General features: G+C 57.5%; 192 protein-coding genes, 1 pseudogene and 1 riboswitch (2 of these 194 only partly in view). Of the genes and pseudogenes, 79 read left to right on the forward strand and 114 right to left on the reverse strand.

The features are described from left to right. The 4 genes from AC27VJ_RS15460 to AC27VJ_RS15475 all read right to left on the reverse strand — a co-directional run. Nucleotides 1-1,223 carry the 5' end (the start) of a multidrug efflux RND transporter permease subunit gene (locus AC27VJ_RS15460; RefSeq protein ID WP_113090003.1) on the reverse strand. The gene continues 1,915 nt to the left of window position 1, outside the view, so only the first 1,223 of its 3,138 coding nucleotides appear in the window; the start codon lies at nt 1,221-1,223; the stop codon falls past the left edge of the window. 9 nt (nt 1,224-1,232) lie between these two features. Next, nucleotides 1,233-2,375: an efflux RND transporter periplasmic adaptor subunit gene (locus tag AC27VJ_RS15465; protein ID WP_488684995.1), complete on the reverse strand. Its 1,143-nt coding sequence runs from the start codon at nt 2,373-2,375 to the stop codon at nt 1,233-1,235. A gap of 73 nt (nt 2,376-2,448) precedes the next feature. After that, nucleotides 2,449-3,006, reverse strand: coding sequence for a TetR/AcrR family transcriptional regulator (locus AC27VJ_RS15470; protein WP_113090001.1), 558 nt, complete (start codon nt 3,004-3,006; stop codon nt 2,449-2,451). A gap of 129 nt (nt 3,007-3,135) precedes the next feature. Continuing rightward, nucleotides 3,136-4,050, reverse strand: a complete 915-nt coding sequence (locus tag AC27VJ_RS15475) for a hydrogen peroxide-inducible genes activator (RefSeq protein ID WP_488684761.1) — start codon at nt 4,048-4,050, stop codon at nt 3,136-3,138. 191 nt (nt 4,051-4,241) lie between these two features. Between AC27VJ_RS15475 and katG the strand changes: the two genes are divergently transcribed. From katG to AC27VJ_RS15495, 4 genes are all read left to right on the forward strand, one after another. Then, nucleotides 4,242-6,431, forward strand: a complete 2,190-nt coding sequence (gene katG / locus AC27VJ_RS15480) for a catalase/peroxidase HPI (RefSeq protein WP_488684762.1) — start codon at nt 4,242-4,244, stop codon at nt 6,429-6,431. A gap of 337 nt (nt 6,432-6,768) precedes the next feature. Beyond that, nucleotides 6,769-7,275, forward strand: coding sequence for a putative pterin-binding protein (locus AC27VJ_RS15485; protein WP_113089999.1), 507 nt, complete (start codon nt 6,769-6,771; stop codon nt 7,273-7,275). A gap of 9 nt (nt 7,276-7,284) precedes the next feature. After that, on the forward strand, nt 7,285-9,216 hold the full coding sequence (locus AC27VJ_RS15490) for a putative bifunctional diguanylate cyclase/phosphodiesterase (RefSeq protein WP_488684763.1): 1,932 nt from the start codon (nt 7,285-7,287) through the stop codon (nt 9,214-9,216). Nucleotides 9,217-9,267: 51 nt separating this feature from the next. Beyond that, nucleotides 9,268-9,963, forward strand: coding sequence for an FkbM family methyltransferase (locus AC27VJ_RS15495; protein ID WP_488684764.1), 696 nt, complete (start codon nt 9,268-9,270; stop codon nt 9,961-9,963). Between the two features lie 10 nt (nt 9,964-9,973). On the opposite strand, the gene AC27VJ_RS15500 is transcribed toward AC27VJ_RS15495, so the two are convergent. The 5 genes from AC27VJ_RS15500 to AC27VJ_RS15520 form a co-directional block, all read right to left on the reverse strand. Further along, the gene (locus tag AC27VJ_RS15500) at nt 9,974-10,738 is read right to left on the reverse strand and encodes an ABC transporter ATP-binding protein (RefSeq protein ID WP_488684765.1); all 765 of its coding nucleotides are present in this window, start codon (nt 10,736-10,738) and stop codon (nt 9,974-9,976) included. Beyond that, nucleotides 10,738-11,574, reverse strand: coding sequence for an ABC transporter ATP-binding protein (locus tag AC27VJ_RS15505; protein WP_488684766.1), 837 nt, complete (start codon nt 11,572-11,574; stop codon nt 10,738-10,740). The genes AC27VJ_RS15500 and AC27VJ_RS15505 overlap by 1 nt, the downstream gene beginning before the upstream one ends. A 3-nt stretch (nt 11,575-11,577) precedes the next feature. Continuing rightward, the gene (locus AC27VJ_RS15510) at nt 11,578-12,462 is read right to left on the reverse strand and encodes an ABC transporter permease (RefSeq protein WP_488684767.1); all 885 of its coding nucleotides are present in this window, start codon (nt 12,460-12,462) and stop codon (nt 11,578-11,580) included. Further along, complete coding sequence (locus AC27VJ_RS15515; RefSeq protein ID WP_113089991.1) at nt 12,462-13,484, reverse strand: ABC transporter permease; 1,023 nt, start codon at nt 13,482-13,484, stop codon at nt 12,462-12,464. The genes AC27VJ_RS15510 and AC27VJ_RS15515 overlap by 1 nt, the downstream gene beginning before the upstream one ends. Nucleotides 13,485-13,821: 337 nt before the next feature. Continuing rightward, nucleotides 13,822-14,565 (reverse strand): FadR/GntR family transcriptional regulator, encoded by a 744-nt coding sequence (locus AC27VJ_RS15520; protein WP_488684768.1) that lies wholly within the window; start codon nt 14,563-14,565, stop codon nt 13,822-13,824. Nucleotides 14,566-14,839: 274 nt separating this feature from the next. Here AC27VJ_RS15520 and AC27VJ_RS15525 point away from each other — a divergent pair, with 274 nt between their 5' ends. From AC27VJ_RS15525 to AC27VJ_RS15535, 3 genes are all read left to right on the forward strand, one after another. Beyond that, nucleotides 14,840-16,684: a type I secretion system permease/ATPase gene (locus AC27VJ_RS15525; protein ID WP_488684769.1), complete on the forward strand. Its 1,845-nt coding sequence runs from the start codon at nt 14,840-14,842 to the stop codon at nt 16,682-16,684. After that, nucleotides 16,671-17,981: an HlyD family type I secretion periplasmic adaptor subunit gene (locus tag AC27VJ_RS15530; RefSeq protein ID WP_488684770.1), complete on the forward strand. Its 1,311-nt coding sequence runs from the start codon at nt 16,671-16,673 to the stop codon at nt 17,979-17,981. The genes AC27VJ_RS15525 and AC27VJ_RS15530 overlap by 14 nt, the downstream gene beginning before the upstream one ends. 529 nt (nt 17,982-18,510) lie before the next feature. Then, nucleotides 18,511-20,424, forward strand: coding sequence for a methyl-accepting chemotaxis protein (locus tag AC27VJ_RS15535; RefSeq protein WP_488684771.1), 1,914 nt, complete (start codon nt 18,511-18,513; stop codon nt 20,422-20,424). Nucleotides 20,425-20,505: 81 nt separating this feature from the next. Here the strand turns inward: AC27VJ_RS15535 and AC27VJ_RS15540 are convergent, their stop codons facing one another. From AC27VJ_RS15540 to AC27VJ_RS15565, 6 genes are all read right to left on the reverse strand, one after another. Beyond that, entirely contained in the window at nt 20,506-23,652 is a 3,147-nt protein-coding gene (locus tag AC27VJ_RS15540; protein ID WP_488684772.1) for an efflux RND transporter permease subunit, read from the reverse strand. Continuing rightward, nucleotides 23,649-24,806 (reverse strand): efflux RND transporter periplasmic adaptor subunit, encoded by a 1,158-nt coding sequence (locus AC27VJ_RS15545; protein ID WP_488684773.1) that lies wholly within the window; start codon nt 24,804-24,806, stop codon nt 23,649-23,651. Before AC27VJ_RS15545 ends, AC27VJ_RS15540 begins: the two co-directional genes overlap by 4 nt. Nucleotides 24,807-24,949: 143 nt before the next feature. Further along, on the reverse strand, nt 24,950-26,056 hold the full coding sequence (locus tag AC27VJ_RS15550) for an RHE_PE00001 family protein (RefSeq protein ID WP_488684774.1): 1,107 nt from the start codon (nt 26,054-26,056) through the stop codon (nt 24,950-24,952). Between the two features lie 69 nt (nt 26,057-26,125). Beyond that, nucleotides 26,126-27,454 carry a sensor histidine kinase gene (locus AC27VJ_RS15555; protein WP_488684775.1) on the reverse strand — a complete coding sequence of 443 codons (1,329 nt, stop codon included), beginning with the start codon at nt 27,452-27,454 and terminating at the stop codon, nt 26,126-26,128. 4 nt (nt 27,455-27,458) lie between these two features. After that, entirely contained in the window at nt 27,459-28,112 is a 654-nt protein-coding gene (locus AC27VJ_RS15560) for a response regulator (RefSeq protein ID WP_113088986.1), read from the reverse strand. Between the two features lie 83 nt (nt 28,113-28,195). Then, nucleotides 28,196-29,857: a phosphoethanolamine transferase gene (locus AC27VJ_RS15565; RefSeq protein ID WP_488684776.1), complete on the reverse strand. Its 1,662-nt coding sequence runs from the start codon at nt 29,855-29,857 to the stop codon at nt 28,196-28,198. Between the two features lie 429 nt (nt 29,858-30,286). On the opposite strand from AC27VJ_RS15565, the gene AC27VJ_RS15570 reads away from it, so the two are divergent. Beyond that, nucleotides 30,287-30,784: a hypothetical protein gene (locus AC27VJ_RS15570; RefSeq protein WP_488684777.1), complete on the forward strand. Its 498-nt coding sequence runs from the start codon at nt 30,287-30,289 to the stop codon at nt 30,782-30,784. A 1-nt stretch (nt 30,785) separates the two neighbouring features. Here the strand turns inward: AC27VJ_RS15570 and AC27VJ_RS15575 are convergent, their stop codons facing one another. Next, on the reverse strand, nt 30,786-31,802 hold the full coding sequence (locus AC27VJ_RS15575) for a DNA topoisomerase IB (protein WP_488684778.1): 1,017 nt from the start codon (nt 31,800-31,802) through the stop codon (nt 30,786-30,788). A 111-nt stretch (nt 31,803-31,913) separates the two neighbouring features. Continuing rightward, entirely contained in the window at nt 31,914-33,143 is a 1,230-nt protein-coding gene (locus AC27VJ_RS15580; protein ID WP_488684779.1) for a PQQ-dependent sugar dehydrogenase, read from the reverse strand. Nucleotides 33,144-33,334: 191 nt separating this feature from the next. Here AC27VJ_RS15580 and AC27VJ_RS15585 point away from each other — a divergent pair, with 191 nt between their 5' ends. Then, on the forward strand, nt 33,335-33,520 hold the full coding sequence (locus AC27VJ_RS15585; RefSeq protein ID WP_113088990.1) for a hypothetical protein: 186 nt from the start codon (nt 33,335-33,337) through the stop codon (nt 33,518-33,520). Nucleotides 33,521-33,528: 8 nt separating this feature from the next. On the opposite strand, the gene AC27VJ_RS15590 is transcribed toward AC27VJ_RS15585, so the two are convergent. Genes AC27VJ_RS15590 through AC27VJ_RS15600 form a run of 3 tightly spaced genes read right to left on the reverse strand, consistent with a single transcriptional unit; the run spans nt 33,529 to nt 35,462 of the window. Then, nucleotides 33,529-34,152 (reverse strand): class I SAM-dependent methyltransferase, encoded by a 624-nt coding sequence (locus AC27VJ_RS15590; RefSeq protein WP_488684780.1) that lies wholly within the window; start codon nt 34,150-34,152, stop codon nt 33,529-33,531. Nucleotides 34,153-34,159: 7 nt separating this feature from the next. Continuing rightward, nucleotides 34,160-34,828, reverse strand: a complete 669-nt coding sequence (locus AC27VJ_RS15595; protein ID WP_488684781.1) for a pseudouridine synthase — start codon at nt 34,826-34,828, stop codon at nt 34,160-34,162. 43 nt (nt 34,829-34,871) lie between these two features. Then, nucleotides 34,872-35,462: an IMPACT family protein gene (locus tag AC27VJ_RS15600; protein ID WP_488684782.1), complete on the reverse strand. Its 591-nt coding sequence runs from the start codon at nt 35,460-35,462 to the stop codon at nt 34,872-34,874. 82 nt (nt 35,463-35,544) lie between these two features. On the opposite strand from AC27VJ_RS15600, the gene AC27VJ_RS15605 reads away from it, so the two are divergent. After that, nucleotides 35,545-36,759 carry a TIGR03862 family flavoprotein gene (locus AC27VJ_RS15605; protein ID WP_488684783.1) on the forward strand — a complete coding sequence of 405 codons (1,215 nt, stop codon included), beginning with the start codon at nt 35,545-35,547 and terminating at the stop codon, nt 36,757-36,759. A gap of 138 nt (nt 36,760-36,897) precedes the next feature. Continuing rightward, nucleotides 36,898-39,834: a hybrid sensor histidine kinase/response regulator gene (locus AC27VJ_RS15610; RefSeq protein ID WP_488684784.1), complete on the forward strand. Its 2,937-nt coding sequence runs from the start codon at nt 36,898-36,900 to the stop codon at nt 39,832-39,834. Between the two features lie 12 nt (nt 39,835-39,846). Here the strand turns inward: AC27VJ_RS15610 and AC27VJ_RS15615 are convergent, their stop codons facing one another. From AC27VJ_RS15615 to AC27VJ_RS15660, 10 genes and pseudogenes are all read right to left on the reverse strand, one after another. Further along, the gene (locus tag AC27VJ_RS15615; RefSeq protein ID WP_488684785.1) at nt 39,847-40,791 is read right to left on the reverse strand and encodes a 2-hydroxyacid dehydrogenase; all 945 of its coding nucleotides are present in this window, start codon (nt 40,789-40,791) and stop codon (nt 39,847-39,849) included. Between the two features lie 127 nt (nt 40,792-40,918). Further along, complete coding sequence (locus tag AC27VJ_RS15620) at nt 40,919-43,267, reverse strand: polysaccharide biosynthesis tyrosine autokinase (protein ID WP_113088997.1); 2,349 nt, start codon at nt 43,265-43,267, stop codon at nt 40,919-40,921. 75 nt (nt 43,268-43,342) lie between these two features. Continuing rightward, on the reverse strand, nt 43,343-44,248 hold the full coding sequence (locus AC27VJ_RS15625) for a UTP--glucose-1-phosphate uridylyltransferase (protein ID WP_488684786.1): 906 nt from the start codon (nt 44,246-44,248) through the stop codon (nt 43,343-43,345). A 45-nt stretch (nt 44,249-44,293) separates the two neighbouring features. After that, nucleotides 44,294-45,289 (reverse strand): glycosyltransferase family 2 protein, encoded by a 996-nt coding sequence (locus AC27VJ_RS15630; RefSeq protein WP_488684787.1) that lies wholly within the window; start codon nt 45,287-45,289, stop codon nt 44,294-44,296. Beyond that, the gene (locus AC27VJ_RS15635; RefSeq protein ID WP_488684788.1) at nt 45,286-46,230 is read right to left on the reverse strand and encodes a glycosyltransferase family 2 protein; all 945 of its coding nucleotides are present in this window, start codon (nt 46,228-46,230) and stop codon (nt 45,286-45,288) included. Before AC27VJ_RS15635 ends, AC27VJ_RS15630 begins: the two co-directional genes overlap by 4 nt. Then, nucleotides 46,227-47,243, reverse strand: coding sequence for a glycosyltransferase family 2 protein (locus AC27VJ_RS15640; protein ID WP_113089001.1), 1,017 nt, complete (start codon nt 47,241-47,243; stop codon nt 46,227-46,229). Before AC27VJ_RS15640 ends, AC27VJ_RS15635 begins: the two co-directional genes overlap by 4 nt. Before the next feature lie 14 nt (nt 47,244-47,257). After that, a complete protein-coding gene (locus AC27VJ_RS15645) occupies nt 47,258-48,439 on the reverse strand; it encodes a glycosyltransferase (protein ID WP_488684789.1) in 1,182 nt (393 codons plus the stop codon). Between the two features lie 53 nt (nt 48,440-48,492). Beyond that, nucleotides 48,493-49,284, reverse strand: a complete 792-nt coding sequence (gene exoK, locus AC27VJ_RS15650; RefSeq protein WP_488684790.1) for an endo-1,3-1,4-beta-glycanase ExoK — start codon at nt 49,282-49,284, stop codon at nt 48,493-48,495. Nucleotides 49,285-49,288: 4 nt separating this feature from the next. Further along, nucleotides 49,289-50,435 (reverse strand): annotated as a pseudogene (locus AC27VJ_RS15655) (acyltransferase family protein). Between the two features lie 370 nt (nt 50,436-50,805). After that, on the reverse strand, nt 50,806-52,278 hold the full coding sequence (locus tag AC27VJ_RS15660; protein WP_488684791.1) for a lipopolysaccharide biosynthesis protein: 1,473 nt from the start codon (nt 52,276-52,278) through the stop codon (nt 50,806-50,808). A gap of 117 nt (nt 52,279-52,395) precedes the next feature. Between AC27VJ_RS15660 and AC27VJ_RS15665 the strand changes: the two genes are divergently transcribed. Both AC27VJ_RS15665 and AC27VJ_RS15670 read left to right on the forward strand, forming a co-directional pair. After that, nucleotides 52,396-53,361, forward strand: a complete 966-nt coding sequence (locus AC27VJ_RS15665) for a glycosyltransferase family A protein (RefSeq protein ID WP_488684792.1) — start codon at nt 52,396-52,398, stop codon at nt 53,359-53,361. A 37-nt stretch (nt 53,362-53,398) separates the two neighbouring features. Then, nucleotides 53,399-54,355: a polysaccharide pyruvyl transferase family protein gene (locus tag AC27VJ_RS15670; RefSeq protein ID WP_488684793.1), complete on the forward strand. Its 957-nt coding sequence runs from the start codon at nt 53,399-53,401 to the stop codon at nt 54,353-54,355. 15 nt (nt 54,356-54,370) lie between these two features. Here the strand turns inward: AC27VJ_RS15670 and AC27VJ_RS15675 are convergent, their stop codons facing one another. Both AC27VJ_RS15675 and AC27VJ_RS15680 read right to left on the reverse strand, forming a co-directional pair. Continuing rightward, nucleotides 54,371-55,366 (reverse strand): glycosyltransferase family 2 protein, encoded by a 996-nt coding sequence (locus AC27VJ_RS15675; protein ID WP_488684794.1) that lies wholly within the window; start codon nt 55,364-55,366, stop codon nt 54,371-54,373. Between the two features lie 113 nt (nt 55,367-55,479). Then, complete coding sequence (locus tag AC27VJ_RS15680; protein ID WP_488684795.1) at nt 55,480-55,767, reverse strand: exopolysaccharide production repressor protein; 288 nt, start codon at nt 55,765-55,767, stop codon at nt 55,480-55,482. A gap of 397 nt (nt 55,768-56,164) precedes the next feature. Here AC27VJ_RS15680 and AC27VJ_RS15685 point away from each other — a divergent pair, with 397 nt between their 5' ends. Next, nucleotides 56,165-56,434 carry a DUF6074 family protein gene (locus tag AC27VJ_RS15685; protein ID WP_113089139.1) on the forward strand — a complete coding sequence of 90 codons (270 nt, stop codon included), beginning with the start codon at nt 56,165-56,167 and terminating at the stop codon, nt 56,432-56,434. A gap of 52 nt (nt 56,435-56,486) precedes the next feature. Here the strand turns inward: AC27VJ_RS15685 and AC27VJ_RS15690 are convergent, their stop codons facing one another. Further along, nucleotides 56,487-57,518 carry a LacI family DNA-binding transcriptional regulator gene (locus tag AC27VJ_RS15690; protein WP_488684796.1) on the reverse strand — a complete coding sequence of 344 codons (1,032 nt, stop codon included), beginning with the start codon at nt 57,516-57,518 and terminating at the stop codon, nt 56,487-56,489. 160 nt (nt 57,519-57,678) lie between these two features. On the opposite strand from AC27VJ_RS15690, the gene AC27VJ_RS15695 reads away from it, so the two are divergent. The 3 genes from AC27VJ_RS15695 to AC27VJ_RS15705 all read left to right on the forward strand — a co-directional run bounded on the left by AC27VJ_RS15695 (nt 57,679) and on the right by AC27VJ_RS15705 (nt 61,275). Continuing rightward, the gene (locus AC27VJ_RS15695) at nt 57,679-59,205 is read left to right on the forward strand and encodes a sugar ABC transporter ATP-binding protein (RefSeq protein ID WP_488684797.1); all 1,527 of its coding nucleotides are present in this window, start codon (nt 57,679-57,681) and stop codon (nt 59,203-59,205) included. Nucleotides 59,206-59,251: 46 nt separating this feature from the next. Further along, the gene (locus tag AC27VJ_RS15700) at nt 59,252-60,259 is read left to right on the forward strand and encodes an ABC transporter permease (protein ID WP_113089012.1); all 1,008 of its coding nucleotides are present in this window, start codon (nt 59,252-59,254) and stop codon (nt 60,257-60,259) included. A 68-nt stretch (nt 60,260-60,327) separates the two neighbouring features. Next, nucleotides 60,328-61,275, forward strand: coding sequence for a substrate-binding domain-containing protein (locus tag AC27VJ_RS15705; RefSeq protein ID WP_113089013.1), 948 nt, complete (start codon nt 60,328-60,330; stop codon nt 61,273-61,275). Between the two features lie 59 nt (nt 61,276-61,334). Here AC27VJ_RS15705 and AC27VJ_RS15710 read toward each other — a convergent pair whose 3' ends face one another. The 3 genes from AC27VJ_RS15710 to AC27VJ_RS15720 all read right to left on the reverse strand — a co-directional run bounded on the left by AC27VJ_RS15710 (nt 61,335) and on the right by AC27VJ_RS15720 (nt 66,696). Further along, nucleotides 61,335-62,588 (reverse strand): NAD(P)/FAD-dependent oxidoreductase, encoded by a 1,254-nt coding sequence (locus tag AC27VJ_RS15710; protein ID WP_488684798.1) that lies wholly within the window; start codon nt 62,586-62,588, stop codon nt 61,335-61,337. 73 nt (nt 62,589-62,661) lie between these two features. After that, the gene (locus AC27VJ_RS15715) at nt 62,662-64,227 is read right to left on the reverse strand and encodes a glycosyltransferase family 39 protein (protein WP_488684799.1); all 1,566 of its coding nucleotides are present in this window, start codon (nt 64,225-64,227) and stop codon (nt 62,662-62,664) included. A gap of 180 nt (nt 64,228-64,407) precedes the next feature. Continuing rightward, nucleotides 64,408-66,696: an NADP-dependent malic enzyme gene (locus AC27VJ_RS15720; RefSeq protein ID WP_488684800.1), complete on the reverse strand. Its 2,289-nt coding sequence runs from the start codon at nt 66,694-66,696 to the stop codon at nt 64,408-64,410. Nucleotides 66,697-67,021: 325 nt separating this feature from the next. Between AC27VJ_RS15720 and AC27VJ_RS15725 the strand changes: the two genes are divergently transcribed. Continuing rightward, entirely contained in the window at nt 67,022-68,452 is a 1,431-nt protein-coding gene (locus AC27VJ_RS15725; protein ID WP_488684801.1) for a mannose-1-phosphate guanylyltransferase/mannose-6-phosphate isomerase, read from the forward strand. Between the two features lie 81 nt (nt 68,453-68,533). Here the strand turns inward: AC27VJ_RS15725 and AC27VJ_RS15730 are convergent, their stop codons facing one another. The 4 genes from AC27VJ_RS15730 to AC27VJ_RS15745 all read right to left on the reverse strand — a co-directional run bounded on the left by AC27VJ_RS15730 (nt 68,534) and on the right by AC27VJ_RS15745 (nt 72,606). Continuing rightward, entirely contained in the window at nt 68,534-69,136 is a 603-nt protein-coding gene (locus AC27VJ_RS15730; RefSeq protein WP_488684802.1) for a 2-hydroxychromene-2-carboxylate isomerase, read from the reverse strand. 14 nt (nt 69,137-69,150) lie between these two features. Further along, nucleotides 69,151-70,170 carry a ketopantoate reductase family protein gene (locus AC27VJ_RS15735; RefSeq protein ID WP_488684803.1) on the reverse strand — a complete coding sequence of 340 codons (1,020 nt, stop codon included), beginning with the start codon at nt 70,168-70,170 and terminating at the stop codon, nt 69,151-69,153. 19 nt (nt 70,171-70,189) lie between these two features. After that, nucleotides 70,190-71,386: an acyl-CoA dehydrogenase family protein gene (locus tag AC27VJ_RS15740; RefSeq protein ID WP_488684804.1), complete on the reverse strand. Its 1,197-nt coding sequence runs from the start codon at nt 71,384-71,386 to the stop codon at nt 70,190-70,192. 122 nt (nt 71,387-71,508) lie between these two features. Continuing rightward, nucleotides 71,509-72,606 carry an LLM class flavin-dependent oxidoreductase gene (locus AC27VJ_RS15745; protein WP_488684805.1) on the reverse strand — a complete coding sequence of 366 codons (1,098 nt, stop codon included), beginning with the start codon at nt 72,604-72,606 and terminating at the stop codon, nt 71,509-71,511. A gap of 373 nt (nt 72,607-72,979) precedes the next feature. Here AC27VJ_RS15745 and AC27VJ_RS15750 point away from each other — a divergent pair, with 373 nt between their 5' ends. Further along, nucleotides 72,980-73,513 (forward strand): DUF992 domain-containing protein, encoded by a 534-nt coding sequence (locus AC27VJ_RS15750; protein ID WP_113089022.1) that lies wholly within the window; start codon nt 72,980-72,982, stop codon nt 73,511-73,513. A 91-nt stretch (nt 73,514-73,604) separates the two neighbouring features. Next, the gene (locus tag AC27VJ_RS15755) at nt 73,605-73,997 is read left to right on the forward strand and encodes a c-type cytochrome (protein WP_488684806.1); all 393 of its coding nucleotides are present in this window, start codon (nt 73,605-73,607) and stop codon (nt 73,995-73,997) included. Nucleotides 73,998-74,000: 3 nt separating this feature from the next. On the opposite strand, the gene recX is transcribed toward AC27VJ_RS15755, so the two are convergent. From recX to AC27VJ_RS15775, 4 genes are all read right to left on the reverse strand, one after another. Then, nucleotides 74,001-74,552 carry a recombination regulator RecX gene (recX, locus tag AC27VJ_RS15760; protein ID WP_488684807.1) on the reverse strand — a complete coding sequence of 184 codons (552 nt, stop codon included), beginning with the start codon at nt 74,550-74,552 and terminating at the stop codon, nt 74,001-74,003. A gap of 84 nt (nt 74,553-74,636) precedes the next feature. Next, nucleotides 74,637-75,860, reverse strand: coding sequence for an adenylate/guanylate cyclase domain-containing protein (locus AC27VJ_RS15765; protein ID WP_488684808.1), 1,224 nt, complete (start codon nt 75,858-75,860; stop codon nt 74,637-74,639). A 223-nt stretch (nt 75,861-76,083) separates the two neighbouring features. After that, nucleotides 76,084-76,314, reverse strand: a complete 231-nt coding sequence (locus tag AC27VJ_RS15770) for a helix-turn-helix domain-containing protein (protein ID WP_488684809.1) — start codon at nt 76,312-76,314, stop codon at nt 76,084-76,086. Nucleotides 76,315-76,509: 195 nt separating this feature from the next. Next, entirely contained in the window at nt 76,510-77,406 is an 897-nt protein-coding gene (locus AC27VJ_RS15775; RefSeq protein WP_488684810.1) for a helix-turn-helix domain-containing protein, read from the reverse strand. 84 nt (nt 77,407-77,490) lie between these two features. Between AC27VJ_RS15775 and AC27VJ_RS15780 the strand changes: the two genes are divergently transcribed. From AC27VJ_RS15780 to AC27VJ_RS15800, 5 genes are all read left to right on the forward strand, one after another. After that, the gene (locus AC27VJ_RS15780) at nt 77,491-78,765 is read left to right on the forward strand and encodes an ABC transporter substrate-binding protein (RefSeq protein ID WP_488684811.1); all 1,275 of its coding nucleotides are present in this window, start codon (nt 77,491-77,493) and stop codon (nt 78,763-78,765) included. A gap of 76 nt (nt 78,766-78,841) precedes the next feature. Beyond that, complete coding sequence (locus AC27VJ_RS15785) at nt 78,842-79,702, forward strand: carbohydrate ABC transporter permease (RefSeq protein ID WP_488684812.1); 861 nt, start codon at nt 78,842-78,844, stop codon at nt 79,700-79,702. Then, nucleotides 79,699-80,535: a carbohydrate ABC transporter permease gene (locus AC27VJ_RS15790; RefSeq protein WP_488684813.1), complete on the forward strand. Its 837-nt coding sequence runs from the start codon at nt 79,699-79,701 to the stop codon at nt 80,533-80,535. Before AC27VJ_RS15785 ends, AC27VJ_RS15790 begins: the two co-directional genes overlap by 4 nt. Before the next feature lie 15 nt (nt 80,536-80,550). After that, nucleotides 80,551-81,636 carry an ABC transporter ATP-binding protein gene (locus tag AC27VJ_RS15795; RefSeq protein WP_488684814.1) on the forward strand — a complete coding sequence of 362 codons (1,086 nt, stop codon included), beginning with the start codon at nt 80,551-80,553 and terminating at the stop codon, nt 81,634-81,636. A gap of 31 nt (nt 81,637-81,667) precedes the next feature. After that, nucleotides 81,668-83,671: an aldo/keto reductase gene (locus AC27VJ_RS15800; RefSeq protein WP_488684815.1), complete on the forward strand. Its 2,004-nt coding sequence runs from the start codon at nt 81,668-81,670 to the stop codon at nt 83,669-83,671. Between the two features lie 60 nt (nt 83,672-83,731). On the opposite strand, the gene AC27VJ_RS15805 is transcribed toward AC27VJ_RS15800, so the two are convergent. After that, nucleotides 83,732-84,919 carry an AGE family epimerase/isomerase gene (locus tag AC27VJ_RS15805; RefSeq protein ID WP_488684816.1) on the reverse strand — a complete coding sequence of 396 codons (1,188 nt, stop codon included), beginning with the start codon at nt 84,917-84,919 and terminating at the stop codon, nt 83,732-83,734. Nucleotides 84,920-85,267: 348 nt separating this feature from the next. Here AC27VJ_RS15805 and bcsN point away from each other — a divergent pair, with 348 nt between their 5' ends. The 6 genes from bcsN (at nt 85,268) to AC27VJ_RS15835 (ending at nt 94,746) form a co-directional block, all read left to right on the forward strand. Then, nucleotides 85,268-86,161 (forward strand): cellulose biosynthesis protein BcsN, encoded by an 894-nt coding sequence (bcsN, locus tag AC27VJ_RS15810; RefSeq protein WP_488684817.1) that lies wholly within the window; start codon nt 85,268-85,270, stop codon nt 86,159-86,161. 114 nt (nt 86,162-86,275) lie between these two features. Beyond that, nucleotides 86,276-88,471: a UDP-forming cellulose synthase catalytic subunit gene (bcsA, locus tag AC27VJ_RS15815; RefSeq protein WP_488684818.1), complete on the forward strand. Its 2,196-nt coding sequence runs from the start codon at nt 86,276-86,278 to the stop codon at nt 88,469-88,471. Further along, nucleotides 88,468-90,882, forward strand: a complete 2,415-nt coding sequence (locus AC27VJ_RS15820; RefSeq protein ID WP_488684819.1) for a cellulose biosynthesis cyclic di-GMP-binding regulatory protein BcsB — start codon at nt 88,468-88,470, stop codon at nt 90,880-90,882. Before bcsA ends, AC27VJ_RS15820 begins: the two co-directional genes overlap by 4 nt. Beyond that, nucleotides 90,879-91,925, forward strand: a complete 1,047-nt coding sequence (locus AC27VJ_RS15825; RefSeq protein ID WP_488684820.1) for a family 8 glycosyl hydrolase — start codon at nt 90,879-90,881, stop codon at nt 91,923-91,925. Before AC27VJ_RS15820 ends, AC27VJ_RS15825 begins: the two co-directional genes overlap by 4 nt. After that, a complete protein-coding gene (locus AC27VJ_RS15830; protein WP_488684997.1) occupies nt 91,925-94,201 on the forward strand; it encodes a cellulose synthase in 2,277 nt (758 codons plus the stop codon). The genes AC27VJ_RS15825 and AC27VJ_RS15830 overlap by 1 nt, the downstream gene beginning before the upstream one ends. A gap of 101 nt (nt 94,202-94,302) precedes the next feature. Continuing rightward, entirely contained in the window at nt 94,303-94,746 is a 444-nt protein-coding gene (locus AC27VJ_RS15835; protein WP_113089035.1) for an RrF2 family transcriptional regulator, read from the forward strand. 18 nt (nt 94,747-94,764) lie between these two features. On the opposite strand, the gene AC27VJ_RS15840 is transcribed toward AC27VJ_RS15835, so the two are convergent. The 5 genes from AC27VJ_RS15840 to AC27VJ_RS15860 all read right to left on the reverse strand — a co-directional run bounded on the left by AC27VJ_RS15840 (nt 94,765) and on the right by AC27VJ_RS15860 (nt 100,329). Then, nucleotides 94,765-95,295 (reverse strand): flavin reductase family protein, encoded by a 531-nt coding sequence (locus AC27VJ_RS15840; RefSeq protein ID WP_113089144.1) that lies wholly within the window; start codon nt 95,293-95,295, stop codon nt 94,765-94,767. A gap of 142 nt (nt 95,296-95,437) precedes the next feature. Then, nucleotides 95,438-96,586 (reverse strand): amidohydrolase, encoded by a 1,149-nt coding sequence (locus tag AC27VJ_RS15845; protein WP_488684999.1) that lies wholly within the window; start codon nt 96,584-96,586, stop codon nt 95,438-95,440. Between the two features lie 54 nt (nt 96,587-96,640). Further along, a complete protein-coding gene (locus AC27VJ_RS15850; RefSeq protein WP_488684821.1) occupies nt 96,641-98,287 on the reverse strand; it encodes a GNAT family N-acetyltransferase in 1,647 nt (548 codons plus the stop codon). 122 nt (nt 98,288-98,409) lie between these two features. Continuing rightward, nucleotides 98,410-98,847: an EamA family transporter gene (locus AC27VJ_RS15855; RefSeq protein WP_353576625.1), complete on the reverse strand. Its 438-nt coding sequence runs from the start codon at nt 98,845-98,847 to the stop codon at nt 98,410-98,412. Nucleotides 98,848-98,985: 138 nt separating this feature from the next. Then, entirely contained in the window at nt 98,986-100,329 is a 1,344-nt protein-coding gene (locus AC27VJ_RS15860; protein ID WP_488684822.1) for a dicarboxylate/amino acid:cation symporter, read from the reverse strand. 259 nt (nt 100,330-100,588) lie between these two features. On the opposite strand from AC27VJ_RS15860, the gene AC27VJ_RS15865 reads away from it, so the two are divergent. Beyond that, nucleotides 100,589-102,409, forward strand: a complete 1,821-nt coding sequence (locus tag AC27VJ_RS15865) for a sensor histidine kinase (RefSeq protein WP_488684823.1) — start codon at nt 100,589-100,591, stop codon at nt 102,407-102,409. A gap of 1 nt (nt 102,410) precedes the next feature. Then, nucleotides 102,411-103,772: a sigma-54-dependent transcriptional regulator gene (locus AC27VJ_RS15870; protein WP_488684824.1), complete on the forward strand. Its 1,362-nt coding sequence runs from the start codon at nt 102,411-102,413 to the stop codon at nt 103,770-103,772. Between the two features lie 32 nt (nt 103,773-103,804). Here the strand turns inward: AC27VJ_RS15870 and AC27VJ_RS15875 are convergent, their stop codons facing one another. The 6 genes from AC27VJ_RS15875 to AC27VJ_RS15900 all read right to left on the reverse strand — a co-directional run bounded on the left by AC27VJ_RS15875 (nt 103,805) and on the right by AC27VJ_RS15900 (nt 109,369). Then, nucleotides 103,805-104,287, reverse strand: coding sequence for a BA14K family protein (locus AC27VJ_RS15875; protein ID WP_488684825.1), 483 nt, complete (start codon nt 104,285-104,287; stop codon nt 103,805-103,807). 120 nt (nt 104,288-104,407) lie between these two features. Next, nucleotides 104,408-105,154: an aspartate/glutamate racemase family protein gene (locus AC27VJ_RS15880; RefSeq protein ID WP_488684826.1), complete on the reverse strand. Its 747-nt coding sequence runs from the start codon at nt 105,152-105,154 to the stop codon at nt 104,408-104,410. A gap of 10 nt (nt 105,155-105,164) precedes the next feature. Then, a complete protein-coding gene (locus tag AC27VJ_RS15885) occupies nt 105,165-105,983 on the reverse strand; it encodes an ABC transporter permease (protein ID WP_353576620.1) in 819 nt (272 codons plus the stop codon). 1 nt (nt 105,984) lies between these two features. Continuing rightward, nucleotides 105,985-106,896, reverse strand: a complete 912-nt coding sequence (locus AC27VJ_RS15890) for an ABC transporter permease (RefSeq protein ID WP_113089044.1) — start codon at nt 106,894-106,896, stop codon at nt 105,985-105,987. A 71-nt stretch (nt 106,897-106,967) separates the two neighbouring features. Continuing rightward, on the reverse strand, nt 106,968-108,257 hold the full coding sequence (locus AC27VJ_RS15895; RefSeq protein WP_488684827.1) for an ABC transporter substrate-binding protein: 1,290 nt from the start codon (nt 108,255-108,257) through the stop codon (nt 106,968-106,970). 26 nt (nt 108,258-108,283) lie between these two features. Beyond that, a complete protein-coding gene (locus tag AC27VJ_RS15900; protein ID WP_488684828.1) occupies nt 108,284-109,369 on the reverse strand; it encodes an ABC transporter ATP-binding protein in 1,086 nt (361 codons plus the stop codon). Between the two features lie 261 nt (nt 109,370-109,630). Between AC27VJ_RS15900 and AC27VJ_RS15905 the strand changes: the two genes are divergently transcribed. Then, nucleotides 109,631-110,341, forward strand: a complete 711-nt coding sequence (locus tag AC27VJ_RS15905; RefSeq protein WP_488684829.1) for a GntR family transcriptional regulator — start codon at nt 109,631-109,633, stop codon at nt 110,339-110,341. Between the two features lie 39 nt (nt 110,342-110,380). Here AC27VJ_RS15905 and AC27VJ_RS15910 read toward each other — a convergent pair whose 3' ends face one another. Together AC27VJ_RS15910 and alr are read right to left on the reverse strand one after the other, a co-directional pair. Beyond that, nucleotides 110,381-111,637, reverse strand: a complete 1,257-nt coding sequence (locus tag AC27VJ_RS15910) for a D-amino acid dehydrogenase (protein ID WP_488684830.1) — start codon at nt 111,635-111,637, stop codon at nt 110,381-110,383. 7 nt (nt 111,638-111,644) lie between these two features. Then, nucleotides 111,645-112,811 carry an alanine racemase gene (alr, locus tag AC27VJ_RS15915; protein WP_488685000.1) on the reverse strand — a complete coding sequence of 389 codons (1,167 nt, stop codon included), beginning with the start codon at nt 112,809-112,811 and terminating at the stop codon, nt 111,645-111,647. Nucleotides 112,812-112,937: 126 nt separating this feature from the next. Here alr and AC27VJ_RS15920 point away from each other — a divergent pair, with 126 nt between their 5' ends. Next, a complete protein-coding gene (locus AC27VJ_RS15920) occupies nt 112,938-113,399 on the forward strand; it encodes an Lrp/AsnC family transcriptional regulator (protein WP_353576613.1) in 462 nt (153 codons plus the stop codon). 2 nt (nt 113,400-113,401) lie between these two features. Here the strand turns inward: AC27VJ_RS15920 and thiD are convergent, their stop codons facing one another. The 11 genes from thiD to AC27VJ_RS15975 form a co-directional block, all read right to left on the reverse strand. After that, a complete protein-coding gene (gene thiD, locus AC27VJ_RS15925) occupies nt 113,402-114,202 on the reverse strand; it encodes a bifunctional hydroxymethylpyrimidine kinase/phosphomethylpyrimidine kinase (protein ID WP_488684831.1) in 801 nt (266 codons plus the stop codon). Beyond that, nucleotides 114,199-114,855 carry a thiamine phosphate synthase gene (thiE, locus tag AC27VJ_RS15930; protein ID WP_488684832.1) on the reverse strand — a complete coding sequence of 219 codons (657 nt, stop codon included), beginning with the start codon at nt 114,853-114,855 and terminating at the stop codon, nt 114,199-114,201. Before thiE ends, thiD begins: the two co-directional genes overlap by 4 nt. Beyond that, on the reverse strand, nt 114,845-115,582 hold the full coding sequence (locus tag AC27VJ_RS15935) for a hydroxyethylthiazole kinase (RefSeq protein WP_488684833.1): 738 nt from the start codon (nt 115,580-115,582) through the stop codon (nt 114,845-114,847). Before AC27VJ_RS15935 ends, thiE begins: the two co-directional genes overlap by 11 nt. A gap of 63 nt (nt 115,583-115,645) precedes the next feature. After that, nucleotides 115,646-115,748: riboswitch (TPP riboswitch) on the reverse strand. Between the two features lie 78 nt (nt 115,749-115,826). After that, on the reverse strand, nt 115,827-116,819 hold the full coding sequence (iolG, locus tag AC27VJ_RS15940; protein ID WP_488684834.1) for an inositol 2-dehydrogenase: 993 nt from the start codon (nt 116,817-116,819) through the stop codon (nt 115,827-115,829). A 150-nt stretch (nt 116,820-116,969) separates the two neighbouring features. Then, nucleotides 116,970-117,953, reverse strand: coding sequence for a LysR family transcriptional regulator (locus AC27VJ_RS15945; protein ID WP_488684835.1), 984 nt, complete (start codon nt 117,951-117,953; stop codon nt 116,970-116,972). Between the two features lie 78 nt (nt 117,954-118,031). Beyond that, nucleotides 118,032-118,763 carry a FadR/GntR family transcriptional regulator gene (locus tag AC27VJ_RS15950; protein WP_488684836.1) on the reverse strand — a complete coding sequence of 244 codons (732 nt, stop codon included), beginning with the start codon at nt 118,761-118,763 and terminating at the stop codon, nt 118,032-118,034. A gap of 2 nt (nt 118,764-118,765) precedes the next feature. Next, nucleotides 118,766-119,800 carry a four-carbon acid sugar kinase family protein gene (locus AC27VJ_RS15955; RefSeq protein WP_488684837.1) on the reverse strand — a complete coding sequence of 345 codons (1,035 nt, stop codon included), beginning with the start codon at nt 119,798-119,800 and terminating at the stop codon, nt 118,766-118,768. Between the two features lie 174 nt (nt 119,801-119,974). Further along, entirely contained in the window at nt 119,975-121,099 is a 1,125-nt protein-coding gene (locus AC27VJ_RS15960; protein WP_488684838.1) for an iron-containing alcohol dehydrogenase, read from the reverse strand. 11 nt (nt 121,100-121,110) lie between these two features. After that, nucleotides 121,111-122,025, reverse strand: a complete 915-nt coding sequence (locus tag AC27VJ_RS15965; RefSeq protein ID WP_488684839.1) for a dihydrodipicolinate synthase family protein — start codon at nt 122,023-122,025, stop codon at nt 121,111-121,113. Continuing rightward, the gene (pdxA, locus tag AC27VJ_RS15970) at nt 122,018-122,977 is read right to left on the reverse strand and encodes a 4-hydroxythreonine-4-phosphate dehydrogenase PdxA (protein WP_488684840.1); all 960 of its coding nucleotides are present in this window, start codon (nt 122,975-122,977) and stop codon (nt 122,018-122,020) included. Before pdxA ends, AC27VJ_RS15965 begins: the two co-directional genes overlap by 8 nt. Further along, on the reverse strand, nt 122,974-124,146 hold the full coding sequence (locus AC27VJ_RS15975) for a sialidase family protein (protein ID WP_488684841.1): 1,173 nt from the start codon (nt 124,144-124,146) through the stop codon (nt 122,974-122,976). The genes pdxA and AC27VJ_RS15975 overlap by 4 nt, the downstream gene beginning before the upstream one ends. 288 nt (nt 124,147-124,434) lie before the next feature. Between AC27VJ_RS15975 and AC27VJ_RS15980 the strand changes: the two genes are divergently transcribed. The 4 genes from AC27VJ_RS15980 (at nt 124,435) to AC27VJ_RS15995 (ending at nt 129,466) form a co-directional block, all read left to right on the forward strand. Then, nucleotides 124,435-125,943 (forward strand): ABC transporter substrate-binding protein, encoded by a 1,509-nt coding sequence (locus AC27VJ_RS15980; RefSeq protein WP_488684842.1) that lies wholly within the window; start codon nt 124,435-124,437, stop codon nt 125,941-125,943. Nucleotides 125,944-126,014: 71 nt separating this feature from the next. After that, nucleotides 126,015-126,929 (forward strand): ABC transporter permease, encoded by a 915-nt coding sequence (locus tag AC27VJ_RS15985; protein WP_103657984.1) that lies wholly within the window; start codon nt 126,015-126,017, stop codon nt 126,927-126,929. Between the two features lie 4 nt (nt 126,930-126,933). Beyond that, complete coding sequence (locus AC27VJ_RS15990) at nt 126,934-127,869, forward strand: ABC transporter permease (protein WP_488684843.1); 936 nt, start codon at nt 126,934-126,936, stop codon at nt 127,867-127,869. After that, nucleotides 127,862-129,466, forward strand: a complete 1,605-nt coding sequence (locus tag AC27VJ_RS15995) for an ABC transporter ATP-binding protein (protein WP_488684844.1) — start codon at nt 127,862-127,864, stop codon at nt 129,464-129,466. Before AC27VJ_RS15990 ends, AC27VJ_RS15995 begins: the two co-directional genes overlap by 8 nt. 39 nt (nt 129,467-129,505) lie before the next feature. Here AC27VJ_RS15995 and telA read toward each other — a convergent pair whose 3' ends face one another. The 5 genes from telA to AC27VJ_RS16020 form a co-directional block, all read right to left on the reverse strand. Next, complete coding sequence (gene telA / locus AC27VJ_RS16000; RefSeq protein ID WP_488684845.1) at nt 129,506-130,843, reverse strand: telomere resolvase TelA; 1,338 nt, start codon at nt 130,841-130,843, stop codon at nt 129,506-129,508. A 67-nt stretch (nt 130,844-130,910) separates the two neighbouring features. Continuing rightward, entirely contained in the window at nt 130,911-132,053 is a 1,143-nt protein-coding gene (locus AC27VJ_RS16005) for a M24 family metallopeptidase (RefSeq protein ID WP_488684846.1), read from the reverse strand. 88 nt (nt 132,054-132,141) lie between these two features. Continuing rightward, on the reverse strand, nt 132,142-133,506 hold the full coding sequence (locus tag AC27VJ_RS16010) for an AcvB/VirJ family lysyl-phosphatidylglycerol hydrolase (RefSeq protein ID WP_488684847.1): 1,365 nt from the start codon (nt 133,504-133,506) through the stop codon (nt 132,142-132,144). Then, nucleotides 133,503-136,103 carry a bifunctional lysylphosphatidylglycerol flippase/synthetase MprF gene (mprF, locus tag AC27VJ_RS16015; RefSeq protein WP_488684848.1) on the reverse strand — a complete coding sequence of 867 codons (2,601 nt, stop codon included), beginning with the start codon at nt 136,101-136,103 and terminating at the stop codon, nt 133,503-133,505. The genes AC27VJ_RS16010 and mprF overlap by 4 nt, the downstream gene beginning before the upstream one ends. Nucleotides 136,104-136,318: 215 nt before the next feature. Next, nucleotides 136,319-137,356: a dipeptidase gene (locus tag AC27VJ_RS16020; RefSeq protein ID WP_488684849.1), complete on the reverse strand. Its 1,038-nt coding sequence runs from the start codon at nt 137,354-137,356 to the stop codon at nt 136,319-136,321. 119 nt (nt 137,357-137,475) lie between these two features. Here AC27VJ_RS16020 and AC27VJ_RS16025 point away from each other — a divergent pair, with 119 nt between their 5' ends. After that, entirely contained in the window at nt 137,476-138,987 is a 1,512-nt protein-coding gene (locus tag AC27VJ_RS16025) for a serine hydrolase domain-containing protein (protein ID WP_488684850.1), read from the forward strand. Between the two features lie 21 nt (nt 138,988-139,008). Here AC27VJ_RS16025 and AC27VJ_RS16030 read toward each other — a convergent pair whose 3' ends face one another. The 7 genes from AC27VJ_RS16030 to AC27VJ_RS16060 form a co-directional block, all read right to left on the reverse strand. After that, nucleotides 139,009-139,875, reverse strand: coding sequence for a D-amino-acid transaminase (locus AC27VJ_RS16030; protein ID WP_488684851.1), 867 nt, complete (start codon nt 139,873-139,875; stop codon nt 139,009-139,011). Nucleotides 139,876-139,885: 10 nt separating this feature from the next. Continuing rightward, entirely contained in the window at nt 139,886-140,950 is a 1,065-nt protein-coding gene (locus tag AC27VJ_RS16035) for a DmpA family aminopeptidase (protein WP_488684852.1), read from the reverse strand. Between the two features lie 112 nt (nt 140,951-141,062). Next, nucleotides 141,063-143,066: an acetyl-CoA carboxylase biotin carboxylase subunit gene (locus AC27VJ_RS16040; protein ID WP_488684853.1), complete on the reverse strand. Its 2,004-nt coding sequence runs from the start codon at nt 143,064-143,066 to the stop codon at nt 141,063-141,065. A gap of 10 nt (nt 143,067-143,076) precedes the next feature. Then, nucleotides 143,077-144,609 (reverse strand): acyl-CoA carboxylase subunit beta, encoded by a 1,533-nt coding sequence (locus AC27VJ_RS16045; RefSeq protein WP_488684854.1) that lies wholly within the window; start codon nt 144,607-144,609, stop codon nt 143,077-143,079. 98 nt (nt 144,610-144,707) lie between these two features. Further along, a complete protein-coding gene (locus tag AC27VJ_RS16050) occupies nt 144,708-145,463 on the reverse strand; it encodes an amino acid ABC transporter ATP-binding protein (protein WP_488684855.1) in 756 nt (251 codons plus the stop codon). Further along, nucleotides 145,460-146,140 carry an amino acid ABC transporter permease gene (locus AC27VJ_RS16055; protein ID WP_113089072.1) on the reverse strand — a complete coding sequence of 227 codons (681 nt, stop codon included), beginning with the start codon at nt 146,138-146,140 and terminating at the stop codon, nt 145,460-145,462. Before AC27VJ_RS16055 ends, AC27VJ_RS16050 begins: the two co-directional genes overlap by 4 nt. A gap of 107 nt (nt 146,141-146,247) precedes the next feature. Further along, entirely contained in the window at nt 146,248-147,021 is a 774-nt protein-coding gene (locus tag AC27VJ_RS16060) for an amino acid ABC transporter substrate-binding protein (protein ID WP_353576587.1), read from the reverse strand. A gap of 373 nt (nt 147,022-147,394) precedes the next feature. Here AC27VJ_RS16060 and minC point away from each other — a divergent pair, with 373 nt between their 5' ends. Genes minC through minE form a run of 3 tightly spaced genes read left to right on the forward strand, consistent with a single transcriptional unit; the run spans nt 147,395 to nt 149,228 of the window. Beyond that, nucleotides 147,395-148,129: a septum site-determining protein MinC gene (gene minC, locus AC27VJ_RS16065; protein ID WP_162727849.1), complete on the forward strand. Its 735-nt coding sequence runs from the start codon at nt 147,395-147,397 to the stop codon at nt 148,127-148,129. Between the two features lie 29 nt (nt 148,130-148,158). Beyond that, nucleotides 148,159-148,971, forward strand: coding sequence for a septum site-determining protein MinD (gene minD, locus AC27VJ_RS16070; RefSeq protein ID WP_113089074.1), 813 nt, complete (start codon nt 148,159-148,161; stop codon nt 148,969-148,971). Continuing rightward, nucleotides 148,968-149,228 carry a cell division topological specificity factor MinE gene (minE, locus tag AC27VJ_RS16075; protein ID WP_113089075.1) on the forward strand — a complete coding sequence of 87 codons (261 nt, stop codon included), beginning with the start codon at nt 148,968-148,970 and terminating at the stop codon, nt 149,226-149,228. The genes minD and minE overlap by 4 nt, the downstream gene beginning before the upstream one ends. 56 nt (nt 149,229-149,284) lie before the next feature. Here minE and AC27VJ_RS16080 read toward each other — a convergent pair whose 3' ends face one another. Beyond that, nucleotides 149,285-150,490 carry an MFS transporter gene (locus tag AC27VJ_RS16080; protein WP_488684856.1) on the reverse strand — a complete coding sequence of 402 codons (1,206 nt, stop codon included), beginning with the start codon at nt 150,488-150,490 and terminating at the stop codon, nt 149,285-149,287. 118 nt (nt 150,491-150,608) lie between these two features. On the opposite strand from AC27VJ_RS16080, the gene AC27VJ_RS16085 reads away from it, so the two are divergent. Continuing rightward, on the forward strand, nt 150,609-151,460 hold the full coding sequence (locus AC27VJ_RS16085) for an AraC family transcriptional regulator (RefSeq protein ID WP_488684857.1): 852 nt from the start codon (nt 150,609-150,611) through the stop codon (nt 151,458-151,460). A 9-nt stretch (nt 151,461-151,469) separates the two neighbouring features. Here AC27VJ_RS16085 and AC27VJ_RS16090 read toward each other — a convergent pair whose 3' ends face one another. After that, nucleotides 151,470-152,369: a choline sulfate utilization transcriptional regulator gene (locus AC27VJ_RS16090; RefSeq protein ID WP_488684858.1), complete on the reverse strand. Its 900-nt coding sequence runs from the start codon at nt 152,367-152,369 to the stop codon at nt 151,470-151,472. 95 nt (nt 152,370-152,464) lie between these two features. On the opposite strand from AC27VJ_RS16090, the gene AC27VJ_RS16095 reads away from it, so the two are divergent. The 4 genes from AC27VJ_RS16095 (at nt 152,465) to AC27VJ_RS16110 (ending at nt 157,548) form a co-directional block, all read left to right on the forward strand. Beyond that, entirely contained in the window at nt 152,465-153,418 is a 954-nt protein-coding gene (locus AC27VJ_RS16095) for a choline ABC transporter substrate-binding protein (protein WP_488684859.1), read from the forward strand. Between the two features lie 16 nt (nt 153,419-153,434). Beyond that, nucleotides 153,435-154,949 (forward strand): choline-sulfatase, encoded by a 1,515-nt coding sequence (betC, locus tag AC27VJ_RS16100; RefSeq protein WP_488684860.1) that lies wholly within the window; start codon nt 153,435-153,437, stop codon nt 154,947-154,949. Between the two features lie 559 nt (nt 154,950-155,508). Next, nucleotides 155,509-156,462 carry an AraC family transcriptional regulator gene (locus AC27VJ_RS16105; RefSeq protein WP_488684861.1) on the forward strand — a complete coding sequence of 318 codons (954 nt, stop codon included), beginning with the start codon at nt 155,509-155,511 and terminating at the stop codon, nt 156,460-156,462. A 132-nt stretch (nt 156,463-156,594) separates the two neighbouring features. Continuing rightward, nucleotides 156,595-157,548, forward strand: a complete 954-nt coding sequence (locus tag AC27VJ_RS16110; RefSeq protein ID WP_488684862.1) for a hypothetical protein — start codon at nt 156,595-156,597, stop codon at nt 157,546-157,548. Here the strand turns inward: AC27VJ_RS16110 and AC27VJ_RS16115 are convergent. From AC27VJ_RS16115 to AC27VJ_RS16145, 7 genes are all read right to left on the reverse strand, one after another. Next, a complete protein-coding gene (locus AC27VJ_RS16115) occupies nt 157,518-158,465 on the reverse strand; it encodes a sugar kinase (protein ID WP_488684863.1) in 948 nt (315 codons plus the stop codon). The two genes, AC27VJ_RS16110 and AC27VJ_RS16115, sit on opposite strands and share 31 nt — an antisense overlap. 6 nt (nt 158,466-158,471) lie before the next feature. Next, nucleotides 158,472-159,530, reverse strand: a complete 1,059-nt coding sequence (locus AC27VJ_RS16120) for an ABC transporter ATP-binding protein (protein ID WP_062451252.1) — start codon at nt 159,528-159,530, stop codon at nt 158,472-158,474. Nucleotides 159,531-159,559: 29 nt separating this feature from the next. Further along, a complete protein-coding gene (locus AC27VJ_RS16125) occupies nt 159,560-160,381 on the reverse strand; it encodes a carbohydrate ABC transporter permease (RefSeq protein WP_353576519.1) in 822 nt (273 codons plus the stop codon). Further along, nucleotides 160,381-161,319 carry a carbohydrate ABC transporter permease gene (locus AC27VJ_RS16130; RefSeq protein ID WP_488684864.1) on the reverse strand — a complete coding sequence of 313 codons (939 nt, stop codon included), beginning with the start codon at nt 161,317-161,319 and terminating at the stop codon, nt 160,381-160,383. Before AC27VJ_RS16130 ends, AC27VJ_RS16125 begins: the two co-directional genes overlap by 1 nt. Continuing rightward, nucleotides 161,319-162,647: an ABC transporter substrate-binding protein gene (locus AC27VJ_RS16135; RefSeq protein ID WP_488684865.1), complete on the reverse strand. Its 1,329-nt coding sequence runs from the start codon at nt 162,645-162,647 to the stop codon at nt 161,319-161,321. Before AC27VJ_RS16135 ends, AC27VJ_RS16130 begins: the two co-directional genes overlap by 1 nt. Nucleotides 162,648-162,711: 64 nt before the next feature. Continuing rightward, entirely contained in the window at nt 162,712-163,371 is a 660-nt protein-coding gene (locus AC27VJ_RS16140) for a GntR family transcriptional regulator (protein WP_488684866.1), read from the reverse strand. 12 nt (nt 163,372-163,383) lie between these two features. Then, nucleotides 163,384-164,268 (reverse strand): dihydrodipicolinate synthase family protein, encoded by an 885-nt coding sequence (locus AC27VJ_RS16145; protein WP_488684867.1) that lies wholly within the window; start codon nt 164,266-164,268, stop codon nt 163,384-163,386. 314 nt (nt 164,269-164,582) lie between these two features. Here AC27VJ_RS16145 and AC27VJ_RS16150 point away from each other — a divergent pair, with 314 nt between their 5' ends. Then, entirely contained in the window at nt 164,583-167,276 is a 2,694-nt protein-coding gene (locus tag AC27VJ_RS16150) for a DNA translocase FtsK (RefSeq protein ID WP_488684868.1), read from the forward strand. A gap of 62 nt (nt 167,277-167,338) precedes the next feature. Here the strand turns inward: AC27VJ_RS16150 and AC27VJ_RS16155 are convergent, their stop codons facing one another. Continuing rightward, on the reverse strand, nt 167,339-169,336 hold the full coding sequence (locus tag AC27VJ_RS16155; RefSeq protein ID WP_488684869.1) for a putative bifunctional diguanylate cyclase/phosphodiesterase: 1,998 nt from the start codon (nt 169,334-169,336) through the stop codon (nt 167,339-167,341). 307 nt (nt 169,337-169,643) lie between these two features. On the opposite strand from AC27VJ_RS16155, the gene AC27VJ_RS16160 reads away from it, so the two are divergent. The 3 genes from AC27VJ_RS16160 (at nt 169,644) to AC27VJ_RS16170 (ending at nt 173,256) form a co-directional block, all read left to right on the forward strand. Next, nucleotides 169,644-170,690 carry a class I SAM-dependent methyltransferase gene (locus AC27VJ_RS16160; protein ID WP_488684870.1) on the forward strand — a complete coding sequence of 349 codons (1,047 nt, stop codon included), beginning with the start codon at nt 169,644-169,646 and terminating at the stop codon, nt 170,688-170,690. A gap of 129 nt (nt 170,691-170,819) precedes the next feature. After that, entirely contained in the window at nt 170,820-171,641 is an 822-nt protein-coding gene (locus AC27VJ_RS16165) for a bifunctional allantoicase/(S)-ureidoglycine aminohydrolase (protein WP_488684871.1), read from the forward strand. Between the two features lie 151 nt (nt 171,642-171,792). Further along, the gene (locus AC27VJ_RS16170; protein ID WP_488684872.1) at nt 171,793-173,256 is read left to right on the forward strand and encodes a sensor domain-containing diguanylate cyclase; all 1,464 of its coding nucleotides are present in this window, start codon (nt 171,793-171,795) and stop codon (nt 173,254-173,256) included. Between the two features lie 33 nt (nt 173,257-173,289). Here the strand turns inward: AC27VJ_RS16170 and eglC are convergent, their stop codons facing one another. Both eglC and AC27VJ_RS16180 read right to left on the reverse strand, forming a co-directional pair. After that, entirely contained in the window at nt 173,290-174,726 is a 1,437-nt protein-coding gene (gene eglC, locus AC27VJ_RS16175) for an endo-1,3-1,4-beta-glycanase EglC (protein WP_488684873.1), read from the reverse strand. Between the two features lie 146 nt (nt 174,727-174,872). Next, nucleotides 174,873-176,357, reverse strand: coding sequence for a hypothetical protein (locus AC27VJ_RS16180; RefSeq protein WP_488684874.1), 1,485 nt, complete (start codon nt 176,355-176,357; stop codon nt 174,873-174,875). Nucleotides 176,358-176,674: 317 nt separating this feature from the next. Between AC27VJ_RS16180 and AC27VJ_RS16185 the strand changes: the two genes are divergently transcribed. From AC27VJ_RS16185 to AC27VJ_RS16205, 5 genes are all read left to right on the forward strand, one after another. Continuing rightward, entirely contained in the window at nt 176,675-177,982 is a 1,308-nt protein-coding gene (locus AC27VJ_RS16185) for an ABC transporter substrate-binding protein (RefSeq protein ID WP_488684875.1), read from the forward strand. A 69-nt stretch (nt 177,983-178,051) separates the two neighbouring features. Further along, a complete protein-coding gene (locus tag AC27VJ_RS16190; protein WP_488684876.1) occupies nt 178,052-178,933 on the forward strand; it encodes a branched-chain amino acid ABC transporter permease in 882 nt (293 codons plus the stop codon). Further along, nucleotides 178,930-179,892 carry a branched-chain amino acid ABC transporter permease gene (locus tag AC27VJ_RS16195; protein ID WP_488684877.1) on the forward strand — a complete coding sequence of 321 codons (963 nt, stop codon included), beginning with the start codon at nt 178,930-178,932 and terminating at the stop codon, nt 179,890-179,892. Before AC27VJ_RS16190 ends, AC27VJ_RS16195 begins: the two co-directional genes overlap by 4 nt. Beyond that, the gene (locus AC27VJ_RS16200; RefSeq protein WP_488684878.1) at nt 179,880-180,623 is read left to right on the forward strand and encodes an ABC transporter ATP-binding protein; all 744 of its coding nucleotides are present in this window, start codon (nt 179,880-179,882) and stop codon (nt 180,621-180,623) included. The genes AC27VJ_RS16195 and AC27VJ_RS16200 overlap by 13 nt, the downstream gene beginning before the upstream one ends. Nucleotide 180,624: 1 nt before the next feature. After that, nucleotides 180,625-181,323, forward strand: coding sequence for an ABC transporter ATP-binding protein (locus AC27VJ_RS16205; RefSeq protein WP_488684879.1), 699 nt, complete (start codon nt 180,625-180,627; stop codon nt 181,321-181,323). On the opposite strand, the gene AC27VJ_RS16210 is transcribed toward AC27VJ_RS16205, so the two are convergent. Then, entirely contained in the window at nt 181,324-182,118 is a 795-nt protein-coding gene (locus AC27VJ_RS16210; protein WP_488684880.1) for a 2-keto-4-pentenoate hydratase, read from the reverse strand. Between the two features lie 132 nt (nt 182,119-182,250). Next, the gene (locus AC27VJ_RS16215) at nt 182,251-183,441 is read right to left on the reverse strand and encodes a citrate/2-methylcitrate synthase (protein ID WP_488684881.1); all 1,191 of its coding nucleotides are present in this window, start codon (nt 183,439-183,441) and stop codon (nt 182,251-182,253) included. An 84-nt stretch (nt 183,442-183,525) separates the two neighbouring features. Here AC27VJ_RS16215 and AC27VJ_RS16220 point away from each other — a divergent pair, with 84 nt between their 5' ends. Beyond that, nucleotides 183,526-184,647: a citrate synthase/methylcitrate synthase gene (locus AC27VJ_RS16220; protein ID WP_488684882.1), complete on the forward strand. Its 1,122-nt coding sequence runs from the start codon at nt 183,526-183,528 to the stop codon at nt 184,645-184,647. 28 nt (nt 184,648-184,675) lie between these two features. Here the strand turns inward: AC27VJ_RS16220 and AC27VJ_RS16225 are convergent, their stop codons facing one another. Then, nucleotides 184,676-185,584: a methylenetetrahydrofolate reductase gene (locus AC27VJ_RS16225; protein ID WP_488684883.1), complete on the reverse strand. Its 909-nt coding sequence runs from the start codon at nt 185,582-185,584 to the stop codon at nt 184,676-184,678. A 343-nt stretch (nt 185,585-185,927) separates the two neighbouring features. Between AC27VJ_RS16225 and AC27VJ_RS16230 the strand changes: the two genes are divergently transcribed. The 4 genes from AC27VJ_RS16230 (at nt 185,928) to AC27VJ_RS16245 (ending at nt 191,580) form a co-directional block, all read left to right on the forward strand. Continuing rightward, nucleotides 185,928-187,277: an enoyl ACP reductase FabMG family protein gene (locus AC27VJ_RS16230; RefSeq protein ID WP_488684884.1), complete on the forward strand. Its 1,350-nt coding sequence runs from the start codon at nt 185,928-185,930 to the stop codon at nt 187,275-187,277. Nucleotides 187,278-187,509: 232 nt separating this feature from the next. Further along, complete coding sequence (locus AC27VJ_RS16235) at nt 187,510-189,732, forward strand: EAL domain-containing protein (protein ID WP_488684885.1); 2,223 nt, start codon at nt 187,510-187,512, stop codon at nt 189,730-189,732. 139 nt (nt 189,733-189,871) lie between these two features. After that, entirely contained in the window at nt 189,872-190,684 is an 813-nt protein-coding gene (locus AC27VJ_RS16240; RefSeq protein ID WP_488684886.1) for an amino acid ABC transporter substrate-binding protein, read from the forward strand. A gap of 32 nt (nt 190,685-190,716) precedes the next feature. Beyond that, a complete protein-coding gene (locus AC27VJ_RS16245) occupies nt 190,717-191,580 on the forward strand; it encodes an amino acid ABC transporter substrate-binding protein (RefSeq protein ID WP_488684887.1) in 864 nt (287 codons plus the stop codon). Between the two features lie 95 nt (nt 191,581-191,675). Here the strand turns inward: AC27VJ_RS16245 and pcaF are convergent, their stop codons facing one another. From pcaF to AC27VJ_RS16260, 3 genes are read right to left on the reverse strand one after another with little or no spacing between them, the layout of a single operon-like run. Next, nucleotides 191,676-192,881 (reverse strand): 3-oxoadipyl-CoA thiolase, encoded by a 1,206-nt coding sequence (pcaF, locus tag AC27VJ_RS16250; RefSeq protein ID WP_488684888.1) that lies wholly within the window; start codon nt 192,879-192,881, stop codon nt 191,676-191,678. 10 nt (nt 192,882-192,891) lie between these two features. Further along, nucleotides 192,892-193,593 carry a CoA transferase subunit B gene (locus AC27VJ_RS16255; protein WP_113089105.1) on the reverse strand — a complete coding sequence of 234 codons (702 nt, stop codon included), beginning with the start codon at nt 193,591-193,593 and terminating at the stop codon, nt 192,892-192,894. Beyond that, nucleotides 193,590-194,297 (reverse strand): 3-oxoacid CoA-transferase subunit A, encoded by a 708-nt coding sequence (locus AC27VJ_RS16260; RefSeq protein ID WP_488684889.1) that lies wholly within the window; start codon nt 194,295-194,297, stop codon nt 193,590-193,592. Before AC27VJ_RS16260 ends, AC27VJ_RS16255 begins: the two co-directional genes overlap by 4 nt. A gap of 130 nt (nt 194,298-194,427) precedes the next feature. On the opposite strand from AC27VJ_RS16260, the gene AC27VJ_RS16265 reads away from it, so the two are divergent. Continuing rightward, a complete protein-coding gene (locus AC27VJ_RS16265) occupies nt 194,428-195,186 on the forward strand; it encodes an IclR family transcriptional regulator (protein ID WP_488684890.1) in 759 nt (252 codons plus the stop codon). Between the two features lie 10 nt (nt 195,187-195,196). Here the strand turns inward: AC27VJ_RS16265 and pcaQ are convergent, their stop codons facing one another. Further along, on the reverse strand, nt 195,197-196,126 hold the full coding sequence (gene pcaQ, locus AC27VJ_RS16270) for a pca operon transcription factor PcaQ (RefSeq protein ID WP_488684891.1): 930 nt from the start codon (nt 196,124-196,126) through the stop codon (nt 195,197-195,199). Nucleotides 196,127-196,219: 93 nt separating this feature from the next. Between pcaQ and pcaD the strand changes: the two genes are divergently transcribed. From pcaD to AC27VJ_RS16305, 7 genes are all read left to right on the forward strand, one after another. Then, nucleotides 196,220-197,017: a 3-oxoadipate enol-lactonase gene (gene pcaD / locus AC27VJ_RS16275; RefSeq protein WP_488684892.1), complete on the forward strand. Its 798-nt coding sequence runs from the start codon at nt 196,220-196,222 to the stop codon at nt 197,015-197,017. A 2-nt stretch (nt 197,018-197,019) separates the two neighbouring features. Continuing rightward, complete coding sequence (pcaC, locus tag AC27VJ_RS16280) at nt 197,020-197,436, forward strand: 4-carboxymuconolactone decarboxylase (RefSeq protein WP_488684893.1); 417 nt, start codon at nt 197,020-197,022, stop codon at nt 197,434-197,436. Next, nucleotides 197,433-198,173, forward strand: a complete 741-nt coding sequence (pcaH, locus tag AC27VJ_RS16285; protein WP_488684894.1) for a protocatechuate 3,4-dioxygenase subunit beta — start codon at nt 197,433-197,435, stop codon at nt 198,171-198,173. Before pcaC ends, pcaH begins: the two co-directional genes overlap by 4 nt. 1 nt (nt 198,174) lies before the next feature. After that, on the forward strand, nt 198,175-198,795 hold the full coding sequence (pcaG, locus tag AC27VJ_RS16290) for a protocatechuate 3,4-dioxygenase subunit alpha (protein WP_113089112.1): 621 nt from the start codon (nt 198,175-198,177) through the stop codon (nt 198,793-198,795). A gap of 7 nt (nt 198,796-198,802) precedes the next feature. Beyond that, nucleotides 198,803-199,855, forward strand: a complete 1,053-nt coding sequence (locus AC27VJ_RS16295; RefSeq protein ID WP_488684895.1) for a 3-carboxy-cis,cis-muconate cycloisomerase — start codon at nt 198,803-198,805, stop codon at nt 199,853-199,855. Nucleotides 199,856-200,066: 211 nt separating this feature from the next. After that, nucleotides 200,067-200,288: a hypothetical protein gene (locus AC27VJ_RS16300; protein WP_113089114.1), complete on the forward strand. Its 222-nt coding sequence runs from the start codon at nt 200,067-200,069 to the stop codon at nt 200,286-200,288. 33 nt (nt 200,289-200,321) lie between these two features. Then, nucleotides 200,322-200,882 carry a DJ-1/PfpI/YhbO family deglycase/protease gene (locus AC27VJ_RS16305; RefSeq protein WP_488684896.1) on the forward strand — a complete coding sequence of 187 codons (561 nt, stop codon included), beginning with the start codon at nt 200,322-200,324 and terminating at the stop codon, nt 200,880-200,882. A 42-nt stretch (nt 200,883-200,924) separates the two neighbouring features. Here AC27VJ_RS16305 and AC27VJ_RS16310 read toward each other — a convergent pair whose 3' ends face one another. Genes AC27VJ_RS16310 through AC27VJ_RS16330 form a run of 5 tightly spaced genes read right to left on the reverse strand, consistent with a single transcriptional unit; the run spans nt 200,925 to nt 207,331 of the window. Beyond that, the gene (locus AC27VJ_RS16310) at nt 200,925-201,716 is read right to left on the reverse strand and encodes a crotonase/enoyl-CoA hydratase family protein (RefSeq protein WP_488684897.1); all 792 of its coding nucleotides are present in this window, start codon (nt 201,714-201,716) and stop codon (nt 200,925-200,927) included. After that, a complete protein-coding gene (locus AC27VJ_RS16315; protein WP_488684898.1) occupies nt 201,706-202,572 on the reverse strand; it encodes a hydroxymethylglutaryl-CoA lyase in 867 nt (288 codons plus the stop codon). Before AC27VJ_RS16315 ends, AC27VJ_RS16310 begins: the two co-directional genes overlap by 11 nt. After that, nucleotides 202,565-204,550, reverse strand: a complete 1,986-nt coding sequence (locus AC27VJ_RS16320) for an acetyl/propionyl/methylcrotonyl-CoA carboxylase subunit alpha (protein ID WP_488684899.1) — start codon at nt 204,548-204,550, stop codon at nt 202,565-202,567. Before AC27VJ_RS16320 ends, AC27VJ_RS16315 begins: the two co-directional genes overlap by 8 nt. Nucleotides 204,551-204,560: 10 nt before the next feature. Continuing rightward, a complete protein-coding gene (locus tag AC27VJ_RS16325; protein WP_488684900.1) occupies nt 204,561-206,168 on the reverse strand; it encodes a carboxyl transferase domain-containing protein in 1,608 nt (535 codons plus the stop codon). Continuing rightward, nucleotides 206,165-207,331 carry an isovaleryl-CoA dehydrogenase gene (locus AC27VJ_RS16330; protein ID WP_488684901.1) on the reverse strand — a complete coding sequence of 389 codons (1,167 nt, stop codon included), beginning with the start codon at nt 207,329-207,331 and terminating at the stop codon, nt 206,165-206,167. The genes AC27VJ_RS16325 and AC27VJ_RS16330 overlap by 4 nt, the downstream gene beginning before the upstream one ends. Before the next feature lie 791 nt (nt 207,332-208,122). Between AC27VJ_RS16330 and AC27VJ_RS16335 the strand changes: the two genes are divergently transcribed. The 6 genes from AC27VJ_RS16335 to AC27VJ_RS16360 all read left to right on the forward strand — a co-directional run bounded on the left by AC27VJ_RS16335 (nt 208,123) and on the right by AC27VJ_RS16360 (nt 217,066). Continuing rightward, entirely contained in the window at nt 208,123-208,803 is a 681-nt protein-coding gene (locus AC27VJ_RS16335) for a sugar transferase (RefSeq protein WP_113089122.1), read from the forward strand. A gap of 126 nt (nt 208,804-208,929) precedes the next feature. Continuing rightward, nucleotides 208,930-210,201, forward strand: a complete 1,272-nt coding sequence (locus tag AC27VJ_RS16340; RefSeq protein WP_488684902.1) for a polysaccharide biosynthesis/export family protein — start codon at nt 208,930-208,932, stop codon at nt 210,199-210,201. Between the two features lie 7 nt (nt 210,202-210,208). After that, nucleotides 210,209-211,480 (forward strand): O-antigen ligase family protein, encoded by a 1,272-nt coding sequence (locus AC27VJ_RS16345; RefSeq protein ID WP_488684903.1) that lies wholly within the window; start codon nt 210,209-210,211, stop codon nt 211,478-211,480. Between the two features lie 141 nt (nt 211,481-211,621). Next, nucleotides 211,622-212,383, forward strand: coding sequence for an ImuA family protein (locus AC27VJ_RS16350; RefSeq protein WP_488684904.1), 762 nt, complete (start codon nt 211,622-211,624; stop codon nt 212,381-212,383). Then, a complete protein-coding gene (locus tag AC27VJ_RS16355; RefSeq protein WP_488684905.1) occupies nt 212,298-213,815 on the forward strand; it encodes a Y-family DNA polymerase in 1,518 nt (505 codons plus the stop codon). Before AC27VJ_RS16350 ends, AC27VJ_RS16355 begins: the two co-directional genes overlap by 86 nt. Beyond that, nucleotides 213,812-217,066, forward strand: coding sequence for an error-prone DNA polymerase (locus AC27VJ_RS16360; protein ID WP_488684906.1), 3,255 nt, complete (start codon nt 213,812-213,814; stop codon nt 217,064-217,066). Before AC27VJ_RS16355 ends, AC27VJ_RS16360 begins: the two co-directional genes overlap by 4 nt. 12 nt (nt 217,067-217,078) lie before the next feature. Here AC27VJ_RS16360 and AC27VJ_RS16365 read toward each other — a convergent pair whose 3' ends face one another. The 5 genes from AC27VJ_RS16365 to ytfQ form a co-directional block, all read right to left on the reverse strand. Then, nucleotides 217,079-217,810 (reverse strand): FadR/GntR family transcriptional regulator, encoded by a 732-nt coding sequence (locus tag AC27VJ_RS16365; RefSeq protein WP_488684907.1) that lies wholly within the window; start codon nt 217,808-217,810, stop codon nt 217,079-217,081. Nucleotides 217,811-217,828: 18 nt separating this feature from the next. Beyond that, the gene (gene yjfF, locus AC27VJ_RS16370) at nt 217,829-218,809 is read right to left on the reverse strand and encodes a galactofuranose ABC transporter, permease protein YjfF (RefSeq protein ID WP_113089128.1); all 981 of its coding nucleotides are present in this window, start codon (nt 218,807-218,809) and stop codon (nt 217,829-217,831) included. Continuing rightward, nucleotides 218,806-219,849, reverse strand: a complete 1,044-nt coding sequence (locus tag AC27VJ_RS16375; RefSeq protein ID WP_488685001.1) for an ABC transporter permease — start codon at nt 219,847-219,849, stop codon at nt 218,806-218,808. Before AC27VJ_RS16375 ends, yjfF begins: the two co-directional genes overlap by 4 nt. Beyond that, nucleotides 219,849-221,372 carry a sugar ABC transporter ATP-binding protein gene (locus AC27VJ_RS16380; protein WP_488684908.1) on the reverse strand — a complete coding sequence of 508 codons (1,524 nt, stop codon included), beginning with the start codon at nt 221,370-221,372 and terminating at the stop codon, nt 219,849-219,851. The genes AC27VJ_RS16375 and AC27VJ_RS16380 overlap by 1 nt, the downstream gene beginning before the upstream one ends. A 68-nt stretch (nt 221,373-221,440) precedes the next feature. Further along, nucleotides 221,441-222,400: a galactofuranose ABC transporter, galactofuranose-binding protein YtfQ gene (ytfQ, locus tag AC27VJ_RS16385; RefSeq protein WP_062451205.1), complete on the reverse strand. Its 960-nt coding sequence runs from the start codon at nt 222,398-222,400 to the stop codon at nt 221,441-221,443. 496 nt (nt 222,401-222,896) lie between these two features. On the opposite strand from ytfQ, the gene AC27VJ_RS16390 reads away from it, so the two are divergent. Continuing rightward, nucleotides 222,897-224,717 (forward strand): IlvD/Edd family dehydratase, encoded by a 1,821-nt coding sequence (locus tag AC27VJ_RS16390; RefSeq protein ID WP_113089132.1) that lies wholly within the window; start codon nt 222,897-222,899, stop codon nt 224,715-224,717. Between the two features lie 175 nt (nt 224,718-224,892). On the opposite strand, the gene AC27VJ_RS16395 is transcribed toward AC27VJ_RS16390, so the two are convergent. Further along, on the reverse strand, nt 224,893-225,678 hold the full coding sequence (locus AC27VJ_RS16395) for a metallophosphoesterase (protein ID WP_488684909.1): 786 nt from the start codon (nt 225,676-225,678) through the stop codon (nt 224,893-224,895). 118 nt (nt 225,679-225,796) lie between these two features. On the opposite strand from AC27VJ_RS16395, the gene AC27VJ_RS16400 reads away from it, so the two are divergent. Together AC27VJ_RS16400 and alkB are read left to right on the forward strand one after the other, a co-directional pair. Further along, entirely contained in the window at nt 225,797-226,435 is a 639-nt protein-coding gene (locus AC27VJ_RS16400) for a hypothetical protein (protein ID WP_488684910.1), read from the forward strand. Beyond that, nucleotides 226,435-227,079: a DNA oxidative demethylase AlkB gene (alkB, locus tag AC27VJ_RS16405; protein WP_488685002.1), complete on the forward strand. Its 645-nt coding sequence runs from the start codon at nt 226,435-226,437 to the stop codon at nt 227,077-227,079. Before AC27VJ_RS16400 ends, alkB begins: the two co-directional genes overlap by 1 nt. Here alkB and AC27VJ_RS16410 read toward each other — a convergent pair. The 3 genes from AC27VJ_RS16410 to AC27VJ_RS16420 all read right to left on the reverse strand — a co-directional run. Further along, on the reverse strand, nt 227,074-227,565 hold the full coding sequence (locus AC27VJ_RS16410) for a hypothetical protein (protein ID WP_488684911.1): 492 nt from the start codon (nt 227,563-227,565) through the stop codon (nt 227,074-227,076). The genes alkB and AC27VJ_RS16410 overlap by 6 nt on opposite strands. A 105-nt stretch (nt 227,566-227,670) precedes the next feature. Beyond that, nucleotides 227,671-229,023, reverse strand: a complete 1,353-nt coding sequence (locus AC27VJ_RS16415) for an HlyD family type I secretion periplasmic adaptor subunit (RefSeq protein ID WP_488684912.1) — start codon at nt 229,021-229,023, stop codon at nt 227,671-227,673. Between the two features lie 4 nt (nt 229,024-229,027). Continuing rightward, nucleotides 229,028-230,686 carry the 3' portion of a type I secretion system permease/ATPase gene (locus AC27VJ_RS16420; protein WP_488684913.1) on the reverse strand. 516 nt of this gene lie beyond the right edge of the window, so 1,659 of the gene's 2,175 nt are visible here — the last part of the coding sequence; the start codon falls outside the window, past its right edge — the gene reads right to left on this strand; its stop codon occupies nt 229,028-229,030.

Here is a 230,686-nt window from a genome sequence, read left to right on the forward strand (position 1 = left end):
TCATCCACCAGAATACCGATGGCGAGCACCATGGCGAACATGGTCAGCACGTTGATGGAAAAGCCGGTGGCATACATGACCGCGCAGGTGCCGAGCAAGGCCACCGGTACGACAAGGGTGGGAATGACCGTGTAACGGAAATTCTGCAGGAAGACGAACATCACCACGAAGACGAGAACGACGGCTTCGATCAGCGTGCTGACCACCTTTTCGATGGAGGCAGAGACGAAGGGGCTGGTGTCGTAAGGAACGGAATAGGCAACGCCGCTCGGGAAGAAGCGCGACAATTCCTCAAGCTTGGCCGAGACAGCCTTGGAGGTGGCCACAGCGTTACCAGTAGAGGAAAGCTGAATACCGACGGCGGCACTGGCCTGACCGTTCAGACGGCTTGAGAAGTTATAGGTCTCCGCACCGAGTTCAATGCGCGCGACATCCTTCAGCCGCACGCTGCTGCCATCCGGGTTGGCGCGCAGCACGATGTTGCCGAATTCCTCGGTATCGGTCAGCTGTCCTTTGACGAGAACGGTGGCGGTCAAATCCTGTGTAACAGGGTTGGGGGCCGCGCCAATCTGGCCTGCGGCAACCTGCGCGTTCTGAGCGGTAATGGCGCTGTTGATATCGGCAGCGGTAAGATTGAGGCCGACGAGCTTGTCAGCATCGATCCACACGCGCATGGCGCGCTGCGCCGAGAACAGCTGGGCACGACCGACACCTTCGATACGGCGTAATTCGCCAAGGACATTTCGGTTGAGGTAATCGCCAAGCGCCACCTCATCCATCGTGCCATCGGTGGAGGTGAGCGTGATGAACATCAGGAAGCCGGATGCGGCTTCCTCCACGGTCACACCTTGCGCGGCAACGGCGGAGGGCAGGCGGGCTTCGACACGGCGAATAGCGTTCTGCACATCGACCGAGGCCTGATTGATGTTGGTGCCAGCCTGGAAGGTGGCGTTGATGGAAACCTGACCGGACGTGTCCGAGGTGGACTCGAAATACATCAGCCCTTCGACGCCGTTCAGCTCGTCTTCGATGAGCCGGGTGACGCCCTGATAGATATCCTGCGGCGAAGCGCCGGGATAGGTGGTGGAGATCGTCAGCTGCGGCGGCGCGACCTTCGGGTACTGCGCAATCGGCAGGAAGGGCAGGGCGATGAGGCCCGCAATGGAAATGAACAGCGCAAAAACCCAGGCGAGGATAGGCCGTTTTATGAAAAGCTGTGCCATGGGGTAACCTTACTGCTTGGGTGCTTGCGCGGACGCGTCGGCGGCCTTTTCCGGCTGCCATGGTTCCGGCGCGATTTTGCCGCCGGGCTGAACCTTCTGCGCGCCATCGACCACGACTTTTTCGCCAGCCGTCAGGCCTTTCTCGACAACCCATTCCGAACCGATGGCCTGACCGAGTTCGACAGGGCGTGCTTCGGCGGTGCTGTCTTCCTTGGCCACATAGACCTGTGGCTTGCCGTCGGCTGTACGAACGATGGACCGCTGAGGCACGGTGATGGCGTTTTCACGCACGGCCTGCTCAATTCTCACCCGGACATACATGCCGGGCAAGAGATCGCGGCCTGCATTGGGAAACTCCGCACGTAGCGTGACCTGACCAGTGGTGGAATCGACGCTGGCGCTGGCGAACAGCAGACGACCGGCTTGGGCGTAGAGCGAGCCATCATCAAACACGAGACGCACGCTGGCCTGATCCGGGGCGGGGCTGGCGAGCTTTCCATCTGCCACGGCGCGTTTCAGCGCCATCATATCCTGTGCAGACTGGGTGAAATCGGCATAGGCAGGGTCAATCTGCTGGATCAGGGCAAGGTTCTGCGTGCCATCGGCAGTGACCAGCGCGCCTTCGGTAACGAGAGCGCCGCCGATGATGCCGGTGATGGGTGCGCGGACTTCGGTATATTCCAGATTGATGCGTGCTTCATCCAAAGCGGCCTGCTGAAGCGCGACGTCGGCATCGGCCTGAGCGAGATTGACGGCAGCCGTATCGTAATCGATGCCAGTCGAAACATTGCGCTCGCGCAGGTTTTTCTGACGTTCAAGCTGCTGGCGGGCATTGTTCTGCGTGGCCTGGGCGCGCTGCAAGGCGGCCTCGGCGCTGGCGACGCGAACTTTGAAGAGGCGCGGATCGATGCGGTAGAGTACATCGCCCTTCTGCACCAGCGTGCCCTGCTCGAAGACTCGCTCCTGCAGAATGCCGGAGACCCGGGCGCGAACTTCGGCAATGCGCGTGGCGGCGATGCGGCCCGGCAGTTCGTTGACCACGGGTACCGATTTCGATGTCAGTTCCAGCACGCTGACGGCAGGCGGCGGCATCTGCATGCCTTCCTGAGCGTTGGCAGCAAGGGGGGCGACCATCAGAGAAACGGCAGCCATCACGGTTAGCAGTCGCGGCAGAGATGTTCTGCTGTGCATTGTATAGTCCTCGTTTATCGCCCGCAGGCGATCGTCATGTTTCGTCAGGAGAGTTCAGGTATATGGCGCGAATATCGTCGAGAATTTCCAGCCGGGCTTCTGGTTCCCACTGGTAGAAATTGAAATATTCCGTGCAGTAGAAACCGGTCAGTGCAAGATAGGCGATCAGAGCTGCTTTGGGTCTTTTGCCGCCGCCTATGTCTGCCAGATCTTTGCGCGTCCAGTTCCGCAGTTTTTCGTGTAGTTTTTCTTCGCTCGACATGGCCGCACTCATGGCAAGGCAGACTGCTTTGTCGGTATCGTCTGGCTCTTTTTCCGCAACGGCGATGCGACCGAAAAGCTCCGGATGCGCCTTGTCGCTGTTGGCGTCCACAGACGCACGGACACGCTCCTCTTCCGAGGTCAAGCGGCGGTCGATCAAGGCTTCCAGCAGCGCGGATTTGGATTTATGATCATAGACGACCCGCGATTTGCTGACGCCCGCTTCCTGCGCTACCGCATCGATGGAAACGCCAACGGCGCCCAGACGCAGAATAACGCGTTCGGCGGCGTCCAGAATATCATCTGCACTGATCTTGCGTGTTCTAGCCATAATTGCTCACAATCTAAAATATGGTTTTCAATACGAACGTTCGTGTTTTTAAGCAAGCGCAAAAAACATCACGATTAGTTATGACTTAAAATCAATATGTTGCTTGGGCAAGGCGCGATGGTGGCGCACCTAACTGGCGACTGATAGCGCGCGCATCTTCTCGGACGAACCCCGGATGACCTCGGAAATCGGCATCAGCTGTTTGATGAGCGGGGAGGCATTTCGCCAAATCATTCCAATGGAGCGCACCGGCGCGGGCGCTTCGAAATGCGATATAGAAACATGTGCCGAGCGGGTTTCCATCGGCACCGCCATTTCCGGGATGAGGGTAATGCCGATACCGGCGCTGACCATCTGCACCAGTGTGGACAGCGAGCTTCCCTCCATGACTTCGCGCGGCTGGGAGGAGCCGACATTGCAGAAGGACAGAGCCTGATCGCGAAAACAGTGGCCTTCTTCCAGAAGCAGCAACCGCATCTTGGGCAGGGCGGTGCGCTCCGGCACGGGTTTTCCGCCATCCTCATGCCGCCGGACCAGCACGAATTCTTCATCGAACAATTTGAGTTCCGTCAGTGCTGGCTCAGAAATGGGCAGAGCGACGATTGCGAGGTCGAGATCGCCCTGTTTCAACTCCTCTATTAATCTGGCGGTCTGCGTTTCGCGCACCTGGATCTCGATGCCTTCGAAGGCCTTGTTGAGATCATTGATGATGGTGGGCAGCAGGTAGGGGGCGACGGTGGGGATGATACCGATCCGAAGTCGAGAGAGGAACGAGTTTTTCGAAATCCGGGCCAATTCATCCAACTCATCCACCGCGCGCAGGATTTCTCGCACGCGGATGGCGAATGTCTGGCCAAAGCCCGTGAGCCTGATTTCCCGGGCGCTGCGTTCGAACAACTCATGGCCCACATCCTCCTCCAGTTCCTTGATCTGCATGGACAGAGCGGGTTGGGAAATGGCGCAGGCATCCGCAGCGAGGCGAAAGCGCCGGTGGCGTGCAAGGGCCTCGAAATAACGCAGCTGTTTCAGGGTCAGATTTTTCATAAGCTTAGCTTATCGCCTTGATCAGTAAATCCAACTTAAATTTATGGATATCAGTCGTTAAAAGGTCTTGGGGAGAGATTAGGTTGGGTTTGCCGGTCGCGAAGGTTGCGGCTGGGACGACTGAAATCCTGCGATTTTTGACTGCGAACTCTCTTTTTGAACGCCCACTCATAAATGACATGGAGGATATCATGGACCAGAAAACCGATAGCGCGGCTAAGTGTCCCGTCGCCCACGGCCAAACGCCGAAAGCCGTCAGATCGAACCGCGATTGGTGGCCGAACCAGCTGAACATTCAGATTCTTCATCACGGCTCATCCCTTTCGGACCCGTTGGGCAAGGAATTCAACTACGCAGAAGAATTCAAGAAGCTCGATCTGGATGCGCTGAAAAGCGACCTTCACGCACTGATGACCGATTCCCAGGAATGGTGGCCCGCCGATTTCGGTCATTACGGCGGTCTGTTCATCCGCATGGCGTGGCATAGCGCCGGTACTTACCGCATTACCGATGGCCGTGGTGGCGCCGGTGCCGGTCAACAGCGTTTTGCGCCGCTCAACAGCTGGCCCGATAATGCCAATCTCGACAAGGCCCGCCGCCTTCTCTGGCCGATCAAACAGAAATACGGCAACCAGATTTCCTGGGCCGATCTGATGATCCTGACCGGTAACGTGGCGCTTGAATCCATGGGCTTCAAGACCTTCGGATTTGCCGGTGGTCGCGCCGATGTCTGGGAGCCGGAAGAGTTGTTCTGGGGACCGGAAGGCACATGGCTGGGCGATGAGCGCTACAGCGGCGAGCGCGAATTGGCAGAGCCGCTGGGTGCGGTGCAGATGGGCCTGATCTACGTCAACCCGGAAGGCCCGAACGGCAATCCCGATCCGCTGGCATCGGCTCGCGACATTCGCGCGACCTTTGCGCGCATGGCGATGGACGACGAAGAAACCGTCGCCCTGATTGCAGGCGGTCACACCTTCGGCAAGACCCATGGTGCGGGCGACCCGTCGCTCATCGGTGCGGAACCTGAGGGTGGCGACATCGAAGACCAGGGGCTGGGCTGGAAGAGCAAATTCGGTACCGGCTTCGGTAAGGACGCCATTACTGGCGGCCCGGAAGTGACCTGGACGCAGACGCCAACGCAGTGGAGCAATTTCTTCTTCGAAAACCTCTTTGCTTTCGAATGGGAACTGACCGCAAGCCCGGCTGGTGCCAAGCAATGGGTGGCAAAGAACGCCGAGGCATCCATTCCCGATGCCTATGATCCATCGCGCAAGCATCTTCCAACCATGCTGACATCGGATCTGGCGCTGCGTTTCGACCCGGCCTATGAAAAGATTTCGCGCCGCTTCCTCGAAAACCCTGACCAGTTTGCAGACGCCTTTGCGCGGGCATGGTTCAAGCTGACCCACCGCGACATGGGACCGAAGGTTCGTTATCTCGGACCTGAAGTGCCAGCCGAAGATTTGATCTGGCAGGATGTCATCCCTCCGGTCGATCATCCGCTTGTCGATGATGGCGACATCGCCAGCCTGAAGGCAAAGGTGGCGGCGTCGGGTCTGACGGTGCAGGAACTGGTTTCCACAGCCTGGGCCTCTGCCTCGTCCTTCCGCGGATCGGACAAGCGCGGCGGTGCGAATGGTGCGCGTATTCGTCTGGAGCCGCAGAAGAACTGGGAAGCCAACCAGCCTGCACAGTTGGCCAAGGTTCTCGCCACTCTGGAAGGCATTCAACGCGACTTCGATGCGGCGCAGACCGGTGGCAAGAAGATTTCGATTGCCGACCTCATCGTGCTGGCCGGTGCCGTGGGTGTCGAAAAGGCGACGAAGGATGGCGGTCACGACATCACCGTTCCCTTCACGCCGGGCCGGACCGATGCGTCTCAGGAGCAGACGGATGTTGCATCCTTCGCAGCGCTTGAGCCCCGCGCCGATGGTTTCCGCAACTTCATCAGCAAGACCCGCCACCAGTTCATGAAGCCGGAAGAAGCGCTTGTCGACCGCGCCCAGCTTCTGACGCTGACAGGCCCGGAAATGACGATCCTTTTGGGTGGTCTTCGTGTGCTTAACGTGGGTGAGCCGGAACAGGGTGTCTTCACCAACCGTCCGGGAACGCTGAGCAACGACTTCTTCGTCAACCTGCTAGACATGGATGTTCAGTGGGCGCCGGTTGCCGGCAAGGAAGGCGTTTATGAAGGACGTAGCCGCAAGACCGGTGAAGCGAAGTGGACAGGCACGCGCGTCGATCTGATTTTCGGCTCGCATTCGCAGCTTCGCGCACTGGCCGAGGTCTATGGCTCATCCGATGCCAAGCACAGCTTCGTCAAAGACTTTGTTTCCGCCTGGAACAAGGTGATGAATGCCGACCGGTTCGACCTGAACTAAGGACGGTGATTCGAACCATGGTTCCTTTTGGGAGCCGGGTTTAACCACAGATAGCACCGGGCGTGGCCGTTACCACGCCCGGTGTCTAAGTGTTTTATTTTCCTAAACCATTTTGCAAAAATTTACCGATTTTTCTAACGACTATCAAAAACATTCGGTAAACGTGTCTGACGCAATTGCTTTTCAAGCAAATGCGCTGCTCAATATGCTAAAAGCCCAAGCCTTTATGTTCATCAAATCTCAGTAAGCATATTGTATCGAATCCTGATATAAGATTTTAGAAAGCTCGTGATGTGGCGAGTGGTCAGCCATCGAGGTCTATCGAAGGACAAAAACAATGCGTTTTGTGCGGTTAATTCTCAGCGCCGTTTTGGCGATCACATGGCTTTCCACTGCTCAGGCCGGTTCCCTGCCACAGCCTGCGGGCAAACCCATTCTCACGATTTCCGGCCATATATCCAACACCAATGCCGACGGCGCGGCCAAGTTTGACCGGGATATGCTTGAGGGCATGGGGCTGGTCACGGTCGAGACGAACTCACCCTGGTACGACGGGCGCACACGTTTCGAAGGCGTTTCGCTCAAGAAGCTGATGGAGCTTGTCGGGGCCAAGGGCGACACCGTGACCGCCGTTGCCTTGAACGATTATGTTAGCACCATTCCAATGGCCGATTTTGAAAAATACAATGTCATTCTGGCGATGAAACGGGATGGCAATTACATGGAGGTCCGCGAAAAGGGGCCTCTCTTCGTTATCTATCCCTATGACAGTGCGCCGGAACTTCAAACGCAGACGTACTATACGCGCTCCGCTTGGCAGGTTGCGAAGCTTATAGTCGAGTAAAGGTGCCGCTTGCGCAAAGTATTGGCGGTCATCATTTGCTGTTTCGTTTTGGCAACGGGCTATATTGCCTACGTCATTGCACAGCGGCAAACCGCGTTGCAGAAATTCGCCAGATACAATGATTCATGGGCGGTCAGCCAGACTGTCTCGGAATATCTGCGTCTGCAGAACAATCTCTACGGTTTCGTCCTCGATCCCAACCGCATAACCCGCGACGACCTGCGGCTGCGTATGGATATCATGCTGGGCAGGCTGGAGCTGCTAAAGCAGGGCAAGCTCGGTGCCTTCATTGCCGAGCGTGCGGACTGGCTGGAACTCGTCGCAAAGCTGGACGCGATCCTGACGGATCTGGACAAGAACCTCGCTCAGTTGCAGCCGGAAACCGTCAAGGCGCTGCTGCCGACGATGAGCACGCTGGACGGGCCGCTGACCACGCTTGCATCCTCTTCCGTCGCCTATGACGTCGACGTCATCGATGCCGCACATTCGGAAGTGCGCAAGCTGCACATCATCTATACGGGGCTGGCGGGCGGACTGATCATCTGCGGTGTGGCGCTGATCTTCCTCTTGAACCGCCATAACAATCTGCTGGATCGCGCGCAGAAAGACATGCGCGGGCTGACGGATGATTTGCGTGCGGCAACGCTGGAATTGCAGGCCAACAATGTGCGTCTTGCGCATGATGCCTATCACGATGCGCTGACCGAACTACCCAACCGCGCGCTGTTCAGGAAAGAACTGAACGACAGATTGAGTTTGGACGAGCCCGAAACGGCGACCATTCTGCTGCTGGACCTTGATGGTTTCAAGGACATCAACGATACGCTCGGCCATGATGTGGGTGATGCGTTGCTACAAGCCGTCGGCATACGCCTGTCTTCACTACGCACAGATGGCGACATGGTGTGCCGTCTGGGTGGTGATGAGTTTGCGGTGATTTCGAGTGGCTTGAGCGAGGATGAGGCGCTAACTTTGGCCGATGCGCTGATCGCCGAGATCAGCCATCCCTATAATCTCGGTGAGCTTGAGATCAAAATCGGCACCTGCGTAGGGATTGCGGTATCATGTGATGTGATGAATGCTGACGAGCTGTTCAAGCGTGCCGATCTGGCGCTTTACGAAGCCAAGAGATTGGGGCCGGGCCGCGCCAGCGTTTTCAAAGTCCATATGCAGCAGCAGCTAACGGAAAAGCGCTCATTCGAGGCCGATCTCCAGATGGCACTGCAAAACAATGAGATGGAAGTCTATTACCAGCCGCAGATGTTGACAAAGACCCGCGAGATTTGCGGCTTCGAGGCATTGCTGCGCTGGACGCACCCCGTGCGTGGCCGCGTGCCGCCTTCTGCCTTCATTCCCGTGGCCGAACGGACAGGTCTGATTCATTCACTTGGTAAATGGGCGATGGATACGGCATGCCAGGAAGCCAAGAGCTGGAAAGGCGATTTGAAGGTTGCGATCAACCTTTCGCCGGTTCAGTTCCATAGCACCAGCCTCATCCAGAACGTCGTCAACGCGCTTGAAAAGAGCGGGCTGAATGCAAACCGGCTGGAGCTTGAGATTACCGAATCCGTGCTGCTCAACAAAAGCGACCAGACACTGGAAACGCTGGAGAAGCTGAAAGAAGTCGGCATACAGATCGCCATGGATGATTTCGGCACCGGATATTCCTCGCTCGGAAACCTGCGTGGCGTGCCCTTCGATAAAATCAAGATCGACCAGTCGTTCCTGCGCGATGTTGCCACCGATACGGATGCGCTGGCCATCGTGGAATTTGTAGTCGGCATGGCCAAGAGCCTGAGAATGACGACGATTGCGGAGGGCATTGAAACGCAGGAGCAGTTCGATTGCATGACCCGGCTTGGATGCGACCAGATGCAGGGTTACCTGATTGGGTACCCAGCGCCCGCTGAAAAGCTCGATGTTTTCAGGCGTTCGATTTAAGAGAAATCATGTTGCAGTTTATCTTGGCCTCGGCCTTTAAGGGATTTTGAAATGGAACGGCTTGACGTGCATGGGGTGCGGCTCGATCTGGCGCGGGAAGAGGTTTCTCCCGTCATCTGGAAAGCGCTGGAAGATGGAAGCTATGAGGCGAAAGAAGCCCGCAGCATTCTAAAAGCGATCAAGCCCGGCGACCGCGTGCTTGAGCTTGGCTCCGGCATTGGCATCATCACCTCCATCATTGCTGGCATCAAGGATGTGTCCGTCTGGGCGTTCGAGGCCAACCCCGGCACGGCGGCGCTGGCTGCGCGTGTCATCAAGGCGAATTGCGCCGACAATGTCACCTTCTCGCAGGGGCTTTTGACGGCGCATGCGCCGCATGTTCACCCGTTTTACGTTCGCAAAGACCTGTGGATGTCATCGATGGATGAAAATCAGGGGCCTTACGAAGATCGCATCGAAATCCCGTCCGAAAACATCGATGAATTCATTGCCCGCCATCAGATCAATGCGCTGGTCATGGATATCGAGGGTGCGGAACATGATTTGCTACAGAATGCCGAGCTTATCGGTGTGGAGCGGATATTCGTGGAACTGCACGACCACCTATACCATCTGGCAGGCATTCGCGACATTACGCAGGCGCTGGCGCTGAAGGGATATTCCTACGATCCGCGCGGCTCTCGCGGACCTTGCGTGCTGTTTTCGAAAGACGACACGCCGAGAGAATACGATCCCGACGTGGATTGAGCCTCGTCTTTCAGGCGTTCGCACCTTCATATTCCAGCGATGCGCCGATGAGTTCGCGGGCATAAGGGTGGGTTGCGCCATTGGCTGCAATGGCGTTTCGTGGCAGTATTTCGGTGACTTCTCCACGCAGCATGACTGCAAACCGGTCACACATATGATCCACCACGGCCAGATCATGGGTGACCATGATGTAGGTGAAGCCGCGTTCTTCGCGAAGGCGTTGCAGCAGGTTCAGGATTTCCGCCTGAACCGAAACATCGAGCGCAGAAGTCGGTTCATCCAGCAGCAGCAGCGATGGTTCAAGGATCAAAGCCCGGGCGATTGCCACGCGCTGACGCTGCCCGCCCGAGAGCTGGTGCGGAAACCGATCCAGAAACGAGACGGGCAGGCCGACATCGGTGATGGCTTTGCGCATCCGCTCTTCTTTGTTACCCAGCTTGTGGATGGTCAGGGGCTCGTTGAGAACGGTTCTGACCGACTGGCGCGGGTGCAGTGAGCCGTAAGGGTCCTGAAACACCATTTGCAGCGTGCGGCAACGGTCGATCAGCGGCATGTCGCGCACGGATTTTCCGTCGATCAGGATGTCGCCCTTCCAGAAATCCGTCAGCATGGACACGCAGCGCAGGACGGTGGATTTGCCGGAGCCAGATTCGCCGACGAGGCCGAAGCATTCACCCGGCTGCACGGAAAAGGACACGGACGGCAGAACCTTGACGGCGGAGGGGCCTTCACCGAAGCTGATCGATAGATCGTGAATTTCAACAGAAACTGACATCAGGCTTTTTCCTCCAGCCATTCCGGGCGGCGGTCCAGAACGGCGAGCGGCGAACGGCTGCCGCCAATGCGCGGTTGGGCTGCCAGAAGGCCGCGTGTGTAGGGGTGCTGGGCACTGTCCAGATCCCGCGCCGAAAGGGTCTCGACAACTTGGCCCGCATACATGATGAGAACGCGGTCGCAGAAATTGCGGACCAGATTGAGGTCATGGCTGATCATGATGAGCCCGATGCCGCGATCCCGCACGAGGCTGTCGAGAATGTTCAGCACCTGCAGGCGAACGGTAACGTCCAGAGCTGATGTCGGCTCGTCCGCGATGACGAGGTCCGGGTCTGCGAGAAGCATCATGGCGATCATGACGCGCTGTCCCATGCCGCCCGAGATTTCATGCGGATATTGGGCATAGACGCGTTCAGGATCACGAATTTTGACCGCCTCAAGCATGACAAGCGCCTTGATCCTGGCTTCCGCTTTCGTGCATTTGAAATGCCGGAGATAGGTTTCCGCGACCTGATCACCGACACGCCTAATGGGGTTCAGTGAAAACTTGGGGTCCTGAAGGATCATCGACATGCGTCTGCCGCGGACCTTCAGCATCTCTTTTTCCGACAGAGACAGAAGGTCGAGTTCATCAAAACGCAGCGTATCGGCGGTGATCGTCGCACCGGGCAGGAGGCGCAGAAGCGCGCGTCCGACGGTGGATTTACCCGAGCCGCTTTCACCGACGATGCCGAGACGTTCCCGGCCAAGGGTGAAGGACACACCGCGCACGGCTTCCGTTTCGGAACCACCGTAGCGAATGCGGAGATTTTTCACGTCCAGAATTGTCCGTTCCATGGCTTATCTCCGGTTCATCTGCTTGGGATCCAGCGCATCGCGCAAACCATCACCCAGAAGGTTGAAGGCAAGGCTGACGGAGAGGATCGACACGCCGGGGAACGTTACTAACCACCAATTGTCCAGCATGTAACGACGGCCTGTTGCAATCATCGCGCCCCATTCCGGCAAAGGTGGCTGCGCGCCGAGGCCGAGAAAGCCGAGACCGGCAGCTGTCAGGATGACGGTTGCCATGTTCAGCGTCAGGCGAATGAGGACCGAAGGCAAGCACATAGGCATGATCGACTTGACGATGATGCGCATGGGCGACGCACCCTGCAGACGGGCTGCGGCGATGTAATCCGCATTGCGGAAGGTCATGGCTTCTGCGCGTGCCAGGCGGGCAATCGGCGGCCATGAGGTCAGCGCAATGGCGATGATCGCATTGTTTAGGCTCGGACCAAGCGCTGCAACGAAGGCCAGCGACAGGATCAGGCTTGGGAAGGACAGGAAGATATCGGTGATGCGCATCATGACCGTATCGAACTTGCCGCCGAGATAGCCCGAGGCGGTGCCGATGATGAGGCCGATGGGGCCGACCACGATGGAGACGAGGAAGATGATGGTCAGCGTAATGCGTGCGCCGAAGACGAGGCGGCTGAAGATATCGCGACCGAGTTCATCCGTGCCAAAGAAATGCCCATCACCCGGCGCTTTCAACACGTTCGTCAAATCCTGCACATAAGGGTCATGCGTGGCGATCAGCGGCGCGAAGATTGCCGAAAGGATCAGGACGGCGAGGACGAGTAGTCCGAAAGTCGAGGTGGGGCTGCGCAACAGGAAGAGGACGATGTTCTTCAGCGCGTTGAGCGAGGCGGGAAGCCTGATTTTTTCTGCTTGCGCGGTCATCAGCGTGTCCTCGGATCAAAGAAGCGATAAAGAATATCGGACAGGAGATTAAGGCCAATGAAGATGACGCCGACAATCAAGACGCAGGTCATGACCGCATTCATATCGCCGATGATAAGATTGCTGGTCAGATACTGGCCAAAGCCCGGCCATGCGAAGACTGTTTCAATCAGCACGGCGCCTTCCAGCAGCGAGCCATAGGCCAGCGCAACGATGGTGACGAGTTGGACGCGGATGTTGGCGAATGCGTGACGCCAGATGGTCTGGCGGCTGGAGAGACCTTTTACCCGCGCCGTTGTTACATATTCCTGACCGAGCTGGTCGAGCATGAAGCTGCGGGTCATGCGGGTTATGTAGGCGGAGGATGAGTAACCCAGCAGTGCGGCGGGGAGGATAAGGTGGTTCACGGCAGACCAGAAGACATCCATGTCTCCGGCCAGAAGGCTGTCGATCAACAGGAAGCCGGTTCGTTCATCGACAAGGCCGATATAGAACTGGTCCATGCGACCGCTGCCGCCGACGAGATCGAGTTTGGCGTAGAAAACGATAAGCGCAATCATACCTGTCCAGAAAATCGGCATGGAATGGCCGAACAGGCTGATGACGCGAACGACATGGTCGGGCCAGCGATCCTTGTTGACGGCTGCAAAGACGCCCATGGGCACGCCAAGGCCAGCGCCGATCATGATGGCGAATGTCGCCAGCTCGATTGTAGCCGGCATGACATGCAGGATATCCTGAATGACAGGTTGGCCGGTTCTGATGGATGTGCCGAAATTTCCGGTGAAGACATCTCCAAGATAATAGAAGAATTGCTGCCAGATCGGCTTGTCGAGACCCAGCGAGCGGAAAACCTGCTCGTAGGTTTCGCGGGTCGCATCTTCACCGACGATGGCACGGACCGGGTCCGCAGGCATCAGACGCCCGATGAAGAAGGTGAGCAAAAGCAGGCCGAGCAGCGTAATGGCAATGGTGCCGATTTGCCCGGCCGCGCCGGCAAGGCGCGGGCTTCGTATGTGCATATTTCCTCCCTCTGCCAGTCTCCCGAAGCGAGCGCTTCATGTCTGACAAGTTTTCAAAAATCTGTCACATGTTGTCGTATCTGTCAAGCGCGACGCTGGAGGGTTGAGAGACAGGTTGGGGACGAGGAGCTTCACGTCTCTTTGCACCCTGTCGGTTGAGAAGAGGGTGCGGCAGAGGGATGAGCGGGGCAGGGTAGGTGAATACGAAGAGCTAGCCCCTCATCCGTGCCTTCGGCCGACCTTCTCCCCAGCGAGGAGAAGAAAGATAACGCACCGCTGCACCATAGGTGGACTAAGCAGCGTAATCTGAACTTAATCTGACTCTCTTAGGCCTGCTTCAGCCCGTGTCTTCGACATGGGCGGTCTTGGACCGCAAAAGCACCTTGTAGCGTTCGAGGCTTCCGCGCAGATGGATGCGCATCTGCTCGCGGGCAGCCTCTGCATCGCCTTCGATGATGGCGTCCACGATACGTCCGTGTTCTTCCTGAAGATGCAGATTATAGTCCTTCGGGCGTGAGCCGGGTTCGGCGCCCTGCAACTCTCCGCGCGGAATGATGCCTGATCTGATGAGGCGTAGAAACTCCGGAAAGCGGCGGTTTTGCGTGGCTTCCGCGATTTTGAAATGAAGATCGAAATCCGCATCGCGGGTTGGCTGTCCGTTCTGAAGACACGCGCCAATCTTGTTGTGTGCGTCAAGAATAGCCTCGATCTGGGTGGCTGAACGGCGCGAGGCGGCGAGGCCAGCCGACTCGACTTCGAAGACCGTTCTCAGTTCCAGAAGCTCTATGACGGAGGAGATCCGTTCCGTCGTCAGATCCTTGAAGGGTTCGTCCTTTTCCTGCTGGATTTGCAGCGCGAAAATACCGGCGCCCTTGCGGGCTTCTACCAATCCGTCCGCGCGCAGGATGGCGATAGCCTCGCGAACCACGGTACGACTGACGGAATATTCCCGTGTCAGTGCGCTTTCGCTGGGCAGGCGATCACCCGGACGAAAGACGCCTCCAACCAGATCGCGCCGCAAAGCCGTGCTGATCTTGGATGCGAGTGACGTCCCTCGCTCGACTGTGCGTGCAGCGTCCATATTGGCCTCACCTGGCTGTTACCTGTCTGGCATGTTAGCAACTCGCTGCCGCAATGCAAGTTTTCTTGTCTACCTCAATTTCCACTGACACGGTATCGGGGTTTACAGCCTGTGTCGGCCTGATAACTTTAATCGAATTTCTTTATCTTCTTTTGGTTGTAAATTTCACATTTATTGATCTAAATACGGGTATGTCGAGTTCTACGATAATTTAAATTGCGAATTACCTAGTTACAGAAAACGGCATTTTTACTCACATCATGGGTTTTGAAATTTGTTCGGATTTTTCCAACAGTCGCCGTCGCAGCACAGGGCTGCTGCGGATGCTCCGTCACTCAAATGGGTCATTTCAGCCATCGCCCTGATCAGCGGCGTTGTGAATGTGCTAGCGCTGACATCTCCACTCTTCATGCTGCAAGTCTATGACCGCGTGCTGGCCAGCGGCAGCGTCGAAACGCTCATTGGTCTCGCCATTCTGGCCGCCGCCATGTTCATGGTGCAGGCGGTGCTTGACATCATCCGGTCGCGTGTTTTGTTGCGTGTTGGCGAGCAGTTCGACAATCAGCTGTCGGGCCGCGTGCATGATGCGGTTGTGCGTTTGCCGCTGATCAGACGGATGCCGGGGGATGGGCTTCAGCCTCTGCGCGATCTGGATAATGTTCGCGGCTTTTTATCGGGGCAGGGGCCGACCGCGCTTTTTGATCTGCCATGGATGCCGCTTTATCTCGGCATCTGTTTTCTCTTCCATTTCTGGATCGGCATGACCGCGCTGGTCGGTGCCGTCGTTTTGATCGCGCTGACGTTGTTGACCAATGCCCTGTCACAGAAGCCGATCCGCGATACGATCAGTCACAACATGCATCGCAACGGTTTGCTGGAGGGGGCACGGCGCAACGCTGAAGTCATCCAGTCCATGGGCATGGGGAAGCGTATCGCATCCCGCTGGGGTGACGCGAATGGCAACTACCTGACGGCCAACAGGGCGGCTGGGGATGTTTCGAATACCTTGGGTGGCATGTCCAAAATGCTGCGCATCATGCTGCAATCCTCCATTCTGGGTGTTGGTGCCTATCTCGTCATTCGTCAGGAGGTCAGCAGCGGTGTGATGATTGCAAGCTCCATCATGATGGGGCGAGCGCTTGCACCGGTGGATTTGGCGATTGGCAACTGGAAGCCGTTTTTGATGGCACGACAGAGCTGGAGCCGTTTGCAGGATTTGCTGGCGAAAATTCCGCAGGACCGACCGGTCACGGCTTTGCCTGTGCCCGTCAGAGACCTGCACGTCGAAGGTGTGGTCATCGTGCCGCCGGGAGAAACAAAGCCGACGGTTGCCGGGCTGAATTTCATACTGCGGGCAGGCAGTGCACTCGGTGTGATCGGTCCATCGGGATCGGGAAAATCGACGCTTGCGCGGGTGCTGGTCAATGCCTGGGTGCCGGCGTCTGGCAAGGTTCGGCTCGATGGCGCCAGTCTCGACCAATGGGATCGTGAGATGCTTGGGCGGCACATGGGCTATCTGCCGCAAGGCGTGGAGCTTTTCGATGGGACCATCTCTGACAATATTTCCCGCTTCGATGAGGAGGGCGACCATGCCGCGATTGTTGCAGCTGCGAAAGCGGCAGGCGCTCACGAACTGATCCTGCGTTTCGAGAAGGGCTATGAAACCCGCATTGGTGAAGCAGGCTCTGCGCTCTCCGCCGGGCAAAGGCAGCGCATCGGTCTGGCCCGCGCGCTTTATCGCGATCCGTTCGTCGTGGTGCTGGATGAGCCCAACGCCAATCTGGATGCGGAGGGGGAGGCGGCTGTGGTCAACGCCATTGCATCCGTTCGCGCAAGGGGCGGCATTGCCGTGGTCGTGGCGCACCGGCCAAGCGCCATCGGTGTCGCCGATCTGGTGATGGTGATGGAGAATGGACAGCAAAAGGCGTTCGGGCCGCGAGATGAGGTCCTGTCCAGAGTTCTCAAAAGCAGCGTCGCAGCCACGCCGCCTGCCAAAAGTTTCGCGGCGACGGGTTACGGCGTAAGACCGCTCCGCGCCGTGGCCCAGCAGGCAGTTCAGTCTGATGAGGTCACTGCAAGTGAGGTGGAAACGGAGGACAGCAGCGATGTCAAACATTGAGGCTTTCGATGTCTCTCGGTCCATCCGGGCTCATCTGCTTGCGGGCGTCGTCATGGGCGTAGTGCTGGTGGGTGGGGCAGGAGCATGGGCATCCGTCACCTCGCTTTCAGGTGCAGTCGTCGCCCCCGGTCACTTCGTGGTCGATTCCTATGTCAAGAAAGTGCAGCATCCTACCGGGGGTGTGGTGGGAGAGATTCTGGTTCGGGATGGCGATGTCGTGAAGGCGGGCGATGTGGTGATGCGTCTGGATGCAACGCAAACCCGCGCCAATCTGGCCATCGTCACCAAAAGGCTTGATGAGTTGACGGCACGGCTGTCGCGACTGGAAGCCGAGCGGGATGATATGCAACAGATATCCTATCCCAGTGAGCTTCTGGCTCGACGTGGAGACCCGGATGTGGCGTCGGCCATCCACAGCGAAACCCGGCTTTTCGAGTTTCGCAAGGAATCCCGGCAAGGCAAGAAGGCCCAACTTCTGGAGCGCATTGCCCAGTCGCATCATGAAATTGAAGGCTTGCAGGCGCAGGAAACAGCCTATGCGCAGGGCATAGACGTTCTGAAGAAGGAAATTGCCTCGCTAAGCTCGTTGAGGGAACAGGGCGTCGTCTCAGACCAACGCCTGAACAGCCTGAAAACACAGATTGCGACATTTGGCGGTGAGCGCGGTGAGAAAATTGCCTATCAGGCACAGGTTGGCGGGCGTATAGCCGAGACTCAGTTGCAAATTTTGCAGGTCGATCAAGATTTAAAATCTGAAGTCGGGCGAGAGTTGCGCGAGGTGCAGGCGCAGATCGGCGAATATGTGGAGCGCAAGATTTCCGCAGAAGACAGTTTGAAGCGCATCGATATCATCGCACCACAATCCGGCACGGTGCATCAGCTCATGGTGCACACGGTTGGCGGTGTCATCAGCCCGGCAGAGGACATCATGTCTATCGTGCCGGAGGGGGATGAGCTGGCGCTTGAGGTGCAGATCGCGCCAAAGGATATCGACCAGATCAGCATCGGCCACGAAGCGGTGCTGCGCATGTCTGCATTCAGCCAGCGAACAACCCCGCAACTAAACGCACGTGTCACGCGGATCGCTCCAGACCTTGCCACGAATGAAAGGACCGGGGCTTCTTATTATGTGGTGCGTCTTACGGTTGCTGAGCCTGAATTGGCAAGGTTGAAAGATTTGACGCTTGTTCCAGGCATGCCAGCAGAGGCAATGATAAAAACGCGAGACAGAACTGCGCTGTCTTATCTCGTGAAACCGCTGTCTGACCAGATCAACCGCGCATTTCGAGAAGAGTAAAAACCGAGGAAATTTGACAAAGGACAATATTGATTCCAATGCAACTTATTCTTTTCTAGCGCCGCTGAACTTACGTTACGTGAGAAATATCAAACTTAATTTATTTGAATTATCTAACCTAAGGTCACTGAATTTGTTGAGTTATTTCGCAAATAAAGGGGCTCCCCGTTAACTCTGCTTAAACAACTTTTGCCCAAACTTAGGGCCATGCCGCTTCATGAAGAAGTATCCTCCATTCTGGCAGCACGATGGTCGTCGCACAATCTATTGGGCGACGTGGATGTGTCTTTCCGGTTTGCTCGAAGCGCTTATGAGATGACACATGTCTTTCCCGGATCACGCGAGTTTTGCATCTGCGGCCTTAAACTCGGTCGAAGGAATGACACGTGTCTGCAACCGCAATAGTTGCCATACGGTGAGAATAAGTCTCGCTTAACGCCCCACTTTCACGTCTGAAGCGCTCAGTGCTCAGAACATAGCTCCACATGCGTATTTGGGAGGAAATACGCATCCAATCAGGGATTTAGCCATGCTCAATAATATTCGCATCAAAACGCTTTTGCCTCTTATGTTCGCAGTCGTGGTGTCTCTTGGCATCGGGCAGGGTTTGTTTTCCATGTACTCGGTCAACGGCCTCCAGAAGCAACTGGAAACCATGGGTTTCCGCCTTTCCCGCCAGATGCAAATAGCCGAATTGGATCGCTTACTCGGTGATGAACGGCGCAATTATGCGCTGGCGATGGCTGCTCAGGGCGAAGCGGAGATAACGAAAGCAGCGGGTTTGGTTCAAAACGCCATGCAGATACGCAAACGCGCGTTCGATGCATTCAGCGCAAGTTTGACGACAGCGGCTATGACGTCAAAGTCGCAGGTGACGGAAAAAGCTATCGAGGAATACGAAAAGTCTGGCGATCAGATGATCGAGTTCAAGCGGGCTGGCAAGACTGAAGAGGCCAAGGAGCAGATCAGGAAAATGACCGAAGAGGGCGGCATTGCTGTGGCTGCTTTCAACGAAATGATTGCGCTCAACAAATCTGGTGGTGAGACCGCTTTGGCCGAAGCCAGGTCCGTTGCTTCGTTTTCCTTCAGTGCCACAGTTATACTAGCGTCTATTGTTGGAATCATCGGCGCATTTGCGGCTTTCTTCAGCTTCCGGAAGGTTGCGATGCCTATTGCCGAAATTACGTCATCGATGAACACACTGGCCGCTGGCGACACCTCACGCGAGGTGCCACATGGCGATCGGAAGGATGAAATTGGCGCAATGGCCGCTGCCGTGTCTGTTTTCCGTCAGAACGCCATTGAACGATCGCGTCTCGAGGCGGAAGCCGAGGCCAACCGCAGCGTATCCGAAAAGGAGCGTATTGCCCGCGAAGAGCAGAAAGCCAAGGAAGCCGCAGACACGAGCTTTGCTGTCGATAATCTCGCTGCCGCCCTGTCGCGCCTGTCAGACGGTGATGTGTCCTATCGCATCAGCCAGCCCTTCGCGGCCCATCTGGATGCCGTCCGTAGCAACTTCAACTCCTCTGCCGAAAAGCTTCAGACGGCGCTAAGCCGCGTGGCGGAAAATGCCCGGGGTATCGATGCCGGTGCCAATGAAATCCGCTCGGCTGCCGATGATCTGGCCAAGCGCACCGAACAGCAGGCAGCGTCTGTTGAAGAAACCGCAGCGGCTCTCGAAGAAATCACCACGACGGTCAAGGATTCGACCAAGCGTGCTCAGGAGGCCGGTCAGCTGGTAGCCCGCGCTCGCACCGGTGCAGAACAATCCGGTGATGTCGTCCGCAAGGCCGTGGTTGCCATGGAGCAGATCGAGAAATCGTCGTCTGAAATCTCCAACATCATCAGCGTCATCGATGAGATTGCCTTCCAGACCAACCTTCTGGCACTGAACGCCGGTGTTGAAGCCGCGCGTGCAGGTGAGGCAGGCAAGGGCTTTGCGGTCGTTGCACAGGAAGTGCGTGAGCTTGCTCAGCGGTCCGCCAGTGCGGCAAAGGACATCAAGGGCCTGATCACCACCTCCAATGCTCAGGTCGAGCAGGGCGTTCAGCTAGTTGGTGAGACCGGTCGTGCTCTGGAAACCATCGTGGCCGAAGTGCAGGAAATCAACCGTCACGTCGTGGCCATCGTGGATGCGGCGCAGGAACAGTCTTCCGGTCTGCAGCAGATCAACACGGCTGTAAACCAGATGGATCAGGACACGCAGAAGAACGCGGCCATGGTCGAAGAGCAGACCGCGGCAAGCCATGGTCTTGCGAAGGAAGTGGCATCGCTCAACCATCTGCTGGGCCAGTTCAAGCTTTCAGGTGGTTACGAAGCACCGGTGCGTGCCGCGGCTCCCACCGAACGTCCTGTCCAATCTCCCGCACGCGCGCTGAGCCGCAAGGTTGCTGCAGCTTTCAACGGCAACGCAGCCGTTAAGTCCGACTGGGAAGAGTTTTGATCGAACGACGCTCGCATGAGCTTTGACTGAAGATAACGCCCGTGCTTGTCGCGGGCGTTATGCTGTTGATAAGCACTTCTTTCACGCCGCTGTTGGTGCCGTATCCTGCGTTGTGACTGTTGATGTGTCCCGGCTTCTTAGCTTGTCCAGCAGCAGATAAATGACGGGCGTGGTGTAGAGTGTCAGCAACTGGCTCACCAGCAAGCCGCCGACGATGGCATAGCCGAGCGGTTGGCGCAGTTCCGAGCCGGATCCGTGGCCGATGGCGAGTGGCAGCCCGCCGAGAAGCGCGGCCATGGTTGTCATCAAGATGGGGCGAAACCGCATCTGTGCGGCTTTGGTAATGGCGTCCTCGCTGCTCAGCCCCTCCTCTCGTTCCGCCTGGATCGCGAAGTCGACCAGCATGATGCCGTTTTTCTTGACGATGCCGATCAACAGGATGACGCCGATCATGGCGACAAGCCCGAAATCGAAACCCGCAATCTGAAGCGCCAGCAAAGCCCCGAGGCCCGCCGATGGCAGCGTGGATAGAATCGTCAGCGGGTGAATGAGGCTTTCGTAAAGAACGCCAAGGATGATGTAGACCACCACAAGTGAGGCGAGGATGAGCAACGGCACCGTGCCCAGTGAGTCCTTGAAAGCCTTTGCGCTGCCTGAAAAGCTGGTTTGCAGAGAAGCGGGCGGCTGCATGTGGGAAACGGCATTTTCAATCGCTGCCGTTGCCTGTCCCAGTGCGACATTGGGCGCGAGGTTGAAGGAAACGGTTACCGCGGGTGATTGGCCCTGATGCGAGATCGAGACCGGCGAAACGCCATCCGTCGACCATTTGGCGACGACGGACAGCGGTACAAGCGTTCCGTTGCTGGCCCGTACAGACAGTCTTTCCAGCGTTGCAATGTCGCGCTGAAGGCTTGGCAGAACTTCCAGGATGACGCGGAATGTATCGGTCTGTGTCGAATAGGAAGCCACCTGCCGTTGGCCGAAGGCGTCATAGAGCGTGTCATCGATGGTGGAGGGTAGCACGCCATACAGCGTGGCTGCGGCTCGGTCGATCTTGATGGACAGGTTCGGCGCTTCTGCCTGCTGGTCGCTTCCAACGTCTCTGAGTTCTGCCAGCCCTTGAAGACCGCTGGTGATCTTCCCGGCCCAATCTCCCAGTTCCTGGATGTCGGCATCCTGAAGGGTGAACTGATATTGGGTTTTCGCAGGGCGGGCACCGATGTTGATATCCTGTGCCGATTGCATGAAAAGTTTGATGCCTTGCTGCGCATTTAAGGCAGAACTCAGCCTGTCGATAACTTGCTTGGCGCTGACGTCGCGCTGATCGAGCGGCTTCAAGGTGATATTGACGTGGCCCTGATTGAGAGCATTGCCGCCATTGCCGCCGCCAATATCCATGAACACGCTATAGACAGCCGGGTCTTTCAGGATGATGGCGCTGACACGCTCCTGAAGTTTTGCCATTTCGGTGAAGGAAATGTCGGGGGATGCCTGCGAAAGACCTGCGATGAAGCCGGTGTCCTGTTCGGGGAAGAAGCCTTTTGGCGCGATGACGAAGAGATAGCCAGTGGCCGCGATGGTGCACAGAAAAACCACCAGCGTGATGTAACGGTGGCGCAGGACGGGTTTCAGACTGCGGATGTAAAGTGAGGTCAGGCCATCAAAAAAGGCCTCGCCCGCCTTGTAGAAACGCCCGCGCTTGCTGTCATCGATAGGGCGGATGAAGCGGGATGCCAGCATGGGTGTGAGCGTCAGAGAGACGACGGCGGAAATGATGATGGCAACAGTCAGCGTCACCGCAAATTCCCGGAAAAGCCGCCCAACGATACCTCCCATCAACAGGATCGGTATCAACACGGCAATGAGCGAGAGGCTGATGGAGACGATGGTAAAGCCGATTTCGCCCGCACCTTTGCGCGCCGCTTCCAGGGGCTCCATGCCGTCCTCGATGTGGCGCGATATGTTTTCCAGCATCACGATGGCATCGTCCACGACGAAGCCAACGGCGACGACGAGAGCCATCAGAGAGAGATTGTCGAGGCTGAAACCAAGCACCCACATGGGCGCAAGCGCGCCGACAAGTGCGATGGTTAAGGTGAGGACGGGAATGATCGTGGCGCGCAGATTGCGCAGGAACAGGAAGATCACGACGACCACGAGGCCAATGGTCAACATCAGCGTAAACTGCACATCCTCAACGGATGCCCGGATGGTCGTCGTGCGATCTGTGACCAGTTCGAGCTTGATGGATTTGGGCAGCGAAGCCTGAAGGGCCGGAAGCTGTTCCTTCACCGCATTGACGACGGCAATAACATTCGCGCCGGGCTGCCGGAAAACATCGAGCGCGATGCCGCGCTGACCATTGGTCCAGTGCGCCATCTTGTTGTCTTCAGCGCCATTCACCGCCTGGCCGATGTCGCGAATACGCACCGGGCCGCCATTGCGGTAGGCGATGACGGCGTCGTTCCACTCTGCGCTGCTGCCGATCTGATCGTTGGTGTAAATGGGGAAGGTACGCGTCGGGTCGTCGATATTGCCTTTCGGCGCGCTGAGGCTGAGATTGCCGATGGCAGTGCGCACATCTTCCATGGTGACGTCTGCCTGCGCCAGCCGTCCCGGGTCTACCGCGATACGGATGGCTGGTTTCTGTTTGCCGCCGATATTGACGTAGGCAACGCCGGACACTTGGCCGATTTTCGAGGCGACATTGCGCTCGATATATTCGTGCAGTTCCGGCAGCGTCAGTGTGTCCGAACTTGCCGATAGCTGCATGACGGGGGCGTCAGCGGGGTTGACCTTTCGCACAGTGGGAAGCGATGTCATGTCCTTGGGCAGTTGGCCAGCAGCCTCGCTGATGGCGGTCTGAACATCGCTTGCTGCTGTCTGGATATCCTGATCCAGACCGAACTGAACGGTGATCGACGTCGTGCCAAGCGAACTGTTGGACGTCATTTCCGTGATGCCGCTCACGCGCGACAGCGCTTCCTCGATGGGCTGGGCAACACTCGACGCCATCGTATCCGGCGATGCGCCGGGAAGGTTGGCGGCGATCTGGACTGTTGGAAAATCGATCTGCGGCAGGGCAGAGACGGGCATGAAGGGATAGCAGACCGCGCCGAGGAGGAATATCCCCGCCATGATGAGCCCGGTTGCCACCGGATGCATGATGAAAAAATCGAAAAAGCCGTGTTTGGTTTTTTGTTCTGTGTCTTGAGGCTTGTCCATCATGGATTGGCCTTTTCAGCAAGCTCGCCGGTGGGGGAGCCCGTCCAAGGCGTGACCTGGACCTTATCGCCATCGCCAATGCGCGACTGGCCGTCCATGACGACCTGATCGCCTTCGCCGATGCCATCGGTTACCAGCGCTCTGGCATTGGTCACATAGGCAGTTTTGACGCTCTTCTTCTGGACCTTGCCATCCTGCCCGACCACATAGGCGTAAAGACCATCGCGACCGCGGGCGAGTGCCTTGTCCGGAACGACGACGCCGTTGCGTTGCTCTACAGTCAGCGTGGTTGCGACAGGCAGGCCGGGCCAAAGCGCGCCGTCCTTGTTATCGAATGTTGCGCGCAGATGAATGGAGCCGTTCGATGCATCGACGGCGTTGTCCATGGTGGTCAGTTTGCCTTTGGCAAGGACATGGCTGCCATCCGTGCTAACCAGTTGAACCTCGGCAATGCCCTGCTTGAGCGCTTCACGGATTTCGCCGAACCGATCACCGGGGGCGACGAAGGACACGGCAATCGGGTCCATCTGCGTAATGGTGACGATGCCATCGGTGGAACTTGCGCTGATCAGGCTGCCGACATCGACCTGTTTGAAACCCGTGCGGCCGGAAATCGGCGCGATCACGGTGGCGAAGCTGAGTTGCGTTTCGGCGTTTTTAATTTGCGCATCGTCATACTGCACGGCTGCTGCATATTGCTCGCTGGATGCGGTTTTCTGCTCTAGCGTCGAGGCGGATGCGACACCCTTCTCGGCAAGTGCGGCATAGCGCTGAGCGTCAGTTCGTGCGCTGTTGAGCTGCGCCTGATCCTGCGCTCTTTTTGCCTGAGCCGAGGTCAAGGCCGAGACCAGTTCCCGGTCATCGAGCTTGAGCAGAACGCTGCCCTTTTCGACCAACTGGCCTTCGGTGAAGGAGATTTCCGTGACCTGTCCATCGATGCGCGGACGAACGTTGACCGATTGCAGCGGGGCGACGGTGCCGATGCCGTTTATGACGCGATCGATCGTCTCGACACTCGCTTTTATCGCCGTCACGGGAACGGGCGGCGGGTCATCGGCGAAAGAAGATGTTGATTGAAGAGCGATGAAACCTGCCAGCAGGGCCACCCCTTTGCGGGTGCCAATCTTGGCAAGCAATTGAACCGAAGGTCTTGTCATGCATGCCACTCCTGAAAGCGGTCAATTAACGCTGTGACAGTGACTTTGGTTCAATGCGCGCGATAAAGTCGGGCGCGATTATTGTCGGTATCTGGCGGGTGCGTGCAGCGGTTGATGACGCTACGTGTTCGGCCATCGAAAAATCAAATCACGCCCCATGCGCGGAAGCGCCCGCGACCCGTCATTTCCCGCAATTCCAGCTGGTTGGCGAGGCCGACCGCACCCTGCGGCGTCGTGCCCAAAGCTTTAACGATCATGGATGTTGAGACGACCGGGCGGGCGAGAACGAGGTCGATCAGATCCGGTAGGCGGGAGCTTGATCTGCGGCCAAGAAGTCTGCGCTCCATCCGGCTTTTGGCGTTCAGCAGGCGATCATGTTCCTTAAGCCCGAGCATCGCCGCTTCCTGAATGCCCTCGAGGAATGCGACGAGGCGTGCAGCTTGGTTGCCAGCATTTCGCCGTTCACGGGAAACGGCACGCAATCCTGTATTCAGCGCGGGCAGATGAGCGGGGGACAGCCCTTCGTCGCGCAAAATGGCGGAGGCCAGCTGGCGTCCGAGCCACGGGCTGCGCTGCAACACTTCCAGCTTCTGCCACGCGTCGAGCGCAATGGCGGCGCGCAGCGTTGCTGGAAGACCGGCACTGACTTTGACGACCTTCTTCCATTCATCGAGACGCTGGTCCTCGTTCCAGTCCGGATCGCGGGTCGGATTTTCAAAGGTGGGATATTGAGGCGGGCGTTCGTCTTTCGCGATGATGTCGAGCGTGGCAGAGCTTCGGGCAATCAGCCGGTCTATGGCTGACAGCTCATCGCTGAGCGGCATGTCCGCGTCGTCAGCGTCAAGATTTTCAGTGGCATTCTGTGCCGAGCGATCTTTCGTCTGCGAAGGCGCTTCACTTCGGGGTGCTTCGCCGCGCAGCCTCGATAGACCGGCGGCGCTCAGCGCCCATTTCGGTTCGTTGCTGAATATCTGTCGACGCGCGCGCAGTACCCGGTTGGCGATGCCGATTTCATGCGTGGGTGGACGAATATCCATATGCGCATCATTCAGTACGAGGTCTTCGATATAAACCAGCTCACCATCGACCCAGAGCGACGAGACCGCATCGGTAAAATCCTGTCGTTCCAGAAAGCCCTGGCTAAAAGGCGAGCGGGACACGCGCTCATCCAGCCGTGCTACGGCTTCCGTTGCCCGCGTGCAGGGCAGCAGTAGCGTATCGAAGGGCAATCGCTTGATATCGTAGAGCATGGAATCTGATAGGATGCGGCCACTATGAAAGCAATTTCGGATTTGGCTTTCATTTGGTTTTGCCCGCTTTTATGCGTCTGGCAGCGTAATTTTGACCTCAAATCCATCTTCACGTCCCGTGGCGGGAGATGCCATGGCCAGCGAGCCGTTCATTTGCGCGACGAGATGTTGGACGATGGCAAGGCCTAAACCCGATCCGGTTGCCTGCGTCGAGCCTCTGGTAAAGCGGGTGGTCAGCTTGGGCAACAGGGCCTTATCGACAACAACGCCATGATTGACGACCCGGAATGAGTTGTCATTGCCGATGTGGACATCGACGGGACTGCCACTTGGGCTGTGTACCAACGCGTTTTCCACCAGATTGCGCACGGTGATGCCAAAGGCATCCGGGTTGACCATGCCGTGCAGGTTGCCATCCGATGGCAGGTGAAGCTGGATACGTCTTTCTCCGATTTCCGAGCGTCCGATGTCTTCCAGAACCAGTTCGACGATGGGGAGCAGGTCGCTATCCGTCTCAGAGGAGCCAATACCCGCCTCGGCGCGGGACATTTGCAGAAGCTTTTCGGCCAACTGGGCGAGATGAGAAAGGGAGCGCTCGATCTGGCCAACCCGTGGCGCAAACTCAGGCGGAATATCTGCTTGCAGCCTTTGTGCCTGCGCCAGCGCACCGGCAATGGGCGTTCGCAATTCATGGGCACTGTTCGAGGCAAAGGCCCGCTCGGATTCCAGCGCTGCGCGCAGTCGCTCCAGCAGCAGATTGACCGATCTGGCGATGGGGTGCAGTTCGGCTGGAAGATGGGCATCATCCACCGGGGCCATGTTGCCGCTGTCCTTGCTGCCGATTTCATCTCGCAGCGTCTGCACGGGAGCAAGCGTGCGCCTGACGACCAGTATGACCGCGATCATGCTGGCGGGAATCAAAAGCAAGAGCGGCAGGATGAGCGCTGTCCCGGCCTCGAGGATCGCTTCCCGGCGATTGGCGAAAGCATCGGCCATCTGCAAATAAAGACTGCCGTCCTGCGTGGCGACGGTGTAGATGCGCTGGGTGGCCGTATCGGCGAAACCGGGTGTCAACGGCACATCGAAAGGTTCTGTGGCGCTGTCTTGCGAGCGAAGCAGGACTTCTCCTTCGCTGTCGCGGACCTGATAGGTCAGATATTCCTCACCGCTGGAGGGTTGGACCAGATGCCGCTCGGCTTCCGGGCTGCGTTCATTCAAGTCGTCGGCGATAAGTGGGAGCAGGCGGTCAGCTGTTTCTTGCACGCTGCTGTCGAAGATTTCGGCAAATTCGTCCTGCATGACCATGATGCCGAGAGACGAGGCGATAAGCCAGGACAATGCAACGACGCTGGTCAGAGCGATCACCATGCGGCGGGTCATGCTGTCGCTGCGCTTCATAAGCTTACCTGATCGTGTAACCGAGGCCACGCACTGTCTCCACCCTGTCAGAACCGATTTTCTTGCGCAATCGGCTGACGTAAACCTCGACTGTATTGCTCTCGATTTCCGCGCCGAATTCATAGAGCGTTTCATGCAGTTGCGCCTTGGAAACAACCGCGCCGGGCCGTTCCACCAGCTTTTCCAGAACTGCCCATTCTCTGGCACTCAACGTCAGCGCCGTGCCGTTGACGGTGATGTTGCGTGCGACCTGATTGATCTCGATGCCCGGCAGTTTCACTACCGGTGCCGAACGCCCCTCATATCGGCGGGAGACAGCCAGCATACGCGCGGTCAACTCACCCAGATTGAAGGGTTTGACGAGATAGTCGTCGGCACCGGCGTTCAGGCCTTCGATACGGTCCGAAACCTGATCGTGTGCCGTGAGGATGATGACGGGGGTAGGGTCGTTGCGCTTGCGCAGGTCTTTGAGGATGGTCAGCCCTTCGCCATCCGGCAGGCGAAGATCGAGCAGGATAAGGCCGTAACCGACCGTCTGGGTTGCCGCGATGGAGTCCGCGACGGTCTTGAACCAGTCAACCGCATGTCCTGCCGCCGCCACATGGTCACGAAGCGCTTCGCCCAGCACATGGTCGTCTTCTACCAGCAGAACACGCAAGCATACCTCACTTTCAGGCCCGGATGTGGTCGGACATGGATAGTGGGTATGCCGCGTTATTTGTTCCGTCAAGCGTCCTGTGCTCAAGTCGTGGGTCTGTGCTTGCAGCCGCTGAAGACATCCAGTGATGGGTCATAAGCGGTTGTGGATATATTCATCATGCCCAGAATGCTGTGGAAGAAGTTGTCATGGGAACGTCCGCCAGCTTCAGCTTCCTTCGAAAGGCAGGCGGCATCCAGCCCCATGGATTTGGCGAAGTCATCATCGAACCACACGAGGAAGGGAACGTGGGTCTGTTCTGCCGGTGCCAGAATATAGGGCGCTCCATGCAGGTAGATGCCGTTTTCACCAAGCGACTCGCCGTGGTCGGACGCATAGATCATGCCCGTCGCCAGCCTGTTCGAGCGCGCCTTCAGCTTGTCGATGACGCTCGCCAGAAAATGGTCGGTGTAGAGAATGGTGTTGTCATAGGCGTTGACGATTTCGTTGTCCTTGCAGTTGGGCAGTTCCGCCGTCTGGCAATCCGGTGTGAATTTCCGGAATTCGTCCGTGTATCGCAGATGGTAGGTGGGGCCGTGGCTTCCAAGCTGGTGGAGAACGATGACGCTGTCTTTCGTCACGCCGTCGAGCCAGCTGTCCAGCCTGTCGAGGAAGATATCGTCGCGGCATTCGCCCGTCGGGCAGAATTTTGGATCGAGAGCAGCCGTCAGATCGAAGTAGGGAATACGATCCGCGACGTTCTTGCTGCCGGTATTGTTGTCCCACCAGCGGGCATCCACGCCGGCATGAACGAGGACATCGAGGACATTCTCGTTGGAGAGCGCCTTGCTGTGGCTATATTCTGAGCGGGTGAAGCGGGAGAACATGCAGGGAATGGAAATAGCCGTCGCCGTGCCACAGCTCACCGTGTTCGGGAAATAGGTGACGTTGCGCTTCTTTAGCTCCGGGTTCGTCTCGCGCGCATAGCCGTTCAGCGAAAAATTGACCGCACGCCCTGTCTCACCGGCCACGATGACCGTGATGCGCGGCTTGGTCACGCCGCCCAGCGCTGGCATGACTTTGGCATCCTGGCCTGTCGGAGAAACGGTGAGCTTCGCTTCCTTATCGGCCTGCGCGAAATACTGGATTGTCGAATTGATCGGCGTGAAGGGGTTTAGGCTTTTGGCGATATCTTTGTGCTGGCGCACAGCCGTCGTGAAGGTCTTGGAGTTGGCGGCAGCGATAGCACCGACCACGGAGAGGCAGGCGAGAATGGCAATCGTGTTCCACAAAAGCTTGCTGAAGAACGGCCGGTGATCGATGCGGATGAACAGCAGGATCGCAAGTGGAATGCCCGCGAAAAGGGCAAGATGCAGGGCAAAGCCCGGCGTCATCAGGTTGCCCGCTTCGGCCTGCGTCGTCTCGAACGCATTGCGGACCATGTCGCTGTCGATGATCGCGCCGAAGCGGTCCATGAACCAGGACGATACCGCTGATATGATGATCAGCACCGCGAAGATGGGCTTAGTGATGTATTTCGCAGAGAAGAAGATAAGAACTGCCGAAAATGCGGCACTCATGCCGATATAGAGCCCATAGATCGCTACCGGATAGGCCGACAGATAGGTATGCACCTTGGCCCAGAACGTGTGGTTCGTGAAAAACAGCAGGTAGAGAGCGGTGACGAAACTCAGCGTCATGCTGCCCATTGTGGGTCTTTTGATATCGCTGCGTCCGCTTCTGCTTGCCTGGAAGGATATTGCCATAGTGTGGTTCCTGCTGTTCGAGCCATCCCATGCAAGGCGATATATTAGCATGTGGACGGCGATCCGGAACCGGGATGTGTCATCTAGCTGACATGAAACTGAACGGTGGGGGTAAAAACACGCGCGGCGGCACTATGCCGGAATAATGGGCATGCTCAGGATTGTTAAAATCCACCCTTTAAAATGCATGGTTTTTCTTTGGGCTCATATCTGTACAGTTCACGCTTATGTGAAGATTAAGAGTGGAGCTTGCCCAATCGCAATTCTTCACCATGTCAGATCAATCCTTGATCTGTCCTGTCCGCCGCTATGAATGGAATTCAGATGACTCCGTTGGTTTTTTCAAAGACGCTGCTCTTGGTCGCTGTGCTGTTTCCATTTGCGGCTTCCGCTTTTGATGAAATGCCGAGAAAAGACCAGGTCGCCCTTATGGCTGAGGCCAAAAAGGCGGAGATGGTGGGCGTTGCCCGCAAAACGAGGGAAGTCGATGCGCGCCCGGCGTCACCCGGTGAAATCGTCATAACCTTCATCAAGGGCCAAGGCGTCGAGACCCGCTCCAAGCCAGCGGAAGAGGGCGACTGGGTCGTGCGCAATCGCTGCGAGGAAACCGGCAACGAGGAAATTCTCGTCAAGGCCCGCAGTTTCAAGGAGCGTTACGGCGAGCCTCTGTCTGAAGCCGACGCCACCGGCTACCGCGCCTTCAAGCCGAAGGGCGCGAATATGAGCTATTTCATCGTGACGGATGAGATCGGCCCGTTCAACTTCAGAGCGCCGTGGGATGAGATGATGGTCGCATTACCGGGCGATGCCATCGTGCAGGTGCAGACCGATGAAAGCGATACCTATCGTGTCGCCCAAGCCGCCTTTCAATGCACCTACGAGATTGTCGATCCGGCAAGAACCATTGTCGATGCTGCGCTGAGATAGGTCAGGGCAGGAATTCCAGAAGCCTTCTCTCATCTGCGCGTAACCCGGCTACGGGCTTTATTTCGGCAGTCAAAATCCTGTTCAAACGCTTCACGGATTTCTCATCCGTGGCCAGTTCCAGCACAGCCGGGTGCACATAGCTTTTTCGACAGATCGCCGGTGTGTTGGACAGTTCTTCAGCCGCTGCCATGCACATGCCCTTGATCGTGGGGCGTTCCTCGCTGGCAAGTGCGCGTGAGGCGTTGCCGAAAGCAGCAAGCGTGCCGCCCCAGGTGCGGAATGTTTTGGCAGATATGCCTTCTCCCGCGACCTGCGAGATATAGGCATTGAGCGCGCTGGAATCGACCGGATGCACCAAGCCGCTTTCGTCCTGCCAGACAAAGAGCTGTCTTCCCGGCAAGTCCGCAATGTTTTCGAGAATGCGTTGTAGACGTGGGTGCTTCAGCTTGCGGTTCACACGCTGGCCACCCTTGGCTGCAAAGCGCAACTCGATGGTTTCTCCGAAGGAGACATGTTTCTTCAAAAGTGTGGTTGCGCCATAGGTGCCGTTGGTTTCCAGATAGGTCTTGTTGCCCACGCGCAAATAGGCTGCATCAAGGAGGAGAACGAGGGCTGCGAGCGTTACGTCTTCGCTGTGCACCTGCTTGGAGATATCGGATGCCGCACGTCGGCGGATCGCTGGCAGCGCTTCACCGAATGTTTTGAGCTGGTAGAATTTGGTTTCGCCACGCAGCAGGTGCCAGTCCGGATGATAGCGGTACTGTTTGCGACCCCGCGCATCGTAGCCGGTAGCCTGAAGATGGCCGGTGGGGTCAATGCAAATCCAGACCTTTTCATAGGCTGGCGGCACGCCCAGAGATTTGAGACGGGTGATTTCGATTTTGTCGGAAAGGAGGGTGCCATCCGGCAGCCGGTAGGAAAAGCCCTTGCCGCGTCTTTCGCGTGAAATCCCAGGCTCCTGATCGCTGACATAGGTCAGACCGACTTTTTTCAGAAGGCGAATTGGAAGCTGGTTCATTGCAGTTTTCTGCTCCTCATCATTGTGAGGAATAATGCGCCCGACCTCTGTCTGTTCCAGTAACAGTCGGGGAGTTGGGGGCGGCGAGCGTGCCGCCCCCGGTGTGGAGCATCATGCTCCGGGGGTAAGCTTGAGAATCTGTGATTTTCCGCCGCCGCGCTCTTCAGTCACGGCAAAGATCGATCCATCGCTGCCGACTTTCACGTCGCGAATGCGGGCTTCGAGCGGCAGGCGGCCTTCAGAGACGACCTTGTCGTTTTCGACTTTCAGCACCACGATGCCCTGACTGACGAGGCCGCCGATGATGAGCGAGCCCTTCCATTCCGGAATGGCATCGGAATCATAATAGACCATGCCGGACGGGCCGATGACCGGGTCCCAATAATAGACCGGCTGTTCCATGCCCTCTTTCGCCGTCAAGCCTTCGCCGACTTCGCCGCCGCTATATTCGATGCCATAGGTGATGACCGGCCAGCCGTAATTGAGACCAGCTTTCGGAAGGTTCAACTCATCGCCACCCTTGGGGCCATGCTCGACGGTCCACAGCCGTCCGTCGCCATCGATAGTCGCGGACTGGATGTTGCGGTGACCGTAGCTCCATATCTCAGGCAGAGCATTGTCCTTGCCGATGAAGGGGTTTCCTTCAAAGGGCTTGCCTTCAGTATCGATGCGAAAGACTTTTCCAAGACCGCTCGAAACATCCTGAGACTGGACGCGTGGCTCAGCGTCGGAGCGCTCACCCACTGTCACATAGAGTTCGTTGTTTGGGCCGAAGGCGAGGCGGGAGCCGAAATGCTTGTCGCCGTCATAGGTCGGCATCTGGCGGAAGATGACCTTGGTGTCTTCCAGAACGGCCTTGCCGTCCGCTTCCACCAGCTTTGCCGATGCAACGGACGTGCCGTTACCGCCATCGCGTGGCTCGGAGAAGGAGAAATAGATCATCTTGGAGGTATCGAAGTCAGGCGCCAGCGCGACATCAAGCAAGCCGCCCTGTCCGGCGGAGGCGACTTCGGGCACGCCTTCCAGCGCTGGGCCCGGCTTGCCATCGGCTACGATGTGCATGGCGCCTTCTTTTGCAGCAACCAGCATGCGGCCATCAGGGAGGATTTCCATCGACCAGAGATGCGGCAGATCATCTGCTACGACGGTCTTTTGAAGCGATGGCATCTTTTCCGGCTGTGCGGCGCGTGTCTGGCCTTCGAAGGCCGGTTTCTGATCAGGCGCGTTGGCCTGTTTCGTTTCGGCTGGGCCGGTGGATTGCGCGTGTGCAAGCGGGGCGAGTGGTGCAAGAAGGCACATCGAAAGAACGGTCGTCGTCAGCAGGTGATGAGTGCGTGGCATAGGTCTCCCTTCCGTGGATTGGTTGCGGACGGCAAACATGTAAGGGCAGCTTTCGTTTCATTCAGCGATTTCAAAAAAACTTGATACCGGCGTGTATTCCACCGCCCTCTTATATTTCATGGTCGAAAAATAGTGAGGAACCTTCGGCTTCTTAGTGAGTTTTGCTGTGTCGCAAATCGCAGGAGGGTGCCATGCAAATCATAGACAATAGGGAAATCGAAGCGACAGAAATCAAGCCTATCCTGAGCGTCGTAGAATTCTGCCGACGCTACAGACTGGATGAGGCTGAGGAAACACGGTTGCGTACGCTGTTTGGAGATTTCGCGTCGCGCCATGAGCTTCTGATGAACGCGCAACGGAAAGCCACTTTCCGCTAATTGGCGCTTCAGGCAGTCGTTTCGCTCAAGATCATGAAGACATCATAGCGCGTACTTTTACCCAGAAGCTGATGAGAAGGTTTGCGGATGCCGGGCATGGGCTCGGCACGCAACGGCCACTTTAGCACCACGCGCTTGGTAGCATGCGCCAACGCCACTTTCATAAGCTCCGTCTGGTCAGGGTCTGACCCTACCAACTCCCGCAAAACCCGCATTTCCTTTTTGACCAGGGCCGTATTACCGCGTGGCGGATGCATGGGGTCGATCAAAACCACTTCAGGTGAAAGCGTAGGGATCAGTTCGCGGGAATCGCCGTGAAGCAATGTCATCCTCGAAACGATTTCCTCATAGACACCGCCTTCGGCTATGGCGCGCGCAATAGCATCCGACAGCATGGCGTGCATCTCGGGTGATCGCTCGATCAGAGTGACCTCAGAGCCCAGCGATGCCAGCAGAAACGAGTCGCGCCCGAGACCAGCCGTGGCATCGACGATCCTTGGCGTCTTGCCGTTTTTCAGCCCGGCAGCTTTTGCCAGCGCCTGACCGCGTCCCTCGCCGGAGCGCAATCTGTGGCCGACCGCACCGCCCACAAAATCCACGATAAAGCTTCCGTCGCGATCTTCGTCCGTCATCGTCATCTCAAAAAGGGCAGGGAATCGTGAATGTCATATCGCGACCATCCGGGTGGCGAAAGCCTAGTTCTTCGGCATGCAGCAACAAACGGTCGGAAGCGGCAAGGGCTTCGCCATCCGCGTAGAATTCGTCTCCGAGGATCGGGTGGCCAAGGGCTTTCATGTGCACCCGCAACTGATGGGTTCTGCCCGTCAAAGGGTGAAGCCGCAACCGTGTGGCGGGAAGCGGCAGGCGTTCCAGAACATGCCACTCGGTCTGCGCGGATTTCCCACCCTCATAATCGACATGATGGCGTGGCTTGTTGTCCGGGTCGATGGCAAGCGGCAGGTCGATATGGCCGTCATCGTCAGCAACGGTACCCCAGACAACAGCAATATAAGACTTCTGCGTCGTGCGGTTTTCGAACTGTGATGCGATGGCGGCGTGGGCCTTGCGGTTAAGGGACATCAGCACGATGCCGGATGTATCCTTATCCAGTCTGTTGATCATCAATGCTTTGGGAAACTGTTTCTGCACCCGGCTCGCCAGACTATCCGCCAAGGCCGGGTCACGACCGGGGACGGACAGCAGGCCACTCGGCTTGTCGAGCACGATGAAATCCTCGTCGCGATAGATGATCGAAACGTAGGGCTCCATCGGGGGATTATAGACCGGGTTGGCAAGCTCGGATGTCATGCTGCCTCATAGCATGAAATTGAGGGAAGGCGAGGTGCATTGCTCACCGATCCGGCAGGGGAACCGTCACGCGTCCGCTGGTCAGGTCCATCACCATCTTGGCCACCTCATCCGTCGATGAAAGTGGGACGGACAGATTCAGCCGTGCGCCATCAGCGGTGAAGTTTTCGGATGTGATCGTCAGATTTGGCACGGCGACCAGACGCGACTTCACCAGCGCCAAATCGGAAAATCCGCACTCGATTTCAGTTGAAAACGTGGGAATGACGGGCGTCTTCTCACCGCTTCTCAGACAGGTCGCAGCCGTGCCGCCATAGGCGCGCATCAGCCCGCCGCTGCCTAGAAGAATGCCACCGAACCAGCGGATGACCAGCACCACGACGGCATCGAGGGATTGTCCGTCTATGGCTTGCAGAATGGGTTTACCCGCCGTGCCGGATGGTTCGCCATCGTCGTTGAAGCGATAGACCTGCCCGATTCGCCATGCCCAGCAATTATGTGTGGCAGTGGGGTCGGACTGCTCTTCGATGAAACGTCTCGCCTCTTCCTCATCCGCAATGGGGCTGGCCAATGCGATGAACCGGCTTTTCTTGATCTCTTGCGAAAATGTTTCAGGGCGATTGAGTGTGAACATGTCTCGTCAATAGCGCATGTACCGCGACGGGCAAATCGTTATAAGGCGGGTAACGAGCAACCATGTTGGAAAAATTTGGACGATGCACGGCAGGCAGGTGACGATCATTGGTGGCGGACCGGCAGGGCTGATGGCGGCAGAGGTGTTGTCTGCGGCGGGCATTGCCGTGACGGTATTTGAAGCCATGCCGACAGTTGCCCGCAAGTTTCTGATGGCGGGCAAATCGGGACTGAATATCACCCATTCCGAAGACTATGGCGACTTCGTCGGGCGGTTCGGCGCGGCGCAGGACAGACTTCAAACTGCGCTTGATGCGTTTACCCCCAACATGCTGCGCGAGTGGGCGCTTTCGCTCGGGCAGGAAACCTTTGTTGGAACCTCCGGCAGAGTGTTTCCCATTGCCATGAAGGCATCACCGCTTTTGCGCGCGTGGTTATCGAGGCTGGAAAGCCAGGGGGTGGAGATCAAGACCCGCCATCCTTGGGTGGGTTTTGAAGATGATACGCTTGTCTTCGAGACCCCAGCCGGAGAGATCACGGTCAAAAGTGACGCCGTACTCATCGCGCTTGGTGGTGCCAGCTGGCCAAAGCTGGGTTCCAATGCTGCCTGGGTTCCCTGGCTTTGCGATAAAGGCGTTGCCATCAATAATTTCCAGCCCGCCAATTGCGGCTTCGACGTGGATTGGAGCGATTACTTTCGCGAGCGATTTGCTGGAACGCCGGTCAAGTCTGTCGCGGTGAGTTCTGAGGCGGGACGTTTCGAGGGCGAGTTCGTGATTACGCAGCACGGTGTTGAGGGCAGTCTGGTTTATGCCCACGCTGCAGCTTTGCGTGATGCCTTTACGATTGCGGATAGGCCCTCGCTGATCGTTGATCTGGCGCCCGGTCGGACAGAAAGCCGTCTCACAAAAGATCTGGAACGCCACCCACGGAAAGACAGCTTTTCCAACAGATTGCGAAAGGCGGCGGGGCTTTCGCCGGTCAAGATCGCGCTGTTGCGAGAGTGCAGGCCTGATATCGCGACGCTTTCCTCCACAGAGGTCGCATCCCTGATGAAAGCACTGCCGATTGCGCTGACCTCGCCACGGCCCATTGCGGAGGCGATTTCCAGCGCGGGTGGAATCGACTGGCGCGAGATTGATGCAAATTACATGCTCAGACCGCTGCCGGGAATCTTTGCGGCTGGTGAAATGCTGGACTGGGAAGCGCCGACAGGCGGTTATCTTTTAACCGCTTGTTTTGCGACAGGAAAAGCGGCTGCCGAAGGTGTTATCTCTTGGCTGAAACACGAGAGCTAACTATATCATGCAAGCGCTATTGCGTCTGCGCCAAAAAAAAGCTTGATAAGTTTCTTCGAATAAATTGGTGAGGCCCGTCGGGATATCTGACTGCGGCTATGGGTGGATAAGAGCCGTTGCTCTTGTTGGTGATGTTTGATGACTGATAGTTTTGCATTTGGCCAATGGCCGATCGGTGGTGGCGAAGCCGGTACGCTCGTCCGGAATTTCGATTGGTCGAAAACTTCGCTCGGCCCGATTTCATCGTGGCCCGCCAATCTTCGCCATAAGGTCAATTCCGTCGTCAACTCGCCCATTCCGCAGGTTTTGATGTGGGGCAAAGACCACGTCATGATCTACAATGACGGCTACATCGAAATCGCCGGGAATTATCATCCCAAGGCGCTGGGCGATACGGTTCCGGCTATCTGGCCAGAAATTTGGGATTGGAACCAGAAAATCCTCGAAGCGGGCTTTCGTGGAGCGGTCCAGTCTTTCCGCGATCAGAAAATGGTGCTGAACCGCAATGGGCAGCCGGAAGAGGTCGTGTTCGATCTGTTCTACACGCCGATCCATAATGACGGCGGCACTGTCGATGGCGTGCTGTGCACGGTGCTGGAAAATACTGACAAGGTCAAAGCGGTTATTGATCTTGCCGAAAGCCGGGAAGAGCTGGGGCGTCTGACGGATGCGTTGCCCATTCTCGTGGGCTTCATCGACCGCGATCACGTCTATCGCTTTGCCAATCAGGGCTATCTCGACTGGTTCAATTATCGTCCAGAGGACGTCCTGGGACGAAGGGCCGTCGATGTTGTCGGTGAGACATTCTATCATGCCCGACTGCCCTACATCGAACGCGCTATGGCTGGAGAGACCGTCATCCACGACACGGCGATCTTGCGCCCGGATGGCACCACCCGCACCGCAGAAATTCGCCACGTTCCCCGCCGCACAGCAAAGGGTGAGGTCGATGGCTGCTATGTTCTGATCATCGACATCGAAACGCGCAAGCGTGCCGAGCTGGAATTGATGGTCTCCAACAATCGCTTCAGAGCGGCGGTCGATGCCGTTCATGGCGTGTTGTGGACCAACAGCCCGGATGGAAAGATGTTGGGCGAACAGGCTGGCTGGGCCGGGCTGACCGGGCAGAGCATCGATGAATATCAGGGCTATGGCTGGGCGGAAGCCGTTCATCCCGCAGACCGCGAAGGCTCCATCGATAGCTGGAACCGCGCCGTTGCCACCAAATCCACCTATGTCTGGGAACACCGCGTGCGCCGCCACGACGGCGTATACCGCACATTCGCTATCCGCAGCGTTCCCATTCTGGACGAGAGCGGCACCATTACAGAATGGGTTGGCGTTCACACCGACATTACTGAACAGCGCGATGCGGAAGCGGCGCTGAAAGAACATTCCGCCAATCTGGAGCGCGAAATCCGCCACCGCAGGCGGGCGGAAGACCAGCTTCGGCAGTTGAATGAAGGCCTCGAAGTCCGCGTCGCTGCGGAAATTGCCGAGCGTCGGCAGGCGGAACGCGCGCTGCAACAGGCGCAGAAAATGGAATCCATCGGCCAGTTGACCGGTGGCGTTGCCCATGACTTCAACAATCTGTTGCAGGTCGTTGCGGGCAATCTTCAGCTTCTAGCCAAAGACGTTGCTGGCAATGAGCGCGCCGAGCGGCGGGTGGGCAATGCCTTGGCGGGCGTCAGCCGTGGCGCGAAGCTCGCAAGCCAGTTGCTGGCCTTCGGTCGCCGTCAGGCGCTGGAGCCGCGCGTTATCAATGTCGGCCGCTTCGTGGCTGGGATGGATGATCTGCTGCGCCGCTCCATCGGTGAGGCTGTCGAAGTCGAGGTCATTACGGCGGGCGGATTATGGAATACCTATGCCGACCCGACGCAGGTGGAAAATGCACTGTTGAACCTTGCCATCAATGCCCGTGACGCGATGGAAGGCTCTGGCAAGCTGACCATCGAAGTTGGAAACGCGGCGCTGGATCAGGATTACGCCCGCACCCATGCCGAAGTCGAGGCAGGTCAATACGTGATGCTGGCTGTGACAGACACAGGCTCCGGCATGTCGCCTGAAATCCTGGACAAGGTCTTCGAGCCGTTCTTCTCCACGAAGCCAGAAGGCAAGGGCACAGGTCTTGGCCTTTCCATGGTCTATGGTTTCGTCAAGCAGTCCGGCGGTCACGTCAAGATTTACAGCGAAGTCGGGCAGGGCACGACGGTAAAGGTCTATCTTCCTCGGTCGCTTTCGGATGAAGACCGGGAAATCGTCGTGCAGAGCGGCCCGATTGTCGGCGGTACGGAAACGGTTCTTGTTGTCGAGGATGACGATGAGGTCAGAAGCACTGTCGTGGAAACACTGACGGATCTCGGCTACCGCGTTCTGACGGCGCGTGATGCGCAGGCGGGTCTGACCGTTGCTGAAAGCGGCGTTCCCATCGACGTCATCTTTACCGATGTCGTCATGCCGGGGCCCCTGAAAAGCAGTGAAATGGCGCGGCGCGCGAAGGAGCGCTTGCCTCATCTCGCTATTCTTTTCACGTCGGGCTACACGGAAAATTCCATCGTGCATGGTGGCAAGCTGGATGCAGGTGTCGAGCTTCTTTCCAAGCCCTACACGCGCGAGGCGCTGGCCAGACGTTTGCGCCATGTCATCGCCAACCAGAAACAGCGTGCGGAATCGAGCAAGGAGCGATCCACGGATCAGGACCTGATCGCGAAGCTTCGTAGTAAGGCTTCAATGCGGGTGCTGCTTGTGGAAGATGACGAGCTGATCCGTATGAATACGACCGATATTCTCATTGAAGGCGGTCATATGGTGGTGGAGGCAGCGAATGCCACCCAGGCCATCGACCTCATCGACAGGGAAGAGATCGACGTGCTGGTAACGGATGTCGGTTTGCCTGACATGAATGGCGCCGATCTCTCGGTCATCATCAAGGAGCGCAAACCCTCTGTCGGGATCGTCTTCGCAACAGGAGACAATTTCCTGCCGAGCAATGCCCCGGCAGGCTCCGTTCTGCTTTGCAAACCTTATAACGAAGCCGATGTTCGCTTCGCCATCGCGCAGGCGCTGAGCGAGTAAATTGGATCGAGGTCAGTAACCGCGGGCCATATCCACGGTTACTGGCAGAGTTCCCGTTTGCCGCCAGGCCTTGATATTACCCGCCACGATTTGCGCGGATGTCTCCCTGTTCGTGGGGGCCGAGATATGCGGAAGAACGGTTACTTTCGGGTGCTGCCAGAAGGGTGATTGTTCCGCCAGAGGCTCTTGCTCGAAAACATCCAGAACGGCATGTGCGATCTGCCCTTCATCCAGCGCTGCGATCAGATCATCTGACACGATGACAGCACCGCGTGCGAAGTTGATGATGGATGCGCCCGACTTCATCTGGCTGAGGCGTTCCTTGTTCAGCAGCCCTTTCGTATCGGCGGTTAACGGCACGAGGCAGACGAGGATATCGCTCTTTTCCAGCAGTGTGGTCAGCCCCTCCTCGCCCGACAACGTTTCGACGCTATCCAGTGCTTTCAGCGAGCGGCTCCAGCCGATGGTGTTGAAACCGGCATGGAGCAGCCGCTCCGTCGCAACAGTGCCCAGCGTACCCAAACCCAACAGACCAACCGTCACGTCTTTGGGGTGGCGGTATTCGAGTTCTGACCATACGGCCTTTTGCTGGTTCTCGCGGTAGGCGGGCATGTCGCGATGGAGATAATAGGTCCAGGCCAGAACGGCTTCCGCCATCACGCGCGACAGTTCGGGATCGGTCAGGCGCACGATGGGCGGTGCCGTGGTACCAAGCTCTGCAACCAGACGCTCCACGCCTGCCCACAGGCTATGTATCCACTTCAGTCCCGTGAGCTTGGCAATATCGGTGGGATCGGGATTGGCGACGATGGCAATTTCCGCCTGCGCCTTCTGCTCTTCCGTCATCGTCTTGATCGACACAATCGTCTCGCCGGGCAAGGCGGATGACAGGATTTCAATCCACTCGGCCTCATTGGCATCAGTTGTGCGGGAAACGAAAGCGATGGGGGAGACCATGGAAAATGTCCTGCGCTGATATCGATATGGGTGACATCAATGCGGAAAACTCCCCGCCAAATCCAGCATTTAATTCCCAAACGTCGGGCAAAAAAATGCCCGCATGAAGCGGGCATTCTGGTTTGGCTTATGCCGGTTCGGTGACCGGCTTCTTGGCATCGCCGTAATAGGCGGAGAACTGCTCGTGATAATGTTCAGAGCCGCCCGGACCCGCATAACGTTGCAACTCGGTCATGTCGGTCTTGTTCAGCACGATGCCGAGTGTTTTGTTGGCAATCTGCGGCTCGTGGCTCATCAGGTTTTGCACCATCTGGATTGGCGTCTTGCCCCATTCGGTCACAAAGACGAAGCCATCCACTTGTGATGCAAACGCTTTGGCATCGATGACAGGTACGACAGGTGCAAGGTCGACGATGATGTAGTCGCAGGCTTCACGTGCGGATTCCATGAATTTTCGCATGCCTGATGAGGCAAGCAATTCGCTGGAATGGGCGAACTGGTTGCTGGTGGAAACCGGCAGAATGCCCATCTTCGTCCGGCTATCCACCTTCACGGCCTTCGTCCACGGCACCTCATCCAGCACCACTTCCACCAGACCTGCGGACTGGCGTGTGGTCAACATGCGGCTAAGACCGGGATTGCGGATGTCAGCGTCCACGACGAGCGTTCGCTTGCCGGTGGTGGCGATGAGACCAGCGAGATTGAGCGCAACAACCGACTTACCTTCATTGGGTAGGCAGGAGATGACGCCGATGACGCGGCATTCCCGTTCCTGAATGACGACGTCGGCGGTCAGTTTTACGTTGCGCAGCGTCTCGGTGAAGCTGGAACGCGGGCTGTCCACCGCAAGGCGCAGCATCTTCTGGAACGACACCTGCCCGTTATCCTCAATGTCCGTATCCGGCAGTTCCGGTGTTGCTGCACCCGTTTCTGATTTGGCCGTCTCGACGCCCTTCTCCCCGATAAAGGGTAGATAGCCGAGGAAGCGCATACGCAGATTGTCGCGCACATCGTTGCCGGTGTGGAAGTAACGGTCACGGAATTCCAGAACCGCGGCCACGCCGCCACCCAGCATCAGGCCGAGGATGATGGACAGCGCCATTGTCATCGTCTTCTTCGGGCTGGACGGAGAGGTCGGCAGACCGGCATCGGAAATGATGCGGGCCTTGGCAATCGGGAAGGACTGCTTCTGGGATGCTTCTTCGAAGCGTCCGAGATAGGATTCATAGAGCGTCTTCAGTGCCGCTGCCTGCTGCTCAAGCTCGCGAAGCTTGACCAGGGTCATGTTGGCTTCGGAGTTGCGCCCGGCAACGCGGTCGATGTTTTCGCGCAGAGACTGAACGCGTGACTGCGTAACGTCGAAGTCGTTCTTGAAGCTACCCGTTAGCTGCTGAAGCTCCTGATAAATCTGGCGAGCGAGATCGCCCTTTTCGCTCTCAAGAGCAATAGCTTGGGGGTGATCCTTGCCGAACTGCTGGACGACGCCGCGTTCGCGGTCGGAAATCGCGATGTAACGCTTGCGAAGATCCTGAATGACGGTGTTATCAGTATCGCGGGCAGAAACGATCGCGTTGTTGACCGCGTTATCCGGGCCCTGATCGACAATCGACTTATACTGGGTGTAACGCGCCGAAGCGGTTGCGGCATCTGCCTGTGCTGCGATGAGTTGGCCGTTCAGATCCGAAAGCTGGCTTTCAGACATCAACTCGCCCCGAGACGAGACGATATTGTTGGCAGCCTTGTATTTTTCGACGGCAAGAGAGGCTGCCTGCGAACGCTGGTTGAGGTCGGTCAGACGCTCCTGCAGCCAGACGGAAGCACGTTCCGTGGCATCGAAGTTGGCGTTCAGCTGCTCGGTCAGATAGGAATTGGCATAGGTCTTGGCAATCTGTGTTGCCAGCTGCCGGTCCGTGGAGCGGATGGAGATGGCGATGACGGAGCTTCGTCCCACGCGCTCGACCGTCAGCGCCTGCTGTATGATAGCGGCTGCCTTTTCACGACGACCGTTGCGCAATGCGTCTTCGGAGGCTGGCGGAGAATTCGGTGTCAGGAGATCGACCACGCCTTTGACGGAGGATTTTACCAGATCCATCGGCGACATGGGTGGGTTGACGATGGTCTCGTTTTTATCAAGCGCCGCCTTGTCCACGACAGTCAGCGCCATTTCCTTGGATTTCAGGATTTCGACGGCGCTTGCGATGCGGTTGTCGATGACCTGCGCGGCGGGAATGGGAGCTTCCTCTTCCGCGTAGCGAGACAGGCTGTCATCGAGAAGCACTTGCGTCATGGCCGTGTAAACGGGCGTGGCAAGAACGAGATAGAGCCCCGCGAGCGCCATCGTGGCAATGACGCAGGCCGCGATGATGTTCGCACGGCGCACCACGGCGGCCCAGAGGCGGTCGAGGTCGATGAACGTGTCGGAATCCTTGGACTGATCCGGGAAATTGATGTTCGATCTAAAGGTCTTGTGGTGCATGGACCCACCTTGTGTTTAAAAATGGCGAGCGGGAAGGCAGTTCTTCTGCCTTCCCGCCTCCCTCAACGTTATGTCTCAGGCCGCTTTGACGCGGCTTTCGTGGTTCAGGACCAGTTCCTTGATGGAGGCCAGAACCTGGGCTTCCATGTCGGATCGCATCAGTGAAAATGCGACATTGGCTGCGATAAAGCCCTGTTTGCTGCCGCAATCGAATGTGCGTCCAGTGAATTTCTGGCCGTGGAACGGCTGTGTATCGGCAAGACGCTTCATTCCATCCGTCAACTGAATTTCATTGCCCGCGCCGCGCTCCTGCTTGGCGAGGATATCGAAGATTTCCGGCTGCAGAATATAGCGGCCATTCAGGTAATAATTCGACGGAGCCTTGGAAGGTTCCGGCTTCTCCACCATTTCTGTGACCTGGAAGCCGTGGCTGACCGCGTTGCCAACGCCGACGATGCCGTAGGAGGAGGTTTCCTCGGGCGAGCATTCCTCGACACCGAGAATGTTTCCGCCCACTTCATCGTAAAGTTCCATCAGACCGGCAATGCAGCCGCGCGCGCCGTAAGACACCATGTCCGGCAGAAGCAGCGCGAAAGGCTCCTTGCCCACGAGTTCGCGCGCGCACCATACGGCATGGCCAAGACCGAGCGGAACCTGCTGGCGCGTATAGCTGACGGTGCCAGCGACCGGCAGCATCTTCTCAAGCTGGAGAACCTGCATGGTCTTGCCGGAGCGCGTCAGCGTGTTGACGAGTTCGGGCGCGCTATCGAAATAGTCTTCGATGGCGGTTTTGTTGCGACTGGTCACGAAGATGATATGTTCGATACCGGCCTGCATGGCTTCATCGACGGCATATTGCACAACGGGCCGGTCGACAATCGTCAGCATTTCCTTCGGCATCGCCTTGGTCGCAGGCAGGAAGCGCGTTCCGTTTCCTGCAACGGGAATAACAGCTTTTCTGACAGTCCTACTAAGGTCCATGGCATTCTCCTTGATTGATTTCGAGTATCGAATTTCAGGCAAAAATTATAAGGCTTGCCGTTTCATCCCCGTGGTAACGGAAGAGGGGAATAGGGAGTCGCGCAGCTTTCTCAGTCGCACCTCAATCGGCATACGCAGATGCCGCAACGCGACCGGATCGCGCGCGGCGATTTTCAAGACGTCGGAAATCGAGCGGCGCTTGATGCCGGATACCAGCATCAGGAAATGGCGCGCTTCGATGAGGCTGCGTGTTCGCTGGGTCTGGGCGGTCATGGCGGCGGGCGAAAGCGTGTGGCTGGCCAGAAATTCCCCATCCGCCGCAATCATCGCATCGACATGGTGAAGCTCAAGCACACGCGAGATCGAGCCTTCGCGAATATTGTAGACATAGCCGGGTGAGGGCTCGATGGCGCAGATGCCGCCAACGGCGAGCGCCGATGCCAGAAGCAGATAGTCTTCCCCAATCCGCAGTGTCGGATGAAAGCGCAGCTTCCGCGCGTCGAGAAAATCACGCCGGAACATCGGCTTCATGTAGCCGAAGTTGAAGGTGGAGCGGAACAAGATGTTCGAGGCGATGAAGTCTTCCAGCGTCAGGACACCGCGCTGCTCCAGAAACGCATTTTCGAACATCGTTTCCTTAGCGCGGCCATCCGTATAGACGACATCGAGATTATCGACCGCGATATCGGCCTTGGCCGTTTCGGCACGCGCAATCATGCGTGTTGTGCGGTTGGGGTGGATCACGTCATCGGAATCGAGGACGGCAATCCAGCGGCCGAGGGCCGCGTCGATACCGGCATTGCGGGCGCCACCGGGCCCGAGATTGTTCTCCAGCGCAATCAGGCGAACGCGCGGGTCGCGCTCTGCGATGCTGGCTACGACATCACGGGTGGTATCTGAGGATTTGTCATCCACGACGACAACTTCCAGCGTCACAGCCTCTTGCAACAGGGCGCTTTCGATGGCCGGGACGATTGTGTCGGCAGAATTATAGGCTGCGATGACGAATGTCACATCCAACTGGTTCGTGGTGTCCATCATGTGGCCTCCACGGTGCCGTACTGGCGTATTTCACGAACGCCAAATGCACCGCTGACCGAGCCCATATGCAGCGCAGTCCGCAGCATCTGGCGGTTCCGGCGCACCGGATCGAAACATGTCAGCAATGCGAAACCTGCGCAGAAGAGGACTTTCGAGCCTGCTATCGCGACCTGCGCGACGCGGCGTGCACCGGGCTTTCTTTCCGCCAATAACCGGCCATGGGTCTGGCCTGAGCGGAAGCGGCGCTTGGCAAGCCACATGAAGCTGGCGCGTGTTTCCGGCACCGGTTCTGAGAGGACGGCCTTTTCAGCATAGGCGATGCGGCCACCGGCGGCGTGCATATGCGAAAAGAAATGCGTGTCCTCACCACCGCTTTGCCCCAGAGACAGGGCAAAGCGTCGGCCTTCGACCGACGGCGCTTTCATGCGCAGCAGCGTGTTGCAGGTGTAGCCTGTGATGATATCGCCATTGACCCAGACCGGGAAGGTGGAGTGAAAATCACCCTTGCGCATCCAGCCCGGCGCATTGGATTTATAGATCGCCGTCACAGGGCCCAACACGGCCTCAGCGCCGGTTTCCTGTGCGGTTTTCAGCAGCTCCGATAGCCATTCGCGCGGCGCGGTTTCATCGTCATCGATGAAGGCGAGAAAGTTGGCCTCGCAGGCCGACAGGCAGGCGTTGCGCGCGATGGAAATATTCGATTTCGGGCAATGAACGTATGTGATCTCGAAGGGCGATGCTTCCCGCAGCTTGTCGATGGATGCCTGCGCGCTGGGTTCGGCATCGTTATCCGCCACGATTAGGCGAACACTGACGCCATGCGGAATATCCATCTCGAACAGGGATTTCAGCGTCGCGACGACCGCCGGGCGGCGATAGGTGCAGATGCCGATATCGACCTTGATCGTTTCCGATAGGGGAGTGAGCGAGGTGCTGGTCATGTCGTTGCCTTTCTCGCCATGGGGGCCGGTGTGCCGAGCGAGCTGACAAGCTCCAGCCAGAAGCCGGTAGACCATGCAAAGTGCATGACCATCGCGGCAAAGGCAGCCAGCGGGCCATATGAATTCTTTTCGGCGATGGCCATCCACAAGCCGTAGCCAAGGCATGCGGCAATCCAAAGGCAGAGAGGAATGACCGCTGCCCAATGGAACACGCCCAGCAGTGCGAAGAGCGCGACAGGCATGACGGAGAGCGGAATCATCTGCCGGATTTTCGGCAGGGACCGGTGCTTGAGCAGATTTTTCGCGCGTCCCCGGCCATAGGCCAGGTATTGCTTGAACAGCGGGCGCACGTTGGAACGCGGATAATAGGTCATGCGGGTCTTATCGGTCATCCATATGCGGAAACCCGCTTTGCGCAGCCGGTAATCCAGTTCGGCATCTTCATTGTGGCTGAAGCTCTCGTCGTAACCGCCAACCATCATGAAGGCGGATATGCGCATCAACGCGTGATGGCCGTGATCGATCCAATGACCCTTTGCGCCTTCGCGATGTTTCGAGCCGCCATTGCCGAGTTTGGAATTCTGGGCAATCGCAGTGGCTTTCTGGAAGGTGCCATGACCGACGGTATCCATGGCCACCACAACGGAGTCCGCGCCGGTCTGAACCGCGTCCTCCAGGAGACGCTGGCAATAATCATCGGGGTAATCGCCATGAGCATCGATGCGGATGAGATAATCATAACCGGCACCGAACATTTCGATTGCGAGGTTGATGCCCGCGCTCTGGATACGTTTGGGATTGGCAAGCAGAACGACACGAGGGTCCTGCATGGAAAAATTGGCGACGATATCTCGCGTGCCATCCGTGCTGCCGCCATCGGCGACGATGATGCGGTCTTCGGTATTGTTCAGGGTGCTGGAAAATTTCAACAGCAGGTCATCAATCGTCCGTGCTTCGTTGAGGCAGGGAATGACGATCAATGTTTTCACGTTGGGAATATTCTGTGATTTCATGGCTGTTAGCCCCGTCAAGCTGTTGAGAGTGCGGCTTCCACGGCGCGGCCATTGTGCGGCGCTGCCAGGGAGGCAAGTTTGTGAACGAGCTGAATGCAATCCGTGCTGTCGGTGACCCATTGCGTGCGGTCGACCGCAGCGAGCTTTGCGAAGGCATCGAGATAGGCCTGATCGCTCAAGCCCCTGAAAAACGTTTCCAGCGTGCTGGCGTCGGCAGATTGCAGGACGTGGCCGATGTTTCTTGTTTCCAGAAAACGGGCGGTCTCCGTTCCTGCAACGGCGATGGGCAACGTGCCGTAAAGACACCCCTCATACAGCCGGTTGGGCAACAGCCAGCTGGAGTTCTGACCTTCCTCGAAGAAGTCGATAGCCCATGTGAACTGCACCTCGTTGTAGATAGAGGCGAGGTCTTCCGGGTTCTTGTAGGCACCCTGAAAGCTCAGATGAGGGGCATTGGCCACGAAGCCATTGAAATCATCGAATTCGGAATAGGCCGGACGCCCGCGCAGGATGACTTCGACCTTGCCATCCATCCGCTTGGCGAATTCAGCCAGAATCTCAAGCGATTTGCGGCAGCGCAGTGCGCCGAACCAGCCGATTTTCCAAGGCTCGCCGGCTTTCGGCAGGCGTGGCGCTGGCGTTGCGGCCATCGTTTCGTCCAGCATCAAGACCTTGTTTTCCTGCAAAAGCACGGGCAGTTGCAGGCCGGAGCGCGGCGCGAAATAGTGACTGACGAAGGCAGGTGAGCTGGTGATCAACAGCTTTGCATCTCTTGCGAAATAACGCTGGGCAGTGTTGACGAGCTTGCCCGCCGCCCCCTCATTCAAAAGCAGGCGGTGTATATCGAGGCATTCGTAGACGACGGGAACATCGCGACCGTAGATGCCTGACGCCCGACGCGCCAGCGCCAGCATTTCGAGGTTACGGGCGATGATGACATCCGGCTTCTGGACCTGACGCAAAGTACCGGGCAGGGAAAAGCTCGATTTCACGACGGACATGATGCGCTGGGCAAACCGGCCATCGGCAGTTTCACCCAGCACGATGGGCATAACGCCATCGACAGTGGCAAGCTTGTTTTCACCACGGGTGAAACCCGCAAGACTGACTGTCGCTCCACCCGCCTGCAACGTCATGACCCGCCGGCGAATGGCCGGGTCGGCAAGGTCATGAGCGAGATAAAAAACATGCGTCATAAGTGGTCCTGAAGCGAAAAGGGATCAACGAAAACTAAGCTGGGCGTGTCTCGTCAGTTTGACAGGCAGGCGACGGATTCAGGAAACTGGCAGGCATCGCCGAGCGCGGTGAAAGCCATGCGATCCACATTCATCACCGTCGGGCCGCTATAGGCGAACTTGCCCATCCAGCTTTTCAGTGTGTCGGTGCCCCAGAGGCTGAAGAAAATCTTCTGCGGGTTCTGTGGAATCTTGGATGGGTCCGTGACCTCATGCACCATCTTGCCGTTAACAAAGTAACGAAGGCGCTGCGGCTCCCAGATGAAAGCGTAATCGTTGAACGCCTTGTCGGCGCCGCCAGCAACATCCACCAGCTTTTCGTTGCCGCCCTTGGCGGAAATATACTGGTTGAGCTGAACCTGGGACGTGTCCTTGCCCAGAACTTCCATGTCGATTTCATCATGCGGCTTTTTATCGGTCGGGCCGATATAGGTGAAGAAAGCCGAGTTCAGGCCAGAGCCTGTCGCCGCCTTTATGCGGGCTTCGTATGTGCCATAACGATAACGGCCCTTGGTCTGGATTTCACCGCAGGAGTAATTGCGGTCTCCAGCTTTGCCTTCCTGAAAGCCAAGCTCAAGCTGTCCGCCTTCGAATTTCACTAGCTTCTTGGACCAGGTGCAATTCTGATGCGGGCCATTGTTCCAGCCATCGGAGACGTACCAGAAGGATCGGTCCATGACGTCGAAATTTTCGACGAAGGATTTTCCGTTGCTTTCCTGCGCCATGGCGGCGGGTGTGCCGAGGCTGAAAGCAAGAAGTGCGGATGCCATCATGCGCGACTGAACGCGGGTGAGAAATGCGGTCATTGGTTCACCTTTGCCGTTGCGGACAGGGTATCTGGCGCAGGCTGCAGGGGAACAGCCTTTGCAGATGAGGGATTTTGAGGAAGCGTCTTCGGCTTCCCACTGCGGCTGCCCGTCAGCACGGCATACAAGGCCGGCAGTTTCGAGCGCACCTGAGCGTTGCTGACGATCAGAATGATGAAAGACAGCAGCACCGCCCCGATGTAGAAGGCGGGATAGAAATCCGGGCCGCCCTTATTCCAGACCATCCACATCAAAACCAGAAGTGGGTAATGGGCGCAGAAAATCCAGAAGCTCAAGCTGCCGGTGTCAGCAAGGCGCTTTCCGGCCCGGCTGCGAATGAGAATCGAGGACGAGGCCCAAAGGCCCATCGCACCAAACACGGCCAGCAGATTTCGCAGCAGGTTCAGCTCGAAGGTGAATTCTGGCCCTGTGAAGTAGAGGCCAGTTGCCAGCAGCGCCGCAGAAACAAGAACTGCCACGGTGATTTTAGCGGCGTGGGGATCGAGAGCCTTCAAATTCACCTTGTGCAACGCAAGCGCGATGCCGAGCGTGAAGCTGAACAGAATGGATTTCTTCTGAACGATGAAAAGCGTCAGATCAGGCCATGCCGTGACGATGAGAAGCGCGGCAAGGGTCGGCAGAGCAAAGCGCTTAACGAAGAAGGCCAGCACTGGCGACAGAAGAATGCAGACGAAAAGGTCGCGCAGGAAATAGAGCGGCACATTGACGGGCAGCTCTTCTACGGCGGCGCCATGGCTGATCATTTCGCGCGGTGTCGCGTTCCAAAGATCGGGGAAGTAACCAATGCCGACATCGAAGAGCTGGATCAGAAGGACTGCCGCAAACAGCGCACCGTTCCAAAGAAGGAAAGGCAACAGCACCGTTCTGGCTTTGGATTTGACCGTGGCGGAATAGTCGAACGCCTGCATGCCGCGACGAAACAGCAGATAGCCGGAAATCGCGCTGAGGCAAGGCACGCCTATGCGAAACAGGGCATCGCCCAGAAACACGCGTATCCAGTCAAAGAAACCGTAGACCCCGAGAAATGGGCTGGTTTCAGGATTGTGCGGCACATGTACGAAAACAATGCCGGATATCAAAACGATACGCATCAAATTGATGCGGGAAGATAGGTTCTGATCAAAAGTCACATCAGTTCCCCTTATTGGGCGGTGTCTCCCTCCACCGCGTTACAAACAGGACGAACGTAAGCCCGGGCCAGAGTCTCCGGTCGAGTTGAGGGTAAAATGTGGCAACGCGGGAAAAACGGCTCTCTAAATGTGAGGGGTGAATCTCTGGAGCGCTTTGGCTATCCTAAGGTGAATTTATATAAGATATTGATTAAAATGGATATTAAATACATGCGTATGTTTGCATGTGCTTGGCATAAAGGCACGAAGACATTTTTCTTTTGCTGCACTGCAAAAACAAATCACGGCACCCGTAACGAATTCGTGAGGTGAGGGGCCGCAAAGCTGCCTGATTGCGGCAAAAAAGTGGCCGCAGCTGCGATGGCGTTTCTTACGCCATCGCCTGCTTTGCTTTCCGATCCCGAACGAGGCCCAGGATTTTGCGCAAAAGCGCTCGCTCCGTCAGCAGAATCAGCACCGCATAAATCGCGCCGCCAGCCACGGCTCCAACGAGAACCTGCATATAGGCGTGCGGCAGACTGTCTGCGAAGACATGCAATATGTAGCGAACGGCAATCGCCATGATGAAGGAAGCGATCATCGGACGGCTGCTGACGTAAAGCCCTTTCAGCAAAGGCGTTTCGCTGGCCTTGAATACCGCCCAGGAATAAAACACCAGCGTCACTCCGTTGACGATGCAGAGCCACACCATGGCATCGATCAGCGTGCCGTAAATTGCGGCGAGCCAGACCGCACCGGTGGTGACGAGTGCACGAATCGTTGCCGACCAGAAGAGCACGCGACCGTAGCCCGCGCCTTTCAGATAGGGGATGAAGGTGCTGCATGGGGTGAGGATAGCTTTGGAAAGTGCCAGCAATCCCAGTACTGGCCACGCATAGGCCCAGTTGGGTCCGAAGATCACCAGCATGGCGGGTTCGGCAATGGCCCAGAGCCCGAACATCATGGGCGCCAGCAACACGGTCAGCACTTGCGTGCTGAACATCAGCGCATCACGACGGCGCTGCTTGTCGTCCATCATGCGGCTGAAGGCGGGGAAGAGAACGCCCATGACGGCAGACAGCACCACCTGATTGGGAATGCTGGCAAACCGGTTTGATGCCGAATAGGCACCCGCATCGGCAAGGCCGAGATAACGGGCGATGATGACCATGGGCGACTGGAAGGTCACGAAATTCGCGATTTCGGAGCCCATGAGGCCGGAGCTGAAGCCCAGAAGCGGGATCAGCCGTTTCGGCTTCATGACGAAGCTGGGCTTGTAGCGGGACACGGCATAGAGCCCGACCAGCCGAATCAGCGCCGCAGCAAAAAGCTGGATGATCAAAGCCCAGACGCCAAAGCCTGCAAAGGCCAGCCCGACCGCGAGGATGGCGGCGGCGCTTTCCGAGGTCATGCTCCAGATCGCGTCCTTGCTGAAATTCATCCGCCTTGCCAGCAGCGAATAGGCGACATCGCCTGCCAATTGCAGCGGAATGAGGAAGGCCATGATTCGCAGGAGATAGGCGCTTTCAACAGCGCCCAGCAGTCCTCCGAAGAATTCTGCCCCGAAATACAGTATCGCGGCCATGGTGCAGGAAATCGCCAGATTGGCCCAGAAGACGGTATGGATCGTGTCCATATCCTCTTCTTTTTCCACAATCAGCGCGGATGTAAGGCCTGCACCTGCAATCATCGTCAAAAACTGCACGACGGTGAGCCCAACGGCCACAACACCGAATTCTTCTGGGGTCAGCAATCGCGCCAGAATTGGCACCGTGACAAACTTAAGCCCGAATGTGCCTGTTTTTGATAATACGCTCCAGCCGACATTCGCGGTAATCGTCTTGACGCTCGGAGCTGGGGGCATACGTGCATCCTATAATTTGGAGGCCAGCAAGTGGTGGGCTGGCGGGAGGTTTGCCACTCATCGGGGCCGCTCTTTAATCGGGCCCGACACTTCTTGATCAACACAAGGGGCGAAACAATGGCGAAATTTACAGTCGTTATTCCTTATTATCAAAAACAGCATGGCGTACTTGGTCGTGCATTGGCATCAGTTTTTTCCCAGACGCTTCAGGATTTCGATCTCGTTATCGTAGACGACGAATCGCCCTATCCGATTGAAAAAGAAATAGACGAGCTGAGCGAAGAGCAAAAAAATCGCATCAAAATCGTCAAGCAGGCAAATGGCGGACCGGGTGGTGCGCGCAACACCGGGCTGGATCATGTCCCTGCCGAAACATCCTATGTTGCCTTACTCGATTCGGATGACATCTGGACGCCGGACCATCTGAAGAATGCTGCCTACAGCCTCGAAACCTTCGGTGGCGAATGCTACTGGGCATCGATGCAGGCCAGCGACGAGTTCTACTACCACTTCGCCATTTCCGAACTGGAGAACAATGAAGGCGCCACGCGTCTGTCTGAATCTCCCAAGGTCATCGAACTGCCGGATCTTGCCAGCGTCATGCTGCGCAACTGGAGCTTCCTGCATCTTTCCTGCATGGTCATCGGCAGGCCGCTGTTCGAAAAGGTACGTTTCGACCCGGCCTTGAGGCTTGCGGCAGAAGACGTTCTATTCTTCTGCGATTGCATTCTGGCTTCGAAACGCACGCTTCTGTGCGATGATGCCGGTGCCATGCGTGGCATGGGCGTCAATATTTTCCACAGCATCGACAACAGCTCGCCGGAATTTCTGCGTCAGCAATTCAATACCTGGGTGGCGCTCGACACACTGCAGGGTCGTTTTTCCACACGCCCCGCAGATGTGGCATCCATTGCCTCTTATAAAAACACGGCGCGCAAGCAGGCGCTGTGGAGCCAGGCGGGCAAATTGAAGCAGCGCAAGGCCCCGGAACTGGGTCTGCTGTTCAAATGGATGATGCGTGATCCTGCTATTTTGCGTGCAGCACTTGAATTGGGAACGGGCAAACTTGCCCGGCCGAAATGAGCCGCTGTAACCGATATTTTTTATTCAGGAGTAGTCCATGAAACCCTATCACTGGGAATCGCATCACGGCAATTTCGGCGATGACCTCAATCTTTGGCTTTGGGATTTCCTGCTGCCCGGTCTGCGTGATGTCCATCCGGATGTTCTGCTGGTCGGTGTCGGCACCGTTCTCAACGATGTTCTTTTCCCGCCGGAGCAGCGCAAGCTCATTATCGGTAGCGGTTATGGTTATGGCGCGGTGCCGGATATTTCCAACAAGGAACTCTGGGACATACGCTGCGTGCGCGGTGAGATGACAGCTGCCAAGCTTGGCCTGCCTGCCGAGATGGGCATTGTCGATCCGGCCGTTATGGTCACCGAAATGCCGGACTTCAAGAACCTGCCGAAGCTGCACAAAAAGACATTCGTGCCGCACTGGGAATCTGCCGAATTCGGCATGTGGGAGACCGTCTGCGAACCGGCTGGCCTGACCTATCTTGATCCGCGCGGCGAAGCCAAGGCCGTCATCAAGCATATCGCGCAATCGGAATTCATCGTCGCCGAGTCTATGCACGGCGCGATCCTAGCCGATGCTTTCCGCGTGCCGTGGGTCGCCGTCAGCACATCGACCTCCATCAACAGCTTCAAATGGAGCGATTGGGCAGGCAGTGTCGGCGTGAAATATGAGCCGCGTTATGTGCCGGTTTCCACGCGCGCAGAAGCTGCCAAAAAGGGCTCGAAGTTCTGGGGAATGAGCTTTCCGCCACCACCTCCGCCAGAGATTGTTGAGAATCACACGCCTGAACCATCACATGATGGCGAGTTGCTGGTGCGTCCGCATCAGGAGCAACGCTCTCTGCGCAAGCTGGCAAAGCAGGTTCTGGCCGCACCTTCGACTCTTGCCCTGTGGCAGGCCAGCCGGGCTGAGCCACGGCTGAGCCCGGACGGTCGTCTGGAAGAGCGAAAAGAACGTTTTCAGGCCGTTCTTGAGACGATCAAGAGAGATTATTTCTAACGCAATAAACGCCGCTCACGGGTTGAGCGGCGTTGCTCTCAGCAGATAACGGATATCCGCAACCTGTTGCGGCTTCTTGCGATACCGCGCCGACTTATCAAGCCATATGCCCTGAGCGATGGCTGGAACAGCAGGCAGACGCCTCAACGCGTGCGTCATCGCACCGCCGAGACCGGCTTTCGACTTTGCATCCAGGAAATCACGCAGTTCGAACTTCTCGCGAATGTGACGCTCGTGTTCCTGCAGAACAGCAGTTTCCTGTGGCGTCAGGGAATAGGTCGCAAGAATTTTGCGGTCTGCTTCATAGAGCTGCCGCAAATCTTCGGTGCGGTGGCGACCGCTCAGGGAGTCACCGCGAACGATGGCGCCGTAGCCGCAGTTGCGGATGACCTTGTAGCGCGCGCCGCAGGCCAGCGCCCGCACATAAAGCTCGTAATCCTCGCCAAGGCGCAAGGCCTCGTCATAGCGCAGGCCATGATTTTCGAGGAAAGCGCGTCTGATGACTGGCTTCAGAAAGCCGGTCTCACCACGCTCCACGCCGCGTTTGGAAATATTGCCTTTAACGAATTCGGCCAGTTGAAGAAAATGTTCTTCCGGCGCAAATCGGGTCGGCACCATGGAGGATGCGCCTGATACCGATTGCTGAATGAAGGCGATGTTGTCAGCGACCAGATCCCAATCGTCACTTTCCAGCATGGCGGCGAAGCGCCCGCGGAAAAAGAAATCATCGGCATCCAGAATGGCGATGAGGGGAGCCGTCGATATGGAAATGGCGTGATTTCGCGCCGCCGACGGGCCACGATTGACCTCGAAACGCTCGACTTTCAAACGTCCGGTGCCATCATCGAAGGATTGCGCCACCGCTGCCGTCGCATCCGTCGATCCGTCATCGATAACCACGACTTCGCTGACTTCCGGCTCCGCAAGTGCGGAGACGATGGCGGTTGCGATGGTATCGGACGCGTTTTTTGCAGCGATAATGACGCAAATGGATTGCAAGTCCGGGGTCATGCCTACTCCCTGCTTTGTTACATCGACTTTTTCGACGCAGAAAATGTCAGAGATAAGGAGGAGGCAAGATTATTTCGCACCTGCGAAATATGGCATGCGGCAAGCAGTGGCTCTCAAAAATCACTCAGCTTGGCGCTGTGGGCGACGGGGGTCAGGGTTTCCGAAACGGACTTTTCAGGTGCCGCAGGAATATCTTTCTGGAAGGCGAGCGCATCGCGCATCTGTTTCTTCTCGCGCGCGACAAGCACGAGAACGCCAATGAAATACCCGACCTGAATGATGATGAGACAGAGCAGCGTCTGGAGAAGCGTGGTGTAGAAAGAGCCATGGATAAAATATGTCGCAACCGCAAACACCAGCAAAGCGCATATCATGCTGACGAAAACGCGCGGGGCGTACATATCTCTCTCCTCCGCTTAGGCATTCTCTCACAAAGGAGAAATGCGTTTTAATAGGCGTCTTTTGAGTGGAATATATTATGAAACGGATGTCGTTTCAACACAGTTATACTTCCCTTACCGCGCGCACCATGAAATTTCGGTAATCTTTAATGGTAAAATTTACGCAAATTTTCAGTATTTTCACGGATGCGTGAGGGATTATGACGCATGTTGATCAGTCTCTATGGTTGACGAGGCATTAATACTGCGCCTCCATCATGCTGATCTTCACTGGCCCACCCATGCACAGAAAGAGATTTCTGCCATAGCAGCCACGATGATCCTGCTTCTGTAGACTTCGTTAACCATGTCACCGGTAAAGATAAGGCGTTGATTCCCCAAGCTGTAAGGTGTGCGTGTGACAGAGCGTTCAGAAGTAATTGCGTTTCCCGCCAAAAATCGCGTCGCTGATATAAAGCGGTGCGTTCAGATGCTTGAAGTGCTTCACGGAGAAGAAGCCAACCGCTTCTGGCGGGATGAGTGCCGGGCGCTTGCCGCGCATCTCCTCAATCTCGGTTACGACGATTCTGCCATGCGTCAGGAAGTTCTGGAATTCCAGAATGTGGTTCAGGCCGAACTCTGGGCCGGTTGCCAGCAGGACGAGCCTGCGCGCCGCGAAGGCTATTGATATAAGACATTGTAGTAGGTGAGGGGGGGGGCAGTACCTGCTGCCGTCCCTTTTATTTGTGGGCCAGCCGCTTGGCGGGTGCGCCGACCGAATTTCGAACGATGAGATCCGGTGTCAGCAAAATTTCCGGATGCTCCGGCTGCTGGCCACCCAGGAGATCAAGCAGCAGCGCCATGGCGTGCTTGCCGATGGAAGTTCTGGGCTGGCGGATTGTCGTCAGCGCGGGCGACATGAAAACCGCCTGCGGCACGTCGTCAAAACCTGTGACCGAAAAATCCCGTGGAATGTCGTATCCTCGGGCAGTCAGCCCTATCATCACGCCGATGGCCGTCTGGTCGTTCACACACATGAAGGCCGTCGGCAACGTATCGCGCATGAAAAGCTGCTCGATGGCGAGGCGCCCGCTCTCCAGCGTGCCATCCCCTTCGATGATCATGCCGGGGATGGGTTTTAGCCCCGCCGCCATCATGCCGTCATCGAAACCCTTCCGCCGCCGATTATAGGCAAGGCGAACGCGGGAATCGCCGATGAAGGCGATACGCTCGTGACCCTCCGCAATCAGCATATCCACGATTTTGCGTGCGCCTGCGATGTCATCCACGCCCACATAGGGAATGCCGCCATTATAAATCGGCTCGAAAACACCGACGCTTGGCGGTAACTGCGCGGTCATCGCCTGATGCCCAAACGGCAGGATGCCGGTGAAAAGGATCAGCCCCGCCGCCTGGTTGGAATTGAGGAACTTCAGATATTCCAACCCGCGCTGCGCATCGTTCTGCGTATGGCCGATCAGGATGCCATATCCATGCGCACGCGCTTCGTTCTCCAAGCCAACGAGAATGTTGGAAAAATTGGGGTCACCAATATCAGGCGCGACCACAAGAATCATGTTGGAGCGACCAAGCCGCAGGCTGCGCGCCATGGCATTCGTGGTGTAGCCCGTAACGGCAATGGCCTGATTGACCTTCAGCCGCGTAGAGTTCGCCACCTTCTCCGGTGTGTGGATGGCGCGCGACACCGTCGCGATCGAAACCTCCGCAATCCGGGCAACGTCTTCGATTGTAGCAGATGAGGAAATGGACAATGAGGGCCTCGGATAGATGCGCGACCGGACACTACACAGACTTGCCGATCCGTCAAACAGGATCAACCAAATGTGTTGATTGTGGACAATGTAAACCTTTACATAAGTAGTGTAAAGGTTTACATAAGCCACAGACGTAGGGAGACGTCTGGAGGACAACATGGAGACGGACATTGCTGATGTCGGCGGCACAGTGCTGTCTGCTCGGCGTATTTCAAAATCATTCAACGGCGTGCAAGTGCTGTTCAGCGTCAATTTTGACCTGAAGCCGGGTGAAATTCACGCGCTGATGGGTGAGAATGGCGCGGGCAAATCCACGCTCGTCAAAGTCCTGTCTGGCTTCGAGCAGCCCAGTACGGGCGAAATCCTCCTCGATGGCAAGCCGGTGAAGTTGCCGCCGAATGGTGCGGCGGAAGCACTCGGCATCGTCATCATCCACCAGGAATTCAACCTCGCGGAACATCTGACCGTTACGGAAAGCCTGTTTCTGGGCCGGGAAGTGACGAACTTCGGTGTGCTTAACCGCAAGTCGATGCGTGCGGAGACGCGCCGCGTTCTCGATCAGCTCGGCTGTCACGTCGATGAAAATGCCATGATCGGGTCACTCTCCATTGCGGAAAAGCAGATGGTGGAAATCGCCAAAGCCATCAGCCGCGATGCCCGAATTGTCTTCATGGATGAGCCGACGGCAGTTCTTTCTCGCGAAGAAACCAATTATCTGTTCCAGCAGGTCCGTAAGCTGCGCGACAAGGGCACGAGTTTCGTCTTTGTGTCGCACAAGCTGGACGAGGTGATGGAGCTGACGGATCGCGTAACGGTCCTCCGCGATGGCCACTGGGTCAAGACCGCCCCAACCTCGATGCTGGATGGTGAAGCCATTGCGCAGCTGATGGTTGGGCGCGAGCTTTCCAGCCTGTACCCGGCCAAGCGTGAACCCGATGTCGACGAGAAAGTCGTTCTGAGCGTCAAAGGTGTGTCCACCCGTTATGTTCAGGACGCGACGTTCGATCTGCGCAAAGGCGAAATCATCGGGTTTTCCGGGCTTATCGGTTCCGGTCGCACGGAGCTTGCCGAAGCGATTGTTGGGTTGCGCGCACGCTCTTCGGGCGAAGTCCATGTGAATGGGCAACTCTTGCCGCCGCATGATCTGCACGCGTCGATCGATGCCGGGCTTGCCTATATGACGAAGGACCGCAAATCCAAAGGCCTGCTTCTGGGCGCCGGAATGGGTCTGAACCTGACGCTGCAATCGTTAGAGCGGCACGGAAAGTTCGGCTATCTCAGCGCCTCCAGTGAAGCCAGATCGCTGGAAAGAGCGCGCCGCCGTTTCGATATCCGTGTGCGGGATGGCAGTGTCGTCGTAGGGCGCATGTCCGGGGGCAACCAGCAAAAGCTGCTGCTGGCGAAGGTCATGGAGACCGAGCCGAAAATCATCATCATCGATGAACCGACGCGCGGCATCGATGTCGGCACCAAGCAGCAAATCTATCATTTCATTTCCGCTTTGGCGCGGGACGGCCACTCGGTCATCGTCGTCTCGTCGGAAATGCAGGAAGTCATCGGGCTTTGCACCCGCGTGGCGGTTATGCGCGAAGGGCGCATGGTCGGCATGCTGGAAGGCGACGAAATCAACGAACGGGAAATCATGCGCTATGCGGCGGGGCTGAAAACAAAGTCGGCAGCGTAGCGACGGCCAATGGCCGATATGACAGGGCGGGAGGTCTGTTTTGGGTATGAGTGTCAGTGAGGACAGCAAGGAAAAAAGGCCAGGACGGTCGCTGCGCGATATAGATCTGCGTGCGGTCGCGCCCTTCGTCGCCCTGCTTTTATTGTTAATCGTCGGGGCGATGGTCAATCCGAACTTCATCAGCATCAACAATCTGGCCAATGTGGCAACGCGTAGCGCCTTCATCGCCATCATCGCGGTCGGCGCGACCTTCGTCATTTCCGCGGGCGATCTCGATCTGTCGGTTGGCTCGATGGTGGCCTTCGTGGCCAGCCTCATGATTCTGCTGATGAATTCCGGTGTGGTTGCCGATCCGGCATCGATGCTGGTGCTTGCCGTGGTCTTCACACTCGTTGCCGGTGCGCTCTGCGGCCTTGCCAACGGCTTGATCACCACAGTCGGCAAGATTGAACCCTTCATCGCCACGCTCGGCACCATGGGCGTCTATCGCGGCCTGACGACATGGCTTTCACAGGGTGGCGCAATCACGCTGCGCGAGCCGCAGCTGCAATCCATGTATCGCCCGGTTTATTTCGGATCGTTCCTTGGCGTGCCGATCCCTATCCTGGTCATTCTGGCCGTGACCGCTATCGCAGCCTTTATTCTTTATCGCACGCGATATGGCCGCCATGTCACCGCCGTCGGTTCGAACCGGGATGTCGCCAAATATTCGGGCGTTGCTGTCAACCGCGTTCGCACCGTTGCCTTCGTTATCCAAGGCCTTTGCGTTGCCATTGCCGTGCTTCTTTATGTGCCGCGTCTGGGCTCGACATCTGCCACGACGGGCATGATGTGGGAGTTGCAAGCCATCACCGCCGTTGTGGTAGGTGGAACGGCGCTGAAGGGCGGAGCAGGGCGTGTCTGGGGCACGATTTGTGGTGCCTTCATTCTCGAACTGGTCGGCAACATCATGCTGCTGTCCAACTTCATCAGCGAATATCTGATCGGCGCAATTCAGGGCGCAATCATCATCATCGCCATGCTGGTCCAGCGCTCTCTGATGCGCAGATCATAAAGAGTTACCGGGTCAACAGGTCGCCCGGGTCCAAGAAATCGAGACCTATCTATGTGGGAGGAACACACATGCGCAAGAGACTGTTGGGAATGGCTGTGGCGCTGGTTGCGCTATCGGGGGCAGTGCAGGCACAGGACAAGAAGGTGACGATTGGCGTCTCCATCCCTGCGGCGGACCACGGCTGGACGTCTGGTGTGGTGTACCATGCAGAGCGCGTGGCAAAGCTGTTGATGCAGGAACATCCCGGCCTCAACGTCATCGTCAAGACATCGCCAGATGCGGCAACGCAGGCGAATGCCGTTCAGGACTTGGAAACACAGGGCATCGACGCGCTCGTCATTCTGCCGTCTGACCCGGATCCGCTGGTCAACGCCATCAAGGAAGTGAAGGCCAACGGCAAGTTCGTTGCGCTGGTAGACCGCGCGCCCAGCGTCAATGACGATACGGTTCGCGATCTCTATGTCGCTGGCAACAACCCGGCACTGGGCGAAGTCGCCGGTAAATATATTGCTGAAAAAACACCCGATGCCGAAGTTGTCATCATTCGCGGTCTGCCGATCCCAATCGATCAGCAGCGTCAGGATGGTTTCGACAAGGGTATTGCCGGTTCCAAGGTCAAGGTTCTGGACCGTCAGTTCGGCAACTGGAACCGCGACGATGCCTTCAAGGTCATGCAGGATTATCTGACGAAATATCCGAAGATCGATGTCGTCTGGTGTCAGGATGACGACATGGCCGTTGGCGTTCTTCAGGCCATCGAACAGGCCAAGCGCACCGACATTAAATATGTCGTTGCTGGTGCCGGTTCGAAGGACATGATCAAGAAGGTCATGGATGGCGACAAGATGATCCCTGTAGATGTCCTCTATCCGCCAGCAATGGTGGCCACCGCCATGCAGCTGACCGCCGCCAATTTCTACGATCAGGTTCCGGTGCGCGGCACGTACATTCTGGATGCGACGCTGGTGACCAAGGACAACGCCAAAGACTTCTACTTCCCAGATTCGCCGTTCTGATTTTTGAGACGGATATCAGAGGCCCGTTCGGAAGAGCGGGCCTTTTTCTTTTTATGCGATCAGCCGAAACGGCTGGCGCGGAAGGGATCGACGGAAATGGAGGTTGCCGTGCCGCTGACCAGTTCGGTGACCAGCCTTGCGGTAGCCGCTGATTGTGTCAGCCCCAGATGTCCGTGGCCGAAGGCATAGATAACCGTATTGCTGGCGAGTGAGGGACCGATAACCGGCAGGCAGTCCGGCATGGAGGGTCGGAAGCCCATCCATTGTTTTCCACCTTCCGTTTTCAGACCCGGCAGAAACTGGCTCGCCTTTTTCAGCAAGGCTTCGGAACGGCGGAAGTTCGGAGGCAGATCGAGACCGCCAAGTTCGACGGCGCCGCCAACGCGAATGCCCGATGAGAGCGGCGTTACGACGAAGGCGTGGTCGTTGAAATAAAGCTGCCGGGTCAGATCGAAAGAACCTGCGGGAAGCGTGGTGTTATATCCCCGTTCGGTTTCCAGCGGCACGATATTGCCGAGAGATGCGGCAAGCGTCTTCGACCAAGCGCCACAGGCAATCACCACCTTGTCGGCATCGATTTTCTCGCCGGTTTTCAGGGAAACGATGGTGCTTTCGCCGACTGTCTCCACGCGCACCGCTTCACCTTTGCGCAATGTCGCGCCGCGCGCGATGACGAGGTCAGCAATCGCTCTCGTGAATTCGTAAGGGTCTGCGACCTGAAGGCCACCGGGCGTGAACATCGCATGCTGGAAACGGGGCGCGAGGCCAGGCTGGAGCTGTTCTATCTCTGCTCTCCCGACACGAGAGAAGGTCACTCCGGCCCGCTCTTTTTCGTCCCAGTCCCGCCGGGCGGCATCGAAGCTGGCCCTTGTGTCATACAGGTCCAGCGTGCCGGTATTGGAGATGTGGTGCGCGAGTTCCGGCATTGCCGCGACCGTCTGCATCTCACTGGCGGCAAGACGCATCATAGCGATCTGGACATTGAGGCCGTGCTGAAACCGACGCGGCGAGCTAGCTTTCCAGAATTGCCACAGCCAGGGTGCGATCTTGAGCGCGTAAGCGGGCGGAACGCTGAGCGGGCCGAGGGGATCAATCAGCCACCGAGGTGCCTTTTTCATAACGCCGGGCGCTGGAATGGGAATGATTTCTGGAAAGGCCAGAATGCCCGCATTGCCAGCACTGGCCCCCCGGGCAATCTCGCCGCGCTCAAGAAGCGTGACGGTTTTGCCAGCATTTTGAAGGTAAAGAGCTGTCATCACGCCGATAATGCCAGTTCCGATCACCAGCACTTCGCATTTTTTTGAAGCGTTCATCCAAATCATCCCGAAAATCGATGCACACCGATTACACGGTTAAATGCAAACTGTCGACAACGTGGCTGCGGTCTTACTTTTCGATATTGGATGGTTTGACCAGCGCGTAGTTGAAGCGCAAGGCCTTGTCTTTGACAGGATAGTATAGAGGCACATCCAGAACAGATGTCTGAAACCCATTAACGTCAGCGTTCAACTGTCCTTCGAGCCATTTCGTCAGGGTTGGAGCGCCAGCGTCATTGCCCGTCCAGACGAAAAGAGCCGGATGCTCATCGGAAATCGTAAAAGGCGGATCGTAATCGTCGTAGATGGTCGTTGCGACTGGCACGTCAGGGAAAATGAAGCGAAGATTTCCGCCCGCTGGCCAATTCGGTGTTACGATAACAGAGGGAGAGATGCCCTCCTTCTCAACCACATGCTGACGAAACGCTTGCCAGTCGTAATTCGAGCTGGACGTCTTTTCGAGTAACGCCATGACGGGCTGTGACAGCAGCAAAGCGACGGGCACGAGGACTAGCATGATCAAGGGGATTGGCAGGAAGCGGACGAGAAAACGGTCAACGTCCGCAAGGTGCTGCTCCAAAATTAGCGCGGCGAGAATGGGGAATGGCAGCAGCAACGGCAGCAGCCACCTGTCTCGTAGTTCCGTCATGGTCGTCATCAGAATGACGAGCGTCATCAGGACCGAAACCGCAATGAAATAATGCAGGAAGAAACGTAGCCACGGGCTGGATGGCGTTTTTGATTTCCAGATCTGGCTGCGCGCAGACAGGGCAAGCAATACGGATGGGATCGCGAAAATGATCAATGAACCAGCGACGAAGCGGCCGAGCCCGCGCCCCACCTGAAGGAAGCGGTTTTCCGGGGCATCTTCTGCCATCCGCTTCAGCGTCACTTCGGAGGCGAAGCCGAGATTGTCGATCAGCCAGAACACATGCGGCAGGAAAACGATGACGCTGACGAGGATCGTCAAAAGGAAACGTCGGTCGAAAACTCGTGCGCGTCCCTGTGGGTGAAGCAAAACGGCGAACAGCACGGCTGGGAGCGCGAGTGCGAAATTGTATTTCGACAGCATGCCTAGGCCAGCGACGAGGCCCACCAGAATATAGCCCATGACTGTCGGACGCTGGATCAGCCGGACGCTGGTATAAAGCAGCAAAGCGAATGTCAGCATTAGCATGGCGGTGTGGGTGAGATCGCGCTGCGCCTGCCAGAAGACCTGCGGAATAGTGAAAAGCGCCATCGTCGCGATAACGACGAAGCGCTTGTTCTCCAGTACCAGTTCAGCCGTTTTCGCAAAAACGGCAAATGTCAGGAACAGAATGAAATTCTTGGCCAGCGCAAGCGTCGCCATCGACGTGCCGAATACGGCAAACACGGCCTGCTGATACCAATTGTAAAGCGGTGGCTGGGCGTCATACCCCAGAGCCAGCCACTGAGAAAAGAGAATCTGCTGAGCTTCATCAATGCGCAGCGCAGGCGGCACGAGTTGACGCACGATGGTCTGGATCAGAAAATATGCGCCGAATAGCACAATAACGGCGTTCGGGTTTTCCGTGAGGCATCTGGCAAACCTCTTGAACAACCCTACGTTTTTCACATTTATCGGCTTTTCAGCCGTGTGCCCCGTAATATCCATGCCCGGTCCGTCTTGCTGCCAAGCGGCAGAATCCCTCACCCATCCCGTAATGGCGGTGACAAAACCGAACTATGTGGCCGAAGCATGAAGTTAGCCCCATGTTTTTTGACATGAGGCCATTTGTTCTGTGGATAGTTTCGCAAGCCAGAAAGACGCCCCCCATTCAGGGGGCACCTTTCGTCAGTAACCGGCGTTATAAGCCGCGATAGCCGCCATGTTGACGATGTCGCTGTCTTTGGCACCCATGGACGTGATCTGGACCGATTTGTCGAGGCCGACGAGGAGCGGGCCGATGACGGTGGCGCCGCCCAGTTCCTGCAACATCTTGGTCGAAATCGATGCCGAGTGAATGGCGGGCATGACCAGAACATTGGCCGCACCCGAGAGGCGCGTAAACGGATACTGGCTCTGCATCTTCTGATGATTGAGGGCAACATCCGCTGCCATCTCGCCGTCTACCTCGAAATTCACGTTTCTCTTGTCGAGAATACGCACGGCTTCGCGAACCTTGTCGGAACGCTCACCCACGGGATGACCGAAGGTGGAGTAGGCAAGCATCGCGACACGCGGCTCGTAACCAAAGCGGCGCGCAAGGCCAGCAGCTTCCACGGCGATATCGGCAAGGTCTTCGGCGGAAGGCATGTCGTGAACGGCCGTGTCGGCCACGAAGACGGTGCGGTTGCGAGAAACCACCAGCGAAACGCCGATGACGCGGTGTCCCGGCTTGGTGTTGATGCAGCGGCGAATATCTTCCAGCGCTGTGGAGTAGTTACGCGTCGTGCCAGTTACCACCGCATCCGCATCACCAAGCGCCACCATGCAGGCGGCGAAGTGGTTGCGGTCGTTGTGAACGAGGCGCTGCACGTCTCGCAGCAGGAAGCCCTGGCGTTGCAGGCGCGCATAGAGGTAATCGATATAGGCATCGACGCGCTCCGACAGGCGGGCATTGGTAATCTTGATATTCGGACGGTCGAGATCGATGCCCGCACGCTCTGCATTGGCGCGGATGATATCGTCACGACCCAGCAGGATTGCGGTACCAAGGCCTTGCGAGGTGAAGGAGATGGCAGCGCGCATGACCTGTTCTTCTTCCGCCTCGGCAAAAACGACGCGCTTGGGCGAACGGCGCACACGCTCATAGAGGCGCTGCGTTGTCGATGCCATCGGGTCGCGTCGGGCTGAGAGTTCGCGGGCATAGGCCTCGAGATCGCCCAACTCGCGACGTGCTACGCCGGTTTCCATGGCGGCCTTGGCAACGGCAACCGGAATTGCTGAAATCAGACGCGGATCGAACGGAACGGGAATGATGTATTGCGGCCCAAAGCGAGGGCGCACGCCCTGATAGGCGGCGGCAACATCGTCAGGAACGTCTTCACGGGCGAGATCAGCCAGCGCCTTGGCAGCAGCGATTTTCATCGCATCATTGATCTGGCTGGCGCGCACATCCAGCGCACCGCGGAAGATGTAAGGGAAGCCGAGGACGTTGTTGACCTGGTTCGGATAGTCGGAGCGACCGGTCGCCATAATGGCGTCATCACGAATGCGTGCAACCTCTTCCGGCGTAATCTCCGGGTCAGGGTTGGCCATGGCAAAAATGATCGGCCGTGGCGCCATGGAGCGGATCATGTCTTCGGTGAAGGCGCCCTTCTGCGAGAGGCCGAACACCACATCCGCGCCCTTCATGGCTTCTGCCAGCGTGCGGTTATCGGTCTTTGCGGCGTGGGCGGATTTCCACTGGTTCATCCCCTCGCTGCGGCCCTGATAGATGACGCCCTTGGTGTCGCACAGGGTGATGTTGGCAGGGTTGAAGCCCATGGCTTTGATCAGGTCCATACAGGCGATGGCCGCAGCGCCAGCACCGTTGCAGACGAGCTTTGTGGTGTTGAAATCACGGCCTGTGAGCGCAATGGCATTGATCAGGCCAGCGGCAGCGATGATGGCGGTGCCATGCTGGTCGTCATGGAAAACCGGAATATCCATGATCTCGCGCAGGCGGCTTTCGATGATGAAACATTCCGGCGCCTTGATGTCTTCAAGGTTGATGCCACCGAATGATGGACCGAGATAACGCACGCAGTTGATGAACTCGTCCGCATCCTCAGTGTCGACTTCCAGATCGATGGAATCCACGTCGGCAAAGCGCTTGAACAGAACGGACTTGCCTTCCATCACTGGCTTTGAGGCGAGAGCGCCGAGATTGCCAAGACCGAGAATGGCCGTTCCGTTCGAGATGACGGCGACCATGTTGCCACGGGTGGTGTAGTCGTATGCCGTATCCGGATTTTCAGCGATTGCCTTGACCGGCACGGCGACGCCGGGGGAGTAGGCCAGCGAAAGGTCGCGCTGTGTGGCCATGGGCTTGGTCGGCGTGATTTCCAGCTTGCCGGGTCTGCCCTGAGAGTGAAAGTCCAGCGCTTCCTGATCTGTCACAGACGTTTTGCCGCTCGTGGATTTCGCTTTGTCTGACATGGCCCCCACCTTTTCTCGTGAATTACAAAATGGTGGTCGTTGTTATTGTATTTTCCATGAGGCTGCCAGCACTGAGTGCCATAAGCGGCGATAAATCGAAACATACATAGGGTAGGCGAACGCTTCAATCGATTAGCTGGTCTCAAAATTTCGGAACCGCAGCCCGGTATGGTCGTTGGTGAACTGGCTGGGTCGGGCGCAATCGGTAAATCGATGCAGGAAATGGTTGCGATCTTCGCGCCACACGACCTTGGCATTCGTGTTCACACATGTTTTGCTGGCAGCCGTTAAAGAGTGATGAGTTTGAATTGGAAAGGTAGTTTCAGTGAACGGACAAATTCGGAAGATTATCCCGGTACTTCTGGCAGGCGGAGCGGGATCGAGATTGTGGCCGGTATCACGCGATCAATTGCCCAAACAGTTTCAGCCGCTCGTCGGAGATCTCTCCACCTATCAGCAGACATTGCAGCGCGTGAGCGACACGGCGCTTTATGATCAGCCGCTGGTCATCACCAATGAAGACTTCCGTTTCTTTGCACGCAGGCAGGCCGAAGAAATCGACCTCTCTGCAACGGTCGTACTCGAGCCCGCCCGCCGTGATAGCGCAGCCGCGATGGCCGCTGCTGCCGTGCTGGCCGAACGCCGGGAGCCGGGGTCTCTGGTTCTGGCGCTCGCAGCCGACCATGTGGTGCTGGACAACGACAAGTTTTCGGATGCCGTCAGGCTCGGTGCAGAAGCGGCGGAGGAGGGCAATATCGTGGTCTTCGGTCTCACGCCGACCGAACCCAGAACCTCCTACGGCTATATCAATCCGGGCGAGCCAATCAACGGCAATGAAGACCTGTGTGTGGTCGAAGCCTTCGTGGAAAAGCCGGATGAAGAGACGGCGATTTCCTATGTGGAAAAAGGCTACCTCTGGAATTCAGGCAACTTCCTCTTCCGCTCCGATGTGATGATTGCCGAGCTGAAAGCCTATGTCCCTGACATTCTCGACGCCGTCACCCGCTCGGTGGATGAGCATGAGAACGACCTCGGCTTCGTGCGACTGCACAAGGAGAGCTTCGAGGAGTCGCCGAAGAACTCCATTGATTATGCGGTCATCGAAAACACCAAACGTATGGCTGTTGTTCGAGGCCATTTCCGCTGGTCGGATATTGGCAGCTGGGATGCGATCTGGGAGATTGCCGACAAGCAGGACAATGGCAATGCGGTCGAGGGCCAAGGCATTTTCGTTGATTCAGAAGGGTGCCTCATCCATTCGAGCAGCATTCTAACGACGGTTGTTGGTGCCAAGGATTTGGTCGTGGTGGCGACGAAAGACGCCGTTCTCGTGACGCCGAAAGACCGGGTGCAGAGTGTCAAAGGTCTGGTCGAGTCCCTGAAAGACAGCGATCATGTGCGCAAGACGGAAATTCATCGACGCGCCTATCGCCCGTGGGGCCACATCGAGCAGACCGATTCCGGTCCGCGTTACCGCGTCAGCCACCTGAAGGTGGAGCCGGGTCACAGAATATCGCTTCAGCAGCATTACCACCGCTCCGAACACTGGATCATCGTGCGCGGCACGGCGACAGTGACGATCGGCGAAGAGACGCGCCTGCTGACGGAAAACGAGTCGATCTACATCCCACTCGGCAAGCCGCACCGCCTAGCCAATGACGGCCAGATTCCGCTGGAACTCATCGAAATCCAGACCGGCTCGTATTTTGGTGAGGATGACATCAGACGCTTGCAGGATGATTACAAGCGCGAGTGATATGTTTGGCGATCAGGGTCTGATTGTTTCAGACCCTGACATTTGCCGCAGATGCAGTCCGGTGGCTACATTTCCTGATTGTCAGGCCACGAGTTTTTCACCGCTCAGGTGGCGTTCCAGAAATGGCAGGCTGTCCTGCCCCCAGTAAAGCTCACCCTTGTAACGGAATGTCGGTAGTCCGAATACGCCGGCATCCTTGGCGGTGTGGTAGTTCGCTGCCCATTGGGCTTTGACGTCGCTTGCTAACGCATGTTCGGCCAGTTCTTTTCCGTTGAGACCGACAGCATCGGCAATGGCGATGTGAACCTCTGGATTGCCGATATCGCGCCCTTCGCTCCAGGATGCGTGTTGAAGGGCAGAGGCCAGTGTCGCCCAGTCCTCGCCTCTCAAGGCTGCGGCGATGACGAGATAACCTGCCGGTGTCGGGTCCGAAAGCGCAGCGCGATTGTCGAAGTTCAGCACTTTGCCGCGGAGCGCTGCCCAACGCTTGAGATCCTTGGTCCAGTAGGCGCGGCGGGCATCCGGGCGGTTACGGGAATAAATCCCGCCATTTTCTTCAATCAGTGGAATGACGTAGGGCTTGATCTCGACATCGAAACGCTCTGCAAGATCGCGAAAAGCATCAAAGCCGATGTAGGCCCAGGGCGAGCCGATGCCGAAGAAATAATCGATGGTTTTCGTCATTGATGTGTCCTGAATTATAGTGCGGCGAGTTTTGATAGCGGCTCTTGGAGAGCTGCTTTCGGGAAAACATCTGCAATATCGATGGAGCCCGGTGCCGATCCTGAGCGGGCCAAGCTGGCTGCTGCCTGCTGGATTGCCCTGTTGAACGGCGTTTCGATGCCATGCAGGCGCCCGAGCCTGACGATTTCGCCATTGAGGTAATCCACCTCGCTGGAGCTTCCGCGGCTGAAGCTCTGCCAGGTCGATTGCTGGCCGCGTTTTACACCGCTGTTGTCGGCAATACGCCAGCCGTCCAGACTTATTTTGCGCTCAGTGGCTTGCGCGGGGTCGAAACCAGCGGCCTTCAGCACGCGCGCCGCTTCCTGGCTGAGATCGTCACCCGCCTGTTGCAGTTGCTCCGGTGTCCCGGCAAAAAGCTCCACCGCATTGCGCACGTTGTGAAGCAGCTTCGCCGCTTTCCAGCGACGGATATCATCGCGTGGTTCGGCCAGATAGTTGGCTGCTGTCAGATCAGCCGCGATCTCATCGGCAATAGCATCCCTTCCGTTCGGATATCGCCCAAGCGTGAGCGCACCAACCTGCGGGTCGCCCGCGACGGATACTTTTCCCGTCTCTAAGAAAAGCGCAGGCGTGAGAATGCTGGCCGCATAGACATTCTGGAATCGTCTGAGCGTAATGTCTTCCGAGGAAAGCCCGTTCTGGAAGGTCACGATGGGCAGGTCGGAGGAGGTTTCTGAGCGGCTGTCTTCCAGCGGCAGTTCCGCCCAGTCCCGGGTCGCCTCTTCCACATCCTGCGTTTTGACGGTCAGTAGAAGGATGTCGCTTTTGCGCAGTATCGGCGGTTCGCTGACATCGAACGTATTGAGGCGAATGGTCTGCGCGCCGCTTGGGCGGCGATATTCCAGGCCATGTTCCAGAATATGTTTGATCTGACGACCCCTGCCAACGAGCGCATAGTCGATGCCCGCCTGCTGAAATTCAGCGGCAAGGCTTGCTCCCACGGCGCCCGCCCCGATGATGATGTAACGCGTCATGCCTGTCCCTCTTGAACCTTCAACCAGCTTTACGGATCGGGTTTGAGCTAACGGTTTCCGGCCGGGGATTCAATGTCGCTGGCGTCGGTGCTGGCGCTCCCCGTTGCAGGGCAGCGCGGCCTAGCATGGCCACGGACGTATCTTCCTGCGGTGCGTGCACCAAAACCGACTGAATGTCGCGGAAGTTCCGTTCCAGACCAAGATCGGCGCCGAGACCCGGATTGCCGAGTGCGCCGACTGCGATCTGCACGGCTTCTTTCAACTGCCGTCCGGCGAGCAGACGTGCCCGGATCATTTTTTCACCGTCCGCCGGCGCATGGTTCAGGCCATCGAAAATGATCTGTCGTGCGCCGGAAACGAGAAGATCGATCTCACCGGCCAGATTGATAAAGCGCTCCGTGCGGGCAACGGGATAGCCCAGATTGGCCGGTACACGCTCATGGGCGAAGCGGATGAAATTGTCTCGCGCCGCCTCTGCCACGCCGAGATAGATGGCCGTTAGCGCAAGTGTCATACCGGCATGGGCGAGATTGTCCTGCGTACCCGATGAGATATCGGTGAGATCGATAACGTCTTCATGCGGGATTTCAACCGCATCGAATTCGACATCATGCGAGCCGCTCGCGCGCATGCCAAGGCTGTTCCAGTTCTGGATGATGTTGATGCCCCGGCTGTCGGCAGGAACGACGAAGGTGCCGACGCGCTGGGGCGTTTCATCCGTGGTCGCCCAAACCAGAAAGTATGTCAGACCGAGCGCGCCAGTCACGAAGCGCTTGCGCCCGCTGATCGACCATCCATTGCCTGTTCGCCGCGCAAGTGTCGAAGGCAGGCCGCCACGGGCAGGGGAGCCGAGTTCCGGCTCCACGCGGGCGGCGTTGAGCAGCACGGGACGCGTTTTCGTTTCCTCGAGAATACGGCGATAGATTGCCTGTGGCCAGCGGTTGCGGCTGGCTTCACCGAGATGGGTGTATAGCGTCATGGCAGTGATGAGCGCCACTGAAGGATCGGCGCGACCCAATGCCGCCAGAACATGTGCCGTATCGACAAGCGTTTCGCCTCTACCGCCAAAGGCTGCGCCGACGGTGCCGTTCAGAAATCCGCCCGCATGCACGGCGCGAATGCCCGTCCATGGGAATTGATCGCCTCTGTCGGCTTCCGGTGCCGCTTTTGCGACGATATCCGCGACCTTGTCCAACTCTGCATTGTCGTGTGGCACGTTGATCCTGCTTTCTGATCTTCGGACAGGAAACATCCGGCCGCTCCATTTTTAGGCGCGGCGTTGAATCGTCTGTGTAGAAATGGCCCGCTGCTTGTCAGGAAACAGCGGGCGTCGAAGCATCAGGCGACCTTGCGTTTGCCTTCTCGTTCCTCAAGGCCTTCGCGCACAAGTGGCAGGACATAACGGCCATAGTCGATGGCATCGTTGTAATTGTCGTATCCGCGAATAGAGATCAGATCGGCACCGAGATCTACATAGTCGAGGATGGAATCGGCAATCGTCTGTGGTGAGCCGACAAGCGCGGTCGATGCGCCGCTGGCATTGGTGGCAGTCACGGTCGGGTACCACAGTGCACGATCATGCACGTCGCCACGCGCCGCAATCTGCAATAGGCGTTGCGAGCCGACATTGGCCGGTGCAGGTGCGGCTGGCGGTGCCTTGCCCAATCCTTTTTCGCGGTTGGCATTCAGCGCTTCCAGAACACGGTGCGCCTTGGCCCAGGCCAGATCGTCCGTTTCGGCCACGATAGGACGGAAGGTCACCCAGATGCGCGGGCGGTCCGTTCGCCCGGCCTTCTTGGCTTCGCCGTAGATGCGGTCGATCTGTTCTTTCGTCTCCGCAAGCGGCTCGCCCCAGAGGCCGAAAATATCCGCCAGCGATCCACCGATACGATAGGCCGCGTCGGACGATCCGCCAACCGAGACAGGGATCGTGCCATGGGTTGGACGCACGGCATTGCGGAACTGTTTGAACTGGTAGTGCGTGCCATCGAAATCGAATGGCTCACTGCTGGCCCAGGCCTGACGCAGAATGCGGATATATTCCTCGAGCCGCTCATAGCGCTGTTCCTTGGTCAGGAAATCGCCTTCACGCGCCTGCTCCTGATCGCTGCCGCCTGCGATGAAGTGAACCACCACACGCCCACCGCTCAGCTGATCCAGCGTCGCCAGAGCCTTGGCGGCGACGGTCGGGTAAATCGTGTTTGGGCGCAACGCGATGATGATCTTGATGTTTTTGGTATGGGCCGCAATCGTCGCGCCGATGGTAAATGGGTCGTGCGATGACGATCCATAGGGCACGAGCGTATAGTTGAAGCCGTAATCATCCAGCGATCGGGCGTAGCGCACGAGAAAAGCCGGATCGATAGACGGGTCGGGGATCGGATCGAGTTCCGTGGATGGATTTGTAAAGGTAACGCTTATGAATTCCGTCGTCATGCCCTGTCCTCGCGGCTGATATTCGAAGAATGCCCAGAACCTAAGACCGGATACCCGTGTGAGAAAGACAGGCTGTTCTTTGTCTATAGAAATAATAGAAATAAAATTCCAATCCGGCCAGGCATGATGAAAGCGTGCCGACGAGAGACTTTTGCTCATTTAAGGACGTGCAGAGCGCCATAACTTTCGCGCCCTAACTGCGCCTCAATGGGCTTTTAGCTCGTGAACCAGTTCTTAACCCAATGGCAGAGTTTGGTTGAGTGGCAGGTGCAGTGGATCGTTTTTCAGGAACAAACGTTAACGTTGCGCCATTCATTATCCGAAAAGGGCAAACGGGCTGCTGCGGGTCAAGAATCAAACAGGAGAAAACAAAATGAAAAAAGCTTTTGCCGTAACCTTCGCCGCAATGACGCTGGGCCTCGGTGGCACCGCAAGCGCAATCGCTGCGGACCTCGCAACCTATCCCGAAGCGACATATCAGGACCAGGATGACCGCAACGGTGTCAAGATCGGTTACCTGACCTGCGACGTTGGTGGTGGCGTTGGTTATGTTATTGGCTCTGCCAAGGAACTTGATTGCACATTCCAGTCCACGATGGGCGCTCGCCGCACCGACCATTACAGCGGTGCGATCCGCAAGATGGGTGTAGACCTCGGCTTCACCACGCAGGGTCGCCTCGTTTGGGCCGTCTTCGCTCCGACTGCCGGTTACCACAAGGGCTCGCTCGGTGGCCTCTATCAGGGTGCTACAGCTGAAGCCACGGTCGGTCTCGGCGTTGGCGCAAACGTTCTGGTTGGCGGAACAGCCGGTTCCATCCAGCTTCAGACTGTCAGCGTCACAGGCCAGGTTGGTCTGAACCTCGCTGCAACGGGCACATCGGTCACGTTGAACCCAATCAACGGCTAAATGCGTTACGTCAATCTGACGCATCAACACCACGCCCTTCTCGTCGTATAGACGGGGAGGGCGTTTTTATTTGGCATAAGGATAATGCAGGATGACGAGAAAGCTGGGTTTGCTGACGGGCATCTGTCTCCTTCTGTCCATGTCCACCCTATGGGCGGATGGCGATCCAGAGCGCGGTGAACGCGCTTTCAGCAAATGTTCCGCCTGCCACAGTATCGAGAACCCTCGTACCCGCATGGGACCGCATCTCATGGGCGTCGTCGGCAGACCGGCAGGCTCCGTCGCGGATTACAGTTATTCGCAGGCAATGAAGGATGCTGGTGCAGGTGGCTTGATCTGGAACGACGAGAAGCTTCATGCCTTTCTGTCCAGCCCGAAAAAGACGGTTCCCGGCACTTCCATGCGCTTTTTCGGTCTGTGGAGCGATAGCGAGATCGATGATCTCATCGCCTATCTGAAAACGGTGCCTTTGCCGCCGCAGTGATCGTCAGGGTGAGCCCTGAGCCAGTATCTCTTCGGCATCATCGAGAGACATCCGGTACACTTGGTTTGCGATCTCGAAACTGTAGCCGTTCCGGGCAAATGCGGAGATTTCCTTCTGCATTCTCTTCTGGTCGGCCTCATCACGCCGGAATGGCCCGAAGCGGCGTTTTCGCGCCATGATAACAGCTGCGTAGAGATCGTCGGCTTCGCTCAAAGCCTGCGCGGTGATGTCTTTGCCGACACCTTTGATGCTGAGCTTTTGCGCAATCGCCCTGCGTGATTTACCGCCGCGAATGGCGGAGCGGGTGGCAATTTCGGCATAGGCGACGTCATCCAGCGCCTTGATGTCATAGGCGAATTTGACCGCGGCATTGGCCAGCGCTTCAATCTGCTCGGCGGTGATGTCTTCGAATTTCTGCTTTGCCTTGCGTGCAATGGCATCGAACAATTGCCGCTCGGTCATCATCCGGCGTTCCAGCCGGTAGATGGTGGAGTTGCGCACCCAAGTCAGCATTCTGGCGGTGGGAGCACTCGGCGCTTCCGTTTGATCAGTCACCGAAATCAGTCCCTGTCGTCCATATCGATGAAAGCTGTCTAGATAAAATCCGCCGATTGTTAAACCCAAATTGTTTGCCAGCCATCATGTCGCTGGAAGGGCGTAGACATTGATTGGGGCTTCGAGGCCCCGCAGCGTATGGGCACCGATGCTCTCAAAATCTCTGATGTTTCCGGCCATGTCCACGAATGTCTCTGACATCAGTACGGATCGTTTGATTTCCTTCGTCAGGCTTTCCAGCCGCGATGCGATGTTGACGGCTGGGCCGATGACGGTGAAATCCAGCCGGCTTTTCGAGCCGATATTGCCATACATGACATCGCCCACATGCACGCCAATGCCGTAACCAAGCGGCTCGTGACCACGCTTCATATTTGCTTCGTTCAGAGCTTCCAGATGGACTTGTGCTTCTTCAATGGCGGAAATCAGGTTGGCGCAGGCGTTCGGGTTGCTCAGTGGGAAAATGGCGAGCAGGCCATCCCCCATGAATTTCAAAATTTCACCGCCGAATTTTTCGATAGGCTCGGACATTGCGTCGAAATAGCCGTTGAGCAGCTCGATGACGTCGTCGCGTGGCCATAGGTCGGAAATATGGGTGAAATCGCGGAGGTCACAGATCAGGATGGCCGCACCCACCGTGGCGCCGCTGCCGCGTCGCGTCGCGCCATCCAGAATTGCTTGGCTGGCATGGGGGCCGACATAGGTTTCCAGCAATGTGCGCGCCATGCGGTTTTTAAGGCGAATTTCCGATACCAGAGCGATGGCTGGAACAAGGCTACGCAGCATGTCTATCTCTGCATCCGTAAACCCGCCCGGCCTGTCGCTGGAAAAGGTCACGACATGGCGCTTGTCGAACGTATGGTTCAGCGGCCATGCGCAATATTCCGTCAGCCCTTCTGCGCGCAGTTCGGCATAGATAGAGTATTCCGGTTCGGTTGGTGGAATGTCCAGGCGGTAACGGATTTCTTCGGCTCCGGACTGTATCGCGTAGATCGGGCTGTTGCGAAATTCCTCCGAGTCTTCCATGCCATAGGCATAGGTCGTAAATTCCGCTTCCAAGCTACCCTTGGACCACAACATGCGCGCGCCGCGCCATTGCGGATGCTGCACGAAAAAGTTCAGCGATGCGCGGGCGACGGCAACACCGGCAGCATTCAGCCGCTGGCAAAGCTCCACGAAGAGATTGTCGATGAAGCGCTGGTTGCTCGTTTCAAGCACCAGCCAGTTCAATATCTCATAGGGCTGCGAAGGCCAGAATGGCTTTGGTGCAGGAGCGTGGGACAGGCCAGCGAGGTTTGCGTCTGTCATTTCAGTCTCACATGTCAGGTCATGGAATAGGAATGCGCGCATCACCAAAACGTTACATCGGGTGATGAGACCTGCATGTGGTATGCCGGAAAGCGGTTTTTAAGGGGGCGCGAAAAAACGCGTGTCGATCTGTGCGATTTTCTCGCCCGTCCTGGAGAACAATGACATCTCCGGAGCGACGGGCGAGGAAAAGCCCTCTTCGGTCGAGGGCAGGGTCAGTGCATCAAACGATGCTGGAAAGCGGAATCTGCAAAGCCGCTGCGACCCGTTGGATATGCGACGGATTGTTGTCCAAGCCGTTTTCGAGGGCGACGATTTCCTGCACGGTCAGGCCACAGGTAATGGCCAGCTGCTCGACCGTGTAACCGGCGCTGTTTCTGGTTGCCGCAATTTTTTCGGCAAATGGTGCGTGTGTCTGATCGCTGGAATGAGGATGTGAAACAGATATTGTCATTATAATCTCCCTAGAATGGACATTGAATGGAACCGGTGTCCATCGGAGTTCCCGGCATTTAATGCGACCGCGCTGCATAAGGAGAGGGGATATGGTGCAGCGCAGCAGGAAAATAGCCATCTTTGCCGTGCTAGCAATAGTTAAATTTTAGTAAGGATTCTGAACGTCCGTTCATCGGGGTGTATCGTACTGTTTTTAAACCATATTATTGGACCGCATATCCCGGCGAAAGTCGGATGGTGACATGCCCGCAACCTGCCGAAAAGCCTTGTTGAACGCGCTGACAGAACCGAAGCCACTTTCCATCGCGACTTGCAGAATGTTGTCGTTATCGTTGATCAACATAGCCTGCGCGCGGGAAAGACGCAGCAGCGTCAGATACTTGATCAATGTCATGCCGGTCGATTTGCGAAACAGATTCATCGCATATTTCGGGTGAAGGCCTGCCGAGCGCGCGATATCCGTCGCATCGATATCTTCCAGAAAATTCGCCGCAACAAAATCGCACATCCGCACAACGCTTAAGGAAGGGGAGCCCTCTGCATCGACGACCTTACCTTCTTGCGAGGCAGGCGAAACGACCGTGTAGGGTTCCATGAACATTCGCTCCACCCGCAACAGCAGTTCTTCCACTGCATTGTCTGCTTTCAGCGGATCATCAGAATTGGCATAGCGGAACCAGCGGGAAAAATTCTCGTCGTCGGATGGATCCGTTACCGAGGTCAGCATGGTCGCGCCGCCCATCAGCTTTGTGGAGACGGCAACGGGCAGCCGCATGCGAAAGAAGTGAAGCAACGGAAGGTGGGCTCCGGCATAGAAAGAATCCTCGGAGGATTGGTCCATTTGGTGGGCCTGCCCACCCCAGAACAGGCACATCTGCCCGGCCTCGACACGCAGGGAATGGTCGCCCATGCGGTAATGGACACTACCTTGCATGATGTAATTGATCTCGATCTGGGCGTGCCAGTGGGGCATGAGCATGACGGGGGGGTGGGTGCGGAAAAACTGCAGCTTGGTCGGCGTACCCTCGATGCTGCTGGCACCGGGATGATAGACCGCTCTCTCCCTGATCTTACTTTCCGCCAAATCCATGTTCCCTTTCTACGAGACAGATATTATCCCGCCGCTAATCTGCCCGTGTCGTTGGAGGACGGCAATTGAAAAGGGAGGTTTTCAATGGGCTTTAAATTTATCGGCGCATCTGTATCGCTTGCGCTGCTGGCTGCTGCACCGGCGGCCGCACAATCTACCACCATCACAATCTGGAGCTGGGATGTTGCCGCATCGGCGTTGAAGTCCACGCTGGAGGGTTTCAACAAGAAATATCCCGATATCAAGGTGGATGTTCAGGATCTCGGAAACAGCAAGGTTTACGACAAGTCACTGGCCGCCTGTGCAGCCGGTGGAGAAGGTCTTCCGGATATTGTCACGGTGGAAAATTTCGAGGCAGAGGTGTTCTGGTCGCGCTTTCCGGATTGTTTTACGGATGTGACTGCACTCGGCTATACCCCTGAAAAGCAGGCACTCTTCCCGGAATTCAAGCGAACCGAACTTGAGGTCGATGGCGTGGCCTACGCGGTGCCGTGGGATTCCGGCCCGGTTGCGATGTTCTACAGACGCGACTTTTATGAAAAGGCAGGCGTCGATCCGGCCACGATCAAGACGTGGGATGATTTCATCGCTGCGGGTAAGAAGGTCATGGAGGCCAATCCCGGCACTGTCATGACGCAGGCGGATTTCAACGGCGACAGCGAGTGGTTCCGCATGATCGCCAATGAACAGGGATGCGGTTACTTTTCGACCGATGGCCAGAGCATCACCATCAACCAACCAGCTTGCGTGGCAACGCTTGAAAAGCTCAAGCAGATGAAGGACGCAGGCATCATCACTGCTGCTATCTGGGATGAAAAAATCCAGTCCAGTGTCGGTGGCAAGGCGGCAACGCAGATGTACGGCGGCTGGTACGAGGGAAGCATCCGCTCAAATGCCCCCGACTTGGCCGGAAAATGGGGTGTCTACCTCATGCCGAGCCTGACAGCCGATGGCCCGCGCGCCGCCAATCTGGGTGGTTCTTCTCTCGCTATAAGCTCTGCCTCGCAGCATAAGGAAGCAGCCTGGAAGTTCATCGACTACGCCCTTCTGACCAATGACGGTCAGATCGATATGCTGAAGTCCTTCGGTCTGGTCCCATCGCTCCTCTCGTCCGACAAAGACCCCTTCGTCAAAGAGCCGCAACCTTTTTGGGGCGGTCAGGCCGTCTGGTCTGACATATTGGCCACCCTGCCGAAAATCGTGCCAAGCCGTGGCACGGCATTCCAGTCCGATGCCGAAGGTATTTACCGTGCCACCCAGACCAAATATCTGAGCGGTGGTTTCCCGGACGCCAAGACGGCGCTCGATGACGCTGCCAAGCAGATCGAGACTGCAACCGGCATTCCGGTTGCGCAATAGCTCCCAGGCCGACCGTTGCCGGACGCTTCCGCGGGAAGCGTCCGGCTAAACTCTCTTCTGGCTTTGTGAGGTCGATATGCCGTTGCGCAACAGGGTCGCATATGCGTTTCTTGCCCCCTATCTCTTGATCTTCGCCACCTTCTGGCTGTGGCCGATCATCAATTCTTTTCTGCTGTCGTTCCAGAACACGCGCATCAACCCCTGGCGTTTTGCGCCGTCGATGAACTGGGGTCGCCTGATTGCGGACCCGGCCTTCTACAACGCCTTGCAGAACACGCTGATCATTCTGGTCGTGCAGGTGCCTGTCATGATTGCGCTGGCAACGATGATGGCGGTGTTGCTCAACTCGCCGCTTCTCAAGGCACGCCCGCTTTACCGTTTCGCCTTCTTCGCGCCCGTTGTCGTGGGTGAGGTGGCCTATGCCGCCGTGTTTCGCCTGATGTTCAGCGCCGATTTCGGCATTATCAATAAACTCATCACATCCGTTGGTCTTGCGCCCGTTGCTTGGTTCGACAATTCCACGGCTGCCATGGCACTCATCATCATCGCCGTCACATGGCGTTGGGCGGGTTATAATGCCATCATCATTCTCGCCGGTCTTCAGTCCATTCCCGGCGATGTCTATGAGGCCGCGCGTCTGGATAATGTCAGCAAGCGCCAGCAATTTATTCACATCACGCTGCCGCTTCTTAAGCCCATCATCATGTTTTGCGTCGTGCTGTCAGTCATCGGCACCATGCAGCTGTTCACCGAACCCTTCCTCATCACCAACCGCGGCGGTCCCGGCGGAGCAACGGAGACGCTGGGTATTTTCCTTTATCGTCAGGGCTTTACGTCGCTCAACTTCGGTTATGCCTCGGCCATTGCCTATACGATTGCGGCTCTCGCCATCGTGATTTCGTTGTTTCAGCTATGGGTTGGGAGGGACGCGAAATGAAGTCCAAGTCGAGATCACTGCTCTGGCAAAAAATCGCTCTCCACGCCGCATTCACGCCGCTTGCCATCATCTGGCTGTTTCCGATCTGGGTAATGTTCGTTTTCTCTACCATGCCGGATTACGGCATCTTCAGCCCAGAAATCGTGCTGCTGCCTTCCACGCATTTCCTGGAGAACTTCCGCAATCTTCAGGCGGATACGGATTTCCTGCGCGCCATGTCCATCTCCATCGGTGTGGCGGTTATCTACACGGTGCTGTCAGTCATGTTGACATCGATGGCGGGCTGGGCGCTGGCGCGTTATCGTTTTGCCGGGCGTTCCGTGGTGGTCGCCATCATCCTGGGCACGATAACGCTGCCCTATGCCGTGGTCGTCATTCCGCAGTTCATCATGGTGGCGCGGGAGTTCAAGCTGGCAAACACCTGGGTCGCGCTGATCGTACCGCCGCTGTTCAACTCACTCGGTGTTCTCTTCATGCGGCAATCCTTTTCCATGATGCCGGGTGAACTTTTCGATGCCGCGAGGGTCGAAGGCGTCAAGGAATGGCAGATTTTCCTGCGCATCGCCTTGCCACTGGCACGGCCCACCATGGCCGCATTGTCGATCATCCTCTTCCTAGCCTCGTGGAACAATTATCTCTGGCCGCTGCTCATCAATTCGCGGCCGGGCATGATGACGGCTCCGGTCGCACTGGGAACTCTGATCGGCCTCACCAAGGTGTCCTGGGGCGGCATCATGGCCGGTGCCATGCTTTTGACCGCGCCCATCCTCGTCGTCTTCGTGCTGTTGCAGCGCCATTTCATCGCCGGCATTTCTGCCGGTGCCGTCAAGTAATCCGGGAGGAACCGCATGGCGGAACTGTCACTGAAAAATGTCATCAAACGTTACGGAGCTCTTGAGGTCATCCACGGTACCGATCTGGAAATTGCCGATGGCGAATTCGTCGTCTTCGTTGGCCCCTCCGGCTGCGGAAAATCTACTCTTCTGCGCATGATTGCCGGGCTGGAGGATATTTCCGGCGGGGAAATCAGCATTGGTGGCACTGTGGTCAACGATGCCGAGCCGATGGATCGCGGCATCGCCATGGTGTTTCAGTCCTATGCGCTTTATCCGCACATGACCGTGGAAGAGAACCTGTCTTTCGGGCTGCGGATGAACGGTAATCCAAAAGCTGACACGGAACAGCGCGTCCGTCGCGCTGCCGATATCCTGCAGATCAATGAGCTGATGCAGCGTCGGCCAAAGCAGCTTTCGGGCGGCCAACGGCAACGCGTCGCCATTGGTCGCGCTATTGTGCGCCAGCCACGGGTCTTCCTGTTCGATGAGCCGCTGTCGAACCTCGATGCGGAGCTGCGCGTGCAGATGCGAGTGGAGATTTCCAGACTTCACAAGCAGCTTGGCACAACCATGATCTACGTCACCCATGACCAGACCGAGGCCATGACGCTTGCCGATAAGATCGTGGTTTTGCGGGCAGGGAGCATCGAGCAGGTCGGTGCGCCGCTCGATCTTTACGACGACCCCGCCAATCGTTTCGTGGCCGGTTTCGTCGGCTCCCCGAAGATGAATTTCCTGCCCGGCAAGGTCTTAGGCCAAACAGCGGATGGGGTGACGGTTCAGGTGACGGACGATCCCGGCGTGACGCTGACGCTGCCGATCCACTCGACCGTCACGGTCGGCAGCGAGGTCGCCCTTGGTGTGCGGCCCGAGCATTTCGGTGATGTCGGCATCGGCGACGCCGATCTGACGGTCGAGATCGATGTGGCCGAGCATCTCGGCAATACGAGCTATGTCTATGCGCGTATGGCCGGAGATATCCCGCTCATTATCGAGCGCCCGGAATCGCGGCACTCCAGCGACCAGCAACAGCTGACGGTCTCGATTTTCGCCAGCAAGACTTTTGTTTTTGACAGTGCCGGTGCCCGCCTGCGCTAACCATCTTCCCAAGACAGAAATGAGGAAAGACATGACTGACGTTCAACCCATCCGTTGGGGCATCATCGGCCCCGGAACCATCGCCCGCACTTTTGCCGATGGCGTTGCCCACTCCAAAACGGGAAAGCTGGTGGCCATCGCCACCCGCAACCCGGATAAGCCGGGTCTGGCTGACGCCTTTCCGGGCGCGCGTATCGTGCATGGGTATGAGGCTTTGCTGAGCGACGCGGAAGTCGATGCCATCTATATCGCAACGCCGCATACGGGCCATGCGGAATGGGCCATCAAGGCCGTACGTGCGGGCAAACATGTGCTGGTCGAAAAGCCAATCGCGCTTTCCGCCTATGATGCGGATGTGATTTTCCATGAGGCGAAGAAAGCCGGTGTGTTTGCCGGTGAGGCCTATATGTACCGCCTGCATCCGCAGACGGCGAAGATCATCGAACTGGTGAGGAACGGCACGATTGGTGACGTCCGCATCATCCGCTCAAGCTTTGGTTTCAACATGGGTGGCTTCAAGCCGGAGCATCGGCTGTTTGCCAATGATGCTGCCGGTGGCGGTATTCTCGATGTGGGCGGGTATCCCGTTTCCATGGCGCGACTGATTGCCGGTGCGGCCTCAGGCACATCGGTTCTGGAGCCGGAAAAAGTATCCGGCGTTGCCCATCTGGGCCAATCCGGTGTGGATGAATGGGCGTCTGCCGTTTTGAAATTCCCGAATGATATCATTGCCGAAGTTTCATGCTCCATCATGGCGCAACAGGACAATGTGCTTCGCATCATCGGCTCGGAAGGACGCATCGAAGTCGAAAACTTCTGGTTTGCCTCCGGTCACAAGGGCGGTGTCGGCAAGATCGAGATCATCAAGGGCGATGATCGGCAGACCGTCGAGGTGCGCGAAGACGGCTGGCTTTACGCCTTTGAGGTCGATGCGGCAGGTGAGGCCATTCGTGCTGGAAAACCCGAATTTGCCTATCCCGGCATGAGTTGGGTAGACAGTCTCGGTAATCTGCAGGTCATGGATCGGTGGCGCGCGTCGGTGGGTCTGGAATATGGCGTGGAAACCGCTGCCAAGCGCGTTTCGAATATCATCGGCGCAAAGGTTGTTGCGAGCAATACGGTGCCCAAACGCAATATTCCCGGTCTTTCCAAGCCGGTATCGGTCGCAGCGCTGGGTTTCGAATTCTTCCCGAATTTCGCATCCGCTTCGCTCACGCTCGACAAGTTCTACGAGGCAGGCGGCAATCTCTTCGATACGGCCTATATATACGGCAGCGGCAAGACGGAGAGCATTTTCGGAGACTGGCACACCAGCCGTAACGTCCCGCGCGAAGACATCGTGCTGATCGGCAAGGGCGCGCATTCGCCGCTCTGCTACCCGGATATGATCGGCAAGCAGCTGGACCAATCGCTTGAGCGCATGAAAACCGATTACGTCGATGTCTACTGCATGCACCGTGACAATACAGAGGTGCCGGTCGGCGAGTTCGTGGACGCCATGGATGCCGAGGTAAAACGCGGTCGCATTCGCGGCATTTTCGGCGGCTCCAACTGGACACGCGAGCGTATGGACGAAGCCGCCGCTTATGCGCAGAAAAACGGCAAGACGGCGCCTGCTGCTCTTTCCAACAATTTCTCGCTGGCGGAAATGCTGGTTCCCATCTGGACGGGCTGCGTTGCCGCTTCAGATGATGGCTGGAAGGAATGGCAGCGCGAACGGCAGATCCCCAATTTCGCATGGTCGAGCCAGGGGCGCGGTTTCTTCACTGAGAAGGCCGGACGTGACAAGCGGGATGATGAGGAGATCGTGCGCGTCTGGTATTCGGATCGCAACTTCGAACGACGGGACCGGGCAATCCAGCTGGCAAAGGAACTGGGCCGAAGCCCGATCCACATCGCTCTCGCCTATGTCGTCGCCCAGCCCTTCCCGGTCATCCCGCTCATCGGCCCACGCACCGTTGCGGAGCTGGAAGACAGCCTTTCAGCGCTCGATATCAAGCTGACGCCGGAACAGGTACGTTGGCTGGAGGCATAGCCGCCAAGAATATGAAGTTACCCTCGGGGGAAACCCGAGGGTATCCTTAAAGCGTTGATCTCACTGCAAGCTCTGCTTCAGCACGTCTTCTGCTTCATAGATCGCGCAGACGATATGATAAAACGTGCTGGTAGGTGCGGGCTCATCAATCATCGGTGCATCCACGGGCCATTTATCGAACCACAGACCGGCAATCGGCGTATCGAGAAAAGGCTGCAAGGCGCCGATGGCCCGCACGGCTGATGTCAGGTAGCGATAGCGTTCTTCACCATGGCTGACGGAGGCCAGTCGCACGGCGGCTTTCAGCCACTCCGTCTGCGGCCACAGCCGCGCCAGCGGATCATGGGTGGTGAAGTCATCGTAAAGGCTCATGATTGCAACTTTGCGGCGTGGGCAAATCCCGTATTTTTCACCGATCTCGAACAGGCGCTTGGCCTTGGCAATCGCGCTGTTATCGTCACGCAAGCTGCCCCAGCGCGTGAGCAGCCAAGCCCATTCGAACTGATGGCCGGGCTCCATGATCCGGCCCTTGTCGCCGGGCATCGGGTTCCAGTCGTGGTCGAAAAACTCACGCAGCCCACCAGATTGGGCGTCGATGAACTTGTCCATGGCAAGATGGGCAATGTCATCCGTCAACTGGTACCAAGGCCCATCTGGATCGACCTTTTCCCACGCCAGCATGGCTTCGAAAAAATGCATATGCGGGTTGGAGCACAGCGGCTCGATTGGCGGGTTAGCTTCTTCAAAACCAGCGACCGGATGGGCATAGTCCTGTTGCAAAACGGAAAGAATGGAAAGTGCACGCTCGCGCATCTCATCCCGGCGCTCGGGAAAAACCATCGCCGTCTGCGCGGCTGCGAACAGGGCGAACGCCTGATTGTAGAAATCGAATGTCGGATCAGTGAGCTTGCCGGAGGCATCCGCCAGATTGCCGTAAAGGCCGTTATCGAGACGATAAACCTTGTCGAACCATGTCAGGCCGTGGTTGACGGCCTTCTGCCACTCGCCGTTCCAGCCCTTCTGGCCAGCCGCCGCATAACAATAGGCTTGTCGTGGCTGCACGCGGGAACGGCGGTTATCGCCCAGCATCGGCTTCGCGTTTTGGCCAATGCGCTCGTAAAAACCGCCATCGGGTTTGGCGGCGCCGACTTCCCACCACATGGGCAGGGCATCTTCATCCAGCCACCGGCGTAATCTCTTCACTTCGTCAGAAAGTTGGCTCGTTATGCTCATCGGTTGATCTGCCATATCCATCCTGTTGCTGCCTGCTTTCTACGTCTGGTTTATTAAAACTGCATCAATGGCAATTCCCTGACACACGCAAAGTTCCAATTAACGTCATGACGGCGTGTTTGGTTATGGCGGATTACATAACGTGTGAGCGAAATATGATATTGATAAATCAGTGGCCTCACGTATTTCATAGCCATGGTCTGGTCATATGTGATTCGTTATGCGCGCGACCTTGCCAGCATTGGTAATGTGGCGGGTGCAGCGGCGATAAAAAACGCTGCTTTTGTTCTATTGCCGAGTATCGCCGTGGTGCTTTCTGGCTGCAACAACCCAGGGGGCATCAGGCCTTCCGGCGCGCCTAAAATGCTGCCGCCTGAAGAAGCACTGATTTTCCCGCCGCCCGGTGGTCCTGAAATCATCAGTGTCATCAACCGTACCTTTTCCAATGCCGTTCAGCAGGATGTGATTTTGCGCTCGGATGCGAGAACGCCCGGCCAGAATTATCTGAAGATCGAACTGTTCGGACCGCAGCGCGCCGAAGATACCGGCAAGGATGGATTGTCCAGCGGCAGCCTGCTCGCCTCGTCCATATCTCGTGAAATCCGCGCCGCAGTCCCGGGTGCAAGTCTCGCGACCTCGGCTGAATATCTGCAAAATGCCTATGGCGCATTTTCCTACGCATCAGGCAGAGGCTCGGGTGATGACACCTGCATCTATGCGTGGCAGCACATTCGCTCGCCCGTAGACATGCGTCAGGGTTTCAAAAATCTCGGGCGCATCAATGTCACGCTCCGGCTTTGCCAATCCGGGGTAACGGCGCGCGATCTGCTGACTGTGATGTATAATTATACGATTACCGGCAGCTATGATGCGGAAGGCTGGAACCCTTACGGCACCGCCCAGAAGCCAGCTGAGGGTATGGGCCGTTCCGGCAATCCGATCTATCCGGTAACGGCAAACGAGTTTCCCATGCAGCCGGGAATACAGACGCCATCTCGGCCGCCGGTTCAGCAGACCAGCCGCCCCGCTATGCGTCAGGTCGTGGCGCAGCCTCAACCACAATTGCCGCCAGAGCCGCAGCAGATCACCAATCCCGCGCCAGCGCGTGTGGTGATCCCTTCGCCGACGGTCGCATCTCCCACCATTGCGCGCCCGGCAGATGTGCCGAAACCGGGCGCGCGTGCGGAAACAAGACGTGTGGTCATCCCATCACCCGATTGCGCCTCATCGGGAGAGGGTTCGCAAAGATGCAATTAACCAATTTAGTATTGTCTTGCGTATAGAGCGTGCCGCGTCGTTATGGTCGAAAGACTGTCATTCCTGATCTCGAGGCAAGTCGCCTCTGGTTGATTTGAAAGCAAGGGTTTGCAGATGAGCAAGGCCATCTCCGTCATCGTCTGGATGCTCGTCTCGGTCTGCGTTCTGGTGATCGTCACGCTGCCTGTCAGCTTGCAGACGCATCTCATCGCCACCGCGATCTCGCTGTTTCTGCTCGCCACCATCAAATCGCTGAACGGCAAGGGCGCATGGCGGCTTATCGGCCTTGGCTTCGGCACGGCCATCGTGCTGCGCTATGTCTATTGGCGCACGACCAGCACCCTGCCGCCCATCAACCAGCCGGAAAACTTCATTCCCGGCTTTCTGCTCTATCTCGCGGAAATGTATAGCGTGCTGATGCTGGCACTCAGCCTCGTCATCGTGTCCATGCCACTGCCGTCGCGAAAGACGAGACCGGGATCACCGGGCTACGTGCCGACGGTCGATATATTCGTCCCGACCTATAATGAAGACGCCACACTCCTTGCCAACACGCTGTCGGCGGCAAAGAACATCGACTATCCAGCAGACAAATTTACCGTCTGGCTGCTGGATGATGGCGGCACGGTGCAGAAGCGAAATGCTTCCAACGTTCCCGATGCGCAAGCCGCTGCCCGTCGACATGAGGAGCTGAAAAAGCTCTGTGCCGATCTGGGCGTTAACTACCTCACGCGCGAGCGCAATGTCCACGCCAAGGCCGGTAATCTCAACAACGGGCTGGAGCATTCCACCGGCGAGCTCATCACCGTATTCGATGCGGACCACGCGCCTGCGCGCGACTTTCTTCTGGAAACCGTGGGCTATTTCGATGAGGACGAAAGGCTGTTCCTCGTTCAGACCCCGCACTTCTTCCTCAATCCCGATCCCATCGAGCGAAATCTGCGCACTTTCGAAATCATGCCGAGCGAGAACGAGATGTTCTATGGCATCATTCAGCGCGGTCTCGACAAATGGAATGGCGCATTTTTTTGCGGCTCCGCTGCCGTGTTGCGCCGAACTGCGCTGAAAGAAACGGATGGATTCAGCGGTGTCAGCATTACTGAAGATTGCGAAACGGCGCTTGCCCTGCATTCGCGCGGATGGCACAGCCTCTATGTGGATAAGCCCCTGATTGCCGGGCTTCAGCCCGCCACCTTTGCCAGCTTTATCGGCCAGCGCAGCCGCTGGGCGCAGGGCATGATGCAAATTCTGATCTTCCGACAGCCGCTTTTCCGCCGCGGTCTCTCGTTCACCCAGCGCCTTTGCTACATGTCGTCGACGCTGTTCTGGCTCTTTCCGTTTCCGCGCACCATCTTCCTGTTTGCGCCGCTCTTCTACCTGTTTTTCGATCTTCAGATTTTCGTCGCGTCAGGCGGCGAGTTTCTCGCCTATACGGCTGCATACATGCTGGTGAACCTCATGATGCAGAATTTTCTCTATGGCAGTTTCCGATGGCCATGGATTTCCGAGCTTTACGAATATGTGCAGACGGTGCACCTTCTGCCTGCCGTCGTTTCGGTGATTTTCAATCCGTCGAGACCAACCTTCAAGGTTACGGCCAAGGATGAGTCCATCAGCGAGGCGCGGCTTTCCGAAATCAGCCGACCCTTCTTTGTGATTTTCGGCGTGCTGGTCATCGCCATGATTTTCGCGATCTACCGAATTTATGCCGAGCCCTATAAGGCAGACGTGACGCTGGTCGTGGGTGGCTGGAACCTGCTCAACATCATCTTTGCGGGCTGTGCGCTCGGGGTTGTCTCGGAACGCGAAGAAAAATCCGCTTCACGCCGCGTCACCGTCAAACGCCGGTGCGAATTGCAGATTGGCGATAGCGAGGCTTGGTTACCGGCGACGGTGGAAAACGTTTCCGTTCACGGCATGCTCATCCACATTTTCGAGCCGGGACTGGTGAATGTGGAAAAGGGCACCACGGCCACCATTCGCGTCAAACCCTATAGTGAGGGCGTACCGGAGACGATGGGTATCAACATCGTCCGCTCGGTCAAGAAGGATGGCTTCATTTCCGTGGGTAGTACATTCTCACCCCAGCAGGCGGTGGACCACCGGTTGATTGCGGATTTGATTTTTGCCAGCTCCGAACAGTGGAGCGAAATCCAGCGTGTTCGCAGAAAAAATCCCGGCCTGATCAAAGGCACGATAACCTTCATGGCCATCGCGATCTTCCAGACGCAGCGCGGGCTTTATTATTTCTTCCGCTCGCTCAAGCCGGAACGGCAGACAAAACCCGCCTTGGGAACCGCGAAACCATGAGAAAGTCCCTTCTTCTCACCGCATGTCTGACCTCCATTTCAACGCTGGTGTTTGCGCAGTCAGCGCCGTTCGATATGTCGCCGGAAAAACCGGCAACACCGCCCGCACCGGCGCGGCCCGCGCCCGTTGCGCCAGTACCGCAGGTACAAACACCGGCTCCAGTCGCTCCCGCGGCGCCTGCCGCTCCCAGACCGGTACCAAGCGTGGCGGCACCTGCGGCCGCTCAGCCAGCAAGGGCGGCAACCGCCACAGCGCCCAGCAGCCCGGATGACAGGCGTCGGTATATTCTGCCTTTTCCAGACCTCAGCCTTGCCGGTGAAATAGACCAGCGGCAGTGGACGCTTTATCTGACGCCGGAGCAGGCGAAGGCCGCCGTTTCCCTGAACGTCGGCTATCAGAACGCAATTGTCGTTGCGCCTGAAAGCTCCAATCTGGAAGTCTCCGTCAACAATGTGCCACTGGAGCGCAAAAGCGTCTCGTCGCCGGATGGCGAGGGTAATGTGTCCATGGCAATTCCGCCGGGGGCGCTGCAAGCGGGTGCCAATGCCATTTCGCTCGGTGTGCAGCAGCGCCACCGCACGGATTGCACGATCCAATCGACCTATGATCTCTGGACCGATGTCAGCCCTGCTAGCACCTACATCGCGTTCAATGCCGATGTCGGCAGCCGGTTCAGCACGATTGACGATATTCAGGCGACCGGCGCCGATCTCGCCGGTTTGACGGCAATCAATATCGTGGCCCCGGGGCTTGCCAATCCGGTCTCCGCACAGCCGCTTCTCAAGCTTGCACAGGCGCTTGCCTTGCGCACACAGATGCCGAACCAGCAGGTGACCTTTACGACGCGCCTGCCGACGGAACGCAAAGCCGGAACCCTGACCGTTCTTGCCGGAACGTCGCGCGAGATCGCTGCCGCCACGCAGTCGGTACCGCCGGAAGCCTTGGCCGGCCCCTATGCGGGGTTTGAGAGCAACATCGTCAACGGCATTTCGGCGCTGATCGTCAGCGGCCCGACGCCGCAGACCATGCAGCTTGCCATCGACCAGTTGACCGCCTCCGTGGAGCGCCCGGCGGGCGGCTCCCGTACCACGCTGTCCACCAAGGCATGGCATACGCCGGACGCGCCGCTGGTCATGTCCGACCGCCGCATCTCGCTCTCTGCTCTTGGGGTAAAAAGTACCGAATTTTCCGGCAGACGTTTCCGGACCGATTTCACTATTGGCGCACCTGCGGATTTCTACGCTGCCGCCTATGGCGAAGCGACCTTGCTGCTGGACGCTGCCTATTCCAATGAAATCCTGCCCGGCAGCCATATCGACATTTATGTCAATGGCAACATCGCCTCGACCGTGCCGATCTCCAACCGGGGCGGCGGCATTTTCCGGCATCTGCCCATCAATGTTACCCTTCGCCACTTTGTGCCGGGGGTGAACACGATTGCAATCGAAGCCGTGTTGATGACGGATGCGGACACTGCCTGCCTGCCGGGCGCAGCTGCAAACCAGACGCCGCGTTTCGCGCTGTTCGACACGACTGAACTGCATATTCCCAACTACGCGATGATTGGTCGCGCGCCCGATCTTGCCGCCACCAATGGTGTGGGCCAGCCTTACCGTGCAAGCGATCAGCCCGTGGCCGTGTGGTTGGAGCGGGTGGATACGGACACCATGTCCGCCGCTGCCACGCTTTTGAGCCGACTGGCGCTTGCCGGTGGGCATCCGGTCCCAGTCGAACTCGTTGCAACGCCCGCTGCCGTGGGCGAGAGAAACGCGCTGTTCTTCGGCACGCTGGCACAGATGCCGCAGGCCTTGGTCAACCAGCTTGATCTGGCCCCAGCAAGCCAGGTCGCGTGGAAGGAAAGCGCAAGTGCGGTTCAGCCCGCGCAGACCGATCAGTTGTTCGATGACTGGCGCGAACGCGTAGATGGCGGCGTCTGGCAGGGACAAATCTCCTCTTTCGAGGAATGGATGAAACGCAATTTCGACATCAGCTCGGATACACTGCGTTTTCTCCCCGGCGCCGAGCAGATTTACACGCCACCGGGCAATGTCTCCTTCATGCTGGCGCAGGGCATGAGCCCGGGTGGCCAGGGCGTGTGGACCATGGCGACGGCTCCGACCTCGGCAGATTTGCGCACTGGCATGGCAGCAATGGCTGAACAGAAGCGCTGGACTACGATGGCCGGGCGCGTCGCGACCTATGATGCGACCGCCGACAAGGTGGACACGGTTGCCGCCGAGCAGCCCAGCTTCATCGTCACCCGGCCTTTCACTTTCTCGAACTGGCGATTGATCGCGGCGAACTGGTTGTCCAGCAACACGCTATCCTACTCGCTTGTTTTCATTGGTTTTCTAACGCTGCTGGGTTGTGTCACCTTCCTGATGCTACGGGGCATGGGGCGTCACAAATGAAAGACGTCTTCGGCCTTCCGTTCAAAGCCCTGGTGATGCTGGCGATGATGCTTTTTCCAATCAGCGCTACAGCCGCTTCGGTCACGGAAGCCGACTGGACTACATACAAAGCTGCTTTTCTCGATCCTACCGGGCGCATTATCGACACGGCAAACAACAATATCAGCCACAGCGAAGGGCAGGGCTACGGCATGTGGCTTGCCGTGCTGGCCGACGCGCCAGCGGATTTCGAACTGATCTGGTCTTTTACGAAAACGGAACTGCTGGTTCGGGATGATGGGCTGGCCGCATGGAAATGGGATCCGCAAACGGACCCGCATATTTCCGACATCAACAATGCCACGGATGGCGATATTCTGATTGCTTACGCCTTGGCACTCGCGGCCAAGCAATGGGGCAAGCCGGATTACGCCGACGCTGCCCGCGCCATCGCCCGCACTGTGCTTGCCAAGACGGTCGTCCAGCGGGGAGGGCGCACACTTCTCTTGCCCGGTACAGCCGGTTTTGCGGAAGCTGACCGGCCCGATGGCCCGGTCGTGAACCCATCCTATTTTATTTTCGAAGCCTTCCCCGTTTTGAACGAGCTTGTCCCGTCGCCGCTCTGGGCTGCTCTGACCAAGGACGGCGTCGCCCAGATCGCGGCCTATTCCTTCGGCCCAAGGAAGCTTCCGGCGGATTGGGTTTCCGTGAAAGCCAAGCCAAGGCCAGCCGACGGTTTTCCGCAGGAATTCGGATATAACTCGGTCAGAATACCGCTTTATCTGGCACGGGCAGGGCTGGGTGATGCGAAGCTTCTGGAGCGGTTGCGGGCGGAAACGGTGATCGACGGCGGCAATATGGCAACCTTCGATCTGCGGACGGGAGCGACGAAGGATGTGCTGTCGGATGCGGGATATCGGATCATTCCGGCGCTTTTGGCCTGCGTTACTAATAAAATACGCCTTCCAGACGACCTCCGTCGCTTCACGTCAACACTTTATTATCCATCTACGTTGCATCTCTTGGCTTTGTCATTCGCGACTCAGCATCAGGAGTGCTTGTGATCGGAAAGCCGCTTTACATATCAGCCGCGATATTGGCTCTGTGTGGTGTTACCGCATACCAGTGGCGCGATGAGCTGTTGGGCAGGGTTTCGCGTCTTCACACGACAGGTTCGATAGAGGCTGCTGAGCTTGGCGGACGCTCGCCTGCCGGGCAGATTCCAATGACAGGCAATGCCAAGGCACCGCTGGCGACAAGCCGCGTGGCGCAGACGGAGGGTTCGACCCCACCGGTCACCATGCCCGCTTTGGGCAGTTCTCAAGATACGACACTGGCGCAGGCACCCCGTCGGGCCCCGCCCACTCAAACGCCAACGCCGCCAGCAGCGACCCAGCCTCCCGTGGTGGATGAAAGTGCGCTGCGATACTTCGCAAGCCAGGGCGATACGGTCAGGCTTCAGGCAGAAATTGCCCGGTTGAGAGCGCTTTATCCGCAATGGACGCCTCCCGCAGATCCGATGGCTGTTCCCGAACAGGGCGATCCGCAGCTGGAAACCATGTGGCAGCTTTACGCCAATGGTCGTTATGCAGAGGTGCGAAAGGCCATCGCCGACAGGCAGGCCGCAGATGCCAATTGGCAGCCACCCACCAATCTCACGGATATGCTGACGCTGGCCGAGGCACGGCAGAGGCTGGTCAACTCGTCCGATCTCAAGCAATACAACGCGGTTGTGGAGACAGCGGCAGCCAACCCCGGACTGCTGACCTGCGGCGAGGTGGATGTGCTGTGGCGTCTGGCGGAAGCTTTCGTCCGCATCGACAAGCCCGAGCGCGGGCGTGACGCGTATAGTTACGTTCTCGGCAATTGCGATGGCCCGAGCGAACGTCTCGCGACCGTCCAGAAAGCATCTGCTCTCTTGCCGATGGCGATGATGAATGACCTTCTGGCCAGGGAAAGACCGGGTGCGGACGGGCAGCTGGAGTTCGAGCCGATCAAGGACGATCTTGCCCGCCAATTCGTGGCCAATGCCGGTGAGAACAAGGACGTCACCGTTCCTCCCGCATATCTGTCCCGGCTGGAGCGGGCGGCGGAAACCAGCAAGCTAGCCAGCGATGCGCTGTTGCTGGGCTGGTACAATCTTCGCCGCGAAAAAAATCAGGACGCGGAAAAATGGTTCCAGCAGGCCAAGCAGGCCGAGGATTCCGCATCTGCATCTCAAGGCCTCGCCCTCGCACTGATTGCCCGCGATGAGCCGCGCGAAGCCGAAGACGCCATGTATGAGTGGCGCGATTCGTCTGACGATGCGCGCAAGACTTATCTTGCAGCAACGGCCAATCTTCTCGCGCTAGAGCCCCCCGTCGCTCTGGAGCCGGAGGTTCTGAAGCGAATTGCTGATGAAACCGTTGCCCAGAAGGATGCGGCAACCGCACAGGAATTTGGCTGGTATTCGCGCGCATTTTTGCAGCCGCAACTGGCTGTGCAATGGTTCACCACTGCTCTCGGCTGGAAGGCCGATGACGAGGCTTCGGCCTATGGTTTGGCCTTGTCCTATCAGGACTTGAACAATGTCACGGAGGTCCGTCGCCTCCAGCAGCAATGGGGTGCGCAGTCGGAACGCATTCTTGCTGTCGGAAGGCCAGAGCCGACTGCTTCGCAACGCGTGGCGAGCAGCCAACCGGGCCGGGCTCCATTGCAACAGCAGCTTGCCCAGGCACAGCCCACCAATGTTGTCTATCAGCAGAACCCCAATGCCGCCGCGCCACGGCAAGGTCGTGTCGCTGTCGCGCAGAGCCAAGCCGCGCGCAAATCAACCGGTTGCGCTGCGACCTTCAACCCGGATGGCCTTCCGCCCCAGCAGGCCTTGCAGCAGGGTTGGTGCCTGATGGACGCCAACCGTCCCGCTGAAGCGCTTAAGGCTTTTGGTGCGGCGCTGAAAACCGGCCAATCGACCGTCAGAAGTGACGCCGCCTATGGCCAAAGCCTTGCCTATCTGCGCATGGGTCTGACGGATAATGCTGCCGTTTCCGCCACCAAATCCGGCATGGACAAGACCAAGGCGACAGAGCTTCAGATCGCGATCCTCACTGATCGCGCACTGGCCGCATACAACAACGGCCAATATGAAAAGGCGCTCATCCTGCTCGATCAACGCGCTCGTTTCGCCACAGAACGTAATGATCTGATGGTGATCCGCGGTTACGCGTACCTGAATCTCAATCGTTATGCCGAAGCCGTGCAGGTTTTCGAAGGACCGGCATCCACGGGCCATAGAGACGCTGTCAGAGGATTGGCTGCGGCATTGGATGCGCGCCCCAGCAAGGGTCCGCGCGGCGGTTAACACACCTTAGCGTTATTTCCAGACAGTTTTCATGGAATTCATTGAAAGTTCATGTGGCGGGTTATATGTGCTTTTCAGATAGTCATCTCTGAAAGACCGCGATGCTTACGAAAAAGGGAAAATACGGGCTGAAAGCCATGATCGACCTTGCCAGTCTGGCGCAGGGCGAGACCGCTTTCGTGAGCGAGATCGCAGCGCGCAACAATATCCCTAAGAAGTTTCTGGATGCCATTCTGCTGGAGCTGCGCAATGAAGGCATGCTGCGGTCCAAGAAAGGCCCCGGCGGCGGATATGCCCTTTCGAAAGCAGCATCCGATATTTACATCGGTCAGGTCGTCCGCGCTCTCGACGGCCCGCTCGCACCTATCCGTTGCGCCAGCCGCACGGCTTTCGAGGCCTGCGAGGACTGTTCCGATCCGCAGACCTGTCAGGTGCGCCGGTCCATGACCGACGTCCGCGATGCCATGGCTGCGGTTTTGGACAATATGACGCTGGAGCAGTTTGCGGCAAACACTGCAGAGCAACCGGCTGAACGCTCGGCATAAGTCAGAGATGAGAGGCGTTCAAAGCGCCGCGATATTCGCATATTGCCCGCCGTGATAGACCAGCGGAAAGCCCTCGCTACGTTCGACCGACAGCACGCGTCCGATGATGATTGCGTGCGTGTGGCGTTCGATGACGTCTTCGACGGCGCAGTCGATAGCGGCCAGTGAACCTTTGAGTGCGGACGCTCCGCTTTCCAGCGTGAACCATTCGGCATCGCTATAACGATCCACACCCTTCAACCCGCCGACGCCTGCAAAGCGGGACGCGACATCCTGCTGGGTGGCGGAGAGGATGTTGACGCAGAAGTGGTTGTAGCGCGCAATCACCGGCCAAGTAGATGACGACTTGTTGATGTTCACGATCATGGTCGCCGGTTCCATGGAAAGCGCCGTTGCCGACGTCACCGTTGCTCCCGTGCGGCTTGCCCCCGTACCAGCTGTAATGACGGAAACGCCACCCGCCAGACTGCGCATTGCAGCCTTCAACTCGTTGGAATCGAATGCCGTTCTTTCACGTTCTTCGTGAAGGTAAGTTACCGTCGCCGTCATCGTGTCCATCTCCAAAAGCTTCAAGGCCCCACGCTTGAACGATATCAGCGCAGGTATGGAGCGAGGAGCGAAAGGATTTCATTGTTGACTGATTTTGTAGAAATCTATTGTGGTCTGAGGGCTTTTGACGCGCATGAGCGTGTTAGTCCGAGAGATTTCTGATCGTGCGCATGAATATTCGCGCACCGGTTTCGATCAATGCGTCGGGAAAATCATAATCAGGATTATGCAGGTTCGGGTGGTCCATCCCGGCACCTAGAAAGAACATGGCCGATTTCGATACTGAGCCAAAACGCCCAAAGTCTTCGGAGGCACGCATCGGCAGGCTCCGCTCGTCATGCGGCACCTTTTCTTCATCCAGCGCCCGGTTCAATTCTGCGACGGCTTCGACGTCATTTTCACAATGATGGAAAACATCGTCATAGACGATGTCGAGCGTCAGGCCGTTTGCGGCCGCAGCGTCCGTCGCAAGCTTTTCCGCTGCCTCGCAAAGTTCTGCCATGCGCCCATCGGTTAACGTTCTCAACGTTGCCCATATTTCTCCATCGGCGGGCGCAATGCCGAAGGCGGCTTCTCCCATGACGGCGTGCGTTATCGTCACCATCTTGAAATCCGGCTGCGGAGGCATGCCGTGGCCAAGGCCGGAGAGGGCGGGCATGAGCGTGGCAATGGCCCGCATGGGTGAAATGCCGTGTTCGGGTGATGAGGCATGCGCAGTCTTGCCCATCAGCCTAATCTTCATCCCGCGCGACGCGCAGTTGACCGGTCCTGAAATCAGCGACACATGGCCGAATGGCAGGCCGGGCAGATTGTGCAGGGAGAAGGCATAGTCTGGCCTGATGTCCTCAAAGGCGGGATCGGCAAGAACAGCTGCCGCACCCGCTCCGGTCTCTTCGGCTGGCTGAAACAGCAGCACGACCTTGCCGCTTTTTGGGCGCTGCCGTGAGAGGCCGCGCGCAAGGGCGAGCAGTATCGTGGAATGCCCATCATGTCCGCAGAGATGCCCGGTGCCATCAGCCGTGGAGCGATGAGGGACATCGGTTTTCTCAAAAATAGGCAGGGCGTCGAGTTCGGAGCGAATGAGGATGGTCGGGCCATCGATGCCGCTTTCGAAGATCGCAGCCACCCCGTGACCACCCAGGTTCGTCAGAACTTTGTCGGGCGGGTAGGCTTCCAAGGCGGTGAATATGCGGCGTGCCGTCTCCCGCTCCTCACCGGAAACCTCCGGATGTCGATGCAGGTCGTGGCGGATATCCACGAGTTCGACCAGATCTCGGTTCGATAGAAACATGATACCCCGCAGAAACGGCATTCAGGAAAACGCCATTTCTACAGCTTCATTGCATCAATGCAAAACCTTCGGCGGCACCCAGCGGCGATTTTGTTCGCTTTCACGCCCTGTGACGATAACAGAACCGGCGAGTGTCGAAGCTGGCGCTACAGACATTCTGATGCGCGCAAGTGCTGCCTTGGCTTTTTCGGCATATTCCATATTCACCGTATCATCGGAATGGTAGCTTTGCAGTTTTTCGAAAATCCCCGCGGCTTCGTTGCGTCTCCCGGCAGCTACCAACGCAATGCCGCATTTATAGAGCGCTTCGCGGTGGAACGGCGCGCGGGTGGTGACATCCTGAAAGGCTTTGACGGCACCTGGATAATCCTTTTGCGCAAGCCGCGTTTCGCCGAGCCGCAGCAGAGTGGGCACAGGATCTGCAACCGATCTGCTGATGGAAAGATAGGATATTTCCGCCTCGTGGAAATCGCCTTTCTCGAAAAGCAGATTGGCGAGCCCGAATTCGGCGCCGCTGTGGTCGGGTACGGTTTCCAGTACCTGCCGGAAAGCGACCTCGGACTGGGTTTTGGCCCCAGTTTTGTAGAGCCTCAACGCTTGCTCATAGACGAAGCGCACGCTGAAAGGATGCAGCTTGTCCTGAAGGTTTTCGCCGGAACGCGTCTTGAACAGTGTGCAGGTGATAGGCCTTTCCTGCGGGCCGAACATGTATTTGTAGGGCTCGTTGCCACGTAGAAAGTCATACTCCTTGAAGCCCATGTCGATGGCCCGGCGAATGCAATATCCATGTAGTATCAGACCGGGTGAGGGCGTCGTCCAGCTTTCGTCACGTCCGGTAATATAGAAAAGCACGACGCCCTTCTGCCGGTCCAGGATGTTGGCGAGCGCGCCAAGCGGCCTTTCGCCATGCCACAGCACCGGCAGGTCCAAAGTGCCATCCGCAAAGCAATCCATCAGCATCTCGCGGGTCGCGTAGATCAGCTTTTCGGTCCGCTCCTTGCCCTTGAAAGGCGCCCATTTGGTGCGCCAGAGATCGAACAGAATGTCCATGTCCCGATCTATCGTCTCGGGCGTGGCGAAGGTGATGCGGTAGCTGTTGTCGCTTTCCACCTTGCGCAGAAACCGCCGCAGCTTCTGCCGCGTCTGGCTGCTCATGTGGGTTTCCAGATATTCATCGAACGTCGCGGGCAGCGTCACCACCGGGCAGACGCAATTGTTGATATTGTTGGGGCTCTTCGGCGTGCTGTCGCGAAACATGACCAACGGTCCCTGCAAGGCCCTGACCATGGCGTCGCGACGCGTTGGCGGGCCGCTGAGATAATCGAGTTTCAGATGCGTCCAGCGCTGCTCCTTGATAAAGGCGCAGAATCCGGCCACGGCATTGTTTTCATATTCCGGCCGCGTGATGAAGCCGGTGTAATCTGCCGCAAAATTGCCGGCCATGATGATTTCATCGAAGAAGCGGCCAGTTTTCTTGTCCTGTTGGGTGACGACGCGCAGGGGAAAGAAGGCGACATAGGGCGAGCCCTCCGGCTTTTCGCGCAAAGCCAGAATGAACCAGCGCCCGCGCCGCGAGAGATAGGCTCGAAGCCATACCCACGACAGGAAATGCTGGGCATAGGGGTCAGCCGCAAAGACCGCATCCCAACTGTCGCGAATGGCCTCAAAGCCCGCCCGTGTATCAATCACGTCAATGCGCATAGTCCCCTCCCAATACGATTTACGATGGCTTTGGGAGGTCTCATTCTAGGGGGAAATATTCGGCGGCAAATATTCCGTTCGGGTTAGAACGCGCCATCAATTGGGGCTATAACCGCCAACTTTCAGCCCCGGTAAGCAACAAGCACGGCACCGCAGGCAATCAGCACGACGCCCAGCCAGTTCGGCAATGACAGTCGCTCTCCGAGAAACAGAACGGCGAAAACCGCAACGAACACGACGCTCAGCTTGTCGATGGGCGCGACGCGGGCGGCGTCTCCAATCTTCAGGGCGCGGAAATAGCATATCCATGACGCACCGGTGGCAAGTCCGGAAAGAACCAGAAACAGCCATGTGCGCCCGGTAACATTGGCCGGGTTCTGCCAGTTGCCGGTGATGTAGACCATGAAGCCCGCGGCAAAAAGAATGACGATGGTGCGGATGAAGGTGGCGAAATCCGAATTGACGTTTTCAATGCCGATCTTGGCGAAGATTGCGGTGAGTGCCGCGAAACCTGCGGAAAGAAGCGCCCAGAATTGCCATGTCAGCAGAAGGTTTTTCATCTCGGGGCTCCGGCGCGACGTTAAGCGCAAACATCTTTTTATTCCGATTATATCGGACTTGAAAGTGTCCGTAACGGCAAAAGGCCTGCGCCGAATAGTCGGGCAGGCCTTTCATGTTTGAAGCACGATGTGTCCGGCTTATTCCGCCGGCTGTGCCACCGGCGTTGTCGGCTGGACCTCGCCGATGCTGGGGATTTCTTCGCCACTCAGGACGCGGGCAAGCTGCGCCTCGTCGAGTTCGCCTTCCCAGCGGGCCACGACGATGGTCGCAACCGCATTGCCAACGAAGTTCGTCAGCGCGCGGCATTCCGACATGAAGCGGTCGATGCCGAGGATCAGCGCCATGCCTGCGACTGGCACGGATGGGACAACGGACAGCGTCGCGGCCAACGTGATGAAGCCCGCACCTGTGATGCCAGCGGCACCTTTGGAGCTGAGCATGGCTACGAGCAGCAGCAGAACCTGTTCACCGAAGGACAGGTGAATACCCGTTGCCTGCGCGATGAAGAGGGCGGCCAGCGTCATGTAGATGTTGGTGCCATCGAGGTTGAAGGAGTAGCCGGTCGGGATAACCAGACCAACGACGGAGCGCTTGCAGCCCGCCTTTTCCATCTTGCTCATCAGGCCCGGCAGCGCGGCTTCAGACGAAGACGTGCCGAGGACAAGCAGAAGCTCTTCCTTGATGTAGCGGATCAGCGCCAGAACCGAGAAGCCGTTGTAACGGCAAACGGCACCGAGAACGACCAGCACGAAGACCAGCGAGGTGAAGTAGAACGTACCGATCAGCATCGCAAGATTGGTAACGGATGAGATGCCGTATTTGCCGATGGTAAAGGCCATCGCGCCGAAGGCACCGATAGGGGCTGCCTTCATCAGGATCGCGACCAGCTTGAAGATCGGGTACATCAGGGCATGCATGAAGTCCACGACAGGCTTGCCGCGGTCACCGACGATGCCAAGCGAAATACCGAACAGGACCGAGAAGAACAGGACCTGGAGAATGTCACCTTCCGCAAAAGCGCCGACGATGGTCGTCGGGATGATGTTCATCAGGAAGCCGGTGATGGACTGCTCATGGGCCTTGGCCGCATAGGTCGCAACGGCCTTGCCATCGAGCGTGGCCGGATCGATGTTCATGCCAGCGCCCGGCTGGACGACGTTGGCGACGATCATGCCGATGATGAGCGCGAGTGTGGAGAAGGTCAGGAAGTAGATCATTGCCTTACCGGCAACGCGGCCAACCTTCTTCATGTCGTTCATGCCGGCAATGCCGGTGGCGACTGTGAGGAAGATGACGGGCGCGATGATCATCTTGACGAGGCGAATGAAGCCATCGCCCAGCGGCTTCAGCTGTTCGCCGAGTGCCGGATAGAAGTGGCCGAGCGCAATACCTGCCACGATGGCAACGATGACCTGAAAATAGAGATGCCGGTAAAACGGCAGTTTAACGTGGCTGGATGCCACGGCGGTGCTGTCAATCATTTTAGTTCCTCCTCGGTCACAACCCTGCCGTAGTGGCCTCCCGGGTCCGCCGTATTTGGTTCACGGTCGATGACCGTCTGAGGAGCAGTTTTGCAAGTGCCGTGCCAGAAATGTGATCGAGATGTTAAGTGGCTGAATTTAAATACTATAAAATCCTGCGTTGCAGCGTCCCTCAGAGATTTGTGTGGTTTCCCGCTCGGTCGTTCTTGCGGTTTGTGTGGAAATCCGCACAATGTGGTCATCATTGAGAAGAGTTGAGATGGCGAGCAGTTTTGATACATCCCGCGTTCGTTGGGCCGCATTCATTACCATGTGGCTCATCATCGCCATCGGCGCATTCGTTGCTGCAGACAAGCTAGGTCGTATTCAGGCCATGAAGACGCTTTTGGCGACGGCCAGCACGGATGGGGAGCTGAAGTCAGCCCTTCTGAACGTCGCGCTGGAGCGTCCGCGCGTTCTGCCGCTGGTGCTATCGCGCGACCGGGACGTGGTGGAAGCGCTTGAGGGTGGTGGCCCTTCCATCGAGCGGCTGGATCAGAAGCTGGAAGGCCTGATCGAAGGGACGCAGGCATCTGTCATCTATGTTGCAAACACGAACGGCCTGACGATTGCGTCCAGCAACTGGCGCACGCCGGAAAGCTTTGTCGGTTCCAACTATGCCTTCCGCGATTATTTCAAACGGGCGCTGGATACGGGCAGGGCTGAGCATTACGCGCTGGGCAATGTCAGCCGCAGGCCGGGACTTTATATTTCCCGCCGGGTGGATGGTCCCAATGGCAATCCGCTGGGCGTGGTCATCGCCAAGGTCGAGTTCAGTCGTCTCGAGGCGGATTGGAACATCGGTGGCCGCCCGGTTTATATCGTGGATACCAACGGCGTTGTGCTGATGACCAGCATCCCCGAATGGCGCTTTAAAACCGTCGCGCCTATTGATGATGCACGGCGAAAGACGATTTCCGAAAGCCTGCAATTCGGTGACGAAAAACTCTCCCTCATGCCGGTGACGACGCTTTCCACGCTTGGCCCGCAGGTGGCGATGGTCGATGTCAATTCCCCGCCATCGCTCAAGGGTGAGTATCTGCGTCTGGAACTGCCGGTACCGACCACCGAATGGTCGCTGCATTATTTGCAGCCGGTGGAGGCCACCACCAATGCTGCCGTTCGCGAAAGCCGCATCATTGTGGCCGCAAGCCTCATGCCGCTTCTGGCCATTTCCGCTATCTGGCTTTGGCGCAGGCAAAAGGGCGCGCAGCAGCGGGCGGCAGACGAGCGCGACCGGGCGGAGCTGGAGCGCCGTGTCCAGGAGAGAACGATCGACCTGACAATGGCGCGGGACCGTCTTCAGTCGGAAATCGTCGGCCATGAGCAGACGGCAAAGGAATTGCAGAGTGTGCAGCATGAGTTGGTCAAGGCCAACCGCCTGTCCATTCTGGGGCAGGTTGCGGCGGGCGTTGCCCATGAAATCAACCAGCCGGTCGCCACCATACGCGCCTTTGCGGATAATGCCCGTGTCTTCCTCAAGCGGGATCGCAAGCAGGATGCGGATGAAAATCTGGAGAGCATCGCCTCCCTCACGGACCGCATCGGCGTTATCACCAGTGACCTGAAGATACTGGCGCGGAAAGGCCGTACGGCGGCGGAACCGGTCAGCATGTGTCTCGTCATAGAAGGTGCAGTCGTGCTGCTGCGCAGCCGTTTTGCCGGGCGCATGGATGCGCTGGATATCGTTCTGCCGGATGAGGGCCTCATGGTGCTCGGCAGTCGCATTCGGCTGGAACAGATCGTCATCAACCTCTTGCAAAACGCGCTTGAGGCCGTGGAAGACAAACCGGATGGCCGCGTGGCCGTGCGGGTGGAAGTTGTGGGTGGTGATGCCACGCTGACGATTGCCGACAACGGGCCGGGTATTGCGACCGAAATCCACGAGCAGCTGTTTTCGCCCTTCAACACGTCGAAGGAGGGCGGGTTGGGCCTCGGGTTGGTCATCTCGCGTGATATCGCCTCGGATTACGGCGGCCGGATCGATGTGGAGACGGGCGAGAGCGGGACGTGTTTTTCTGTGTATTTGAAGCGGGCGTGAGATGACGATGAGCGGAACGATTTATCTGGTCGATGACGACTCCCAATTGCGCAAGGCCATGGTCCAGACGCTGGAACTGGCTGGCATGACGGTCATGCCTTTTCCAAAGGCGGAGCAAGCGCTGGAGGCCCTGTCGAAAGACTTCGGCGGTGTCGTCATCACCGATGTGCGCATGCCCGGCATGGACGGCCTGCAATTTTTCGAGCGACTGCGCCAGATCGACCCTGATCTGCCGGTCATTCTCATCACCGGCCATGGTGATGTGCCCATGGCGGTCGCGGCTCTTCATAACGGCGCCTATGATTTCATTTCCAAGCCGTTTCCCGCCGAACGAATGGTGGAAAGTGCGCGCCGCGCGCTGGAAAAGCGTCGTCTCGTCATGGAGAACCGCGCGCTGAAACGTGCGGCCCTGCGGGCGGAGGACGACCTTCCACTCATCGGTCAGACACCGGCGATGGAGCGGCTGCGCAATACGTTGCGCCACATCGCCGATACGGATGTTGATGTGCTGGTGGCTGGCGAGACCGGTAGTGGCAAGGAGGTGGTGGCAACCGCGCTTCACAATTGGAGCAAACGCCGCGCCAAAGGTAATTTCGTTGCCCTGAACTGCGGTGCTTTGCCGGAAACGGTGATCGAAAGCGAGCTTTTCGGCCATGAGGCGGGTGCTTTCACCGGCGCACAAAAGAAACGCATCGGTCGCATCGAACATTCCAGCGGCGGCACGCTGTTTCTGGACGAAATCGAGAGCATGCCGCCGGGCGTTCAGGTCAGAATGCTGCGTGTGCTGGAAATGCGGCAGGTCTCGCCTGTTGGCTCCAATGAAGAGCGGCCCGTCGATATCAGGGTGGTGGCGGCGGCCAAGGTGGATCTGGGCGATCCGCAACAGCGTGGCGATTTTCGTGACGACCTCTATTATCGCCTGAACGTCGTCACACTCTCCATTCCGCCACTACGGGAGCGCAATGCGGATATTCCACTGCTGTTTTCGCACTTCACCAAAAAGGCCTCGGCCCGCTTCGGCATGCCTATACCGCCCATCACCGCCAGTGTTTCGCGGCATCTGACCAATCATGACTGGCCCGGTAACGTACGCGAACTCGGCCATTTTGCGGAGCGTGTGGTGTTGGGGCTGGAAGGTCATGCGGATGTCGCCGCGCAACCTGCCGATCACAGGGACGCATCTGGCACGCTCGCGGAAAGAATGGATCGGGAAGAGGCGCAGATCATTCGCGAAGTGCTGGAAAAATTCGATGGCGATGTGGCTGGCACCATCGGCGCGCTCGGCATCGCCCGCAAGACATTCTACGACAAGCTTCAGCGCCATAATATAAGCCGTAGCGACTACGTCCAGAAAGGATCGTAATCGCTGCGGCTCGTTTGTCTGGTTAGCTTATATCAGCCTGCGACGCAGAAGTGGTTCTGGCCATCGTAACCCATGTAGGTACCTGTGCGAGAATTGAAGCTGCCGTAACGCTGCGAGCAATAGTCGTACCACGCGTTCGTCCATGGTTCGATGGTGCGGTAGGTCGGGCGAGGCTGATAGGCCGGGCGAGCGTCATAGACCGGCTGTGCGCGGTAAACCGGGCGCGGTGCCTGACGATAGTAATAGTTATCGTCCGGTTCGCTATAGGTATAGCTCGGCTGGTAGGTCTGGTAACGGCGCACTGGTGGCTCGTCATAGACACGCTCGTCGGAGTAGCGAGGCTGCGACAGTGCGGAGCCGACTGCGACACCGGCGGCAAGGCCAAGGACGCCACCCAGCAGGGCTGCATCACGGTCGTGGCGGCGCCAGTCACCGGCAGACGCAGAGTTCAAAGGTGCAAGGACGGTTGCAGACATTGCAAGAGCCAGAAGAGTTTTTGCTGCTAAGGAGGCCATGTTCTTTATCCATCCAAAACGGCAGCTGCCTGCCAGTTGTTATTCAATGGTTAAGAATTAGCGTTCTGAGGCTGAACCGGTGCTGAATGAATTGTGGCGGTGTGGTGGCGGTGAAATCTCTTAGAGTTTTGCCAAGGCAGCCGGGGAGAAGCCTTCCAGCATACCGAGATAAGGCTTGTCGAGCGGCGGGGCATAGGCACCGCGCTTTGCCGTTTTCAGACCCAGCGCGACCAGCGCTTCGGCCTGCTTCACGGCAGCGCTGACGCCGTCGACAACGGGTACACCGAACTCGGCGGAAAGTTTCGCGGCAAGGTCCGCCATTCCCGCACATCCCAATATGATGGCTTCTGCCCGGTCCTCACGAATGGCCGCAGCAATCTCGAAACGCAGCCGCTCCAGCGCATTGGACTTCGGGTCTTCCAGAGACAGGACCGGAATATCGGCAGCGCGGACCTTGGCACGGCTGCTCGCGCCGTAGCGGTGGACCAGATGTTCCACCGGCAAGCGAGAGCGCTCCATGGTGGTCACGACGGTGAATTTCTGGGCGATGAAGGAGGCCGTGGCCACTGCCGCTTCGCAAATGCCGATGACGGGTATGTTGGCGAGCGCCCTTGCCGCATCCAGCCCGGTATCGTCAAAGCAGGCGATGATGGCCGCATCCGCACCCGTCTTTTCGCCCTTGGCGATTTCTGCCAGAAGGCCGGGAATGGCAAAGACTTCGTCGTAATATCCCTCGATGGACACCGGCCCCATTTTCGATGTGACGGCGACGATCTCCGTGCCGGAGCCAGCGACGCCCTTTGCGGCGGCGGCAACGGTCGCGGTCATGGATGCGGTGGTGTTGGGATTGACGATGAGAATGCGCATGATGAACGGTTCAGGCCTTCAGCTGGCGGCGGTTTAGATAAACGATGAGGCCAAGCGTTGCGGCAATCACCAGAAACGAGAAGAAGGTGGTGACGGCACCCAGCGCATAGAGAACCGGCGTCGTGACATTGGTGGTCATGCCGTAGATTTCCAGCGGCAGGGTGTTGTAGGTGCCCGATGTCATCAGAGTACGGGCAAATTCGTCATAGGACAGGGTGAAGCCAAAGAGGCCGATGCCGATCAGGCTCGGTGCAATCATCGGCAGTACCACCTCGCGAAATGTCTGCCAGGAGGTCGCGCCCAGATCGCGCGCCGCTTCCTCATAGGACGGTGAGAAGCGGTTGAAGACGGCCAGCATGATCAGCACGCCGAAAGGCAGCGTCCATGTCATATGCGCGCCGAAGGCGGAGCTGTACCATGAGGGCTCCAGCCCAAGTTGCTGGAAGAGAACACCGATGCCCAGCGAAATGATGATGGACGGCACGACAAGACTGGCGACAGACAGGTAAAACAGCGGCGTTGCACCGACGAATTTGCGACGGAACGCAAGGCCCGCCAGTAGCGATACCAGCACGGTTGCGACCATCACCATCAGCCCCAGGCTGAGAGACCGACGGAAGGAGCCGCCGAAATCGCCCACCGCCTGCTGTTCGAACAGATTGCCGAACCAGTGCAGCGAAACGCCGTTCAGCGGAAAGGTCAGGCCGCCATTCGGCCCCTGAAAAGCAAGGATCAGAATGGCCGACAGCGGACCATAAAGAAACAGCACGAAGAGGGCGAAGAAGAAGGAAAGGACGTAGAATTCGCGACCGCGTTTTTCCGAGAACATCTCAAAGCTCCTTTCTGATATCGACGACGCGCAGGATGCCCGCGACCATCAAAAGAACGAGTGCCAGAAGGATGACGGCATTGGCCGCCGCTGCGGGATATTGCAGCAGCGACATCTGGTTCTTCATCATCAGTGCAACAGATGCGCTCTGCCCGCCGGACATGACCTGAACCGTGGAGAAATCCGCCATGACCAGCGTCACCACGAAAATGGTGCCGATGGCAATTCCGGGCTTGGCGAGCGGAATGATGACGTTCCACAGTATCTGCCAGCTCGTTGCGCCCGCATCGCGCGCGGCTTCCACCAGCGATTTATCGATGCGCATCAGCGTGTTGAAGATCGGCGTGACCATGAAGAGCGTGTAGAGATGCACCATGGCCAGAACCACGGCGAAGTCCGAATAGAGCAGCCATTCCACCGGAGCAGGCACGATGCCCATATTAACCAGCGCACTGTTGACCAGTCCGTTTCGCCCGAGGACCGGAATCCACGAAATCATGCGGATGATGTTCGAGGTCAGAAACGGCACGGTGCAGATGAGAAACAGCACCATCTGCATTGTGGTCGTGCGAATATGGAATGTCAGGAAATAGGCGACCCAAAAGCCACAAAACAGCGTGATGGCCCAGACCATTGCCGCAAATTTCAGTGTGTTGAGATAGGTCTGCCACGTCACCCACGAGCCGAGCGTCTCGGCATAATTGAAGGTCACGAAGCCCGGATACATCTGGGCGAAATCATAATCCCAGAAACTGACGACAGCGATCATCAGGATCGGCAAAGCCAGAAAGAAGCCGAGGATCAGCGCAAGCGGAGCCGCCTGCACATAGGCGACGAGCTTGGCCGGAAGCGTAAAGCTGCGGCTTTTCTTGTCCGTCTTGTCGCTAACGCCGATCAATCTGACTGTGACCACGGCCCGTCTCCTCGCTTTCATGTAGGCGGATGCGCGGACGAAATCCGCGCATCCTTGTCGTCCTTATCTCATCAAGCAGCGATGAACTCGTTCCAGCGGCGGACCATGTAGCGGTCTTCGTCCATGACGGAGTTCCAGCACGCGACCTTGCCCATGCGTTCCTGGAAGGAGCCGCCATCGCGCACGGCACCGGCCTTTTCCATGACCTTGCCATCGGGGGCGATGATGTCGCCCTGCGCGGGCTTACCCTCGACCCAGTAACCCCACTCGTCTGCGGTCATGTGTTCCTTGGCCGTATCCATGGCGGCGGAGTAGTAGCCCTGACGGTTGAGGTAAGCGCCGACCCAGCCGGAGGTGTACCAGTTGATGTATTCATAGGCGGCATCCAGCTTTGCACCGGACAGGTGCTTGGCAAGGCCAAGACCGCCGCCCCATGAACGGTAACCTTCCTTCAGCGGTTGGTATTTGCAGGCGATGCCCTTGGAGCGCACGGCGGCAACGGCAGGCGACCACATGGACTGGATGACGACTTCGCCTGACGCCATGAGGTTGACGCTTTCATCGAAGCTCTTCCAGAAAGCACGGAACTGGCCGTCCTTCTTGGCCTTGATCAGGAAGTCGATCGTCTTGTCGATCTCTTCCTTGGTCATGTTGCCCTTGTCGGCATATTTGATGTTGCCCATGGCTTCCATGATCATGGCTGCATCCATGATGCCGATGGACGGAATGTTGAGGATGGATGCCTTGCCCTTGAACTTCGGATCCATGATATCGGCCCAGCTGGTGATGTCGCGTCCGACGAGGTCGGGGCGAATACCAAGCGTATCGGCGTTGTAGATGGTCGGGACCATGGTGAAATAGTCGGTTTCACCCTTTGCGAATTTCTTGTCGCCCGGCTTTTCCACGAAGCCGACCGTATGCGGGGCCGTGCCCTGTGCGATAACGCTGTCTGGCGTCAGCTTGCCGGTTTTGAACAGTGGTACGATCTTGTCGTAATATTTCAGCTTCTTGATTTCCATCGGCTGGATGACGCCAGCCGGGTAAACCTTCTTGAGGATCCAGTATTCGATATCGGCGATATCGTAGGAGTTTGGCTGCGTTACCGCGCGCTGGGCGGCGGCGTCGGAATCCGTTGCCGTCATTTCCAGCGTAATGCCAAGGTCAGCCTTGCACTTTTCAGCGATGGCGTTGAGGTTCGACACGCCGGTGCCGAACTGGCGCAGGGTAATCGGGTTCTGCGCCCAGATGGTTGGGAAGCCGGTGATCAGGCCGGAACCGATGGCCGCACCGGTGGCTGCTGCGCCTGCCTTGAGAAGGCCGCGACGCGACAGGCCTTTTTTGCTGTTGGAAGTATTGGTCATGACAGTTCTCCTCTGGTTGCTTTTGCTTATTTTTCTATCCGGCCGAGCACGATGGCATCTGCCGCATTCCATGAAAGTGGTATGGCTTCACCCACCTTGATTGGTTTTTCGAAGAAGGCGACGTCGCTGAGGATGACGTTGAAATCCTCGATGCCCGCACCGGCCACGACGATCTTCACGCTGGCGCCGTGATATTCGACATTGGAAACGATGCCGGTAAAGCCGTGCCCCTGCAGTTCCGCCTCGGCCACGCGAACGCGGTCCGTTCTGACCGCGATATCCACCGGCCCATCCTGCCGCGCATCGCCTGCCGCAATGAAGGAGCCACCGCCGGGCACATCGAGCGTCACCAGCTCACCGTATTTTTCTCTCATTCGGCCAGAAATGACGTTGTGATTGCCCATGAAGCGGGCAACGAAGCCCGTTGCTGGGCGCTCAAACACCTCACGCGGCGTGGCCGCCTGTTCGATACGCCCGTCATTCATGATGACGATGATATCGGCCAGCGCCATCGCCTCTTCCTGACTGTGCGTCACATGGACGAAGGTGATGCCGAGTGAGGTTTGGAGTTTCTTTAGCTCCGCACGCATCCGGATTTTGAGGAAGGGGTCGAGCGCCGAAAGCGGCTCGTCCAGCAGCAACGCTTCCGGATCGGTAATCAGCGCACGGGCCAGCGCGACGCGCTGTTGCTGCCCGCCGGAAAGCTGAGCCGGGCGACGGTTGGCATAGGGCTCGAGCTGCATCAGTTGCAGCATCTCCATCGCCTTTGCGCGCCGTGTTTCCTTGTCTACGCCCTTCATTTTCAGGCTGAAGGCAACATTGTCGACAAGGTCCAGATGGGGGAACAGCGCGTAGGACTGGAACATCATCGCCGTGCCACGCTGCGCTGGCGGAAAATCTGTTACGACAACATTGCCCAGCCGCACATCTCCGCTTGAAATCGTCTCGTGACCTGCAATCATGCGCAATGTCGAGGTCTTGCCGCAGCCGGAAGGCCCCAGCAGGCAGCAATAGCTGCCCGCCGGGATTTTAAGGCTAATGGCATGGACGGCGGTTGTGGTGCCGTAGACTTTCGAAACGGAAGCAATATCGATTTCGGCGGCTTTGCTCATGCATGTTCCCCTGCTGTCGCCGAGTACTTTGCATAAGTCGTGCCAGTTTCGATGCGCCTGCGTTAAGTCCATGAGGCGAAATGATTTTTTGTTTTGTTTGTGGAGGTGGCAGCAGCGAACCATCTCGTAGTGATTAAAAAAGAAGCGATTGTCTGCGATAATGCATAAGGATTGTATTCAATATTTTAGGCGAATGAGGACGTTTTCTGGTTTCCCGAATTGCCGCTTCAGGGTAGAAGAAAACGGACAACGGATGACACCATGACCATTGCCGATATCAATCCAGACACAGACGTTACGCAGGAAGATCGCGCACAAGCCATCCGCGATACGCTGCGCGATGCAATCGTGGACAGGCGTCTCGCGCCCGGTACGAAATTGTCAGAGGCCGAGGTCGGCACCTTGTTCGATGTCAGCCGCACGGTCGTGCGTGCGGCCCTTCAGATGCTGGCCTTCGAAGGGCTGGTGAAAACAGAGCGCAATCGCGGTGCCTTCGTCTCCAACCCGACACCGGACGAGGCGCGTCAGGTCTTCTCATCCCGCAGGCTGATCGAACCCGGCATCATCCATGCCGCAATCGAGCAGCTGACGCCCTCTGCCATCGCCGACATGCGTGCGCATCTGACGGAAGAGACCCGCCACCAGCATGAGCGCGGGCCAAGCGCCCGCCGCGCCGAGATCAAGGCATCGGGCGATTTTCATCTGATGCTGGCCTCGGTCGCCGGAAACGCGATCCTCGAAAAATTCATGGCCGAACTGGTCGCCCGCTCATCTCTGGTGATTGCTCTTTACGGGCGCTCAGGTATTTCCAGCTGTGGCCATGGTGATCACGCATCGATTCTGGATGCGTTAGAGCAAGGTGATGCTGAAAAAGCCAAAAGCCTGATGTTGCATCACATCGACCACATCGAAGCCGACCTTGATCTGCGGAACAAGGAGGGACTGGCTTTGAAGGATGCTTTGTCTCTGTAGGTATCAGCCGCATTGCACGGCTGATACTGATAGGTGAGCCTAGGCGGCGTAGCGGCTGATCGCCAGATCCGCAGTCTCGATTTCGGGCGTGTTGCCGCTGACGAGATCGGAGAGAACCCGCGCCGAACCGCATGCCATCGTCCAGCCCAGCGTGCCGTGACCGGTGTTGAGGTAGAGGTTGCTGTAGCGGGTTGCGCCGATGACAGGGGTGCCATCGGGCGTCATCGGGCGCAGGCCGCACCAGAATTTCGCCTGAGACTGATCGCCAGCGCCGCCGAACAAATCCTCGATCGAATGCGTCAGGGTGGCCTGGCGCTTTGCGGGCAAATCCTTGTTGAAACCTGCAATCTCGGCCATGCCGCCCACACGGATGCGATCGCCCAGACGGGTCATAGCGATCTTGTGCGCCTCGTCCATGACTGTCGAAACCGGAGCCCGCGCCGCATTGATGACCGGGACCGTGATCGAGTATCCCTTGACCGGGTACACTGGCAGATCGATACCCAGACGCTTGAGGAATTGAGGCGTATAGCTGCCCAAGGCACCGACGAAAATATCGGCCTCTATTGTGCCCTTCGTCGTTTCGATGGCCTTGACGCGGTTGCCTTCCGTAATCGGGCGCATGATGCCCGTGTCATACATGAATTTGACGCCAGCCTGCTCGGCCAGTTTCGCCAGTTCTGTGGTGAACATGAAGCAATCACCGGTCTCATCGCCGGGCAGACGCAGACCGCCAACGATCTTGTCCTTCGAGGCCGCAAGGCCCGGCTCCACCGCCGCGCAACCGTCTCGGTCCAGAATTTCATAAGCCACGCCGCCAGCCTTCAGCACCGCGACATCCTTGCCGATGCCATCAAACTGTTTTTGCGTGCGGAAAACTTCCAGCGTGCCCTGGGTACGCTGGTCGTATTGAATGCCGGTCTCTTCCCGCAGCGCCATCAGGCAATCGCGGCTGTATTCGGCAACTCGCACCATGCGGCTTTTGTTGATGGAATAACGGGCAGACGTGCAGTTGCGCAGCATCTGCGATATCCAGCGCCATGCGGCAGGATCGACGGTGGGGCGGATGATCAGCGGCGCATGTTCCATGAACAGCCATTTCATGGCCTTCATTGGAATGCCGGGCGCGGCCCAGGGTGAGGAGTAGCCCGGTGAAACTTCGCCTGCATTGGCAAAGCTGGTTTCCAAGGCCGCCGCAGGCTGGCGGTCAATCACGGTCACCGAATGACCGGCCTTTGCCAGATACCAGGCGGATGTAACGCCGACGACACCGGCTCCAAGAATGACGATATTCATATTGCTCTCACTCGTCTGCATTCGTTGCATCGCCCGTGGCGACAGGTATGTCTGGCTGAATATAGGTACGGCGATAACGATGGCCGAGACCGGTCAGAATTTCATAGGCAATGGTACCGGCATCCTCGCCAATGTCTTCCAGCGATTGATCTGGCCCTATCAATTGAACGAGACTGCCATGGGTCAAGGTTCCCTCCGGCAGCGCGGAAATATCGAGGCTAATACTGTCCATCGATACGCGCCCGGCAATCGGCAGGCGCACGCCTTTGAAATAGGCCGCTCCCCTGCTGCTCAAAGAACGAGGAAGGCCGTCCGCATAACCGGCGGCAATGGTCGCCAATCTCGTTTCACCCGTGGTGCGCAGCGTGCCGCCATAACCAATCAGCGTGTCAGCGGGAACCGTCCGCGTCTGCACAACGGCCACATCCAGCCGCACTACCGGCTTCATCGGGTTCGGCCGGACGGTGGAAGGTGCGCCGCCGTAGAGCGCGATACCCGGGCGCATCACGGCATTGTGGTAGTCTGCACCCAGAAAGATACCGCCGGAATTGGCAAAACACACCGGCACATCTGGAAACATCGCAGCCGCTTCGCGCATCACATCAAGCTGCGATCCATTGGCCGCATGCTCGGGCTCCTCCGCGCAGGCCAAATGGCTCATGATGAAGGTGATCGAGATGTCGTTCAGAAGGCTCGCAGAGGTTTTCAGCGTTGCGACTTCTGAAGGCGCCATGCCGAGCCGCGACATGCCGGTGTCGATCTGGATTGCTGCTGGCAGTGTCTTGCCAAGTATTGCGGCATGCGCCGACCATTGCGCCAGTTGCTCCAGAGAGTTGATGACGGGCGTAATGTTCATCGCCGCGCAGGATGTCTCGTTGCCGGGTTGAAGGCCGTTCAGCACTAAGATGTCCGCATCACCGGCAATGCGAAGACGCAGCGCGATGGCCTCATCGATATGGGCGACGAAGAAGTAACGGCAACCAGCATTGTAGAGAACAGGCGCGACCATATCCGCACCAAGACCATAGGCATTGGCCTTGACGACAGCGCTGGTCACGGAATTCGGGGCCATGGCCCGCAGCATGAGGTAATTGTCGCGAAGCGCGCCGAGGTCTATGGTCAGATAACCGCTGGCACCACCGCTCGCCTTCTGGCGATTGATCGTCATGTCCATCGTCGTTCCCTTGTTATTTTCCAACAAGACTATTGCAACGATCATCGAATTTTCGCAGTTTGATGCGTGGATCATTCGAAGATTGACGCTCAGGCGCAATTTTCGACGGCTAAATGGAATGATTTTATGTCGGCTTTGGACGCTACCGATCGTCACATCATCCGCGTGCTTCGGCTCAACGCCCGTATCAGCAATGCGAAGCTGGCCGCAGAAGTGGGCCTGTCACCATCCGCCTGTCTGCGGAGGGTGGATATTCTGGAGCGGGAAGGTGTCATTCGCGGCTACACGGCGTTGACGGGCAGTGCCGCAGGCGGCGAGGTTATTTCGGTCATCGTGCAGATCACGCTCGACCGGCAGACGGAGGATTTTCTCAATCGCTTCGAGCATGCGGTGAGAAGATACCCCGAAATTCGCGAGTGCTACCTGATGACCGGTGGGTCCGACTATTTCCTGCGAGTGGAGGTGGAAAGCGCGGGCGATTTCGAGCGGGTTCACAAGGAAATACTCTCGAAACTGCCCGGCGTCTCCCGCATTCACTCCAGCTTCGCCATTCGCAATGCGCTGGCAAGCCCGAAGCCGAGGGCCTGATGTCAGGCGCTCCACCAGCGATAAAAATGGTGCACAGGCCCATGACCTTGGCCGACATGCAGGTCTCTGCCCGCCGCCAGCGCCCCTTGTAGATATTCCTTCGCCAAACCAATCGCGTCCGCCAGGGGAAAGCCCAGCGCCAGATTTGCGGTAATGGCCGATGCCAGCGTGCAGCCTGTGCCATGGTCATTTCGGGTATCGATGCGCGGCATGGAAAATTCCTGCATGCCATCGCCATCCAGCAGCAGATCGACACTCTCAGCGCCGCCGCCATGCCCGCCTTTGATCAGAACGGCGCGAACACCGGTGCTCAATATTGCTTCGGCTTGACGGATCACCTCCTGCCTGTTCGTCGCAACCGGCTGGCCGCTTAAAAGTGCGGCTTCCGGCAGGTTTGGGGTGGCGAGTAGTGCCAGAGGCAGTAAGGTGCTGCGAAGGCTTTCAATGGCATCTTCCTGCAGCAGACGGTCGCCTGATGTCGCCACCATCACCGGGTCCATGACGACAGGACGCCCCACATCGCGCAGCTTTGCAGCAATCGTTTCGATGGTCTTACTGCGCGAAACCATGCCGATCTTGACTGCACCGATATCAAGATCCGAGAAAACCGCGTCCATCTGAGCTGCGATCATGCTGGGCGAAACATCTTCGACAGCAGTCACACCCTTGGTATTCTGGGCGGTGATGGCGGTGATGACGCTGGCACCATAGACGCCGAGCGCGGAAAAGGTCTTCAAATCGGCCTGTATGCCCGCGCCGCCACCGCTGTCAGACCCGGCAATCGTCAAGGCTATAGCTGTCATCGGCGTGCCTCCAGCGCAAGGTCCACCTGACGGCGGAAATCAGCCGTTGCCGCTGCAATATCGACGGCGCGGAACAAAGCGGTGATCAAGGCGACGCCGTCAGCACCCGCGTCGATTACGGGGCCGACCTTCTCCAGCGTAATACCAGCGATAGCGCCGACGGGCATCTCCGGGCAAGCATTGCGAAGATAGGCGCGCAGGTCGCGAAGCCCCTCCAATCCTACCGGCGCGTCCGGATTCACCTTTGAAACGGTCTCGAACACACCGCCGATGCAGGCGTAGTCCGCAGGGGCTTTGACAGCACGCTCGGCATCGCCCATGTTCTTCACGGTCAGGCCGATAATGGCATCCGGCCCCAGCAGTCGTCTTGCTGTTTCCACGTCCATATCGTCGGCACCCAGATGCACACCATCTGCGCCGGACGCCAGCGCCGCATCGACACGGTCGTTGATGACGAGAGGAACGCCGGTTGCCTTCAGCGCATCCACCATCAGGCGTGCTTGCTCGATCATGTGTCGGGTCGAGGCGTGCTTGTCGCGATACTGGATGATCGTCGCACCGTGCCGTGCCGCAACGGCAGCCAGTTCCGGCAAGGGTGCGATATCTGCAAGCGAGGCATCCACTAAAGCGTTTAGTCGGTAATCAATTTTCATCGTGTTCGATCCTCGCAAGGGAAAGAATGTCGTTGGCGTTGATAGAGTCCAGCGCATCTAGAAAGGCCGCTTCGAAAGTGCCGGGGCCGCGGGCGTGTTTTGCTGCAAGTTCTGCCGATACACCCGTCACCGTCAGCGCTGCCGTTGCCGACAGCAGTGGGTCCGGTTCTACCGCCATGAAAGCGGCGATCACTCCGCCGGAAAGGCAGCCGGTGCCGGTAACTTTCGCCATCCATGGATGGCCGTTGAGAATCTTTGCGTTTCTGGTCCCATCGCGAAAGACATCCTGTGGGCCGGTCTGGATGCGCAATGCTTTGCCGACATCGCCAATAACAGCCATCTCCGCCGCATTGCCGCGCACGATGGTCGGCTTGAGGGTGATGAGTTCATGGGCGAAATCCAGCCGCGAGGGTGAGTAATCGCAATGCACGGGATCAATGATCCAGGGTTTGCCCCCGGCATTCGCCACCTCCACTGCCATGCGAATGACCTTGCGCCGCGCGGCATCCAGGGTGCCGAGATTGATGGTGAGAGCATCGATCTTGGAAATGAAGCTCTCGATTTCCTCTTCGGACGACGTCATTGAGGGGATGCCGCCCACGGCGGTTATGCCATCGGCGGTGAACTTTTGAACGACGGTGTTCATCAGGCAATGCACCCGGGGCCGTCGTTGCCGCACCCGCGCCAGCAGCTCTGCCGCACTCTGTGCCGTTGGAAAACTCGCCATAGGTCTCTGCACTCCAGATATGATCACGGAGACCCGAGTCGAGCGGAGAAGAGAAAAGCTGGCCAATGGCGACTGTTCCGTTCCTACGCCGGCATGACCCGGATCAGGTTCAAGGGTCCGGCTCAGCGCCATCTCAGCATCGTCAGATGCTCCCCTCGGAATGTCTGGAAATTGTCGTCTTTTGTGCCTGCTGTCAATGGCAGGTAAAGGCGGAGCTGCACGGCCCCGCCTTTGTGTCGAGTGATCAGGCGATCTGGACGACCACTTTTTCACGCGCGGATTTCAGTGCTGCATCGGCCAGTTTCAACGCGATCAGGCCGTCCTGTGCGGAAGGCGAGGGTGCGGCGTTGTTTTCGATGGAATCGATGAAGGCTGCGATTTCTGCGGCATAGGCGGCGGTGTAACGCGTCATGAAGAAATCATGCAGCGGCGGGCGGGTGTAGCCATCCTTTGTGGCCACCTCAATGGAGACCGGGCGCTGATTTTCGGCAGCAACCGAGCCCAGCGAGCCGTGCACTTCAATGCGCTGATCGTAGCCGTAGGTGGCGCGGCGCGAATTGGAAATGATCGCCTGGCGACCGCTGGCGGTGGTCAGAATGATGCTGGCGCTGTCATAGTCGCCCAGTTCGCCGATCTTCGGATCGACCAGAACGGAGCCGGTGGCGAAAACGCTGACGATCTCTTCGCCCAGCAGAAAACGGGCGATGTCGAAATCATGGATGGTCATGTCGCGGAAGATACCGCCGGAGACCTTGATATATTCCGGAGGCGGCGCGCCGGGATCACGGCTGGTGATGGTCACCATCTCGACCTTGCCGATTTGGCCGTCATCAATGGCCTTGCGAACGGCGCGGAAATGCGGGTCGAAACGGCGGTTGAAGCCGAGCATGATTTTGGCGCCGGTTTCCTTGACCACATCGATGCAGGCCTGTGCGCGGGCAACATCGAGATCAATCGGCTTTTCGCAGAAAATCGCCTTGCCGGCGCGGGCAAATTGCTCGATCAGATCGGCATGCGTATTGGTCGGAGTGCAGATGATGACCGCGTCGATATCGGGGTTGGCCAGAACCGCGTCGATAGTGCTGATTTCGCAGCCGGTCTCATCCGCGATGGCCTGTGCTGCCTCCTGAAAGGCATCGACCACGGCCACCAGTTTCGCGCGCTTGTCGGAAGCAATCGCTTTTGCGTGCACTTTTCCGATGCGACCCGCACCCAGCAAAGCCAATCTCGTAACCATCGTTTCCTCCCGATCTGGTTAACTGGAGCTGTCTGTCGTTATGGCTTCGTTTGGAACGCCAATGCGAACAATCAGCCCATTTGGAATATATGTTCCATCTTGCTAGAGCGCCGTTTCATGCATGTCAAGCGGCGAGCAGTGCGTCCAATCTCAGATTATGCTGGCCAGATTATTGTGCTTGCGAAAGCCGGGAAGGGTCTGCGCGCGCTCTTCCAGCGAATGAATAAAGTTCTGGATTGTTGCGGGCAATGGTTGTCCCGTCGCGGTGACGACACCCCAGTAGAAGGGAATGTGGAACGCTAGAGGCACAACAGCGACACCGTCTATCGGCAGGCCGCTGATCGTCACCGATTCTACAATGGCGACACCCAGCCCCGCCCTTGCCAGAGACAGCGAAACATAGGTCGCATTGCTATCGACCACATCTTTCAAGGCGATATTCTGCTTCTGGAATGCCTGTTCTATTCGCATTCTAAGCCGGTATGGATTGGCCGAAGCGATGATGCGGCGTTCTGCAAGATCCTGCGCGGAAACGATGGTTTTCTGGGCCAGTTCATCACTGGAAGCGACGATAGCTACACAGGGGACTTCACCGATCCAGTGAACGTCCAGACCGGGATTATCCAGCGGCAGGCTGGCTATGCCAATGTCGGCGGTGCGCGCAACAACGGCCTGCACGACGTTTTCAGATGCCGTGCTTTGCAGATGCACATGTTTTGGAAAATGCTCTTCGGGAATATCTTTGAGAGCCAGCGGCACGAGACTCGCGGCAAGGGCCGGAATGGACGCGATCTCGATTGGTCGGGCCTCATCGCTTTCAATGTGGCGCGCCCGTTCACTGATGGTGCGAAGCCCGCCGAGAAACAGTTCTGCCTGGGCAAAAAACGCCACGCCCTGTTCCGTAGGTGCGATGCGCGGACCGTTGCGGTGAAGCAGAACGAAGCCGATTTCCTGTTCCAAATCCTGAATAAGGCGGCTGATGACGGGTTGGGATTTTCCGAGCGCTTTGGCAGCGCCTGTCATGCTGCCGATGGACACCACCGCGACGAAGGCTTCGAGTTGTCGCGTGTCGAGATACTGCTCTATCATTTCGCCACCTTCGATGGTCTGGTCGCGATTTTTCGCGTCTGACATGCTTTATGACAGGTGTCGTGATTTCTGACCATCCGCCTGTGCGTGTGGGCGAGGTGCGTGCTTGTGGATAAGCGGAGCTTACTCGTTTTCCTGCGAGGCGAGTTCCGGCTTGCGGCCTTCGAACAGACGCGAGCGGGAGCCATGCAGGTGCTGGCGCATCAGGCGACGTGCCAGATCGGAATCGCGGTTTCGGATGGCCTCGAAGATCGCGGCGTGTTCGTCATAGACATGCTGGAGACCAAGAATGGAATTTTTGAGCGAAAGGCCGTGGAACTGCATTCCAACGGCAATATGGTCCTTCAGCGCTTCCATCGCGGTTGAAAAATAGGTGTTGCCGGAAGCCTTGGCGATGGAGAGGTGGAATTGGAAGTCGGCATCTTCACGGTGCCGCTGCCGGTTTGTCGCTTCTTTCAGGGAAGCCAGTGCACGGCTGATATGGGCAAGTTCCGATTCGCCATAGCGCTCTGCGGCACAGGCCGCAGCCTCGGGCTCCACCGTCATGCGGAATTCGTAGCAGTTTTGGAGATCAGCGATATTTTCGAGGGGGCTGAAACCGAGTGCCTGTTTGACGCCGATACTGCGCACGAAGCTGCCAGCGCCCTGACGAGAGTAGACAAGACCTTTGTCGCGCAGCTTTTTCAGCGCATCGCGCACGATGGGGCGTGATACCTCGAACTCGGCGGCAAGATCATGCTCGGTCGGCAGACGCTCGTCATTCTTGTAGGCACCGGATTTGATGGCATGCTGAAGCCGCTCGTAAACGACGTCGCTCAAACTCTTGCGATGAGAAACCTGTTCTATCGCCCCCATATTTACGCTTCCCCTCCTGTTATGGTCTCAGCCAGTCGGAGAAGTGTGTCTTCCGATCCAAAGCCGCCTGATTTGGTAATGTAGAAGGTGCCATTAAATTCGGCAACGGGTAGGCCCGGCAAAGCCTCGCCTGCAAAGCCAAGCACATGAAGTCTCTGATCATCGAAATAGGCTTCTGCCGTCGCCCCGCCAGACAGCAGGATCGTATCGCCGACATGGGCATATTCTGCAACGCTGGCAGCCAGTGCGCTTGCAACCTGCAAGGGACGGACTTCGGTTTCGGATGGCACGGCCTGTATGAGGGTGATGGATGCGCCGCGATGCTCTTCTGATGCCAACGCGGCAACCCCATTTGGCGCAGGAACATAGAGAAGATCAGGACGCGCGGCTCTTAGACGTTCAACCTGTGCAAGGGTAATGGGGTCGCGTGAACCGATTGCCATGAGGATTCGTCTGGTGGGGTAGGTAAGGGGGGGAAGATAGCTTTCACCAGCAATCGCCTTTGCCAGCGAAAGTGCGCCCACCATCAGTTCATCTTCCTCAATGGTATCAGCGGCGTCGCGCATGTTCTGGGGTGTCAACGTATCTGGAAACCGGCATCGGCGTGCCAACGCTCCAAGGCGTTCTGCAATGGAGATAGGTGTATCCACACCAAATCCATCGATCATGCCGTCTGAGACGATGCGGCCAAATTCCGGAATTCCGGGCAGGACTACAGCGCGCTCGAAGGCGAGTGCAGCAAGTTCGGCCTCCAGATTGCCCTTCAGGCGAGAGTCCACCTTCTTGAACAGACGGATGCCTGGCTTCAGCGCGGCCTTCATGCAGGCGATACGGCTGGCCGCGTCATCAGCCGGAATTTCCCGGCTGCGCGTCGTTAGGGTTATAACGTCTGCATCGCTGTCGAGTGCTTCGGCGATGAAGCGATGATCGGCCACAACGGTGACTTTATGGCGGCTGGCAGCGAAGGGTGCTGCGGTGTCCAGCGCGCCCGTCAAATCGTCTGCAACGATCAGAAGTCTGTTGAAATGCCTGTTCATTGCTGTGGTCATTCCTCACGTGCAAGCGCGCCAGAATACGGTCGCGGCTGTTTGCGCCTATCTCCCCACCTGCGTCATCCTCGGGCTTGACCCGAGGACCTATTCCCGTTGCAAACATCGAAACGTTGGCAGATGCTCGGGACATGCCCGAGCATGACGACGGTGAGCATCGCCTTAGTATGCCGCCTTATAAATCGACAACACGTCGTCCACGGCCATGTCGCGGGGGTTGTTGTTCATCAGGCGGCGGATGGCGTGCGCCTCTTCTGCCCAGTTCGCCAGGTCGGCTTCCTGTGCCTTGTGGGCCGAGAGCCGCATTTCCACGCCCAGCGCCTTGCAGAAACCGTAGGCTGCTTCCAGAACGCCTTCCGGTTCATTGGAAACCGCAAGGCCCAGCGCTTCCAGCACCTCGGCGGTCTTATCGACATGCACTGGCACGTTATAGGCCAGCACATGCGGGAAGATGATGGCGTTTGCCAGACCGTGAGGCAGCCCAAGCCGGGTGCCAAGCGGGTAGGCCAGCGCATGACCCGCTGCCGTATTGACGGGGCCGAGACAAATACCGCCGTAATAGGAGGCCAGCATCATGCCCGCACGCGCTTCGGTGTCTTTGCCATTCTGAACCGCGCGGGCGAGATATTTACCGACGAGGCGGATGCCCATGCGGGCGTAACCGTCTATCAGGTCATGCGCATTGATGTTGGTGAAGGCTTCCACGCAATGCGCCATCGCATCGATGCCCGTTGCCGCCGTCACCGCCGGTGGAACAGACCATGTCAGTTCCGGGTCGAGAATGGCAATGTCGGCCAGAAGATGCGGGCTTTCGACCGCCTTTTTCGAGTGGGTGCTGCTGTCGGTAATCAGCGCGCGAATACCGGCTTCGGAACCCGTTCCCGCGGTGGTGGCGATTTGCGCCAGACGCGTGCGTCTGCCTGCAACCTTGTTAGGGCCAACGACATCATCAAGAGACTGTTCGCCGTCCCACAATGCAGCCACCAGTTTTGCGACATCCAAAACAGAGCCGCCGCCAAGGCCGACGACGAGGTCGGGTTTCAGCGACCGCGCCACTTCGATGGCAGCATCCAGCGCCTTGTCATCCGGCTCCGGCGGTATGTCGGAGAAGACTTTGACATCGCCGGTAAGCTTCAGCCGGTCAGCGAAGCCGACCGTATGTTCGGTTGCGATGACCAGCACGCGCTGTGCGCCGTCTGCCCATTCTCCAAGCTTGCCGGAGGCACCTGCGCCTATTTCAAGGCGCCTGGGTTGATGCAGGGTAATTGGCCGTGCCATGGCATCCATGAGCCCGCTCCTTATTGGTTTTCAAGCGCGTCCATGCGCGCCCAGACGGTTTCTCGTTCCGCATCGGAAAGCTCGATGAGGGGAGGATGCACCCGCAGCCAGCCGTTATCGCCGCGACGCTTGGCAACCATGGCCTTGACGGTGGGAAGTTGCACATAAGTGTTGGTAAGCTCACGCCATGCAACAATGTGATCCTGCGCAGCCTTGACCACCGCTTCCTTGCCAGCGACGTTCCAGTTGTCGAAGACGATGCGCAGATCGGATGCGACGAGGTTGGAGCTGGCAGTAATGCAGCCCGCACCACCCACTTGCAGCAGTGGCAGCAGCACGGGGTCCGCACCGGCCAGAACGCCGAAGCCGGGGAAGGCGGCGACCATGGCCTTCATGTTTTCCAGATCGCCAGAGCTGTCCTTGATGCCGACGAAGACGCCGGGGAAATCATTGCGCAGGCGGGCGATGACATCGTGAGGAATGGCAACGCCGGACACTTGCGGAATGTGGTAGAGAATGACCTTCAGACGGTTATCCTTCACGCCTTCCACCACCTTGGCATAGGCGCGGTAGATACCCTCTGCGCTCACGCCCTTGTAGTAGAACGGCGGCAGCAGAACCACGGCGGGCACACCGGCCTCAACCGCATGGCGGGTCAGTTCGACCGTATCTGAAACGGCTGTCTGGGCCGTGCCGGGCAAGAGCTTCTGTGCGGGAACGCCGCCTGAAATTGCCTTTTCCAGAATGTCCATGCGCTGTTTCAGGCCGAAGGAATTGGCCTCGCCGGTGGTGCCGAGAAGCGCCACGCCATCGCAGCCTTCTTCGATCAGCGCCTTGCAATGGGCGGTGAACAGGCGGAAATCCGGCGTGCCATCTGCGGCAATGGCGGTGGTTGCGGCGGAATAGACGCCGCTGATTTCAAAGGTTTCAGCCATTGTTCTTCTTCTTTCCTGCAATCAGCTTGCGGGCATAGGCAATGGCCGCATTCATGTTGACGTGGTTGGCCTTGCCCGTTCCGGCAATGTCGAAGGCCGTGCCATGATCGACCGAGGTACGGTCGATGGGCAAGCCCACGGAGACGTTGACGGCGGTGTCGAAGGCGACCAGCTTGATGGGGATGTGGCCCTGATCGTGATATTGCGCGATGACCAGATCAAACCCGCCATTATAGGCGCGGTGATAGACGGTGTCGGCAGAGATCGGGCCGTAGACATCGATGCCTTCTGCACGTGCCTGCGCGACGGCTGGTGCGATGAACTCATCGTCTTCCGTGCCGAACAGACCGTTTTCACCACAATGCGGATTGATGCCGGCCACCGCAATCTTCGGCTTATCGTAGCCGATGCGCTTGAGGTGGTCGTTACCGGCGCGGATGGTTGCCAGAATGCGCTCCGGCTTGGCGCGGCTGATGGCGTCCTTCAGCGAAACATGAGTGGAGACATGGATGACCTTGAGGCGGTCGGATGCCAGCAGCATGAAGGCAGATTTGGAACCGGTGAGCGATGTCAGCATGCCGGTGTGGCCATCATAATGGTGGCCTGCCGAATTCAGCGCTTCCTTGTTGATCGGTGCTGTCACGATGCAGCCGATCTTGCCAGCTGTTGCTGCCTTCACCGCGCTGTCGATGAAGCGGAAGGAGGCGTCGCCGGAGACGGCGCTGAGCTTGCCCCATTCGACCGGTGCCCCTTCGATGTCGATGTTTTCGACAAGGCCGGTGAGGTCCAGATCGGAACCGAGCGCGGTGCGGGCGGCCTCAAGCTGTTTGAGGTTACCGAAGACACGGGTATTGGCCCGGTCTTCCGCACTCATTTCGGCCAGTGCCTTGATGGTGATTTCGGGGCCGACGCCAGCCGGATCGCCCATGGTTATGCCAACGATATCGCTCATGCGTTTTCTCCGTCGATCCAGCCCTTGTCGAGGCGGACATATTTGATGGCGCGACGATGGTAGGTATAGGCGAGGTGCAGAGCACCATCCTTGCCTTCCACGAGCGCGGGGTAGGACATTTCCTTGTTGCGGCCATCCACCGAATTGTTGGACAGGCAGGTGCCGGGGCCATCTTCAACGATGCGTCGCTGCGGGAAGCTCTTGCCGCCATCCGTGGAGACGCACAGCGTAACCGGTGCGCGCGGAACGCCCCAAATGGGCGTAATGCCACCTTCCGCATTGGGGCGATGGTCGTCTTCGCCCAATTCATCGTACAGCGACTCTCGCCGTGCATCGGACGTAGCGGCAGAGACCGGGTTGCACAGCAGCGCAACACGGCCATCGGCCAGACGCGTGGCGGCAATGGAGGAATTGTTGTTGGGTACATCGGTTGCCACAGGCACAGACCAGTTGCGACCGCCATCATGGCTTTCCGTGCGATAGACGAAATCCGACTGGCGCCGGCGGAAGAAGGCGGCCATGTCCTGTCCGTCCAGCGGCACGATGGTCATGTGCACGCAGCCGAAACTATCCGGCACTTCGGATACGGACCATGTTTTGCCCTCATCCGTGCTGACGGCGACGGCTGCGGTGTCATGTGTGCCGGTCCATTTTGCGCCGGGGCGGGGGTTACACAGAAACAGCGGCAGCATCCAAGCGCCGTCATCACGGCGCACGATGGTTGCGCGAATGAAAGTGCCGTTGGCAAGGCCGATGTCGCGTGCCGGGCCGGAAGTGATCTTGCCGTTTTCGAACGCAAGATCATGCGCCATCACGCGGCTCTCATCCTGATTGCCGGAAGGCTGCGCCGTGTGGAAAAGCGCGATCTTGCCATCGGGCCTGACGAAAATCATCGGGTTCTGTTCGGAGCGTTCCTCGTCATGGCTCGCCAAAGCGGCCTGCGACCAGGTGTCTGCACCATCGCCCAGAGTGGAAATGTGAATGGAAATATCGGACTTGCCTTCCAGCGTGCCGCCAAACCAAGCGCAGGCCAGTGTGCCATCCGGAAGGAAGCTCAAAAATGCCGCGTGGTTCTGGATTTTCGGTGAAGGCAGGTAAGCCTCTTTGCGTCCTTCGCCTGCCGCAAAAAGATGCCCATCCATCTTTGCCGCAATCTCTTCAGGCGTCATAAATTTCCTCCCGTCACATCAGTTATTAACAGGGATAATCCGCCTGCGAACAAATGTTGTCAAGTTGGAGTGATTTGTAATTTGCCGTAATCAGTTTGTGTTATTTATAAATAAATCAATTAAAACAATATTATATAGAAATTATTGAGCGTGATTTTTATTTGTTGTCGATGTTAAGTTGACAAATTATGCCCTTTGATCCAAGTTTGTATCAGTTAATGTGAGGAGCATCGACGAGCGGTCGCGCGCTTTCAATAGCGCGACGCTGTTTCATCAGGGAGGAAAGTTATGACAAGCAAAACATTGCTCATCGGCGCGCTTTTGGCCGCCTCGTCAATTACGCCCAGCTACGCGCAAAGTGCGGGTAAGGATGTGACGATTGTTCTGGACGAGGAAGTCGATCTGGTCGAGCCGTGCATGGCCACGCGCTCGAATATCGGCCGTATCGTTCTGCAGAATATTTCCGAGACGCTGACCGAGCTGGATGTCCGCAACAACAAGGGTCTTCAGCCGCGTCTGGCCGGAAAGTGGGAAGAAGCAAAGCCGGGCACCTGGCGTTTCCATCTGCGCAAGGGCGCAAAATTCTCCGATGGCTCCGCTTTCGATGCGGGCGATGTGAAATACTCCATCGAACGCGCGATGAGCAGCAAGCTCTCCTGCGAAACGCCGCGCTATTTCGGCGAAACCAAGATTTCCGCTAATGTGGTTGACGATAACACCATCGACATTACCGCAGATCCGGCCCAGCCGATCCTGCCGCTGCTGATGACGCTCGTCACCATCGTTCCCTCCGAAACACCGATGGAATTCACCCGCAATCCCATCGGCACCGGCCCTTACAAGCTGACCGAATGGAAGGCTGGCCAGAACATCACGCTGGAACGTCGCAGCGATTACTGGGGCAAGGCGCCGGATGTTGCCAAGGCGACCTATGTGTTCCGTGGCGATCCATCCGTTCGCGCAGCCATGGTCAAGGCGGGCGAGGCCGATCTGGCACCCAATATTTCCGAGCTGGACGCGACAGACGCGAAGATCGATTTCAACTATCTGAATTCCGAAACCTTCTACATGCGCGTCGATACGTCCATCAAGCCGCTAGATGACGTGCGGGTTCGCAAGGCGCTCAACATGGCGCTGGATCGGGATGCCTTCATCGGCACGCTTCTACCCAGGGGCGCACTCAAGGCTGTTGCCATGGTGCCTCCAAGCACGATTGGCTGGAACCCCGATGTAAAGCCGCTTCCGTTTGATCTGGAAGGTGCCAAGAAGCTGCTCGCAGAAGCGAAGGCCGATGGTGTGCCGGTCGATACGCCGATTACCATCGTTGGACGCACCAACAATTTCCCGAACGTCGTGGAAGTTCTGGAAGCCGCACAGCAGATGTTCGAGGCCGCTGGATTCAAGATCAAGCTTCAGATGTATGAAGTGGCGGAGTTCGAAAAGCAGTATTCCAAGCCTTACCCGGAAAATCGTGGTCCGCAGCTCGTTGCTGCCCAGCACGACAATTCCCGCGGCGATCCCGTCTTCTCGATGTATTTCAAGTACGATAGCAAGGGCCGTCAGTCCGGCATTGCTAACCCCGAAGTCGATAAGATGATTACGGATGCGACCGCCGCCACCGGCGACAAGCGTGTGGAAGACTGGAAGAAGCTCATCGCTTACCTTTATAATGATGAAGTTGCCGATGTTCTGATGTTCCACATGGTCGGTTTTGCCCGCGTCAATCCGCGCATCGCATTCACCCCCACCATCGCGACAAACTCGCAGCTGCAGCTTTCTGAAATCAGCTTCAAGTAATCCGTCGCAATCAGCCAATCGGAAAAGGCGGAATTCCTCTCCGCCTTTTCTCCATCACCGGAGAAAGTTCGATGGGAAAGAAGATTTTCAAGCGGATCGTAGCGAGCCTGTTCTCGCTCATCGCACTCATCGTCATCGTGTTCTTCCTCTCGCGTCTCACAGGCGACCCGGCGGCACTGTTCCTGCCGGTCGATGCCTCCCAGGAGATGCTGGACAAGTTCCGTGAACTCAATGGTCTCAACGACCCGCTTATCGAACAGTTCGGACGTTACGTCTGGGACGTGCTGCATCTGGATTTCGGTGATAGCCTGCGCAAGGCCCGCCCGGCTATCGATGTGGTGCTGGAGGCTTTCACCTGGACGCTGCAATTGGCGCTGATCACCATCACGCTGGTGACGGTCGCTGCCATCGTCATCGGTTCAATTGCAGCGTTTCGTCCCGGTGGCGTATTCGACCGCTTCGTATCACTTATCTCGCTCATCGGTGCCTCCGCACCTGATTTCTGGATCGCAATTGTCGGTATTGTCGTGTTCTCGGTCACGCTCGGCTGGGTGCCGACATCTGGTACTGGCACGATCTGGCACTGGATCTTGCCGATCGCGGTTCTCTTCATCCGCCCCTTCGGCCTCATCCTGCAAATCGTGCGCGGCTCCATGCTGTCTGCCTTCGGCTCGGCCTATGTGAAGACCGCACGTGCTAAGGGCGTCAACAACCGCACTATCATCTTCGTGCATACGCTTCGCAACGCCATGCTGCCGGTCATCACCGTCATTGGCGACCAGGCGGCGGCCATGCTGAACGGTGCCGTGGTGGTGGAAACCATTTTCGGCTTCCCCGGGGTCGGCAAGCTGATGATCGATTCCATTCTCCAGCGTGACTTCAACGTCATTCTCGCGGCGATCATGGTCACAGCGATTGCCATTTTCATCATGAACCTGCTGATCGATCTTGCCTATGCGGCACTCGATCCGCGCCTGCGGACTTGAGGTCATGACCATGTCCAGTACACTTCCCCACGTCCAGACAATCGAAGCCAAGCCTCGCGGTCGTGTGTCCGTTATTCTTGGAATGCTGTGGCACGACAAATTCGCCTGTTGCGCAGCCATTTTCCTGATTATCGCCGTGTTTTGCGCTTTGTTCGGCCCGATGCTGATGGGTGATTCAGCAGTTTCCATGAACCTGCGCGCCCGCAATCTCGCGCCCTTTACGGTCGATAAGGGCTGGCTTTTCATACTGGGTGGCGATGCCCTTGGCCGCTCGCTGTTGGCCCGTATCATCGTTGCTGCGCAAAACACATTGATGATTGCCGCCGGTGCGGTGGTGTGTTCCGCCATCATCGGCTCGCTGCTGGGATTGATTGCCGGTTATGCTTCCGAGCGTGTGTCGAACATCATTATGCGTCTGGCCGATGTCATCATGTCCTTCCCGTCGCTGCTTCTGGCGGTGATCGTGCTTTACATGCTGGCGCCATCGGTCGGTAACATCATCATCGTTCTGGCCATCACCCGCATTCCCGTTTATCTGCGCACCACGCGCGCGGAAGTGCTGGAAATTCGCCAACGCATGTTCGTGCAGGCGGCGCAGGTCATGGGTGCGTCATCCATGCGCATCGTTTTCCGCCATATCCTGCCCATGGTCTTTCCAACGCTGGTGACGATTGCGACGCTCGATTTCGCCTTCGTCATGCTGGCTGAATCCTCGCTGTCCTTCCTCGGCATCGGTATTCAGCCACCGGAAATCACCTGGGGTCTTATGGTTGCGCAGGGCAAGCAATATCTCACCAATGCCTGGTGGCTCGCCTTCTGGCCGGGTCTGGCAATCATCCTCACCACCCTGTCTTTGAACCTGCTGTCGAATTGGATGCGTGTGGCGCTCGATCCCGTGCAGCGCTGGAGACTGGAAATCGGAGGCAAGAAGAATGGCTGATCATCTGCTGGAAGTCCGCAATCTCTCCGTCCAGTTTCACACGGCAGGCGGCATCGTCAATGCGGTGAAGAATATCAACTGGCATCTGGATCGCGGTGAAACGCTGGCCATTCTCGGCGAAAGCGGCTCGGGCAAGTCGGTCTCGGCATCCGCCATCATGAACATTCTAGATATGCCGCCGGGTGAAATCACCAATGGAGAAATCCTGTTGTCGGGACAGGACCTGCTGAAGATGACCAGTGAGGAGCGCCGCGCCGTCAATGGCAAGCGCATCGCCATGATCTTTCAGGACCCGCTGAGCCATCTGAACCCGGTCTACACCGTCGGCTGGCAGATCATCGAGGTCATGACTATCCACGGTGTGACGGCGGATACGGCGCGCAAACGCGCGCTGGAACTCTTCGCCCGCGTCGGCCTTCCATCCCCGGAAGCTGCGATGGACAAGTATCCGCACCAGTTCTCTGGTGGCCAGCGCCAGCGCATCATGATTGCAATGGCGCTGGCCATGAAGCCCGATATCGTCATTGCGGATGAGCCCACGACAGCGCTTGACGTCACGGTGCAGGCGGAAGTTCTTAAGCTGCTGGGCGAGTTGCAAAAAGAGACGGGCATGGGCCTGCTGCTGATCACCCACGATCTGGGTGTCGTGGCCGAGATTGCGGATCGTGTCGTCGTCATGAATTCAGGCGAGATTGTTGAATCCGGCACGCCGGACGAGGTTTATCACAACCCCAAACACCCTTACACGCTGAAACTCATCTCGGCAGCGCCCGGCAAGGGCAAGATGCATGAGCCGGATGCCAAGGGCGAGCCGCTTCTGCATGTCGAAAATCTCGAAAAATCCTACGGTGCGTTTAAAGCGCTGAAGGGCGTGTCGTTCGATCTGATGGCCGGTGAAACGCTGGCTATCGTCGGCGAAAGCGGTTCCGGTAAATCGACGCTGGCCCGCGCACTGCTGCGGCTGGAACCGTCGGACTCGGGCAAGGCCTATTGGAAGGGCCGTGATCTGCTGACCATGCCGCCAAAGGAACTTTACGGCCTTCGTCGACAGATACAGATGGTGTTTCAGGACCCGACGCAATCGCTCAACCCGCGCATGTCGGTCTATCAGTTGATTTCCGAGGCTTGGGTCGTCCACCCAGAAATTTTGCCCAAGGCCAAATGGCGCGCACGGGTCGATGAATTGCTGGCGCAGGTCGGTCTCTCCCCCGCCCATGCGCAGCGATACCCGCACCAGTTTTCCGGTGGTCAGCGCCAGCGCATCGCTATCGCTCGCGCCTTAGCACTGGAGCCGCAACTGATTGTTTGCGATGAAGCGGTTTCCGCGCTCGATGTTTCCATTCAGGCGCAGGTCATCGCGCTGCTGGACAGGCTGCGCAAGGAACTCGGCATCGCCTTCATCTTCATCGCCCATGATTTGCCTGTCGTGCGCGATTTTGCAGACCACGTCATGGTCATGCAGCATGGAGATGTGGTGGAGATGGGCACGGTCCGGCAAATCTTCGAAACACCGGAAAAGGATTATACCCGCAAGCTGCTGGCAGCCGGTCTAGACCCCGATCCGCGAGTGCAGGCGGCCCGCGCAAGCGCTTTGTAAGGTTTGACATCAAGTGGACCCGGCAGGAACGCCGGGTGCTTATTTCTGCGGCATGCCTGGAATTCGGTTGACCTCGACCATCTGCCGAATGGTGCGGTCTGCCACTTTTTCGGCACGCGCCTTGGATGCCTCGGCATCCTCCGGGAATGTGTAGGTCATGTAGGACAGCGACGTTTCAAGATCGTTGTTGTTATGGCCGAGGATGGCGGCGAAATAGCTGTTCTTCGTGACGCTGGATGGCGCGAAATTGCGGAAGGCGATTTCGGCATAGAGGTGTCGAAGGCCATAGGGCTTTGGCGGCTCTTCCTTGGGCCAGATATCCTCGAATTTGCTGATCACCTCATCGCGCAAGGGCAGGCGGACCTCCGACGTAAAATCATCGACGCTGAGCCCCAGCCACAGCTTGCCATCGCTGCTGTCCCGCAGGCGCTGATAGGCATCAAGCACGATTTTCGCCTGTTCCAGCACCGGGATTTCGTAGGTCACGCCGAACTTCGTGCCTTCACCCTGTTTAGTCTTGGCCTGCCCGTTGAACAGTACGCTCCATTTGGAAACGCCCTTGCCATAGGCGGCAGGCGTCAGTTCGGCCTGGGTGAAGATTTCATAGGGACGCCGTCCCGTCGTGCCCATCAGGCCAATCGCGATGGTCATGGGGTCGGATGATTGCAGATAACGACGACACCGCCGCATGACCTCCGCATAGTTCTCGAAGGTGATGAGCGAGCCATGCTTGTTGGCGATTTTTGCCATTTTGATCTTGCGCGCTTCATCGTAAAGCTGCGGCGTGCCAGCGGCGATGCGCAGCATGGGATGGTCATCACCGAAGGCCTCGCGTAGCGCGTTGCGGTATTTGGTAATGTAGGAGATGACTGTTGCCTGCGCCTTGTCTCCCATGGACGCCATCTCTGCGTCCCACAATGCCTGCATTTCCGCCTTGGTGGTGAGGCCATTGGTTGCGGCAATAAAGTTCGAAACGCGCAGCAAGAAGCGTGGTTTGCGCCCGGCCATATTGTATTCGGCGCGTTCCAGCTTTTCCTGAATAGAGCTTGCAACGCCCACCACGGCGTATTTCTCGCTCTTGATATAGGTGTCCAGCCGCTCACGGAGTTTTTTCATGTTGCAGATGGCAAGCGGCGTCGTTTTCGGGCCAAAAGCATCTTTCAACGCATATCTATATTTTACAATATAGAGTTCCAGCGTCTTTTCGGTTCTCCCATTTTCAAAATGAAAGCGTACCTCTTCATTCCATAGCGCCCCGATTTTTTTGGTGTCGAAGGTACCATCTGCCTTTTTAGTTGCCTGAATTTTCTCGATAAAATCCGTGATCCGGTCTACCAAAATAGGTGTTTTTGTTTTTCTTTTTTCAGCAACGGACATCATCGGCTCCAGCAATATGATTCGCGGTATGAAAACTATATTTTATGTTGGATGCCAACGTCCAAATTTAATCAGAAAATGGTTGGGTGGGCGATGTGGCAGGTTGCGTAAACCATTTTGCACCGTCCTTACCCATATAAATATGGTCTTCCAGACGAATGCCGAAACGGTCAGGATAAACAAGCATGGGTTCGTTGGAAAAACACATGCCTTCCGAGAGCGGCAAAGAATTTCCGCGCACGATATAGGGCGCCTCATGAATTTCCAAGCCCAGCCCATGGCCGGCACGGTGCGGCAGGCCCGGCAGCGCGTAGTCCGGCCCTAGCCCATGCTTTGCGAGCACGCTGCGCGCCGCATCATCCAGACTCCCGCACGGTGCGCCCAGCTTAGCAGCATCGAAGACCGCCTGTTGTGCCTCGCGCTCAATGGCCCATGCTCGGGCGAAATCCGCTTTGGGTTCATCCAGCACATAGGTGCGAGTGATATCGGAGTGATAACCATCGATGCGCGTTCCGGTATCGACCAGAATGACGTCGCCTTCTTGCAGGGTCTGGTCGCCATCCGCGCCATGCGGAAGCGACGTGGCGGTGCCAAACGAGACGATGCAGAAATAGGAACCACTTTCACCGCCGAGTTTGCGATGCTGTTCGTCTATGAAACGAACGACCTCGGATGCGCGGATGCCGGGCTTCATGATGACGTGCGCGCACTTCTGCACCTCCAGCGTCAGATCCATGGCATATTGAATGATGGCGATTTCGTTTGGAGACTTGCGACTACGCAGGCTGCTGATCAGTGCGCCGCCATCAAGAAGCCTGTCCTGTCCGAGCGCTTTTGCAAGGCTGTGATAGATGAACAGCGGCAAGGCATCATCCAGCGCAACCCGGCCCTTGTCGCCGATCAATGAAGCGACGAGGGCTGCCGGGCTTTCCTCTTCCTGCCATATGTGGACCTCACCTTCGAGATGCGGCAGCGTATCGACGCGGCTCTTTTCGAAACCGGGAACGATGTAGTGCAGGCTGGTGGAGGTGATGACGGCTCCCAACAGTCGCTCGCTCTGGTGCCACACCAGACCGGTGAAGTAGCGCAGGCTCTCGGTGGAACCCAGCAGCAGCGCGGCAACACCCTGCTCCTGCATCAGGCGACGCAGGTGTTGCAGTCTTTGCTGGCGTTCTTCGTTGGTGATGGGGGCTGGCTTGGCAGGGAACATGCGTCGATCTTTCATTGACGTGATGACAGCAGGGAATACAGAGTCGATGCTCTGTATTCAATATGTCGACAAAGAAATCGAGTCTGGCTTAATGCTGAAGACGTTTTTTCAGCGAGGCGATGATGCGTTTTGTCAGCGCCTTGTAATCCTCGTCAAAGTGATGTCCACCGTCGATTCCGATGATTTCCGCACCCTTGTCCTTCAGTGCCGGGCAAGCAGCATCCTCGTCATCCGTGCCATAGACGCATTGAACGATCTTCGGATCGATCTTTGCCAGATCATTGACCGGATCTTGCGTTCCTGAACCGGAGACACCAAGCCATCCGCCGACGGATATTTCGTAGGATACCTCATGCGAGAGGGACAGAAGGCTCATCTGCACGATGCGGCTCTTGTCCTTCTCCGGCAGCGCATTGAAGGTAACGGGCAGGACGTCGGCGCCGAAGGAATAACCGATCAGCACGACATTCTTCACCTTCCACTCTTTGCGGTAGGTATCGATGATGCGCGAAAGATCGGCGGCGATTTCTTCCGGCTTCTTTTCGGACCAGAAATAACGCAGGGAATCTATGCCGATAGTCGGTACCCCATCCTGCTGCAAGAAGCCGCCGACATCCTTGTCCAGATCGCGCCAGCCGCCATCGCCGGAATAGATGATAGCCATGGTGTCCATGGTCGGCTTGGCTTCGAGAACGGTCAGCGGCAGGCCGAGCGGGTTGTCGGAATTTCCGGCCGCATCGATGCGGTCCTGCAGCGTCTGCGCAAGCGCCGCTTGCGCGTCGTCAGTCACATCCTTGACATCGATATCGGAGTGGGATTTCACGAGGTCTTCGACATGGGCGCGACCCTTGGCATCCGCCTTGGGCGTGAAGACGACGCTGACGGGAGCCGGCAAGGAACCATCGGTCAGGCCGTAGATCGTGCGGCCATTGTCCTTTTCTTTCGTGGCGGGCGTGCAGAGAATTTTATCAAGCGGAATACCGGCGACGGGATCGACAGCCACGGCTTCACCGATGGTGGCGGCGGGGCTCTGCGCGATCATGGCAAGCGCCAGCGTCGCACCATCGCCAATACCGGCAATGATCGGCGGGCGGTAGTTCGAAACACCGGCCTTACGCTGAATTTCCTGCGCAAGTTCCTCGATGTCGGAGATCATGTAAATGCAGTCATCATCATCGGCCTTGAGGGCTTCGATATATTTCGGAAGATCGATGCCGACGACAGCAGCACCCTTTTCCACCAGCGCGTCGGCTTCCGTCTGCTCCGCCTCGCCCCAGCCATTTGCACCTGAAATCAGGAAGATATTGGCGGTCAGGTCATCGCTGGGCAGCATGATGTGGTCAGCCGGGATCATGCCTGTCTGGAAACTGTTGGCATCCTGAGCCGAAGCGCAGGCGGGTATGAGGAATGCAGCTGCCAGCAGTGCGGCTTTCAGGTGTTTCATGCCCGTCATTTACCAATTACTCCTCTGACGCCGCCGCTGATGAGAACGGTTGCGTCCATAAGGGCCAAAGCAGCGCTCGTACCGTTGGAAACCGCCACATAGCGGGGCTCCCATTTCGGGTGGAATTTCGATTTGAACGCTCTCAAACCCTTGAAGTTATAAAAACGCTCACCGTGTTCGAACAAGGTGCCGCCAATTCGGTCCCACACAGGGGCCGCCTCCCGTTTGGACATGCCCGAAAGCGGTGCCATGCCAAGGTTGAAATAGGAGTAACCCTGTTCCCGCATATATTCAATAATGCTGACAAACAGAAAATCCATCGAGCCGCGCGGCGCGTCCGGCGAGAAGCGCATGAGATCAACGGTAACTTCGTCCTTGGTTTCAGTCATCAGCAGATTGGCGAAAGCCGTGACCTGCCCATCCTTGTGCAGAACGGCAACCGGTTGCGAGAGGATGTAATCCTTCTCGAAAGAGCCGAGGGAGAAGGTCTTTTCGCGGGTGTTGTGATGCGACAGCCAGGAGTCTGAGACGCGCTTCAGGTCCTCGTAAATCTCCGGGACGTTTGGCGTCTCGACAACCGAGAAGGTCAGGCCATCGCGCGCACCACGGCTGAGAGACTGGCGTAGATTGGCGAGTTTTCCGCCTTTCAGCTCAAAGCGGGTGAGATCGACCATGGCCAGTTCACCCAGCTTGAAGGCGCGAAGGCCGGCATCGGCGCAGTAGGGCAGGACGGTCGGTGAAATCTGATAGAACACGGCTCTGCCGCCGGATGAGCGCGCGGTTTCCACGAACTGCCAGACGAGGTCGGCAAAGTCTTTCTCGTCGCCAACAGGGTCGGCAAGCGCAATCCAAGAGCGTCCACGAATGCCATACATTATGAAAGCATTGCCGCTTTCCGACAGCATGACGTGCTTGTCGCCCATGCGCACCAGATTGGCGTCGGCGACATCCTGTTTCTCGACAATCGAGGTTGCCCGCACGATGTCGTCAGGATGAATTTCTTCCGGACGATAGATGACCGGGCGCAGCAGGCTAAAGATGGCAATGGTCGATGAGGCCAGCACGAGCCCCAAAAGCGCGCGAAGGCCGCGCGGTGCTTCCTCGGAAAACTCGAACTGCCACCACAGCGTCTGGCTGTAGTCGGTATCGCGGTAAACGAAGAAAAGGATAGTGGCAGCACCGGCAACGATGACAGCCATCGCCGCAAGCCATGTCGGGCCCAGGGCCTGACGTAGAAGCGAAGCGTGGCGGTTGAAGCTGCGCACATTGAAAAACAGCGCAACGATAAATATCCCAAGGAAGATCGCTTCGAAAACGGCGATGGCCTTTATAAGCGACAGGAACAGACCGCCAGCCGCCGCAACCAACGCTACCCACCACGCGCCATCCAGCCGTTGGCTAAGGCCACGGGAGGCGACGACCAGAACGAGGCCGAGAATACTCGACAGAAAGTGGGCTGCTTCGATGATCGGCAACGGGACGAAGCCGGAGAGGAAATCGAGATTGCTATCCGGCGTGGGCGTCACGCTGGAAAAAATCAGCATTGTGCCGAGAATGAGCGCATAGGCCGAGAGCAGGGACGGAGCAAGTCGCGCAGCGAGGTTGCCGATATCCGCCATCACTGGCTTCGAGGCAAACTGCTTCATTTCGGACGCCAGCATCAGGAAGATGGCGACCAGCAGCGGCAGGACGTGATAGATCATGCGGTAAAGCACGAGCCCGCCCAGCAGCTGATCGAGGCTGATGGCGTTGCCAAGGCCCGCGACCATGACCGTTTCAAAAACGCCGAGACCGGCGGGAACGTGGCTAAGAACGCCAAGGCCCACGGCTGTCGCATAGATGGCAAAGAAGCTCGGCCAGCCGACATTCGTTTCCGGCAGCAGCACGTAAAGAACGGAGGCGGAGGCCGCGATATCCAGCGCAGACACCAGAAACTGACGGGATGACGTGCGGCTGTCGGGCAGGCGCAACTTCAGGCGTTTGATCTGGATGACCCTGCCATTACGGCCCAGGAACAGCAACGTCGCCATGACGCAGATGACGATCAGCGCGCCGCCTCTGAGCCAAACCGGGTCGATCCCCAGAATGCTGGCAACGCGCGGAGCGACGATGAGTGTGGAGAGCGCACTGACGGCCAGCAGGCCAAGACCGAAGGACAGCGTCACAAAGGCGATGATGCGCGCTATGTCCGATGGTGTCAGTCCCAGCCGTGAATAGGCGCGAAACCGGATCGCGCCACCGCTGAGCGGGCCGAAACCGGCGGTATTGCCGACAGCATAGGCGATGAAGGCGGTGGTGATGACGGAGGGTGTCGGCAGCTTCTTGCCGATATATTCGATGGCGTTGAGGTCATAACAGATCAGCGCGGCAAAGCTGAGCGCCGTGAAAAGAACAGCAAGTGCGGCAGCGCGCCAACTCGTATCGGCCAGCGCATCGACGATCTCGTCATAGCGGACTTCCGAGGTCAGCTTGTAGATGGTGAAGGTCATCATCACGAAGACGAGCGTCACCGCAATCGATGTGAGATGAGGTCTGTACCGCTCAAAAAAGCCTTCGAGCCCGGCTTCTGCGTCTTCGATCTGCGCTACGTCGTTCTTCTCTGTCATATGCTTTTCCACAAGATCAGATTGAGTCTGGCCAACCACAGCATTGTGACGCTAGTTCGTTGTGTTTTCACAAATACGAAGATTTGATTTTTATTTCATAAATTCTTCGAACGCACAGCGAAGCAGCATGCAGTATTACCGCGAAGGCTTGTGGTCCTTCGCTGAAATGAAAGCAACTGACCGGCGGCTGTGCGCGAAGATATTTTTGGCCAGCGTCACGCTCCCCAGGTGGCCTCCAGAGTTCTAATCCAGTTGCCGTGGCAAATCTTCTCAAGCGAAGCCTGATCGTAACCTGCTTTGCGCAGGGCATCAACGAGCAGTTGCAGGTCGGACGCGTCTTTCATAATGGCGGGAATAGTCGTGCCATCGAAATCCGAACCCATGGCAACATGGTCTATGCCCATGCGCTCGACCATATAATCCACATGCCGCACCAGCTCGCCAAGATCGGTGTCGGGATTCTTGACGCCATCCTGGCGCATGAACAGCACGCCGAAGTTGATGCCGGCCAAGCCGCCTGTATCCCTGATGGCATCAAGCTGACGGTCGGTCAGATTACGGCTGTGGTTGCACAGCGCATGCGCATTGGAATGCGAAGCAACCAGCGGCGCATTCGAGATTTTGGCGATATCCCAGAAACCCTGCTCATTCATATGAGAAAGATCGACCATGATCTTCAACTCATTGCAGGCCTTGATCAGCCGCTGTCCAGCATCCGTCAGGCCCGGGCCGATATCGGGTGTCGATGGGAAGCGGAACGGAACGCCATGCGCAAAAATATTGGGGCGGCTCCACACCGGACCCAGCGTGCGAAGACCCGCCTGATGCAGAACATAGAGCGCATCGAGATTGGCATCGAAAGCTTCTACACCCTCGATATGCAGCACCGAGGCGAAGGCTCCATTTGACATGGCGTGGCGAATATCGGCAGCGCTGCGGCAGACTTTGAGTTTGCCGTTGGACGCCGCCTCGATGCGAAACAGTAGGCTGGCCATGCCGAGCGTCGTAGCCAGTGCATCTGGCTGGCTGGGCGGCAGAAAGTCGCGGTTGGCATCAAAACCCTGCGGTGACGGAACAAAGATCGCGCAAAGACCGCCTGCCAAGCCACCCTTTTCTGCGCGCGGCAAATCGATGTGTCCGACAGTATCGCCTTCGATGAACAGCGTTTCCGGGGCCGCATGGCCGGAAAGCTTGAGGCGCAGGAGGACATCGTTGTGGCCATCGAATACGGGCACGGCATTGGGGCTGGTCATGTGGCGGTCACTTTCGGATAATGTCTGACAGGCGTTGCTGTAAGCGTCAGATAGGTGCAAATGCAATGCCCGAACAGGGCTCCGTTGCGTTTAACGGGGCCATTTGAATGGAAAAAGACATGCTGGACGATCAAGACTGGAGCGCTGCATCCGATGTAGCAGCGCATTTCGTTTCTCAATGGGCAAGCCAGGAGCCCGGCGGCTGCGTTATCGGCTTTGATCGATCCGGCATCCGTTTTGCTCACGCTGGTGGTGTCGAGAGTCTGTCCATGCTCACGCCCTTCACATCAAAAAGCGTTGTGCGCTATGCCTCCGTCACCAAGCATGTGTTCTGCGCCATGGTGCTGGAAAACAGCGATCTGATCTCGCTGGATGATCCCCTCGGGCAACACATAGCCGAACTTCAATCGCCACTTCGCGACGTTACGGTCGGCCAGGCGCTGGATATGAGCGCCGGTCTGCCGGACGTGCGTGAATGCCTCTCATTGCTAGGCCTTTCCGTCTACACGGAGACGAAGCCGGGGCCGTTGCTAGACTATCTCTCGCGAATGACGCGGCTCAATTTTCCGGCAGGCAGCGAAGTGTCCTATTCCAACACCGGTTATCGTCTGGTGGAGGCGGCGCTGGAACGAAAGGGTCTGCGCTTCGATGACTTCGTGCAGAAACAAATTGCGGCACCACTCGGCATTTTTCTGAAAGCCCCCGATGTCTGGAACGATTCGGTGGCAGGACTTGTACCGGGCTATTGGAAAGCCGAGCAAGGTTGGCAGCTGTCCTCAGCGGGCCTTCACATCTCCGCATCGGGAAGCCTTGCTGGCAGTGCTGAGGCCTTGGTGCGCTGGCTACAGGCGCTGCTGCAGGGCGAACACGGCTTTTCGGGCCTCTTCGAAAAAATGGCTGCCGAACGCCCGATTGCTGACGGGAGAATGAGCGAATACGGACTTGGCCTGCGTTGGTCGCATCTGGGCTCACGCCGTTTTGTCGGTCACGGTGGGTCACATCCCGGCTACAAGACCTATTTCTTGCTCGACCCGGAGAATGGTACAGGCTTTGTCGTGGTGTCCAACCGCGAAGATACCAATGGTTTCAAGATTGCGCTGGAAAGCATGGCGGCGCTGACCGGTCTGCCGCTTCCGAAACCGGCTAATACGCTGCCGGATGGTCTCTATGTCACTGAAACAGGTCCATGGTGGCTGGAAATCAAGGGAAGCACCTGCACCTTTATTGACGCTGATGATACGCTTTATGAGGGTGAAAACGGCTGGGTTTCCTCCCGTTCCGCGTCATCGCCCATGCAGTTGCGCCTGGAAGGGGATGTGCTTGTGGGAGAGGCGGGACACGCGCAGCGCCGTTTTCTGCCCGTTGGTCAGCATGAGCTTCCGGCCGCACTTTCGGGCTGCTGGCGCTCGCCCGAAGGGGCGGAGTTCGTGATTGCGGACGGAGCCTTGTCCATGGGTATCGGCCCGGTGCGCCACACCATGCCGCTGACGGCGCTGGGCAATGGGCGTTTTCTGTTCACGCTGATCGATGGTCCGTGGACGAAAAGGGTATGCCTGAACATGCTGGATCAGGATCGCGTCGAACTGGTTTCCAGCCGCGCCCGGATGATCGAATATCGACGCTCGACCTGAGAGATCGAGCGCCGCTGAGTATCAGATCGCCGTGCGCAATGCGTTTTCGAGGTAGAGCTCTCGCAGACGTGTGACCAACGGGCCGGGCTTGCCGTTGCCGATGGGCTTGCCGTCGATGGTGGTGATGGGCATGACGAAATTGCCCGCACTCGTCAGCGCCGCTTCCTGTGCTTCGAGCGCTTCCTGAAGCGTGAAGGCCCGTTCTTCCAGCGTCAGTCCCGCTTCTTCCACCAACTGCAAGACAGCTGCGCGGGTGCAGCCGGGGAGCGTCTTGTTGCTGTTGCCCCGTGTCACAAGCTTATTGTCGGCGGTGATGATGTAAGCGGTAGAAGATGCACCTTCGGTGACGAAACCATCCTCGATCATCCACGCCTCATCGCAGCCTTCCGCCTTGGCAATACGCTTTGCCATGACCTGTGGCAGCAGGCAGACGGACTTGATATCGCGGCGTGCCCAGCGTTGATCCGGAACGGACTTGACCGAGAGCCCGGTTGCCTCCTGCGGACCGCCGATCAGCTTTTTCACCTGTGGGAACATGACGAGTGTTGGGGCGAGATCGTCGGAAAACAGAAAGTTGCGGTCTTCTGCGCCACGCGTCAGTTGCAGATAGATCAGGCCCTCCACCAGATTGTTGTCCTTGATCAGACGACGCTCCGCCTCGACAACCTGCTGGGTGGTGATGGGCAGCGGGATATCGATTTCACCGGCACTGCGTTCCAGTCGCGCCATGTGCAGATCGCTGTCGATCAACTTGCCACCGACTACCGACGTCACCTCGTAAATGCCGTCTCCGAACAGAAAACCACGGTCGAAAATGGAAAGCTTGGCTTCGGCTTCGGGAAGAAATTCGCCGTTGATATAGACGATGCGGCTGGTTTCGCTGGGCATGATGTGTCCTTTAGGGTCGAGAGGAAAGCAGCGCTTTAAGCGCTTCGATGGAAATAGCGGGAATGGTCGATGGCTTAGCCGTGGCCGCATTGAAGCCGCGTGTAGACGATGCCATGCAAAGCGAGTTCAAAATTGCTTCTTCCGTCGCTTCGATAGCGGCTTCGAACAACGGAGAAATGACGTCGTTGGAAAGCTCTGGATAGGCGTAAAGCCCCTTGCGACGCTCCGGCGTGCGGCGAACATTTTCTGCGGTTGAAAAGGCAAGCGCATAATCACCCGAACCGTTGCTGAGCGCCGCACCCGTGCGTGCCAGTCCACCGAAGGAACGCGCAGCCAGCCGCTTCAGATTGCGAGAAGACAAAGGCGCATCGGTCGCCAGCACGATGACGATGGAGCCATCCTTATCCAGATGCTGCGGGCTGACATAGGGCTTGCCGCAGACCAGAAGGTTGCCGCCGTAATTGGATTGCACGAGAACGCCCAGCGTATAGCTTTCACCCGCAATGGACAGGACGCGGGAACTGGTGCCGATACCGCCCTTCAGACCGAAAGCGACGGTGCCGGTGCCTGCGCCAACTGCGCCTTCATCGATCGCACCTTCGCGGGCATTGTCCAGCGCCAAAGCGATTTCGTCTATGGTCGGGCGACCGGCGCGGATATCGTTCAGGCGGGAATCATTCGTCTCGCCAACCACGGCGTTCAGCGAAACGACCTTCTCATTGCCGGGTTGGGCAAGCGTGTAGCGGTTGATGGCCTCGATGGCGCGGCCTGTGGCGAGTGTATTGGTGAAAATGATCGGCGTCTCGACTTCGCCGAGTTCCTCGATCTGCGTTGCGCCGACGAATTTGCCAAAGCCGTTATAGACCGCAAGTGCCGCCGGAACCTTGTCCTGAAACAGGTTGCCGCCATGGGGAAAAATGGCGGTTGCACCTGTGCGGATGGTGTCGCCCTCGATGACGGTCGAATGGCCGACGCGCAGGCCTGAAACATCGGTGATGGCGTTCAGCCTGCCTGTTTCGTAAACGCCCGGAACAAAACCGATATCGCGCAGTCTCACTCGGGTTTCGTCAGGCATCGGCATTACTCGTTCGGCATTAGCCAGAGGTGGGAGAGGAATCTCATAGACTCATATACGGCAGCTTTAGCGCGATTTGTGGCAAAACGGCAGCGTAAAAGGCGGGCTTCCCCTACTCAAACTCCAAAATTACCTCGTCCACTGCAAGGCTGTCTCCGGCGCTGACGGATATCTTGCTGACGCGGCCTCGGCGTTCTGCGCGCAGGATGTTTTCCATCTTCATGGCCTCCACCGTTGCCAGTGCCTGGCCTGCCTCCACCTGATCACCCGCCTGCACGGAAATGGAGGTCACGACGCCCGGCATGGGGCAAAGCAGCAGTTTGGACGTATCCGGTGGCAGCTTTTCCGGCATCAGGCGCGCGAGTTCTCCTACACGCGGCGTGCGAACCCGCACCGTAAGATCCATGCCCCGCCAGCGCAGACGGATTGCTGATGGTGAAAGATCGATCTTCACCGCCATGGTCTGGCCGCCGACCGTGAACACTTGCAACGTCTGCCCCGGTAGCCAGCTTGTTTCGACCGGCAGCGCGGTGCCGTCCTCGAAGGTCGCTGTCACGATGCTTTCGGTAGTGTCGAGAGAAATGCTGTGATCTGTTTTGAAGAAGGTGACAACCCAATCCTTGCCAACCACGCGGCGATGATTGCCGATGGTGCCGGAGATCTGCATGGCGCGGGTTTGCACGCGGTGATGAATCAGTGCGGCAATGGCGGCCAGTTTCCGTGCGGTCTCCGCATCCGGTTCGACACTCGCAAAGCCCTCGGGAAACTCTTCCGCGATAAAGCCAGTCGTCAGGTTTCCGCTGCGGAAACGTTGATTTTGCATGACGGTGGAAAGGAAAGGCAGGTTGTGGCCAATGCCCTCGACCTCGAAACTGTCCAGCGCCTCGCTCATGGCATCGATGGCGGTGATCCGGTCCGGTCCCCAGGAGCAAAGCTTGGCGATCATCGGATCATAATACATCGAGATTTCACCGCCTTCGAACACGCCCGTGTCATTGCGAATGATGGTGCCATCGGTCTGCTTGCCTTCTTTCGGAGGCCGATAACGTGTCAGGCGACCGATGGAAGGCAGGAAGTTCCGGTAGGGATCTTCAGCGTAGAGACGGCTTTCAATGGCCCAGCCGTTGATTTTGACGTCGCTCTGGCTAAAGGCAAGGCGTTCGCCAGAGGCAACGCGGATCATCTGCTCCACCAGATCGATACCGGTTACCAGTTCGGTAACCGGGTGTTCTACCTGCAAACGCGTGTTCATTTCGAGGAAGTAAAAATTGCGCTCGCCATCCACGATGAACTCTACCGTACCAGCTGAATAATAGCCGACGGCTTTGGCAAGGGCGACGGCCTGTTCGCCCATTGCCTTGCGCGTTGCTTCATCGAGGAAAGGCGAAGGCGCTTCTTCAATGACTTTCTGGTTGCGGCGCTGGATGGAGCATTCGCGCTCTCCGAGGTAAAGCACGTTGCCATGCTTGTCGCCCAGAACCTGAATTTCGATGTGGCGCGGCTGGTTGACGAATTTTTCGATGAAAATGCGGTCATCGCCAAACGAGGCCTTCGCCTCGTTCTTCGAGGACTGGAAGCCCTCACGCGCCTCGGCATCATTCCAGGCAATCCGCATTCCCTTGCCGCCGCCGCCAGCGGATGCCTTGATCATCACAGGATAACCGATGGAAGACGCGATATTCACGGCCTCGTCCGCATCTTCGATCAGGCCCATATGCCCGGGCACGGTAGAAACACCGGCCTCCTGCGCCAGCTTCTTCGACGTGATCTTGTCGCCCATCGCTTCGATGGCTTTTACCGGCGGGCCGATGAAGATGACGCCGGCCTTGTCAAGCGCTGCCGCAAAGTTGGGATTTTCCGACAGGAAGCCATAGCCGGGATGCACGGCATCAGCCCCCGTCTGCTCGATCGCCTCCAGAATCTTCTCGATGACGATATAGGACTGGTTGGACGGGGCAGGGCCTATATGGACCGCCTCGTCAGCCTCGCGCACATGCAGCGCATTGGCGTCGGCATCGGAGTAAACCGCGACAGTCTTTATGCCCATGGCCTTGGCCGTGCGGATCACGCGGCAGGCGATTTCACCTCTGTTGGCGATGAGGATTTTGGAGATCATGGTTTCGTCCTCACAGTGGAATCGTGTCGTGTTTCTTCCAATGCGTCGTCACCTGCTTGTTGCGAAGTGATGCAAACGCCCGGGCAATGCGGCGGCGGGAGGAATGGGGCATGATGACCTCATCGATAAAGCCGCGTTCTGCCGCCACGAAGGGATTGGCGAAACGCTCTTCATATTCCTTTGTGCGTGCGGCGATCTTGTCAGGGTCTGACAATTCGGAGCGGTAGAGAATTTCCGCTGCGCCCTTTGCGCCCATGACGGCGATTTCCGCCGTCGGCCAGGCGTAGTTGACGTCGGCGCCGATATGTTTGGAGGCCATCACGTCATAGGCACCGCCATAGGCCTTGCGGGTGATAAGAGTCACCATCGGCACGGTCGCTTCAGCATAGGCAAACAGTAGCTTTGCGCCGTGTTTGATGACGCCGCCATATTCCTGCGCCACACCCGGCAGAAAGCCAGGCACATCCACCAGCGTCAGAAGCGGAATGTTGAAGGCATCGCAGAAGCGCACGAAGCGGGCGGCCTTGCGCGAGCTGTCGATATCCAGGCATCCGGCCAGCACCATCGGCTGGTTGGCGACGACGCCAACAGTCTGGCCTTCCAGACGAATGAAGCCGGTGATGATGTTTTTGGCGAAGGCCTCCTGAATCTCGAAGAAATCGCCTTCATCAGCCAGCGCGTGGATCAGTTCCTTCATGTCGTAAGGCTTGTTGGAACTGTCAGGGATCAGCGTGTCGAGCCGCTGCTCCAGTCGTGCCGGGTCATCGTGAAACGGGCGGTTCGGAGCTTTTTCGCGATTGTTGAGCGGCAGGAAATCGAAGAGCGCCCGGACGGCTTCCAGCGCTTCGATGTCGTTTTCGTACGCGCCATCGGCCACTGAGGATTTTCTGGTGTGGGTGGAGGCGCCGCCCAGTTCTTCCGCGGTGACGATCTCGTTTGTCACGGTTTTCACCACATCAGGCCCGGTGACGAACATGTAGGAGGTATCGCGCACCATGAAGATGAAATCCGTCATGGCTGGCGAATAGACCGCGCCGCCCGCGCAGGGGCCCATGATGACGGAGATTTGCGGGATGACGCCGGATACTTCGGCATTGCGGCGGAAGACCTCGGCGTAACCGGCCAGCGACGCCACGCCTTCCTGAATACGCGCGCCGCCGCTATCGTTGAGGCCGATCAGCGGCGCACCGGCGCGCACCGCCATATCCATGACTTTGCAAATCTTCTGCGCATGGGTTTCGGACAGCGAGCCGCCCAGAACGGTGAAATCCTGGCTGAAGACGTAGACTTGCCGGCCGTTGATGGTGCCCCATCCGGTGACGACGCCATCGCCCGCCACTTTTTGTTCCGCCATGCCGAAATCCACCGCGCGGTGGGTGACATACATGTCGTATTCTTCGAAGGAACCTTCATCGAGCAGAACATCAAGGCGTTCCCGCGCCGTCAGCTTGCCCTTGGCATGTTGCGCATCGATGCGCTTCTGGCCTCCGCCAAGCCTTGCTTCGGCCCGGCGCGCGTCCAATTCCTCGAGAACCGTCGGCATGCAACCTCCCTCATGCTGATATCGTCACATAGGCTTAGACGTGAAATCTCGAATTGAAAACAGTCTATTACGGCCAGATGTGAGGATTTCGATCTGGATTAGAGAGATTGCGCCGCATTGATGGAGGAGACGAAGCGGCGTGTACGCTCCTGTTTGGGGGCACGGAAAATGGCTTCGGCAGTCCCCGTTTCCACCACCTTGCCAGCTTCCAGAAACACGACATTGTTGGCGATGCGCGACGCAAGACGCAGATCGTGGGTCGCCATGACCATGGTCGTTCCCTCGCGGGCCAATTGGCCAAGCACATCAACGACTTCCTCTGAAAGTTCCGGGTCGAGCGCCGAGGTCGGCTCGTCGCACAGCAGCACCTGCGGCGATGGGCCGAGCGCGCGGGCAATGGCAACGCGCTGTTGCTGTCCGCCAGAGAGATTGGCGGGCCAGGCATCGGCCTTGTGCGCCATGCCGACCTTGGTCAGAAGCTCCATGGCGCGATCTCTTGCTTTCTCACGCGACCATTTCTGAACGATCAGCAAGCCTTCCATGACGTTCTCGATCGCGGTGCGGTGCGGAAACAGCTGAAAGTTCTGGAACACCATGCCCGTCTGGCGGCGGATTTTCTGGATGGATTGCCACGTCACTTTCTTGCCTGAGGTAAATGCAATCGAGTCGGTACCGATGCGGACTGTTCCCTCTGTCGGCAACTCCAGCAGGTTTATACAGCGCAGCAGCGTGCTTTTGCCGCCGCCGGATGGGCCAACCAGCGCTGTGACGCTGCCTTCTGGAAATGTCAGCGAAATGTCTTTGAGTATGACAGCATCGCCTAAGCGTTTTTCGATATTGGAAAGCTCGATCATCGGCTGTTCTCCATCATGCCGCCATAACGGGCAAACCGCACTTCCAGCCGCGCCTGCAAGTTGGACAAAACGGAGCTGAGCGCCAGATAGATGAGGGCGGCTTCAATGTAGAGGATAAGCGGCTCATAAGTGGTGGCGACGATGCGCTGCGCGGACTGGAAAAGCTCCGGCACGGTGATGGCGGCAGCAAGCGACGTGTCCTTGACCAGGGAAATGAAGGTGTTGGACAACGGCGGCACGGCCACACGGCTTGCCTGCGGTAAAATGGTGCGCTGCATGGCCTGACGCCAGCTCATGCCGGTGGAAAATGCCGCTTCCCACTGGCCTTTGGGCACCGAGGAAATGGCGGCGCGGATGATTTCAGACGTGTAGGCGCCCACATTCAGCGTGAAGCCGATCAGCGCTGCCGAAAAGGCATCCAGCAGAATGCCGACACTCGGCAGGCCGTAGAAGATGACGAAAAGCTGCACCAGCAGCGGGGTGCCTCTGATAACCCAGACGTAGAAGCGGGCAATCAGCCTCAGCGGCGTCGGCCCGAAAAGGCGTGCAACAGCGGTTGCGAGGCCAAGGATGAGGCCGAACAGGAAGGAGAGTAATGTCAGAGGGATGGTGAACTTCACGCCGGCCCAGAGCAGTGTGGGCAGGGAATCCATCATCAGTTGAAGCCAGTGCGGCACGGAAAACCCCTCAATAAAAACGAAGTCCGGCGCTAACGCCGGACTGTCTGATCTGGTTCGGATAATGGCTTATTTTCCCTGGGGATAATAGACCCCTGGGTAGCGGCTTACTTGGAGACGTCCTGACCGAAATACTTGTCGGAAATCGTCTTGTAGGTGCCGTCAGCCTTGATGTCCGTCAGCGCCTTGTTGATGGCAGCAACGAGGTCTTCGTCACCCTTGCGCACGATGATGCCGGAATAATCCGCATTCGGCTGTTCAGCCACGATCTTCACAGGAGCCTGCGGCTGCTTCTTCTTGAAATCAAGGAAGGACAGGCTGTCATTGATGGTCGCATCGGCGCGACCGGTCAGAACCAGCTGGATCGACTGGTCGAAACCGTCGGTGCCGACCAACTCAGCGCCTGCTTCCGTTGCCAGCTTGCCGAAGTTGCTGGTCAGCGATTGTGCCGACTTCTTGCCCTTCAGGTCTGCAAAGCCCTTGATATCAGTGTTCTTCTCGCTGACGATCAGCACGGCCTTGGAGGCGATATAGGGCTCGGAGAATGCATATTTCTGCTTGCGCGCTTCGGTGATTCCGACCTGATTGATAACAGCGTCGTAGCGCTTGGAATCAAGACCGGCGATCAGGCCATCCCATTTGCCTTCAACGAATTCGGCCTTGACGCCGAGCTTCTTTGCGACGGCTTCGCCAATTTCCACGTCGAAACCAACCAGCTTATTGGCAGAATCGTGGAAGGTGAAGGGAGCATAGGTGCCCTCGGTGCCGATCTTGATGACACCTGCGGACTTGATCTGGTCAAGGTTCTCGCCAGCGAAAGAGTAAGAGGCGGTAGCGGCGGTGAACGCAGCGGCAGTGGTGATTGTCTTGAGCCAGTTCATTTGTATTCCTTTCAGGATTTTCTAAGCACATCTCATCCCACAAAACATGCGCGTTTAAACGGCAGAAAGACGCAAAAAGATGCAAAATAAGAGAATATTTTTCTCTTATTTTGGTCGTTCTTTGTGCATCGCTATAGCGGCTGGGAATTGGGAGTTTCAGCGGCCTCTCCAAACCCTAAAAAAGGGCGGCGCGCCAAAGCATGTCGCTTGCAGAATCGCATGGAATTTCAGTCGCATGGCCAGTTTTTGAGGGACGGGAACTTCGGCCCTGTCAAGGGGCTCGTGAGGTTAATTTCTGCGGCTGGAAAAGGGTCCTGTTAACCTTTTGTTAACCACATTTGGGGTACCTAATGTCAATGATTTGTTTACCAAGATGACCAAAGTGCTAACAGACCCTCGCTCAATCCGTATCAAAGGCCGTTCATTTCTGGCGGTCGTGCTGTCTCCCGAACAGCCGCTCGACCAATGGCTGGAGCGACTCGATGATCTGGCGGCGCGTTCTGCCGGGTTCTTCCTGTCGCGCCCCGTGGTGTTGGATGTAGCGGAGCTGAAGCTCGACAAGGCCGGGCTGAAAGCGCTTCTGGCCGAACTCGTGTCGCGCAATGTCGCCATCATGGGCATCGAGGGCGCGCGCCCTTCCATGATCGAGCAGGGCATGCCGCCTGCGCTGAAGGGCGGTAAGGCTGCGTCTGACATTGAAGTCGAGCCGGTGTCGTTAGCAACCGTCGAGGTTGCCGAGGAGCCGACGAAAGCTCCGGTGACGGAGATTCGCAGCGTCGTTCAATCGTTGATGATCAGCGAGCCGGTACGCTCCGGTCAGTCGGTGATCTTTCCGGAAGGCGATGTGACCATCGTCGGTTCCGTTGCCTCTGGCGCAGAAGTCATCGCGGGCGGATCGATCCATATTTACGGCGCACTGCGCGGACGCGCCATGGCGGGCTCGCTCGGTAACGCGTCGGCACGCATATTCTGCAAGAAGCTGGAGGCCGAATTGCTGGCCATCGATGGCGTCTACAAGGTGGCAGAAGACATAGACCCGAAACTTCGCGGTCAGGCGGTCCAGCTGTGGCTGGAAAACGATACGATCAAGGCGGACAAACTCAATTAAGCCGCATGCGGCAAGAACAGGAGAGCAGGATGGGGAAGGTAGTCGTCGTTACTTCCGGTAAAGGAGGCGTTGGTAAAACAACGTCGACCGCCGCGCTCGGTGCAGCGCTGGCACAGAAAAAAGAAAAAGTCGTCGTCGTGGATTTCGACGTCGGTCTTCGTAATCTCGATCTGGTCATGGGTGCGGAACGCCGCGTCGTGTATGATCTGGTCAATGTCATTCAGGGCGATGCCAAGCTGCCGCAGGCGCTGATCCGCGACAAGCGTCTCGACACGCTGTTTCTGCTGCCCGCCTCGCAGACGCGCGACAAGGATAACTTGACGCCTGAGGGTGTCGAGTGGGTCATTGCCGAACTGAAGAAGCATTTCGACTGGGTCATCTGCGATAGCCCGGCCGGTATCGAACGCGGTGCGACGCTGGCCATGCGCCATGCGGATGTTGCCGTCGTCGTAACCAACCCGGAAGTCTCCTCCGTTCGCGACTCTGACCGCATCATCGGTCTCTTGGATTCCAAGACGCTGAAGGCCGAGCGCGGTGAGCGCATGGAAAAGCACCTGCTGCTGACCCGTTACGATTCGGCTCGTGCCGAGCGTGGCGACATGCTGAAGGTAGATGACGTGCTGGAAATTCTTTCCATTCCGCTGCTGGGAATTATTCCTGAAAGCATGGACGTTCTGCGCGCATCCAACGTCGGTGCGCCTGTGACGCTGGCCGATGCAAAATCGGCACCTGCCATGGCTTATTTCGATGCGGCGCGCCGTCTTTGCGGTGAAGATCTGCCTATCGTTATTCCGGGTGAAAAGCGTGGCATCTTCTCCAAGATATTTGGGAGGGCCGCATGAGCATCTTCAGCCTTTTCCGCAAGCCGAAATCGGCACCTCTTGCCCGTGAACGTTTGCAGGTTTTGCTGGCCCATGAGCGTAACGGCGTCGGCAACGAGTTGGTCGCGGTGCTGCGTGAAGAAATTCTCGCTGTCATCGCCAAGCATGTGCAGATCGACAGCGACAAGGTTCACGTCAAGATGGACAGCGACGAGCATGTCTCGCTTCTGGAAATCGACGTTGAAATTCCACTGAGCGCCAGCCTGCGCGCAGCCTGATAAATGCCAAATGAAAAAGCCGCCCGGATGATCGTCCGGGCGGCTTTTCTGTGGGCTTAATGTGCATGTCTTCGGCTGGGCAGACGCGGCAGGAAGACCGTGAGCAGGCCAAGCAGCGGCATATAGGAGCAAAGGCGATAGACGAATTCTATGCCTTCGCGGTCTGCAAAGACGCCGAGGACCGCAGCACCAATGCCGCCGAAGCCGAAGGCAAAGCCGAAGAACATGCCGGCGATCAGCCCCACACGTCCCGGCACCAGTTCCTGAGCAAATACGACGATGGCCGAAAATGCCGAGGAGAAGATGAAGCCGATCAGCACGACAAGTGCTGCCGTCCAGAACAGGTTGGCATAGGGCAGCATGAGGGCGAAGGGAATGACGCCCAGGATCGAAAACCAGATGACGATGCGCGAACCGAAACGGTCACCGATGGGGCCGCCGAAGAACACGCCCGCAGCCGATGCACCGAGGAAGAGGAAGAGCAGCAATTGCGCATCCTGAACCGACAGGCCAAACTTCTCGATCGTATAGAAGGTGAAGTAGCTGGAAAGGCTGGCGAGATAGGCATTCTTGGTGGCCGTCAGAATAAGCAGCACGACCAGTGTGATCAGCACTTTGTTTTTGGACAGGGGCAAAGTGCGGCTGACGGGTGGGCGGCCTGCATTGCTGCGGCGGTGGCGGCTGTACCAGACGCTGACCCATGACAGAACGGCAAATCCGGCAAGAGCAATCAGCGAAAACCAGCTGAGGCTTTCCTGCCCATAGGGTAGCACGATGAAGGCTGCGAGCAGCGGCCCGATGGCCGTGCCCGTATTGCCACCCACCTGGAAGAAGGATTGTGCCAGACCATGGCGGCCGCCAGAGGCGACGCGCGCAACGCGGGATGCTTCCGGGTGGAAAATGGCCGAACCGATGCCGATCATGCACGCGCCGATGACGAGAACCGGAAAGCTGTGAGCATAGGCAAGCGTTATCAGGCCCGCACAGGTGGAGAGCATGGCGACAGGAAGCGAAAACGGCATCGGCCATTTGTCCGTCGCAATGCCTACGGCTGGCTGCAACAGCGAGGCGGTGACCTGAAAGGCGAAGGTCAGCAGGCCGATCTGAACGAAGTCCAGCGCATAATTCGCCTTCAAAAGCGGGTAGAGCGACGTCAGCAGCGATTGCATGATGTCGTTGAGCATGTGGCAAAAGCTCGCCGCTGCAATGATGGAAAACGTCGTTTTTTCGGCTGTGAAGCTCGTGCTGGTCACACTCGCCATGTTGATTTTCTCCGCATATCCGTCACAGGACGGCAAGTCTTCAATTGGCGGCTCTTGTACGCCCATTGTGCGCGGCCTGCTTTTGTGCTTTGGTCTATTTCTTTCGAGAGTGGGCCAAATGCGCAGCCGTCGATCCGCCACAGACTATCCACGCCATGATGATGAGTACGAGGCCCATACCGCGCTTCTGTCCTTCATCGATGGCACCAATGAGTCTGTTCTGGCTCTGCGCCGCATCTATCCTGCCGGTTCAAAAGGGCCTGTCCACTCGCACAAGAAGACCCAGCTCTGGTTCGCCCGCAGCGGCGTCGTCATTGTCAGCACAGCCGATGGGCGCTGGATGATCCCACCGGGCCACGGCCTCATCATTCCCGCCGGTTTGCAGCATTCCAGCGAAATGATCAGCCCGGTCGAGATGCATTCCGTCTATGTGCATCCGGATGTGATCACTTCCGACCGCCCGCGTGTGGTGGAGGTGACGGTTCTGGCGAGCAATCTGATCGAGGAACTGGTCCGTGACGATTCAAGCAGGTCGAACGCTCGAAGACGCGAGCTGGTGATGGAACTGATGATGGATGAGATCAGCCAGCTTCCCGAAAAGCCGCTCGGGCTACCTTTTCCCGCCAATGCCAACATCGCTGCACTCTGCCGCCACTTCCTTCTGGCGCCAGAAGCCAATGCCAGCATCGATGATTGGGCGCAGACGCTTGGCATGAGCCGCCGCACATTCACCCGGGTTTTTCGGGCGGAAACCGGTGTGAGCTTTGTGACCTGGCGTCAGCAAGCCTGCATTTTCGCCTCTCTGCCGCGCCTTGCCAGCGATGAGACGGTGACCAATGTGGCGCTGGATGCTGGCTATGAAAACGTATCGGCCTTTACCACCATGTTTCGCCGCATGCTGGGCAGTTCGCCCAGTGCCTATCTGAAGTCATCGGGCATGCGCAACACGCTGGCATCTGCCGAAACGTGAGCGCGCTAATCAGCTGTCTTTCGCCTGTTCCAGAAGCCAGTTCACCAGTTTCGATGCCGCCGCCTTTCTGTCTTTGCAGCCGACCAGCCAATAGCCCCGCTCCGGCGCTTCCAATGTTGGCCCGACGCCAACCAGCGCACCGCTTTCCAGAAGATCGTCCACCAGACCGGACCAGCCAAGCGCCAGCCCTTGACCTTCGACCGCGGATTGAACGACGAGCGAATAAGTATTGAAGCTGATGTCGCCCCGGCCTTGGCTTGCGCTTCTCTTTACCCCGACACGCGTGAAGTAGCTGGCCCAATCGAACCATGTCGATGCCCATGAACTGTCGAGATGAACGAGCTTCAACTTGGCGAATTGTTCCGCTTTGGCTTCGTCAGGCGAACAGTCCAGAAAACCCGGCGCGCATACGGGTCTGACCTTCTCCGGCAAAAGAAGCGTCGCATTGTCGCCTGCCTCCTGTCTGCTGCCGAAAATAATTAGCACGTCGTCATCATCGGCGCTCTGGCTTCTCGGGTTTTGGGTCGCGGCGATCTTGATGTTGATATCGGGATATCGCGCCCGGAAATCCTGCATGCGCGGAATGAGCCATAACGACGAGAAAGCATAGTCCATGTGCAGCCGCACGGTGGGCCGTTCCGTGGCCTTGAATTCGCCCGTCAGTTGATCGATCTCGGCCACGTTGCGTGCCGCCAGTTCATAGAGCCTTGTACCCTCCGGCGTCAGTTCCACGCCGCGATGCTGGCGCTTCAAAAGCTTAACGCCCAACTCATCTTCCAGACGGCGCATCTGGTAGCTCACGGCGGGCTGGGTCAGGCCGAGTTCCTGTGCGGCGGCTGTCAGGCTTCCGCGCCTGCCGATTTCCACCAGCATTCTCATCCATCCCAGATCGATCGGTCGCTCAGCCATAAAAAATCCTTTTGCCAGATATCAAAAATTATCCGCTTCACGGCAGAGATCAATCTGTTGTTGACTAAAATTCTGGAAAATCAGGAGGGACAGCAATGAACAGGAAACTTCGTATAGGTCAGCTGACATCGAGCCTTCTTCTTATCGCTGCTGCTTTCGCTGGCAATGCGCAGGCCGCCGATGACGCCGCATGCAAGACCATCCGAATGAGCGATCCCGGTTGGACAGACATCACGGCCACCAATGGTGTCGCTTCCGTCCTGCTCGGCGCACTGGGCTATGAGGCCGACGTCAAGACGCTTTCCGTGCCGATTGGCTATCAGGCTATGAAGAACAAGGAAATCGACGTCTTTCTCGGCAACTGGATGCCCGCGCAGAAAAGCTTCATCGACGATCTGAACTCCGCAAAGGCCATCGAGGTCATCGGTCAAAACCTTGAAGGCGCCAAATTCACCCTCGCGGTGCCGTCTTACATGGCGGAAAAAGGCATCAAGAGTTTTTCCGATCTCGCCAAGCATGGCGATGAATTCGACCACAAGATTTACGGCATCGAGCCCGGCGCGCCAGCCAACCAGAACATTCAGAAAATCATTGCCGATGAGAAGTTCGGCCTGAAAGGCTGGGAACTGGTCGAATCCGGGGAGCAGGCCATGCTGGCGCAGGTGGACCGTGCAGGCAAATCCAAGAAGGGCGTCGTGTTCCTCGCCTGGGCACCGCATCCGATGAACGAGAAATTCTCCATCGAATATCTCTCCGGCGGGGACGATTATTTCGGCCCGAACTTCGGCGGTGCACAGGTCTACACGCTGGCGCGTACCGGCTGGACGGCGCAGTGCCCGAATGCGGCAGCCCTGTTCAAGAATCTGAAATTCGATGTCGGCATGGAAAACAAGCTGATGGGCGAAATCCTTGGCGGGCAGAGCGCACAGGAGGCGGCAACGGCATGGCTGAAGGCCAATCCAAAGGCCGTCGATGGCTGGCTCTCCGGCGTTACCACGCTGGATGGCAAACCGGGTGGAGAGGCTGTAAAGGCTTCCATCGGTCTGTGATTTCAGGATTAAGTGCATGACGCGTCAGAATATTCTCATCCTTATGGTCGATCAGTTGAACGGCACGTTCTTCCCGGACGGACCAGCGGATTTTCTCCACGCGCCGCACTTAAAGGCCTTGGCGGAGCGCTCGGTGCGCTTCGCCAACAGCTATACGGCTAGCCCGCTCTGCGCACCGGCGCGCGCGTCCTTCATGTCTGGCCAACTGCCCAGCCGCACGCGTGTATACGACAATGCAGCGGAATTCGCCTCAGACATCCCAACCTACGCGCATCATTTGCGCTCGGCGGGATATTACACCGGCCTTTCCGGCAAGATGCATTTCGTTGGGCCGGATCAACTTCATGGCTTCGAAGAGCGGCTGACGACGGATATCTATCCGGCTGATTTCGGCTGGACGCCCGATTACACCAAGCCGGGCGAGCGGATCGACTGGTGGTATCATAATCTCGGCTCCGTTACCGGTGCGGGCGTGGCCGAAATCACCAACCAGATGGAATATGACGACGAGGTTGCCTATCACGCAACCCGCAAGCTCTACGATCTCTCACGCGGGCTTGATGACCGCCCCTGGTGCCTGACCGTCAGCTTCACCCATCCGCACGACCCCTATGTCGCTAGACGGAAATATTGGAATTTATACGAGGATAGCCCTGCACTCGACCCACAGGTCGGGGCGCTGCCTTTCGAAGAGCAGGACGCGCATTCCCAACGCCTGCTAGAAGCCTGCGATCACCGCGCATTCGATATTTCGCCCGAACAGGTTCGCCGGGCGCGGCAGGGTTATTTCGCCAATATATCCTATGTCGATGACAAGATCGGCGAGATCATCGATGTGTTGAAACGCACGAGGATGGACGAGAACACGACCATCCTCTTCCTCTCCGACCACGGCGATATGCTGGGCGAGCGCGGTCTGTGGTTCAAGATGTGCTTCTTCGAGGGCTCCGCCCGCGTACCCTTGATGATTTCCACGCCCGGCTGGTCGCCAAAACGCATAGACGCCCCGGTTTCCACCCTCGATGTGACGCCAACCTTGTGCGCACTCGCAGGTCTCGACATTACGTCGCTGAAACGATGGACGGATGGCGAAGACCTGTCCGGCCTTGCGCAGGACACGGCAGGGCGCAGCCCCGTGCCGATGGAATATGCCGCAGAAGGCTCAATCGCCCCGCTGGTTGCGATCCGCGATGGGCGTTACAAGCTTTCCATCTGCGAGCAGGACCCTCCGATGCTGTTCGACCTGGAGGCAGATCCGCAAGAACGTAACAATCTTGCCGGCGATCCGCAGCATGCCGAGGTGCTGGCTTCTTTGATGAAACAGATCAACGAACGCTGGGATCTGTCATCCTTCGACATATCCGTTCGGGAAAGTCAGGCCCGCCGCTGGGTGGTCTACAAGGCGCTACGGAACGGTGCCTACTACCCCTGGGACTACCAACCGCTTCAGAAAGCTTCCGAGCGCTATATGCGAAACCACATGGACCTCAACGTGCTGGAAGAAAACCAGCGATACCCCAGAGGCGAGTGAATGCCACGCGGCACCGGATTGATTTCGCTTAAATCTCAAAAGGACGTTGCCCAAATTTCTCTAATGAGGTATCCAAGCCCCGTGAAAAACGAGAAATGTCCACATAGCTCAGCAGGATAGAGCACAGGATTCCTGGTTGCATTAATTGGGGGCTACACTCCGAAAGGCTGTAGTCGATCTACTCAAATTCGGGGAACGCTTCGCTGAACTCTCAGCATGCCAATCCCGAGCCAAGCTTCGGAGAAATCCGTTGAAGGTGTAGAGACTGGATGGGTAGCACCTAAAGGCCTTGGCCCATGGTGAAGGGACAGTCCAGACCACGAACGCGCAAGCGGCGGTTAAAGCCGAAGTGGTATGAATCCTGGGGTCGGAGGTTCGAATCCTCTTGTGGACACCATTCGCTCGTATGGGTGCGCTTGCGAAGTGCGGTATCATTCATAATAAACCAGCCCGACATCTCCACTTTCAGCCCTTGTCGCTTCTTGCGAAATCTCCGTCTTTTTGCCACAGAATGTCTGCTTCCGATTGAAATTGCGCGGAAGCTTTCAGGGCTTTTTGCATGATCCATTTTTCGACAGACGATATTGCGCCACAGGACCGTTTCGAGCAGTGGCGGGAAGTCAGAGGCAAGAGCCTTTTTGGCGTGACGATCGAACTTGCGGCTGAACGGCGGCGTGATTTTCAGGGAGCGTTTTCTGCTCATCAGGTAGGCAATGCCGTGGCGTCCGAGATGCGTGCGTCTGCCTATAGGGTTAGCCGGACGGATCAGGATATTGCGCGTATTGCTGGCGACAGCCTGTGCATCGGTCTGCAGATAAGAGGTTCAGGCTTGCTTGAAAGTGGTCGAAGCCGTGTCGATTCCGTTCAGAACAATGACATGACGATCAGCTATTCCGATCTGCCCTATCGGGCGATACCGGGCGATCACAGGGATTTTCATTATCGGATGCTCAAGATTCCGCTGGGCGGCGATTTGGCACTGGGTATGCCTGCGGATGATCTGTTTGCGGAACGTTATCTCCACGCTGCATTTTCCCGGCCTTTCCGGGCGCTGTTCAATGCTTTGTCAGCGCCAAACGGCAGGCTTGTCGATCCGCAAACCGACGTTACCCATATTGCTCGTCTTGCTATGGTCGCACGCGGCAGACTGCATCATCGCATGCCGGAGGTGCGTGCAGCACTTCGGTCCGGCGTTTTTCATGCGGCGCAGGACATCATGGCGCGGGATATGGGTGAGCAGAGGCTGACGCCGTCATCCGTCGCGTTGGAGCTTGGGGTTTCCGTGCGCCAACTGCATATCGTGTTCGAGCATGCCGGGCGGTCGTTTTCGCGCACCCTATCCGAAATGCGGGTCACGCAGGCCAAGAAGGTGCTGACCAACATGCCGTCCTTGTCCGTCACGCAGATCGCCTTTGCCTGCGGCTTCGACAGTATTCCAACCTTCTACCGGATATTCAAAACCCATTGCGGCGTCGCGCCGGGTGAATATCGCGAAGCGAATTTCATTCACTAAGCTTTCACGTAGAATTTTTGCTTTTGCGCTGGTTGAGAAGACCGGCGTTTTTCACTCCTGTAACTGCGGAAAAGGTCGTTCGCTGTAGCGCGTGGACGGTTCATTTGCCTTATCCGCCATGGGGAGACGTGGTTGAATTTTCGACGTGCCGGTCATCGGTTGCCGTTGTCGGTATCCGAAAACGATATGAACTGCCTGATCGAAACGGATGCGTTTCGCCATGCGGCCCAGCTTCTGGCGCGCAATCTCGTCGCGATCTACAGCTCTGCACCCAGAACGGCAGGACTGTTTGCCTCGCAACAACGCTGGTTTCTCTGCCATGCCGCCCTGGCGCATCATTTCCGTGCTTTGGACAACCGCGAACCGGGGCTGACCCGTCGGGCGATTGGAAATCTGGCCCGCCAATTTGGCATTTCTAGCCGCAACACGGCCTATGCCTTTTTTGACGAGGCGCTGAAATACGGCGTCATCCGCCCGGTGCAAGGCGATGACAGTGTTGCCGCTCGTCTTGTCGAGCCTTCACTGGAGACACTGTCGCTTTTGAAGCACTGGTATTTCGTGCATTTCCAGGCCCTTGATGTCATCGATGATGGGGATAGGGCGGCGCGGTTTGCGATGCAGCCGGATAGCGTTTTGGCGCTTATTCAGCAGTCCGTGTCACCAGCGCTTTTGACCAACCAGTCACTCTACCATCCCGGCCCGCTCTATACGATTTTCACATGGGCAGATTCAGGCGGTCTTTTGATGGACCGGTTGATTGCGGGCATGGATCATCACGAATATGGCGAGCAAAGCAGCTTTCTGACTGATGTCAGCGCCATCTCCCATCTGGCGCAATCCTTCGGCCTGTCACGCGCCCATGCCAGCCGCAAACTGGCTGCGGCAGAAGCCATTGGCGGCGTTGGCTGGAACGGGGTTCGCGGCCGCTCCTGCATCTGGATATCGCGTGGATTTTACGTGGAATATGCGCGTGCCATGGCCAATAAGCTCGCCATTCTCGATGAGGCCTTTGCGGATGTCTGCGAACGATTGATGCCGGTGTCTGAAAACGCCAATCAGGACGTTTGCTGTGCCGACAGCCAGTGATGAAGACGTGCCTCGGCTTCCGCCCTCGTCGGCGTGCCAGCACGACCGCCGAAGACAGTGCATTTCAGCGCGGCGGCGACCGATGAAAGTTGAATGGCCGCGCGGCTTTCCATGCCTTCGGCGATGGCAAGTGCGAAGGTGCCGTGGAACACATCTCCCGCTGCCAGCGTATCCACCGCCTCCACCTCCATTGTCGATTGGAAATGAACCGTGGGATTGCCCGCCTCTGTCCAGTAGCAGCCCGCAGGTCCGGCGGTGACGGCGATGAAGGTTTGCGGGTAACGCGCATGCAAGATCGGCAGCATGTATGGCACATCGTTTGTGCCAGTCAGCCGTTCAGCGGCGGGTTCTGAAAAGATGATGTGGGTGGCGGCAGGTGCCAGTCGCTGCAATGTTTCCACGGGTGCGACATCGCCGTCGAGAATGGCATGTTTGCCGAGGGAGCGGGCCAGTGTCAGCGCATCGAATGCCAAGTCCGGCCAGCGCACATCGACCAGAACGGCATCGAAGTGTGCCAGATCATCCGCCGTGCAGGAGCGCTTGGTCTCATGCAGTTTGGCGTCGTAAAAGGGAACGATCAGTCGCTCGCCCTTATCATCAATGATGATGGTCGAAAGGGCAGAGCGTGCCCCCTTGGCGGTGGTCATGCCTGATGTGTCGATGCCGCTTTCGGTGAGGTCACGAATAATGCGGCATCCCGTCTCATCGTCACCGACTGCACCCCAAAGGCTAGCGCGGCCGCCCATGCGGTGAACCGTATAGGCAGCGCTCGATGCCATGCCTTCGGCAATCTGCAGCATGTCGTAGGGCAGCACCTTGCCCTGGCCGGTGGGCATGTTGTGCACCCGGAACAGCGTGTCCAGCACGGCAGCACCCACGCACAGCACATGCTTGCCGTGTTTTTCATTTTCATCCATGGACGTTCAGATTCGCTTGCCTGTTTCCCGGTCGAAGAGATGCACGGAGGCGGGATCGATGGCAATGCTGACGGTATCTCCAAAGCGGATGTCCAGCCGCTCGCGGAAAAGGCAGGCGATGTCTTCGCCCAAGCAATCCAGCTTGGCATAGATTTCCGAGCCCGTGCCTTCCACCAGTTCGACACGCCCGGAAATGCCGTTTTCGGCAACGCGGATATGTTCCGGGCGGATACCGTAGACCAGATCACGCCCGCCGAGTTCTGCCGGATTCGCCGTCTGCGGCAAGGGCAGGGTCAGACCCTTGGTGGTGCGGAACACGCCTTCCTCGACGTGGCCGCGAATGAAGTTCATGGCAGGGGAGCCGATGAATCCGGCGACGAAGAGGTTGGCCGGGCGGTCGTAAAGCTCCAGCGGCGCGCCGATCTGTTCGATAACGCCATCATGCAGCACGACGATCTTGTCGGCCATGGTCATGGCTTCCACCTGGTCATGCGTGACGTAGATGGTGGTGGTGCCGATGCGCTGATGCAGGGCTTTGATCTCGCCGCGCATCTGCACGCGCAGTTTGGCATCGAGGTTGGACAGAGGTTCATCGAACAGGAAAACCTGTGGATCGCGGACCAGAGCGCGGCCCATGGCGACGCGCTGACGCTGCCCGCCGGAAAGCTGGCGCGGGTAACGGTCCAGCAGCTTGTCGAGACCCAGAATACCAGCGGCCTTGTTGACCTTGGCAGCAGTTTCGTCGGCGCTGACCTTCTTGAGCTTCAGGGCAAAGCCCATATTCTCCTTGACCGTCATATGTGGATAAAGCGCGTAGTTCTGGAACACCATGGCGATATCGCGATCACGGGCGGGCAGGTTGCTGACCTCACGCGCGCCGATGTGGATTTCGCCATCGCTGACTTCTTCCAGACCTGCGATCATGCGCAGCAGAGTGGACTTGCCGCAGCCCGAGGGGCCGACGAGGACGACGAATTCGCCGTCACCAATGTCGATATCGATGCCGTGGATGACGTTGACTGCGCCGAAGCGCTTTTGGACGTTCTGAATATTGACCGGTGCCATGGTTTTGATCCCGTAATGAATTTAATGAGTTAGCCGCCCTTGACGGCGCCAGCGGTAAGACCGGCTACGATCTGCTTCTGTGCGAACATGGTGAGCAACAGCACCGGCAGCGTGACGATAAGCGCCGCTGCGGCCAGCGGACCCCAACTGACCTGCTCGAAGGACAGCATGTTGTAGACCGCGACCGGAAGGGTGCGCGTTTCACGGCTGGCCAGCACGATGCCGAAGACGAAGTTGTTCCACGAGAAGATGACGGCGAGAATGAAGGACACGACGATGCCGGGCTTGGCGATGGGCAGAGCCACGAGCCGGAAGACCTGCCATGAGGACGCGCCATCTATGCTGGCTGCCTCCTCGAGTTCCTTCGGTGTCGTCTCGAAATAGCCGATCATGATCCAGACCACGATGGGCACGGTAACGACCAGATGGATGATGATCTGCGGCCAGAGTGTGCCGAGCAGGTTCAGCCATTGGAACAGGAGAAACAGCGGAATGAGGAAGGAAAGACCGGGCGTCATACGCGCAATCATGATGACGATGGCCGCCTTTTCCGCCTTCAGCCGCGCGATGCCGTAACCGGCGGGAACGCCGATAACGAGGGCAAGGAAGGTCGCCGCGCCGGTGACGAGAACGGAATTCCAGAAATAGAGGAAGAAATTGTTCTCCTCGAACACCTTCACATAGTTCGACCACGCGAAACGTTCGGGAATAAGGATGGGGGGATAGGCGCCGTTGTCGATTTCGAATTTCAGCGACAGCGAGATCATCCAGAGGAAGAACAGGATGACGGGCGAGATCATGACGAGAGCCACGAAGAACAGGCCGATCTTGTCGAGTGTCTTGCGTTTCATCAGCGCTCCTCCATCTCGTTCCATTGTGTGCGGGCGCGCACCATCAAGAGCACGAAGGACAGCGCGATGATGACGATGAAGAACATGACGGCCATGGCCGAGCCGTAACCGATGTCGTAATAGGCAAAGGCGGTGTTGTAGAGATAGATGTTGATCGTTTCCGAGGCCGTACCGGGTCCGCCTTGCGTCATCGCGTAGATGATATCGAAACTTTTGACGGCGTCGATGGAGCGGATGATGACGGCAATCATCAGGAAAGGCGCGATCATCGGCATGGTCAGATAGCGGAACTTCTGCCATGCGTTCGCGCCATCGATTTCGGCGCTTTCGTAGGGTTCACGCGGCACGGCGGCAAGACCGCCGAGAACGATGAGCATGACGAGCGGTGTCCACTGCCATGTTTCCACCAGTACCAGCGAAGGAATGACGGTGGACTGGTTATAGATCCACTCTAGTGGGCCGATGCCGATAAAGGACAGAAGATAGTTTAAGACGCCAAGCTGTGGGTGGAACATCATGGTCCAGACAAGCGCGATGGCAACCGGGGTCGCCATCATGGGCATGACGAAGACGCCGCGCAGAAAGCCGCGCAGCGGAAATTGCGCATCGAACAGCAGTGCCGCCAGCGTACCAAGGAACAACGGCGCGACAACCGACAGCGTCGTATAAACAAGAGTATGCCAGAGCGATTCCCAGAACCGCGCATCGCTTGCCAGACGGATGTAGTTGTCGAAACCGATGAAGCTCTGTTCCTGCCCCAGCGTCCAGCGCTGCGCGCTCATCCATAGGGTAAAGACCCATGGAAACACGATCACCGCTGCGATGACGACGAGTGCGGGAATGACGAAAGGCCAGTAGTTGGGAGCAAGCCGCGTGGGCTTGCTCCTTCCGACGAGTTTCGTTGGCCTTGCGGCATTTTCGATGCTGACGGACACCATTATCCCTCGCTACGTGCCAGAACAGGGGCGAACTGCTCGGTCGCTTTCTTGAGTTCGGCTTCAGGGTCTGCGCCACCAATCATGTTGGTGAGGCCGACACCGTAGATATCGCGGAACTCCGTGACGGGGATGATGACGGGAAGGGCCAGCTTGGAGACCTTGCCGGAACCGACAACCGCATCCAGCCACTCGGCTGGCATTTTCACGCCTTCGCGAACCTTGGCGTCTTCCAGAATGGACTGGCGGAACGGCACGCCCGCACCGGCCTGCAACAGGCGCGCACCCATTTCATGGGAAATGGCCCATTGGCAGAAGAGGTATGCGGCTTCCTTTTTCTGGCTGGCTTCGACCACGCCGAGACCATCACCGAAAGTACCGGCAGCCTGCTGTGCCGGACCCTTCGGCATCACGCCATAGCCAGCCTTGCCGACGACGCGGGATTTTTCCGGGTTTTCGATGGGCGGTGCAAAGCCGACGCCATCGAACCACATGCCGATCTTGCCCTGAAGGAAGGCAGACTGTGCTTCGGCCCAGTTGAAACCGGAAACGCCAGGAGGTGCAGATTTGGTCATCAGGCGCTGATATAGCTTTGCGGCTTCGACGGCTTCTTTCGTCGTGGTGTCGATCTTGCCATTCACAATTGGAGCTGCGCCATAACCCAGCATCAACGAGGTCCAGACCGGCGTATTTGCGTTTTTCAGCCCGCGCGCCACGAAACCGTAGGTGTTGGTGGACGGATCGGTCAGCGCTTCTGCGGCGGTGACGAGTTCGTCGAAGGTCTGCGGATATTTCAGGCCCTTGGCGTCGAAGAGCTCCTTGTTCCAGTACAGAATCCAGTAATCAACGGAGAAGGGCAGGGAGCGCAGAACGCCGTCGCTATCCTTGGCAAACTGCATGCCTGCTTCGGCAAAATCGGTCTCGACCAGCGATGGATCGGTCAGTGACGGGTCTTTCAGGAAGCCGCTGATATCGGCCAGCCATTTGCCCTTTTCGAACTGGCGCTTCTGGACGTGATAGCTCAGGTGAACCACATCGAAGCTTGGTCTGCCGGAGGACAGTTCAATGACGACCTTCTGGCGCTGCTGCTGCTCAGGCGTTGCTTCGGCGTTGACCTTGATGCCGGTGAGGTCTTCGAATTCCTTGATATATTTCAGAAGCGTTTCGCTGCGCGGGCTCTTGACGAGATTGACTTCCAGCGTCGTGCCAGCATGCTTTTTCCAGTTGACCGCTGCAGATGCGGGGCGAATGCCGAATGCGGCGGTGCCCGCAATGGCGGCTGTTCCAGCCATGAACCCACGGCGTGTGGGGTTGAGCAGTGAATGTGTCATGTCTTCCTCCTCTTGTGTTGGCCGAAAATCTCCTCACCCCCGGCCGATTGCTTATGCTGTGTTCCTAAACCGCCAAAGCCCTGTCCCGCGCGTTGCGAATATGGGCGACCAGCCTTTCGGCAGCCTCTTCCGGTGCGCGACGCTCGATGGCTTCGAGAATGGTCAGATGCTCCGCCATGACCGATTTGACGTGACCGGCAATGCGGAACCGTTCCTGGTTGATCAGCCGCATCTTGATCGAATTGACGCGGTAGGCATTCGAGATGATGGAGTTGCCAAGCGAGTCGATAAAGGCGTCGTGCATGCCCCAGTCGACCGCTTGAGCGAGAGCATCCAGTTCCGGCGATGTCTTGCCGCTCTGGGCCGCCTCTCCAATATCGCGATGGTCCTTTATCATCGCGGCAATCGTCTCATCGGAAGCGGTTCGGGTAAAAATCGCGACCGCTTCCTTTTCCAGAAAAATACGAAACTGGAAGGCTTCGCGGATGAGGTTGATGTCGATATGCGCAACCTGTAATCCGCGCTGCGGTACCGTTATGATCAGCCCGTCCGCCTCCAGCCGAGGAATGGCCTCGCGGATTGCGCCAAGTGGCAATCCGGTCAGTTCCACAAGGCGGCGCTGTGAGATGAACTGGCCGGGGCGAACATCGCGCGCGAGAAGGTGGTGCGTAAAGCTTTCATACGCCTTCTCCCTCAACGTTGTCTGTTCGCCGCTGTCGTCCATCGACTATCCTTCTCAAGCCGCCCGTTTGCTGAACAGCGACTCGAAGGCCGCTTCGATCTTTTTACGGTTTTCAGCGGAAATGGAAACCAGGGGCGGGCGAACAGAATGCCAGATGGGTTCACCTGTCACATGCGATACCAGAACCTTGACGGCAGGCGTTACCGGATATTTCAGAAGCTCAACGACAAGGTCTTCGATCCGCTTGTCTTCCACACCGTCTACGGCCATGGCGCGGATTTCGGCGGGCAGGAAGTTGGCGCAGCCGGAAATCGCGCCATGGCCGCCAAGGCGAACGCCTTGCGCCAGATGCCGCTCGTCACCGATGAGGATGATGAGATCGCGATGTTCGGCCAGCAGGCGCTGCGTATAGGGCCAATCGCCGGAGGAGTCCTTGACGCCGGTCACGACGCTCGGAAAGGCGTGACGCAGCCGACCGATCAGATCAACGGAAAGTGCTACCGTCGTCACAGAGGGAATGTTGTAAACCAGAACGTCGCGGGCATCAGTCCCAAGCTGCTGGAAAACAGACGAGAACCACTCGAACAGGCCGTCATCGCTGACATTCTTGAAATAGGAGGGAGGGGCGAGCAGGATGTTGCGGACACCGGCCTTCAAGGCTTCACCGGCCTGATCAGCAGCGTCCTGCGCCGAATCCACTAGAACGCCAGCGACTAGATTGTTCGCACTCACGCCTGCATCTAGGAAGGCTGCCAGTACCTGCGTGCGTTCGCGGCTGCCGATGGAACTGCCTTCACCGGTGGTGCCGAACAGGGTGACGCTGTTGCAGCCAGCGGCAAGCGAGCGCTTCGCCTGCGCAATCATGGCTGCGATGTCGATGCTTCCATCCTGCGCGAAGGGTGTCGTAAGTGCTGCCGATAGGCCGAATTTCCCAGTCAATTGCCTGCTCCTCCAAAAACTGACAGCAACTTGATACGCCATTAACATGTTAGTTGTAAAGCCGGCATCTGTCAGTTCACATGAAGTTTTTATTAAAGAGAGCGGCAAGGGGCGCTGTCAGGTCTTGGTGAGGCTTAAAAGCTGTAAAAACGCCTGATATTCAACGATTTTTGGCGGTTTCGTCATCACCTTCGATGCGTGGCTGCACAGACACAGCGGCCAAGAAGCTTGTGAAAATTCGCTTTTGAGAGCCCGTTGGCAATATGTGATTAACCTTTATTTTCTATCTCATTTGCTGTGCCAAATGTCCGTTTATGATGAGTGTACAGGCTGTGATGCGTTTTCCCCGTTCAAATTTAAATAATTCCGTCAATACGATAGAAGAGAGGGGACAGAACCAGCCCAATGCGGAGCCGAAAGACCCGCAAAGTGCCGCGCGCGGAATGATTCCGTTAACGGCAGACCAGCGCGCGGTTATGGGACACAATGCCGACCAGATCGCTGCCAATGCGATTGAGGGCCGTGATGAGATGCCGCTGTGGCAGAACGCCTTCACGCTTGGCCCCAATGTGCGCTTCACCCGCACGCCGCAGAACATCGTTGCTGGAAAGCAGTCCACCGCTACGCCTTCGGGCAAGGCCGACGAGGAAGCAGCAGCCATTGCTGGTCCCGTCGCCGTTGAAGCCGTTTCCGAGCAGCCGCCCGCGTCGAAACCGACTCCTGTCGAACGCCGCATCGCCAAGCCTGCCGTGCTGCCACAGCCGCCGGGGGCAACGGGTGCGCTTGCTCTCACTTATCGTTTGCGCCGTGAACTCGCGCTGAAGCAGCAGCAGGAAGCATCTGCCCCGGCTGAGCCCGTTGCCGAAAATACGGCGGAAATGCCTTTGGACGCTGGCAATGCAGCGCAGATCGATGTCGCATGCTTTCCTGACGAGCACGGCCAAAAAGGCCCGGCGACGCTTGACGTACCAGCTTTTGCAGACGCTCTCTCCGACGAAATGTTCTGGGAAGCGATGAGCCTTGATGTCGGCGATGCGATCCTGCCACCGTCACGGCCCATGCGGCTTGCGGAACTGGCACGGATCAAGGCGCAGCGCGCCGCCGCCGTGACTGCCCCAATTCCAGTTCCGACCGCTGCCGCGAAGCCAGCGCCCCGTCCTGTGCAGGTGGTTCGCCAGCCGCTGCCGGTCATTGAGAAGCCTGTTTTCAGTAGACCTGAAGGGTCAGCCGTCTCGCTCTATCGACAGGTGGAAATTCGACCTGCTCGCGAGGTTGAGGTTGAGCCGGTTGCTGAGGTGGAGGCGGCAGCCCCAGTTGAAGAACCTATTGCCGTTGCCGCCGCTGTCGAGCAGCCGGTCATTGCAGCCAAGCCCGTTGCCGAACCGCGTCGGGAAATGCGCACGGTTGCCCGTAACAACAATCAGCCAATGTTCCTCGATGCGCCCGTGTTCGGCGAAGGCGAATACGAATATCCGCCCATCGACCTGTTGCAGCAGCCGCAAGTTCTGCAAACCACGACCATGACGCCGGAAGCGCTGGAGCAGAGCGCAGGCCTGCTGGAAAGCGTGCTGGAAGACTTCGGCATCAAGGGTGAGATCATCGATGTGCGCCCCGGCCCGGTTGTTACTCTCTATGAGTTCGAGCCTGCGCCCGGCGTCAAATCTTCCCGCGTCATCGGCCTGTCGGATGATATCGCCCGCTCCATGTCAGCGCTTTCTGCCCGTGTTGCCGTGGTGCCGGGTCGTAACGTCATTGGCATCGAACTGCCGAACCCGGTTCGCGAGACGGTCTATTTCCGCGAGTTGATCGAGTCTCCCGATTATGCCGAAACGCGCATGAAGCTGGCGCTTTGCCTCGGCAAGACCATCGGCGGCGAGCCTGTCGTGGCGGAACTGGCGAAGATGCCGCATCTTCTGGTCGCTGGCACCACCGGCTCCGGCAAGTCGGTAGCGATCAATACCATGATCCTGTCGCTGCTCTACCGCCTTAAGCCGGAAGAATGCCGCCTGATCATGGTCGATCCCAAGATGCTGGAACTCTCGGTTTATGACGGCATTCCGCACCTTCTGACACCTGTCGTGACCGACCCGAAGAAGGCCGTCATGGCGCTGAAATGGGCCGTGCGCGAAATGGAAGACCGGTATCGCAAGATGTCGCGTCTGGGTGTTCGCAATATCGATGGTTACAATGCCCGCGCAGCCTCTGCCCGTGCCAAGGGCGAGACGGTCATGTGCAACGTGCAGACCGGGTTCGACCGCGCAACGGGTGAAGCCGTCTACGAGCAGGAGGAGATGGACCTCACGGCCATGCCGTACATCGTCGTCATCGTCGATGAGATGGCAGACCTGATGATGGTTGCCGGCAAGGAAATCGAAGGCGCCATCCAGCGTCTGGCGCAGATGGCGCGTGCCGCCGGTATTCACTTGATCATGGCAACGCAGCGCCCGTCCGTTGATGTCATCACCGGCACCATCAAGGCTAACTTCCCGACACGTATCTCCTTCCAGGTGACGTCGAAGATCGACAGCCGCACCATTCTGGGCGAGCAGGGTGCCGAGCATCTGCTGGGCCAGGGCGACATGCTGCATATGGTTGGCGGCGGGCGCATTGCCCGTGTCCATGGTCCATTCGTGTCCGACGAGGAAGTCGAGAAGGTTGTCGCGCATCTGAAGACGCAAGGTCGCCCGGAATATCTGGGAACGGTCACGGAAGACGCCGACGAGGCTGACGACAGCGAGGAAGAAGACAGCGCCGTTTTCGATAAGACGGCCATGGCCGAGGACGATACGGCTGATCTCTACGAAAAGGCTGTGAAGGTGGTGCTGCGCGACAAGAAGTGCTCGACCTCTTACATCCAGCGCCGCCTGTCCATCGGCTATAACCGCGCCGCCTCACTGGTGGAGCGCATGGAGCAGGAAGGCATCGTTGGCCCGGCCAACCATGTTGGCAAGCGCTCGATCATCGTGGGTGAACGGGATGTCTGTGAAGTGCCGGGGGGCGGGGACTGAAAAGTCCCGCTCTAGAGATAGAATTGATAGGCCCGGCGAGAACCATCGCCGGGTTTTTCGTATCAGGCTGGCCGCATCAGGCCGGTGCGGGGAAGATAGGGCGTTGTCTCCAGCCGGAACTTGTCGATAGGGGCCGGACGCCCGACATAATAGCCCTGAACCTGATCGATCCGCAGTTCCTTCAGCAGCTCCAGCTGCTCGGCGGTTTCCACACCTTCGACCAGTATCTTGTGTCCGCGGTTGCGGATGAGGCCGATGATGTCGTTCAGCATGACCTTGCCGCGTGGGGTGTGGGCATCATGCAGGAAGGACTTGTCGATCTTGACCGTGTCGAAGTCGATGAGGCGCAGCCATGACAGGCCAGCGAAGCCGGTACCGAAATCATCGAGCCAGATGCGCACGCCAAGTGTTTTGAGATCACTGATGCAGCGCAGGACATCGGAATTCATGTCCATCTCCAGCCCTTCGGTGATTTCCAGCGCCAGTCTTCCACCGGCAACGCCGACCTCACCCAGAATGGCGGCAACGGAGGTGGCAAAGCCGGGGCTTTTCAGCTGAATGGGTGAGACATTGACGCTGACGACAGAGATTTTATCGCAGCTGAGAACCTGCTGGCACACGGTGCGGATTGCCCACAGCCCGAGATCCATGATGACGCCGTTGCGTTCGGCAATGGGAATGAAGATGCTGGGCGGAACCAGCGTTCCATCCAGAAGCCGCAGCCGCATCAGCGCTTCAACCCCCATGATCTTGTCGGATGATAGATTCTTGATGGGCTGGTAGACGAGGGAAACCAGATCTTGCGCGATGGCGATATTGAGCAGGGCGGCGACGTTTTCCGTATCGTCGCTGTTGTGGGGATCATTGGGATCAAAGAGCTTGACGGTATTGCGGCCATTGGCCTTGGCGAGATATAGCGCGCGGTCCGCTTCGTTGATGATACGCTCAAGCTTCGGATCAGGCTGTGGCCGTGTGAAGGACGCGCCGACGCTGACGGTTATGATGGATGTCCCGTCTCGCCGTCTTTCATGGGTCAGCGAAAGGTCTTCGACTGTTTGTCGCAGTGTCTCGGCAATGTCTTCGATGTCCTTGGCGCTTCTGAAGCTGGCGAGTGCGATGAACTCCTCACCGCCATAACGGCCAATCACGGCATCGAAACGCGCCATGCTTGTCTGTAGCGTTTGGGCAACCTGTATCAGGCAGCGGTCGCCTTCCTGATGGCCATAGAAGTCATTGTACTTCTTGAAGAAGTCGACATCGATGAGGAAGACCGCGAAATTGCGCTGGGATTCCATCCAGCCATCCCAGAGATGCCGCAGCCTTTCGTCTATGGCGCGGCGGTTCTCAAGGCCCGTCAGCGGATCGGTGTTGGACAGGCGAAGCAGCGCTCTGCCCCGATCTTCCGCTTCGCGCTGCTGCACCTTCGCTTCCATGGCATTGAGGAAAACATGATAGCGCTCGCGATTGAGGCGAAGATTCACATAGGAGGTGAAGACGAAGCAAGTGAGGTAAAAGGTGCCGAAGGCAATCAGATAATAGATATCTTCGTGGAAGTAGCTGAGCGCAACGAAGTATATTCCAAGGATGAGGCTGGAGGCGATCAGCGACAGCTTGAAATTGAAGGTGAAGAAGAGGTTGGCGCCCATCATGAATATGGCGCCGAAAACCATGTAATAGGACATGTTGGTGACATGGCTGGTCATCATGGCGGGCAGAAGCCAGCCGATGTAACTGCTGACCACCGCAGCAGCACATGTCAGGTCCATCTGGTCCGTCTTCACCGCGCCGCGGATCTGCATTTCCAATGTCATCAACGCCAGGATGCCAACCACGAAACGAAGGAATATCGTATGGACGGCCACGTCTGGAATGAGAAGAAAGTCCGTTAGCGAGAACATGAGATAGATCGGGCCGGAAGCCCACAGGCCTCGGCGTATCGCCAATCGTCTCTTCGTGTCGGCTTCTTCCAAGAAAATTGCACGCATCGTGTCAGCCGATCTCGTGCGAGATGCGTCTGCATGCAAATCTAACTCAACCACATCTGCCAAACTGTGCTTCATGCACTGATCCATTGGTTGCAATATTTCGCAATAATGCCTTCGTTATTCCGTCGCTTTTCTGACAATTCTGCATCTACACTTTGAGCTTTCATGCGCAGACGCAGACTAACAACGAGCGCCCGAACTCTATTCCAGTGCAGATTAAGTTTGTTTGAATCCCTGTCAGAAAAACACGGATATTAGATTTACCTTAAACGTACAGACTTAGAAATAAATTCCAATAACGCCAGATTCCACTGCTTCCGGCTCTCGCCATCCCGTTCAAATTGTTATAGCGTTAACAATGTCTTAAACGTTGGAGGTGTTAGTGTCCCAGCTCAAGAATAAATCATTCGACGGAGAGAGCTTGATCACTCCGGAGGCAATATCACAGAAAATTTTTGCTAAAAGAGACGAGCGCTTTGAAGAGCAGTTGGTGCTCGGACAAGCAGAGCTTGTTCTCATTCTCAATTTGGCACAACAGCAATTTATTGGGGGCAATTTCCCGCAGGAAATTATACATTCAGTCGCCAGAAGATTGCATCAACTTCGCGGAAAATACCCTTCTGGAGTGTGGAAAGAGCTTATTCCCATCGCTCAAAACCACCCCGTCGCCGAATATTTGCATCAGGATCCATTCACAAACTGGTCTTTCGTAAAGCCGCGCGGCTACTCCGGCGACGCTCAACTGCTCGATTTTATTTATGGGCACGAAGCGGTTGCCGATAAGGTGAGCGCGGCGTCTCCTTTGGGTGCCGCCCTTTATGAATGCACCAGAAACTCTTTATCCTCAGCCGCAGTGCGCGAGCGTCTGGACATTCTGACCCGCTACGTCGATCAGATTGCAGAGCAGAAGGGGCCGGAAACTGAAATACTGACGGTGGCGGCAGGGCATCTTCGGGAAGCCAATCGCTCGACGGCTTTGGCAAAAGGCGGGATCAAGCGTTGGGTCGCGCTTGACCAAGACCCGATGAGTATCGGCGCCATTGCAAGAGACTTCAGCGGCACCGCTGTCGAAGCGATCGACGGGTCGGTTCGTGGCCTTATGTCCCGCAAGCATGATCTTGGGCAGTTCGACTTTGTCTATGCCGCGGGCCTTTACGATTATCTCATCGATAAGGTCGCAATCACTCTGACACAGCGTTGCCTCGACATGCTGAAGCCGGGTGGCACGTTCCTGTTCGCCAATTTCGCAGAGGGTATCGACGATGATGGTTTCATGGAGACCTTCATGAACTGGGCGCTGCTGCTGCGCTCACAGGCGGATATGTGGGGTATCATCAACGCCAGCATCGATCCGTCGGCCTTCGAGGCGGAGGTGTTCTTCGGAGAAAACCGCAATATCGTCTATGGCGTCATTCGGAAGAAGGCGTGATCCTTGACCGAAATCGCAAGCCGCGCTGCCGAGAAAGTGGCGCGGCTTTCTCTCGATGAAATGACGATTCCATTTAGCGCTGAAAGGTTCTAAAGCATTCTAAGACATAGCATGGCGTTGGAGTGCATCATGGAAAACAAGCGGTATTATTCTGATTTCGGCGGGCTTCCGGGCCAGACGGAGCTTCTGTCCAGCAAGGCGACATTCACCACGGCCTATGCGGTCATTCCAAAACGGGTGATGTCGGATATCGTCACCAGCGTATTGCCGCATTGGACCGACACGCGTGCCTGGATCATCTCACGCCCGATGACGGGATTTTCCGAAACATTTGCGCAATATGTGATGGAAGTGATGCCCGGCGGCGGCAGCGACAGGCCGGAGCCGGATGCCCGCGCACAGGCTGCGATTTTCGTCGTCGATGGTGAGATGAGCATCGAACATGCTGGCGAGCGGCATGCTCTGCGTGCAGGCTCCTTCGCTTATATTCCCGCCGGTCAACCGTGGAAAATTCGCGGTGAGGGATCGATCCCCGCCAAATTCCACTGGGTCAGAAAAGTCTTCGACGTGGTCGAAGGACTGGAACTGCCACCCGCGATCTTCACCCATGAAGATAATCATGAAATGTCCGCCATGCCCGATACGGATGGCAAGTGGGCGACGACCCGCTTCATAGACCCGGCGGACGGGCGCTACGACATGCATCTGAATGTCGTGACCTTCGAGCCGGGTGCGACCATTCCCTTCATGGAAACCCATGTCATGGAACACGGATTGTTCGTGCTGGAAGGCAAAGCAGTCTATCGGCTGAACAATGACTGGGTAGAGGTCGAAGCCGGTGACTTCATGTGGCTGCGCGCCTTTTGCCCACAGGCCTGCTATGCGGGCGGCCCCGGTCGTTTCCGTTACCTGCTTTACAAGGATGTGAACCGACACGTTAAACTTTGGTAGTTTGGAATTTAGTGATAAAGCATAAACTTTGCTGTTGCGGTGCAGCAAATTAGCAAATTCTTTAGTTCAGCAGGTGAAGTTGTTTGACATTGGTTTGCGCGAAGTCTTGCGCGCGAACCTTCTCCAAGGCCGCTAGACAGAGATGACGCCCATGTCGCAATCCTTTGATGCAGATATCTTCAACCTTGCGCCGGTGGCGATGTGGATCGAGGACTTTTCTGGCGTCAAGCGTCAGTTCGACATCTGGCACCAGCAGGGTGTGAACGACATCCGGTCTTTTCTGCTGGAAGACCTGTCGCGCGTGCAGGCATGTTCACAGAAAATCCGGGTGCTGAAGGTCAACGACAAGACGCTGGAGCTGTTCGCTGCCCGCGATTTCGATCACCTTTTGGCAAACCTGCATCGTGTCTTTCGCGATGACATGCTGGAAAGCCACATCAACGAGTTGGAAGCTCTGTGGGAGGGAAAGCCCCGCTTTTCCAGCCATGCGGTCAATTACGCGCTGAATGGAGAGCGGCTGGATATCCAGCTTCGCGGCGCTGTCATTCCCGGCCATGAAGCCACGCTCGAGCGCATCTTGATCACCACTGAAGACGTAACAGAGCGGGAAGAAGCGCGCAGGCTGGAGCAAAGCAACCGACGCTACGCGGAAGGGATGCTCGAACATTCGCCAGTGTCGCTGTGGGTCGAGGATTTCAGCCATATCAAGCGGCTGATCGATGACATCAAGAACCGGGGCATCGTGGATTTCCGCGTGTTCATGGATGTGCATCCGGAATTCGTGCGTCAGTGCATGAGCGAAATCCGGGTCATCGAGGTCAACAAGGCCACGCTCGACCTTTTCTGCGCGCCGGATGAGAAGACATTGCTGCAACGTCTGGGCGATGTGTTTCGCGATGAAATGGACAAGCCCTTCAAGGAACAGTTGATCGACCTCTGGAACGGCAATCTGTTCCATCAACGCGAAGTCGTCAATTACGCGCTGGATGGATCGGAGCGTCATGTCCTGTTGCAGTTCTCGGTCTTTCCCGGCCATGAGCAGGATTGGTCGCTGGTGCAGGTGGCGCTGACGGATATCACCGCCCGCAAGAAGGCCGAGGCCTATCTGGAATATCTGGGCAAGCATGATGTGCTGACCAAGCTCTACAATCGCGCTTTCTATACGGATGAGCTGAACCGGCTTGAGCGCAACAGCCTGCGCCCCGTCTCCGCCATCATCATTGATCTCAACGGCCTGAAAATCGCCAATGACACGCTGGGTCATGATGCGGGCGACAAGTTGCTGCGCAGGCTGGGTGAGGTTCTGAACGGTGTCGTCGCGTCGCCAAACCATGCCGCCCGTATCGGTGGCGATGAGTTTGCCATTCTCATGCCGGGTGCAGACAAGAATGCTGCGACGACGATGGTCGATACGATCTACGAACTGCTGAAAATCAACAATCAGTTCTATTCCACCTCACCACTCGGCATCTCCATCGGTGTCGCCACAAGCGAGCAGGGCGAGACGCTGGAAACCATGGTCCGGCGTGCGGATATCAGCATGTATGATCAGAAGAAGGCGCATTACGCCAGCGTCTCAACCCGCACGTCCCAGAACAAGAAAGCTGGCATTTAACGCTTATCGATAAATGCCAGCATCGGGTCTGCATCACATCAACAGATTATCCGCTGCGGTCGTCTGTGCCATGTCGCTTATTGCCAAGTCGTTGATGGAATAGGCGTGGATATAGTCGATCTTCATTTCCGAACCGTTGGGCAGCCCGTTCGTTGGCGTGCCGGCAATGCCGCCGACGGCCAGATTGACGATCATATACATGGGGTCATGCATGTCGGCAGGCGTATCGACCTGCGCGACCGCGACGTCATCGAAGTACCATGTGATATGGTCTTCCTCCCACAGCAGCCCGTATTTATGGAAGCCTTCAGTGCTGGCAACATTGACATTGTTGATGGTGGAGGTTTGCTGACCTGACGCATTGGAATGGGCGGACAGGATCAGCGTGTTCGGGTTCTGCCCACGCATTTCGATCACATCGAGCTCCGGCGGCCAGCGGCCATCGGTCGGCAAAAGCCAGAAGGCGGGCCAAGCACCCTGATCGCTTGGCATATCCGCGCGTATTTCGAAATAGCCATAGGTCTGCGAAAAGGACGGATGCGTGGTCAGCATGCCGGACGTGTAGTCATAGCCGTTTACCGCATCGGAAATCGAGTCCGGGGTAGGGGCCGCCGTGATGGTGAGGACGCCATTCTGGACCGAAAACGGATTGACCGAGGATGTCGGCTGATAGGCGGGGTTGATGTACCATTGCTTTTCGGAATTGGTGTGAAGGCTGCCGCCCTCTTCTCCCGCCCACCAGAATTTCGGCTCCCAAACGCCGCTTTGCCCATTGCTGAGCGACAGTGAGTTGAACTCGTCGGAGAAGGTCGAGGTGAGCTGAGAGCGATCTAACGTCAGCCGGAACTGATCGGCACTCAGGTCATCGGCGGTGGTATTGGCCAGAACAACGCTTTCGCCATTGTCGAAGTTGAGCCAGAGATCGCTTCCCTTCTGGGTGGAGGCGCTGACGAGGTGATCGAACGAGGTGACACCGTAACCATCCAGCCGGATGATGTCATCGGCACCGAAGTCCGTGATCAGATCCGTGCCATTGCCCTTGGCAAATACAAACGTATCCGCCCCACCGCCGCCGGTCAAAACATCGTTGCCCGCACCGCCATCGATGGTTTGCGAACCGGATGCACCGCTGATGATGTTATCAAGCGCATTTCCGAAGGCGTGGCGTCCATCGCCCGTGACCGTCAGGTTTTCGATGTTGTCGGGAAGCGTATAGCCCATCCAAGTATTGATCGTATCGATACCTTCACCCGGGGCTTCCGCCGCGCGGTTGATGGCGGAGTAGAGGTAGTAGATGTCGTCGCCCGTGCCGCCGCGCATGGTGACGTTGACGCTACTGTCACCCCACATGGAGTCATTTTTGCTGGTGCCGTAAAGATCTGGACCAGAGCCCGTTGCAGAGAAAAAGCCGGTGGACGTGTCGCTGTAATAAAGCGGCTTGCCAAGAGCGTTCATGATCGACTTCGCCATCGAAATATCTCCTGTTGAAACTGTCCTCCCCGACATTTCCTCCGGCTGAAAGTGTAACAGCGATGCCTTTTTGGTTTGTGGCGAAAATGAGATAAATGGGCTTCGAACCCCTGTGAAAAGTCAGGGGTATGCGGGCGGCTGAAAGATTAGCCAACCGTTGGCGTGGACAAAAGCCAGAGCCCAAAAACCGTGTAAAACACCATGGCTGCAGCAAGAAACATCTGCGAAACGGCAGCGTTTTTTGACGTCTGAAATTCCGCTGTGGCAATGCCATGCGCGACAATGATACCAGCGACATGCCCGGCCACGATCATCGCCGTTTGCGCTGTCCACACAAGACGCACGCTTTCCAGGTTTTGCAAGAAAGACGCGGTGACATGCATGTCTGCCGTGCCGAACAGGTTCCAGTCCAGCGCGAAAGGATCGGACATGACGACGATCAGATATTGGCCGTTGATCAGAAGCTGTGTCAGGTAATGGGCGCTGTGGAAGGCGATGGAGATCGGCACGATGGAATAGACGAGCCGTCCGGCTAAGGGTTGCAGGTCTTTCCACTTTGTTCTGCCCGCCAGCAGAAACCCTGCCGCGACGCTGGCGTAAAACAAAATCGCCAGGACAATGGGAGCAACAAAAAGCCCCAGCGTATTGGGCAGCATCACACCGCTACGCCCCGGAAATTCCAACGGATTGACATCGATGAAGCCGAGCCATGTGAAGGTTTCGGCAAAGCCATCGAAGGATGCGGTGCCAAGCGTCAGCAGAATGAAGATCGTGCCGGAGAGCGGAAGCGGTTCGGCGGTGAGGCACCGCGCACCCGGCCAGGTCAGCATGATCTTCCTGCCTGTTTCCGTTTCGATGAGACACAACGGCGAAAACATGCCGATCATTCGGAAGAAGACGGAGAAGGGCTCGCCACGTTTCATCCATTCCGTTTGACCGACCAGCACGATCGCAATGAAGTTGAACAGCCAATAGCACAGGACGGCACTTGCAAGCCGAGGCGGGTCTTCGGGCGCAATCGAGACCAGTTCAAACCATGCGAAAAGTGAAAATTGCAGGATGGAAGGGACATAGCCGATACGCTTTGGCAGATTGAAGATCGGCTTCCGTCCCAATTCGGAACCGGTGACTTTGCTTAGTGCCGAGAGCAGCCCGATCCACGGGTTGAGCCATAGCCACAGATTGCCGAAAATCGCATGCGCCAGCGTCAGACCCACCCACCATGCGGTCCAGATGACGAGCGGCAAAGGATTGCTGAGGGGATCATGGACTGAAAAGAAACCGGCGAGAACACAAATCGCGAGCAGCAGGAATGCAAGAAAACTGACCGGCGCTTTGGGAATGCCAAGCGAGGGCGCAAGCGGCAAGGTCTTATGTGCAAGCTCTGAGAACCAGCGATTGGGAACCACAGCGAGCATCATGAACGACAGGAATACAGCCAGCCCGCCGCCGATGAGATAATAATTCGTCGGCAGAAGCATGATTAGCCCGCGCTCCGCTCCGTGAGCAAAAGCGGGTGTGGTGCTCAAGAGTGTCGCGATGAGGATTGTGCAGAGCAGCAAGTGCAGGCTTAGGATGCGCTGGTAGAAGAATGTCGCTCTACAAATCTCTTTTCGGTCAGTTTGCGACATTCGCTCGATCATCTCTGTTATTCTCTAGATGGTGCGGCAATACTTGATAATATTGGTCGCGGTAAAAGTGATATATTTTTGGCATTTATTTCTATTCAGGAATTAATAGTATGATTTTAGATCGGCTGGTTAAATTATCGACGTATAGAATCGGATTCTATAATATTTATCAATTCCTATTGTTCACGTATTTACGTAGGCGGCATTGCACGGCATAAATCGCCTTCTGGTTTTTTAGGCAGTGCGAAAGCCAATCGCATATTGCCGCTATGATGGCAGGAGACAATGGGCAGGAATGCTCATTGATGGGGATGGAAATGGCCGACGAGTTGATCACACCGAAGACAAATGTCACGCGACGCGCAACACTTCTCGGCCTCGGCGCCACGGCGGGTGCAGGTCTGGCAGCCAGTGTTGCGCCGGGCTTCGTGCGTTATGCGCAGGCTCAGACCTCGGAGCCGATCAAGCTCGGCATGCAGCTTCACCGAACCGGTATCGGCGCTTCCTATGGCCGCTGGTATGAGCGGGTGGCGAAAGCCGCCACAAAGATCATCAATGACGAAGGCGGCATCAATGGCCGCCCGGTTGAGATCATCGTCGAAGATGACGGTACCGATGCCAAACGCGGTGCGGAAGTGGTGGAGAAATTCGCCGCCCAGCACAAGGTCGATGCCATCTTCGGCACGCTGTTTTCGCATGTCGTGATCGGTTCGGCACCGCGCGCCGGTGAGCTGAAGATGCCCTACATCGTGGTGTCCGAAGGCTTCCATGTCGCATCCGGCAAGCTGAACCGCTATTGCTTCCAGCCCTGCATTACCGATGTGCGCAGCCAAGTTACCGCCATGGCGCCCTGGATTTCCCAGAACCTCGGCAAGAAGGCGACGATGATTTTCCCGGATTACGCATTCGGGCATGATCATCGCGATTACTTCTCCGCCGCGATGAAGGCGCAGGGCGGCGAGATTCTGGAACTTATCGCCATTCCGCCGACAGAAACATCCTTTACCCGGTATCTGCCTCGCATTCCCTCGGATACGGAGGTGCTATACCACGTCATGGTCGGGCCTTCGGTTCTGACCTTTGTTACAGAACTCGGCCAGTTCTACGGATCGCAACGACCGCAAATCTTTGGCTTCATCGACAGTCTTGAAGCCGTCGATCTGGCGACGCCACAACTGTCTTATCTGGAAGACACCTATTTCTGGGAAGGCATGCCGCGCTACGCCCAGAAAGACCAGAGCGAGTGGGACAAGATTTATCGCGCCGCCGTGGGCATCGATCAGAATGGTGCAAGCGCTGCCGACCCCAAGGATATCTCGACCTATTCACATATGTTCGGTGTGTGGGAAACGTTGTTCGTCATCAAGCAGGCCATGGAAAAGGCAGGCTATCGCGGACCGCAGGACAAGGCCGCCTTCATCGAGGCGATGGAATCGCTGGATAAATTCGATGAGGGTCGCGACCACCCGCAAGGCGACAAGATATTCAACGGCAAGAACCACCAGTGCTACGGCCACCAGTACATCTCGAAAGTCAGCGGCGGTAAGCTGGATGTCGTCCACAAGACGTCCATCGAGGATGGCGCTTACGAAATCACCGCAGACTATACGAAGATGTCTCTGTGATCTAAGAACGGAGATGTTGCACCTTGCCGACTACGGCAGGGTGGCTTGCGATTTTGAAGGGATAAGCGCGTGGCATTCGGCCCGTTCCTGTTACTTGCCACGCTGGAAGGGCTTTTGCAGGCCGCCGTGCTGACATTGACGGCGCTCGGCCTGTCGCTGGTTTTCGGCGTGATGCGTATCGTCAACGTCGCGCATGGCGAATTCTACATGCTGGGAGCCGTGCTGGCGTGGTGGGTCACGTCAATGGCCGGCATGCATCCAGCGCTCGGCTTTTTCCTCGCCCTCATCATCAGCCCGATTGTCGTCGGTGCTGTTGCCTTTGCCGGGGAACGTTTGGTGCTGCGGCGTTTGTCCTATGATCCGGAATCGACTATCGTTGCTACCATCGGCATGCTCTACATCATTCAGCAGACGGTGCTTCTGACCTATGGGCCGGATGCTCGCCCGGTCACGGCGCCGTTTTATTATCGCTTGCAACTGCCGTGGTTCGGATATTCCGCCTACAATCTCTTCGTCATTGCCATTGCCGCCGTTCTTCTCATCGCTGTCTGGTATGTTCTGACCCGCACCCGCATCGGCCTCATCATGCGCGCCACGCAATATGACCGGGAAACGGCGCAGGCCTTCGGCATCCCCATCGACCGGGTCTATGGTTTCGTGTTTGCCGCGGGCGCGATGCTGGCGGCCATCGCGGCAGTGCTTATCGTGCCGATCCGGCAGGCGCATTACCTCATGGGTCTCGATCCGCTGCTGCTATCCTTCATCGTCGTCATCATCGGCGGGCTTGGGAGCATTCGCGGCACCGTCGTCGCGGCGCTGGTGATCGGTTTGAGCGACGGCATCATTTCCGTGTTCTTTTCACCGACGCTGGCCAAGATGATCTCGACGCTGCTCGTTGCGCTCGTTCTGGTCTTCAAACCGGAAGGGTTGTTTGGAGCCAAGGCAAGATGAGGGGCGCATCATCTGCCAAAATCCTGGCTCTGCATGGCGCAGTCCTTCTCGTGTTCTTCTGCCTGCAATTCCTGCTGCCGGAATATCACCACCTTGCGATGACGAGGGTCATGGTGCTGGCGATCTTCGCCATGGGTTATAATCTGCTGTTCGGCTACACCGGGCTGCTGAGCCTTGGGCACGCGCTGTTTTTCGCCAGCGGCCTCTATGGCGCGGGATTGGCGGCCTATCATCTGGAATGGAGCGTTCCGACGGCTTTCGTGGCCGGGATCGGAACCGGATTTGTCGTCTCATTGCTGATCGGGCTGATTTCCCTTCGCACGACAGGCGTCGCCTTCATGATCGTGACGCTGATGTTTTCGCAGGTCGCCTATCTGGCTAGCCTCTATTTCTCCGAATGGACGCGGGGAGAGGAAGGGCTGATGCTGCCGCAGATGGCGCGCAGCTTCGAACTTCTTGGCGCAAGTTTCGATCTCACCAATGCGGCGACACGCTACAACATCGCCTTTGCGCTGATGGCCTTGGCGTTGACGGTCACGTTCCTCGTCATCCGCAGCCCTGCCGGTCGTGTGATGGTGGCGGTGCGGGAGAACGAGGCGCGCACCACCATGTTGGGCTACAACACATATGTGTTGAAGCTCATCGCGTTGACCCTCTCCGGCACCATCTGTGCCATGGCGGGCGCGGCCTATGCGCTGCTCTTCGCCTATGTCGGCTCGTCTTTCGGCTCCATTCAATATTCGATAGAGGCTTTGCTGTTTACGCTTCTTGGCGGCGCGGGCACGCTGCTCGGCCCCATTCTCGGTACGGTATCGATGTTTTACATGATCGATATCGCCAGCGAATACACCTCCGCTTACATGCTGGTCACCGGCATTGCACTGGTGCTTCTGGTGCTGTTTTTCCCCAAGGGCATTCTCGGATCGATCCGTGAAAGGTGGCTGCCATGGCTGCCGTAACATTGCTGTCCACTAGGGCTCTCAGCCGCCATTTCGGTGGCCTAAAGGCCGTCGAAGCCGTCGATTTCGAGGTGATCCAAGGGGAAATCCATGCGCTGATTGGCCCCAATGGCGCGGGCAAGACCACCTTCGTCTCGCTTCTGTCAGGCCGCATCGCGCCGAGTTCGGGAACGGTGACCTTTCTCGGTGAGGACATCACATCAGATGCGGCCTATGAGCGCGTGCGCAAGGGCATCGCCTACACATTCCAGATCACCAGCATCTATCCGAAGCTGAGTGTTTTCGAGAATGTAGCACTGGCGGCGCAAAATACCTTACAGCGAAGATCCGGCTGGCTGTTCTGGAAAAATCAGGCTCTGGAAAAAGCTGTGATTTCAGCACTCGAAAAGGTCGGTCTTGCTGATAGGGCCGATGTGAAGGCCGGGGCGCTTGCCTATGGCCACCAAAGGCTTCTGGAAATTGCCATGGGTTTGGCACTCGCACCGAAACTCCTGATCCTCGATGAGCCGACGCAGGGGCTTTCGGATAGCGAAATCGATGGCTTCTGCGACCTCGTCAAAGCCGTGTCAAAAGATACGACGATCCTTCTCATCGAGCACAATATGCGGGTGGTCATGCGGCTGGCGGATCGCATCACGGTGCTGAATGGCGGACAGGTACTGGCCACCGGCGCACCGGATGATATCCGCGCCAATGAAGATGTGCAGACTGCCTATCTGGGAGGGAGTTGAGATGCTCTCCATTCGCGATCTCGATGTCTATCACGGCAACAGCCGCACGCTGAAAGGCCTCTCGCTCGATGTGCAGCCCGGTGAGGTTTTGTGTCTGCTTGGCCGCAATGGCGCGGGGAAAACGACGACGCTGCGGGCCATCATGGGTCTCATCCCAGCGCGCAGCGGATCGATTACGCTGAACGGTGTCGAGTTGACCAGATTGCCCGCACATGAGGTGCCGAAACAAGGCGTCGGCTACGTTCCGCAGGGCAGGCGGCTTTTTGCTGAGATGACCGTGCGGGAAAATCTCGAAATAGGGCTACTGACGCGCAAGACGGATCGCGCGATCCTTGACAGCATCTTTGCGCTGTTTCCCATCCTAAAAACACGGCTGGATCAGGTCTCCGGCACGCTTTCCGGCGGGGAGCAGCAGATGCTGGCAACGGCCCGCGCGCTGTGCCTCGACCCTTCCCTCGTTCTCATGGACGAGCCGACCGAGGGGCTTATGCCATCCATGATCGCGACGATCCGCGAAGTCATTCTTGAACTGCGCGCGCGCGGCAAGGCCGTACTTCTGGTGGAACAGCGCATAGAGGCGGTGCTGTCTGTTGCGGACCGCGTGTGTTTCGTGGAAAATGGTGCAGCAAAGGCGACCATGGATGTGGAGGCGTTGCGCGCCGACCCGGGTTTGGTCAAGACCTATGTCGGCGTTGCCTGATTATGCGGGCAGCCTGACTGAAATCTCTGCAATATCGCCCCAGACGGCCTTCACCGCAGTCTGGCCGGACAGCCGGACAAGGCCGCATAGGCTGCCGGTGGTGACGACCTGCCCACGCTTTAGGCCACCCAAATGGTCGAGTGGCGCATTTGCGTAGGCAAGCAGCGGCGCAAGCGGATCGCTCTGCGGGTGCTTCGGCTCTGCCGCAAACATCACGCCATCTTCGCCTTCCAAAACCAGCGCAGGCAGCGTTGCATCCTGATTGGTCATGCGTTCAAGAATGCCTTGATCGATTTGCGGCCCCAGCACGAAGGAGTGGTTGCCCATGCGGTCTGCCACATGCAGCGGGAATGGTGCCTTGCCCTCCTCCACCAGACGATAGCTGCAAAGCTCCGCGCCAAAGTGGATGGAGGCGACATGCGCAAGCACGTCTTGGGCGGAATATTCCTTGCCGGTGACAGGTGCTGGAATGTCGTCTGAAAGAACGAAGCAAATCTCGATTTCTATGGCCACTGCGCCCGGCTTGGGAACGTCAAAGGGTGCAGCACCGGCGCTATCGAAAACATCCAGCAACGGGGCAGCAACAGCACGACCGTTGTTCATGCCGATCTTCCAGCCGCCGATTTCCTTGCCGATGGCCGCAGCCGCAATCGCCTGCGCCGCAAGGCCCGCTTCGATGCTGTCAGGCGCAAGGCCGCTGCTTTGCAGTTGGGCAGCGCTGAGCGATGACTGCCGAGTTTCAGCCTCGGCGAGAATAGCGCCAAGTCTTATATTCGCCTCTGTCATCGTCGTCATGCAACAGCCTCCCGTAACGTCAATTCTTGTCGATTTCATTGCAGTCATTTTCGATGCTGGCAAGTGAAGCGATTGTTGCCGACGTCGAAATACATGGTCTTCAACATATATTCGACAGGAAACGATTATGCCTCATGTATTTTCCGGTGGTGGACCAGCGTAGCGGGCGCGAGGGCGGATCAGCTTCTTTTCCTGAAACTGCTCGAAAGCATGGGCAATCCAACCCACCGTTCTGCCGATGGCGAACAGGTTGAGCGCCGTGCCGGGTGCAAGGCCCAGCACGCGGCGGATCGAAACGAGTGCAACATCGACGGTCGGTAGCTTGCCTGTCGTTTCGGCCACCGTATCGATTAGCGACTGGCGCTTTTCGTCGCGCGGCAAGAGCTGCAGAAGCGCTGTTGCTCTCGGGTCGCCTTCGGGGTAGAGCGGATGCTCGAAACCCGGTAGGCCGTCGCCCCGGCGCAGCCGCCTTTCCACCACCGTCGCAGCATCCGTTGCCGCATCCACCTCATCGAACAGAATTTCGACAAGGCTGGTCATGCCGCCATGCAAAGGCCCACTCAAGGCAGACAGGCCCGCATCGAGACAGGCACCCAGCGAAGCCCCTGTCGATGCAACGACGCGGGTGGCGAAGGCGGAGGCGTTCAATTCGTGGTCAGCCAGCAGAACGAGCGTGCGGCGAATGATATCCGCTGCGGCCTCATCCAGCTTCCAGACATTGGCCAGATGCAGATGTGTTGCGAGGTTGCTGGGCTGGCTGTTGCTGGCCGCCGCCGTCATGCTGCGCAACAGGGCAGCGGCACTCGGCCATAGTTTGCGGTTATCACGTTGCCATGCCGTCATTCGACCCGCATCGACAAAAGACAGCAGAACCTGACACCGTTCCGTCAGGGGTAAATCCTTGGTGAGATCAAGCAGTGCTGCATTCCACTCTAATTCCGTCTTGGATGCGAAGGGATCGTGGTCGCCGCAATTCCAGAGCAGCCGGGCGATATCCTCAAGCGTTGCATGTTCGGCCAGCTTCACGGCGTCGCGGCCCCGATAGAACAGACGGCCATTTTCGATCAACGTGATGCCGGAAGACAGGACTGGTAGGCCCCAATCCAACGTTGTCGCGGCCACATCCTTGGGCTTTCTGCCGACGGATTTGTTCTTCTTCAACTGGTCGATGTCATGGCTGCTGTAAAGGCGGCGGCGGGGATCGTCCGGCCCTTCTATGGTGCGAACCAGACCGCGGCTGACATAGGCGTAAAGTGTTGCGCGGCTGATGCCGAGGGCTTGCGATGCGGCTTCCGCATCGATGAACTGTTCGTGTTTCGTCATTTTCCCGACATTGATTAAATGAATCAAGATTGATTATATTGATTCAAGCATCATTCTTATGGAAGTCAACCCATGAGGATTATCATGACTACTTCAGCAAACATCGCGTCACCCCTCACACTGGTTTCGGAAGCCGCCAGCCCCGGTCTGGAAAATGTCGTTGCCGCCGAGACCGTTCTCAGCCATGTCGATGGTGCGGCGGGCCGATTGATCGTGCGCGGATATGATCTGGATCGCCTTTCGGACTGGAGCTTCGAGGCCGTTCTTGCCCTGCTGTGGCAAGGCCTTGCTTCCGGCCCCGGTGATGAAGCCACCATTCAGGCAGCACTTGGACAGGCGCGGCTGCGCGCCTTCCGTCTGGTCGAAGCGCTTCTCTCGGCAACGGAAAACCTGTCCCAGGTCGAAGCGCTGCGGCTTTTGCTGTCGTCTCTGGCAGATGCAGAACCGGAAGCCCACCACATCATGGCAGTTGCCGCCGTGCCGGTATTTGCCGCTGCCATTGCTCGAAAGAAAACTGGTTTAGCGCCCGTTGCGCCGGATGCGAGACTCAGTCAGGCCGCGGACTTTCTGCACATGCTGCACGGCGCCCAAGCATCTCCCGAAAAGGTCAAAGCGCTGGACACCTATCTGGTGACCGTGGCTGACCATGGCCTCAACGCATCCACCTTCACCGCTCGCGTCATCGCCTCCACCAAAGCTGGCATGTTCTCCTCCGTCATCGGCGCACTTTGCGCATTGAAAGGTCCGCTGCACGGCGGTGCGCCCGGCCCGGTGCTGGATATGCTGGATGCGATTGGCGATGAGAGCCACATTCACCTGTGGCTGACCGATGCGCTGGCACGCGGCGAACGGCTGATGGGCTTCGGTCACCGCATCTATCGCGTGCGTGACCCGCGTGCCGACGTGCTGAAACAAGCAGTCGGCGCATTGCGGGATGGTGGCGGTCGTATCGGCTTTGCCGAAGCGGTGGAGAAAAAAGCTCTGGCTCTGCTGGCTGAAAAGAAGCCGCTACGGCCCTTGCAGACCAATGTCGAATTCTACACGGCGCTGGTGCTGGAAGGCGTTGGTTTCCCGCGCGAAAGCTTCACAAACGTCTTTGCCGCCGGTCGCATGGCCGGGTGGACAGCACATGTGTTGGAGCAAGAACATCTCGGCAAGCTCATCCGTCCGCAATCGCGCTATGTTGGACCAATGCCGGATGCGTAGGCCTGACTGATGATGTGCGGGATGCCGATCAAGCGCTCCGCTTATGCGCCTTTGGCGTCATATTGCTGTTCATCCAGTCGGCTCCCGTGCGTATGCCGCCCAGCGGAAAGACGTGCAGCTGCTCAACCAGGCTGTGTGGATTTTGCGCCTTATAGTGTGAAAGCGCTGAGACAAATTCGGTCGGCTCATAGGGTGTAAGCAGACGGCTGATATCCATTGCGCGCTTTTGCAGAATCTTGAGCGATGGACCGACGCCGCAGGAAATCGCGAATTTGATCAGGGTTTGGAGTTTTGCGGGCCCGGCTATGCCGACATGGATGGGAAGCGTAATTCCAGCACTCTGCATGCGCTCCGCCCAGTCCGTGACCACTTTGGCATCGAAACCGAACTGGGTAACGATGGCCATGTCCGCATCGGTTTTGGAGGAGAAGTCGTTCTTCCATTTCAGTGCGGCATCCACTTGCGCGGTGGTGCCGTCCCTGTCGATATCTTTGCTGCCTTCCGGGTGACCTGCGACATGCAGGCGCTTGAAGCCGTAGCGGTCGAAAAGGCCCGTTTCGATAAGGTCTATTGAACTGGTCAGGTTTCCGGCAGGTCGCGCCTCGCCGCCGCCGAGCAAGAGCGCTTCTGTCACACCTGCTTCGTTGCGGTACTGGCTGATCCAGTTTTCGAGTGTTGCGGCATCGGGTATGCTGCGAGCCGGAAAATGCGGCATGACGGTGAAGCCGTCATCGCCAAGGCGTTTTGCCGTCGCCACCATGTCTTCTATGGACGTGCCTGCAATATGCGCGATATAGACGCGGGTGCCCTCGGGCAAAATCTCCTTGAAGTCATCTATCTTGGCAGCCGTGCGCGGCATGACCTCGATGGACCATGTCTGGAACGATTCGCTGGATTGCGTCGTGTTTCGACCCGGCTGTTGCTTCCACCGATTCATGAAATTCAGCAAGGCTGTTGATGCTCCTGTCGATCGCTCGTCATTTGTAAGAGATTATCTGTTCTAACAGGCCGTGTTTGGAAAGAGCAAGATCGGCTGTCATTATCCAGATGCAGAATCGCTGTAGGGAAAAATGCTATGCGTTTCAGGCGTTGGAGGAGGGGGCCACATGCGTTCATCTCGTTATGGGGGTCTGTCCCGGCCAGAAAAACGTGTCCATCTTCACGTTTCGAAATATTCCGTCATTTTAAATGACTTTCCATTCGCAGCGACTGCGTTCAAGAAGTATCCAGCAAATGTCGGGCGTACTGCCTGATGCCCACTTATTCGAAGAACTGAGCACATGAAAAAACCGATCGCGCTGGAGACTATCTCCGACAACACAGTGTTTCGAAAAGGCGATGTCTTTGTTCTGTTTGGCGAATTGTTCGGGCGCGGTTACGCGACCGGCCTTCTCGACCAGGTCCGGAAAGCCGGCATGCAGATCGTTGGAATCACCGTCGGACGGCGAGACGAAAACAATTCCCTGCGCCCTTTGACCAATGAAGAACTGGCTGAAGCGGAAGCAAGACTGGGTGGAACCATCATCAATGTTCCCCTGATGGCGGGTTTCGATCTCGATGCGCCGGAAGGCGGCCCGACCGCAACGGACATGCTGGCCGGACTGACGCTGGAAAGCTGGGAACGCGAAAAGCTCGATTGGGATTATATCGAAAAATGTCAGGCCGTGGCCACGGAGCGCTTCACGACCGCGCTGGCGAAGGTCATGAGCATTCTCGATGGCATGATTCCTGCGGGCCGTAACGTCTTCTTCGCACACACCATGGCTGGCGGCATTCCCAAGGCGAAGGTCTTCCTCGTTGTGGCGAACCGAATCTACAAGGGCACCGGCGCGCGCCATATGTCGTCGCAGGCTCTGATCGACAGCGATATGGGCAAGCTCATTCTTCGCAATTTCGATGAAGTCTCCGCAAACACCTTCCGCCATCTCATCGATGCCAGCGCGGCTATTCGCGAACGCGTCGAAGCAGAAGGCGGTCAGGTCCGTTATACGGCCTATGGTTATCACGGCACGGGCATTCTGATTGGCGGCGAATACCGCTGGCAGACCTATACGAACTACACGCAGGGTTACGCCAAGATGCGTCTGGAAGGCATTGCCGAGGACGCATGGGCAAAGGGCATCAAGGCAAGCGTCTACAACTGCCCGGAAATCCGCACCAATTCTTCGGATGTGTTCACCGGCATCGAACTGCCGCTTATCCCGCTTCTGCTGGCGCTGAAAAAGGAAAACGGCGGCAAGTGGGCGGATGAACAGTGGCAGGCTTGCGAAGCGCTTCTGGCCGATGGTCATACGCTGGATGATGTCATGAGCAAAATCAGCAGCCTGCAGGTAAGCGATGTCATGGTTCCCTTCTATGACTTCTCTGCCTGGCCGATGCCCAACAGCCAATCGCAGGCCGATCTGACAATCGGTACGTCCAACGAAATCACTGCCATGCATCGTGATAGCAAGGTGATGATCAGCGATCTGCTGAGCGCGCTGGTGGTTGAAGCGACGGGACGTCTGATCTTCGGCGCGTCTTCCGAGCCGCGCGGCCCGGTGCAGTGGCTCAACCACGATGTCGTTGCCCGTTGCCTGAATGCGTCGCGTGAAGGTGCAGAGAGCACACAGCGTCTGCAGGTCGCTTAAGTCTATGGCACCTGATTTTTGCGCGTTTGAGAGGCGGATGACTGAAAAGGTCGTCGCGCCTTTCAACCCGTTTCCAACCATAGGCATCAAAATTAGCAGACTCTTTTAGAGTTTGTTTTCCATGTCTCGGAATGGTTGTGCGGAATAGCGATTTGCTGAGTCCTTTTAAAGCATGAGTTAAGGCATGCGCCCGTAGAGTTTGGCAACTTCGGGGAAAAGGTATCAGGCCAAAATGGTCGATCACGCAAACAAGTCTGAACGGGAGGCCGGCGATCTGCTCGCGGGCCAGACGCGGCTTGTGTGGTACCATTCGCTTTTCTGGAAAATCAACGTCTTTCTCGTCTGTAGCGTGGTTCTTGCCTATGTCATGGGCGCGACAATCGGCTGGGTTATGGTGGAGCGGGATTCGCTCGAGCAATGGCGCCGCCAGGCAGAACTGAATGCGCAGGTGACGAGCTCTACAATTCGCACCATCTACACCTTCATCGCCATCGATAGCGCCGATGACGGGCAGATCACCAAGATCATCAGCGAGCGCCCCTTGGGCGACGATGCGTCGATATTGGACACCGGCTTCAAGCCCTCCGATGTTTTGGGGCTGGCCGCCGCGCAGACGAAGAACAATATCTGGCTGTTTCAGAAGGCCAGTGATGACAGGCACTTCATCAGTTCCGCTGAAGCGCTCGGATCGAATGACGGCACAGGTCTTTCGCTTCCCGAATATGCTGACCCTCTTCAGTTCTTCACCGGGTTCGCTGAGGTCGGAAGTATTCGTCACTTCATCGCCTATGTCCCCGTCGTCAATTTGAAGGGCGAGTTGCAAGGCGCGCTCGTAACGACCATCGGTGAGGCAGAGGCACTTCAGGAAAGCCAGAGCAAGCTTCTGCGCAATTCCTTTGTCCTGCTGTTGACCATTCTGATTTTGACGGGCGCAGCCGTCACTCTCATCATGCGCAAGGTTTTCAAGCCGGTTCCGGCCCTTGTCAGCGCACTCAGCCGCATTGCCCGCGACGACACGCGCTCGGTCACACCCTTTCAGAACCGCAACGACGAGATCGGCCATTTTGCCGTGGCAATCGAAACACTTCGCGAGGCGGTCGTCGAGCGTGAGCATTTGCGACAGGTGCGGGATGTGGCGAAACACATGGAGCATCTTGCCCATCACGATGCTCTGACCGGCCTTCCGAACCGCACATTCTTCGGCAAGAAGCTCGAGGAAATGATTGCCCAGATTGGCGAGGACGGTTATCGCTTCAACATCATGCTGCTGGACCTTGACCGATTCAAGTCGATCAATGACGGTTTGGGGCATGCCAGTGGTGATGCGCTGCTGGTCTCTTTCGCGGAACGCCTGCTATTGCTGATGAAGCCCGGGGACATTGCTGCGCGTCTGGGCGGCGACGAATTCGCCATTCTTCAGGTCGTACGCAAAGATTCGCTGGTCGAAGCCAGCAAGCTGGCCGCCAGCATCATCCGCTCAGTCGCACGGCCCTTTATCTTGCTGGGACGCGAAGTGTCCGTCGGCACCAGCATCGGTATTTGCACCGAAACCTGTCTTGAAGTCGAAAGCTCGGAGCTTCTCAAGAAAGCGGATATCGCGCTCTATGCGGCGAAATCCGAGGGGCGGGGAACCTTCCGGTTCTTCAAACAGGGCATGGAAATGTCCGGCGAACGCGGCCACGTCTTGCAGCATGATCTGGATGCCGCGCTGCGTGATGGCGAATTCGAACTGCATTACCAGCCGATCTTCTCCGTGCTGACATCTGAACCGGTTGGTTTCGAAGCACTGCTAAGATGGCGTCGTCCAAAGCTCGGCTGGGTGTCTCCCGCCGACTTTATTCCCGTTGCGGAAAAGACCGGCCAGATCGTGGCGATTGGCGAGTGGGTTTTGAACAGGGCCTGTGCAGATACCAAGTTGTTGCCGCCGGAGACTTTCGTTGCCGTCAACGTCTCTCCCGTCCAGCTTCAGCAGGGAAGTTTCCTTAAAAAAGTCAAGTCGGCCTTGGCGATCCATGGTGTGCCGGCCAGACGTCTGGAACTGGAATTGACCGAAAGCGTCCAGATTTGCGCGCTGGAATGTCAGGAAACGCTCGAAAGCCTCCGCGCTCTTGGCGTCGGCATAGCGTTGGACGATTTCGGCACGGGCTATTCCGGCATCAGCTATCTGATGACGCTGCCGGTGACCAAGATCAAGATCGACCGTAGCTTCGTCATGAATATCGAAGAGCGGGCCGATAGCCGGGCGGTGGTCACAAACCTGCTTCAGTTGGCCAAAAGCCTCGGGCTCGAGACGACCGCCGAGGGAATCGAGACCGAAAACCAACTCCACTTCCTGCGGTCATCCAGCTGTGGGCTGGGGCAGGGATATCATCTCGGACGTCCCGCAAAGATCGAAGACATCCAGCATATTTATCAGGGTTTTTACCCCCGGAAGGTTTCATCGCTAGGAGCGTGAAGACATGCGATATCCTCAGTTTTGGTGCGTGAATAACAGGTTTATAAAAGCTTTTGCCGGCGGCATTTTATCCGTCGCCCTCGGTCTTCAAATTCTGTCCTTGTCTGCGTCGGTCGCACATGCGGAGGACGAGGGCACTTTGGCGAAAATTGCCCGGACGAAAACCATCTCCATCGGCTATCGCGAGGATGAGGTGCCGTTTGCCTTTGTAACGGGCAATAGCGGCGCAATCGGCTATTCGGTCGAGCTTTGCAATCTGATTGCAGAGCATGTGCGAACCGAGTTGAAACTGGACAAGATCGACATCAACTATGTCGTTGCGACACCCGCCACGCGGTTTTTGCTGGTCAAAACCAGAAAAATCGACCTCGAATGCAGCGCCACGACCAACAATGCCGAGCGCCGCGAGCAGGTGGCATTTTCCTATCCGCATTTCATCACGGCCACGCGGTTTGTAGCGAAAAAATCAAGCGCGCTGACGAGCATCAAAGATCTCGCAGGTCGGACCGTGGCGTCCACCACCGGCACGGTCAATATCGAGCAGTTGCAGAACCTCAACCGTGCCAACAAGCTCAACATTTCCGTGCTTCTGGCGAAGCTGAATTCTGATGGTTTTGCCTTCGTGGAAAACGATAAGGCATCCGCCTTCGTCATGGATGGCGTGTTGCTTGCGGCGCAGGTCGCCTTTTCCAAATCGCCCAATGATTACATGATTTCGTCTGAAACATTCGGCCCGCCAGAGCCTTACGGCATCATGATGCCGAAGAACGATGCCGACTTCCACAAGGTCGTGAACGACGCGTTGCGCAATATATTCGTCAGCGGTGACATCAACCGCATCTACGACAAATGGTTCATGACGCCGCTACCGCCGGACGGACGCAATTTCAATCTTCCGATGTCCGCAGAACTTCAGGCTGCGTTTCGTGATCCGAAGGAATATCTGCAATGAAGCACCGTCTTTCAAAACGTCTCGTGTTTCCAATGGCGCTGGTGTTGCTGTCTGCCGGTATTGCCTCGGCTCAGTTCACCACACCGACATTAGAGCGGATCAAAGAAACGGGTAAAATCCGGATCGGCTATGGCGTCACGCCGCCCTTTTCCTTCACTGCTCCCGATGGTCAGATTATGGGCTATTCCATCGATCTCTGCAGCAGGGTGACGGAAAAGCTCAGAGAGCGGCTGAAAATGGATAAGATCGACATCGAGTTCGTTTCACGCACGCCTAGCAATCGCGTTCAGATGCTCAACGAAGGCAATATGGATATCGAATGTAACGGCAGCACCAACACGGTGGAGAGACGAAAAAGCGCGATTTTTTCCCTCAGCCATTTTTTTGGCGCAACACGCTACGTTTCTCTGGCGAAAAACAAACTGAATACTTTGGCGGATTTGAAAGGCCGTTCCGTCAGTGTCGCGCTCGGCACCGTCAATGTGAGCGATATCAACGAAGTTAACCGCACAAAAAAGCTCAATGTTTCCGTCGTGCCTGTAGATTCGTTGCAAGCCGCTTTCGACATGGTGACAGAGGGTCGCGTGTCTGCCTTTGCAATGGACGAAGTCCTGTTGAGCGCGATGATTGCCCAGTCCAAAAATCCTGCCGAGTACCATATTTCAGCTGAGAAAGTGACAGATTTCCAGCCCTATGGTTTCATGATGCGGCTGAACGACACCGAATTCGCTACGGCTGTGAATGAGGCTTTGAAGGAAATTTATACAAGTCCGGAGATGGCTGAAATCTACAAGCGCTGGTTCGAAAGCCCCATCCCCGGAATAGGTATGAGCCTTAATCTGCCGATGAGCGATGACTTGAAGAAAGCTTTGGCAAATCCCACCCCGATACAATGAGCTGACAGCAATAGGTCACTCGTTATAATGCAAAAGCGCCAGACAATCGCTTGATCGTCTGGCGCTATTTTTGTGGTAATGAGCCTCGTTGACGATCAAACGCGTTCCATAGCGATGGCGATACCCTGGCCCACACCGATGCACATGGTGGCCAGCGCCTTGCTCTTGCCGGTCAGCGAAAGCTCCATCGCTGCCGTGCCAGCTATGCGCGCCCCGCTCATGCCGAGCGGATGGCCGAGCGCAATCGCTCCGCCGTTGATATTGGCGCGTGGATCGTCGTCCGCTATGCCGAGCTGTCGCAGCGTTGCCAGACCCTGCGAGGCAAAGGCCTCGTTCAGTTCGATCACATCGAGCGCGTCCGCCTTGATGCCAAGACGGGCAAGAAGCTTCTTGGAGGCAGGTGCGGGGCCGATACCCATGACACGGGGCGGAACGCCAGCCGTTGCGCCGCCCAGAATGCGGGCGATTGGTGTCAGGCCGTATTTCTTTGCCGCTGCCGCAGAGGCGATGATGAGCGCTGCCGCACCGTCATTGACGCCGGAGGCGTTGCCTGCCGTGACGGTTGCGCCATCCATGCGGTTTACAGGCTTTAGCTTCGCCAGTGCTTCCAGGCTGGTTTCACGCGGATGCTCATCCTTGGAAACGAGGACGGGATCGCCCTTGCGCTGGGGAATGCTGACCGGCACGATTTCTTTTGCGAGCCTACCACTGGTCTGCGCCTGCGCTGCCTTCTGCTGGCTGCGTACTGCAAAGGCGTCCTGATCTTCGCGGGAAACCTCGTAGTCGATGGCGACATTGTCGCCGGTTTCCGGCATGGAATGGACGCCGTAAAATGCTTTCATTGCCGGGTTGACGAAGCGCCAGCCGATGGTGGTGTCGTAAATTTCGGCGTTGCGTGAGAACGCAGCCTCCGCCTTGGGCATCACGAAGGGCGCGCGGCTCATGCTTTCCACGCCACCGGCGATCATCAGTTCCGCTTCGCCGGATTTGATGGCGCGGGCGGCGGTGATGACGGCATCCATGCCGGAACCGCAAAGGCGGTTGATGGTCGTTCCCGTAACGGAAACCGGCAGTCCTGCGAGCAGCAGAGACATGCGCGCGACATTGCGGTTGTCTTCACCGGCCTGGTTGGCGCAGCCGAAAATCACGTCGTCCACAGCTTCCCAATCGACGGATGCGTTACGCTCCATCAGCGTTTTCAAGGGAACCGCGCCGAGATCATCCGCACGCACGGAAGATAGTGCACCGCCGAAGCGACCAATGGGAGTGCGAATGTAATCGCAGATAAAAACGTCAGTCATGTCTTGTGCCTCACAGTTCTGGAGCAACGAGATCGGCCACGGGGCCATCGATGTGTAGCTTGGCACCGGTCATGGCTTGCAGGTCTTCGATGCTCATGGCTGGTAGCTTTTCCCGCAGCACGAAGTGACCATCCACCACATCCACTACGGCGTGGCTGGTGTAGATGCGGGTAATGCAGCCGACTCCGGTCAGCGGAAATGCGCATGTATCGACGAGTTTTGGTTCACCCTTCTTCGTCACATGCTCGGTGATGACGAAGACCTGTTTTGCACCATGCACGAGGTCCATGGCGCCGCCCACGGCAGGCACACCCTTGGAGCCGACGCGCCAGTTGGCGAGATCGCCATTCTGCGCGACCTGATAGGCACCGAGAATGGCGACATCCAGATGCCCGCCGCGCACCATTGCGAAACTATCCGCGTGATGGAAGAATGCGGCACCCGGCTTCAGCGTAACAGCCTTCTTGCCCGCATTGATCAGATCCCAATCCTCTTCGCCTTCGGGCGGCGCCTCACCGAAGTTGAGAATACCGTTTTCGGTGTGGAAGATCGCCTCTCGACCGGGCGGCTGGTAACGCGCGACCATTTCCGGAAAACCGATGCCCAGATTGACATAGGCACCATCGGCTATGTCCTGCGCTGCGCGCCAAGCGATCTGGGCGTTGGAGAGCTTGATGTCTTCGAATGTGTTGAGAGCTTGAGTATCGGTCATACGTAGGCCACTCCTGCGCGGATCAGGGCTTCTTCCTGTTGCGGATTATCGATTTCGACAACGCCATTGACAAATATTCCAGGCGTTACGACCTGTTCCGGGTCGATCTCGCCAGCGGGAACGAGCTTTGAAACCTGGGCTATGGTGGTCGCTGCTGCCATGCACATCAGTGGATTGAAGTTGCGGCCAGCCTTGCTGTAGGTCAGGTTGCCATGGGTGTCGCCCAGATGCGCTTTGACGATAGCGAAATCCGCCTTCAGCCAACGCTCCTGCACGTAATGACGCCCATCGAACTCGGCAGTCGGCTTGCCATTGGCAAGTTCGGTTCCATAGGCGGTCGGTGTGTAAAAGGCCGGAATGCCAGCGCCACCCGCGCGAATACGTTCTGCCAGTGTGCCCTGTGGTACCAGTTCCAGCTCGATTTCACCGGCCAGATAACGATCCGTGAAGGCGCGTGGATCGGAGGAGCGTGGGAAAGAGCAGATCATCTTTCGCACCATGCCCGCATCGATCATGGCTGCAATTCCGATACGTCCGTTGCCGGCATTGTTGTTGATGACGGTGAGGTTTTTCGAGCCCTTGTCGATCAACGCGTGGATCAGTTCAATCGGCGCGCCGGAGCCGCCGAAGCCGCCTATCATGACTGTCGCGCCGTCACCGATGGCGGAAACCGCCTCAGCTGCGCTGTTGATTGTTTTGTCCATGCAATGCCTCCTCGACGGTCGTAGCTGTGCCGTTACGTTGGCCAAGAGGTAAAGCCGAAACCGTCTCGACTGCAATCGTTTTGTGCGTTATATGATTTTTGTTCGTATATCGCACAAATGGACGATGGAAATGGCGAGCGAGAGAGATTTGATGGGCGGGCTCGCAAAGGGCTTGAAGGTCATAGAGGCATTCAGCGCAGAGCATCCCCGGCTGTCGATTTCGCAAGCCGCAGACATCGCCGGTCTGGATCGCGCAACGACCCGGCGATGCCTGCTGACGCTGGCGGAACTGGGCTATGCCGCTTATGACGGGAAATATTTCACGGTAACGCCAAAGGTCTTGCGGCTTGGCACCGGCTGTCTGGCCACCATGCCCTTGCCGCGCATCGTCCAGCCTTTGCTGGACCAACTCTCCGAAAGAATCGGGCAAAGCACATCCGTCTCCATTCTGGATGAAACCGAAATCGTCTATGTTGCACGCGCCGCCCAAAGACGGGTCATGTCCATCGCCCTCATGCCCGGCTCACGCCTCCCAGCCTACTGCACCTCGATGGGTCGCGTCGCTCTGGCCGCGCTTGATGTTGAGGAGCGGCGTCGAATTCTCACGATGTCCCACCTTGAAGCCAGAACGCCGCGAACGATCACGGATATCGAAGTGCTGATGGCGGAACTGGAAGCGACCAGCATCAGAGGCTATTCGCTGATCGATCAGGAGGTTGAGATGGGGTTGCGTTCCATCGCCGTGCCAATCAGGAATGTTCGCCGTCAGACGGTAGCCGCGCTCAATGTCGGGGTGCCTGCAACAGCCGCTTCTATGGAGGAACTGGTGGAAAAATATCTTCCAGCGTTGCTGGGTGTTCAGTCCGAACTCGGCAGAATGCTGGTTTAAAAGAGAGCTATTAAGCCTGCGTTGACCCAAGCGTTGCCGCCGTCTCACGGATGATTTGCATGAGCAGCGAAAGCGGCAGGGAAGGCTGGGTGTCGGCGCGCATGGTCAGGCCCACCGGGCCACTGGTGTCTGATGTGTCCAGCGGCAGCACGACCAGCGTTCCATCGGCAATATCTGCGGCGACCACGCCTTCGGAAATGATCCAGATGGCATCGCTGGTCCGCAAAAAGGCTCTGCCGAAGGCGTCGGAGACGGTTTCGATCCGAGTCGGCAGGGGCGAGACCCCATGCGCCAGCAGAAACTGATCGACAACCGGGCCGATGACGGAATTGCGGGTTGGCGTCAGCACAGGAAACTCGTGCAGTCTCTCGAAGATCGAATTGGTTTCTGCCAGCAGTGGGTGGTTGGAGCGAACGACGAAGCGGACTTTTTCTGAGTATAGATGCTCGAAGGAAAATCCGGTCATTTTTTCCGGCGCGGCAAGGCGGCCCACAACAAGATCGAGATCGCCCACACGCAGTTGCTCCAGCAGCACGGCGTTATCGCCAGTGACGATCTTCACTGTGCTGCCCGTGTCTTCCTTCAGAAAGCTGTTCATGGCTTTCGGCATGATGCTGACGGAGACGGTCGGCAACGCGCCGATCCTAACCGGCGTCCCGGTTTTCGCCGCATCCTGTGACACTGAATCCACGGCTTGCCGCAAGGCCGTCATCGTTGCGCCTGCGTGTTTGAGAAAGACCTCGCCGTAGCGGCTGAGCTTGATGCCGCGCCCATCGCGCTCGAACAGCGAGACGCCTAGGACCTCTTCCAATTCCCGAACGGTCTTGGTGACCGCAGGCTGGCTGACGCGCAGGATGGTGGCTGCCCGCACTACGCTTTTCTGGCGTGCGATTTCCACGAAGGTCTGGATATGGCGAAATTTGATCCTTGGATCGATCATGTCTCATAATCTATTGGTTATGAATAATTTCAATAAACTTATTTTACTTAACCAATTCGATCTTGCAATATCGCTGGCAGGAGGAATGTGGCCATGCAATTTTTGCTGTCCGGCTCGCGGGCTATTCACTATCAGGCGGTCGGTCTCGACGAGGCAAAGCCCGTTATCGTTTTCATCAACTCGCTGGGCACGGATTTCCGTATCTGGAATGCGGTGATGGCGGCGCTGGGTGATGGGTACGCCTATGTACTCCATGACAAGCGCGGCCACGGGCTTTCTGACACCGGAAATGCGCCATACACGATTGACGACCACGTCGATGATCTGGAAGCGCTGCTGGATCACCTCTCTGTCAAGACGGCGGTTGTTTGGGGTCTGTCGGTCGGCGGGTTGATTGCGCAGGGCCTTTATGCCCGTCGCCCGGATCTGGTTGCGGCTTTGATCCTCAGCAATACCGCCCACAAGATCGGCTCTGCGGATATGTGGAATGACCGCATCGGCAAGATCGAGCGCGATGGCATTGCACCGCTGGTCGATGGCGTTATGGAGCGCTGGTTTACACCTGCATTTCGCATGCCTGAAAATGCGGATTATCTCGGGGCGCGAACCATGCTCGCCCGTCAGGATGCAGCGGGATATGCCGGAACCTGCGCCGCCATCCGCGATGCCGATTTCACCTCGCTGGCGCCTAAGATCGCAGTTCCCACACTGTGCATTGCTGGTGATGGCGATGGATCGACACCGCCGGAGCTGGTCTCTGCGCTATCGGCTCTCATTCCCGGCAGTCGCCTTAGCACCATAAAAGACTGCGGACACATACCCTGCCTTGAGCAGCCAGAAGCCTATGCAGCCGCTGCCGAGACTTTTCTCAAATCCCTGCTGGAGCTTTGACCATGGCTGATGCCGAAAAGACGAACAGGTTCGAAGACGGGATGAAGACCCGTCGCGAAGTGCTTGGAAACGCCCATGTGGATCGCGCCCAGGCGGCGTCCACACCGTTCGACCAGCCCTTTCAGCGCTTGATCACGGAATCGGCTTGGGGCACGGTGTGGTCTGGTACGCACTGGACCAAGCGGGAGCGCTCCATGGTCACGATAGCGCTGCTTGCCGCGCTCGGTCAGGATGAGGAAGTGGCCATGCATGTGCGTGCCACGGCCAATACCGGTGCGACGGAGGAAGACATTCGCGAAGCGCTGATGCATGTGGCAATTTACGCTGGCGTTCCAGCCGCCAACCATGCTTTCAAGATTGCGAAGGCTACGCTTGCCGAAATGCGGGCTGCGTCTTCGCGTGAGGAGGAAAAGAAATGACGAATACACCGCCCGAAACCGGACCCTTCTTTGCCAGAGACCGCAGCATTCATCCGCCCGCATTCGCGCCGGGATATAAGACGTCGGTCCTGCGTTCGCCGCAGCGCGCGCTGATTTCGCTGGAAGGTACCAGAAGTGAGATCACCGGTCCGGTCTTTGGCCACAGCATGCTCAACCCGCTGGATAACGACCTGATCCTCAACTATGCCCAGCCCGGCGAAATGCCGATCGGCCCGCGCATTCTGGTGCATGGTCGCGTTCTGGATGAACAGGGCCGGGGTGTCGATGGCGCGCTGGTGGAGTTCTGGCAGGCCAATGCAGGCGGGCGTTACCTGCACAAGAAGGAAACCTATCTCGCGCCGGTCGATCCGAATTTCGGCGGCGTTGGACGCACGATCACCGATGCAGATGGCTATTACTGGTTCAAGACGATCCAGCCCGGCGCCTATCCATGGCCCAATGGCGTGAATGACTGGCGCCCGGCACATATTCACTTTTCCGTCTTCGGCCACGGCTTTGCCCAGCGGCTGATTACCCAGATGTATTTCGAGGGCGACCCGATGATCTGGCAATGTCCAATCGTCAAGACCATTCCGGACAAAGCGGCTATCGAGCGGCTGGTTGCGGCACTCGACATGACCTCCGCCATTCCGATGGATATGCGCGCCTATAAGTTCGATATCGTGCTGCGCGGACGCCGCTCCACCCTGTTTGAAAACCGCATGGAGGGCAATTGAGATGGTTCAGCCGTTGTATTACTTCAAGGAAAGCGCCTCCCAGACCGCAGGCCCATACGTCCATATCGGCTGCACGCCCAATTTTGTCGGCATTGAAGGCGTCTTTGCCGAGGACCTCGGTTCCGCTGCGCTTTATAATGACAACGCCAAGGGCGAGCGTATCACCATTCGCGGCACCGTTTATGATGGCGGTGGTAATGCGCTGAAGGATGCGCTGATCGAAATCTGGCAGGCGGATGCCGAAGGGCTTTATAACAGCCCCAGCGAAACACGCGGCACGGCTGATCCGAATTTCTCCGGCTTTGGCCGCTCGCCCGGAAGCATGGATACGGGTGAATTCGTTTTTGAGACCATCAAGCCCGGCAAGGTACCGTTCAAGGACGGTCGCTGGATGGCCCCGCACATTACCTTCTGGATTGTCGCGCGCGGCATCAATATCGGTCTACACACCCGCATGTATTTTCCGGAAGAAGGCGATGCGAATGCGAGCGACCCGGTTCTGGCCCGTGTTGAACACAAGCCACGCCTTGCAACCTTGATCGCAAAGAAGGAAGAAGGAAACACCTATCGTTTCGACATCCATCTTCAGGGTGACCGCGAAACGGTTTTCTTCGACATTTGAGATCAAAATGAGCTTTTCCCCTTTTGAACATCCTGTCCTCGGCGGTCTTTTCGGTGATGCGGAAATAGCAGCGCTATTTTCCGCGGAAGCCGATATCGCCGCCATGCTGCGGTTTGAAACCGCGCTGGCCTCGGCACAGGCTGCGACGGGCATTATTTCAGACGGGGAAGCCACCAGCATTTCGCAAGGTCTCGCAAAGGCCTTGGTCGATTATGCCGCCTTGCGAGATGGCGTGGCAAAAGACGGTGTCGTCATACCGGAACTGGTGCGCCAATTGCGCGCAGCGGTGAGCGGCGAGGCTGCTGCCAAAGTACATCTCGGCGCGACCAGCCAGGATGTGATCGATACCAGCCTCATGCTGCGTCTGAAGGCCGCGGCCTTCATCATCGGCACGCGGCTGTCCTCCTGCATTTCGGGTTTGGAAAATCTCGCAAAACGTGATGGTTCAAAACCCCTCATGGGCTACACCCGCATGCAGGCCGCCATTCCGATTACGGTCGCAGACCGGGTGGCGAACTGGCAAAAGCCGCTCTATCGCAATGAAGAACGCCTTCATACCTTGCTGGAGAACGGCTTTTCCCTGCAATTCGGTGGCGCTGCCGGTACATTGGAGAAATTCGGAGACAAGGCATCCGATCTCCGCACCGAGCTGGCAAAGAGGCTTGACCTTGCCGATATCTCGCAGTGGCATAGCCAGCGCGATGGCATTGCCGATTTCGGGCATTTCCTGTCGCTTATCACCGGCTCGCTCGGCAAATTCGGGCAGGATGTCGCTCTGCTTGCTGAACTCGGTAAAGGCATTCGTCTCTCCGGTGGCGGCGGTTCGTCTGCCATGCCACACAAGCAAAATCCTGTCGTAGCCGAAACGCTGGTCGCATTGGCGCGTTTCAACGCCGTGCAGGTCTCCGCATTGCATCAGTCAATGGTGCATGAGCAGGAACGATCCGGTGCAGCGTGGATGCTGGAATGGCTGGTCCTGCCGCAAATGGTTGCCGCAACCGGCGCCGCGCTTCTGTCTGCCGAACGCCTGATCCAGCAGATCGAAGCGCTGGGCGACTGACCGTTCTCTTCTATTCCAACCTGCTTTTTTAGGAACCATTGTCCAGGGGGCACGTTCACTTGGCAGGAGAGCTGCTGCGTCAAACGGACATAACGATGTCTGACAACGTCAGGATTTTTTTGTTTTGTTCTGAAGGCCAACGAAACAGCGGTCATGCTTCTTACCCATCCGGGGCTCTCCGATATGATCACTCCCGCCAAGGAGAACAGCGATGGAAAAGACCGAAACGCGAAAGCTTGCGGAAGAATACATGCTTCTCGGCGGAACCCGTCAGGTGATGATAGACGATAACAAGACCTTCGTCCGCCAATACGACACAGAGCCGGAAGAAGCAGAACGCTTCTGGCAGGACCGTATAGCGGTACTGGAAAAGGCAAGACGCGACGATGTCGAGTTTTTCTTGCCATCCGTCAATTCAGACGAAGCCAACTGAGCTTCGCACAACAATCTAGCAAAGGAGAAAGCCATGACAGCTATCAACGCTGCTAAAATCGTGATTCTTGCAACGGACGGATATGAACGTTCCGAGTTGCGGGTGCCTTATGAAGAGTTGACAAGGAAGGGTGCCGACGTCAAAATCGCATCTCTCGAAAAAGGCGAAATCAAAAGCTGGGACGAGAAGAACTGGGGCGATAGCATCGAGGTCGATATCCTTGCCAAGGATGTCCGCGTGGAAGATTTCGACGCGCTTGTCCTCCCGGGCGGTCAGATCAACCCTGACATTTTGCGCGCCAGCGATGATGCCATGCGCGTCGTCCGCGAATTCGTGAAATCCGGCAAGGTCGTCGCCGCCATCTGCCACGCACCATGGCTTCTCATCGAAGCCGATGCCGTAAAGGGCCGTCAGGTTACGTCATACGGTTCGATCAAGACTGACGTCAAAAATGCCGGTGGCATCTGGAAGGACGAGAAGGTCGTGACCGATAAGGGCATCATCACCTCACGCTCGCCAGATGACCTCGAAGCCTTCGTCGGCAAGATTGTCGAAGAGGTTGAAGAAGGTCGCCACGAGCGACGCGCAGCCTGATAGGCAATAATTTCGGAGCCGCCATGAGAATGGCGGCTCTTTTTATGGATATTTGGCCCATCGTGGTGGCCGCTTTTCCAGAAAAGCAGAGATACCCTCTCTGGCCTCATCACTTTCCCAGGCGTCTGCGAGCGCCTGAACGCTGGCATCGATCACCGCATCATCGATTTTCATCGATAGGCTGCGGGCTAATGCCTTAGCGCGCCCAACGGCTTGCGGGGCTACCTTCAGGTAGGGGGCAACTTCTAACTCCACCGCTTCATCCAGATCATACACCGGAACGGCTGCTTTGATCAGTCCCAGACGTGCAGCTTCCGCAGCGTCGAATAGTCTTGCGGACATAAAGACGCGGCGCGCAAATCCTTCGCCGATCCGTGCCAGAACATAAGGGCCGATGGTGGCGGGAATGATGCCGAGCTTTGTTTCGGTCAGGCCGAACTTCGTATCCTCAGCGGCAATCACGACATCGCAGATGCACGCCAGGCCTATGCCGCCACCGAAGGCTGCGCCGTGAACCTTGCCGATAAGGGGTGCGCGAAGTTCGTTCAGCGCGCGCAGCATTTCCGCCAGTTTTCTCGCTTCGCGCATACGGGTTTCACGGTCAGCCTCGATCTGCGCCATCATCCATGAGAGATCGCCACCCGCGCAGAAAAGCTCACCGTTTCCAGAGAGGATGATTGCGCGGATATCATCTTCGGCATTGGCCTTAGCTGCAAAATCCGTCAACTCCGCAATCATCGTCGCCGTCATGGCATTGCGTTTATCTGGGCGGTTCAGCGTGAGGGAAACAACGCCGCGCGCATCTCTGGACACCTGCAATGTTTCATATTCCATGCGCGGCTCCTGTTATCTGGCGGGCGAGAGCGGCGGCGGTTGCCAGTGCTTGCATATCGACGCCCGTATCATAGCCCAGCGCAGAAAGCCGGGCGACGACAGCCTCCGTCGCGACATTGCCTTTGGCGCCCGGCGCATAGGGGCAGCCGCCAAGGCCCGCGACCGAACTGTCGAAGGTGCGGATGCCGAACTCCAGCGCATATTCTATATTGTCAAGGGCGCGGTGGTGCGTGTCATGGAAATGCCCCGCCAGTCTTGCTGCATCGATGTGACGGCAAAGTAAACTCAACAAACCCTCAAGCTTCTCTGGGGTTGCCGCCCCAATCGTATCGCCAAGGCTGATTTCGTAGCAGCCAAGCGCAAGAAGTGTCTCACTCACAGCAAGGACACTTTCGGCAGCAACAGCACCGTCATAGGGACAATCCGTGATGCAGGAGACATAGCCGCGTACGGGGAGGCCGATGTCCTTTGCCGCTTGGAAAACCGGCTTGAAGCGCTCGATGCTGTGAGCAATCGAGCAATTGATGTTCTTTTGGCTGAAGCCTTCCGAGGCCGAGGCGAAGACCGCAATCTCATCCGCTTTCGCGCTAACCGCCGCCTCAAAGCCTTTCAGGTTGGGCGTCAGCGCGGCATAGGTTACGCCGGTCTTACGGTGAATGCCCGCCAGCACCTCGGCAGAATCGGCCATTTGCGGTACCCATTTGGGGCTGACGAAGCTGGTGGCCTCGATTTTCTGAAGGCCAGTCTGCGAGAGCCTGTCGATCAGCGCGATCTTGTCGGCGGTGCTGATCATGGCCTTTTCGTTTTGCAGACCATCGCGCGGTCCAACTTCGAAAATCGTGATTTTATCAGCCATCCTCGGCCTCGAAGACGATGAGTATGTCGCCATGGCTGACCTGCTGCCCGGCGGTCGCGTTCAGCGCTGCGATGGTGCCATCCCGCGGTGCGCTCAGCACATGCTCCATCTTCATGGCCTCCAGCACCATCAAGGCCTCGCCTTGCTGGACGGACTGGCCAGCGGTGGCAAATACCTTAGCAACCAGCCCTGGCATGGGGGCGGCTATCATATTGCCACCCTGATCTTTCGCTGCCGCTTGCGCCAATGGATCTATCTTCGTCCAGCTGAAGCAATGACCATCGATGAAGAGATGCGCCTTGTCCTGCTGCGCAAACATGCGGAAGGTTTGACGATGACCAGCGTCTTCCACCGTCAAGTCGTTCCCATTTCGCGTTACACGAAAATTGCCCGCGGCAGTCTTCACGGCAGAGCCATCGACCAGTAAGTCGATATGTTCGACGTCTTCCTCTCGCAGGAGCGACAGTTGCAAGCTTGATGTGCCCCAAATGCGGAAGCCGCGCAGCATGTGGAAAGGGTCTGATCCCGTGGGTGGATCGAGGAGGCCGCTGACGAGCAGAGCAGCAACGGCTGATCCATAGGATGGGGGCTCCGGCCTTGTGATCAGCTGCGGTAAATGCCGTGCAATCAACCCGGTATCGACATCGCCGGAGGCGAAACTGGCGTCGCGGGAAAGTGCGGTCAGGAACGCCAGATTGGTCACGGTTCCAGCGATCTCGGTTGCGCTCAGCGTGGCCGTCAGCTTTCGCAGTGCTGCATCACGCGTCTCGCTATGCACGATGATTTTTGCGATCATCGGGTCGTACCACGGGGTGATCGTATCGCCTGAGCGCACGCCGCTATCGATGCGGATGGCCGCCCGTTCGAATTCTGCACCATTTGGAAAGCGCAGATGGTCCAGCTTTCCCGTGGCAGGCAGAAAGCCCTGTGCCGCATCTTCCGCATAAAGTCGGGCCTCGAAGGCATGGCCGGTGATTGTTACATCATCTTGCGAGAAGGGCAGGGGCTCCCCCGCCGCCACGCGCAATTGCAGTTCCACGAAATCCAGTCCGGTAATGGCTTCCGAAACCGGATGCTCCACCTGAAGCCTTGTGTTCATTTCCATGAACCAGAAACCATCGCTGCGCAGACCCTGGCTGCCATCGGCAATGAACTCGATGGTACCCGCACCGCGATAGCCAATCGTGCGGGCCGCTTCCACGGCTGCTGCACCCATGGCAGCGCGAACCTCTTCCGTCATGCCCGGCGCAGGTGCTTCTTCGATAACCTTCTGGTGGCGTCGCTGGAGCGAGCAGTCCCGCTCGAAAAGGTGGACGACATTGCCGAAAGCGTCAGCAAAAACCTGTATTTCAATGTGTCGTGGCGAGGTTATGTATTTCTCGACCAGCACGGCAGCGTCGCCAAAACTTTTCGCGCCCTCACGCTGCGCGCTCTCCAGTGCCGAGAGAAAATCTTCCGGTCTTTCTACAAGCCGCATGCCCTTGCCGCCGCCACCGGCGCGCGCCTTGATCAGCACCGGATAACCGATCTGCGCAGCCTGGTCTTTCAGAAAGGTGGCATCCTGTTCCGCACCATGATAGCCCGGCACCACAGGTACACCGGCTTTTTCCATCAATGCCTTTGCCGCATCTTTCAGCCCCATGGCGCGGATAGCGGTCGAGGGCGGGCCGATGAACACAAGCCCCGCCTTTTCGACAGCCTCTACGAAATCGGGGTTCTCAGACAGAAAACCATAGCCGGGATGCAGCGCCTCCGCCCCGGTTTTCAAAGCCGCCTCTATGATTGCCGCGCCATTCAGATAGCTGTCCGAAACGGCAGGCGGGCCGATCCGCACGGCTTCGTCGGCAAGCTGTACATGTTTGGCCTGCGCATCCGCATCGGAATAGACGGCGACTGTTTTGATGCCCATGCGCCGCGCCGTGGTTATGACCCGGCAGGCGATTTCTCCGCGATTGGCGATGAGTATTTTCTGAAACATCGCGCGCTCCTCACATGCGGAAAATGCCGAAGCGGGTGTCGGCTATTGGTGCGTTGAGGGAGACTGAAAGGCTGAGCGCCAGAATCTCACGGCTTTTGCGCGGGTCGATGATCCCGTCATCCCACAGCCGGGCGGATGCATAGAGCGGGTGGCTTTGCCGCTCGAACATCTCGATGGTGGGTCGCTTGAATTCTGCTTCCTCCTCCGCACTCCAGCTTTGCCCCGCGCGCTCCAGTCCGTCGCGTTTTACGGTCGCCAGAACGCCTGCGGCCTGTTCGCCACCCATCACCGATATGCGGCTGTTGGGCCATGTCCATAAAAAGCGCGGAGAGTAGGCTCGGCCCGCCATGCCATAATTGCCTGCCCCGAAGGAGCCTCCCACCAGCATGGTGATTTTGGGAACGGAGGTCGTTGCCACCGCCGTCACCAGCTTGGCGCCGTGGCGGGCAATGCCCTCATTTTCGTATCGGCGTCCCACCATAAAGCCCGTAATGTTTTGCAGGAAGACGAGCGGGATTTTGCGCTGGGAGCAGAGTTCGATGAAATGCGCACCCTTTTGCGCCGCCTCGCTGAACAGCACACCATTATTGGCAACGATGCCCACAGGGCAGCCCATGATATGTGCAAAGCCGGTGACAAGCGTTTCACCGAAACGCGCCTTGAACTCATCGAAACGGGAACCATCGACAATCCGGGCAATGACTTCGCGGATATCGTAAGGCGTCCGCAAGCTTGCCGGAACAACGCCAAGAATTTCCTGCGGATCGTAAAGCGGGTCTTCCGGTGCTTGCCACGTCACGGTTTCAGCCTTGCGGCGATTGAGACCGGCAACGGTCTGTCGGGCAAGGGCCAGCGCATGCTCATCATTTTCCGCGAGATAATCGGCAACACCGGAAAGACGGGTATGGACATCGCCACCGCCCAGTTCTTCGGCAGAGATGACTTCGCCGGTCGCGGCCTTCACCAGCGGCGGACCAGCCAAAAAAATGGTGCCTTGGTCGCGCACGATAATGGTCACATCCGACATGGCCGGCACATAAGCCCCACCCGCCGTGCACGAGCCCATGACCACGGCAATCTGGGCAATGCCCGCAGCGCTCATCTGCGCCTGATTATAAAAGATGCGCCCGAAATGGTCGCGATCCGGAAAAACCTCGTCCTGATTGGGCAGGTTCGCGCCGCCGCTATCCACCAGATAGAGGCAGGGCAGGTGGTTTTCCTCCGCGATTTCCTGCGCCCGCAGGTGTTTCTTGACGGTCAGAGGGAAATAGGTGCCACCCTTAACCGTCGCATCGTTGCAGACGATCATGCAGTCTTGACCGCTGACCCGGCCGATGCCGGTAATCAGCCCGGCACTCGGCACGGCAGCATCATAAACACCGTAAGCGGCAGTCACTCCGATTTCCAAAAACGGGGAGCCGGGGTCGAGCAACCGGGTTACGCGGTCGCGTGGCAACAGCTTGCCGCGGGCAAGGTGACGCTCGCGTGCCGTCTCGCCACCACCAGCCATGGCGATGTCGACGGCGTCTTCCACCGTTTTCAAGGCGGCTTCATGGGCGCTGCGATTGCTTGTGAAGGTGTCGCTGCTGGTCAGGATTGAGGATTTCAGAACGGTCATTGCGCCTGCTTCTCCATCAGCTCACGCCCGATCAGCATCCGGCGAATTTCCGATGTCCCGGCACCGATCTCCATCAGCTTGGCATCGCGGAACAGGCGACTGACGGGCGTCTCATTCATGAAGCCCGCGCCGCCCATGGCCTGCACCGCCTGATGCGCCACGATCATGGCTTGCTCCGAAGCATAGAGAACGCAGGCCGCTGCATCCTTTCGGGTCACCTTGCCGCGGTCGCAGGCGCGGGCGACCTCATACATATAGGCGCGGGCCGTGTTGAGCGCCGTATACATATCCGCAATCTTGCCCTGCATGAGCTGGAAGCTGCCGATGTTCTGGCCGAACTGCTTGCGGCTTTTGAGATAGGGCATGATCTCATCCAGGCAGGCCGCCATGATACCGGTGCCGATACCGGACAGAACGACGCGCTCGTAGTCCAGACCGGACATCAGCACCCGCACGCCTCGACCTTCTTCGCCAAGGACATTTTCCATCGGCACTTCGACATCCTCGAAAATCAGTTCCGCCGTGTTGGAGCCGCGCATGCCCAGCTTGTCGAAATGCGGGCCGGTGGAAAAGCCCTTCATGGATTTCTCCACGATGAAGGCAGTAATGCCTCTGCTGCCAGCTTCCGGATCGGTCTTGGCGTAAACCACCAGCGTATCCGCGTCCGGCCCGTTTGTGATCCAGTATTTCGTGCCGTTCAGCCGATAATGGTCGTTGCGCTTCTCGGCCCGCAGCTTCATGGAAACCACATCTGAACCGGCTCCGGCCTCCGACATCGCCAGAGCTCCAACATGCTCCCCCGAAACCAGCTTCGGCAGATATCTCGTTTTCTGCTCGTCGCTGCCGTTGAGTTTGATCTGATTGACGCAAAGGTTGGAATGCGCGCCGTAGCTGAGGCTGACGGAAGCGGATGCGCGGGCTATTTCTTCCACGGCGACCGTATGCGCCAGATAACCCATATCTGCACCGCCATAAGTCTCTGGAACGGTGATTCCCAGAAGCCCGAGGCTTCCCATCTCACGCCAAAGCTCTGCCGGGAATTCGTTTGCCTTGTCTATCTGGGCTGCGAGCGGCTTTACCCGTTCCTGCGCAAAGCGATGAACCATATCGCGCAATGCGTCGATGTCTTCGCCGAGATCAAAGCTCATGGCGTTGGTGAACATGAAACGGCTCCTCCCATTTCAGGCAACGACCAACCACTCTCCCCAGTGGCGCGGTCGTCACGTCATTTCAATCGCCGGCAGAAGTTCGCCGACGATTTGTCACCATGCTACGCCGGAATAATGTGAACTGCCAACCTCCGTGGCGTAGGAATTTGATGAGCGGGAGCAGTCGCGGTCAAAAAATCCACGCAGAATCACGCAATCGTCACTGGCTCAATCGATTATATCTGCATATGAGAACTCGCCGAACATTATTCGGAGCTATGCAAATGCGATCTGCCATTATTTCGCCTCATTTGCGTCATGATTGCGTCCCTTTTGCACGTCGATTCCTGCAATTTTGAAGACGAGATTAATTTTTCTTCATAAAAATACAGACATTCCTTGTCTTTTTGAGTGTGCGTTGCCGCAATTTTGTTGCGCTGCACCATAGCGTTTTTTGCTTGATAAGCTTTGATTTCTGTACGGAAGGGTCTCTGCCGTCAGGGCAAACCGAGAACGCTATAAGAATAAATCAAATGTAGCTCCCCTCTCAATACATAAGGAAACACCGTTGCCTTGAAGGGCGTGGGAAGCGTTGGTCCGTTTCTTCTTGGTTGGCTGTATTTTAATATTAAAACCAGTTCTTTTGTGAGTATTTTGGGTTCGCCTGCCCGGTAAGACTAAGGCGGGGTGCCTCACAAAAAATTCAAAAGCACCAAATTCTGGTCACAGCCTTGCTGTCAGATGATACTCGAAATGACGCGCCCAACGGGTACCGACCATCGCAAAACATAAATGGAGTCCTCTCTATGAAGTCCGCGACTCGATCGGCTGTTTCGCCGCTTAGTAGCTCAGATGAATTTGATGTGAGCTTTCCGATCGGAGGAATCGCTAAACGCAGCTTTGACGTTTCGTCAGCCCTGCTAGCACTCCTCGTACTTAGCCCGATCTTTCTTATGATCATGGCTTTGGTTAAATTTTCTGACCGCGGTCCCGCATTTTACGGGCATCGTCGTGTTGGACATAACGGACGTTCTTTTCATTGCCTGAAGTTCCGCACCATGGTGATGAACGGTGATGAAGTCCTGCGACAGTATCTCTCTGCAAACCCAGACGCTGCAGAGGAATGGAAATCAACACGCAAGCTGAAGGACGATCCGCGCGTTACCGCAATCGGAACCGTTCTGCGCAAGCTAAGCCTTGATGAGCTGCCACAGCTTATCAACATCATTCGTGGTGAGATGAGTGTCGTTGGCCCCCGTCCGGTGGTTGATGAAGAGCTGAACTATTACGAAAGTGCAGCTTCCTATTATCTCAGCACACGCCCAGGCCTCACCGGCTTGTGGCAGATCAGTGGTCGTAACGATGTGTCTTATAAGGCTCGCGTCGATTTCGACACGCAGTATGTGCGCAACTGGTCGATGATGCAGGACGTGTTTATTATCGTCAAAACCATTCCGGCTGTTTGCATGTCACGCGGCAGCTATTGAACAAAATCCTTAGCTCGGTGTTTTGCAGCATTAAGATATTGCGGCCACTTTTTTGTGGCATTTGCGACCGGCTTAAAAGCTGGTCGTAATCCGGCTGCGCGCGCAGCCGTAAATATGGAGTTCAGTATGGTTGGCACTGCCGCCGGATTTTCATTGAATGGTGCGTGGCGCAAAGTTCCTGCGCTCTTCATAGCGGCCTCTCTGGTCGTTATCGGTCCGCTCCACGCTTTCGCACAGGATAATCAATATCGCCTGGGTACTGCCGACAAGCTTCGCATCCGCGTTGCAGAATGGCAGCCCGCCGATGGCACGATCCGCAACTGGGATGTCATCAACGGCGATTATGCCGTCGGTGCATCCGGTTCGCTGTCTCTTCCCTTCATTGGTCAGCTGGATGTTGCAGGCAAGACCACGGGTGAGGTTGGCGAGGAAATCGGTGCGCAGCTGCAAAGCAAATTTGCGCTTCGCAATCTTCCGTCCGCTTCCGTCGAGGTCTCGCAGTTCCGTCCCGTGTTCCTCATGGGCGATGTTCAGCAGCCTGGCGAATATCCCTACGCACCCAATCTCACCGTCCTGAAGGCCGTCAGCCTGTCCGGCGGTCTGCGCCGGTCGGATGCCGGTCAGCGTTTTGCCCGTGATTTCATCAATGCCCGCGGCGACGCCGCCGTCTATGATGACCAGCGTGGCCGCCTTCTGGCGAGACAGGCGCGGCTTCAGGCTGAAGTCCGGGGCGACAAGGAAATTACCAAGACGCCTGCGCTTGAAAAGATCATCAATATCGATGCGCTTCTGGAAAGCGAGAATGCTCTCATGAAGTCGCGTAGCGAACGCTATACGCTTCAGTTGAAGGCGCTGACCGATCTGCGGCAGCTTCTGGAAACGGAAGTCGAATCCCTGCAGAAGAAGTCGGAAACGCAGAACCGTCAGCTTCAGCTGGCAAATGAAGACCGCGAGAAGGTCAACCGTCTGAACGAGCAGGGGCTTGCCCTTGCGCAGCGACGGATTTCTGCCGAAGAGCGTGCCGCCGAGGTGGAGTCCACGCTTCTCGATATCGATACATCTTCGCTGCGCGCCAAGCAGGATATCAACAAGGCCATGCAGGACGAGATCAATCTGCGCAATGACTGGGTCGCACAGCGCTCCAAGGAACTGCAGGATACAGAAGCCGAATTGCAGAAGCTGAACCTGCAGCTGGGCACCAGCCGTGAGCTGATTTCTGAGGCGCTGGCGCAATCGGCAGAAGCGATCCGCTTCGATCCATCGGGCAAGTCTGCAACCATCACCTACATCATCGTGCGTGAGGAAGAGGGCAAGTCCAAGGAAATCAAGGCCGATGAAACGACGTCCATCCAGCCCGGCGACGTGATAAAGGTGTCATCAGAAATTCTGATGCAGTGAGGTCGAGATGCGGATTGCCAAATCGGCACTGATCGATCCGGATAAAAACGGCCTTTACGGAACGGCGGCGGTGGCGCTGTCGTTCTTCGTGTTCGCCTATTCATCCAAGTTCGGGCAGGTCTCTATCCTCGCCTATTACGCCGTGTGGTTTCCGCTGGTGCTGGTGGATTACCGGCGCGTTCTGGGCAATTACTTTAAATATCTCTGGATTTTCGCCTTCGGAATTCTCGCCATCCTGTCCAGCTTCTGGTCGGATGCCATGTCTGTGACCATGCGTTCGTCCATTCAATACATGACGCACATCATCTGCGCGCTGATTGCCATGCGGGTGATTTCGATAAGGACACTAACGCGCGGCGCGCTGATCGGGACCATCGTCGTTCTCTTGTATTCGCTGTTGTTCGGCCTTTACCTGTTCGATGCGCTTGATGGCACGGTCAGCTTTGTCGGTGCATTCTCTTCCAAGAACCAGCTCGGGTTCTATGCGTCGCTGGGCGTCATCTTTGCCGCTTCCTCCGTGCTGGTGTTGCGGCAACGGGATATCCTGTGGCTGGGCATTGCCGGGGTCGCGGGTCTGCTTTCCGCCTATTGCCTGCTGGCATCACAATCGGCCACGTCGGTCATCACCACTGCTGCCGTGGTGGCCATGATCATCGGCTTCCTGCCCATGAACATGCTGTCTCCCGGCAATCGCAAGATGATCTTTCTGGCGCTTGTCGGTGCTGGTGGTCTCATAGCCGTGGCATCTCTGCAATTCGGGCTGCTCGATGCCATCCTCGGCATTTTCGGCAAGGATACCACCCTGACCGGGCGCACATACCTCTGGCAGCAGGGCATTGAGGCGGCCAAGGCCTCTCCCATTTTGGGTGTCGGCTATCAGGGCTTCTGGGTTATGGGCTTCTTCGATGCGGAACGCCTCTGGGCCGATTTCTTCATCACCACACGCAGCGGCTTTCACTTCCACAATACCTATATCGAAACCGTCGTTGAAAATGGTTTCGTGGGAATGATCCTGCTTGCAATCGTGCTGTATGGCACCTTGATCGGGCATCTGCGCTCCATTCTGGTGAAGAAAGACGATCCGCAAGGGCTGATCCTGTGCGCGCTATGTGCTCTCTTCGTGGTGCGTTCCTTCGTGGAAATCGACATTATCTTTGCGTATCAGATCGGCTCCTTCCTGCTTTATTATGCGGCGGGGAAGCTGACCCTACCACAGCGGGCACCCGCAGGTGCCGGGCCTTTTTCACGCATTGCCATGCGTCCCGTCGCCGGGCAGTGAGCATTTATAAAAGCCGGTTTTCCGGCTTTTTCTCTTCTCCACAAGACTCCTGTGCCAGCGTTATTGACTCTTTGCTGAAATTGGAACAAAAAGTGAACAGTTAGTATTTTAGCGTGAAATGCTCCTGAAAAGTCTTGTGTCATGCATAAACGCGCAGAACAGCTTGTTGTGGAAGAATTGCGGGAAAGGCTGGAGCGGATCACGCAAGGCCCGGCCCGCCACCAGGAGATTCTGCCCTTCGGTGTTGCCGCACTTGATGACCATCTGCCCGGCGGTGGGTTGAAGCTTGGCAGCCTGCATGAGGTCAGCGGCGGCGGCAACGGTGCGGTGGATGGTGCGGCATCGGCCCTGTTTTCGGCAGGCATAGCGGCGCGTGTGAAAGGCAAAATCTTGTGGTGCGTGACGCGGCCTGATCTGTTCATGCCCGCCTTGACGCAGGCAGGCCTGTCGCAAAACCGGCTGATCATCGTGGAATGCCGGGATGAGAAGGGCGTCTTGGATTGTTTCGAAGAAGGACTGCGCTGTAACGGCTTTGGGGCCGTGGTGGGGGAGGTGTCGAAACTGCCGATGAACACGTCCCGGCGTCTGCAACTGGCGGCGGAAGCCTCCGGTGTCGTCGGTCTTGCCATTCGCCGCTGGCGTCATCCATCCGGTGCCGTCGAGTTCGGACAGCCGACCGCTGCCGTGACCCGCTGGCGTATTTCCGTGCGGCCTTCCACGCCACTGCCCGTGCAGGGGGTGGGGAGGGCGCGTTGGTTTCTGGAGCTTTTGCGCTGTCGTGGCGGCGAATGTGCCGATTTTGAAGTGGAAGCCTGTGATGCAAAGGGTTGTCTCGCTCTACCTGCCGACATGGTCGACAGACCGATATCGCAGGGCGCTTGGCAAACAAGCGCCAGCGCTTGATCGTCCGGTCGTCATGATCGCCAGACAGGGAAGTCGCCGCGTTATCGCCGCGCAGGATGTGGCTGCGACCTCTGCGGGTTTGCGGCTCGGCATGCCCGTCAGCAAGGCACAGGCCATCATTCCCGACCTCATCGTTGAGGAATTGCAGCCAGCCGACGACGCCAAGGCGTTGCGCGATCTCGCCTTCTGGTTCCTGCGCATCTATGCGCCCATCGTCGCGCCCGATCCGCCAGATGGTCTGGTACTGGATACGACAGGCGCAGACCATTTGCATGGCAACGAGCTGTTGATGCTGACCGGCATGGTCAACCGCTTGCACGGGCTCGGCTTTACGGCGCGCGCTGCGATTGCCGATAGCTGGGGGGCAGCACATGCGCTTGCCCGTTTCGGAAAAGAGCCTGTGACCATCGTGCCGCAACATGGGGCCACAGCCGCCCTCGCAGCATTGCCCTTGGCGGCACTGCACCTTGAGCCGAGGATCGTGGCCGACCTAAAAGTGCTGGGTTTTCGCACCATTACAGAGCTTATGGCGACGGCGCGTGCGCCGCTTACATTACGGTTCGGCCCGGAAATCGGGCGCAGGCTGGATCAGGCCCATTGTCTGCTGTCAGAACCCATCGAACCGATCCGCATCCCGGAACTGGTCGAGGCCTTCCGCTTCTTTGCCGAACCGATTTCCGCTGCCGAGACCATTGCGCGATACACCGAAAAGCTCGTTCGCCAGCTTTGCATCGGGCTGGAAAAACGCGGCCTTGGCGCAAAGCGTGTCGATCTGGTGCTGCACCGGGTCGATAGCGGCTTGCAGGCCATCCGTGCAGGAACGTCGAAGCCGGTTCGCGATGTCAAACAGCTGACCCGCCTTTTGTGCGACCGGATCGATACGATCAATCCCGGTTTCGGTATCGAAAAAATGACGCTGACGGCAACGCACGCGGAAGCACTTGTGCTGGGGCAAGCGCGTTCCACCCTGCTGGATGATGCGAAGGCTGATATCGGCGAAACCGTCGATGTCATCATCAACCGTGGTCACAAGGTCTATCGTTACGCCGCTGTCGCCAGCGACGTGCCGGAACGTTCCATTCAGATGGTTGCCGCACAATCTGCCGATGATACCCTCGGCTGGCCGGACCACTGGCCTCGCCCGGTACGCCTTTTTGCCCGCCCGGAACCGATCCAGACCATGGCGCTGCTGCCGGACCATCCTCCCAAAAGCTTCACCTGGCGCGGCATCCGTCGTCTGGTGAAACGCGCCGATGGGCCGGAGCGCGTGTTCGGCGAATGGTGGAAACGCGACCGCGAACAGGCCGCCGTTCGCGATTATTTCATGGTGGAGGATGAGAGCGGCGAACGTTTCTGGATTTTTCGCTCCGGTGATGGCGAACACGCTAATACTGGCTCTCAGCTCTGGTTCATGCACGGGCTATTTGGATGAGCGACCATTACGCCGAACTTCAGGTGACGTCGCATTTCTCGTTTCTGCGAGGCGTCAGCTCCTGCGAGGATTTGTTCGCGCAGGCGAAAGCCCTCGGCATCGAGGCGCTGGGCATCGTGGACCGCAACAGCCTCACAGGCATCCCGCGCGCCCATGAAGCGGCAGAAAAAACCGGCATCCGGCTTGTCGTCGGGTGCCGGCTCGACTTGGAAGACGATATCTCCGTACTGGTCTATCCCACCGACCGCGCCGCCTATGGTCGATTGTGCCGTCTGCTCACCCACGGCAAAAAAGATGCGGCAAAGGGCAAGTGCGATCTGACATGGAGCGATCTGGTCACCTATGGCGAGGGACTGCTGGTCATCTTCCTGCCGGACCTTGTGGATGACGCTCTGTCCATCCGGCTGCGGCGCTTGAAAGCGGATTTCGGGGGCCGTGCCTATGTGGCCATGAGTCTGCGCCGCCGCCCGAACGATCATGTCCGCCTCTATGATCTTTCGCGCATGGCGGAGCGCATCGGCGTTTCCACCGTCGTTACCAATGATGTGCTGTTTCACGAACCGGAACGCCGAATGTTGCAGGATGTCGTCACTTGCATCCGTCACAATTGCACCATCGACGATGCCGGTTTCCGGCGGGAGCGACATGCCGACCGCTACCTGAAACCGCCACAGGAAATGCACCGGCTGTTTTCGGCCTATCCCGGCGCTCTCAGGCGAACGCTGGAGATTGTGCGAAGGTGCAAGTTTTCGCTCAAAGAGCTGAAATATCAATATCCTGAAGAAAACATCCTCCCGGGATTGAGTGCGCAGGAAGCGCTAGAGAAATACGTCTGGGATGAAGTGCCGGGAAAGTATCCGGATGGTCTGCCCGAAAAGGTGGAAAAGACCCTCAAACATGAACTGGCGATCATCGCCAAGAAGAAATACGCCCCCTATTTTCTCACCGTGAATGCCATCGTCCGTAAGGCACGGGAAATGGAGATTCTGTGTCAGGGCCGCGGCTCGGCGGCCAATTCTGCTGTTTGTTTTGTATTAGGCATCACCGCCATCGACCCGAAGGAAAGCGACCTTCTGTTCGAGCGCTTCGTCTCGGAAGATCGTGACGAGCCTCCGGATATCGATGTCGATTTCGAACACCAGCGGCGCGAGGAGATCATCCAGTGGATTTACAATCACTATGGACATGACAAGGCAGCACTTTGCTCTGTCATCAGTCGATATCGCGGCAAAGGTGCCATTCGCGATGTCGGCAAGGTGCTGGGCTTGCCGGAAGACCTGACAAAACTCATGTCCTCGCAAATCTGGTGGTGGACAGAGGATGCGGGTGAGAAAGAGGCTAAGGACCTCAACATCAACCTCAATGACCGCCGCGTCAAGCTGGCCTTCGATCTTGCAAGGCAACTCATTGGCACGCCACGTCACCACAGCCAACATCCCGGTGGTTTCGTGCTGACCCATGACCGACTGGATGAACTCGTCCCCATTCTGCCAGCCGCCATGGATGATCGGCGCATCATCGAATGGGACAAAGATGATATTGAGGTCGTTGACTTCATGAAGATGGATTGCCTCGCACTAGGCATGTTGTCCTGCATGCGTCGAGCTTTCGACATGCTAACGGTTCGAAAAGGCGAGAAATTTGAGCTAACCAGCATCAAGAATGACGATAAGCCAACCTATGACATGATCTGCAAGGCCGACACCATCGGGACCTTCCAGATCGAGAGCCGCGCGCAAATGTCCATGCTGCCGCGACTAAGGCCCCGCGAACTTTACGACCTCGTCATTCAGGTGGCGATTGTACGGCCCGGTCCCATTCAGGGCAATATGGTCCACCCCTATCTCAAAAGGCGGCAGGAAAAAGCGCAAGGGAAAACAATCGAGTATGAGCATCCCATGCTCAAACAAGTCCTTTGGAAGACGCTGGGTGTCCCGCTCTTTCAAGAGCATGCCATGCGACTCGCGATTGATTGTGCGGGCTTTTCTGCCAATGAAGCCGACCAGTTAAGGCGGGCAATGGCGACCTTCAAGAATGTCGGAACGATTGCCAATTTCGAAAAGCAACTGGTCAGTGGCCTCATTAAAAATAAATTCCCGGAAGAGTTCGCGAAACGGCTCTTCGAGCAGATCAAGGGCTTCGGCAGCTACGGTTTCCCTGAAAGCCACGCCGCCTCCTTCGCCCTGATCGCCTATGCATCCGCATGGGTGAAGTGCCATCACCATGATATTTTCTGCACCGCTCTTTTGAACTCGCAACCCATGGGCTTCTATGCCCCGGCGCAACTGGTCCGCGATGCGCAAAATCACGGTGTCGTCGTGCGCCCGGTCTGCATCAACACCAGCCGTTGGGATTGTGCGCTGGAAGAAAAAGTCGGACCGGAACGCAATGCCGTGCGGCTCGGCATGTGTCTGGTCAAGGGGCTGTCCAACAAGCGCGCAGGCGATATCATCGCGTGTCGTGAGGACCGGCCATTTGTATCCATCGATGATCTGTGGCGAAGGGCCGGTGTTCCCGTCGATGCATTGGTTGCCCTTGCCGAAGCCGATGCGTTCCTGCCATCGCTTGGCCTTTCCCGGCGTCAGGCTCTCTGGGCCATCAAGGCGCTGCGGGATGAGCCGCTGCCTTTGTTTGCGGCGGCGGCCACGCGCCAGAACAGCGTGATTTCGGAACTGAGCGAGCCGGAGGTTGCCCTGCGGCCCATGACGGCTGGCGGCGAGGTGGTGCAGGATTACGGCCATGTCGGCTTGACCCTGCGTCAACATCCGATGGCGTTTCTGCGCGACGATCTTTCCCGGCGGCGCATCACCACCTGTGCGCAGGCCGTCAATGCGAAAGACGGACGCTGGCTGGAGGTGGCAGGGCTGGTGCTGATCCGCCAGCGGCCCGGCTCGGCCAAGGGCGTCATCTTCATGACGCTGGAGGATGAGACGGGCATTGCCAATGCCGTGGTCTGGGTCAAAACCTTCGAGAAATTCCGCCGCGTCATTCTCTCGGCGGGGATGGTTGGCATTTACGGCAAGCTCCAGCGTGAAGGCGAGGTCGTGCATCTGGTGGCCCATCGCGTCACCGATCTCTCCGATGTGCTGAAAAGCGTCGGCGAAAGGGAGGGGCCATTTCCCCTGCCGCATGGGCGGGGCGATGAGTTCCATCACGGCATTCCGCCGGAAGACAGGCGCCGCCTGAAACGATCAGACATTCAGGACGATGGAGAGGATCACATCACCGTCAAAGGCCGCAATTTTCATTGAACCTTCAGAGGCTCACTCCGCGATCGCGTTCTTGATCCGGTCCTTGCCCACCAGAATGACCTGTCGCATGGCTTTGATGGCAGCGTCTTCATCGCGGGCCGCAATGGCGTGGACGATGCGCAGATGGTTGGACGCAATCTCCGAAATCGTCTCTGGCGAAGCGGCTGGCGAGGACAGCTGGAAGGAAATGGCCAGTGCCGCCTCGATCAGGCCGCTGGCAGAGCGCATGAACGGGTTGCCCGAAATACGCGCGACCGCCAGATGGAAATCCAGATCGACCTTGGCGATGGTTTCCGGGGTGTGGTTCAGATTATCGAACTGCGCGGCGATGGTGTAAAGCGAAACGATGTCTTCGCTGGATGCATGGCGGGCGGCAGCCGCTGCTGCTGCGGGCTCCAGTGCCAGCCGGATATCGGCCAGATGATTGATGAATTCCGGGTCCAGCCCGGCGTCGCAGCGCCAGCCCAAAACGTCGGGATCGAAGAAATTCCAGCTAGATTTTTCCAGAACGCGGGTGCCGACCTTGGCTTTGGGCTCCACAAGGCGTTTGGCCGCCAGCGTCTTCATCGTTTCCCGCAGCACGGTGCGCGAGACGCCGAAGCGCAGGGAAAGCTCCGCATCATTCGGCAGAAGCGAGCCTTCAGGAATGCGACCGGAGACGATGGCGCTGCCGAGTTCAGCCACGACATGCGCGTGGCTGCTACGCCGCTTTCGTCCGGTAATCGTGGTTTCCAGCAGCCCCAATCAATGCCTCCGCTTCCGTTATGCCGGATGTCCCCCGGCCAATCGTCTGTTTGAATACCAGATGATTGTGCGTTGCAACACGATGAATATGAACAATAGTATGCCGATGACGATTTTCGTCCACCAGGAGGAAAGCGTGCCTTCGAAAACGATATAGGTCTGGATAAGCCCCTGTATCAGCAGGCCGATGAAGGTGCCTGCCACCAGCCCTGTGCCGCCCGTTAGCAACGTGCCGCCGATGACCACGGCTGCGATGGCGTCTAGTTCCACGCCAACCGTCGCCAGCGAATAGCCTGAGGAGGTGTAGAGCGTGTAGACGATGCCTGCCAGCCCTGAGAGAAAGCCCGAGAGAGCGTAAATGCCGATGATCGTCTTGCCGATGGGAACGCCCATCAGTTCCGCCGATTGCTGGTTGCCGCCGAGCGCATAGATATTGGCGCCAAAACGCGTCCGGCTCGCGACGAAGATGCCGACTGCAAAGACGATCAGCATCAGAATGGCCAGTGCCGTCAGGCGCCCACCGCCGGGGAAGCGGAAATAGAAGCCCTGAATGGCATCGATGACGGGATGCGAAATCGGCACCGAATCCGTCGAGATGAGATAGGCCGCACCGCGCGCCAGAAACATGCCCGCCAGCGTCACTACGAAGGGTGGGATCGTCAGAAACCGGATCATCGCGCCCATCAGGCATCCGAACAGGGTGGAGATGACCAGCACGGCGGCAAAGGCCACCAGCGGGTGGACATTATAGGTGCCGACCAGCACGGCCACGAACACGCTGGCAAAGGCAATGACCGAGCCGATGGAAAGGTCGATGCCGCCGGACAGGATGACGAAGGTCATGCCGACAGAGGCGATGCCGAGGAAGGCATTGTCCGTCAGAAGATTGCCGACGACACGGGTGGAAAACATCGCGGGATATTGCATCACGCACAGCACATAGGCGACGATGAAGACCGCGAGTGTCGTCAGAAAGGGCAGGTTGCGGGTGTGGATCATCGCGCGGCTCCCTCATGGTTCACGGGTTTGGCGTGCGGGGCTGGGCCATCAGGCTTGCGCGATCTCGCAAAGCCGATGACGGTGCCAATGGCCGGGGATTGCAGTGTCAGCACGACGATGATGATGCCCGCCTTGATGATGAGGTTGAACTCTGGCGGAAAGCCCGAAACGAGAATGCCTGTGTTGATCGTCTGGATGATCAGGGCGCCGATCAGCGAAGCCGTGATGGAAAAACGCCCGCCATTCAGCGATGTGCCGCCAATGACCACCGCCAGAATGGCATCGAGTTCCAGCCACAGCCCGGCATTGTTGGCATCCGCACCCCTGATGTCGGCGGTCACGATCAGGCCCGCGACGGCGGCGCAGAGGCCTGAGACGGCGTAGACGAAGAACAGAAGGAAGCGGGCTCTAACACCTGCAAGCGCTGCGGCGCGGCGGTTGACGCCGGTCGCTTCTATGAGGAAGCCGAGTGCCGATTTGCGCACCAGAATGCCGATCAGCAAGGCCGTCAGCACCCAGATGATGATCGGCATCGGAATGCCCCCGAAGGAGCCGGAACCGAGGGCGGAGAAGCTGTCATTGTTGAAGGTCAGAATAACGCCTTCGGTAATCAGCTGGGCAATGCCGCGCCCCGCGACCATCAGAATAAGCGTCGCGATGATCGGCTGAATGTCAAGAATGGCGACGAGAATGCCGTTCCAGATGCCGCAGGCAATGCCAACAGCCAGCGATACGGCAATGACGACCGGTATCGAGTGACCGCCGCTGATCAACATCGCCGCAACCGCGCCACAGATGGCAATCACCGCACCGATGGACAGGTCGATGCCCTTGGTGGCAATGACCAGCGTCATGCCTATGGTCAGCAGCGCCACGGGTGCGGCGCGCACCAGAATGTCGATGATGCTGCCATAGAGACGTCCGTTCTGGAACGAGACGTTGAGGAAGCCGGGCGAGATCGCCGCGATGGCGCCAAGGATGATGACGAGGGCTGCAAGCTGGGGTGCCAACCGTTTCAGGCGCTTGGTGATAACATTCATCATGCGGCCTCCGTTCTGGCGGCACTGGCAATGGCTTGCATGATATTGTCAGCCGTCACGTCTTCTCCCTTGAGTTCGGCCACATGCCGCCGGTCGGACAGCACGATGACGCGGTGCGCCACAGCCGTCAGCTCTTCCAGTTCCGAGGATATGACGATCAGCGACATACCCTGAGAACAGAGGCGCTCGATCATTTTCAGGATTTCCGCATGCGCCCCGATATCGATGCCGCGTGTGGGTTCGTCGAGGATCAGCAGGCGTGGATCGGTCGCCAGCCAGCGTGCGAGGATGGCTTTCTGCTGATTGCCGCCGGAGAGAAACTTGATCGGTCGTTCGCGATCAGCGGGGCGGATGTCGAGCGATTTGATGAAGCCATCGGCCAATGCGGCCTTTTGTTTGTGCGAGAGCGGGCGCATCCACCCCTGCCGGGCCTGCAGGGCAAGGGCGATATTATCCGCCACGGAAAAATCACCGATAATGCCGTCCGTCTTGCGCTCTTCCGGGCAAAAGCCAAAGCCGTTATCGATGGCCGCTTCCGGTGAGGTGATGGCAACTGTCTTTCCATCGATGCTCGCTTGTCCGCCATCCGGCTTGTCGATGCCGAACAGAAGGAACGCCGTCTCGCTGCGACCGGAACCCAGAAGCCCTGCAATGCCGACGACTTCGCCGGGGCGCACGTCGAGATCGAAGGGCTCGACGCTGCCGCGCTTTCCGTAACCGGTAAAGCGAATGGGTGCATCGCCCTCCACCACGGTTGCTTCCGGGGCCTGGCGATCATGCGTCACGCTTTGCAGCTCGCGGCCCAGCATCATGGAAATCAACTCGCCGCGCGGCAATTCGGAAATGGTGCGGGTGCCGACAAGCTTGCCGTTGCGCAATACCGTCACGCGGTCGGCAATGTCGTAGACTTGGTTGAGGAAGTGGGTGATGATGACGATGCCCAGCCCCTCGGCGCGCAACTGGCGCAGCACGGTAAACAGCATCTCGACTTCGTGGTTGTCCAGACTGGCCGTTGGCTCGTCCAGCACCAGCACCTTGCCGGAGAGATCGACTGCGCGGGCGATGGCGATGATCTGGCGGATGGCGACCGAATAGCTGGAGAGTAGCGCATCGACATTGATGGACAGCCCGTAGCGCGCCAGAAGCGTCTGCGATCTCACGCGCATTTCGCGCCGGTCGATTAGGCCGAAACGGCGGGGCTGCCTGCCGAGAAACAGGTTTTCGGCAACCGTCAGGTTCTCGAGAAGATTGACTTCCTGATAGACGGTGCCAATGCCGAGGTTCTGTGCTTCCGCGACATTCGCAGGGGAAATTTCGCTTCCCTCCAGGCGTATCGTGCCGCGGTCCCGGCTGTAGACACCGGTCAATATTTTGATGAGCGTCGATTTCCCAGCACCGTTTTCACCGAGCAGCGCATGCACTTCACCGCGGTTAAGCGATATGTCGACATTATCGAGAGCAGCGATGCCGAGGAAAGATTTTGCAATGGCGCGCGCTTCCAGAAGGGGGCTGGCTTCGGACATGGTATTTTCCTGCACGGACAGTAAGGAAGGAACGGCAGTTACCTGCCGTTCCCGGAGTCGAAACGGGCTTAGTAGCCCAGTCCCTTCTTCTCCTCGTAAACCTTCATCGGGTCATCGGATGCGGTGTAGAGCTTGGATTCCGTCTGGATCCACTTCTTCGGCTCTTTCTTGTCCTTGAGATATGCATCGAGCGCATCGAAGGCAGGACCGGCCATGTTTGGTGTAAGTTCCACCGTCGCATTGGCTTCACCGGCTGCCATGGCCTTGAAAATATCGGGAACCGCATCGATGGACACGACCTTGATATCCGTGCCGGGCTTCAGACCAGCTTCCTTGATAGCCTGGATTGCGCCGACAGCCATGTCATCGTTGTGGGCGTAGACTGCGCAGATATCCTTGCCGCCGCCTTCAGCCTTGATGAAGCTTTCCATGACTTCCTTGCCCTTGGTGCGGGTAAAGTCACCGGTCTGCGAACGAACGATCTTGATGTTGGCATGCGATGCGATGCCTTCCTCGAAGCCCTTCTTGCGGTTGATTGCAGGCGAAGAACCTGTGGTGCCCTGAAGCTCTACGACCTTGCAGTCCTTGGAGCCGACATCCTTGGCCAGCCATTCACCAGCAACCTTGCCTTCATGGACCTGATCGGAGGTGACGGCAGTCAGATACAGGCTGTCGGGAGCCTCGATCTGACGGTCGAGAAGAATGACAGGAATCTTCTCTTCCTTGGCTTCCTTCAGAACGGCATCCCAGCCGGTAGCGACGACGGGTGCGATGAAGATCGCATCGACGCCCTGCGCGATAAAGCCTCTGATGGCCTTGATCTGGTTTTCCTGCTTCTGCTGCGCATCGGCGAACTTCAGCGTGACGCCGCGCTTTTCGGCCTGCTGCTTGGTAACGGTCGTTTCAGCCGCACGCCAACCGGATTCGGAGCCGATCTGCGAGAAGCCAACGGTCAGAGATTTTGCGGAAACGCCTGATGCCAGACACACAGAAAAAGCGACAGTAACTGCCGCAATTGCTTTTTTCATCTTATATCCTCCCAGAGATGAATTCGGCTATGACGAGACCGATATGAGCATATAGTATTACCTTTGAAAAGGTGCTTTTCAGTAATTTCTCATGTTGATTTCGCCGCGGAAACACTGGAAAATGGAATTTATTGTTATTTTACAATAAAATTAGCGACAAAAATATTTTCATATGGCTGAACGGATCGGTCTGAAGCTTTACTTGACAAGGCCTTTCCTCACAAAATAGTAATATGAATACCGAGCGCTGATCCGGGGCATTGACCGTTACAGGCAATTGTCGCAGATGAGGGCGGGGCAAAAGAATAATTCAGGGCGGAAATTTCGTGACAATCGTCATCGACTGTTTTCAGAAGACGGGTCTCCTGGGGCGATGTCCTCAGCTGGACGTGGTGCGTGCGCCTGCCCGCCGGGCTCTTTTCTCTGCCGCTCATCACAAGGTCGTCGCAATCCTGTTGTCGTACCCATTCGCCACTTTCGGCTGGAGACCAAAATCATGAAAGACTCGAACAACCTACCCGCAACTCAAGGTAAGGGCGGTAAGCTGCGTTCGCGCGCTTGGTTCGATAACCCTGACAATGCGGATATGACGGCGCTTTATCTCGAGCGCTACATGAACTTCGGCCTCAGCCAGGCGGAATTGCAGTCGGATCGCCCGATCATCGGTATCGCCCAGACGGGTTCCGACCTTTCGCCCTGCAACCGTCACCACCTTGAGCTTGCCAACCGTCTGCGCGAAGGTATTCGCGAAGCCGGCGGTATCGCCATCGAATTCCCGGTTCACCCGATTCAGGAAACAGGCAAGCGCCCAACCGCCGGTCTTGACCGTAACCTTGCCTATCTTGGCCTCGTAGAAGTGCTGTACGGCTATCCGCTCGACGGCGTCGTGCTGACCATCGGCTGCGACAAGACCACGCCTGCCTGTCTTATGGCGGCGGCCACCGTCAACATTCCGTCCATCGCGCTGTCCGTCGGCCCGATGCTGAACGGCTGGTTCCGTGGCGAACGCACCGGTTCGGGCACCATCGTCTGGAAGGCCCGCGAACTTCTGGCCAAGGGCGAAATCGACTACGCCGGTTTCGTCAAGCTGGTTGCGTCTTCGGCCCCATCCACGGGTTATTGCAACACCATGGGTACGGCGACCACGATGAACTCGCTGGCCGAAGCACTCGGCATGCAGCTTCCGGGCTCTGCCGCTATTCCGGCACCATACCGCGACCGTCAGGAAATTTCCTACCTCACCGGCTTGCGCATCGTTGAAATGGTCAAGGAAGACTTGAAGCCTTCCGACATCATGACGAAGGACGCCTTCATCAACGCTATCCGCGTCAACTCGGCCATCGGCGGCTCCACCAACGCGCCGATCCACCTGAATGGTCTGGCCCGCCACCTCGATGTTGAACTGACGGTCGATGACTGGCAGACCTACGGTGAAGAAGTGCCTTTGCTGGTCAACCTTCAGCCTGCCGGTGAATACCTCGGTGAAGATTATTACCACGCAGGCGGTGTTCCAGCTGTCGTCAACCAGTTGATGACGCAGGGTCTCATCAAGGAAGACGCGATGACGGTCAACGGCAAGACCATTGGCGAAAACTGCCGTGGTGCCATCATCGAAGACGAAAAGGTCATCCGTCCGTTCGATCAGCCGCTCAAGGAGCGTGCAGGCTTCCGTGTTCTGCGCGGCAACTTGTTCTCGTCGGCTATCATGAAGACCAGCGTTATCTCGCCTGAATTCCGCGAGCGTTACCTGTCCAACCCGAACGATCCGGAAGCCTTCGAAGGCAAGGCCGTGGTGTTCGATGGACCGGAAGATTACCACCACCGTATCGACGATCCGTCGCTCGGCATCGACGCCAACACGGTCCTGTTCATGCGCGGTGCCGGTCCCATCGGTTATCCGGGCGCGGCAGAAGTCGTCAACATGCGTGCGCCGGACTACCTGCTCAAGCAGGGCGTTACCTCGCTCCCTTGCATCGGTGACGGTCGTCAGTCCGGCACATCGGGCAGCCCGTCCATCCTCAACGCATCGCCAGAAGCTGCTGCCGGTGGCGGTCTCGCCATCCTTCAGACCGGCGACCGTGTTCGCATCGACGTTGGCAACGGCAAGGCAGACATTCTGATCTCTGCCGAAGAACTGGCCAAGCGTTATGAGGCCCTGTCCGCATCTGGCGGGTACAAGTATCCCGACCACCAGACCCCATGGCAGGAAATCCAGCGCGGCCTCGTCGGCCAGATGGAAACTGGCGCGGTTTTGGAAAATGCCGTCAAGTATCAGCGCATTGCCCAGACCAAGGGCGTGCCTCGCGACAACCACTAAGGTTACGAAAAGAAGGGAGCTTCAGCGAAGCCCCCCTCGTCATCCTCGGGCCTGTCCCGAGGATCTAACGAGCCACAAGTTCAAACGTGGTTAGATGCTCGGGACAAGCCCGAGCATGACGGAGAGCGAGGGTTTTATCTCATACAAACGGACACCAACGGTGCCTTACCTTTAGTTATTCCGCGTGCATCACCGTAATGCCGCCGCCGCGCGTGATCTTCACCGCAGACAACCGCCCCGTCATAAAAGCGCCCGTGTCGACATTCAGCCGGTTGTCGGTCAGCGACACGCTGCGAACCGGCGTGTGGCCGTGTATGGTCAGAAACAGATTGTCGGCCCCCGGCATGGTCTGATCCTTTGGGCGTATCCACAACAGGTTTTTGTCTTCTTGCCTTTGTAGCGGAATGCCGTTGACCACGCCCGCATGTACGAAGCAGAGGCCCGGCACGGCCAACAGCGATGGCAGCGAAGCCATGAAGGATATGTGATCGTCGGGGATCATCTCGTGGAGCTGGGTTCGGAACGCCTTCACGTCATCAGGTATCTCACCAATACCGTAGGACCTCAGCGTTTCCATGCCGCCGAACTGGAGCCATAGATGGTCCTTGCGCGGATCGGCCAGAAAATCCAGCATCGTCTGTTCGTGGTTTCCGGCAAGGCAGAAGCGCTCGATATCGCCCGTCATTGGCTGCATCAGTTCATGGATAACATAGGAGGATTTCGGCCCGCGATCCACATAATCGCCCAGCATCACAATCCATTTCGAGCCGTGCTGCTGCGCCGCATCGTCGAGGATTTTTTGCTGCAGCGCCTGCAGCAGATCGAAGCAGCCGTGCACATCGCCGATGGCGTAGATGATGTCGGGTCTGTCGTGGGAGAATAGTTTGCGGCGCATCTCGGGCGTGTGCATGTTGGGGCGGACCTTCTTGAACGGTGACGGCGTGGCCACGAATCCTGACAAGGTATGAACCAATGTGCTTAACGCGACATTGACGACCGGACCGGGGCGCAATTTCTCCCTAAAATCGTCTCTTTTCCGTGTGTTCTTTTGGACTGCTCAAGAAGGATGGGAGGGGAATATGCCGTTGCAAAACCGCGTCGATCCGTTTGGAGACATCGTCGATTTGCCTCTTCGCGGGCTTTTCACCGGCAATCGCGGCATCCTCCACGACCCCCAGACGAAGACCCTGACCACGAAGCGCTGGACATCCAAGGCTTGGATCGTTTGCAGTTGCAGCTACAAAAATGTCCGCCGCGACGTGATGGCGACGCGCAGCTGGACGGAGCTTTTCTTCTTTGACGAAGCAACGGCTCTGGCCGCCGGTCATCGTCCATGCTTCGTTTGCCGCAGAGATGATGCGGATCGGTTCCGGACCGCTTGGGCCACGGGCAATGCCAAGCCACTGCCCAATGCCAAGGACATTGATAGCGTCCTGCATAAAGAACGGCTCCAGTCGCGCCGCAAGCGTCTCAACATGCTGCTGTCACCGCTGGAGGAACTGCCTGATGGAGCGATGATTGCCGCTGCGGGCGACGCCTTCGTCGTTGCAAAGGGCAAGCCATATCGCTGGGGCGCCAAGGGCTACGAGCACGCCAGAACATTGCCCTTTGTCAATGGCCTGCTGACACCACCTTCGACATTGCGTACTTTGCGCGCCGGATATCGCCCCCTGCTTCACCCCTCACTTGCGGCGATGAATGGGAATGCCGCGGCATGATGGATGATCTTTTCTCAAACCTTGAAAACGCCAATGAAGAAATGGCGCAAGGTGCCTGGCTGTTGCGTCGTTACGCTTTGAAAGACGCGAGCGATTTGTTGAAGCAGATCAATGCCATATCCGCATCTGCTCCGTTCCGACATATGGTTACGCCCGGCGGTTTTTCCATGTCTGTCGCCATGACAAATTGCGGCCCCTTTGGATGGGTTACAGATCGCAAAGGCTATCGTTATCAAAGCACGGACCCGGAGAGTGGCAAGCCTTGGCCCGCCATGCCAAACGCTTTCCTGTCTCTCGCCGTCAACGCGGCCAAAGATGCTGGGTATCCAGATTTCGTTCCGGATGCCTGCCTGATCAATCGCTATGAGCCGGGGGCGAAAATGTCGCTGCATCAGGATAAGGATGAAAAGGATTTCACCAATCCCATCGTCTCCGTGTCACTCGGCCTGCCTGCCACTTTTCAGTTCGGCGGCATCAGTCGCAGTGATACGGTTCGCAAATACGTACTCAGCCACGGCGATGTCGTTGTCTGGGGCGGCCCATCGAGGCTGTTCTTTCACGGCATTACGGCGTTGAAGGAGGGCAGCCATGAGGAGGCAGGCCGCGTCCGCTATAATCTGACCTTCCGTCGCACGGCGCTATAGATCGCCAGAGACGTATTTGCTCTCTTTGATGAAAACCCACATATCCTTGCTGATGTCTGTAATCTCCGCAATCGATCGTTCCAGAAGCTTTATCTCGGCGGCGTCCACAGGCTCTACCTTGCCGTAACGTACCCGCTTGTCATCCTCCACAAGCCGCATCAGCTGTGTGCTGGAAATGTCGCCGTTTTCATCGAAGGCATAGATACAGTGATTGTATTTGTTGCGCGTCTTCGACTCTTTTTTCAGACGCGCCATCGCGCCTAAAACCGCTTTCCGGTCGGCGGCTGGGGTCGAGCGGAGTTTGGCGAGGCGCTCAACCAGATCCATGCGCGCGCGCGTCGTGTTGAGCGTCAGGAACACGACGATGGCCGCCTCTTTCTCGACCTTCAACAGATGGGCGATGATGTAGATCAGCAGGCTTTCGGTGTTGGTCCAGACATAGTTGAGACGGCCCACCAGCAACAAGACGTCAGACATGGCTGCCATTTCAACCCTCCGGCCCAAAGCATGGGGCAATCATACAGCATCGGCCCGGAAATCGATAAGGATTTCCGGGCCGATGTCTCGGGAGGAAGAACGCTGATTTTCGGCTCAGCGCTCTTTGAAGGCACGCGACATGCTGTCGGCAATCGGTTTCGTCAGATACTCGAAGAACGTCCGCTCGGATGTCTGGATCAGCACGTCGGCAGGCATGCCGGGTACTGGATGGAAGCCGTGCACCTTTGCCAGTTCCTCGTCAGAAATCTGAACGCGGACGATATAGACGTCCTTGACCTGCATACCTGCATTTTCCTCGATACTGTCGGCGGAAACGTAGAAAACCTTTCCATCCAGCACCGGCGTGGTGCGACGGTTGAGGGCCGAAAGGCGGATTGCCGCCGTTTGTCCCTCATGCAACTGGTCGATGGAGGTTCTCAGCACCTGTGCTTCGAGAATGAGCGGCACATGGGCAGGCAGGATTTCCATGATGGGTTTGCCGGTGGTGATGACGCCACCTGCCGTGTGGTAATAGGAGCGAATGACCGTGCCGTTAACCGGAGAGCGGATGATCGTGCGGTCAAGAACCTGCGATGCTTCACGCAATTGCTGGCGCACGCCATCGAGATCGGCCTCGGCAGTGTCCAGCGCGTCGAGCGCTGCTTGCTTGTTGGAATTGACGGCAATTACCGCTTCCTGATGGAATTTGGCGATTTCCGCCTCGCTCTGGTTCATTTCCCCGTCGAGACGGGCGATGTCACCCATGGCGTCAGCGATGGCGCGTTCCAGCGCCATCATGTCTGTTTTGCGGATGATGCCGTCTTTTGCAAGTTTCGCTTTGGAATCGCGCTCCTGCTCCAACAACGATTGCTGGCGTTCAAAAGATGACTTTTGTCCCTGATAGCCGGTATAGCGAAACTCGAGTGACCGGATGTTCTTCTCGATCAGATTCAGTTGCTCGTCGAGCTTGATTTGCTTGCTATGGAAAACGACGTTCTGGCCCTGAATGATGGCATTTACATCTGGGTCGCTTGCTTCCGCCATGACGATGTCTGGCACCTTGAACGTCTTTTCACCCTGAGCTTCGGCACGCAGACGGGAAACGATGGTTTCAAGGCGAAGCCGCTTGAGATTGATCATTTTTTGGTTGGAAAGTGCGGCTGTCTTATCAAGAACGACGAGAACGTCGCCTTCTTTCACGACGTCGCCTTCGCTCACCATCATTTCCTTGATGATGCCGCCTTCCAGATGCTGGATGGTCTTGTTGTTGCCCGTCGCGACGAAGCTGCCCTGGGCAATAATGGCGGAAGCCAGCGGTGCCGTGCCTGCCCAATAACCGAAGCCTCCGAAGGCTGCGAACAATACGGCCAGACCCGTGACACTATACATGCGGATGGAGCGCGGGACCTCACTGTACCATTCCAGCTGACCTGCCTCCGCCTGTTTTTGTTTTCTTTTGAAAACCATGGCCTTAACCCTCTATCTGCGGAGATTGACTGGATTGTTGACCCCGGTTGCCTGAAAGTGCTTTCAGCACTTCGATCCGCTCTCCGAACATCGCGACCGATCCGTCTTTCAAAATCATGATCTTGTCGACGCATTGCAGCAGGGCAGGGCGCTGGGTGATGGTAACGGTGGTGATGCCTTGCGTCTTGGCGTGCAGCAGCGCTTTTGCCAGCGCCTGTTCACCCTGCGTGTCGAGGTTGGAGTTGGGTTCGTCCAGCACCACGAATTTCGGGTCGCCGAAGAAAGCGCGTGCGAGGGCGATGCGCTGCTTCTGGCCACCGGAAAGCGGTGCACCATCGGCTGCGACCACCGTCTCGTAGCCCTGCGGAAAGCCGGCAATCAGCTCATGCACATCGGCCAGAACCGCAGCCTCATAAATCTGCCGGTCGTCGACATCGTCGCGCATGCGGCAGATATTGGCCTTGATGGTGCCGGGGAAGAGCTGCACGTCCTGCGGCAGATAGCCGATGCTTTCACCGAACTGGCGCTGGTCCCAGTTGCGCAGGTCCATGAGATCAAGGCGCACATTGCCTGATGTGGGCAGAATGGAGCCGACCAGCATCTTGCCGAGTGTCGTCTTGCCGGAACTGGAATTACCGATGATGGCCAGCGACTCTCCCTTTTTCAGCGAAAAGGAAATGCCGTTCAGGATCACCTTCTTCTGTGGTGGTGGCACGAACAGAATGCGCTCCACATCCAGCCGTCCTTCCGGGTTTGGCAGGCGCAGGCGCGGGAAGTTGAGCGGCGAGTTGATGAGGAGCTGTTTGATGCGCCCATAGGCGGACGCTGATTTGTTGAACTGGTGCCAACCTTCGATGGCACCTTCGATAGGCGCCAGCGCACGGCCCGACACGATCGAGGCCGCAATCACCATGCCGCCGGTCAATTCGCCGGAAAGCGACAGATGCGCACCCCAGCCCAGAAGCGCGATCTGGGTAATCATGCGGCAGGCCTTCGAAACGCCCGAGAACATGATGTTGCGATCCTGCGCGGCGACATGGGATTTCAGCGAGCCTGCTGTCTCACGGCCCCACATCTTCACGGCCTCGGGTATCATCGCCAGCGCATTGATGATCTGCGAATTGCGCGACATGGAATCGAGGTGGAAATTGGCGCGGCTGACATAGCCATTGGCTTCAGCGAACTGCTTGTGCGTGAATTTCTGGTTCAGCCAGGCGATGATGAAGAGGACCGCGCAGCACGCCATGATGATGATGCCGAGATGCGGGTGAACCAGATAGACCACCAGCACGAAAAGCGGCATCAGAGGTGCATCCAGAAACGCGATCAGCGTGCCGGATGTCAGGAATGAGCGAAGCTGCTGAAGGTCCTGTAATGTCTGGTAATCCTTCCCGCTGCCATGCAGGGAGGCGCGCGCCGCAGCACTGAGGATCGGCGCGCCAAGCTGGACTTCCAGCTCAACTGCCGTGCGCATCAGAATGAAGCGGCGGATCGAATCCATGAAGGCCTGCAACAGCACCGCACCGATGACGGCAATGGTCAGCATGACCAGCGTATCCATGGAGCGGCTGGTCAAAACGCGGTCGGAAATCTGGAACAGATAAAGCGGAATGGCCAGAAGCAGAATGTTGATGGCGATGGTGAACAGCATCACGATCACCAT

This window comes from Agrobacterium sp. 20P9.1.2 (assembly GCF_057799395.1).

Excerpts from the sequence above, each read along its gene's own strand:
- AC27VJ_RS15895 (WP_488684827.1), bottom strand. The coding sequence starts at position 108,257 with ATGACCAATACTTCCAACAGCAAAAAAGGCCTGTCGCGTCGCGGCCTT.
- AC27VJ_RS15875 (WP_488684825.1), bottom strand. The coding sequence starts at position 104,287 with ATGGCCTCCTTAGCAGCAAAAACTCTTCTGGCTCTTGCAATGTCTGCA.
- AC27VJ_RS15865 (WP_488684823.1), top strand. The coding sequence starts at position 100,589 with ATGGCGAGCAGTTTTGATACATCCCGCGTTCGTTGGGCCGCATTCATT.
- AC27VJ_RS16035 (WP_488684852.1), bottom strand. The coding sequence starts at position 140,950 with ATGCCTGACGAAACCCGAGTGAGACTGCGCGATATCGGTTTTGTTCCG.
- AC27VJ_RS15920 (WP_353576613.1), top strand. The coding sequence starts at position 112,938 with ATGTCGGCTTTGGACGCTACCGATCGTCACATCATCCGCGTGCTTCGG.
- betC (WP_488684860.1), top strand. The coding sequence starts at position 153,435 with ATGACGCGTCAGAATATTCTCATCCTTATGGTCGATCAGTTGAACGGC.
- AC27VJ_RS15485 (WP_113089999.1), top strand. The coding sequence starts at position 6,769 with ATGCGTTTTGTGCGGTTAATTCTCAGCGCCGTTTTGGCGATCACATGG.
- AC27VJ_RS15575 (WP_488684778.1), bottom strand. The coding sequence starts at position 31,802 with ATGAACCAGCTTCCAATTCGCCTTCTGAAAAAAGTCGGTCTGACCTAT.
- AC27VJ_RS16180 (WP_488684874.1), bottom strand. The coding sequence starts at position 176,357 with ATGTCGCAAACTGACCGAAAAGAGATTTGTAGAGCGACATTCTTCTAC.
- eglC (WP_488684873.1), bottom strand. The coding sequence starts at position 174,726 with ATGGCGAAGTCGATCATGAACGCTCTTGGCAAGCCGCTTTATTACAGC.
- AC27VJ_RS16375 (WP_488685001.1), bottom strand. The coding sequence starts at position 219,849 with ATGAATGTTATCACCAAGCGCCTGAAACGGTTGGCACCCCAGCTTGCA.
- AC27VJ_RS16225 (WP_488684883.1), bottom strand. The coding sequence starts at position 185,584 with ATGAATCGGTGGAAGCAACAGCCGGGTCGAAACACGACGCAATCCAGC.
- bcsN (WP_488684817.1), top strand. The coding sequence starts at position 85,268 with ATGCTGCCGCCTGAAGAAGCACTGATTTTCCCGCCGCCCGGTGGTCCT.
- pcaQ (WP_488684891.1), bottom strand. The coding sequence starts at position 196,126 with ATGATCGATCCAAGGATCAAATTTCGCCATATCCAGACCTTCGTGGAA.
- AC27VJ_RS15840 (WP_113089144.1), bottom strand. The coding sequence starts at position 95,295 with ATGACGGCGACGGTAACTTACCTTCACGAAGAACGTGAAAGAACGGCA.
- AC27VJ_RS16345 (WP_488684903.1), top strand. The coding sequence starts at position 210,209 with ATGCGGATTGCCAAATCGGCACTGATCGATCCGGATAAAAACGGCCTT.
- AC27VJ_RS15630 (WP_488684787.1), bottom strand. The coding sequence starts at position 45,289 with ATGATGGACACCACGAACCAGTTGGATGTGACATTCGTCATCGCAGCC.
- AC27VJ_RS15870 (WP_488684824.1), top strand. The coding sequence starts at position 102,411 with ATGACGATGAGCGGAACGATTTATCTGGTCGATGACGACTCCCAATTG.
- AC27VJ_RS15510 (WP_488684767.1), bottom strand. The coding sequence starts at position 12,462 with ATGACCGCGCAAGCAGAAAAAATCAGGCTTCCCGCCTCGCTCAACGCG.
- AC27VJ_RS16310 (WP_488684897.1), bottom strand. The coding sequence starts at position 201,716 with ATGGAATATGAAACATTGCAGGTGTCCAGAGATGCGCGCGGCGTTGTT.
- AC27VJ_RS16045 (WP_488684854.1), bottom strand. The coding sequence starts at position 144,609 with ATGCCGACGGTTCTCGAGGAATTGGACGCGCGCCGGGCCGAAGCAAGG.
- AC27VJ_RS15835 (WP_113089035.1), top strand. The coding sequence starts at position 94,303 with ATGCTTACGAAAAAGGGAAAATACGGGCTGAAAGCCATGATCGACCTT.
- AC27VJ_RS15470 (WP_113090001.1), bottom strand. The coding sequence starts at position 3,006 with ATGGCTAGAACACGCAAGATCAGTGCAGATGATATTCTGGACGCCGCC.
- AC27VJ_RS16320 (WP_488684899.1), bottom strand. The coding sequence starts at position 204,550 with ATGTTTCAGAAAATACTCATCGCCAATCGCGGAGAAATCGCCTGCCGG.
- AC27VJ_RS16005 (WP_488684846.1), bottom strand. The coding sequence starts at position 132,053 with ATGTTCCCTGCCAAGCCAGCCCCCATCACCAACGAAGAACGCCAGCAA.
- AC27VJ_RS15745 (WP_488684805.1), bottom strand. The coding sequence starts at position 72,606 with ATGACGACGGAATTCATAAGCGTTACCTTTACAAATCCATCCACGGAA.
- AC27VJ_RS16215 (WP_488684881.1), bottom strand. The coding sequence starts at position 183,441 with ATGACGAAACACGAACAGTTCATCGATGCGGAAGCCGCATCGCAAGCC.
- AC27VJ_RS15590 (WP_488684780.1), bottom strand. The coding sequence starts at position 34,152 with ATGACGGACGAAGATCGCGACGGAAGCTTTATCGTGGATTTTGTGGGC.
- AC27VJ_RS15605 (WP_488684783.1), top strand. The coding sequence starts at position 35,545 with ATGCACGGCAGGCAGGTGACGATCATTGGTGGCGGACCGGCAGGGCTG.
- minD (WP_113089074.1), top strand. The coding sequence starts at position 148,159 with ATGGGGAAGGTAGTCGTCGTTACTTCCGGTAAAGGAGGCGTTGGTAAA.
- AC27VJ_RS15710 (WP_488684798.1), bottom strand. The coding sequence starts at position 62,588 with ATGAACGCTTCAAAAAAATGCGAAGTGCTGGTGATCGGAACTGGCATT.
- AC27VJ_RS15975 (WP_488684841.1), bottom strand. The coding sequence starts at position 124,146 with ATGACGCCTGAAGAGATTGCGGCAAAGATGGATGGGCATCTTTTTGCG.
- AC27VJ_RS15905 (WP_488684829.1), top strand. The coding sequence starts at position 109,631 with ATGACCATTGCCGATATCAATCCAGACACAGACGTTACGCAGGAAGAT.
- AC27VJ_RS15960 (WP_488684838.1), bottom strand. The coding sequence starts at position 121,099 with ATGGATGCCATGGCACGGCCAATTACCCTGCATCAACCCAGGCGCCTT.
- AC27VJ_RS15565 (WP_488684776.1), bottom strand. The coding sequence starts at position 29,857 with ATGGCAATATCCTTCCAGGCAAGCAGAAGCGGACGCAGCGATATCAAA.
- AC27VJ_RS15825 (WP_488684820.1), top strand. The coding sequence starts at position 90,879 with ATGAAAGACGTCTTCGGCCTTCCGTTCAAAGCCCTGGTGATGCTGGCG.
- AC27VJ_RS15750 (WP_113089022.1), top strand. The coding sequence starts at position 72,980 with ATGAAAAAAGCTTTTGCCGTAACCTTCGCCGCAATGACGCTGGGCCTC.
- AC27VJ_RS16115 (WP_488684863.1), bottom strand. The coding sequence starts at position 158,465 with ATGGATGAAAATGAAAAACACGGCAAGCATGTGCTGTGCGTGGGTGCT.
- AC27VJ_RS16335 (WP_113089122.1), top strand. The coding sequence starts at position 208,123 with ATGAAGTCCGCGACTCGATCGGCTGTTTCGCCGCTTAGTAGCTCAGAT.
- AC27VJ_RS16210 (WP_488684880.1), bottom strand. The coding sequence starts at position 182,118 with ATGACGACGATGACAGAGGCGAATATAAGACTTGGCGCTATTCTCGCC.
- AC27VJ_RS15530 (WP_488684770.1), top strand. The coding sequence starts at position 16,671 with ATGTCAAACATTGAGGCTTTCGATGTCTCTCGGTCCATCCGGGCTCAT.
- pcaD (WP_488684892.1), top strand. The coding sequence starts at position 196,220 with ATGCAATTTTTGCTGTCCGGCTCGCGGGCTATTCACTATCAGGCGGTC.
- AC27VJ_RS16010 (WP_488684847.1), bottom strand. The coding sequence starts at position 133,506 with ATGACGGGCATGAAACACCTGAAAGCCGCACTGCTGGCAGCTGCATTC.
- AC27VJ_RS15600 (WP_488684782.1), bottom strand. The coding sequence starts at position 35,462 with ATGTTCACACTCAATCGCCCTGAAACATTTTCGCAAGAGATCAAGAAA.
- AC27VJ_RS15845 (WP_488684999.1), bottom strand. The coding sequence starts at position 96,586 with ATGTTTCTATCGAACCGAGATCTGGTCGAACTCGTGGATATCCGCCAC.
- AC27VJ_RS16230 (WP_488684884.1), top strand. The coding sequence starts at position 185,928 with ATGAAAAAACCGATCGCGCTGGAGACTATCTCCGACAACACAGTGTTT.
- AC27VJ_RS15955 (WP_488684837.1), bottom strand. The coding sequence starts at position 119,800 with ATGAACAGGCATTTCAACAGACTTCTGATCGTTGCAGACGATTTGACG.
- AC27VJ_RS15770 (WP_488684809.1), bottom strand. The coding sequence starts at position 76,314 with ATGACAATATCTGTTTCACATCCTCATTCCAGCGATCAGACACACGCA.
- AC27VJ_RS16360 (WP_488684906.1), top strand. The coding sequence starts at position 213,812 with ATGAGCGACCATTACGCCGAACTTCAGGTGACGTCGCATTTCTCGTTT.
- AC27VJ_RS16135 (WP_488684865.1), bottom strand. The coding sequence starts at position 162,647 with ATGACACATTCACTGCTCAACCCCACACGCCGTGGGTTCATGGCTGGA.
- AC27VJ_RS15615 (WP_488684785.1), bottom strand. The coding sequence starts at position 40,791 with ATGGTCTCCCCCATCGCTTTCGTTTCCCGCACAACTGATGCCAATGAG.
- bcsA (WP_488684818.1), top strand. The coding sequence starts at position 86,276 with ATGAGCAAGGCCATCTCCGTCATCGTCTGGATGCTCGTCTCGGTCTGC.
- AC27VJ_RS16325 (WP_488684900.1), bottom strand. The coding sequence starts at position 206,168 with ATGACCGTTCTGAAATCCTCAATCCTGACCAGCAGCGACACCTTCACA.
- AC27VJ_RS15785 (WP_488684812.1), top strand. The coding sequence starts at position 78,842 with ATGCCGTTGCGCAACAGGGTCGCATATGCGTTTCTTGCCCCCTATCTC.
- AC27VJ_RS15730 (WP_488684802.1), bottom strand. The coding sequence starts at position 69,136 with ATGACGAAAACCATCGATTATTTCTTCGGCATCGGCTCGCCCTGGGCC.
- AC27VJ_RS16025 (WP_488684850.1), top strand. The coding sequence starts at position 137,476 with ATGCTGGACGATCAAGACTGGAGCGCTGCATCCGATGTAGCAGCGCAT.
- AC27VJ_RS15635 (WP_488684788.1), bottom strand. The coding sequence starts at position 46,230 with ATGACCAGCACCTCGCTCACTCCCCTATCGGAAACGATCAAGGTCGAT.
- AC27VJ_RS15795 (WP_488684814.1), top strand. The coding sequence starts at position 80,551 with ATGGCGGAACTGTCACTGAAAAATGTCATCAAACGTTACGGAGCTCTT.
- pcaH (WP_488684894.1), top strand. The coding sequence starts at position 197,433 with ATGACGAATACACCGCCCGAAACCGGACCCTTCTTTGCCAGAGACCGC.
- AC27VJ_RS15790 (WP_488684813.1), top strand. The coding sequence starts at position 79,699 with ATGAAGTCCAAGTCGAGATCACTGCTCTGGCAAAAAATCGCTCTCCAC.
- AC27VJ_RS15735 (WP_488684803.1), bottom strand. The coding sequence starts at position 70,170 with ATGACGCGTTACATCATCATCGGGGCGGGCGCCGTGGGAGCAAGCCTT.
- AC27VJ_RS15990 (WP_488684843.1), top strand. The coding sequence starts at position 126,934 with ATGACCATGTCCAGTACACTTCCCCACGTCCAGACAATCGAAGCCAAG.
- AC27VJ_RS16170 (WP_488684872.1), top strand. The coding sequence starts at position 171,793 with ATGTCGCAATCCTTTGATGCAGATATCTTCAACCTTGCGCCGGTGGCG.
- pcaF (WP_488684888.1), bottom strand. The coding sequence starts at position 192,881 with ATGACTGACGTTTTTATCTGCGATTACATTCGCACTCCCATTGGTCGC.
- AC27VJ_RS15775 (WP_488684810.1), bottom strand. The coding sequence starts at position 77,406 with ATGGATTTGGCGGAAAGTAAGATCAGGGAGAGAGCGGTCTATCATCCC.
- AC27VJ_RS15505 (WP_488684766.1), bottom strand. The coding sequence starts at position 11,574 with ATGGAACGGACAATTCTGGACGTGAAAAATCTCCGCATTCGCTACGGT.
- AC27VJ_RS15765 (WP_488684808.1), bottom strand. The coding sequence starts at position 75,860 with ATGACAGACGCAAACCTCGCTGGCCTGTCCCACGCTCCTGCACCAAAG.
- AC27VJ_RS15880 (WP_488684826.1), bottom strand. The coding sequence starts at position 105,154 with ATGCGCATTCTCATCGTCAATCCCAACACCACCGCATCCATGACCGCG.
- AC27VJ_RS16120 (WP_062451252.1), bottom strand. The coding sequence starts at position 159,530 with ATGGCACCGGTCAATATTCAGAACGTCCAAAAGCGCTTCGGCGCAGTC.
- AC27VJ_RS15985 (WP_103657984.1), top strand. The coding sequence starts at position 126,015 with ATGGGAAAGAAGATTTTCAAGCGGATCGTAGCGAGCCTGTTCTCGCTC.
- AC27VJ_RS16265 (WP_488684890.1), top strand. The coding sequence starts at position 194,428 with ATGGCGAGCGAGAGAGATTTGATGGGCGGGCTCGCAAAGGGCTTGAAG.
- AC27VJ_RS16195 (WP_488684877.1), top strand. The coding sequence starts at position 178,930 with ATGAGGGGCGCATCATCTGCCAAAATCCTGGCTCTGCATGGCGCAGTC.
- AC27VJ_RS15520 (WP_488684768.1), bottom strand. The coding sequence starts at position 14,565 with ATGGACGCTGCACGCACAGTCGAGCGAGGGACGTCACTCGCATCCAAG.
- AC27VJ_RS16095 (WP_488684859.1), top strand. The coding sequence starts at position 152,465 with ATGAACAGGAAACTTCGTATAGGTCAGCTGACATCGAGCCTTCTTCTT.
- pcaC (WP_488684893.1), top strand. The coding sequence starts at position 197,020 with ATGGCTGATGCCGAAAAGACGAACAGGTTCGAAGACGGGATGAAGACC.
- AC27VJ_RS16415 (WP_488684912.1), bottom strand. The coding sequence starts at position 229,023 with ATGGTTTTCAAAAGAAAACAAAAACAGGCGGAGGCAGGTCAGCTGGAA.
- AC27VJ_RS16410 (WP_488684911.1), bottom strand. The coding sequence starts at position 227,565 with ATGGCAGCCATGTCTGACGTCTTGTTGCTGGTGGGCCGTCTCAACTAT.
- AC27VJ_RS15515 (WP_113089991.1), bottom strand. The coding sequence starts at position 13,484 with ATGCACATACGAAGCCCGCGCCTTGCCGGCGCGGCCGGGCAAATCGGC.
- AC27VJ_RS15585 (WP_113088990.1), top strand. The coding sequence starts at position 33,335 with ATGCAAATCATAGACAATAGGGAAATCGAAGCGACAGAAATCAAGCCT.
- AC27VJ_RS15860 (WP_488684822.1), bottom strand. The coding sequence starts at position 100,329 with ATGATTGACAGCACCGCCGTGGCATCCAGCCACGTTAAACTGCCGTTT.
- AC27VJ_RS15965 (WP_488684839.1), bottom strand. The coding sequence starts at position 122,025 with ATGGCTGAAACCTTTGAAATCAGCGGCGTCTATTCCGCCGCAACCACC.
- thiE (WP_488684832.1), bottom strand. The coding sequence starts at position 114,855 with ATGAAAATTGATTACCGACTAAACGCTTTAGTGGATGCCTCGCTTGCA.
- AC27VJ_RS15705 (WP_113089013.1), top strand. The coding sequence starts at position 60,328 with ATGCGCAAGAGACTGTTGGGAATGGCTGTGGCGCTGGTTGCGCTATCG.
- AC27VJ_RS15610 (WP_488684784.1), top strand. The coding sequence starts at position 36,898 with ATGACTGATAGTTTTGCATTTGGCCAATGGCCGATCGGTGGTGGCGAA.
- AC27VJ_RS16330 (WP_488684901.1), bottom strand. The coding sequence starts at position 207,331 with ATGTTCACCAACGCCATGAGCTTTGATCTCGGCGAAGACATCGACGCA.
- AC27VJ_RS15475 (WP_488684761.1), bottom strand. The coding sequence starts at position 4,050 with ATGAAAAATCTGACCCTGAAACAGCTGCGTTATTTCGAGGCCCTTGCA.
- AC27VJ_RS16105 (WP_488684861.1), top strand. The coding sequence starts at position 155,509 with ATGATCCATTTTTCGACAGACGATATTGCGCCACAGGACCGTTTCGAG.
- alr (WP_488685000.1), bottom strand. The coding sequence starts at position 112,811 with ATGGACATGACGATCAATCGCCAGAAGGCGAGCGGTGGTGCCAGCGGT.
- AC27VJ_RS15545 (WP_488684773.1), bottom strand. The coding sequence starts at position 24,806 with ATGACAAGACCTTCGGTTCAATTGCTTGCCAAGATTGGCACCCGCAAA.
- AC27VJ_RS16205 (WP_488684879.1), top strand. The coding sequence starts at position 180,625 with ATGCTCTCCATTCGCGATCTCGATGTCTATCACGGCAACAGCCGCACG.
- AC27VJ_RS15680 (WP_488684795.1), bottom strand. The coding sequence starts at position 55,767 with ATGTACGCCCCGCGCGTTTTCGTCAGCATGATATGCGCTTTGCTGGTG.
- AC27VJ_RS15945 (WP_488684835.1), bottom strand. The coding sequence starts at position 117,953 with ATGTCAGACGCGAAAAATCGCGACCAGACCATCGAAGGTGGCGAAATG.
- AC27VJ_RS16090 (WP_488684858.1), bottom strand. The coding sequence starts at position 152,369 with ATGGCTGAGCGACCGATCGATCTGGGATGGATGAGAATGCTGGTGGAA.
- AC27VJ_RS16300 (WP_113089114.1), top strand. The coding sequence starts at position 200,067 with ATGGAAAAGACCGAAACGCGAAAGCTTGCGGAAGAATACATGCTTCTC.
- AC27VJ_RS16040 (WP_488684853.1), bottom strand. The coding sequence starts at position 143,066 with ATGATCTCCAAAATCCTCATCGCCAACAGAGGTGAAATCGCCTGCCGC.
- AC27VJ_RS15625 (WP_488684786.1), bottom strand. The coding sequence starts at position 44,248 with ATGGACCTTAGTAGGACTGTCAGAAAAGCTGTTATTCCCGTTGCAGGA.
- AC27VJ_RS15885 (WP_353576620.1), bottom strand. The coding sequence starts at position 105,983 with ATGTTCTCGGAAAAACGCGGTCGCGAATTCTACGTCCTTTCCTTCTTC.
- yjfF (WP_113089128.1), bottom strand. The coding sequence starts at position 218,809 with ATGATCCACACCCGCAACCTGCCCTTTCTGACGACACTCGCGGTCTTC.
- exoK (WP_488684790.1), bottom strand. The coding sequence starts at position 49,284 with ATGACCGCATTTCTCACCCGCGTTCAGTCGCGCATGATGGCATCCGCA.
- AC27VJ_RS16020 (WP_488684849.1), bottom strand. The coding sequence starts at position 137,356 with ATGACCAGCCCCAATGCCGTGCCCGTATTCGATGGCCACAACGATGTC.
- AC27VJ_RS16220 (WP_488684882.1), top strand. The coding sequence starts at position 183,526 with ATGACTACTTCAGCAAACATCGCGTCACCCCTCACACTGGTTTCGGAA.
- AC27VJ_RS15720 (WP_488684800.1), bottom strand. The coding sequence starts at position 66,696 with ATGTCAGACAAAGCGAAATCCACGAGCGGCAAAACGTCTGTGACAGAT.
- AC27VJ_RS16155 (WP_488684869.1), bottom strand. The coding sequence starts at position 169,336 with ATGAAGCACAGTTTGGCAGATGTGGTTGAGTTAGATTTGCATGCAGAC.
- AC27VJ_RS15580 (WP_488684779.1), bottom strand. The coding sequence starts at position 33,143 with ATGCCACGCACTCATCACCTGCTGACGACGACCGTTCTTTCGATGTGC.
- AC27VJ_RS15540 (WP_488684772.1), bottom strand. The coding sequence starts at position 23,652 with ATGATGGACAAGCCTCAAGACACAGAACAAAAAACCAAACACGGCTTT.
- AC27VJ_RS15660 (WP_488684791.1), bottom strand. The coding sequence starts at position 52,278 with ATGCCCCCAGCTCCGAGCGTCAAGACGATTACCGCGAATGTCGGCTGG.
- AC27VJ_RS15980 (WP_488684842.1), top strand. The coding sequence starts at position 124,435 with ATGACAAGCAAAACATTGCTCATCGGCGCGCTTTTGGCCGCCTCGTCA.
- AC27VJ_RS16400 (WP_488684910.1), top strand. The coding sequence starts at position 225,797 with ATGCCGTTGCAAAACCGCGTCGATCCGTTTGGAGACATCGTCGATTTG.
- AC27VJ_RS16255 (WP_113089105.1), bottom strand. The coding sequence starts at position 193,593 with ATGACCGATACTCAAGCTCTCAACACATTCGAAGACATCAAGCTCTCC.
- AC27VJ_RS15700 (WP_113089012.1), top strand. The coding sequence starts at position 59,252 with ATGAGTGTCAGTGAGGACAGCAAGGAAAAAAGGCCAGGACGGTCGCTG.
- AC27VJ_RS15935 (WP_488684833.1), bottom strand. The coding sequence starts at position 115,582 with ATGGCGAGTTTTCCAACGGCACAGAGTGCGGCAGAGCTGCTGGCGCGG.
- AC27VJ_RS15850 (WP_488684821.1), bottom strand. The coding sequence starts at position 98,287 with ATGCGCATTGACGTGATTGATACACGGGCGGGCTTTGAGGCCATTCGC.
- AC27VJ_RS15800 (WP_488684815.1), top strand. The coding sequence starts at position 81,668 with ATGACTGACGTTCAACCCATCCGTTGGGGCATCATCGGCCCCGGAACC.
- AC27VJ_RS16185 (WP_488684875.1), top strand. The coding sequence starts at position 176,675 with ATGGCCGACGAGTTGATCACACCGAAGACAAATGTCACGCGACGCGCA.
- alkB (WP_488685002.1), top strand. The coding sequence starts at position 226,435 with ATGGATGATCTTTTCTCAAACCTTGAAAACGCCAATGAAGAAATGGCG.
- AC27VJ_RS15715 (WP_488684799.1), bottom strand. The coding sequence starts at position 64,227 with ATGGATATTACGGGGCACACGGCTGAAAAGCCGATAAATGTGAAAAAC.
- AC27VJ_RS15805 (WP_488684816.1), bottom strand. The coding sequence starts at position 84,919 with ATGGCAGATCAACCGATGAGCATAACGAGCCAACTTTCTGACGAAGTG.
- AC27VJ_RS16165 (WP_488684871.1), top strand. The coding sequence starts at position 170,820 with ATGGAAAACAAGCGGTATTATTCTGATTTCGGCGGGCTTCCGGGCCAG.
- AC27VJ_RS15900 (WP_488684828.1), bottom strand. The coding sequence starts at position 109,369 with ATGAGCAAAGCCGCCGAAATCGATATTGCTTCCGTTTCGAAAGTCTAC.
- iolG (WP_488684834.1), bottom strand. The coding sequence starts at position 116,819 with ATGGTTACGAGATTGGCTTTGCTGGGTGCGGGTCGCATCGGAAAAGTG.
- mprF (WP_488684848.1), bottom strand. The coding sequence starts at position 136,103 with ATGACAGAGAAGAACGACGTAGCGCAGATCGAAGACGCAGAAGCCGGG.
- AC27VJ_RS16200 (WP_488684878.1), top strand. The coding sequence starts at position 179,880 with ATGGCTGCCGTAACATTGCTGTCCACTAGGGCTCTCAGCCGCCATTTC.
- AC27VJ_RS16050 (WP_488684855.1), bottom strand. The coding sequence starts at position 145,463 with ATGATCGAGCTTTCCAATATCGAAAAACGCTTAGGCGATGCTGTCATA.
- AC27VJ_RS16080 (WP_488684856.1), bottom strand. The coding sequence starts at position 150,490 with ATGGCGAGTGTGACCAGCACGAGCTTCACAGCCGAAAAAACGACGTTT.
- AC27VJ_RS15535 (WP_488684771.1), top strand. The coding sequence starts at position 18,511 with ATGCTCAATAATATTCGCATCAAAACGCTTTTGCCTCTTATGTTCGCA.
- AC27VJ_RS15465 (WP_488684995.1), bottom strand. The coding sequence starts at position 2,375 with ATGGCTGCCGTTTCTCTGATGGTCGCCCCCCTTGCTGCCAACGCTCAG.
- AC27VJ_RS16390 (WP_113089132.1), top strand. The coding sequence starts at position 222,897 with ATGAAAGACTCGAACAACCTACCCGCAACTCAAGGTAAGGGCGGTAAG.
- AC27VJ_RS15570 (WP_488684777.1), top strand. The coding sequence starts at position 30,287 with ATGGCTGAGGCCAAAAAGGCGGAGATGGTGGGCGTTGCCCGCAAAACG.
- AC27VJ_RS15910 (WP_488684830.1), bottom strand. The coding sequence starts at position 111,637 with ATGAATATCGTCATTCTTGGAGCCGGTGTCGTCGGCGTTACATCCGCC.
- AC27VJ_RS15855 (WP_353576625.1), bottom strand. The coding sequence starts at position 98,847 with ATGAAAAACCTTCTGCTGACATGGCAATTCTGGGCGCTTCTTTCCGCA.
- AC27VJ_RS16355 (WP_488684905.1), top strand. The coding sequence starts at position 212,298 with ATGCAAAGGGTTGTCTCGCTCTACCTGCCGACATGGTCGACAGACCGA.
- pdxA (WP_488684840.1), bottom strand. The coding sequence starts at position 122,977 with ATGAGCGATATCGTTGGCATAACCATGGGCGATCCGGCTGGCGTCGGC.
- AC27VJ_RS15550 (WP_488684774.1), bottom strand. The coding sequence starts at position 26,056 with ATGCTCTACGATATCAAGCGATTGCCCTTCGATACGCTACTGCTGCCC.
- pcaG (WP_113089112.1), top strand. The coding sequence starts at position 198,175 with ATGGTTCAGCCGTTGTATTACTTCAAGGAAAGCGCCTCCCAGACCGCA.
- AC27VJ_RS16340 (WP_488684902.1), top strand. The coding sequence starts at position 208,930 with ATGGTTGGCACTGCCGCCGGATTTTCATTGAATGGTGCGTGGCGCAAA.
- AC27VJ_RS16125 (WP_353576519.1), bottom strand. The coding sequence starts at position 160,381 with ATGAAACGCAAGACACTCGACAAGATCGGCCTGTTCTTCGTGGCTCTC.
- AC27VJ_RS15675 (WP_488684794.1), bottom strand. The coding sequence starts at position 55,366 with ATGACCCCGGACTTGCAATCCATTTGCGTCATTATCGCTGCAAAAAAC.
- AC27VJ_RS16140 (WP_488684866.1), bottom strand. The coding sequence starts at position 163,371 with ATGGACGACAGCGGCGAACAGACAACGTTGAGGGAGAAGGCGTATGAA.
- AC27VJ_RS15950 (WP_488684836.1), bottom strand. The coding sequence starts at position 118,763 with ATGGGGGCGATAGAACAGGTTTCTCATCGCAAGAGTTTGAGCGACGTC.
- AC27VJ_RS15645 (WP_488684789.1), bottom strand. The coding sequence starts at position 48,439 with ATGACGCATGTTTTTTATCTCGCTCATGACCTTGCCGACCCGGCCATT.
- minC (WP_162727849.1), top strand. The coding sequence starts at position 147,395 with ATGACCAAAGTGCTAACAGACCCTCGCTCAATCCGTATCAAAGGCCGT.
- AC27VJ_RS15670 (WP_488684793.1), top strand. The coding sequence starts at position 53,399 with ATGAAACCCTATCACTGGGAATCGCATCACGGCAATTTCGGCGATGAC.
- AC27VJ_RS16295 (WP_488684895.1), top strand. The coding sequence starts at position 198,803 with ATGAGCTTTTCCCCTTTTGAACATCCTGTCCTCGGCGGTCTTTTCGGT.
- AC27VJ_RS16030 (WP_488684851.1), bottom strand. The coding sequence starts at position 139,875 with ATGCCCAGCGAAACCAGCCGCATCGTCTATATCAACGGCGAATTTCTT.
- AC27VJ_RS15695 (WP_488684797.1), top strand. The coding sequence starts at position 57,679 with ATGGAGACGGACATTGCTGATGTCGGCGGCACAGTGCTGTCTGCTCGG.
- AC27VJ_RS16380 (WP_488684908.1), bottom strand. The coding sequence starts at position 221,372 with ATGTCCGAAGCCAGCCCCCTTCTGGAAGCGCGCGCCATTGCAAAATCT.
- AC27VJ_RS16260 (WP_488684889.1), bottom strand. The coding sequence starts at position 194,297 with ATGGACAAAACAATCAACAGCGCAGCTGAGGCGGTTTCCGCCATCGGT.
- AC27VJ_RS15595 (WP_488684781.1), bottom strand. The coding sequence starts at position 34,828 with ATGACATCCGAGCTTGCCAACCCGGTCTATAATCCCCCGATGGAGCCC.
- AC27VJ_RS16315 (WP_488684898.1), bottom strand. The coding sequence starts at position 202,572 with ATGGCTGATAAAATCACGATTTTCGAAGTTGGACCGCGCGATGGTCTG.
- AC27VJ_RS16150 (WP_488684868.1), top strand. The coding sequence starts at position 164,583 with ATGATGAGTGTACAGGCTGTGATGCGTTTTCCCCGTTCAAATTTAAAT.
- AC27VJ_RS16245 (WP_488684887.1), top strand. The coding sequence starts at position 190,717 with ATGGCGCTGGTGTTGCTGTCTGCCGGTATTGCCTCGGCTCAGTTCACC.
- AC27VJ_RS15495 (WP_488684764.1), top strand. The coding sequence starts at position 9,268 with ATGGAACGGCTTGACGTGCATGGGGTGCGGCTCGATCTGGCGCGGGAA.
- AC27VJ_RS16085 (WP_488684857.1), top strand. The coding sequence starts at position 150,609 with ATGCGCAGCCGTCGATCCGCCACAGACTATCCACGCCATGATGATGAG.
- AC27VJ_RS15820 (WP_488684819.1), top strand. The coding sequence starts at position 88,468 with ATGAGAAAGTCCCTTCTTCTCACCGCATGTCTGACCTCCATTTCAACG.
- AC27VJ_RS15995 (WP_488684844.1), top strand. The coding sequence starts at position 127,862 with ATGGCTGATCATCTGCTGGAAGTCCGCAATCTCTCCGTCCAGTTTCAC.
- telA (WP_488684845.1), bottom strand. The coding sequence starts at position 130,843 with ATGTCCGTTGCTGAAAAAAGAAAAACAAAAACACCTATTTTGGTAGAC.
- AC27VJ_RS15555 (WP_488684775.1), bottom strand. The coding sequence starts at position 27,454 with ATGAAGCGCAGCGACAGCATGACCCGCCGCATGGTGATCGCTCTGACC.
- minE (WP_113089075.1), top strand. The coding sequence starts at position 148,968 with ATGAGCATCTTCAGCCTTTTCCGCAAGCCGAAATCGGCACCTCTTGCC.
- AC27VJ_RS16305 (WP_488684896.1), top strand. The coding sequence starts at position 200,322 with ATGACAGCTATCAACGCTGCTAAAATCGTGATTCTTGCAACGGACGGA.
- AC27VJ_RS15500 (WP_488684765.1), bottom strand. The coding sequence starts at position 10,738 with ATGTCAGTTTCTGTTGAAATTCACGATCTATCGATCAGCTTCGGTGAA.
- ytfQ (WP_062451205.1), bottom strand. The coding sequence starts at position 222,400 with ATGAAAAAAGCAATTGCGGCAGTTACTGTCGCTTTTTCTGTGTGTCTG.
- AC27VJ_RS15780 (WP_488684811.1), top strand. The coding sequence starts at position 77,491 with ATGGGCTTTAAATTTATCGGCGCATCTGTATCGCTTGCGCTGCTGGCT.
- AC27VJ_RS15620 (WP_113088997.1), bottom strand. The coding sequence starts at position 43,267 with ATGCACCACAAGACCTTTAGATCGAACATCAATTTCCCGGATCAGTCC.
- AC27VJ_RS16235 (WP_488684885.1), top strand. The coding sequence starts at position 187,510 with ATGGTCGATCACGCAAACAAGTCTGAACGGGAGGCCGGCGATCTGCTC.
- katG (WP_488684762.1), top strand. The coding sequence starts at position 4,242 with ATGGACCAGAAAACCGATAGCGCGGCTAAGTGTCCCGTCGCCCACGGC.
- thiD (WP_488684831.1), bottom strand. The coding sequence starts at position 114,202 with ATGACAGCTATAGCCTTGACGATTGCCGGGTCTGACAGCGGTGGCGGC.
- AC27VJ_RS15640 (WP_113089001.1), bottom strand. The coding sequence starts at position 47,243 with ATGAAATCACAGAATATTCCCAACGTGAAAACATTGATCGTCATTCCC.
- AC27VJ_RS15665 (WP_488684792.1), top strand. The coding sequence starts at position 52,396 with ATGGCGAAATTTACAGTCGTTATTCCTTATTATCAAAAACAGCATGGC.
- AC27VJ_RS16350 (WP_488684904.1), top strand. The coding sequence starts at position 211,622 with ATGCATAAACGCGCAGAACAGCTTGTTGTGGAAGAATTGCGGGAAAGG.
- AC27VJ_RS16130 (WP_488684864.1), bottom strand. The coding sequence starts at position 161,319 with ATGGTGTCCGTCAGCATCGAAAATGCCGCAAGGCCAACGAAACTCGTC.
- AC27VJ_RS15755 (WP_488684806.1), top strand. The coding sequence starts at position 73,605 with ATGACGAGAAAGCTGGGTTTGCTGACGGGCATCTGTCTCCTTCTGTCC.
- AC27VJ_RS16060 (WP_353576587.1), bottom strand. The coding sequence starts at position 147,021 with ATGAACTGGCTCAAGACAATCACCACTGCCGCTGCGTTCACCGCCGCT.